Here is a 225,538-nt window from a genome sequence, read left to right on the forward strand (position 1 = left end):
CCGGCGACGACGGCCCGGGGGCCGCCCGCGGTGCGGTCCCGCAGCCGCCCCCGGATCTCGCGACCGGTGCGGGGCAGCTCGTCGCCGTCGTCGACACCGGGGTGGCGCCGCTGCCCCGGCTGGCCGGACGGCTCAGCGGCGGCGGGGACTACCTCACCGGCGGCGACGGTCTCACCGACTGCGACGGTCACGGCTCCGACGTCGCGCTGCTCCTCGCCGGGGCCGCCGACCCCGTCACCGGGCTCGGCGCGGGCATGGCGCCGGGTGCGCGGATCGTGTCGCTGCGCCAGTCCTCGGGGCGCTTCGCCGTCCGCGGCACCGACGGCGCCGAGCGACCCGCCGGGGAGATCCGCACCCTGGCCGCGGCGATCGACCGGGCCGTCGCGCTCGGCGCGAGCGTCGTCAACGTGTCCGAGGTGGTGTGCGTGCCGTCCGCGCAGGTCGACTCCGCGGGGGCCGCGCTGCGCGAGGCCGTCGACGGCGCCGAGCGGGCCGGGGTGCTGGTCGTCGCCGCGGCCGGGAACATCGACGGGAGCGGCACCTGCACCGGCGACCCGGACCTGCGGCCGCTGCCCGCGTCCTACGACACGGTCCTCGCCGTCGGTGCGGTCGACGGCGACGACGTCCCCGGCGACTTCTCCGTGCCGGGCCCCTGGGTGGACCTCGCCGCTCCGGGGGCGGACCTGCCCCGTCCGTCCGGACCGGACGGTGCGGTGGTCCGCGGCACGTCGTACTCGGCGCCGCTGGTCGCGGGGACCGCGGCGCTGCTGCGCGAACGGTTCCCGATGCTCACCCCGCGCCAGGTCGCCGACCGGCTGCGCGCCACGGCCCGCCCCACCGCGGGCGACGGCCGCACCGGCCACGGCGTGCTCGACCCGGGGGCCGCGCTGACCGCGGAGCCGCTGCTCCTGACCCCGGACGACCCCGCCGGTCCCGGCGGCCGCGCCGACGCACCCGGGGCGGGCCGGGCGCCGCTGCCGCTCGCGTCGGCCCCGTCGCCGGACCTGCCCGTGGTGGCCGGGGTCGGGTCGGTCGCGGCGGTCGGCGGGGCGCTCGTCGCGGCGCTGGCGGGCCTGCGGCGCCGGCCCCGCCGGCCCTGACCCGCGGCTCAGCCCGGCAGGTCCGCCACCTCCCGCGCCGCCGCGACGCTCAGCACCCCCGCCCGCGGCAGCAGCCGCACCATCTCCGCCGGTGCGTCCCCCGCCTCCCCGATCCCCAGCGCCCGCCCGGTCTCGGCGTCCGCGACGCCGTGCACCGCACCGGAGGCGGCGAGCAGCCGGCGCGTCCCGCCGTCGCCGCCGCCGGTGTCGGCCGGCCCGGTCCGCAGCGGCCCCGGGCCGGTCCCCGGCAGCACCACGGTGTCGAGACCCGGCCCGGCGTCGTCGGCACCGGCGAGGCGCACCCGCACCGCGCCGGGCGCGACCGGCTCCTCGGTGCCCGCGACGAGTGCGCGCCGCCCCGCGCGCCAGGTCCCGCACAGCACCGGGGGCACCTCGGTGACCTCGGCCCGGGCGGCGGGCCAGGCCTCGGCGCCGGGCACCCGGGTCTGCGGGACGTCGTCGACCAGGCCGGGCGGCAGCGTCGCCGGTTCGGCCTGCCCGGTCCGGGAGCGGACGGCGTCGGCGAGGGTGACCGGGATCCGGGCGAGCCCGTCGTCGACGACCAGGAAGTACGTCGACCCGGTCCCGAGCGACTGGCTGCGCACGACGTCCCCGTTCCGCCCCAGCCCCGCGACGGGTGTCGGCCCGGGGGCGGGGACCCGCAGCGGCGCGCCCTCCGGGATCGCGGAGAGCAGGCCGTCGCCGACCCGGCGGACGGGCGCGCCGAGCAGGCCGAGCCCGTCGAGGGCGTTCCGGTCGGACGGGTCGAGCCGGTGCCGGGCGCCGTCGTGGACCAGGTAGGTGGCGCCGCCCTCGGCGGTCAGCAGGACCACCGGTTCCGGTCCGGCCGGGACGGGCCCGAGCGACCCCGCGAGCACCGTCGTGGTCCCGGCGCCGGTGCCCTCGCCGCGGGTGTCGCAGACCGCCCACGCGGGAGGGACCGGGACCCCGTCGAGCGGGACGCCGACGGTGCCGGGGACGGCCGCCGGCGCGGTGCGCGGCGCGGCGGCCAGCGCGTCGTCGGGCACCGGGACGGGCACGGCGGTGGCACCGTCGTCGCGGCCGTGCGCGGCGAGGACCAGCCGTCCCGCGACCGGGTCGGGCACGGGTACGAGCAGCGCGGACCGGTCGGGGTCGCGGACCACGGCGTAGAGCACGCCGCTGCGCTGTCCCTGCACCAGCGCCCGGGAGCGCCAGTCGGTGGCCGGGTCGACCCGGGTCAGCAGCGCCGCCACGCCGAGCGCGAGCAGCCCGACCAGCACCCCGGCGAACACGGCGCGGCGCTGCGAGCGGATCTGCTCGTGCAGCGGCACCGGGTCCGCCCGCACCAGCGCGGCCTCCATCCGGCGCACACCGAACCGGTGGGCGTCGACCTGGTCGCGGGTCGCCGGGGCGCGCTGCACGCGCGCGGGGGCGGGATCGGTGCGCACCGCCCGGACGGTAGGACGGCCGCGACCCCGGCGGAGCCGGTCCGCAGGCACTGCGTAGAAGTACGCCACCTGACCCATCGGTCCAGTTCGTTGCCACCGTCACGCTGTTGCCCATAATGTGCCGTTGCGTGATCACCCTCCGGAACATCGTCGTCCCGTTGGTGGCCGCCGCCGTCGTGGCCGGGTGCTCGGCACCCACCGCCGCCCCGGGCGAGGCGGCCCCGGCCGGGGACGGCACCACCATGACCCTCGCCGACGGCTACGAGCCCGACGACCTCAACCCGCTGCTCGGCTACGGGGCGGAGGGCGCGAGCAAGTTCTACGACGGTCTCTACGCCCGCGACGCGCAGCGCACCCTGCAGCCCGCGCTCGCCTCCGGTCCGGCGACGCCGTCACCGGACCGCCTGTCCTGGACGGTGCCGCTGCGCCCCGGCGTCACCTTCCACGACGGGTCGGCCCTCGGGCCCGAGGACGTCGTCGCCACCTACGCCGCGGTCCTCGACCCGGCCCGCGCCGCCACGATCCGGTCCAGCGTGCCGATGCTCGCCGGGGTCGAGGCCGTCGGCGACGACGCCGTGCGGTTCCGGCTGTCCTACCCCTACGGCGCGTTCCCGGCCCGTCTCACCTCCGGGATCCTGCCGTCGGAGGTCCTCGACGGCGGCGGCCCCGTCTCCGACCTGCCGGTGAACACCCGGGCCGTCGGCACCGGCCCGTACCGGCTCGCCGAGTGGCGGCGCGGCGACACGATGGTCATGGAGTCGAACCCCGGCTACTGGGGCGGTGCACCCTCGGTGACCCGGGTGACCGTCGTGTTCGCCACCGACGACAACACCCGTGCCCAGCGCACCGCCGCCGGCGAGTTCGACGGGACCGTGCTGCCGCCGGCGCTGGCCCGCGCCGTCGCGCAGCAGAGCGGGCTGGCGCTGCGCGAGCACGCCAGCGCCGACTACCGCACCGTCGCGCTGCCGTTCGCGAACCCGGTCACCGCGGACCCGGCGATCCGCGCCGCGCTCAACCGCTCGGTGAACCGCCAGGGCATGATCGACGCGTTCCTCGCGGGGCAGGGCGAACCGGCCCACCACCCGATCCCGGGCGTGCTGCCCGAGCAGGTCGAGCCCTCGGCGACGTTCGCCTTCGACCCTGCGGAGGCGGGCCGGATCCTGGAGCGGGCCGGCTGGGTCCCCGGACCCGACGGCGTGCGCGTCCGCGGCGGGCAGGCCGCGCGCTTCACGCTGATGTACCCGGCCACCGACACCGTGCGCCGCGACCTGGCCCAGGCGTTCGCCTCCGACGTGCGCGCGGCCGGGATCGACGTCCGGCTGGAGGGCCTCGGCTGGGAGGCGATCGAGCCGCGGATGGGCGCCGACGCGCTCGTGCTCGGCGGCGGCGACCCGTTCGACCCGGGGTTCAAGGCGTGGCAGCTGCTGCACTCGTCGAACGCCGCCGACGGGTTCAACAACCCCGGCTCCTACCGCAACGCGGCCGTCGACGCGGCGCTGGACACCGCACTGCGGGCGCCCGACGAGGCCGCCCGCACCGCGGCGGTGAAGGAGTTCCAGCGGGCCTACGTCGCCGACCCCGGCATGGTCTTCCTGGCCTTCCTCGGCCACAGCTACGTCACCCGCGACGCCTGGGACGGCTACACCCCCGTCGTCGAGCCGCACACCCACGGCACCACCTGGGGCCCGTGGTGGAACCTGCAGGACTGGACGCCCCGCTCGTGACGGCCGTGCTCCCGGGCCGGCACCGCGGCCGCGCGGTGGCCCGGCTGGCCGGGCTGCGGCTGCTGCTCGGCGTCCCGACGGTGCTGCTGGTCGCGGTCGGGGTGTTCCTGCTGGCTGCGGCGTCGCCGTTCCGGCCGGTGTACCAGTACTTCGGGGTCGGGATCTTCTCCGCGAGCGACGCCGACATCGCCGCCGCCGAACGGTCGCTCGGGCTGGACGCGAGCGTGGGCGAACAGCTCCTCCGGTGGCTGGGCGGGCTGCTGACCGGCGACCTCGGGCAGAGCCTGTCGATGCGGCAGCCGGTGGCCCAGGTGGTCGCCGAGCGGCTCCCGTGGACGTTGCTGCTGGTCACCCTGGCCCTGCTCGTGTCGCTGGTGCTGGCCCTGGCCGCCGGGACCGTCGCGGCGTGGCGGCAGGGCGGCTGGTTCGACCGGGCCGTCACCGCGGTCGGGCACACCCTGGAGGGGCTGCCGCCGTTCGTGCTGGCCCTGGGTGCGATCGCGGTGTTCGCCGTGGCCTGGCCGGTGCTGCCGGTCGCCGGGCTCACCGACGCCGGGGCCGCGCCCACGTTCGGCCAGGTGAGCAGGCACCTGGTGCTGCCGGCGCTGGTGCTGGGGGTCTCCCAGACGCCGTGGCTGGTGCTGCACGTGCGGGCCTCGCTGCTGGCCTCCCTCGACGACGACCACGTCGCCGGTGCCCGTGCCCGCGGGCTGCCCGAGCGCCTCGTCGTGCTGCGCCACGCCCTGCCGACCGCGCTGCTGCCGTTCGTCACGGTGCTGGGCAACCGGCTGCCGGAGCTCGTCACCGGCGCCGTGCTGGTGGAGACGGTGTTCTCCTGGCCGGGGATCGCGGCGGCGGTGGTCACCGCGGCGCTGGCCGTGGACTTCCCGCTGCTCGCCGCGCTGACCCTGCTCTCGGCGGTGGCGGTGCTGGCCGGGTCGCTCGTCGCCGACCTGACCGTGCTGCTGCTGGACCCGCGGGTGGACGCCGATGTCTGAGACCGCGCTCGCCCCCCGCCCGTGGCTCCCGGCCGGCCGGCCGCGCCCCGGCTCGCCCCGCGGTCGTCGCCGGTCCGGGCGGGCCCGGCTGGTCACCGGCGCCGGCGGGCTGGTCCTGCTCGTCGCGGCCGCGGTGCTCGTGCCGTGGCTCGGCGGGCTCGACGAGGGCGCCGTGGACTACGCCGCGATCCGGCTGCCGCCCTCGCCCACGCACCCGTTCGGCACCGACTCCGTGGGCCGTGACGTGCTGCTGCGCAGCTTCGCCGGGCTGGGGGTGTCGCTGCAGGTCGCCGCGGCCTGCGCCGTGCTCTCGACGGTGATCGGCACCCTGTTCGGGGCGCTGTCGGGGCTGCTCGGCGGCTGGTGGGACCGGATCGCGATGCGCCTGGTCGACGCCGTCAACGCCGTCCCGCACCTGCTGCTCGGCATCGTGATCGTCGCGCTCTACCGGGGCAGCGTGCTCGCGGTGATCGCCTCGATCGGGCTGACCCACTGGACGACGGTGGCCCGCGTCGTGCGCGCGGAGATCCTGACCCTGCGCACCCGCCCGTTCGTCGACGCCGCGATCTCCGGCGGCGCGTCCCGGCGCCGGGTCCTGCGCCGGCACCTGCTGCCCGCGGTCGCCCCGCAGGCGGTGCTCTCGGCGGTGCTGATCCTGCCGCACGCGGTGTGGCACGAGACCGCACTGAGCTTCCTCGGCCTCGGCCTGCCACCACACCTGGCGAGCCTGGGCACCATCCTCGGCGAGGGGAGACAGGCCGTGCTGCTCGGCTCCTGGTGGATCGTGGTGTTCCCGAGCGTGCTGCTGGCCGCGACGACGCTGTGCGTCGCCGGCATCGCGGCCTGGTGGCGGGACCGCACACTCCCGCGCCGACGGTCGGAGCAGGCGCTGTGACCGGCACACCCGCACCCGGCACGGTGCTCGCGGTGCGCGACCTCGACGTCGCCTTCCGGGTCGGACGCGGGCGTCGCGCCCGCACGGTCCGCGCGGTCACCGGTGCCGACCTGGACCTGCGCGCCGGGCGGCTGACCACGCTCGTCGGGGAGTCCGGCTGCGGCAAGTCGGTGCTCACCGAGGCCCTGACCGGGCTGCTGCCGGGCACCGCCTCGGTCCGCGGGTCGGCCGTCCTGACCCCGCCGGAGCGGTCCGACCCGGTGGAGCTCCTCACCGCGCCCGAGTCCGTGCTGCGCGACCGGGTCCGCGGTCGGCTGGTCGGGCTGGTCCCCCAGTCCGCCGCCACCCACTTCACCCCCACCCGCACCGTCGGCGCCCAGCTGCGCGAGACCCTGACCCGGCTCGGCGCGACGACCACCGTCGCCGACCTCCTCGACCGCGCCGCGCTGCCCCGCCACGTCGCCGCGCTGCACCCGCACGAGCTGTCCGGCGGGCAGGCCCAGCGCGCCGGGCTCGCCGCCGCGCTCGCCGGGGATCCACCGGTGCTGCTCGCCGACGAGCCGACCGCCGGGCTCGACCGGCCGCTGGTCGACCACGTCACGGCGCTGCTGGCCGGGCTGGCCGCGGAGGGCCGCGCCGTCCTGCTGATCACCCACGACCTGCGCGCCGCCCGCGCCGTCGCCGACGACGTCGCCGTCATGTACGCCTCGCGGCTGGTCGAGACCGGCCCCGCCGACGAGGTGTTCGCGGGCCCCTGGCACCCCTACACCGCGGGCCTGCTCGGTGCGCTGCCCGACGCCGGGTTCACCCCGGTGCCCGGGCACCCGCCGGAGCTGTCCGCGCTGCCCGACGGCTGCGCGTTCGCCCCGCGCTGCCCGGTCACCGGCGACTGCTCCGGCGACCCCGTCCCGGTGCACCGCGACGGGCGGAGCGTGTCCTGCCATCCGCCGACCGCCCCCGCGCTCCCCGCGGCGGCCCGGTCCGGGGCGGGGTCGCGGTGAGCCTGCGCGCGGAGGGGGTGACCGCCGGGTGGCGGGCCGGGCACGCCGTCGTCGACGGCGTGGACCTGGCCGTGGAACGGGGGACGGTGCTCGGGCTGGCCGGGCCGTCGGGGTGCGGGAAGTCGACGCTGACCCGGGTGCTGGCCCTGCTGCACACACCGTGGTCGGGCCGGGTGACCGTCGACGACGAGCCGGTCCGCCGGTTCCGCTTCGGCGCGCCCGCGCCGCTGCGCCGCCGGATCGGGGTGGTGTTCCAGTCCCCGCGGGCCTCGACCGACCCGCGGCTGACCTGCGAGGAGATCGTGGCCGAGCCGCTGCGCGCCGCCCGGGTGCCCGGGGTCGCCGCACGCGTCGACGAGGTGTGCGCGCAGGTCGGGCTGACCGCCGAGCTGCGCGGACGCCGGCCGCACGAGGTGTCCGACGGCCAGCTCCAGCGCGCCTGCCTGGCCCGTGCGCTCGCGCCCCGGCCGGACTACCTGCTGTGCGACGAGGTGACCGCGATGCTCGACGCGTCGAGCACCGCGGCCCTGGTCTCGGTCGTCGCCGCCGAGGTCGACGGCCGCGGGCTCGGCGTCCTCGCCGTCAGCCACGACGAGGCGCTGCTCGTGGCGTGGGCCGGGCGGGTGCTGCGGCCGTGGAGCTGAGTCAGGCCTCGCGGACGGGACGGCGCAGCTGCTCGGCCAGGGCGCCGTCGTCGCCGAAGAGGGTGTCGCGCCAGCGCTGCTCCAGCGCGCGGGTGTCGTGCCGGTCGGGGTGGAAGCGCGGGTGCCCGAAGACGGGCATCCGGCCCAGCACGCGGCGCAGGAACTGGCCGCGCCCGAACAGCAGCCGGTAGCCCTCGCGCAGGTCCCGCGGCCGCCGCCAGACGCCCTGCTGCACGAGCAGGTACGCCCACCCGAACACGACCGCGGGCAGCACGGTGGCGACCACCAGCGGGGCGGCCCGGCCGCGCTCGGGGCCGTCGGTGCCGATGAGCTCGTAGACGTCCCAGGTCACGGACTTGTGCTCGAGCTCCTCGAGCGCGTGCCAGTGCCACAGCTCGCGGATGTCGGCGTGCACGCGCCCGGCGAACTCGTCGCTGCCGAGGATGTCCTCGGCCATCACCGCGGTGAAGTGCTCCATCAGCGCGGTGCAGGCGAGCTGCTGCCGCGGCGAGGTGCGGTCGAGGACCTTCAACGCGAGCGCGACCGCGGACTCCGGTACGTGCACCGGGAAGCCGCGGGAGCGGAACGCCTCGTTGAGCCGGTCGTGCTCGCGGCTGTGGATGACCTCCTGCGCGGTGAACCCGGCGACCCGGGCGCGCAGCTCCGGGTCGGTCACCCGGTCCCGGAAGTGGATCACCGAGCGGACGAAGAAGTCCTCCCCCGGCGGGAAGATCGCCGAGAGCATCGCGAGGAACAGCGTCGCGGTCGCGTTGTCGGCGTAGGCCCAGCGGACCATCTGCTCGGGCAGCCGGAAGTCCAGGTGGCGCGGCGGGATGCCGACGTCGCCGCCGGTCAGCCTGCGGGGGCGTGGGCCGGACCCGTTGTCGGTCGCCGTCTCGGTCACGGTCGGTCCTCCGGTCGTCGTCGACGGTCGGGCCGCATCCGTGACAGAAAGTATCCCGTACAGCGCGTACCCCTTATCGCCGAATCATGGGTGGCACCGGGCGCGGTGTCAACCGCGCGCGGGATGATGGCCGGGTGAGCGGATCCGTGACCCCCGGCGACGGCCGCGCCCGTCGCTGGGCCGGACAGCGGGCGGCCCGGCGGGCCGAGGTCGTCGAGGCCGCGATGGCCGCGATCGCCGAGCACGGACCGGAGGCCACGACCGAGCAGATCGCCGGTCGCGCCGGGGTGCCCCGGCCCGCGCTGTACCGGCACTTCGACGGCCTGGAGGACCTGCAGGGCGCGATCGCCGAGGCCGCGCTGGGGCTCTACTCCGAGGCGCTCGCGCCGGTGTGGAGCCCGCGCGGGACGCCGCGGGAGATGCTCGTCGCCGCCATCGCCGCGCACGTGCGGTGGCTCGCCGCGCACACCGAGCTCTACCGGTACGTGCTGCGCGCCGCCGGGGTCACGACGGCGGTCACCGACATCCGGCACCGCATCGCCGACCGGATGACCGGCCTGCTGACCGGCGGCTATCCCGGGCTGCCCGCGACCGTCGCGGCGCCGCTGGCCGCCGGCGCGGTCGGGCTGGTCGACGGCGCGACCGAGCGCTGGCTCTCCTCGGCGGACCCGCTCCCGCTCGACGAGCTCGCCGAGCACCTGGCCCGGTGGGTCTGGTCGGTGCTCGACGCGGCGCTGCGCGAGGTCGCGATCGAGCTCGACCCGGACGTCCCGCTCACGGCGGGCTGAGCACTACTCCGCGACGCCGATGTCCTCGTTCCACAGGTCGGGGCGCTCGGCGACGAACGCGGTCATCATGTCCACGCAGCGCGCGTCGTCGAGCACCTGCACGCGCACCCCGTGCTCGGCCAGCCAGTCGTGCCCGCCGTGGAAGGTCCGGGCCTCCCCCACGAGCACCGCGCCGATCCCGAACTGACGGATCAGCCCCGAGCAGTACCAGCAGGGCGAGAGCGTGGTGACCATCGTCGTGGACCGGTAGTCGCGGCGGCGGCCCGCGTCGCGGAACGCCGCGGTCTCGCCGTGCACCGTCGGGTCGCCGTCCTGCACACGACGGTTGTGGCCGCGCCCGAGGACCTCCCCGTCCGGTCCGACGAGTGCGGCGCCGATCGGGATGCCGCCCGAGGCCAGCCCGGCCCGGGCCTGCTCCACCGCGACGTCCAGCCAGCTCGGATCCATGCGCGCGAACCTATACCGCGATCGCGTCGAGGCGTTCGCGCAGGAACGGCGCGGACACCACCGGCTCCAGCGCCGTCCGGCCGAGCGGCGGCGCCAGCGGCGTGACGACGGCATCGTGTTCCAGCTCGAAGAAGAACACCAGCGACACCAGGTCCTCGGCCGGGGCGTGGGCCTGCGGCGGCAGCACCCGGTGCCGTCCGGCCCGCCAGCGGTGCCCGGTCCAGTGCGCGAGCAGGTCGCCGACGTTCACCGTCAGCGCACCCGGGGTGTACGGCGCGTCGGTCCAGCCGTGCCCCTCGACGTCGACCTGCAGCCCGCCCGCCCCGGGCTCCCGGTCGAGCAGGGTGACGGTGCCGAAGTCGGTGTGCGGGCCGATCCGGAACTGCCCGGGCAGCGGTGTCCCGGTCTCGGTCATCGGCGGGTAGCGGTTGATGTTGAACGTCCACGTCGGGTGCGTCGCGAGGTCGCGGAGCGTCGACGGGGTCTGCCCGAGCGCACCCGCGCACAGCTCCAGCAGCGCCCCCGCGACGCGGGTCATCGCCGTGCAGTAGGCGGTCACCGCCTCCCGCAGCGCCGGGACCTGCGCCGGCCAGACGTTCGGCGGGAACCACACCGCGTCGACGTCCGCGTCACCGGTCGGCGCGAACGGCCCCACCGCGAAGGACTCCTTGAGGTCCGGCGGCGAGTCACCGCCCTCGACGCGGTCGTTGGCCTCGACGCCGGGGGGCAGCCACCCCCGCCCGCCGACGCCGACCGCGTAGCCGCGCTTGACCGGCTCGGGCAGCGCGAAGAAGTCCCGGGCGGCGGCCCGCACCGCCCACGCCGCGTCGTCCGGCACCCCGTGCCCGACGACCTGCAGGAAACCGGCCCGCTGCAACGCGGTGTCCACCGCGGCCGGGTCCGGCGCGGCCAGGTCCACGGTCGGGATGAGCGCGTTCACCGGGTCCCCCCACGCGTCGCGACGGCGGTGCGGCGCAGCAGCAGGGCGTAGAGCCCGGCCGAGAGCAGCAGCCCCACCAGGAAGGTCACGTCCCCGATCCCGGGCAGCAGCCGCGGCACCAGGCCGGTGAACAGCTCCTGGTTCGCGAACAGCAGCACCGACACCACGATGCCGACGGCCAGCGCGACCGGGCCCGCGTGGTTGCGGTGGGTGCGGTCGTAGAGCAGACCGGGGTCGGTCGGGCGCAGCCACTGGTCGGTGAGCACCACCCCGAGCCACGGCCCGACCCAGTACACGACGACCAGCAGGAACGCCTCGTACCCGGCCGCGGCGTCGCCGAGGGCGACCAGCGCGATCAGGAACCCGACCACGCCGAACGCCAGCGCGACGACGGCCCGCGCCCGCGCCAGCGGCACGTCGATGCCGAGCGCGAGGAACGCCATCGCCCCGGAGTAGACGTTGAGGACGTTCGCCGCGACCGCCCCCACCGCGATGGCGACCAGGGTCAGCACGGCCAGCCACCCGGGCAGCAGGCCGGTGTAGTTCGCGACCGGGTTGCCCGAGTCGAGCCCGGCCGCGGTCGCCGCCCCGACCGACGCCGCACCGACCGTCATGAGCACCGTGGTGGACAGGAACAGGCCGCCGCCCGCGGCGAGCCCGGTGGCCCGCGCCGACACCGAACGGGGCAGGTAGCGGGAGTAGTCCGCGGCGTAGGGGCTCCAGCCCGCCGAGTACCCGACGACGGCGCCGACGGTCAGCAGGAACCCACCGACCCCGCCCACCCCGTCCGGCGACGCGGCCGCCCCCGAGTCCGACGCGGCGAGCACCAGCACCGCCCCGATCCCGAGCACGACCGCGAGCAGCGGGAAGGCGAGCCGCTCGAACGCCTGCACCAGGTTGTGCCCGAAGAACGCGACGGCGACCTGGACGACGACCACCGCCACCAGCCAGGCGACCGTCCCGCCGCCGGTGATCGCCGACAGCGCGAAGGCGGCGCTGACGCTGTTCACCGCGAACCAGCCGAAGCCCGAGGTGATCGTCATCAGCGCGGCGGGCAGTGCGTTGCCGCGGTGGCCGAACGCGAGCCGCCCCAGCACCATCTGCGGCACCCCGGCGGCCGGTCCGCGGGCGGACAGGATCCCGTGGGCGAGCGCGGCGAGCAGGTTCCCGACGACGATCGCCGCGACCGCCGCGGGCACCGTCTGCCCGAACGCCGTCACCGACAGCACGCCGACGAAGATCGTCGCGAACTCCAGGTTCGGCGAGGTCCACGTCCAGAACAGCTGGCGGGGTCTGCCGTGCCGCTCGGAGTCCGGCACGGGCTCGGTGGAGCCGGGCTCGACGGCGACGATGCGGTCGCCGTACCCGCGGTCCGCGGCCGCGCCGACGGTGTTCTCGGTGGTCACCGCGCCACTGTGACCCGCGGACCGGGCGGGACGGAACCTCGGTAACCGACTGTTGACACGGGTTGCTCCGTCCGGCCCGTAGTCCTGCGGATTCCGCGGACGGGCCCGGTCCGCCACGATCGTCGGCATGCGGACGAACCTGAACGTGGCCCTGCAGGCCGGTGCCCTCCTGGCCTTCGCCGCCCTGCGGTTCACCGCGCCGGGGTGGTTCCTGATCATCCTGATCGTGACCCTGGTCGGCCCGGCCCTCCTGGCGGTCCCGACGGTGCTGTCGCTGACCGTGCTGCGACGCCGTGTGCTCGGCCCGGCGGTGGCCGCCCCGTTCGTCGCCTGCGCCGGGTTCCTGCTCGCCGGCGGGCTGCTGATGCCCGACTTCGGCGACACCGAGGACTCGGTGCGCGCCCCGCTGTCGGTGCTGCTGGAGGTCGCCGGGCTGTCCGCCGGGCCGACCGAGCCGCTGTACCTCCTCGGCTCGCTGGCCCTGACGGGCTGGTCGGTCTCGCTGGTCTGGCTGGTCGTGGCCCTGGCGCTCGACACCCGCCGGACGCACCGGGTCCCCGGGCCGCCGCACCCGGCCTGGGTGCGGCCGGTCTCCTGAGGCCGCTCGCCCCGTCCGCACCAGGACCGGTCGCACCGGGCGACCCAGTCGCGTTCGGACCGGTCGCGGCGCAGCGACACGGCCGCAGTGCGCGGGCCGCGTTCCGGACCGGATCGCGCCGGGGGCCGTTCAGCCCTCGCCCGGTACCCGGATCCGCCGGGTCCGCTCGGCGCGGGCGGCGAGCTCGTCGTCGGCGGGGTAGTCGACGCCGGTCAGCGACAGGCCGTGCGGCGGCGCGACGGTCACCTCGGAGGCGCGCAGCTCGCGGCGCAGCAGTCCCGCGGGCCAGTCGGCGGGCCTGCGCCCCCGGCCGACCTCGAACACCGCGCCGACCAGGCTGCGGACCATCGAGTGGCAGAACGCGTCCGCCGAGACCGCCGCGACCAGCACGCCCGGCTCGCCCGGCGCGGGCGACCAGTCGAAGCGCTGCAGCGCGCGCACGGTCGTCGCGCCCTCGCGGCGCTTGCAGAACGCGGCGAAGTCGTGCTCGCCCAGCAGCAGTGCCGAGGCGGCGTTCATCGGCTCCGGGTCCAGCGGGTACGGCCAGGCGACGGTCTCCCGCGCCCGCAGCGGCTCGGCGCCGAACGGGGCCGTGGTGACCCGGTAGCGGTAGTGCCTGCGCAGCGCGGAGAAGCGGGCGTCGAAGGCGTCGGGCACCCGCCCGAGGTCGTGCACCCGCACGTCGGGCGGGAGCAGCCGGTTCAGCCGCCGCAGCAGGCCGTCGACCTGCGGTGCGAGCGTCTCGGGGAGGTCGACGTGGCAGACCTGGCCGGACGCGTGCACCCCGGCGTCGGTGCGCCCGGCGACGGTGAGCCGCAGCGGGGTGCGCAGCACGGTCGACAGGGCCTCGGTGAGCACGCCCTGCACGGTGCGCCGGGTCGGCTGCTGGGCCCATCCGGAGAAGTCGGTGCCGTCGTAGGCGACGTCGAGCCGCAGCCGCACGGTGCCGGCCCCCGGGCCGGGGGCACCGGAAACGCCGACGAGCCCGCCGTCGATGACGGCGGGCTCGTCGGTGTGGTGCAGTCGGCTCAGGAGCCGGACTCCTTCTTGCCCTTGGAGTCCTCGGCGGCCTCGGACGCCTCGTCGGCGGCCTCCTCCGCGGCGGCAGCGGCGTCGACGGCCTTGTCGGCGGCCTCGGAACCCGGGGCCACCTCCTCGGCCTCGACCGCGGCGTCGACCGCCTTCTCGGCGGCCTCCTGTGCCTGGTCGGCGGCGGTGACCTCGGCCTCGGTGGCCTCGGTCGACTCGACCGTGGTGTCCTCGTCCGCGGCGGCCGGAGCGGCGGCCGCGGCCTGGGACGCGGCCGAACGACGGGCACGGTTCGCCTCGTCGGTGACCGTCTTCTGCTGGACCAGCTCGATGACCGCCATCGGGGCGTTGTCGCCCTTGCGCGGCATCGTCTTGGTGATCCGGGTGTAGCCACCGTTGCGGTCCGCGAAGAACGGGCCGATCTCGGTGACGAGGCGGTGCACGACCGACTTGTCGCGGATCACCTTCATGATCTCGCGCCGGTTGTGCAGGTCGCCGGCCTTGGCCTTGGTGATCAGCCGCTCCGCGTACGGACGCAGCCGCCGGGCCTTGGCCTCGGTGGTGGTGATCCGGCCGTGTTCGAACAGCGAGGTCGCCAGGTTGGCCAGGATCAGCCGCTGGTGCGCGGGCGACCCGCCGAGGCGGGCACCCTTGGTGGGCTGGGGCATGGCTACAACTGCTCCGTTTCTGCGTAGTCCTGACCGTCGTCACCGAAGGTGTCCGGGTCGAACCCGCTCCCACCGTCGACGCCGTAGTCGCTCGCCGCCGCCGACGGGTCGAACCCGGGCGGGCTGTCCTTGAGGGCCAGGCCGAGACCGACGAGCTTCATCTTGACCTCGTCGATCGACTTGGCGCCGAAGTTGCGGATGTCGAGCAGGTCCGCCTCGCTGCGGCCGACGAGCTCGCCGACCGTGTGGATGCCCTCGCGCTTGAGGCAGTTGTAGGACCGGACCGTGAGGTCCAGCTCCTCGATCGGCATCGCGAACGCCGCGATGGTGTCCGCCTCCTGCGGGGAGGGGCCGATCTCGATGCCCTCGGCGTCCACGTTCAGCTCGCGGGCCAGGCCGAACAGCTCGACCAGGGTCTTGCCGGCCGAGGCCAGCGCGTCCCGCGGGGTGATGGACGGCTTCGACTCGACGTCGAGGATGAGCTTGTCGAAGTCGGTGCGCTGCTCGACTCGCGTGGCCTCGACCTTGTAGGTCACCTTCAGCACCGGCGAGTAGATCGAGTCGACCGGGATACGGCCGATCTCGGCACCGGTGGCCTTGTTCTGCATCGCCGGGACGTACCCGCGACCGCGCTCGACGACGAGCTCGACCTCGAGCCGGCCCTTGTCGTTGAGCGAGGCGATGTGCAGGTCCGGGTTGTGCACGGTGACACCGGCGGGCGGGACGATGTCCCCCGCGGTGACCGCACCCGGGCCCTGCTTGCGCAGGTACATCGTCACCGGCTCGTCCTCCTCGGAGCTCACGACGAGCTCCTTGAGGTTGAGGATGATGTCGGTGACGTCCTCCTTGACCCCCGGCACGGTGGTGAACTCGTGCAGGACGCCGTCGATCCGGATGGACGTGACGGCGGCACCGGGGATCGACGACAGCAGCGTCCGGCGCAGGGAGTTACCGAGGGTGTAACCGAAGCCCGGCTCCAGCGGCTCGATGACGAACCGCGACCGGGTCTCGGTGACGACGTCCTCGGCCAGTGAGGGTCGCTGAGAGATCAGCATGGGTGTGTGCCTCCTTCGCACCTGCGACAACCGCTATTTGATGTCGCAGTGAGAACCGCCGCCCCTCCCTGCGGGGCGACGGCGTGTCGAGCTACTTCGAGTAGAACTCGACGATGAGCTGCTCGGTGACCTGGGTGTCGATCTGAGCGCGCTCGGGCAGCTGGTGGACCAGGATCCGCAGGGTCGACGGGACGACCTGCAGCCACGCCGGGACCGGGCGGTCGCCCTGGGTCTCCTTGGCGATGACGAACGGGTCGGTGTTCCGCGACTTGTCCTTGACGTCGATGATGTCGTAGCGCGACACCCGGTAACTGGGGATGTCGACCTTCTTCCCGTTGACCAGGAAGTGGCCGTGGTTCACCAGCTGACGGGCCATGCGCCGGGTGCGGGCGAGGCCCGCGCGGTACACGACGTTGTCGAGGCGCGACTCGAGGATCTGCAGCAGCTCGTCGCCGGTCTTGCCCTCCCGGCGGTGCGCCTCCTCGTAGTAGGCGCGGAGCTGCTTCTCCTGCAGGCCGTAGCCGAAGCGGGCCTTCTGCTTCTCCTGCAGCTGCAGGAGGTACTCGGTCTCCTTGATCCGGATCCGGCCGTGCTGGCCGGGCGGGTAGGGACGACGCTCGAACGCCTGGTCGCCGCCGACGAGGTCGGTCTTCAGTCGGCGGGACTTGCGGGTCATGGGGCCGGTGTAGCGAGCCATGGTGGTTCTCCCTTCCCCTAGACCCGGCGCCGCTTGGGCGGACGGCAGCCGTTGTGCGGCTGCGGGGTCACGTCGGAAATGGTGCCGACCTCGAGGCCGGCTGCCTGCAGCGAGCGGATCGCCGTCTCGCGGCCCGAGCCCGGGCCCTTGACGAAGACGTCGCACTTCTTCATGCCGTGGTCCATCGCCTTGCGGGCGGCGTTCTCGGCGGCCAGCTGCGCGGCGAACGGCGTCGACTTGCGCGAGCCCTTGAGGCCGACGTGCCCGGACGAGGCCCAGGCGATGACGGCACCGGTCGGGTCGGTGATCGACACGATCGTGTTGTTGAACGTGGACTTGATGTGGGCGTGACCGTGCGCGACGTTCTTCTTCTCGCGACGGCGGACCTTCTTGGGTCCGGCACCCTGACGTGCGCGGGGCGGCATTACTTCTTACCTGCCTTCTTCTTACCGGCGACGGTCTTCTTCGGGCCCTTGCGGCCGCGCGCGTTGGTCTTCGTGCGCTGGCCGCGGACCGGAAGGCCGCGACGGTGACGGATGCCCTGGTACGAACCGATCTCGATCTTCCGGCGGATGTCCGCCTGGATCTCACGGCGCAGGTCACCCTCGACCTGCAGGTTCGCCTCGATGTACTCGCGGAGCTTGCTGACGTCCTCGTCGGTCAGGTCCTTCGACCGGAGGTCGGGGCTCAGCGCCGTGGCCTCGAGGATCTCCTTGGACCGGGTCCGTCCGACCCCGAAGATGTAGGTGAGCGCGATCTCCAACCGCTTTTCGCGGGGGAGGTCGACGCCGGCAACACGTGCCATGCGGCGTTGTCTCCTTGTTGTCGTCCCAGGTCTTCCCGATGCCCGTCCCGTTCCGCCGCTGAGCTGAACGGGCCCCGGCCTGGTTCCGGGGGTACTACCGGGCCCGTGTGGCCCGGCAGGTGCATCGGGGGCTTCTGCTGCGCGATCAGAGGATCGCGACCGGTACCGCTCTGCTCAGCCCTGGCGCTGCTTGTGGCGCAGGTTCGAGCAGATCACGATGATCCGGCCGTGGCGGCGGATCACCTGGCACTTGTCGCAGATCTTCTTGACGCTCGGCTTGACCTTCACGTCGTCTGCCTCTGTGTGTCGTTCTTGTGGGTCTCGCGACCGACCGTGGTGGAGCTGGTCGTCACTTGTAGCGGTAGACGATGCGGCCGCGGCTGAGGTCGTAGGGCGACAGCTCGACGACCACCCGGTCCTCCGGAAGGATCCGGATGTAGTGCTGGCGCATCTTCCCGCTGATGTGCGCGAGAACCCGGTGGCCGTTCTCCAGCTCCACCCGGAACATCGCGTTCGGCAGGGGTTCGACGACCCGGCCCTCGACCTCGATCGCCCCGTCCTTCTTGGCCATGTCCTCCGCTATCCGTGACAGGTGTCGGTTGCCCCGGTCGACAGCGGTGCCGACGACCGGTTCGGCGCGCGCGGACGGAGCCGGACCGGGAACACTGTGGGATACACGGAGCACACGGAGCGGACGTCACAGGACGCGCCGATGGTCCAGTGTACGGAGGCCGTGCGAGGCCGGTGCAGGCGGGGGTGACGGGCGTGGTAGACGCCCGGGAGGCCGACGGTAACGGACCGACCCGGTCACGGACCAGTACCTGCGCGGAGCGCGTCGGGTACCGGTGGCGCGGGGCTCAGGCGCCGGGGCGGTCCGGTGCGCCGGCGGGCGCGGTCAGCAGCCACGGCCCGTCCTCGGTGACGGCGACGGTGTGCTCCCAGTGCACGGCCCGGCCGCCCGCCGCGGTGACGACCGTCCAGCCGTCCTCGAGCTCCAGGGTGTCCGGGTCCCCCGCGACGAGCATCGGCTCGACGGCCAGGGCCATGCCCGGGCGCAGCCGCGGCCCCTTGCCCGGCTCGCCGTGGTTGGGCAGGAACGGGTCCATGTGCATCGAGGTGCCGATGCCGTGGCCGCCGTACTCGGCGACGATCCCGTAGTCGGCGCGGTCGGCCAGCGCCGCGGACCGGCACGCCTCCTGGATGGCGTAGGAGACGTCGGTCAGCCGGGCCCCGTCGCGGACGGCGAGGATCCCCGCCTCCATCGCGCCGCGGCAGGCCGCGGACAGGGCGAGGTCCTCCGGCGACACGTCCCCGACGGCGATGGTCACCGCGGAGTCGCCGTGCCAGCCCTCGACGATCGCGCCGCAGTCCACCGAGATCAGGTCTCCCTCGGCGAGCACCTGCTTCGGCGACGGGATGCCGTGCACGATCTGCTCGTTCACCGAGGCGCAGATGCTCGCCGGGAAACCGTGGTAGCCGAGGAACGAGGGGACGCCGTTGCCGTCGCGGATCGTCTGCTCGGCGAGCGCGTCGAGCTCCGCCGTGCTGACACCGGGCTTCGCGTGCTCGGTGACCGCGGCCAGCGTGGCCGCGACCAGCGCGCCCGCCACCCGCATCGCCTCGAGCTGACCGTGGGTCTTGAGCTCGATGTCCCGACCCCGGTAGCGGGCGATGGCCCCGCGGATGCCGCCGCGACCGTTCATGTGTCCGTCCCTCGGTTCCCCGCCGTGGCGCCGGTGGTGCCGGCGCCGACCGGGTCTCAGCCGTTGCGGTTGTGCAGCGCCGAGAAGACCCGGTCGGTGATCTCGTCGATCTCGCCGACGGCGTCGATCGTGACCAGCCGGTCACGGTAGTGGTCCAGCAGCGGAGCGGTCTCCTCGCGGTAGACCCGCTGCCGGTTGCGGATGGTGTCCTCGTTGTCGTCGCTGCGGCCGCGGCCGAGCAGCCGCTGCACGACGACCTCGTCGTCGACGTCGAACTGGACGACGGCGTCGAGCTCCAGGCCCTTGTCGGACAGGATCTCCTCGAGGGAGCCCGCCTGGGCCACGTTGCGCGGGAAGCCGTCGAGGATGAAGCCGCCTGCCGTGTCGGCGTCGCCGAGCCGGTCGCGCACCATCCCGACGGTCACCTCGTCGGGGACGAGGTCCCCGGCGTCCATGTAGCGCTTCGCCTCGCGACCGAGCTCGGTCTCGTCACGCAGGTTCGCCCGGAACAGGTCCCCGGTCGAGATGTGCGGGACGTCGAGCCGCTTGGCCATCTGCTCAGCCTGGGTCCCCTTGCCGGCACCGGGCGGTCCCACCAGAACGAGTCGCACGAGAACCCGACCTCCTGAAGTCTTGTCGTCCATGGCGCCGGCGTCCTCGCCGGCACACGATGCCCGAGGCACCACGATCGGGGCCGGGGCCCCGCACCGGGGTTCCCGCTCGGCCACGTTCCGGCGAGCCTAACGCAGGAAACCCTCGTAGTTCCGCTGCATGAGCTGGCTCTCGATCTGCTTCAGGGTGTCGAGGCCCACGGTGACCATGATCAGCACGGCCGTGCCGCCGAACGGGAAGTTCTGGTTCTGGCCGCTGCCGGTGATCCCGAGGAAGAAGTTCGGGAGCACCGCGATGAGGCCCAGGTAGAGCGATCCCGGCAGCGTGATGCGGCTGAGCACGAAGTTCAGGTACTCCGCGGTGGGCCGCCCCGGGCGGATGCCCGGAATGAAGCCGCCGTACTTCTTCATGTCCTCGGCGCGCTCGTCGGGGTTGAACGTGATGCCGACGTAGAAGTACGTGAAGAAGATGATCAGTGCTACGTACAACACGATGTGCACGGGATTGGACTGATCGACGAGATAGGTCTGCACGAACTGCTGGAACCAGCCGCCGTCGTTCCCGGCGAGCCGGGCGACCAGGTCGGGCAGGTAGAGCAGCGAGCTACCGAAGATCACCGGCACGACACCGGCCTGGTTGACCTTCAGCGGCAGGTAGGTCGAGGTGCCGCCGTACATCCGGCGGCCGACCATGCGCTTGGCGTACTGCACCGGGATCCGGCGCTGGCCGTTCTCCACGAACACGACGCTGGCGATGATCGCGAGACCGAAGACGCAGACGCCGGCGAAGACCAGGCCGCCGGAGTTCTCCAGGATCAGCCGGCCCTCGGCGGGGATGCGGTGCGCGATGGAGGCGAAGATCAGCAGCGACATGCCGTTGCCGATGCCGCGCTCGGTGACCTGCTCGCCCAGCCACATCACCAGCGTGGTCCCGGCGACCATGACGATCACGATGACGATCAGGGTGAAGACCGACGAGTCCGGGATGATCGGCAGCGCACAGCCCTGGAACAGCTGACCGCGCTCGGCCAGCGCCACGAAGCCGGTGGCCTGCAGCACCGCGATACCGATCGTCAGGTACCGCGTGTACTGCGTGAGCTTGGCCTGGCCGGACTGGCCTTCCTTCTTCAGCTGCTCGAACCGCGGGATGACGACCTGCAGCAGCTGCACGATGATGCTCGCGGTGATGTAGGGCATGATGCCCAGCGCGAAGATCGACAGCTGGAGCAGTGCCCCGCCGGAGAACAGGTTGATCAGGGAGTAGACGCTGGCGTTGTCGCCGCCCTCGACCTGACGGACACATTCCTGGATGTTGGGGTACGACACCCCCGGCGAGGGGATGTTCGCCCCGAGCCGGTACACCGCCACGATCGCCAGCGTGAAGAGGATCTTCTTGCGGAGATCCGGCGTGGTCAGGGCCGCCCGGACTGCGCTGAGCACTCGGTGATCCTCCTACGACGTCGGCGGCCCGACACCGCCTGCGCCGGCCCCTGAGGGGTCGGCCGGGTTGGTCGACGCGCGTTCCGCGCCTCGCGGGACACCCGGGCCGGTGTGTACCGGCGGGGGCTGCGCGCCCACGGGGCGCGCCAGGTAATCGGTGGACACTCGGTCCGGAAGTGACTGTAACAGCGGCCCGGAAACGCCTCGGCGCCGCCCACGGGCCCGGTCCACCTGGGGTGGAGCGGGCGCCACGGACGGCGCCGGGGGACGTGCGGTGGGGCCTACAGCTCGGAGACCGAGCCGCCGGCCGCCGAGATCTTCTCGCGCGCGGACGCGGAGAACTTGTGGGCCTTCACGGTCAGGGCGACGCCCGAGAGCTCGCCCTCGCCGAGGACCTTCACGAGCTGGTTCTTGCGAACCGCGCCCGCCTCGACCAGCTCGGCCGGACCGACCTCGCCACCCTTCGGGAACAGGGTGGCCAGCTCGCCGACGTTCACGACCTGGTACTCGACCTTGAAGCGGTTCTTGAAGCCCTTGAGCTTCGGGAGCCGCATGTGCAGCGGCATCTGCCCGCCCTCGAAGCGCGGGGACACCGTCTTGCGGGCCTTGGTGCCCTTGGTACCGCGACCGGCGGTCTTGCCCTTGGAGCCCTCACCGCGACCCACACGGGTCCGCGCCTTCTTCGAGCCCGGGGCCGGCCGCAGGTCGTGGAGCTTGATGACGGAGTTCTCGTTCTCGCTCACGACTGCACCTCCTCCACGGTCACGAGGTGGCGCACGGTGTGGACGTAACCGCGGGTCTGCGGGTCCGCCTCACGCACCACCGACTGCCGGATCTTGCGCAGGCCGAGCGAGCGCAGCGTGTCGCGCTGGTTCTGCTTGCAGCCGATCCGGCTCTTCACCTGGGTGATCTTCCACGTGGCCATGTCGCTCACACCTTCGCCGCGTCGGCCTCGGCGCGCTGGCGCATCATGCTCGCCGGGGCGACGTCCTCCAGCGGCAGGCCGCGGCGGGCCGCGACCTCCTCCGGACGCTGCACCGACTTCAGCGCCGCCACCGTGGCGTGCACGATGTTGATGGCGTTGTCGGAGCCGAGGGACTTGGACAGGATGTCCGAGATCCCCGCGCACTCCAGCACCGCGCGGACCGGGCCGCCGGCGATGACACCGGTACCCGGGGAGGCCGGGCGCAGCATGACGACGCCGGCGGCGGCCTCACCCTGCACGCGGTGCACGATCGTGCCGCCGATGCGGGGGACGCGGAAGAAGTTCTTCTTCGCCTCCTCCACGCCCTTGGCGATCGCGGCCGGCACCTCCTTGGCCTTGCCGTAGCCGACGCCCACCAGGCCGTCACCGTCGCCGACGATCATCAGCGCGGTGAAGCTGAACCGGCGGCCGCCCTTGACGACCTTGGCCACGCGGTTGATCGTGACCAGCCGCTCGATGTACGGGGTCTTGTCCTGGGCCGCCCCGCCACGGCCACCGTCCCGGCGGTCCCGGTTGTTGCGGTTGTCGTTCCCACCGCTGCCGCCCGGGGCTCCGCCGTCACGCCGCGTACGTCCCGGCATCAGACAGTCCCTTCGATCTTCTCGGTCTGGTTCATCAGAACTCCAGGCCTCCCTCGCGGGCGGCGTCGGCCAGGGCCGCGATGCGGCCGTGGTAGGCCAGCCCGCCGCGGTCGAACACGACCGTGGAGATGCCCGCCTCCTTGGCCCGGGCGGCGATGAGCTCGCCGACCTTGGCCGCCTTGGCCTTCTTGTCGCCCTCGACGCCACGCACCTCGGCGTCCAGCGAGGAGGCGAAGGCCAGCGTGTGGCCCGCCAGGTCGTCGATCAGCTGGACGGTGATGTGCCGCGAGGAGCGGTTGACCGCCAGCCGCGGACGCACCGGCGTCCCGGAGATCTTCTTCCGGAGCCGGGCGTGCCGGCGGATGCGCGAGTCGCGGCGCTTGCGCGCCACCTGGGACGCCATCCGGCGGCGGGCGGAACCCGACACCGTCTCGTTCGTCTCGGCCATCACTTACCCGTCTTTCCGACCTTGCGGCGGACCTGCTCGCCGGCGTACCGCACACCCTTGCCCTTGTACGGGTCGGGGCGGCGCAGCTTCCGGATGTTGGCAGCGGTCTCGCCGACCAGCTGCTTGTCGATGCCGGAGACCGAGAACCGGGTCGGCGACTCGACCGCGAAGGTGATGCCCTCCGCCGGCTCGATGACGACCGGGTGCGAGAAGCCCAGGGCGAACTCGAGGTTCTGCCCCTTCAGCTGCACGCGGTAACCCACGCCGTGGATCTCCAGCTTCTTCTCGTAGCCGGCGCTGACGCCGACCACGATGTTGTTGACGAGGGAGCGGGTCAGGCCGTGGTAGGCCCGCACCTCACGCTCCTCGTTCGGGCGCTTCACCAGCACCGTGCCGTCGTCGTCACGCTCGATCGTGATCGGCTCGACAGCGGTGTGCGACAGGGTGCCCTTGGGGCCCTTCGCGGTGACCGTGCGGCCGTCGATGGTGATCTCCACGCCCGACGGGACGGTGATGGGCAGCTTTCCGATGCGCGACATCGTTCGTTACCCCTCTCTCACCAGACGTAGGCGAGGACTTCCCCGCCCACGCCGCTCCGGTAGGCCTGCTGGTCGGTCATCAGACCCTGAGAGGTCGAGATGATCGCGATGCCGAGGCCACCCAGGACCCGCGGCAGGTTCGTCGACTTCGCGTACACACGCAGACCGGGCTTGGACACCCGGCGCAGACCGGCGACGCTGCGCTCGCGGTTGCGGCCGTACTTCAGCTCGACGACCAGGGACTTGCCGACCTCGGCGTCCTCGGTGTGGTGTGCCGCGATGTAGCCCTCCTTCTGAAGGATCTCCGCAATGGCGACCTTCAGCTTCGAGTGGGGCATCACGACGCGGTCGTGGTAGGCCGAGTTCGCGTTCCGCAGACGGGTCAACATGTCTGCGATCGGATCGGTCATCGTCATGGTGTCTGTCTCTTTCCCGCCGTGGTTCCTCGTACCGGCGCGGCGCCCCTGTGCGGGGCACCGCACCGGTGCGGGCCTGCGGCGATCGGATCCGCTGCCCCGCGGACGCGGGGCGGTCGGATCACCAGCTGGACTTGCTCACACCCGGCAGCTCGCCGGCGTGCGCCATGTCTCGCAGGCACACGCGGCAGAGGCCGAACTTGCGGAACACGGCACGCGGCCGGCCGCACTTGTTGCAGCGGGTGTAACCCCGCACGGCGAACTTCGGCTTCGCGTTCGCCTTGTTGATGAGCGCCTTCTTCGCCATTCGCTCAGCTCTCCTTGAACGGGAAGCCCAGGTGGCGCAGCAGCGCCCGGCCCTCGGCGTTCGTGGTCGCGGTGGTCACGACCGTGATGTCCATGCCCCGCGGCCGGTCGATGGAGTCCGGGTCGATCTCGTGGAACATCGACTGCTCGTTCAGGCCGAACGTGTAGTTGCCACGCCCGTCGAACTGGTTGCCCTCGAGGCCGCGGAAGTCGCGGATACGGGGCAGCGCGATGGTCAGGAGACGGTCGAGGAACTCCCACATCCGGTCGTTGCGGAGGGTCACCTTCGCACCGATCGGCATGCCCTCGCGCAGCTTGAACTGCGCGATGGACTTGGTGGCGCGACGCAGCTGCGGCTTCTGGCCGGTGATGGTGGCCAGGTCCCGCAGCGCACCGTCGATCAGCTTCGAGTCGCGGGCGGCGTCACCGACACCCATGTTCACCACGACCTTGGTCAGGCCGGGGATCTGCATGACGTTGGTGTAGCCGAACTCCTCGCGGAGCTTGTCGAGCATCTCGTCGCGGTACCGCTGCTTGAGCCTCGGCAGGGTCTTCTCAGCCGTGGTCATCTCAGATCTCCTTCCCGTTGCGCCTGGAGATCCGGACGCGGCGGGTGGTGCCGTCCTCGCCCTCGACGGCCTTCTTGCCGATACGGGTCGGCTTGCCGTCGGAGTCGCACACCATCACGTTCGAGACGTGGATGGCGGCCTCCTGGGTGACGATCCCGCCGCTCTCGGCCCCGCGCTGGTTCTGGCTGATCCGGGTGTGCTTCTTGATCCGGTTCACGCCCTCGACCAGCACGCGCTGGCGCTCCGGGTAGGCCGCGATGACCTTGCCCCGTGCACCCTTGTCCTTGCCGGCGATCACCAGAACGGTGTCGCCCTTCTTGACCTTCATCTTCGCCTTCATGTCAGAGCACCTCCGGGGCCAGGGAGATGATCCTCATGAACTTGCGGTCGCGCAGCTCGCGCCCGACCGGGCCGAAGATACGGGTCCCCCGAGGTCCGTTGTCCGCCTTGATCAGCACGGCGGCGTTCTCGTCGAAACGGATGTAGCTGCCGTCGGGACGGCGCTTCTCCTTCTTGGTGCGCACGATGACCGCCTTGACGACGTCACCACGCTTCACGCCGGCGCCGGGGATGGCCTCCTTGACCGTGGCGACGATGACGTCGCCGATCCCGGCGTAGCGCCGCGCGGAGCCGCCCAGCACCCGGATGCACAGGATCTCCTTGGCACCGGTGTTGTCGGCGACGCGCAGCCGCGACTCCTGCTGGATCACTTCGACTCCTACTTGGCCTTCTCGAGGATCTCCACCAGCCGCCAGCGCTTGGTCGCCGACAGCGGACGGGTCTCCATGAGGCGGACACGGTCGCCGATACCGGCGGTGTTCCCCTCGTCGTGCGCCTTGACCTTGCTGGTCCGGCGGATGACCTTGCCGTACAGGGGGTGCTTCACCCGGTCCTCGAGGGAGACGACGATCGTCTTCTCCATCTTGTCGGACACGACCAGGCCCTCGCGGACCTTGCGCTCCCCGCGCTCGTCGTTCTTCTGCTCGTCGCTCACGCCGCGCCCTCGCTCTCGGTCGGTGCGGCGGAAAGGCCGAGCTCACGCTCGCGCATCACGGTGTAGCACCGCGCGATGTCGTGACGGACGGCCCGCAGCCGCCGGTTGTTGTCCAGCTGCCCGGTGGCCATCTGGAAGCGGAGGTTGAACAGCTCCTCCTTGGCCTCCCGGACACGCACGACCAGCTCCTCGTCGGAGAGCTCGCGCAGCTCGGCGGCCTTGGTGTTGCCACTGCTCGCCATCAGATGTCACCACCCTCACGGGACACGATCCGGCACTTCATGGGCAGCTTGTGGATCGCACGGGTCAGGGCCTCGTGCGCCACCTCGCGGTTCGGGAAGCTCATCTCGAAGAGCACCCGGCCCGGCTTGACGTTCGTGACCCACTTCTCGGGCGAACCCTTACCGGAACCCATGCGGACCTCGGCCGGCTTCTTGGTCATCGGGATGTCCGGGAAGACGTTGATCCAGATCTTCCCGCCACGACGGATGTGCCGGTTGATCGCGATACGCGCCGACTCGATCTGCCGGTTGGACACGTAGGCCGGCTCCAGCGCCTGGATGCCCCAGTCGCCGAAGGTGACCGCGGTACCACCGCTGGCCATGCCCTTGCGCTTGGGACGGTGCTGCTTGCGGTGCTTGACCTTGCGTGGGATCAGCATCGGTCAGCTCTCCCCACCGTTGCTCTGGTTCTCACCGGAGGCCGGGGCCTCGGCGGTCGCCGTCGCGGCGCCGCCGGCCTGGCCCGCGCTCTGCGCGGCACGCCCGGCCTCGGTGCTGGTCGCAGTGGTGCCCGAGGCACCGGAACGGCGCCGGGCCGGACGCTCGCGGCGCGGGCCGCGGCCCGGGGCCTCGGCGGCGGCCGGGACGCCCTCGCGGCGGCCACCGACGACGTCGCCCTTGTAGATCCAGACCTTCACGCCGATGCGGCCGAAGGAGGTCCGGGCCTCGAACAGGCCGTAGTCGATGTCGGCACGCAGCGTGTGCAGCGGGACCCGACCCTCGCGGTAGAACTCCGACCGCGACATCTCGGCACCGCCGAGGCGGCCCGAGCACTGGACCCGGATGCCCTTGACCTGCGGGCTGCGCATGGCCGACTGGATGGCCTTGCGCATCGCACGCCGGAAGGCGACCCGGTTCGACAGCTGCTCGGCGACGCCCTGGGCGACGAGCTGCGCGTCGGACTCGGAGTTCTTGACCTCGAGGATGTTCAGCTGGACCTGCTTCTTGGTCAGCTTCTCGAGGTTGCCCCGGATCCGGTCGGCCTCCGCGCCACGACGGCCGATCACGATGCCCGGACGCGCGGTGTGGATGTCCACCCGCACGCGGTCCCGGGTGCGCTCGATCTCGACCTTGGAGATGCCGGCCCGCTCCATGCCCTTGGAGAGCATGCGGCGGATCTCGACGTCCTCCTTGACGTACTCGGAGTACTGCTTGTCGGCGTACCAGCGCGACTTCCAGTCCGTGGTGATGCCCAGGCGGAAGCCGTGCGGGTTGATCTTCTGCCCCATCAGCGGGCCCTCCCCTTCGCACCACGACGGCCGGCCTTCTGCGGAACCGACTCGACCTCGATGGTGATGTGGCTCGTCCGCTTGCGGATGCGGTACGCACGCCCCTGGGCGCGCGGCCGGATCCGCTTCAGCGTCGGGCCCTCGTCGACCATCGCCACGGCGACCACGAGGGTCTCCGGGTCCAGGTCCAGGTTGTTCTCGGCGTTGGCCGCGGCGCTCGCCACGACCTTCGCGACGGGCTCCGCCGCGGCCTGCGGCGAGAACCGCAGGATCGCCAGCGCCTCGTCGACCGGCAGGCCGCGGACCAGGTCCACGACACGACGGGTCTTCGTCGGCGAGCTGCGGACGAACCGCGCCACGGCGCGCGCACGAGTCGGCTCGAGCGCAGCGCCGGTGGTCTCGGCAGTGGTCTCTGCCATTTTCTCCACCTCTCCTAGTCGCTACTCGGGCCGGCTACTAGCGCCGACGCGCCTTGCGGTCGTCCTTGATGTGGCCCCGGAAGGTCCGGGTGGGGGCGAACTCGCCCAGCTTGTGACCGACCATCGAGTCGGACACGAACACCGGGACGTGCTTGCGGCCGTCGTGCACGGCGATGGTGTGACCGATCATGTCCGGGATGATCGTGGACCGACGGGACCACGTGCGGATGACGGTCTTCTTGCCGGACTCGTTGAGGACGTCCACCTTCTTGAGCAGGTGGTCGTCCACGAAGGGGCCCTTCTTCAGGCTGCGCGGCATGTCTTACCTCCCTGCTCAGCGCTTCTTGCCGGTACGACGCCGGCGGACGATCAACTTGTCGGACGGCTTGCTCTTGCGGGTACGGCCCTCGGGCTTGCCCGCCGGGTTCACCGGGTGGCGACCACCGGAGGTCTTGCCCTCACCACCACCGTGCGGGTGGTCCACCGGGTTCATGACGACACCACGGACGGTCGGGCGCTTGCCCTTCCACCGCATACGGCCGGCCTTACCCCAGTTGATGTTGGCGTGCTCCGAGTTGCCCACCTCGCCGACGGTGGCGCGGCAGCGCACGTCGACGTAGCGGATCTCGCCGGAGGGCATCCGCAGCTGCGCGTAGGGCCCGTCCTTGGCGACCAGCTGGACGCCGACACCGGCCGAGCGCGCGATCTTGGCGCCGCCACCGGGGCGGAGCTCGATCGCGTGCACCACGGTGCCCGTCGGGATGTTGCGCAGCGGCAGGTTGTTACCCACCTTGATGTCGGCCCGGGGACCGTTCTCGATCTTGTCGCCCTGCTTGAGCTTCGCCGGCGCGATGATGTAGCGCTTCTCGCCGTCGGCGTAGTGCAGCAGTGCGATCCGCGAGGTGCGGTTCGGGTCGTACTCGATGTGCGCGACCTTCGCCGGCACGCCGTCCTTGTCGTTACGACGGAAGTCGATCAGACGGTAGGCGCGCTTGTGTCCGCCACCCTGGTGACGGGTGGTGATCCGCCCGTGCGCGTTGCGGCCGCCCTTGTTGTGCAGCGGGCGCAGCAGCGACTTCTCGGGGGTGTCCCGGGTGATCTCGGCGAAGTCCGACACGCTCGAGCCACGACGGCCCGGGGTGGTCGGCTTGTACTTACGAATGGCCATGGGTCAGCTCGCTCCCTCAGCTCGCCGGGCCACCGAAGACGTCGATCGACTTGCTCTCCTCGGAGAGCGTGACGATCGCGCGCTTGGTGTCCTTGCGCTTGCCGTAGCCGGTGCGGGAGCGCTTGCGCTTGCCCGGGCGGTTCAGCGTGTTCACGCTGGTCACCTTGACCCCGAACACCTTCTCCACGGCGATCTTGATCTGGGTCTTGTTCGCGTCCGGTGCCACGACGAAGGTGTACTGGCGCTCGTCGAGCAGCCCGTAGCTCTTCTCCGAGACGACCGGCGCGAGCAGCACGTCCCGCGGGTCCGTGATCACTTGTCGGCCTCCTCAGCGCGGCGGCCGGCAGCCTTCGGCTTCGCGATCGGGCCGGCCAGGAACTCGTCCAGCGCCGCCTGCGTGAACAGCACGACGTCGTTGACGAGCACGTCGTGGGTGTTCAGCTGGTCGGGCGCGATCAGGTGGACCTGCGGCAGGTTGCGCAGGCTCAGCAGGGCGTTCTCCGCGGAACGCTCGACGACCGCGAGCACCCGGCGGGCGTCGGGCACGACGGCCTCGATCGCCTTGCGGGCGGCCTTGGTCGACGGCGCGTCGCCCTCGGAGAAGGCGGACACGACGTGCACGGCGCCGGCGCGGGCCCGGTCGGAGAGGGCGCCACGCAGGGCGGCGGCCTTCATCTTCTTCGGGGTCCGCTGCGAGTAGTCGCGGGGCGTCGGGCCGTGGACGATGCCACCACCGGCGAACTGCGGCGCGCGGATCGAGCCCTGACGGGCGCGACCGGTGCCCTTCTGCCGGTACGGCTTCTTGCCACCGCCGCGGACCTCGCCGCGACCCTTCACGTCGTGCGTGCCCTGACGCGCGGCGTTGAGCTGCGCGGTCACCACCTGGTGCATGAGGGCGATGTTCGCCGTCACGTCGAAGACGTGGTCCGGCAGCTCGACGCTGCCGCCGGCGGAACCCTCGGGGGTCTTGATCTGCACGGTGCTCACTTGCCATCACCCTTCGCGGGGGTCTTCACCACGACGAGGCCACCGCGCGGACCGGGGACGGCGCCCTTGACGAGCAGCAGCCCGCGCTCGGCGTCCACCCGGTGGACCTTCAGGTTCTGCGTGGTCTGGCGGTCGGAACCCATCCGGCCGGCCATCCGCACACCCTTGAACACGCGGCCCGGGGTGGCGCAGCCGCCGATGGAGCCCGGCGAACGGTGCTTGCGCTGCGTGCCGTGCGAGGCGCCCAGGCCCTTGAACCCGTGGCGCTTCATGACACCGGCGAAGCCCTTGCCCTTGGTCACGCCCACCACGTCGACCTCGGCCACCTCGGCGAACGCCTCGACGGTGACCTCCTGGCCGGTGGTGTACTCGGCGGCGTCGGAGGTGCGGAGCTCCAGGACGTGGCGACGGGGGGTGACGCCGGCCTTGGCGAAGTGGCCGGACTCCGGCTTGTTCACCTTGCGCGGGTCGATGGCCCCGTAGGCCAGCTGGACGGCGGTGTAGCCGTCGGTCTCCTGCGAGCGCACCTGCGTCACGACGTTCGGCCCGAGCTGGACCACGGTGACCGGCACGATGCGGTTGTTCTCGTCGAACAACTGGGTCATCCCGAGCTTGGTGCCCAGGAGGCCGGTGACCTTCTTCGTCTGCTTGGTGGCAGTCGTCTTCTTGAATGCAGCAGTCATCGTCTCCACCCCGCCGTCACTGAATGTTGACGTCGACGCTCGCCGGCAGGTCGATGCGCATGAGCGCGTCGACCGTCTTGGGCGTCGGGTCGAGGATGTCGATGAGTCGCTTGTGCGTGCGCATCTCGAAGTGCTCGCGCGAGTCCTTGTACTTGTGCGGCGAGCGGATGACGCAGTACACGTTCTTCTCGGTAGGCAGCGGCACGGGGCCGACGACCCGGGCACCGGTACGCGTCACGGTCTCCACGATCTTGCGAGCAGACGCGTCGATTGCCTCGTGGTCATAGGCCTTGAGCCTGATGCGGATCTTCTGTCCCGCCATGGTCGTCGGTCGTCCTCTTCTTCCTGCCGCGGGGGTGTCGCGGTTCGGCCCCGTAAGAACTCGCGCCGTGCTGCCACCGGATGTCCGGCGGGCCGGCTGCGGCCCGTGCTCTGTTCAGGTCTCTGTCGGCCCGGAGTCGCGCGTCCAGTTCCCTGGAGCACTCGTCCTGCCGGGGCTCTCCGGTCCACGAGGTCGGGCGTGTCGCGCCCTACCCGCATGGTTATGCCCGGGTCACCGCGTCCCACCCCCATCTGGGGCGGGCATGTCGCTCGGAATCTCCCCGGTGGCGCGGCGGACCGCGGAACCGGGGCTGACAACGAACATGGCGCGTGGTACGCGACCCCTGGACTACCGGAGACCGGGAACAGAGGCGGCGCTTCCACGCGCCATGCTCATCGTGCAACCCGTCAAGGATGACACACCGCTGTGCGGCACCCTCGACCGGGGGGGTGGGTAACGGAGCCGCCCCCAGGGGGACGGCCCCGACACGTCACGCGTTGATCTTGGTGACCTGGCCGGCGCCCACGGTGCGGCCACCCTCACGGATGGCGAACTGCAGGCCCTCCTCCATGGCGATCGGCTGGATCAGCTGAACGCTCATGGTGGTGTTGTCACCCGGCATGACCATCTCGGTGCCCTGCGGGAGGGTCACGACGCCGGTCACGTCGGTCGTCCGGAAGTAGAACTGCGGACGGTAGTTGTTGAAGAACGGGGTGTGACGGCCGCCCTCGTCCTTGCCCAGGATGTACACCTGGCCCTCGAACTCGGTGTGCGGGGTGATCGAACCCGGCTTCACGACGACCTGGCCGCGCTCCACGTCCTCACGCTTGATACCGCGCAGGAGCAGACCGACGTTCTCGCCGGCGCGACCCTCGTCGAGGATCTTGCGGAACATCTCGACACCGGTGACGGTGGTCGAGGTCTTGTTCGGCCGGATACCGACGATGTCGACGGTCTCGTTGACCTTGACGATGCCGCGCTCGATACGGCCGGTGACGACCGTGCCGCGACCGGTGATCGTGAAGACGTCCTCGACGGGCATGAGGAACGGCTTCTCGATGTCGCGCTCGGGCTCCGGGATGGCCTCGTCGACCGCGTCCATGAGCTCGACGATGGCCTCGGCCCACTTGTCGTCGCCCTCGAGCGCCTTCAGCGCCGAGACGCGCACGATCGGGAGGTCGTCGCCCGGGTAGTCCTGAGCCGACAGCAGCTCGCGGACCTCCATCTCGACGAGCTCCATGATCTCCTCGTCGTCGACCATGTCCGCCTTGTTCAGGGCGACGACGATGTACGGCACGCCGACCTGACGCGCGAGCAGCACGTGCTCACGGGTCTGGGGCATCGGGCCGTCGGTCGCGGCGACCACCAGGATCGCGCCGTCCATCTGGGCGGCACCGGTGATCATGTTCTTCACGTAGTCGGCGTGCCCGGGGCAGTCGACGTGCGCGTAGTGCCGCTTCTCGGTCTGGTACTCGACGTGCGCGATCGAGATGGTGATACCGCGCTGGCGCTCTTCCGGCGCCTTGTCGATCATGTCGAACGCCGAAGCCTCGTTGAGGTTCGGGAACTTGTCGTGCAGAACCTTGGTGATGGCCGCCGTCAGCGTGGTCTTGCCGTGGTCGATGTGACCGATGGTGCCGATGTTGACGTGCGGCTTGGTCCGCTCGAACTTCGCCTTCGCCACTGCTGGGTCCTCCTGGACTCGTGTCTGTACTCCGCCGTGCTGACGGCAGGTCTGTGGGTGTCGGGTGGTGCGGGCCGCGGACCTTACCGATCCGCGGACCGCACCCTCCGAGCAGGTCGGGCACTGGGGCCCGCCCCGGGGAGCTCTTACTCGCCCGTGGCCTTCGCGATGATCTCCTTCGCCACGTTCGCCGGAACCTCGGCGTAGGAGTCGAAGACCATCGTGTAGTTCGCCCGGCCCTGGGTCCGCGACCGCAGGTCGCCGACGTAGCCGAACATCTCGGACAGCGGCACGGTCGCCTTCACGACACGGGCACCGGCCCGCTCCTCCATGGCCTGGATCTGGCCGCGGCGGGAGTTCAGGTCGCCGATGACGTCACCCATGTAGTCCTCGGGCGTCATCACCTCGACGGCCATCATCGGCTCGAGGATGGCGGGGCTCGCCTTGCGGGCCGCCTCCTTGAACGCCATCGAACCGGCGACCTTGAAGGCCATCTCCGAGGAGTCGACCTCGTGGTACTGACCGTCCAGCAGCGTGAGCTTCACACCGACGACGGGGTAGCCGGCCTGGATGCCGTACTGCATGGCGTCCTGGGCACCGGCGTCGACCGACGGGATGTACTCCCGCGGGACACGGCCACCGGTGACCTTGTTCTCGAACTCGTACAGCGCACCGTCACCGCTGGTGAGCGGCTCGAGCTTGATGATGACGCGGGCGAACTGGCCCGAACCACCGGTCTGCTTCTTGTGCGTGTACTCGAACTTCTCGACGGCCTTCTTGATGGTCTCCCGGTAGGCCACCTGCGGCTTACCGATGTTGGCCTCGACCTTGTAGTCGGACTTCATCCGGTTGACCAGCACCTCGAGGTGCAGCTCGCCCATGCCGGCGATGATGGTCTGGCCGGTCTCGTCGTCCAGGGAGACCTGGAACGTCGGGTCCTCCTCCGCCAGCTTCTGGATCGCCAGCGAGAGCTTCTCCTGGTCCGCCTTCGACTTGGGCTCGACGGCGACCTGGATGACCGGGTCCGGGAAGGTCATCGACTCGAGGACGATCGGGTTCTGCGGGTCGCAGAGCGTGTCGCCGGTGGTCGTGTCCTTCAGACCGATGACCGCGTAGATGTGGCCGGCCACGGCCTCGTCGACCGGGTTCTCCTTGTTGGAGTGCATCTGGAAGAGCTTCCCGATGCGCTCCTTCCGGTCCTTGGTCGAGTTGATGACCTGGGCGCCGGCGGCGACCTGACCCGAGTACACCCGGATGTAGGTCAGCTTGCCGAAGAACGGGTGCGCGGCGATCTTGAAGGCGAGGGCCGAGAACGGCTCGTCCTTCGACGGCTTGCGGCTCGCCGGCGTCTCGCCGTCGGTGAGGAAACCCTCGACCGGCGGCACGTCGTACGGCGACGGCAGGTAGTCGATCACCGCGTCCAGCATCGGCTGGACGCCCTTGTTCTTGAAGGCCGAGCCGCAGAGGACCGGGTAGGCGGCGCGGTTGGTCACCAGCGCGCGGACACCGGTCTTGATCTGCTCGGTCGTCAGGTCCTCGCCACCGAGGTAGAGCTCCATGAGCTCGTCGTCGGTCTCGGCGACGGCCTCGACGAGCGCCGTGCGGTACTCCTCGGCCTTGGCCTGGAGGTCCGCCGGAATGGCCTCGACGGTGTAGTCCTCGCCCTTGGCGACCTCGCCGCGCCAGGTGAGCGCGCGCATCTCGACCAGGTCGACGACACCGATGAAGTCGTTCTCGGAGCCGATCGGGATCTGGAGCGGGAGCGGGGTCGCGTTCAGGCGATCCTTGATCGTCTGAACGGTGAAGTAGAAGTCCGCGCCCAGCTTGTCCATCTTGTTGACGAAGCAGATGCGGGGGACGTCGTACTTGGTGGCCTGCCGCCAGACCTGCTCGGACTGCGGCTCGACCCCCTCCTTGCCGTCGAAGACCGCGACCGCGCCGTCGAGCACCCGCAGGGACCGCTCCACCTCGACGGTGAAGTCGACGTGCCCGGGGGTGTCGATGATGTTGATCTGGTGGTTCTTCCAGAAGCAGGTCGTCGCGGCCGACGTGATCGTGATGCCGCGCTTCTGCTCCTCCTCCATCCAGTCCATGGTGGCGGCGCCGTCGTGCACCTCGCCGAGCTTGTAGTTGATCCCCGTGTAGTACAGGATCCGCTCGGTCGTGGTCGTCTTACCGGCGTCGATGTGGGCCATGATGCCGATGTTGCGGACCTTGGTGAGGTCCGTCAGCACGTCCTGTGCTGCCACTGCTCAGCTCTCCCTGGATCGCGAGTTGGCGCCCGACGGTCGGCCGGTCACCAGCGGTAGTGGGCGAAGGCGCGGTTCGACTCCGCCATCTTGTGCATGTCCTCGCGCCGCTTGACGCTGGCGCCGAGGCCGTTGCTGGCGTCGAGCAGCTCGTTCATGAGGCGCTCGACCATGGTCTTCTCACGGCGCTGGCCGGAGTAGGTGACCAGCCAACGCAGCCCCAGGGTGGTCTGCCGGACGGCACGGACCTCGACGGGGACCTGGTAGGTCGCGCCACCGACACGGCGGCTGCGGACCTCGAGGGCCGGCTTCACGTTGTCGAGAGCGCGCTTCAGCGTGACGACCGGGTCGGTGCCGGTCTTGTCACGGGTGCCCTCGAGGGCGGCGTAGACGATGCGCTCGGCGAGCGACCGCTTTCCGTCCTTGAGGACCTTGTTCACCAGCTGGGTGACCAGCGGCGAGCCGTAGACCGGGTCCGAGACCAGCGGACGCTTCGGGGCGGGGCCCTTGCGGGGCATCAGCTCTTCTCCTTCTTCGCGCCGTAGCGGCTGCGGGACTGCTTGCGGTTCTTCACGCCCTGGGTGTCCAGCGACCCACGGATGACCTTGTAGCGCACGCCGGGGAGGTCCTTCACACGACCACCGCGCACGAGCACGATGCTGTGCTCCTGCAGGTTGTGGCCCTCACCGGGGATGTACGCGGTGACCTCGATGCCACTGGACAGGCGCACACGGGCGACCTTGCGCAGCGCCGAGTTCGGCTTCTTGGGCGTGGTGGTGTACACGCGGGTGCAGACCCCGCGGCGCTGGGGGCTTCCCTTCAGCGCGGCGGTCTTGGTCTTGGAGACCTTGTCCTCGCGGCCCTTGCGGACCAGCTGCTGGATCGTGGGCATGAACCGTCTACTTCTTCCCGTCGACGTGGCTCGACTGTCTCGCTCGCCGTGACACTGGTGATCTTGGTTCGGTGTCCCGGGCTCCGGGCGCCGGCGTGGCTGCCGGCTCTCGCCGAACTCCGCCACCGTCGCGCCGGACCCCGAGGTCGGGCGTGTCGTCCCGGGCACGCTCGGGGCCGGAAGGGCCCCGCGGAGGCTGTCGGGACGTCCGGCGTGCCCTGCTCCGGGGCGCAACCACAGATCTGAGGGTCGGAACCAACGGATCGGTGCACACCACGGGACACGCGGACCTGCCCGACCGGAGCCGAGCACAAGACATGAGAATACCCGGCCCTCTTCGACACGGTCAAAGCGGGTCCGTTCCGGGCGTTCGCCTCGGACCTGCCTTCGGGGCCATCGGGGGCTTCGATGGTCCTCGGATCCCCCGGGACGACGCCCCGGAGGAGACCTGTGGTGACCCGACGATGCCGCACGACGCCGTCACTGGCAAGCGGACTCACCCGCTCGTCGCAGATCGACGGCCGCTCGTCGCGGTCGGATCGGTGGTGGGCGATGACTGCGCCCCAGCGGGATCCCGCCGTGTCGATCACGGTGTGGATCACCCTGTGGACGGTGGCGACGGAGGGACGGTTACGGTCCGGTATGCACCTGCCGACGGCCGTCAACCGCCTCGCCACGCGCGCACTCATCGCGCCCTTGCTCGCCCCGACACTACCCGTCGCCCTGCGGCGGCGTGGACTCGACCTCGTCGGTGCGTCGCTCCCGCTCCCCCGCGGCACCCGTCGGGCCCGCGGGACGCTCGGCGGGGTGCCCACCGCGGTCGTCGCACCGCCCGGGCCGACGGCCCCGCACCGGGTGCTCTACCTGCACGGCGGCGGGTACCTCGTGGGGTCCTCGGCGTCGCACCGGCCGCTGCTCGCCGGGCTCGCGCACGCCACCGGCAGCGCGGTCCTCGCCCCGCACTACCGGCTCGCCCCGGAGCACCCGTTCCCGGCCGCCCTCGACGACGCGTACGCCGCCTGGACCGCCCTGCGGGCCGCGGGGATCCCGGCCCGGCACATCGCGGTCGCCGGCGACTCCGCGGGTGGCGGGCTGACCATGTCGCTGCTGCTGCGGCTGCGCGCGGCCGGCGAGGACCTGCCGGGCTCGATCGGGCTGATCTCGCCCTGGCTGGACCTGTCCTGCACCGCGGACGCGCTCACCCGCAACGTCGCCTTCGACGCGATGCTCGACCCGTCCTGGCTGCCCGACGCCGTCGCCGACTACGCGGGGCCGCACACCGGCGCCCCCGAGCTCCTGCCGCTCGACGCGGACCTGGCCGGGCTGCCGCCGCTGCACGTCGTCGCCGGTGCCGACGAGATCCTCGTCGACGACGCCGACACCCTCGTCGAGCGCGCCCGCGCGGCCGGGACACCGGTCACCTACGAGCGCGCGCCCGGCATGTGGCACGCCTTCCCGACGCTGGCCGGGCTGCTGGCGGAGGCCGACGCCTCGCTGCGCACCCTGGGCCTGGCCCTGCGGGCGGACTGCCTGCGCTGAGGCCCGCTCCCCCCGGGCGGCCCCGGAACGCACGAACGGGGCCGGGCACCGCCACGGGAGAGCGGTGTCCGGCCCCGTCCGGGACCTGTCCGGTCACGGTCCGGACCCACCGTCGTGGGTCCGGACCGGACGGCTACCTCAGCGGTAGTCGCGACCGAAGTCGTAGTCGTCCAGCGGCACCGCGGCACCGGTGCCCGTGCCGAAGACGTCCGGGCTGTAGTAGCCGTCGTCGTAGCTCGGCAGCGCGTAGGCGGCCGCGCGGGCCTCCTCGGTCGGCTGGACCTGGATGTTGCGGTACCGGTTGATGCCGGTACCGGCCGGGATCAGCTTACCGATGATCACGTTCTCCTTGAGCCCGACGAGCTTGTCGCGCTTTCCGTTGATCGCGGCATCGGTGAGGATGCGGGTGGTCTCCTGGAACGAGGCCGCGGACAGCCACGACTCCGTCGCCAGCGAGGCCTTGGTGATCCCCATCAGGACCGGACGGCCGGAGGCCGGCTCCAGACCCTCGGCGACGACCCGGCGGTTCTCGGACTCGAACTCGCCCCGCTCGGCCAGTGCGCCGGGCAGGAACTCGGTCGCACCCGAGTCGATGATCGTGACCCGGCGCAGCATCTGCCGGACGATGACCTCGATGTGCTTGTCGTGGATGTCCACGCTCTGCGTGCGGTACACCTTCTGCACCTCACGCACGAGGTGCAGCTGCACCTCACGCGGGCCCATGACACGCAGCACCTCGTGCGGGTCCGCCATGCCCTCGAGGAGCAGCTGGCCGACCGTCACGTGGTCGCCGTCCGCGAGCGGACGCTCGGTGCCGTCGACGGTGGTCATCCCGAGCCACTGCCGCTTGGACAGCTTCTCGTAGACGATCTCCTCGCCGCCGTCGTCCGGGATCAGCGTGATCTTCCAGAACCGGTCGCCGTCCTCGATGCGGATGCGGCCGTCGACGTCGGCGATCGGCGCCTTGCCGCGCGGGACCCGGGCCTCGAACAGCTCGGTGACACGCGGCAGACCGGTCGTGATGTCGTCACCCGCGACGCCACCCTGCTTGAACGTACGCATCGTCAGCTGGGTGCCGGGCTCACCGATCGACTGCGCGGCGACGATGCCGACGGCCTCGCCGACGTCCACCAGCTTGCCGGTGGCCATCGAGCGGCCGTAGCACATGCCGCAGATACCGGTGGCCGAGGCGCAGGTCAGCGCGGAGCGGACCCGGACCGTCTTGACGCCGGCCGCGACGAGCGCGTCGAGCACGGCGTCGCCGAGGTCGTCGCCCTTGCGGACCAGCACGGTGCCGTCCGCCGCGGTGATCTCCTCGCCGGAGGTCCGGGCGTACACCGAGGTGCGCAGGTAACGGTGCGGGATGAACCGACCGTCGCTCGTCTCCTCGGTGACCGCCATCGGGATGGCGCGCTCGGTGCCGCAGTCGACCTCGCGGACGATGACGTCCTGCGACACGTCGACCAGACGACGGGTCAGGTACCCGGAGTCCGCGGTCCGCAGCGCGGTGTCCGCCAGACCCTTACGGGTGCCGTGCGTGGAGATGAAGTACTCCAGCACCGACAGGCCCTCGCGGTACGAGGCCTTGATCGGACGCGGGATGAACTCGCCCTTGGGGTTCGCGACCAGACCCTTCATGCCCGCCAGCTGGCGGATCTGGGTCATGTTGCCCGCGGCCCCGGACTGCACGATCGTCGGGATCGGGTTGTCCTCGGGGAAGTTCTGCTCCATCGCCTTGGCGACCTCCTCGGTCGCCCGGCTCCAGATCTTGACCATCTCGTCGTTGCGCTCCTGGTGCGACAGGGCACCACGCTGGTAGCGCTTGTTGATCTGGTCGGCCTTCGCCTCGTACTCCTCGAGAATGCCCGCCTTGGCCGGCGGGACCAGCACGTCCGCGATCGAGATCGTGACGCCGGAGCGCGTGGCCCAGTAGAAGCCCGCGTCCTTCAGCCGGTCCAGGACCTGCGCGACCTCGGTCATCGAGTAGCGCTCGGCCAGCTCGTTGACGATCGTGGCCTGGCGCTTCTTCGGCAGCGGCTCGTTGACGAACGGGTAGTCCGCCGGCAGGAGCTCGTTGAACAGCACCCGCCCGAGCGTGGTCTCCGCGGTCCAGACGCCCTCCTCGGTCACGGTCTCGGCGTCCGTGCCCGGGGTCGGGGTGACCTGCGGGAGCCGGATCTTGATCGGCGCCTGCAGGTGGAGGACCTTGCGGTCGTAGGCCATGATCGCCTCGGCCGCGGAGCCGTAGTGGTTCCCGGCGCCGTGGGCCTCCTCGCGGAGACGGGTCAGGTGGTACAGACCCGTGACCATGTCCAGACGCGGCATCGCCAGCGGGCGACCCGACGCCGGGGACAGGATGTTGTTCGACGACAGCATCAGCACGCGGGCCTCGGACTGCGCCTCGGCCGACAGCGGCAGGTGCACCGCCATCTGGTCACCGTCGAAGTCCGCGTTGAACGCCTCGCAGACCAGCGGGTGCAGCTGGATGGCCTTGCCCTCCACCAGCTGCGGCTCGAAGGCCTGGATGCCGAGACGGTGCAGCGTGGGCGCACGGTTCAGCAGCACGGGGTGCTCGGAGATGACCTCCTCGAGCACGTCCCACACCTGCGAGCGGCCGCGCTCGACCATCCGCTTGGCGGACTTGATGTTCTGCGCGTGGTTGAGGTCCACCAGGCGCTTCATCACGAACGGCTTGAACAGCTCCAGCGCCATCTGCTTGGGCAGACCGCACTGGTGCAGCTTCAGCTGCGGGCCGACGACGATGACCGAACGGCCCGAGTAGTCGACGCGCTTGCCGAGCAGGTTCTGGCGGAACCGGCCCTGCTTGCCCTTCAGCAGGTCGGACAGCGACTTGAGCGGGCGGTTGCCCGGACCGGTCACCGGCCGGCCGCGACGCCCGTTGTCGAACAGCGCGTCGACGGACTCCTGGAGCATCCGCTTCTCGTTGTTGACGATGATCTCGGGCGCGCCGAGGTCGATCAGTCGCTTGAGGCGGTTGTTCCGGTTGATGACCCGGCGGTACAGGTCGTTCAGGTCCGAGGTCGCGAAGCGGCCACCGTCGAGCTGCACCATCGGGCGCAGGTCAGGCGGGATGACCGGGACGCAGTCGAGCACCATGCCCATCGGCGAGTTGCCGGTGGTCTGGAACGCCGCGACGACCTTCAGTCGCTTGAGCGCACGCAGCTTCTTCTGGCCCTTGCCGGACCGGATGATCTCGCGCAGCTTCTCGGCCTCGGCCGGGATGTCGAAGTTCTCCAGCAGCTTCTGGATCGCCTCGGCACCCATGGCACCGGTGAAGTAGTCGCCGTAGCGGTCGTAGAGCTCGCGGTAGATGGACTCGTCCGCGATGAGCTGCTGGACGTCGAGCTTGGTGAACGTCGTCCAGATCTCGTCGAGCCGGTCCAGCTCGCGCTGGGCACGGTCGCGCAGCTGGCGCATCTCGCGCTCGCCGCCGTCCTTGACCTTGCGGCGGACGTCGCCCTTGGCACCCTCGGCCTCGAGCTCGGCGATGTCGGCCTCGAGCTTCTGGGCGCGGGCCTCCAGGTCGGCGTCGCGGGTCTGCTCGACCCGGCGGCGCTCCACGCTCATCTCGTTCTCGAGCGTGGACATGTCGTTGTGCCGCAGCTCGGTGTTCACCGAGGTGATCACGTACGCCGCGAAGTAGATGATCTTCTCGAGGTCCTTGGGGGCCAGGTCGAGCAGGTAGCCCAGCCGGCTCGGGACGCCCTTGAAGTACCAGATGTGCGTGACCGGGGCGGCCAGCTCGATGTGGCCCATCCGCTCACGACGCACCTTGGCGCGCGTGACCTCCACGCCGCAGCGCTCGCAGATGATGCCCTTGAACCGGACGCGCTTGTACTTGCCGCAGTAGCACTCCCAGTCCCGGGTCGGACCGAAGATCTTCTCGCAGAAGAGCCCGTCCTTCTCCGGCTTCAGGGTGCGGTAGTTGATGGTCTCGGGCTTCTTGACCTCACCGTGCGACCACTGGCGGATGCCCTCGGCGGTGGCCAGGCCGATGCGCAGTTCGTCGAAGAAGTTGACGTCGAGCACGTATGTCCTCTGTTTCTTCGTTTAAAGGGCGGCTGGTCGGACGGGGGTCAGTTGACGACGTCGTCGACGGTCATCGACTCCGAGCCCGGGCGGCTGGACAGGTTGATGCCCAGGTTCGCCGCGGCACGCTCGAGGTCCTCGTCGTCGGCGTCCCGCATCTCGATCGCCGCACCGTCGCTGGAGAGCACCTCGACGTTCAGGCAGAGCGACTGCAGCTCCTTGAGGAGCACCTTGAACGACTCGGGGATCCCCGGCTCCGGGATGTTCTCGCCCTTGACGATCGCCTCGTAGACCTTCACGCGGCCCACGACGTCGTCGGACTTGATCGTCAGCAGCTCCTGCAGGGTGTAGGCGGCGCCGTACGCCTGCATCGCCCAGCACTCCATCTCACCGAAGCGCTGGCCACCGAACTGCGCCTTACCGCCCAGCGGCTGCTGGGTGATCATCGAGTAGGGGCCGGTCGACCGGGCGTGGATCTTGTCGTCCACCAGGTGGGCCAGCTTCAGGATGTACATGTAGCCGACCGCGACCGGGAACGGGTACGGCTCACCGGAGCGGCCGTCGAGCAGCTGCGCCTTGCCGTCCGGACCGACCATCCGCTCGCCGTCCCGGTTGGGACGGGTCGAGCCCAGCAGACCCGTGATCTCGTGCTCGCGCGCACCGTCGAACACCGGCGTCGCGGTGTTCGTGTCGGCGGGCACCGAGTAGAGCTCCTCGGGCATCTGCGCCGCCCACTCGGGCGTGCCCTCGATCTCCCAGCCGGACTTGGCGATCCACCCGAGGTGGGTCTCCAGGATCTGGCCGATGTTCATACGACGCGGCACACCGTGGGTGTTCAGGATGATGTCGACCGGCGTGCCGTCCGGGAGGAACGGCATGTCCTCCTGCGGGAGGATCTTGCCGATGACGCCCTTGTTGCCGTGCCGGCCGGCGAGCTTGTCGCCGTCGGAGATCTTGCGCTTCTGGGCCACGTAGACGCGGACCAGCTCGTTGACGCCCGGGGCCAGCTCGTCGTCGTCGTCGCGGGAGAAGACCCGGATGCCGATGACCTTGCCGTTCTCGCCGTGCGGGACCTTCAGCGAGGTGTCGCGGACCTCGCGCGCCTTCTCACCGAAGATCGCGCGGAGCAGGCGCTCCTCCGGGGTCAGCTCGGTCTCGCCCTTGGGCGTGACCTTGCCGACCAGGATGTCGCCGGGCTGGACCTCGGCGCCGATCCGGATGATGCCGCGCTCGTCGAGGTCGGCCAGCACGTCCTCGGAGACGTTCGGGATGTCCCGGGTGATCTCCTCGGCGCCCAGCTTCGTGTCGCGCGCGTCGATCTCGTGCTCCTCGATGTGGATCGAGGTGAGCACGTCGTCCTGCACGAGGCGCTGCGACAGGATGATCGCGTCCTCGTAGTTGTGGCCCTCCCACGGCATGATCGCCACGAGCAGGTTCTTGCCCAGCGCCATCTCACCGTTCTCGGTGCAGGGACCGTCGGCGAGCACCTGGCCCACCTCGACCCGCTGCCCCTCGTCCACGATGGGCTTCTGGTTGTTGCAGGTGCCCTGGTTCGAGCGGCGGAACTTGTTCAGACGGTAGGTCTGACGCTGCCCCTCGTCGTCCATGACGGTGATGTAGTCGGCGCACAGCTCCTCGACGACACCGGCGGACTCGGCGGTGACGACGTCACCGGCGTCGACGGCGGCACGCAGCTCCATGCCGGTACCGACCAGCGGCGACTCCGAGCGCAGCAGCGGCACCGACTGGCGCTGCATGTTCGCGCCCATCAGCGCGCGGTTCGCGTCGTCGTGCTCGAGGAACGGGATCATCGCCGTCGCGACCGACACCATCTGGCGCGGCGAGACGTCGATGTACTCGACGCCCGAGGGCGAGATCAGGTCGACCTCGCCGCCCTTGCGGCGGACCAGGATCCGGTCCTCGGCGAACGAGCCGTCCTCGTTGAGGCGGGCGTTCGCCTGGGCGACGACGAAGCGGTCCTCCTCGTCGGCGGTCAGGTAGTCGATCTGGGAGGTGACGACACCCTCGACGACCTTGCGGTACGGCGTCTCGATGAAGCCGAACGGGTTGACCCGCGCGAAGGACGCCAGCGAGCCGATCAGACCGATGTTCGGACCCTCGGGGGTCTCGATCGGGCACATGCGGCCGTAGTGCGACGGGTGGACGTCGCGGACCTCCATGCCGGCACGCTCACGGGACAGACCGCCCGGGCCCAGCGCCGACAGGCGGCGCTTGTGGGTCAGTCCGGCCAGCGGGTTGTGCTGGTCCATGAACTGCGACAGCTGCGAGGTGCCGAAGAACTCCCGGATCGCGGCCGTGATCGGCCGGGTGTTGATCAGGGTCTGCGGCGTGATGGCCTCGACGTCCTGGGTGGTCATCCGCTCGCGGACGACCCGCTCGGTGCGGGACAGACCGACCCGGACCTGGTTCTGGATCAGCTCGCCGACGGTGCGCAGGCGCCGGTTGCCGAAGTGGTCGATGTCGTCGGTCTCGACCGGGATCTCCCGCGCGGAGTCACCGGAGCCCACGGCCATCGTGGTCTCGCCGGCGTGCAGCCGGACGAGGTACTCGATGGTGGTGGCGACATCCTCCTCGGTCAGCGTGCCGACCGAGTTCTCGATGTCGAGGCCGAGCTTCTTGTTGGCCTTGTAGCGACCGACCTTGGCCATGTCGTAGCGCTTGTCCTTGAAGAACAGGTTCTCCAGGAGCGCCTGGGCCGACTCGCGCGTCGGCGGCTCGCCGGGACGCAGCTTGCGGTAGATGTCGAGCAGCGCCTCGTCCTGGCCCGCGGTGTTGTCCTTCTCGAGCGTCGTCATGATCGTCTCGGAGAACCCGAAACGCTCACCGATCTGCTCGGCGGTCCACCCCAGGGCCTTCAGCAGCACGGTGACCGGCTGACGGCGCTTGCGGTCGATGCGGACACCGACGGTGTCGCGCTTGTCGACGTCGAACTCCAGCCACGCACCCCGACTCGGGATGATCTTGACCGAGTAGACGTCCTTCTCGGTCGTCTTGTCGATCGCGTGGTCGAAGTAGACACCCGGCGAACGGACGAGCTGCGACACGACGACGCGCTCGGTGCCGTTGATGATGAAGGTGCCCTTGTCGGTCATCACGGGGAACTCGCCCATGAAGACCGTCTGGGACTTGATCTCACCGGTGGTGTTGTTCGTGAACTCCGCCGTCACGAACAGCGGGGCACCGTAGGTCATGTCCTTGTCCCGGCACTCCTCGACGGAGGCCTTGACCTCGTCGAAGCGGGGGTCGGAGAAGGACAGCGACATCGAGCCCGAGAAGTCCTCGATCGGCGAGATCTCGGTGAGGATCTCCTCCAGACCGCTCACCGGGAGATCGTCACCGGCCTCGATCCGGCGCTGGAACCAGGCCTCGCTGCCGACCAGCCACTCGTACGACTGGATCTGCAGGTCGAGAAGGTCGGGGACCTCCAACGGCTGGGCGATCTTCGCGAAGGTGACCCGGGTGGGTGCGCCGGGGTAGTTCGGGTTCGCCGAAGCGGAGAGGGTCGAGGTGGTCGCGGCGGCGCGGGAGACAGCCAAGATGCGTCCTTCCGAGAACTGCGCTTCTCGTCTGGCGTGCGCCGGTGGCGGGCGCTACCGTCTCCCTCGATCCGATCGGGGTCCCCCCGGATCGAGAAGCCGGTAGCCGGCCACGTCGCACGCCGTCTGTTGTCGGGCGCTGACGGACGAACGAACCCCCGCACCCATGTCCGCCGAACCCTCTCCGGCGGCCGACGGATCGGTCCGGAAGTCTTCCCCGGTCATGAGCGCGTGAGCCTGGACGCAGACAGCGCAAAGAATGACTATAGACGCTGCGAGCGCAGCTGTCGAGACAGGTCGCCGATTCCAGCATCCAGGCAACCACCGTTGCCCAAGAGTGACCTGCACGCCGCACCGAGTCAAGTCCCACTTCGTCGACGAGCGGTCATCCTGCCGGGACGACCGGTCCACCGACGCCCGTTCAGGTCGCTCCGCGTGACGGTTGACACGGTGTCGTCGGGGCGCCAACGATCGGTCACAGGTCGGTGACGGCCGGCGGCGACGAAAGGACGACGATGTCCGACAGCACTCCTCCCATGCGCGAGCTCCTCGGTGACGACGCCCCCAGCAACTGGGGCAAGTGGGGTCCCGACGACGAGCTCGGCTGCCTGAACTACCTGGACGCGGGCGAGGTCCTGCGCGGCGTGCAGCACGTCCGGTCCGGCGAGGTGTTCACCCTGCAGATCCACATGGGACGCACCGAGGCGCCGGGCGACCCGCTGTGGCCGGGCCGCGAGGGCATCAAGCGCCAGAACGTCATGGACGAGGGCACCTGGGACTCGGCCGACGCGCCGCAGTTCCCCGGCGGTCTGCACTACGCCGACGACACCGCCCTCATCTTCCTGCAGGGCTCCACGCAGTACGACGCGCTCGGCCACGTCTGGTACGACGGCAAGCTCTGGAACGGCTACGACGCGCGCTCCACCGTCGACGCGATGGACCGGGCCTCGGTGCTGCCGATCGCGGAGAAGGGCGTCGTCGGGCGGGGCGTGCTCATCGACATGGCCCGGCACCGCGGCAAGGAATGGCTCGACAAGGGCGAGACCTTCGACCACACCGACCTCGAGGCCGCCGCGCAGGCACAGGGCGTCACGATCGAGCCGCACGACGTGCTCGTCATCCGCACCGGATGGATGAAGTACTGGTACGAGCTCAACGACCCGGCCACCTTCTACACCGACTTCACCGAGCCCGGGCTCACCTACTCGCGCGAGCTCGTGGAGTGGTTCCAGCGCAAGGAGATCCCGAACCTCGTCACCGACACGATCGCCAACGAGGTGACCAGCGAGCCGCACACCGGCGTCGCGCTCCCGCTGCACTGCGCGCTGATGCGCAACCTCGGCGTCGCCCTCACCGAGATCGCCTGGCTCGACGACCTCGCCGACGCCTGCGCCGCCGACGGACGGTGGAGCTTCCTCTACGCCGCGGCCCCGCTGAAGGTCGTCAACGGCACGGGGGCACCGGTGAACCCGATCGTGATCCGCTGATGTCCTACGCCGACCGCCCCTGGCTGGCCCGCTACGCCGAGGGCCAGCCGCACGACATCACCCCGGACTTCCCGGACGCGCTGTCGATGTTCCGCGCCGCGGTGGCGCGCAACCCCGACGGCGACGCGATCCGCTACTTCGACGGCGCGCTCACCTACCGCGAGCTCGACGAGCTCACCGACGCCTTCGCCGCCGGGCTGCTCGCCGGCGGGTTCACCGCGGGCGAGCGGGTCGCGATGTACCTGCAGAACGTGCCGCAGTTCGTCCTCGGCCTGGTCGGCACCTGGAAGGCCGGCGGCGTCGCGGTGTCGATCAACCCGATGAACCGGGAGCGGGAGCTGGAGCTGCTGCTGCGCGACTCCGGGTCGTCGGTGCTGGTGTGCCTGGAGTCGCTCTACGACGGCGTCGCGCGGACCGTGCTGGCCGGGCAGCCGGGTGTGCGCACCGTGCTCACCACCTCCGAGCGCGAGTTCCAGACCCGCGACGACCCGCGCGCGCTGCCCGACTCCGTGCGGCCGGACCTGTCCGGCGACGACGTCACCGACCTCGGCGCGTTCCTGGAGACGCACCGGGGCAGCACTCCCCCGCCGGTGTCGTTCACCGCAGGCGACACCGCGTTCCTCACCTACACCTCGGGGACCACCGGGCCGCCCAAGGGCGCGATGAACACCCACGGCAACGTCGTCTTCACCAGCCAGGCCTACGCCACCTGGTGCGGCCTCGGCGACGACGAGATCGTCCTCGGCATCGCCCCGCTGTTCCACATCACCGGGCTGATCGCGCACGTGACCCTCGCCCAGTACCTGGCCGCGCCGCTGGTGCTGTTCCACCGGTTCGAGCCGTCGCTGGGCGTCGACGTCATCCGGGAGCACCGGCCGACCCTGACCGTCGGGGCGATCACCGTGTTCATCGCGCTGATGAACGCCCCGAACGCCGACCGGGAGGCGTTCGCGTCGCTGCGCACGATCTGTTCGGGCGGGGCGCCGATCCCGCCGTCGACGGTCACCGCGTTCCACGACGCGTTCGGGCAGTGGATCCACAACATCTACGGGCTGACCGAGACCACCTCGCCGTCGCACGCGACGCCGATCGGCACGCAGGGGCCGGTGGACTCCGCGTCCGGGGCGCTGTCGGTCGGTGTCCCGATCTACGGCACCGTCGTGCGCATCCTCGACGACGACGGCGCGGAGCTCCCGCCCGGCGAGATCGGGGAGATCTGCACGTCCGGGCCGCAGGTCGTCGCGGGCTACTGGGGCAAGCCCGAGGAGACGGCCCACGCGTTCCCCACCGGGGAGCTCGCGCAGCCCGAACTCAGAACGGGGGACGTCGGCTACGTGGACGCCGACGGCTGGTTCTACATCGTCGACCGCAAGAAGGACCAGATCAACGCGGGCGGCTACAAGGTGTGGCCGCGCGAGGTGGAGGACGTGCTCTACGAGCACCCGGCGGTGCGGGAGGCCGCGGTGGTCGGCGTCGCCGACGAGTACCGGGGCGAGACGGTGAAGGCGTTCGTGTCGCTGCGGGCGGGCGCCTCGGCCACCCCGGAGGAGCTGATCGCGTTCACCAAGGAGCGGATGGCGGCCTACAAGTACCCGCGGCAGGTGGAGCTGCTCGACGAGGTCCCCAAGACCGTCACGGGCAAGGTGCTGCGCCGCGAGCTGCGGGCCCGCGAGCAGACCTGATCCCGGAGACGACGACGGGGCGCCGACCCGGTGGGTCGGCGCCCCGTCGTGCGAGCGGTGCTCAGGTCACTTGAGCGAGACCTTGGCGCCGGCCTCCTCGAGCTTCGTCTTGGCGGCCTCGGCGGCCTCCTTGGCGACACCCTCGAGCAGCGGCTTCGGCGCGGACTCGACGAGGTCCTTCGCCTCCTTCAGGCCCAGGCCCGAGACGACCTCACGGACGACCTTGATGACCTGGATCTTCTTGTCACCGGCGGCCTCGAGGACGACGTCGAACTCGTCCTTCTCCTCCTCGGCGGGGGCGGCACCGGCGGCGGGGGCACCCGCGGCGGCGACGGCGACCGGGGCGGCCGCGGTGACCTCGAAGGTCTCCTCGAACTTCTTCACGAAGTCCGAGAGCTCGAGCAGGGTGAGCTCCTTGAAGGCGTCGAGCAGCTCGTCGGTGGACAGCTTCGCCATGGTGGCGGTCCTTTCTCTACGAAAGACAGATGGGGGTGGTGATCAGCTCTCGGCGGAGTCGCCGTCGGCCTCGGCCGGAGCGGCGGACTCGCCGGACTCGGCCTTCTTGTCGGCCAGCGCCTGCGCGAGGCGGGCGACCTGCGAGGCCGGGGCGTTGAACAGCCCGGCGGCCTTGGACAGGTTCGCCTTCATCGCGCCGGCCAGCTTGGCCAGCAGGACCTCGCGGGTCTCGAGGTCCGCCAGCTGCTCGACCTCGGCGGTGGACAGGGCGCGCCCGTCCATGTACCCGCCCTTGATCGTCAGACCGGGGTTGTCCTTCGCGAACTGCTTGATCGCCTTCGCGGCCTCGACGGGCTCACCCTTGATGAAGGTGATGGCCGTCGGGCCGGCGAGCAGGTCGTCCAGGCCCTGGACCCCGGCCTCCGCCGCCGCGCGCTTGACCAGGGTGTTCTTCGCGACGCGGAAGTTCGCGCCCGCACCCAGGTCCCGGCGCAGCTGGGTCAGCTTGGCGACGCTGAGCCCGCGGTACTCGGTCACGACCGAGGCGTCCGACTCGCGGAAGCGGTTGGTGATCTCCTCGACCGCTGCGACCTTCTCAGGTGCTGCCATCGCTGCCCTCCTCTCGGGGGTCGGTCTCGTGCACGTGGGACGTGCTTGGGGGTGCCACCGACGCAGTTCCCACTCCGACCCCGGAGACGACGAACGCCCCGTGCGCAGCAGCACGGGGCGTCGGAAGTTCGTGGGGCGCTCGCGCGCCCGGTGTCGCCTCGTCCTCCTGCGCGGGCCGTCCGGACGTTCCCGGAACCTTCGTACGCCCTTCGGGAAGGACGCGGACCTGCGGTCTTCGGTGGATCGGGAGTAACCATACTCCTCGCCGTACCCCCGGTTCACCCGGGGGTACGGCGAGGCGGGACCTGCTCAGGCCGGCGTCATCGCCGAGATCTTCCAGCGGCCGTCGACGAACTGGGCGTCGACCCGCAGCCGGGCCGCCGCGGCGCCCTCCTGCGGGGCGCCGCCGTCGGCCTGGCGGCGGATGACCTGGTTGACGAAGGCGTAGACGGTCGCGCGGTCGCCGTCGATGCTCGCCACGGCGAGCTTCGGGATCGTCGCGGTGACCACGGCCTTCTGCTGCGGGGCCAGGTCCTTCACGCTGCCGAAGATCTTGTCGAACTCCGGCTGGAAGCCCGGGGTGATGACGCCGCGGGCGTCGTCCTCGGCCTGCTGGAGGCGGGCGTAGTCGAAGGAGTAGACCTTCGTGATCGCCTCACCGACCTGCTCGCTGACCTGCGCGGTGGTGCCGACGTCGGTGAGCGCGGTGTTGGACGCCGACCCGGTGAAGGTGGTGCGGTACCACTCGGCGCCGAAGAACGCGGCGGCCGCGACGAGCAGCACCGTGACGGCGAGCAGCAGGCCGGTCGCGCGCCGGCTGGTCGGGGCGGACAGCACCGACCGGCGGCGCGGGGTGCCGTCGGCGTCGGCCGGGGCGCCGTCGGCGTCGTCGGCGGCCGTGCCGGGGGTGTCGGTGCGCCCGGCGTCGCCGGAGCGCACCGGTGCGGCGGACGGGACCGCGTCACCGGAGCGCTCGTCGAGGGCGACACCGCCGGTGCCGGTCTCCTCCTCGTCGGGCTCGTCGGCGCGGGTGCGCGGGCGGCCCGCGACCTGGGGCCTGCGGATGCCGCCCGCGGGGCGGCGGCGGGGGGTGGACATGCGGTGACCTCCTGGGGTGGTCGACCTGGGAGCGGGGCGGTGCGGGGCACCGCCGGGGGGCCGGGGGTCGGGCCGGAGGGTCAGCCCGTACCCGGGGTGACCAGCGGCTCCAGTGCGTCGACCTTCCAGCCGTCGTCGGTGCGGACCATGCCGAGCTCGATGCGCTGGCGGGTCACGGCGGGCTGACCGCCCTCGGGCGTGACGGTCACGTCGACGCCGGCGAGCACCCGGGCGGTCCCGGCGCGCGGGTCGACCTCGGTCACCGCGGCGTCGGTCACGGTCGCGGCGGTGGTGCGCTTCTGGTCGGTGACCAGCTTGGCGTAGGCGTCGCGGTTGGACACGAACTCGTCGCGGACCGACCCGGCCGAGGACTGGATCCACAGGTCCAGGCCCTTCTGGGCGTCCTTGTGGTCCAGGGTGTTCAGGTTGATCACGGCCTGGCGGGCGTCACGGAGCGCCTCGTCGCGGGCCTGGGCGACCTGGGTGGCGTCGCTGTTCAGCGCGAACAGCCACAGGCCGCCCAGCACGAGCGCGAGCACCGCCGCGACGACGGCGGCCACGGGCAGGGCCCTGGCGAGCGGTCCGGGCGGGGCCTGGCCGCCGTCCGAACCGGTGGCAGGCTCCACGGGCGCGGCACCGTCGGGGGTGTCGGCCGTCGGGTCGGCCTTCGTGTCGGCGTCGGAGCCGGCAACGTCGGTGTTCATCGGGGAGCGTTCCTCCTCCCGGCTGCGGGGGCACAGCCGCTCGGCGACCGCACCGGGCGGCCGTGGGCCGGCCGTGGGGGTCCGCGCCGTCCGGCGGACGGCGGTCCCCCGCGGCCGTCGTGCCGGTCGCGCCCCGGACGGGGCGCGACCGTCGTGCTCAACCGCCCAGGATCTGGGCGAAGCTCGTCACCAGGCCCGGCGTCGCGACCCGCTCGGCACGGTCGTCGCCGAGCGACCCGGCGTTCGGCCGCGGGGCCGGTCCGTCGGCGGTGTCGCCGCCGTGGTGACCGTCACCGTGGCCGCCGAACCCCGAGTTGCCGGAGTAGTCCGGCACCTCGAGCGGCTGGGGCCTCGGCACATTCTGCATTCCGCGCACGTTGGTGGGGCTTCCGGGGGGCTCGGCGCAGCGGGCGTCCTCGTTCACCGGTCGCTCGGAGACGTCGAGGCCACCGCGGTTGGGCGTGCCCTCGTAGCCTCGGGTGCAGACCGGCGGGTCGGCGATGTTGACGACCAGGCCGAGGTGCGCGGTCCCGTCGCCGGGCACGACCTTCGGCGCGACGGCCACCAGGCCGGGGTAGGTCACGAGCAGCTGGCGCAGGCCCGCCTGGCGCGGGGCCAGCAGTTCGGTCACCGTTCGCAGGTTCGCGATCGACTCGCCGAGCCCGGGGCCGCTCTCCCGGAGCAGGCCGCTGACCTGGTCGCCCAGGCGCGGGCCGTCGTCGATGATCCGGCGCAGGTCCGGGTCGGACTGCTTGAGCTGCTCGGTGACCTCGCGCAGGCCGCGGCTGAACTCCTGGAACTGCGGGGCCACCTCGTTCTGCGTGGTGAGCACCGGCCGGGCGTCGCGGATCAGCGCGGTCGTCTGCGGCAGCGCGTCGGTGGCGGCCCGGGTGAACTCCCCGGTGGTGTCGAGCAGCTGCTGCAGCGGCTGCGCGGTGCCCTCGAAGCCCTGGCCGAGCTCGCGGACGACGGTCTGCAGCGAGTCCTTCGGCACCGTCGACACGAGCTGGTCCAGCTCGGTCAGGAAGGTGTTGATCTGGACCGGGGTCCGGGTGCGGTCCTGCGGGATGACCGAGCCGGAGGCGAGCGCCTCGCCGCCGTCGGCCACCGGCTGGAGGTCGACGTACTGCTCGCCGATCGGCGAGAGGTTCCCGACGACGGCCCGGGCGTCGGCCGGGATGGACGGCGCGGAGTTCTCGATGTCGAGCTGGACGTCGACGCCGCGGGCGGTCAGCGACAGCTGCCCGACCCGGCCGACGCTCACGCCGCGGTAGGTGACGTCGGCGCCGCTGAAGATCCCGCCGGAGTCGGCGAGCTCCACCGTGACCGGGTAGGTCGTCGCGCCGAAGATGCGGTCGAGGCCCGCGTAGCGGAAGCCCGCGTAGCCGACCGCCACGATGGTGACGAGCACCAGCGCGGTCAGCTGCCAGCGGACGGTCTTGGTGATCACGATCCGCCTCCGAAGAGTCCGCCGAGCAGGCCGCCGCCACCGGAGCCCTGCTCCGGCGTCGGGCTCGGTGCCGGGGTCGCCGACGGTGCCGGGGTGGCCGGCGCGGTGCCCGAGGCGGGCGGCGCCGGCGCGGTGGTGGGCTGCTCGGTCCCGAGCAGCGGCAGCGCGGGCGCACCCGGGACCGCCGGGGCCGGCTGCCGCGGGGTCGCGCCGAGCAGCGGCGTCAGCAGCTGCGCGGTGGGCGGCAGCTGGGCCAGCTGCGTCGGGTCGAGCGGCAGCCCGAGCTGGTTGGAGTTCAGGATGTTGCGCAGGATCGAACCGAGGTCCAGGTCCAGCTTCACGTAGAGGTTGGCGTAGTCACCGGCGACGGCGTCGGTGGCCGCGTCGGTGAACGGGATCGACAGCAGCAGCTGCAGCGAGTCCGGCAGGTTCTGGCCGGAGTCGGCCAGGTTCCGCAGCACCGGGCGCAGCGCCTCCAGATCGGCGAGCAGGTCGTCGCGGGACCGGTTGACGACGTTCGTCGCGACACCGGACAGCCGGTCGAGCGCCTGCAGCATGCCGACCAGCTGCCTGCGCTGGGACTCGAGCTCGCGCAGGCCGGGGCTGATGTTCTGCAGGGCGTTCTCGATCTGCGGGCGACGCTCGGCGAGCGTCGCCGACAGGCGGTTGAGCCCGTCGAGCGCCCGGTTGATGTCGTCCTTGGAGCTGTCGAGCGAGCCGACGAGCCGGTCGAGGTTGTCCAGCAGCGCCCGCACCTGCGGCTCGCGCCCGGACAGCGCGTTGTTCAGCTCGGTGGAGATGGTCCGGATCTGGGCCACGCCGCCGCCGTTGAGCAGCAGCGACAGGGCCCCGAGGACCTCCTCGACCTCGGCCGCGCGCCCGCTGGCCTGCAGCCCGATCTTCCCGCTCCGCGCGAGGTCGCCCTCGGCGGGAACGGTCGGCTGGGACAGCTCGACGAACTTCTCACCGAGCAGCGAGGTCGTGCGGACCCGCGCGGTGGCGTTGGCCGGGAGCGTGACGTCGCGGTTCACCGCGACGGTGACCAGCGCGTTCCACGACCCCGGCTCGACGGCGACGGTCTCGACCGCGCCGACCGGAACGTCACCGACGCGCACGATCGACTGCGGGACGAGGTCGACGACGTCGGCGAACTCGATCTGCACCGAGTACGGGTCGTCGCCCAGGTTCGCGCCACCGGGCAGCGGGATGCCCCGGAGGCCGCCGTCCACCGCGCCGCAGCCACCCGCGAACAGGGCCACGGCGGTCAGCAGCGCCGACACCCGGCCGACACGGCCGCTGGAGCCGATCACGATCCACCTCCGAACAGGCCGAACAGTCCGCCGCCCCCGCGCTCCTCGGTCTCGGGGACCGGGGTGGGAGTGGCCTGCGGGGCCGTCGTCGTCGACGGCGCCGGGGTGGCCGGGGTGGCCGGGGCGCCGGTGGCACCCGGTGCGGGCTGCCCACCGGGGGCGGGAGCCTGCGGGTCGGCCGGGGCTCGCAGCTGCGAGCCCGGGTCGGTCAGCGACAGCGGCGAGCCCGGCATCAGCTGGGGCACCGCCGGGTTGACCCCGGAGCCGCCGGCCTGGAGCTGCTCGAGCACCTGCTGCGGGGTCGGCAGCGGCACGGCGCCGTCGAGGATCGGGGCCAGGCCGTCGCACAGCGCGGCGGTGGGCTGGTCCAGGCCACCCGGGATCTGGCCCGCGCCGCGGCGGAGGATCTCGCAGATCGCGACCGGCAGCGGGTAGGCCAGCTCGTTGATGTTGGCCCGGGTGTCGAGGGTCTCGGAGGAACCGTTGTAGATGTTGGTGAGGTTGTTCAGCGCGGCCGGGGCGACGTCGGCGATCTCGGACAGCGCCCGCTGGTGGTCGACGACCTCCTGCGAGACGCTCGCGAGCTTGTCCACGTTCGACCGCAGCGTCGACCGGTTGTCCCGCACGAAGTCCGCGACCTCGCCGAGCGCGTAGGACAGCTGGTTCAGCGCCCCGCCGAGCTCGCCGCGCTGGCTCGCGAGGAAGCCGGTCACGTCGGCCAGCTTCCCGTTGAGCTCGCGGATGCCGGGGTCGTTCTCCCGCAGCGTCCCGACGAACTTCTGCAGCTCGGTGATGGTGCCGAACAGGTCACCGCTGGACCCGTTCAGCGTCGCCGAGAGCCCACCCAGGTTGCGGATGGTGTCGTTGAGCGCGCGGCCGTTGCCGTCGAGGTTCTTCGCGGTGACGTCCAGGACGTCGTTGAGCGCGCCGTCCTTGTTCGCCCCCTGCGGGCCGAGGGCCCGGGAGAGCTCGGTCGCGGTCCGGGTGAGGTCGTCGACGCCGAGCGGGAACGCGGTGCGCTCCAGCGGGATCGGCTCGCCGTTCCACTCCGGTCCGCCGGTCCACACCGGGGTCAGCTGCACGTAGCGGCCGGTGACCAGGCTCGGCGAGACGACGGCGGCCTTGACGTCGGCGGGCAGGCGCACCTCGTCGTCGGTGATGGTCATGTCGACCCGCACCCGGTCGCCGTCCGGCGTGATCCGGTCGATCTTGCCGACCGGGACGCCGAGCACCCGCACGTCGTTGTCCTGGAACAGCGCGGCGGAGCTGGTGAAGTAGGCGGTGACCTGACGGCCGCCGCCGGAGGTGATCAGCCAGATCGCGCTCGCCACCAGGACGGCGACGACGGCGATCAGGGCACCGAACTGGATCTGGCGCCGGTCGTTGGCCCAGGACCCCATCAGCAGTCACCCCCGAGCGGCACGACCGGCGGCAGCAGGCCGCACAGGTAGTTGTCGAACCAACGGCCGTTGCCGAGGGCGTTGCCGAACACGCGGACGAACACCGCTTCCTTGTCGAGGATCTCGCCGAGGTTGTCGCGGTTCTCCTCGAGCACCGCCAGCACGCGGTCGAGGGTCTCCAGAGCCGGGCGCAGCTGCGCCTGGTTGTCGGCGACGAGGCCGCGCAGCTGGATCGACAGGCGCTGCACGCCGTCGAGCAGGTTCGCGATCGCGTCCTTGCGGCGCTGCAGCTCACCGAGCAGCAGGTTGCCGTCGTTCACCAGTTTCACGACGTCGCCGCGGCGGTCGGCCAGCGTGGTCGACAGCTGCCGGGTGTTGGCGAGCAGCTTCTTCAGCTCGCCGTCGCGGCTGGAGATCGTGTTCGACAGGCGGGACAGCCCGTCCAGGGCCCCGCGGATCTCCGGCGGGGTGTCGCGGAAGGTGTCCGAGAGCGTGGTCAGGCTCGACGCGAGCTGCGTGGTGTCGAGCTGGTCGATCGTGCCGGAGAGGCCGTTGAAGGCGTCGACGACGTCGAACGGGGACTTGGTCCGGTCCCGGCCGATCGGCTCGTCGGGGTTCTGCTCGCCGTCGCCGCGCGGGTCGAGGGCGAGGAACTTGGAGCCGAGCAGCGTCGCGATCTCGATCGACGCCGTGGTCCGGTTGCCGACCCAGGCGTCCTCGACGGTGAACTCGACCTTCACGTGGTCGCCGTCGAGGGAGACCTTCTGCACCCGGCCCGCCTCGACGCCGGCCACGGTGACGCGGTCGTTGGCCTGCAGGCCCGCCGCCTCGGGGAACTCCGCGGTGTAGCGGGTGGCCCCGGAGAAGATCGCCTCGTAGTTGAACGCGGCCAGTGTCAGCGCCGCGATCAGCACGAGTCCGATCACCGCCGTCAGGACGGGGCGCTTCTGCCCTGCCTGTGCCATCAGTTGCCTCCCGGCTGCAGCGCTGCGGTCGGGTCGCTGCTGGAGTCGACCGGGCCACGGCCGGCCGCCTGGTCCAGCAGGCCGCCGACCGACTCGGTGGTCGGCTCACGCATCAACGGGTTGTCCTGGGCGCGGTTGTCCGCGGGGTCGCCGGGCTGCGAGCCGTCGGTCGGGACGGTGTTGCCGGCCCCGATCCCGGACGGGTCCGCGCCGCAGCGCCGCTCGGGGTTGCGGATCGGGCCGATGCCCAGCTGCTCCAGCGAGGTCGGCGGCAGGATCGGCGAGATGCCGATCTGGCCGTCGAGGCCGCAGAGGTAGAAGTTGAACCAGCTGCCGTAGGAGCCGACGCGGGCGATCCGGTTCAGCTTGAACGGCGTGTACTGCAGGAACCGCTCGATCGCGGGGCGGCCCTGGTCGAGCTGGGTCGCGAGGTCCCCGAGGTTGCGGATGTCGTCGCGCAGCGGCGGGCGGGCGTCCTCCAGGAACGACCCGGTGACCTGGGTCAGCTCGCCGATGGACTGGATCGCGTTGCCGATGGGCTCGCGATCCTGGGCCAGCCCGGACACCAGCGCCTGCAGCGAGCTGATCAGCTCGTTGAGGCCCTCGTCGTTGCGGTTGACGGTGTCGAGGGTCAGGTTCAGGTTGTCGATGACCTGGCCGATGACCTGGTCGCGGTCGGCGATCGAGTTGGTCAGCGACGACGTCGAGGCCAGCAGGCTCTGCACCGTGCCGCCCTCGCCCTGCAGGACCTGGACGATCTCCATCGACAGCTTGTTGATCTGGTCCGGGTCCAGGCCCTGGAACAGCGGCTGGAAACCGTTGAACAGCACGGTCAGGTTGACCGCGGGGCGGGTCCGGTCGACCGGGATCTGGCCGCCGGCGGGGAGGTCCTCCCCGGTCGGGCCCGCGCCCTGGTCCAGCGCCATGTACCGCTGGCCGATGAGGTTCTTGTACTTCAGGGTCGCACTGACCGTCGCCGGCAGCGGGGTGGACGAGTCGACGTCGAACGCCACCTCGGCGACCCGCTGGTCGACGATGCGGACGTCCTTGATCGACCCGACGACGACGCCGGCGATGCGGACGTCGTCGCCGGCCAGCAGGCCGGTCGCGTCGGTGAACCGGGCGGTGTACTCGGTGACCTGGCCGCCGCGGGCGTTCGCGATGGTCAGGCCGAGCAGCGTGGTGCCCATCGCCGTGATCAGCGCGAAGACCAGGAACTTGACCAGCGCCGAGATCGGGAGCCTGCTCACGTCAGCGTCACCTCCGTGCCGCGCAGGAGCGGGCCGACCATCGTGCTGCTCCAGGCCGGCACGGCCTGCGGGGAGCCGCCCTGGTGGGCGGCCAGCAGCTGCGCGACGACCTCCTGCTCACCGGCGGAGTTCGCGACGCCCATGTCGACCGAGCCGCTCTGGTGCGCCCCCTCGTAGGACGACGGCTGGATGCCCACCTGGCCGAGCGTGGTGGTCAGCGGGGGCAGCACGCCCGCGCCGTTCTGCGCGCTCTGGTCCTGGATCAGGCCGAAGCTGTTCGTGCCGTCGTAGGTGCCGAAGGTGTCGACCCCGAAGTCCTCGGGGTTGCCCATCGGCTGCCCGGCCGGGGCCGGGCCGGGGACGGAGCCGTCGCGGAACGGGCCGTCCGGCGGGTACTGGGTGCCGGTCGGCACCGGGATCGGGTAGCAGCGCGGGCCGCGGTCGTCGCCGTAGCGCGGCTCGTCCTGGTTGGGCAGGTACTTGCCCTTGCTCGCCACGATCTCGAGGGTGATGTTGACGCCCACCCGGTCGGTGCCCGGCCGGATCGCGTCGTTGATCTTCGGGATCAGCTCGACGAGCTGGCGGGTCAGGCAGGGGAACTCGGGCGAGTAGCGCGCGAGCGTCTCCAGCGTCGGCCGGCTGGCCGCCGACAGCCCGATGATGTTCTCGCCGTTCGCGTCGAGGAAGGCCCGCAGGTCGTCCGACGCGCCGGTGATGGAGCGGTAGAGGTTCCGCAGCCCCTCGCGCTTCTCGACGATCGTGCGGCTGGTGACCGTCAGGTTGTCGAGCGCGTCGAGCAGGTCCGGCGCCGCCTGGTTCAGGTTGTCGGAGAACGTCGCCAGCTGGCGGATGTCCTCCTGCAGGTCGGGCACGGCCGGGTTGAGGCCCTCGACCAGCGTGTTGAGCTGGGTGAGGGTCTCGCCGAGCTGGTTGCCGCGGCCCTGCAGGGCCTGGGAGAGCGAGCCGAGGGTGGTCGCGAGGTCCTGCGGGCGGACGGTCTGCAGCAGCGGCAGGAGCTCGTCGAGCACGCGCTCGACCTCCAGCGCGGCCTTGCTGCGGTCCTCGGGGATGACGTCGCCCGCGGCGAGCCGGGCCGTCGACGGCGCGGCCGGCGGGACGAGCGAGACGAACTTCTCGCCGAACAGCGTCTTGGGGAGCAGCTGCGCGGTGACGTTCTCGGGGATCTGGTCGAGGTACTGCGGGTCCATCGACATCTCGATGCTGGTGTCGGTGCCGTTCGAGACGACCTTGTCGACCTGCCCGACGATCAGGCCGTTGACCTTGACGTCGGAGCGCTCCTGCATCTGGGTGCCGACCCGGGCCACGTTCAGCGTGACCGGGACGCCGGAGGAGAACACCCCCGAGTACTGGGCGACGGCCAGGCCGAGCAGGACGACGATGACCGTGACGAAGGCCAGGCCCTGCAGCACACGCTTGGTGGACCTCATCCGGCCACCCGCACCGAGGTCGAGGTGCCGAACATGACGAGGGTGAGGAAGAAGTCGAGGACCGCGGTGCTGACGATCGACAGCCGCACCGCCCGCCCGACCGCGACGCCGACGCCGGCCGGTCCGCCCTTGGCGGAGTAGCCGTAGTGGCAGTGGATCAGGATGATCACCGTCGCGAACACGATCACTTTGAGATAGGACAGCAGTACGTCACTGACCGGCAGGAACAGGTCGAAGTAGTGGTCGTACGTGCCACCCGGCAGGCCGTTGATCAGCGTGACGTTGATCCGCGAGGCGGCGTAGCTGGCGAGCAGGCCGAGCGTGTAGATCGGGATGATCGCGACGATGCCGGCGACCACCCGGGTGGTGACCAGGTAGGGCACCGAGGGCACGGCCATGACCTCGAGGGCGTCGATCTCCTCGGAGATCCGCATCGCGCCGAGCTGGGCGGTGAACCCCGCGCCGAGGGTCGCGGTCAGCGCCGAGGCGGCGACCAGCGGGGCGATCGAGCGGGTGTTGAAGTAGGCGGTGATGAAGCCGGTCAGCGCCTCGACTCCCAGGGCGTCGAGGGCCCGGAAGCCCTGCAGGCCGACCAGCGAGCCGACGAACAGCGACAGCGACGCCATGACGCCGACGGTCCCGAGGATGACGATCAGCGCGCCGGACCCGAAGGACACCTCGGCGAGCAGCCGGGCGACCTCCTTCTTGTAGCGGGTCAGCGTCTTCGGGATCCAGAGGATCGACCGGATGTAGAGCGAGAGCTGGTCGCCCAGCTCCTCGAGCTGGTTCAGCGGCGCCTGCGCGGCCCGCCGGGCACGTGTTCCGAGTGGGGTTGCCATGGATCAGAAGCCCTTCGGCGGGACGAGCTCGAGGTACAGGGCGGTGAGCACGAGGTTGATCAGGAAGACCAGGACGAAGGAGATGACGACGGCCTGGTTCACCGCGTCGCCGACGCCCTTGGCGCCGGGGGGCGGGTTCAGCCCGCGGAAGGCGGCGACGACGCCCGCGACGATGCCGAACAGGAAGGCCTTCATCTCCGACACGACGATGTCGCTGACCTGCGCGATCGCCGAGAAGCTGGAGATGTAGGCGCCGGGCGAGCCGCCCTGGATGATCACGTTGAAGAAGTAGCCGCCGGCGACGCCGACGCAGGTGGCGAGGCCGTTCAGGACGACGGCGGTGATGCCCATCGCGAGCACCCGTGGGACGACGAGGCGCTGGATCGGCGAGATGCCGAGCACCTCCATCGCCGCGATCTCCTCGCGGATGGTCCGCGCGCCCAGGTCCGCACAGACGGCGCTCCCGCCCGCCCCGGAGATCAGCAGCGCGGTGACGATCGGCGCGGCCTGCTGGACGATCGCGAGGACCGCGCCGGCGCCGGTCTGGGACTGGGCGCCGAACTGGCGGGTCAGCTCACCGAGCAGCAGCGCGATCGTCGCACCGAAGGGGATGGTGAACAGTGCGGTCGGCAGCGCCGAGACCTTGGTGACGAACCAGGTCTGCTCGACGAGCTCGCGCCACTGGAACGGCCGGCGCAGTCCCTGGCGGCCGATCTCGGCGAACAGGCCGAAGAACTTGCCGACCGGGGTGAGCGCCCGCGTGACGGGGCTGGGGGTGCTCACCGCTCACCGCCGGAGAGCTGGTGACGGCCGCCCGGGTCGGGGGTGTCGTCGGTGATGCGCGGGTGGATGTCGGTGGGACGGTCATCGCTCACCGTCGCGCCGCTGCGGGCCATCTGACGGGTGGTGCCGTCCTGCGACGGGCCGCCCGCCTGCGCGTCGCTGTCGGCGTACTGCTCCCGGATCGCCTCCTGCGCCGACTCGGGCAGCTCGTGCAGCATCGCCTGGACCCGCTCACGGCGGCGATGCACCGCCTGCCGGTCCGGCATCCCGGTCGAGGCCACGAGCTGCGGCTTCATCTCGGGACGCCCCTCCAGCTCACCGCCGGCCTCCTCCATCTCCCGGGCGGCCTGGGCGGCGTCCTTCTCCTCCGACATCCCGATCGGCCCCTCGCGACGCCCGTTGAGGAACTGCGCCACGACCGGCTCGTCGGAGGTCAGCAGCACCTCCCGCGGACCGAACATCGACAGGTGCTTGCGGTAGAGCAGCCCGATGTTGTCCGGGACCGTCTGCGCCGAGTTGATGTCGTGGGTGACGATCAGGAACGTCGAGTCCGTCATCGCGTTCAGATCGATGATCAGCTGGTTCAGGTACGCCGTCCGCACCGGGTCCAGACCCGAGTCCGGCTCGTCGAACAGAATGATCTTCGGATCCAGCACCAACGCCCGCGCCAACCCCGCACGCTTACGCATACCGCCCGAGATCTCACCCGGCAGCTTGCCCTCGGCACCGACCAGACCGACCATGTCGATCTTCTCCATGACGATGTCGCGGATCGCCGACTCCGACTTGCGCGTGTGCTCCCGCAACGGGAACGCGATGTTGTCGAACAGGTTCATCGACCCGAACAACGCACCGTCCTGGAACAGCACCCCGAACAGCTTCCGGATCTCGTACAGCTCGGACTCCGAGCACTTGCACAGGTCGACGCCCTCGATCACGATCGACCCCCGCTCCGGCTTGAGCAGCCCGATCAGGGACTTCAGGAACACCGACTTACCGGTACCCGACGGCCCGAGCAGCACCGACACCTCGCCCGCGGGCAGCGTCAGGGTCACGTCCGACCAGATGTTGGCCCGACCGAAGGACTTCGTCAGTCCCTCGACCTTCACCTCGACACCGGTCACGTGTCGCCTCCTCGCGCAATAGACCGACGAACCGCACCGGGGCCCGGGAACGCTGGGGAGCGGGGGCCAGTCGTCGGTGCTGAACGGAACAACGAGTCTGCGCGTCAGGGGTTACTGGCGGGTCGGCGGGGTCGGCGATCGGCGACCATGCCGTAATCTACGTTATGGTTACCGTGGGTTACAGATCACCGCGCAATGTTGCGGACCGTGGGTAACAGTGCTCCCGGCCGGGTATCAGGGCTGGTCCGAACGGCCCGATTGCCGTTGTACGACCGAGTCGGCGACCACGCCCCCCACCCGCCCGGAGGATCACCCGATCGGCGGCGTCACGTGCGGGGCGTGCGACAGGATGAGGCGCTGGTAGTCGTCGAACAGGGCACGCAGGAGATCGCGGTCGCGGGGGTCGCAGGTCTGCTGGTAGCCGGCCATCAGCGAGATGCCGAAGACGGCGAGCCTGCGGGCGTCGTCCGGGTCGGGCACGACGTCGGCCACCACCTGCTCCAGCGCGATCCGGCGCTGCACGTCCACCCGCGCCTGGGCGCGGCCGACCTCGGGGTCGATCTGGGCCCAGGCCCGGATAGCGGCCTCGGCGTCGTGCCGCAGGGCCACCGTGAGCTGCTTGACCACGTCGATGCGCTCGACCGGGTCCGCGGTCGCCCGGGCCAGCTCGACGATCCGGTCGGTCTGCTCGGCCTCCCAGTAGCGCAGCAGTCCGCGGACGAAGCCCGCCCAGCCGCCGAAGTGGTGGTAGAACGACCCGCTGGTCACGCCGAGCGACCGGCACAACGGACCGATCTTGAGCCCGGCCGCGCCCTCGCGCGCGAGGATCGACATCGCAGCGTCGTAGTACTGCTCGGCAGCGATCTGCCGGCCCGCTCTCCTGGCCACCCCGCCCGCCCCCTCTCCACGACCCGTGCCGACCCACCAGGGTGCCACGCCGGACGCGTGTCCGATCAGAAGATCCTGCGCAGCAGGCGTTCGGTCCGCCCGTCGTAGGGCGGGTAGACGATGCCGGGGTCGGGCCGGGCAGGCTTGCGCAACACCGCCCGCCGGTGCGAGAAGGTCTCGAACCCGAACCGCCCGTGGTAGGCCCCGGAGCCGCTGCGCCCCACTCCCCCGAAGGGCAGCTGGGGCACCAGCACGTGGAACATCAGGTGGTTGACGACGGTCGCCCCGGCGGGGACCTCGCGGGTGACCCGCTCCGCGGTGCGCGACGAGCCGGTGAACACGTAGGCGGCCAGGGGCTTCGGACCGGCGTTGACGTGCGCGATCGCGGCGTCGACACCGTCGACGGTCAGCACCGGCAGGATCGGGCCGAAGATCTCCTCGGTCATCAGCCGGGACCCCGGCCGCGGGTCGAGCACGACCGTCGGCTCCCCGGTGCGGGTCTCCGGGTCGATCGTCCCGCCGGCCACCACGGTGCCCCCGTGGTCGTCGGCGAGCAGACCCGCGAGCCGCGCCGCCTGCCGGGCGTCGACGATCCGCACGCCCCCGCCCGCGCCGCCGCGCATCCGCGCGGTCTCGGCGACCAGCCGCTCGACCAGCTCGTCGCGGACGGCGGAGTCGACGAGCAGGTAGTCCGGGGCGACGCAGGTCTGGCCGGAGTTCATGAGCTTGGTCCAGGCGATCCGGCGCGCGGCGACCTCGACGTCGGCATCCGCGGCGACGATCACCGGGCTCTTCCCGCCCAGCTCGAGCGTGACCGGGGTCAGGTGCGGCGCCGCGGCGGCCATCACCTTCGCCCCGACCTCCGGGCTGCCGGTGAAGAACGCGTGGTCCAGGCCCTGGGCGAGCAGCTCCTGGGTCTCCCCCGGCCCTCCGGTGACGACGGCGACGGCGTCCGGGTCGGTGTAGCGCGGCAGCAGCCGGGCGAGCACCTCCGCGGTCGCGGGCGCGTACTCCGAGGGCTTCACCACGGCGCAGTTCCCGGCCGCGAACGCGGCCACCAGCGGCGCGAGCGTGAGGTACGCCGGGTAGTTCCACGGCCCGATGACCAGCACGACCCCGAGCGGCTCGTGCACCCAGCGCGCCGACCCCGGCTGCACCGACAGCGGCAGGCCGACCCGGTGCGGGCGCATCCAGCGGCGCAGGTGCCTCCGGGCGTGGCGGGACTCCGCGACGGTCGGGGCCAGGTCGGCCATCCAGGCGTCGACGCGGGGACGGCCGAGGTCGGCGGCGAGGGCCGCGACGAACTCGTCCTCGGCCTCGGCCTCGGTGAGCATCCGCTCGAGACCGCTCAGCTGGCGCAGCCGCCAGCTCCGGTCGCGGGTACGGCCACCACGGAACGTGGTCCGCAGGCGGGCGACCTGCTCGCGGACGCTCGTGCCGTCGGAGGCGTCGTCGGAGGCGTCGTCGGTGGCCCCGGTGGGCTCCCCGGTCCTGGTCACGGTCATCGCCGGCACTCCACGTCGTCGGGGTCGGGTACTTCCGCAGTAACGTAATCTACGTTACGTTCGGGTGGCAAGGACGCGCACACACGACGACGTGGAGGAACCGTGCCCGGATTCGCCGACGAGGACGAGCTGTACCGCTACATCGGTGGCATCTTCGAGACCGCACTGGCCGACCCCGAGCTGGAGCCCAAGCTCCGCGGCACCGGCCTGGTCCTGCGCCAGCAGTGCACCGACCCCGACTCCGCGCTGATCATCGACCTGCCCGGGGCCAAGGTCTGGAAGGGCTCCGACGACGGCGCCCCCGAGCCGCAGGCCACGATGACCATGTCCACCGAGACCGCGAACGCCTACTGGCAGGGCACGGTCAACCTGACCTTCGCCATGGCCAAGGGCAAGGTGAAGGTCGACGGCACGGTCACCAAGCTCCTGCAGCTCGCGCCGCTGTCCAAGCGCCTGTTCCCGGCCTACGTCGAGCGTCTCAAGGCCGACGGCCGCGAGGACCTCCTGGTCACCAAGTGAGCCGCCGGGTACTGGTGACCGGTGCCGCGTCCGGGATCGGCGCCGAGGTCGCGCGCCGGTTCGTCGACGCCGGCGACGAGGTCGTCTCGCTGGACCTGAAGGACACCCCCGTCGGCGTCGCGCGGCACGTGCACTGCGACCTGTCCGACGTCGCGTCGATCGACGCCGCCGTCGCCGCCCTCGACGGGGAGTTCGACGCCCTCTGCAACGTGGCCGGGGTGCCCGGCACCGCGCCCGCGGAGCTCGTGCTGCGGGTGAACCTGCTCGGGCTCCGTCACCTGACCGAGTCGGTCGTCGAGCGGATCCGCCCCGGTGGCGCGATCGTGAACGTCGCCTCCATCGCCGGCTACGCCTGGGCGGGTCGGCTGGCGGCGCTGCGCGAGCTGCTCGCCACCGACACCGTCGACGAGGGGCTCGCCTGGTTCGCCGAGCACCCGCAGGCGGGCAACACCTACAACTTCTCGAAGGAGGCCCTGATCGTCTACACGATGCTCATGGCCCCCGTGTTCGGCGAGAACGGGGTGCGGATGAACGCCGTCTGCCCCGGGCCGGTCGAGACGCCCATCCTCGGCGACTTCGAGGAGTCGATGGGCAAGGAGAACCTCGACGCGCTCGCCGCGTTCCTCGGCAGGCACGCGGCCCCCGCCGACATCGCCGGACCGGTGCTGTTCCTGGCCGGCCCGGAGTCCGCCTGGATCAACGGGCACGCGCTCGTCGCCGACGGCGGCATCAGCGGTGCCGTGCTGACGGGCATGATCCCCCCACCCGAGATCTGATCCGGTTCCGACGACGCAACCGCGAGGAGGCAACCCCGTGACCACGACGGAGAAGCGCCCGTACGACCCGCTCGACATCTCCACCCAGGCGTTCTGGGCGCAGACCCCGGACGCCCGCGAGGAGCGGTTCGCCGAGCTGCGCCGCGAGCGACCGCTGTCCTGGCACCCCCCGGCCGAGACCGACCTGCTCCCCGACCCGGATGCCCCCGGGTTCTGGGCGCTGGTCACCCACGCCGACATCCAGGCCGTCAGCCGCGACGCCGAGACCTTCGCGTCCGGCCAGCAGTACGGCGGCGTGATGCTGGAGGACGTGCCCGAGGACATGCTGGAGGCCGCGCACTCCATCCTCGCGATGGACGCACCGCGACACCACCGCCAGCGCAAGGTCATCAGCTCGGTGTTCACCCCGCGTCGGGTCCGGCAGATCGAGGAGCAGATCGCCGAGCAGGCCCGGATCATCGTCGACGACCTGCTCGCGGGCGACGGCTCGGCGGACTTCGTGACCGCGGTCGCGGCGCGGCTGCCGATGTGGACGATCTCGCAGATGATCGGCATCCCGCCGGACAAGCGGCAGGAGGTCGCCGACGCCGCCAACGCCATGGTCGGCTGGAACGACCCGGACTACATCGGCGAGGGCGACCCGATGGCGGTGCTGCTCAACGGGCTGATGACGCTGCACACCGCGTCGTTCGAGCTGTCCGCGCTGCGCCGCGAGGAGCCCGCCGACGACCTGATGACCGCCCTGGTCCAGGCCGAGGTCGACGGCGACGCGCTCACCGACGAGGAGATCGCGGCGTTCTTCGTGCTGCTCTGCGTCGCGGGCAACGACACCACCCGGCAGACCTCCAGCCACGCGATCCTCGCGCTGGACCGCAACCCCGAGCAGAAGCGGCTGCTCACCGAGGAGTTCGACGACCGGATCAAGCCGGCCGTCGAGGAGTTCGTCCGCTGGGCGAGCCCGGTGCTGACCTTCCGCCGCACCGCGACCCGCGACACCGAGATCCGCGGGCAGCGCATCGCCGAGGGCGAGCGGGTCGTGCTCTTCTACCACTCCGGCAACCGCGACGACGCCGTCTTCGCCGACCCGGACGTCTTCGACATCACCCGCGCCGAGAACCCGCACGTCGGCTTCGGCGGCGGCGGCCCGCACTTCTGCATGGGCCACCACCTGGCCAAGACCCAGCTGCGGGCGCTGTTCCACGAGCTCCTCACCCGCGTCCCGGACCTGTCGGTGGGCGAGCCGGAGTTCCTCACCGGCAACTTCATCAACGGGATCAAGCGGCTCCCGGTGACCTTCGGGACGGCGTCGTGAAGCTCGGACTGGCCCTGGGCTACTGGGGCGCCGGCCCGCCCCCCGGCACCGTCGAGAAGGTCGACGCCGCCGAGGACCTGGGTTTCGACTCGATGTGGACGGCCGAGGCCTACGGCTCGGACGCGTTCACCCCGCTGTCCTGGCTCGGTTCCCGCACCACGCGGATGCGCCTGGGCACCTCGGTCGTGCAGATGTCCGCGCGCACCCCGACCGCGTCGGCGATGGCCGCCATGACCCTGGACCACCTGTCCGGCGGGCGGATGGTGCTGGGCATCGGCGCGTCCGGGCCGCAGGTCGTCGAGGGGTGGTACGGGCAGCCGTATCCGAAGCCGCTGGCCCGCACCCGGGAGTACGTGGCGGTCCTGCGGGACACGATCGCCCGGGAGAAGGTCGGCTCCGACGGGCCGCACTACCCGATCCCGTACCCGGGCGGCACCGGGCTGGGCAAGCCGCTGCGCTCGACGCTGCACCCGTACCGGACCGACCTGCCGATCCTGCTCGCGGCCGAGGGCCCGAAGAACGTCGCACTGGCCGCCGAGATCGCCGACGGCTGGCAGCCGCTGTTCTACGCGCCCCGGCACGACGCGCACTACCGCGCGTCCCTCGACGCCGGGTTCGCCGCCCGCGGCGGGCGCCCGGACGGCTTCGAGGTCGTCTGCATGGTGCAGGTCGTCGTCGACGACGACATCGAGGCCGCCGCGGACCGGATCCGCCCGTTCCTCGCGCTCTACATCGGCGGGATGGGCGCCAAGGGCGCCAACTTCCACTACGAGGTCTTCGCCCGCATGGGCTACGACGACGAGTGCGCCCGCATCCAGGAGCTCTACCTGGGCGGGGACAAGGACGCGGCCGCGAAGGCCATCCCGACCTCGATGGTCGAGCAGGTGGCCCTGATCGGCCCGAAGGCGAAGATCGCCGAGGAGCTGCCGGTGTTCCGCGACTCGCTGGTCACGACGATGGTCGTCGACGGCAGCCCGGAGCACCTGCGCACCGTGCGCGAGCTCGTCGACGGCTGACCCGCTCCCCCACGCCGACGGCCCCGGTCCCGCTCGTGCGGGACCGGGGCCGTCGGTGCGCGCCGGGGGCGGTCAGTAGCGGATCAGGCCGCGGATGTTGCGTCCGGAACGCATGTCCTCGTAGCCCTCGTTGACCTGGTCGAGGGTGTACTCCTTGGTGATCAGCTCACGGAGCTTGAGGTGGCCGAGGTTGTGCATCTCCAGCAGGCGCGGAATGTCGAACTGCGCCGCGGAGCTGCCGAACAGCGCGCCGCGGATCTGCTTCTCGTAGAGCGTGAGGTCGAGCAGCGACAGCGACGCCGTCTCCTCCTCGGCGCGGGCCAGCGCGGTGACGACGACCCGGCCTCGCTTGCCGACCAGCTGCAGCGCGGGCTGCAGGTCGTCGCCCATCGCGACGCCGGTGCACAGGATCGCCGCCTCGGCCATCTGCCCGCGGGTCACCTCGCTGACGATCTCCCAGGCCTCGTCGATGCTCGCGGCGACGTGCGTGGCGCCCAGCTCGCGGGAGCGCTCCCGCTTGTGCCCGACCGGGTCGACGGCCACGACGTAGCGGCAGCCCGCCGCCCGGGCGCCCTGCACCGCGTTCGCACCGATGCCGCCGATCCCGATGACGACGGCGGTGTCCCCGGCCCGCAGGTCGGCGGTGCGCACCGAGGAGCCGAAGCCGGTGGTGACGCCGCAGCCGACCAGCGCGGCCAGGTCGAGCGGGAAGCCCTCGTCGATCTTCACGGCGGACTTCACCGGGACCACGGTGTGCCGGGCGAACGTGCCGAGCAGGCACATCTGGCCCAGGTCCTCGCCGCGGGCGTGGAACCGGTAGGTGCCGTCGAGCTGCGGGCCGAGGGTGGCTCCGGCGCCGTCGTTGCAGAGGTTCGGCTGGCCCTTGGAGCAGTACGGGCAGCGCCCGCAGGAGGGCAGGAAGGTCATCACGACCGGGTCGCCGATCTCGAGCTCGGTGACGCCCGGGCCGACCTCGATGACCCGGCCCGCGCCCTCGTGGCCGCCGACCATCGGCAGGACCGCGGGCAGGTCACCGGTCACGAGGTGCTCGTCGGAGTGGCACAGCCCCGACGCGGTCAGCTCGACCATCACCTCCCCGGCGTTCGGGGAGTCGAGCTCGACCTCCTCGATCTCCCACTTGCCACCGGGTTCCCACAGCACCGCTGCCGTCGTACGCATGGCGGTCGATCCTGGCCGGGCGGAGACCTCCGGCACAGCCGTCGCCCGCGCCAGCGCTGGCCCCCGGGTGCCAGACCGGTCCTCAGGCGCCGGCGAGCGGCAGGGTGAGCCGGGCGACGAGGCCGCCGCCCTCGCGCGGGAGCAGGCTCAGCTCACCGTCCATCGCGGACGCGAGCGCCTCGGCGATCCACAGGCCCAGCCCGGCCGTACCGCGGCGCTCCCCCAGCGCGACGCCCTTGGCCGTCACGACGCCCTCCTGCCCCGCGGGCAGCCCGGGCCCGCGGTCGCGGACCTCGGCGGTGAGCACGGCACCGTCGTGGGCCAGGTGCAGCTCCACGACCTCGTCACCGGAGTGCCGGGCGGCGTTCTCGGCCAGGTTGGTGAGCATCCGGCGCAGCCGCTGCGGGTCGCAGTGGACCGCGGCCCCGGCCGGTTCGACGACCGGGTGCCGCCGGTGCGCGGCGATCCCGGCGGCGTCGAGCACGGCGTCGGCCAGCTCGGCGAGCGCGACGCGGCGGGGCCGGTCGCGCCCGAGCGGGCTGCCGTCGGCGACGGCCAGGTCGGCCAGCCCGTCGAGCATGTCCTGGAGGTGGGCGGCGTGGTCGGCGAGCAGCCGCGACGCCCGCCGGGCGGCGTCCCCGCCCAGCCTGCCCGCGGCGAGGTCGGCCGACAGCGCGGTCAGCGAGGCGACCGGGGTCCGGAACTCGTGCAGCACGACGCGGGCCCCGTCGAGCCGGGCCCGGCTCTGGGACACGATCCGGTCCCGCAGCGCACGCTCGGACAGGTAGCGCTCGTGCTCGCTCTCGGCCCGGGCCCGGGTGGTGGCGATGTCGGCGAGCTGGCGTTCCAGCAGGCGCACGAGGACCCCGGTGAGCACCGCCGTCGCGAACAGGAAACCGGTCCACCACAGTCCCGCGACGACCGCGGCGCCGACCGTGACCCCCGGGGCGGAGCCGAGCAGCGCCGCCGCGGTGTAGCCGACGCCGAGACCGAGCGCGACGAGCTGCCCGAGCCGGTGCCCGCCGCGCAGCGCGATCGCGATGACGACCAGCGGGAGCGCGGCCACCATCGGGCTCGCCACCCCACCGGTGAGCCCGCAGGCGAGCAGGGCTAGCAGACCGTCGACCCCGGTCAGCACGGCCGGCGGGACGGGCAGCCGCCCGCGGAGCACCGAGACGACCCCGAGCGCGGCCGCGTAGACCGCGCTCAGCCCGATCAGGACGGCAGCCACGACCGGTCCGCCCCCGGTGAGGTCCGGCCGGGCCACCAGCAGGCCCACCGCGCCGAGCACGACACAGATCCTGAGGACGACGGCCTGGCGCTCCTCCCGGGTGCGTTCGGGCAGTTCACCGGCGGGCGCGGTCACGGTCGGGGCCTCTCGGGAGCGGACGGGGTCGGCGGCCACACTAGGCTCACCGACCATGCCGCCCGTGCCGACAGCGCCGCACGTGGTCGTCATCGTCGACGACCACGCCCTGTTCGCACAGGGCCTCGCCCTGCTGCTGGAGTCCCGCGCCGGGGACACCTTCCGGGTCGCGGACTCGACCACCGCCGGGGAGGACGCCGTCGCGCTGGTCGGGAAGCACCGGGCCGGGATCGCGATCGTCGACCTCGCACTCCCCCCGCTGGGCGGGGTGGAGACGATCCGCCGGGTCAAGGCCGCCTACCCCGCCACCCGGGTGCTGGCGCTGTCGGGCACCGAGGACCTGGACCTCGCCGCCGCCGCGATGCGCGCCGGCGCCGACGGCTACCTGGGCAAGTCCGCCGACCCGGAGGTGCTGGTCGCGCCACTGCTGTCGATCGCGGCCGGGGTGCGGGTGCTGCGCGCGGAGCTGCTCGACGCCCTGCTCGTCGCGGCCGACCGCACCGCCGACGGCCTGCTCGACCGGCTCGGTGAACGCGACATCGAGCTGTGGACGCTGCTGGCACGGGGTTTGGAGACCGCCGACATCGCCCGCCCGATGCTGGTCAGCGAGCGCACCGCCAAGCGCATGATCGCCTCGCTGCTGCACAAGCTGGGCGCGGCGAACCGGATCGAGGCGGCCGCGCTGGCGGGGCGCTGCGGGCTGCTCGACGAGCACCCGGCCGGTCGCTGAGATCCGCCCCGGCCCGCCGCACGGCCCGGACGGGCCAAGCCTGGCCCGGTGATCGGCTGCGCGCCCCGGACGGCGCGGGACAGACTCGCCGCGACGTGCCGGGCGGCATCCTGCCCGGCCACATCTCGCGAGGAGGCGCTGATGGCCGTGTTCGCCGACGAGGCCGAGGTCTACGAGTACCTGGGCGGGGTGTTCCGGATCGGGATGGCCGACCCGGACCTGGTGGCGAAGCTGCAGCCGTCCGGGGTCGTCCTGCGGATCACCTACACGAACCCGGACGCCGTCCTCACCGTGGACATGCCGAACTCGGAGATCCACACCGGCGCCGGGCAGGGCCCCGACCCGAACATCGAGCTGTTCATGTCCGCCGACACCGGCAACCGGTTCTGGCTGGGCAAGGTCATCCTCCCGGTCGCGCTGGCCAAGGGCGACGTCCGCGCCAAGGGCCCGGTCTCGAAGGTCCTCAAGCTGCTGCCGATCGCCAAGCAGCTCTTCGGCCCGTACAAGGCGAAGCTCGAGGCCGAGGGCCGCGAGGACCTGCTGAAGGCCTGACCACGATCGGGTGAAGACCCCCGGCCGTCCGGCCCGCCACGACGGCGCCCGGCGAGACTGGGGGTCGACCCCACCCGACGGAGGCGCCGGCGATGGACAACATCTGGCTGGACGTGCACGCCTGGCAGCCGCTGCGGGGCGTGCTGCACCGGATGACCGAGATCGAGTGCGACGCACCCGACCCGCTGCCCCGCGACTTCGACGAGTGGCACGGCTGGGCCGAGGCCTGCCTGCTGGAGGTCGCGACGCGCGACGGCTGGCAACACGGCCGCTACGCCTACACGATCCAGGAACGGGACGAGACCGACCATCCCGTCCGTGAGATCGGTAAGGACATCTGGGACTACGAGGAGCCGGCTCGCGAGTCGACCGGCTGAGCACCGGCGCCGGGTCGCTACCGTCGCCGGGAACCATTCGCGCGACGAGGAGGTCCACGGTGACACGGGGCAAGGGTCCGCTGGCCGGACTGAAGGTGATCGAGCTGGCCGGGATCGGGCCGGGGCCGCACGCGGCGATGATCCTGGGCGATCTCGGGGCGGACGTCGTCCGCATCGACCGGCCGTCGGGCGGGCTGAAGCTCGGGTCCGACGCGGTGCCCGACCCGACGGCGCGCGGCCGTCGCTCGGTCACCGCGGACCTGAAGGACCCGGCGGGCCGGGAGACCGTGCTGCGGCTGGTCGAGTCCGCCGACGTCCTCCTGGAGGGCTACCGGCCGGGCGTCACCGAGCGCCTCGGCGTCGGCCCCGAGGACTGCCACGCCCGCAACCCGCGCCTGGTCTACGGGCGGATGACCGGCTGGGGCCAGGACGGCCCGATGGCGCCGCGCGCCGGGCACGACCTGAACTACATCTCAATGACCGGTGCGCTGCACGCGATCGGCCGTGCCGGGGAGCGCCCGGTCCCGCCGCTGAACCTGGTCGGGGACTTCGGCGGCGGGTCGATGCTGCTCGTCGTCGGCGTGCTGGCCGCGATATGGGAGGCGAAGGCCTCCGGGCAGGGCCAGGTCGTCGACGCCGCCATGGTCGACGGCGTCAGCGTGCTGAACCAGATGTTCTGGGGCTTCCTGTCCCAGGACGCCTGGGTAGACGAGCGCGACTCCAACCTGCTCGACGGGCACGCCCCGTTCTACGACACCTACACCTGCGCCGACGGCGGGCACATGGCCGTCGGGGCGCTGGAGCCGCAGTTCTACGCCCAGCTCATCGCCGGCCTGGGGCTCACCGAGGACGAGCTCGGCCCGCAGTACGACCGCGGCGGCTGGCCGGCCATGCGGGCCCGGTTCACCGAGGTGTTCGCCTCCAAGCCCCGCGACGAGTGGGCCGCGGTCTTCGAGGGCACCGACGCCTGCACCACCCCGGTGCTGTCGTTCGCCGAGGCCCGCGAGAACGCGCACCTGACCGCGCGCGGCACCATCGTCACCTCCGACGGCGTGCCCCAGGCCGCGCCGGCTCCGCGCTTCTCCCGCACGGTCACCGAGACCGCCGGTCGCGGCACCGGACCGGAGAGCGTCGAGGACGTCCTGCGCGACTGGGCCTGACCCCGCACACGACGACGCCCCCGGTTCCGCAGGGAACCGGGGGCGTCGTCGTGTCAGGCGCTGATCAGCCGATCAGTCGGTCTCCTCGTCCGCGACCAGCAGGTTGCGGGTGCGGTTCGGGTCCACCGGGATGCCCGGCCCGGTGGTGGTGGAGACGGTGATCTTCTTGACGTAGCGGCCCTTGGCGGCCGACGGCTTGAGCCGCAGGATCTCGTCGTAGGCGGCGCCGTAGTTCTCCACCAGCTTCTCGGTGTCGAACGAGGCCTTGCCGATGACGAGGTGCAGGTTGGCCTGCTTGTCGACCCGGAAGTTGACCTTGCCGCCCTTGATCTCGTTGATGGCCTTCGTGACGTCCGGCGTCACGGTGCCCGTCTTCGGGTTCGGCATCAGGCCACGCGGGCCGAGGATGCGGGCGATGCGGCCGACCTTGGCCATCTGGTCAGGGGTCGCGATGGCGGCGTCGAAGTCGAGCCACCCGCCCTGGATCCGCTCGATGAGGTCCTCGGCGCCCACGGCGTCGGCGCCGGCGGCCTCGGCCTCGGTGGCCTTGTCGCCGGTGGCGAACACGATGACCCGGGCGGTCTTACCGGTACCGTGCGGCAGGTTCACGGTGCCGCGGACCATCTGGTCCGCCTTGCGGGGGTCGACGCCCAGCCGCATCGCGACCTCGACGGTCGCGTCGGTGTTCTTGCTGGCCGTGTCCTGGGCCAGCTTCGCCGCGCTGAGCGGCGAGTAGAGGCGGTCCGCGTCGATCTTCGCGGAGGCCTCACGGTAGGCCTTGCTGCGCTGTGCCATCTGTCCTCGTCTCCTTCAGAGGTCAGGTCGTGGTAGGAGCCGCGCCCGGCTCTCCCACGCGTACGGGTGGTGTGGGGGGCTCGCTCAGCCGTCGACCGTGATGCCCATCGACCGGGCGGTGCCGGCGATGATCTTGGCGGCCTGGTCGAGGTCGTTCGCGTTCAGGTCGTTCATCTTGACCTGGGCGATCTCCCGGACCTGGGCCATGGTCACGCTGGCGACCTTGGTCTTGTGCGGCTCGCCGGAGCCCTTCTCGACACCGGCCGCCTTGAGCAGGAGCCGCGCCGCGGGCGGGGTCTTCAGCTCGAAGGAGAACGACCGGTCCTCGAAGACCGAGATCTCGACCGGCACGATGTTGCCGCGCTGGGCCTCGGTCGCCGCGTTGTAGGCCTTGCAGAACTCCATGATGTTGACGCCGTGCTGGCCCAGTGCGGGGCCGACCGGCGGGGCCGGCGTCGCTGCGCCTGCCTGGATCTGGAGCTTGATGATCGCGGAGAGCTTCCGCTTCTTGGGGGGCATGTCCGTTCCTCAGTGATCGATGTGCACGCCACGCGGCCCTGCCATGCCGCGGACGTTCCTCACGGGTGCGATCAGATCTTGGAGACCTGGTTGAACCCGAGCTCGACCGGGGTCTCCCGGCCGAAGATCGAGACCAGCACCTTGAGCTTCTGGGCGTCGACGTTGACCTCGGAGATGCTCGCGGGGAGCGTGGCGAACGGGCCGTCCATGACGGTGACCGACTCGCCGACCTCGAAGTCGACCTCGATGGTGGGGGCGCCGCCGGACGAGCCGGAGCCGCCGCCGGACGCGCGGCTGCCGGCCTCGGCCTCCTTCTTGGGGGCCTCGACCTTCGGCAGCAGGAACTTCACGACCTCGTTGATCGTCAGCGGCGACGGCTTGGACGTCGCGCCGACGAACCCGGTGACGCCCGGCGTGTTCCGCACCGCGCCCCAGGACTGGTCGTTGAGCTCCATCCGCACCAGGATGTAGCCGGGCAGCACCTTGCGCTGGACCTTCTTGCGCTGCCCGTTCTTGATCTCGGTGACCTCTTCGGTGGGCACCTCGACCTGGAAGATGTAGTCCTCGACGTCCAGGGTCTGCGCCCGGGTCTCGAGGTTCGACTTCACCTTGTTCTCGTAGCCCGCGTAGGAGTGGACGACGTACCAGTCGCCGGGCGCGCGACGCAGTGCGGCGCGCAGCTCCTCCTCCGGGTCCACGTCCTCGGCCGGCTCCTCCGCGACGGCGTCCGCCTCGTCGGCGTCGGTCGCGCCCGCCTCGGTGGTGTCGGTGTCGTCCTCGGCGGTCGGGGCGTCCTCACCCTCGAGCGTCTCGGCCACGGCGCCAGGGGTGGAGTCGTCGTCGGCCTCGGTGTAGTCGCCGGAGACGACGTCCTCACCGTGCGCCGCCTCGACGTCGGCGTCCTGGACGGACTGCTCGGGCAGCGTCTCGTCGGCCGCGTTCTCGGCGACGGCGTCGATCGCGGCCTCGTCGGCCGCCTCGTCGTACGCCTTGCTGTCGGAGGTCACGTCCTACTCGCTTCCATTGTTCGGTGTCGGTCGGAGCCGGTCGGCGTTCGTACTCGCGTCAGTTGCCGAACAGCAGGGCGACGCCCTCGGCGAACGCCGAGTCCAGCACGAACACCAGCGCCACCATGATCGACACGAAGATCAGGACCGCGATGGTGTACTTCACCATCTGGCCGCGGTCGGGCCAGATGACCTTGCGGAGCTCGGCGACGACCTCGCGCAGGAACCGGGCGAGCCGGGCGAAGAGCGACGGCTTCTTCTCCTTCGTCGCCGCGGTGGCGCGGGTCGGGGTGGCACGGCCCTTGCCGGGGGTGCTCGCGGAGCCGGAGGCCCGCCGCCCACGACGGTCGGCGGCGTTGCTCGGGCGCTCCCGCCCGGGCCGCTCCGACTCGTGCTCGTCGCTCACGCGTGTCGCCCTCCGCACGTGGCGGGCGTCCGCCCGCCCTCGGTCACGTCCTCCGCTTCGGGAGAACCCTCGTCGCTTCGCCGTCCGTGCCGTCGGCCGCGCCGCCGTGATCTCCGGCGGCCTGCGGCGTCGTGGCAGGGGTGACAGGACTTGAACCTGCAACCTGCGGTTTTGGAGACCGCTGCTCTGCCAATTGAGCTACACCCCTTTGCCCCGATCCGCCACGTGGCGGCGGGGCGGACGCAACGGATCATCCGGTGCGTCCGGCTGGAACGAGTGTACGCACCCGCTTCCGCGGGCCCGTACCCCGGGTCGCCTCACCCCGGGAGGACGACCTCGGCGCGGGCCCGGCCGAGCACCGTCTTCCCCTCGAAGGCCGCCTTGAGATCGACGACGGCGATCCGCTCCCCGCCCTCCTCGCGCACCTCGGCGACGGTGCCGGAGAGCTCGACGGTGGCGCCGGTGTCGTCGTCCGGGACGACGACGGGCCGGGTGAAGCGGGTGCCGTAGCTGCGGATCGCGGCCGGGTCCCCGGTCCACGCGGTCAGCACGCGGCCGGCGAGGGCCATCGAGAGCATCCCGTGCGCGATCACACCGGGCAGTCCGGCGACCGAGGCGACGCGGTCGCTCCAGTGGATCGGGTTGAGGTCGCCGGAGGCACCGGCGTAGCGCACCAGGTCGGCGCGGGTGACCTGCACGGTCAGCGACGGCAGCGCGTCGCCCTTGGCGCAGGCGGCGGCGGTCTGCGGGGTCAGCGGTGCACTCACGCGTCCCCCTCGCTGCCCGCGTCCTCACCGGCGGGACTGACCAGCATCGAGTGCGTGGTCGCCACCGGCTCGCCCGCCGCGTCGGTGACCTCGCAGCGCAGCGTCAGCATGTGGTTGCCGGCCCGGGTGCGCAGCTCGTCGACGTGCAGCACCGTGGTGAGCTCGTCGCCGGCGACGACCGGCCTGCGGAACGTGATCCGCTGGTCGCCGTGGACCATGCGGGTGTAGTCCCACCCGAACGCGGGTTCCCGGAGGAAGCCCTCGATGACCGGCATCGTGAAGCAGGTCGGGAACGTCGGCGGGGCCACCAGGTCGGCGTGACCCGCGGCACGTGCCGCGTCTACGTCACGGAAGAGCGGATCGCCGTCACCGATGGCGACGGCGAACTCGCGGATCTTCTCGCGACCGACCTGGTACGGCCCGACCGGGTCCGAGCTGTGCCCGACCCAGGACTGGTCGACCACTGTCAGCTCCGGGAGTCGCTACGCACTCAGCGGGTCTCGCGGTGCGCCCGGTGGGTGCCGCAGTTCGGGCAGAACTTCTTGATCTCGAGCCGGTCGGGGTCGTTCCGCCGGTTCTTCTTGGTGATGTAGTTGCGGTGCTTGCACTCCTCGCAGGCCAGAGTGATCTTCGGCCGCACGTCCGTGGCCTTGGCCATCGCGGGTGCCTCCCAGCATGTCTCGTGAATGATGCGCCAACGTGGTGACGATGGCCGGACTTGAACCGGCGACACAGCGATTATGAGCCGCTTGCTCTACCAACTGAGCTACACCGTCATGCAAGAAGCCCCGCCGCATGCGGCGAGGCCCCTTGTAGAGCCCCCTTACGGAATCGAACCGTAGACCTTCTCCTTACCATGGAGACGCTCTGCCGACTGAGCTAAGGGGGCGGCAGCACCGGTGTCCCGCGGGCCCGAGGGCCTCGCTCTCACCGACGGGAAGAACTTTACACCGGGGTTCCGGGCCCCCGAACGGGGGGTCCCGGAACCCGGTTCCTGCAGGTCAACCGCTGTTCGTCACCAGCTCGACTTGCGGACACCCGGCAGTGCGCCGTCGTGTGCGAGCTCGCGCAGCCGGACCCGCGACACCCCGAACTTGCGGAGGTGCCCGCGGGGGCGTCCGTCGACCGAGTCGCGGTTGCGGACCCGGGTCGCGCTGGCGTCGCGCGGCTGGCGGCGCAGCTCGGCGACCGCGGCGGCCCGCTCCGGCTCCGGCGTCGACGGGCGGGCGACGATCGCCTTGAGCTCGGCCCGCCGCTCGGCGTAGCGGGCGACGATCTGCTTCCGCCGCTCGTTCTTCGCGATCTGCCCGATCGTGGCCATCAGACCTTCACCCCGTTCGCCCGGATCTTCGCCACCGCTGCGGAGACACCGATCCGGTCCACCGTCCTGATGCCCTTCACCGAGAGCGTGAGCCGCACCCAGCGGTTCTCCTCGGCCAGCCAGTAGCGGCGGGTCTGCACGTTGGGGTCCCAGCGCCGGCTGGTGCGCCGGTGGGAGTGCGAGACCGACTTGCCGAAGCCCGGCTCGCGGCCGGTCAGGTCACAGCGCTTCGCCATCGCTCACCGTCCCGCGTGCGGGTAGGGCAGCAGGGCCATCTCCCGCGCGTTGCGGATCGCGGTGGCCACCTGCCGCTGCTGCTGGCCGGTGAGTCCGGTCACCCGGCGGGCGCGGATCTTGCCGCGGTCGGAGATGAACGTGCGCAGCAGCGCGGCGTCCTTCCAGTCCACGTGCTCGATCCCCCGCTGCTTCAGCGGGTTGGGCTTGCGGCGCGGCGCGCGCACCGGCTTGGCACGTGCGGGCATCAGCGCTCCTCCTTGAACTCGACGTGCCTGCGCACCTTCGGGTCGTACTTGCGCAGGACCAGGCGGTCCGGGTCGTTGCGGCGGTTCTTGCGGGTCACGTAGGTCGTGCCCGTCCCCGCCGTCGAGCGCAGCTTCACGATCGGCCGGACGTCGGTCGACTTGGCCATCGCGCCCCTCCTCTCAACATGGGAATCGTTTTCGTTTACGCTACACCGGACCGTGACCACGTCCGACTCCGGGAGGAAGACATGACCGAGCTGGTGGTCCTGTGCGGGACCGAGCCCGACGGGGTGGAGCGGACGATCACGCGGATGCGCGAGCTGGACCCGGGTGTCGTCGTGCTCCACCACGACCTGCGTGACCTGGGCCGCGGTGTGGTGCACCGGCGGCTGCGCGACGCGGGCCGCGACGAGCGCACCGTGCTGGAGCTCGCCCACGGCTGTGTGAGCTGCACCATCCGCGAGGACGTGCTGCCGACCCTGGCCGCGCTGGCCGGGACGGTGGACCGGGTGGTACTGCACCTGGACCCGCGCCTGGAGCCGGAGCCGGTGTGCTGGGCGCTGGGGGCGGTGGTGTTCGAGCCGCCGGGTGGCGGCGAGGCCTGCACCGCGACCGACCTCGTCGACCTGCGCGGGGTGGTGGCCGTGCTCGACCCGGACCGCTGGTTGGACGACGCCACCGGGGACGCGACCCTGCCCGAGCGCGGGCTGTCCACGCTGCCCGACGACGAGCGGACCGTCGCCCAGCTCGCCGTCGGGCAGGCCGAGTTCGCCGACGTCCTGGTCCTGACCCGCGCGGTCGGGCCCGGGGGCGCGGACCGGACCGCCGCCGTCCTGGACCGGCTGTGCCCCACCGCACCCCGGCTGCTCGCCGGGCGTGCCGACCACCGGGTCTTCTGCGACGGGCTCGGGCCCGAGGCCCGCCGGGGCGTCCCGGGCGGGGTGCACGACCCGCTGCTGCGCGGGGCACCCCCGCTGGACGCCGACAGCGGCGTCCGCACCCTGCTGTTCTCCGCGCGTCGCCCGTTCCACCCGGACCGGCTGCACGAGGCGATCGACAGCCTGCTCGACGGCGTCGTGCGCGCCCGGGGCCGCGTCTGGCTCGCCACCCGTCCCGACGCGGTGCTGTGGGTGGAGAGCGCGGGCGGCGGCATGCGGATCGGCCACGCCGGTGACTGGCTGGCCGGCGCCGACGAGCAGGCGTGGACCGAGGCCGGTGACCAGCGCCGGGCGATGGCCGCGCTGGCCTGGCACCCGCGCTGGGGCGACCGCGCCCAGGACCTCGTCGCGATCTGCCACGACGCCGACCCCGACGAGATCGACGCCGCCCTGCGCTCCGCGCTGCTCACCGACGCCGAGATCGCCGCGGGCGAGGACGCCTGGGCCGCCCTGCCCGACCCGTTCGGCTGGGCCCACGACGAGCCCTGCGCCGAGTCCGAGCCCGTGGGGCCCGCCGCCCTGGACGACCCCACCGTCCGTTCCGACCGAGAAGGAGACCTCTGATGGCCGTTCCCAAGCGACGGATGTCGCGATCGAACACCCGGCACCGCCGGTCGCAGTGGAAGGCGACCACGCCCGACCTGGTGCCGGTCACCCTGGAGGGACGCCGGCACCTGGTGCCGCGCGCCCTCGTCCCGGCCTACCGCCGGGGCCTGCTGCCCCCGCCCGCCGGGCGGGACTGAGGGGACCCCTTACCCACGGGCCCCGGGCGGCCCGGCGGGACGGCGTGATCGCCCGATGCCCGGGCGACCCCCTCAGCCGCAGTGTCGTCACCATGCTGATGACACACATCCCGATGGACCATCTCGTCGCCCTCGCCGAGCAGCGGCAGGCCCGGCTGCGGGAGGAGGCGGACCGGTACCGCACGGAGCGGCTGCTGCGCGGCGCGGCCGGCCCGTCGGCGGTGGGACGGCTGTGGCTGCGGCTGCGTGCCCGGCTCACCGCCGCCCGGCCGCCGGTCCCCCGCGGGACCGCCGTCGCCGGACCGGCACCGGACCGGACACCCCACCCGCCCCGGGCCGCGCGGCACCCGTCGGCGCCCCGCGGCCCGGTCCCCCCGGTACGGACCGGGCGGGACCCGGTGGCACCGGGCGGGCGGGTCCCGGCCGGGCCGCGTGCCTGAGCCGCGCCGACGGGCGGGTACCGCCGTCGCGGCCCCGGGAGTGTCGGTGTCCCGTGCCACGATGCGCTCCATGACGGCGGGAGGGACCCACGGGGGCGGCGCGACCGGCCCGGACCCGGACGATCTGGTGGGCCGCGCGGACGAGCTCGCCGGCCTGCTCCGCGACCTCGACGCGGCCCGGGCCGGTCGGGCCCGCGCCGTGCTGCTCGCCGGGGAGGCGGGGATCGGCAAGTCCCGGCTCGCCACCGCACTCGGCCGGGCCGCCGCGGGGGCGGGCGCGCAGGTCGTCGTCGGGCGGTGTCTCGACGCGGGCGGCGCCGCACTCCCCTACCTGCCCTTCTCCGAGGTGCTCGACGCGCTGGCCCGGGCGGGCACCGCGCTGCGGCCGGTGCTCCACGGGCTGCTGCCCGGCGCGGCGGAGGCACCCCGTCCCGCGGCGGGCGACGGGGACTCCGGGCGCCTGCAGGTGTTCGACGCGGTGGCCGGTGCCGTGCGCGACGCGGCCGCGGCGGCGCCGCTGCTGGTCGTGCTGGAGGACCTGCACTGGGCGGACCGCTCCACCCGCGAGCTGCTCGCGTTCCTGCTCGCCCGGCTGGGCTCGCAGCGGCTGCTGGTGCTGGGCACCTACCGCTCCGACGACCTGCACCGCAGGCACCCGCTGCGCGCGTCGCTGGCCGAGCTCGTCCGGCTGCCCGCCGTCCGCCGGGTCGAGCTCGGCCCGCTCACGCCCGACGCCGTGCTGGCCCTGGTCCGGGCCCGGGCGGCCACCGGGGGTGTCGACGAGGCCACCCTGCGCCGGATCGCCGCCCGCAGCGAGGGCAACGCCTTCTACGCCGAGGAGCTGGTCGCGGCGGGGTCCGACGGTCTGCCGGGCGGCCTGGCCGACGTGCTGCTCACCCGGCTCGACCGGCTCGGCGGACCGGCGCGCGAGGTGCTGCGGGTGGCCTCGCTGGCCGAGCGGAGCATCCCCCACGACCTGCTGCGCGACGCGTCCGAGCTGTCCGCGGCCGAGCTGGAGGCGGGGCTGCGGGAGGCGGTGTCGCACCACCTGCTCGTCCCGGACCCGGCGCCCGGTGCGGAGTCCTACGCCTTCCGGCACGCCCTGCTCCGCGAGGCCGTGCACGACGACCTGCTCCCGGGCGAGCGGGTACGGCTGCACGCCCGGCTCACCGCGCTGCTCGCCCGCCGGGACGACGCCCCCGGGGTGGCCGCCGCGCTCGCCCGGCACGCGCTGGCCGCCCACGACCTGCCGCGGGCGCTCGCCGCGTCGGTGCGCGCCGCCGAGGAGGCCCACCGGCGGCACGGCCCGGCCGAGATGCTGGCCCACGCCGAGCGGGCACTGGAGCTGTGGTCGGCCGTCGAGGACCCCGAGCGGCTCACCGGTGTCACCGAGAGCGCGCTGACCCGGGAGGCGGCCTGGGCGGCGAGCGCCTCGGGCGACCCGGAACGGGGCATCGCCCTCGGGGCCCGTGCGGTCCGGGTCGCCGACCTCGGCGAGGATCCGCACGCCAGGGCCGTGGCGCGCCGGCACTACGCGATGCGGCTGCTCGACAGCGGGGCCCGGCTGGACGCGGCGGTGGCCGCGGCCACCGAGGCCGTCGAGCTGCAGGCCGGAGGCCCACCCGGCACGGAGCTGGCCTGGGCGCACGCCGTGCTCGCGCGGACACACCTCAGCGCCGACCACGCCGAGCCCGCCTGGTCGCACGCCCGCGCGTCGCTGGCGGTGGCCCGTGCCGTCCACGACACCGCGCCGCCCGCGGAGGGGTCGGCCGCGTACCGCGACCTCAGCGCGGTCTGCGCGGACGCCCTCATCACCCTGGCCTTCTGCGCCCGGATGGAGGGGGACCCGCAGGCGGCCCGGGACCGGCTCGCCGGGGCAGCCTCACTGGCCGCCGCGTCCGGGAACCGGGTCGTCGAGCTGCGGACGGTGTGGAACCGCGGGGTGTCGTTCATCGAGGACGGCCTGCTCGACGCCGCCGCGGACGAGCTCGCCGAGGGGGCCCGCCGGGCCGCCGCGTACGGCCTGGTCTGGGGCGGGTACGGCCTGGAGTTCCGGATCGCGCAGGTCCGCGTCGACGTCCAGCGCGGGGAGTGGGACGCCGCCGTCCGGACCGCCGCGGACGTCGACCCCACGCTGCCGCTGCGCGTCACCGGCCTGCTGGCGGTGGCGGGGGCGCTGGTCGGCGTGGCCCGCGGCGACCTCGACGGCGCCGAGGAGCTGCTCTCCGCGCTGGCCACCGAGCCACCGGTGCACGACCAGGCCGCGCTGCTGCAGGGCGTCGTCGGGGCCGAGTCGGCGCGCTGGCGCGGCGACCCGGCCCTGGCCGTGGACCGGGTCGCCACCGCGCTCGGGGTGCTGCGGGCGGAGTACCCGCACCACCTCGGCGAGCTGGCGCTGTGCGCACTGGGCGCGGCGGCCCGTGCCGATCTCGCGGAGGCCGCCCGCACCGCGGGCGACCCGGCGGGGGCGCAGGCGCACGCCGGGGCGGCGGCCGTCCTCGCCGACGAGGCCGCGCGCACCGCCGAGCGCGGCCTGCCCCGCGGGACCGCGGTCGGGCCGGAGGGCCGGGCGTGGCTGGCCCGGGCCCGCGCCGAGGCCGCCCGGGCCCACGGCGGGGCGGCACCGCAGGTCTGGGACGCCGTCGTGGAGACCTTCGCCGGGTACGGCGACGGCTACCGCGCCGCGGAGGCCCGGTGGCGGCGGGCCGAGGCCCTGCTCGGACGGGCGCATCGCGGTGGGCCCGGCACCGACGGCGAGGCCGACCGCCGCGCCGCCGCCGAGGACCTGGCCGTCGCCGCGACCGGGGCCGACCGGCTCGGGGCGCGCCCGCTCGCCGAGGCCGTCGCCGCGCTGCGGCTGCGGGCAGGCGACGGCGGTCCCCGGCCCGCGCCGCCGTCCGGTGACGGCGGTTCCCCGCTCACCCCGCGCGAGCACGCGGTGCTGGAGCTGGTCGCGCACGGGCTGACCAACCGGGCCGTCGGCGAGCGGCTGTTCATCTCCGAGAAGACCGTGAGCGTGCACCTGTCCCGGGCGATGGCGAAGCTCGGCGCCTCCGGCCGCGCCGAGGCGGTCGCCCTCGCGCACTCCCGGGGGCTGCTCACCCCCCGCGACTGAGATCCGGGGCCCGCCGGTCTGTCCCCTCCGGACCGGACCGGGCCCGTGCGGGCCGTGACGTGTGCCACCCGCCGTGCCTAGGGTCGGTCGTGCCGCACGTCATCGGCAGACCGATGGAGGTCGCATGGTCGTCCACGGGGTCGTCCCGTCGTCCCGGACCGGTAGCGGGGCGGGGGTGACCGCATGATCGCCCGCTCGCCCGCCCCGGCCCTGGACGTGCCCGCCCTGCCCGCCTCCGCGACGCTCCGCGGCGCGGCCGACCGGTTCGGCGACGCGACGGTCCTGCACCAGGCCGGGCACGAGGTCTCCTTCCGCGGGCTGCTGGCCCGCGCCTCGGCGTTCGCGCACGCGCTGCACGCCGACGGGGTCGGCCGCGGCGACGTCGTCGCGCTGCACCTGCCGAACTGCCCGCAGTACGCGATCGGCTACTGGGGCACGCTGCTGGCCGGGGCGACCGTCACCCCGGCGAACCCGCTGCTCGCACCGGACGACCTAGGCGCGCAGCTCGCGGACGCGGGGGCGGCCGTCGTCGTCAGCTGGGAGGCGGCGCTGCCCGCGGTGCTCGCCGCGCGGCCGGCGACGTCGCTGAAGCGCGTGCTCGTCACCGGTGCCCACGGCGACCCGGAGCAGCTGCCCCCGGAGGTGACCGGGCTCTCCGCGCACCTCGACGGCAGGCCGGCCACCCCGCCGGGCACCGACCTGGAGGTGGACCCGGACCGCGACCTCGCCCACCTGGCCTACACCGGTGGCACCACCGGCCGGTCCAAGGGCGTGCGGGTCACCCACCGGCACGTGCTCACCAACGCGCTGCAGGCCGCCTGCTGGGGCACCGGCGCCCGGCCGGACGTGACCGCCACCGCGCACGGGCCCGGCGTCGTCCTGGCCGACCCCGGCCCGGCGTCGGAGTTCCCGACCCCGCTCGGCACGGGGCGGGCGATCGGGATCGCCCCCTGGTTCCACGCGATGGGCACGATCGGCGGGCTCAACGTCCCGCTGCTCACCGGGACGACGACGATCGTGCACGCCCGCTTCGACCCGAGCGCCTACCTGGCCGACGCCACCCGGTTCGCCGTCACCTCACTGTCCGGCGCGCCGCCGGTGTACGCGGCGCTGCTCGCCCACCGCGAGGCCGCCGGGGACCTGTCCTCGGTGCGGTCGCTGACCTCGGGCGCGGCACCGCTGCCGGTCGAGATCATCCGGGCGCTGCGCGACTGGTTCGGCGAGGACCTGGTCATCTCCGAGGGCTACGGCCTGACCGAGGTCACGATGGCCGCCACCCTCGGCCCCGCCGCCCGGTCCGCGGACCGGCGCCCGGGCACCGTCGGGCAGCCGATCGCGGGCACCGAGATCCGCATCTCCGGACCGGACGGCGAGGAGCTCGACGCCGGCGCCGAGGGCGAGGTGTGGATCCGCGGGCCGCAGGTCACCGGTGGCTACCACCGGCGCCCGGCCGAGACCGCGGCCGCCTTCGACGGCGACGGGTGGCTGCACACCGGCGACGTCGGCGTCCTCGACGACGACGGCTACCTGCGCATCGTGGACCGGCTCAAGGACATGCTGCTCCACAAGGGCTACAACGTGTACCCGCGCGACCTGGAGGAGCGGCTGCTGGCGCTGCCGGGCGTGACCGGTGCCGCCGTCGTCGGGCGCCCGGTGGGGGTCGACGGCGAGCACCCGGTCGCGTTCCTGACCACCGCGCCCGGCGCCGACGGGGCCGCGGTCCGCGCCGCCGTCGACGGGCTGAACGAGCGCCTGCTGCCCTACCAGCGGCTGCGGGAGGTGCACCTGGTCGGGGCGATCCCGGTCTCGGCGGCGGGGAAGGTGCTCAAGCGGGACCTCCGCGAGCAGCTGCCGGACCTGTCCCCGGACGTGGCGAAGGAGTGACGGACAGCCACCCTGCGTGAGGGAACGGGCGCTGCGCGGGTGGGCCTGTACGTCCGATGGGTGGAGTAGTCACTCCGACGGTTGGCGTAGGGGATGACCGGATAACAGGCTGGTCGTACGACACGACAGACGGGTGGAAGCAGGAGCCGGCGGCGCGCACCGGATCCCGAAGAACCCCGTATCGACTCCCCCGAGATCGTGGTGATCGTCATGTCCGCGCCCGCCGTCCACATCCCCAGCCCGCGCCGCCCCCTGGGCGCCGCCCCCGCCACCCCGTCGGTCCCCGCACCGCGGGCCGGTGGGACCGGGCGTGCGGACCGGGTCGAGGGGCGGCACCGCCGTCGCGAGGGCCACGTCGACCTGCCGGCGCCGCGCCGGGAGCGTCCGCGGTCGACCTCGCCGCAGGCACCGGGCATCCCCGCACCGCGGCCGGCGTCGCCGGGTTCGTCGGCGGGCCGTCCGGGCCCGGCGGCGCAGCACCCCGCCGTCCCCGCACCGCGTCCGGCCGGTGGCCCCGTCCCGGCGCCCCGCCGAACCGGCACCACCGCCCGCCCGCTCGGAGACACCCCGGCACGCGGTCCCGTCGCCGTCCCGGCCCAGGCGGGCCCGGCCGGTGTCGCGCAGCCCGCGGCCGCCGCCGGAGCGCGACGACGCACCACCGACACCCCGGCGCCGGTCACCGGCACGGTCCCCCACGGGGTCCGGCCCGGGTCCGGGCAGCCGCACGCCGTCGGCGCGGACCGGGACGGCGCCGGGCGCACCGGCGGGCCGTCGGCCGTCGCACGCACCCTGGACGTCCTGGGCCGGGTCGGCAGCATCACCACGATCGCGGCCATGCTGGTCCTGTCCGCCGCGCTGGCCGGGCTCGCCGACGGCACCCCGCCGAGCGGCGCGGCCGCCGAGGTCGCCGTGACGACCCTGCGCTGAGCGGGGTCAGGCCGCGTCGGAGCGCGCCGCCCGGTCCGGCGGCACCGCCTTCATGACGTGGTCGACCAGGTCCAGGACCATCCGGTTCCCGCCGAGGCGGTACCCGAAGTCCTCCCAGCCGAGCAGCTCGCGCGAGATCAGCTCGCCGACCGGGCCGGGGTAGATCCGGGTCGCGCGGAACGCGGCCGCGCGGATCCGCATCTTCTCGTGGTGATCCATGGGTTGGGGGTCGGTCATACCCTCACCTCCACGTCAGGGGGACTGGACGTGGCGCGTCCTCCACACTGAGTGGCTCGCCCGCGTTCCATGGTGACACCCCCACGCCGGAGCACCAGACGACGTGCGCAGGATCTCAGGCGCCGTGTCACCGGGGTGTTCCCCGCCGGTCACGCCGGCGTTGCGCGGGCGATCACACGACCGGCCGGGCCCCGGTGGATACCGTGGCCGCATGGCCGACCGCACCCGGGACCTGCTCTGGTCCGACGTCGACACCCTGTACGGGGCGATCCTCGCCCACCCGTTCGTCACCGGGCTGACCGACGGCTCGCTGCCGCACGAGACGTTCCGGCACTACATCGTCCAGGACGCGCACTACCTGCGCGGCTACGCCACGGCGCTCGCCGTGTGCGCGGCGAAGGCCCCGACCGACGACGACACCCTCATGTTCGCCGAGCACGCCGCCGGCGCGATCGCCGCCGAGCGGGAGCTGCACGCCGACCTGCTCGGCGCGCTCGGCCTCACCTCGGAGCAGGCCCGCGAGCTGCCGGTCGCCCCGGCCACCCGCGCCTACGTCAGCTACCTGCTCGCGGCCGCCTACGGCGGGTCCTACGCCGAGGGCGTCGCCGCGGTGCTGCCCTGCTACTGGATCTACGGCCGGGTCGGCGAGCACCTGGTCGGCGCAGGCTCCCCCGACCCGGTCTACCAGCGCTGGATCGACATGTACGCGGGCGAGGAGTACCACGCCGTCGTCGAGGCCGTGCTGGACGCGACCGACCGGGTCGGCGCCGCCACGTCGCCAGCGGAGCTCGCCCGCATGCGCGAGCACTTCACGACGACCTCGCGCTACGAGTGGATGTTCTGGGACGGCACGTACCGCCGGGAGACCTGGCCGGTCTGAGCCCGGCCGGGTCACCTCAGCGGTTGTCGAGCCGGTCCGGGATCACCAGGTGCAGGAAGAACGACACGATCCCGACGACGATCGCGCCCCAGAACGCCGCCCAGAACCCGTCGACGGTGAACGGCAGGTTCAGCACCGACGAGAGCCAGCCCGTCAGCAGGAACATGAGCGCGTTCACCACGAGTGCGAACAGGCCCAGCGTGAGGATGTAGAGCGGGCAGCCCAGCGTCGCCACGATCGGCTTGACCACGGCGTTGACCAGGCCGAACACCAGGGCCACGCCGATCAGCGTGAGGATCGAGGTGGAGGTGCCTGCGCTCTCCAGCCGGATGCCGCCGACCAGCACCGTCGCCACCCACAGCGAGGCGGCGACGACGAGCGTGCGGATGGTGAAGGTGAGCACGGGGCTCGGTGGATTCATCGGTCGGTCACCGCCTGCTGGACCAGCGTCTGGAGCTGGGATCGGATCGGGTAGGTGCTGGAGGGGACGAGCTGGGTCATGAAGACGACCACCAGGTCGTCGACGGGGTCCACCCAGAACGCGGTGGAGGCCAGCCCACCCCAGGCGAAGGTGCCCTCGTTGGCGAAGCCCTTCGTCGCCGCCCCGTCGACGACGACGGAGAAGCCGAGGCCGAACCCGACACCGGCGAACGCCGACTCGGAGAAGATGGGCCGGCCGACGGTGTCGAGGTCGGCGCCGCCGGGGAGGTGGTTGCGGGTGGCCCGGGCCAGGGTGCGCGGGCCGAGGATGCGGGCGCCGTCGAGCTCGCCGCCGCGGGCGAGCATCCGGGCGAACCGCAGGTAGTCGCCGGTGGTGGACAGCAGTCCGCCGCCACCGGAGAGGAAAGTGGGCTCGCGGGTCGCGGACCGGGCGAGCGCCTTGTTCTCGACCAGACCGCCGCCGGGGCGGGCGTTGTAGAGCGTCGCGAGCCTGCCGGCCTGCGCGGACCCCTCCGGCACCCAGAACGCGGTGTCGGTCATCCCGAGCGGGCCGGTGATCTCCTCGCGGAGGAACTCGTCGAGCCGGCGCCCGGACGCGACCTCGACGACCCGGCCGAGCACGTCGGTGGCCACCGAGTAGTTCCACTCCGTGCCCGGCTGGAACAGCAGCGGGAACGACGCGAAGTGCTCGCTCGCCGCCGCGAGGTCCATCCCGGACGGAGCGCCGAACTCGAAGCCCTTGGAGCGGTACATCTCGTCGACGGGGTGGGCGTGGTGGAAGCCGTAGGTCAGGCCCGCGGTGTGGGTCAGCAGGTGGTGCACCCGCATCGGCTCGACGGCCGCGTCGGTCCCCGGGTTGAGCGCCGAGCCGCCGCGGTAGACGCGCTGCTCGGCGAACGCCGGGCAGTAGCGCGACACCGGGTCGGTGAGCTCCAGGGCGCCCCGCTCGGCGAGCATCAGGACCGCGACCGAGGTGATCGGCTTGGTCATCGAGTAGATGCGCCAGAGCGTGTCGTCGGTCACCGGGGCGGCGGAGTCGAGGTCGCGGACGCCGAGGTGGGTCAGGTGCGCGAGCCGGTCGTGCCGGGCCACGGCGATCGTCGCGCCGGCGAGGCGGCCGTCGTCGACGTAGCGGCGGAAGTGGCTGTCGATCCGGGCCAGCCGGGCGGGGTCGAGGCCGACCTCCGCCGGGTCCGCCTCGAGCGTGCCGAAGGTCGGGGAGGTCACGATCACGACCCTACCCGCGGGCCGCGTCCACAGTTCTGACGATCCTGCGGCCCGGCGCGTCACCCGGCGGGCGCCCGCTCGTACTACCGGGAGTGCCCTGCGGGGCACGCGGACGCCGGCGGGGGCCGGTGCCCGCCCACGCGTCGTGGCCGGTCCGAACGGGGAGCCCGGGCGGGCCACGGCGCGGCCGGACGCGCTCAGACCGGCTCAGACCGGCTCAGACCGGCACGATCTCGTAGCGGGCCAGGCGCTCGCCGCGCAGCGCGGTCGCCCGCAGCGCCGCCGCCAGTGCCCGCGACGCCCGCGGCAGCCGGGCCGCGACCTCGGCGGGTGGGGACGCGGCGTCGCAGGAGGCCGCCAGGCGCAGCCCCCACGGCTCCAGCTCGCGCGGGTCCTCGCAGGTCCAGTCGACCTCCAGCTCGCGCAGCGGGCCCGCGGCGAGCCGCCCGGCCGCGCCCCGGGACAGCAGGTCGGTGACGAGCTCGGCGCCCGGGAGCATCCGCGCGGCGGTGAACACGATCCGCTGTACTCCCTGCTCGGGCAGCAGCGTCAGCACCCGGTCGGAGACGACCAGGTGCGGGCCGGGCAGGTCGCGGGCCAGCTCCAGCCAGTCCTCGTCGAGCGCGGACCCGGCCACCAGGTGCGCCGGGCCCGCCAGCAGCTCGCGGCGCAGCTCGGCCACCCCGGGCAGCTCGACGTCGACCCAGTGCGCCGGGCCGTCGTCGCCGAGCCGTCCCGCGCGGTCGCCCAGCCCCGGCCCCAGCTCGACGACGGTCCCGCCCGGGTGCCGCCGTGCGAACCCGCGCACCCACTCGTCGAGGACGGCGACCCGCAGCAGTGTGGAGAGCGTGTCGGCCCGCCCGGGCGCCGAGCCCAGGTCGAGGTCGTCCGCGACGACGGCGGCGGCGTGGTCCCCGACCACCGGATGGCGGCGACGGGCGTCGCGGGCCCTGGCGTGTGCCGCGGGCAGTGACGTCGCCTCGAGCGCCTGCAACCGCGGACGGCGTCGTTGCGTCACGGTGTCCTTCCCCCCTCCAGCGGGCCTCCGCGAGGGCGTCGGCGCTGGTCGCGCGAACGTACTAGTTGCGCGGCGAGGTACCCGAGCCGGGAGGCGCCGGGCGGTGGACGGCCCGCGGTCGGTGGCTCGTGAGCGGTCCCCGGACACCGGGGCGTCGCCGCCGCGGCGGCGCGGACCTCCATGATGGGGGCGTGCCCCCCGCCCTCCTCACCTCCGCCGCGCACGGCGACGCCGAGGTCCTGCGCCTGCTCGAGCGCCGGCGCGACACCGGGCGCCGCCCCGGCCGGCACGCCGACGGGGCACGGATCGCGCTGGTCGTCGGCGGGGGCGGGATGCGCGGCTCCTACGCGGCCGGGATGGTGCACGCGCTGTCCGACCTCGGGCTCGCCGCCGGCGTCGACGAGGTGTGGGGCAGCTCGGCCGGGGCCTTCGTCGGGACGGCATTGGTCATGGGGCACGGAGCCGAGGTGTCCCGGGTGTTCGTACGGGACATGGCCTGCCGCGAGTTCATCGACCCGCGCCGGTTCGGCACCCGTCGCCCGATGGTGTCGCTGGACCACCTGTTCGACCGGATCCTCGTCGACTCCCTCCCCACCGACTGGTCGCGGCTGGTGGACCCGCCGGTCCCGCTGAACGTCGTGGTCACCGGGGCGGCCGACCTGCGCCCGCGGGTGCTGACCGCGCTGCCCGACGGCGCCACGTGGAGGGCCGCGATGCGGGCGACGGCGGCGATCCCGCTGCTGGCGGGCCCCCCGGTACGGGTCGGCACGGGCGAGGACGCCGAGGACTTCATCGACGGCTCGGTCGGCGACCCGCTCCCGGTGGCACGGGCCCTGCGCGACGGCGCCACGCACGTCCTGGCCCTGCTCACGCGCACCGCCGACGACCTCACCGGCACCCCGCCGGACGCCCGCACCCCGCTGTGGGCCCGCTCGCTGGACCGGCTCGCACCGGGCCTGGGCCGGATGGCGCAGGACGCCGCCCGACACGGCGAGTGCCTGCCGCTGCTCGCCGACGCCGCGCACCCGGACCGGGCCGGGGCGCACCTGCTGACGCTGAGCCCGCACTCCCCCGCCGGCGTCCACGGCCTGTCCACCGACCCCGGGCGGGTCGCCGCCGCGGCCCGGATCGGCTACGAGACGGTGCTGTCCGCGACGGCCCCGGCCGCCGCGGCCTGAGCCCTCTCCCACGCGTGCGCCGATGACTTCGGCGCGCCCGGGCGGTCGGAGCTGGTGTGGGCACCGTGCCCCGCACCGGACCCGGGGGGTGGCCCATGCGCGACGACGCGCCGTCGCGGGCGCGGACCCGCACCGTCGTGCTCGCCCCCGGCGAGGTCCGCCCGCACGTCGAGGACGAGTGGCGGGGCGCCGTCGTCGTGGTCGACGCCGGGCAGATCGAGCTGTGCTGCGCCGCGGGCGGGAGCCGGACCTTCGGTACCGGGTCGGTGCTGTGGTTCGCCGGGCTGAACCTGGTCCGGGTCCGCAACCCCGGCCGGGACGAGGCGGTGTTCCGCGGCATCACCCGCGGGCCGCCCTGATCCCCGGTCCCTCCCCGGCCCGCCGTGTCGAGCCGGTCGGCCGCGTCGAGCCGGTCCGCCGCGTCGAGCGCCCGGTGCGTCGGGTCAGCCCGCCGCGTCGAGCGCCCGCTGCCAGATCCCGTTGCGCGTGGCGACGAGACCGAGCTCGCGCGGGTCGGTCACGCACACCCCACGGGGGCGGTGGGTGTCCCACAGCTGCGCGTCGTCGAAGACGGCCCCGCAGCCCCCGAACCGGCGGCAGCAGTGCGCCCGGTCCGGTCCCACCCACTCGAGACCGCAACAGGACATCCGCATGATCCGCACGGCGGGCAGGCTACGGGGCACCCCCGACAGTTCCGGTGGGAGCCGGGAGCGGGTCGGTGGCGAGCAGGTCGTACCAGACGCCGTCGTCGACGATCTCGTTCTCCGTGCCGTGCACGCCGTCGGCCCGCGCGCGGCCCCAGAGCCGGAACCCGGCGCGCTCGGCGACCCGGCGGCTGGCGGTGTTGTCCACCGACGCCCCGAGCTGCAGCCGGTGCCGGCCCATGCCGCCGTCGGCGACCGGGGTGAACGCGTGCCGCACGACCCGGCGGACCGCGGCGGACACCGCGCCGCGGCCGCGGGCGTCGGGGTGGGCGCGGTAGCCGACCTCGCCACCGGTCGGGGTGTAGGGGCGGTCGGTGCCGAACACCGAGACGGTGCCGAGGTAGCGGTCGTCGTCCGGGTCGGCGATCACCCAGCCGACGCCGGAGCCCAGGGAGCACTCCAGCGGGTGGTCGCGCAGCCAGCGCCGGGCGTCGTCATCGGTGTAGGGCACCGGGAGGGTGGCGCTCCACCAGCGGGCGAGGGGGTCGTTGCACGCCTCGACGTGCCGGGCGAGGTCGGCCCCGGTGGGCGGGCGGAGCCGGACGCCGTCGCCGTCGAGCACCGGGTGCGGCCACCACGTCGTCGCCGGGGGCCGGTCGGCGACGGGTGTGCCGGGCAGCAGCACGGCGGTCCAGGCGTCGACGAGGTCGTCACCGGCCCGCAGCGCGCGGGTGCGGACACCCTCGAACCGGAACCCGCAGGCGTGTGCCACCCGCCAGGACGCGACGTGCCCGGCACGGCAGTCCCAGTGCAGCGCGGCGAACCCGGCGACGTCGAAGCCCCAGTCGGCGGCCAGCCGCAGCGCACGGCTCGCGAACCCCCGTCCGCGCGCCCACGGCGCGAGCAGGTAGCCGGCCGACGGCAGCGGGTCGCGGCGCAGGTCGATCGAGCCCGCGTAGCGCGGGCGGCCGTCGCACGCGGCCTCCACCGCCCACACGTACTGACGGCCGGTGGCCCACCGACGCCGGGCGAGGTCGATCCACTCCCGGGCCCGGCCTTCCCCGGAGGTCGGGTCGAGTGATGTCCAGCGGTGCACGACGGGATCGCGGTACACCTCGAGCATCCCGGGGACGTCGGATCCGGTGTGCGCGCGCAGGGTCACGACCCCGTCGGTGAGTACGGGAGGGACGGTCACGGCGACACCGTCACCGGCCACGCCCGGTCGGGGCAACCGGGTTCTCCTACGATCGGACCTGTCCGCAGGGGGCGGGCGAGGGGGAGGTGTCATGGCCGCGCTCACGGAGCGACTGGTCGACCGCAGGCTGGGCTTCGGTGCCGACGAGCCGTACGTGCGCGAGCGTGACCTGCGGGTCCCGCTCTCCGACGGTGTCGTCCTGCTCGCCGACCTCTACCGGGCCCCCGGCCCGCTCCGGCCGCGTCCGACGGTGATGATGCGCACCCCCTACGGCCGCGACGGCCTCGGGTCGATCATCGGTTCGCTGCTGGCGCGCCGCGGGTTCCAGGTGCTGGTGCAGTCCACCCGGGGCACCTTCGGCTCGGGCGGGCAGTTCCGCCCGTTCCTGCACGAGAGCTCCGACGGTCTGGACACGCTCGCCTGGGTGCGCGGGCAGACCTGGTGCGACGGCCGCGTCTCGATGGTCGGCCCCAGCTACGTCGGGCACACCCAGTGGGCGGTCGCCCCCTACGCCGACCCGGGTCTGTGCTCGATGAACGCCGACATCACCGCGTCGGAGTTCACCAGCACCTTCTACCCGGGCGGCGCTCCCGGCCTGCTCAACCTCGCGACCTGGGTGAACCAGATCGGCCGCCAGGAGCGCATCGGCGCGGTCACCGGCTTCCTCGCGACGCCGGTGTTCAGCCGTCGCAAGCGCCGCGCGGTGACCTCCCAGCCGCTGCAGGCCGCGGACGTCGCGCTGACCGGGGCGCCGGTGGTGTTCTGGCGGGACTTCGTCGAGCACGCCGAGCAGCCGCGCGAGTTCTGGGCGCCCGCCGAGCACGACGGTTTCGACGCCGCCGCGATGCCGCCGGTCTGCATGGTGACCGGCTGGTGGGACCTGTTCCTGGACCGTCAGCTGGTGGACTTCACCGCGCTGCAGCGCGGCGGGGCGACGGCACGGATCACGATCGGCCCGTGGACCCACGGCGACCGCGGCTCGCTGTCGACCATCGCCCACGAGATGGTCCACTGGCTGGGCGTGCACCTGCACGGCGGCGAGCACGACGAGCGTGCGCCGGTCCGGGTGTACGTGCAGCACGCCGACCGCTGGACCGACCTGCCGTGCTGGCCGCCGCCGGAGGCCCGCCCGACCGAGTGGTACCTCGACGCCGACGGCGGGCTGGGCCCGGACCGGCCGGCCGGGACACCCCCGCCGTCACGGTTCGTCTACGACCCCGCCGACCCGACACCGACGGTCGGGGGCCCGATGCTCCAGCCACCGTCCAAGCAGCTGGACAACCGCGCCGTCGAGGCCCGCGACGACGTGCGCGTCTGGACCGGCCCGCCGCTGGAGTCCGACCTGGACCTGCTCGGTCCGGTGTCGGCCGTGGTCTACGTGCGGACCGGGACGGGGATCGGCGACGTGTTCGTACGCCTGTGCGACGTCGGCCCCGACGGGACCTCGATGAACATCACCGACGCGATGCACCGGCTGGTGCCCGACCGCGAGGCCACCGCCCCGGACGGCACGACGGTCGTCCGGATGACGCTGAGCCCGACCGGGTACCGCGTGCGGGCCGGGCACCGGCTCCGGGTGCAGGTCGCCGGCGCGGCGTTCCCGCGCTTCGCCCGCAACCCGGGAACCGGTGAGCGGACGGCGACCGCGGTCGACGGGGAACGGATCTCCTACGAGATCCTGCACGATTCCGAGCACCCCTCGCACGTGGTGTTGCCGCACCACCCCTGAATTCCGGGTCCACCGTTCACCTTTCCGGCCGTCCCCGGAAATGCGGATATCCCCCGCTCCGGTCGGAAGAGCGGGGGATCTCCGGAAGTGCAGGGTCACGGATGACGGGAAGACGGTCCCGTCATCGTGCCCGGTGGTGCAGGTGCACTCAGTCCTGGACGTTGGTCTGGTTGTCACCCTGCGAGCAGTCGCTGAAGCTCGGGGCGTCCTCACCGTTGGTGGCCTGGCCACCCAGGATGCCGAGGACGCTGGCGGCGACGTCGGCGCTGTTCAGCGAGCAGCTGAGCACGTTGGCGTTGTTGAGGGCGTTGATGTCGCCCACGTTGACCAGGCCGGACTGGACGCTGTTGCGGTCCTTCTCCAGGTTGTTGATCTGGTCGGCGTTGATGCGGTCGCCGCCGTGGCCGTGCCCGTGGTGGCCCTTGTCCCAGCCGCCGTCACCCGCGAAGGCGAGCGGGGAGATGGCGAGCAGACCAGCGGTGACGCCGGCGGTCAGGATTCCAGCCTTCTTCAGCACAGTTATTTCTCCGTTGTGTACGGGGTCCGATGTCGGACCGGCGTGTTCGGCGTGGGTTCGGGAGCCCCGCCGATGCACAGAACGCTATCCGGTCCATCCCCGATCCAACGAACTTTCTACCACTATCGGACGATGGGCATTACTGACCGCGAGGTTATTGCTCTCTTCCGGCAGCCGGGAATCCGTGTGGACGTCGCTTCCGGACGCCGTCCGCGACGGATCGTCACCACAGTGGACCCGAACGGACGCGTACCCTTCTTTCGGAACACGCTCCGTGATGCACCCTCCGCACGGCCGTGTCAGCGCGTCACCCTGTCGTATCGACCTCGGGGGTCTCGCGACACCGGATCGCACCCTCCGACGGACGGATCCACCCCGGAAGAGTGGGCCGGAACCGGCTCGAGCGACGGCGTGCCGCCGTCTACTTTCGACGCCGATGACACGCACCGCCCGGACCGCCACGACCTCCGACGTCCCCGCGGCCGCGGAACTGCTCACCGCGGCGTTCCTCGACTACCCGTTCACCCGTCACACGATCGATGCGGACGAGCACCCGCGCCGCCTGGGCGCGAGCCAGGCGCTGCTGCTGCGCGAGGTCGGCATCCCGCACGGCCTGGTGCACGTCGTCGACGCGGCCGGGAGCGGGCTCGACGCCGTCGCCGTGTGGATGCCGCCGGAGGCCACCGGTCTCGACGACGCGTTCGCCCGCGTCGCGCCGCGGCTGGCCGAGCTCGCCGGGGACCGCGCCGGTGCCGCCGCCGACGCCGACACGGCCCTCGCCCCGCACCGGCCCGCCGGTCCGGCGTGGTTCCTGGCCACCGTCGCCGTACGCCCCGGTCTGCAGGGACAGGGTCTCGGCACGACGGTGCTCACGGCCGGGCTGGACCGGGTGGACCGCGACGGACGGCCGGCCCACCTGGAGACCTCGCTCGCGGCGAACGTGCGGCTCTACACCCGCCTCGGCTTCCGGGTCACCGCCGAGGTCGACCTGCCGCACAGCGGGCCCAGCACCTGGTCGATGCTGCGGCCGGCGACGACGAGTGGCCCCTGAGAACGGCCCGGGAACGGCCGTCCGGGAAAGCCGTTGCGCCGGGCACCCTGCAGGGAGCCCGACCGCGCCCGGAGGAGAGGACCCGCCGTGTACGTCCCCGCCCACTTCGCCCCCACCGACGAGGACGTCCGGCAGCTCCTCGCCCGCCCCGGCGCCGCGGACCTGGTGACAGCTGGCCCGGAGGGACTCGACGCGACGCTGCTGCCGTTCGTCCACGACCCCGACCGCGGCGCGCTGCTCGGTCACCTCGCCCGGAACAACGACCACTGGACCCGCGCCGACGGCAGGCAGGGGCTCGTCATCGTCCGCGGGCCGGACTCCTACGTCAGCCCGTCCTGGTACGCGTCGAAGGCCGAGCACGGCCGGGTCGTGCCCACCTGGAACTACGTGACCGCCCACGTCCGCGGCACCGTGGTCGTCCACGACGACGTCGACTGGCTCGACAACGTCGTGCGGCGCCTGACCGACCTGCACGAGGCCGGCCGGCCCGCGCCCTGGAGCGTCGACGACGCCCCGGAGGCGTTCGTGCGGGGGCAGCTGCGCGCGATCGTGGGCGTCGAGCTGCGGATCGAGAGCATCGAGGCGAAGCTCAAGCTGAGCCAGAACCGGCCGGCCGCCGACGTCGACGGCGTGGTGGACGGGCTCGAGGCCGCCGGGGACCACGCGGGAGCCCGGGCCGTGGCGGCACACCGCCGGTGACGGACGACGGACAGGACACCGGGGCCCGCCCGCCGCGACGGGTTCGCGGTGTTCTTTCATCGCACTTTCTGACTAACATCGCTCCATGGCGATGAGTTGTTGCCCTGACGTCGGCCCGGCGGTGGCGCTGTTCCGGTCGCTGGCCGACCCGGCACGGCTGGCCATCGTGCTGCGACTCGGCCGGGGCGAGGCCCGCGTGGTCGACCTGACCCGCCACCTGGGTCTCGCCCAGTCGACGGTGTCGAAACACCTGGCCTGTCTGCGGGACTGCCGTCTGGTCGACTCCCGGGCCGAGGGACGCCAGTCCTACTACCGCCTCGTGCGCCCGGAGCTGCTCGACCTCCTGCGCAGCGCCGAGACGGTGCTGGCCGAGACCGGCGACGCGGTCGCGCTGTGCCCGACCTACGGCGCACCGGGACACACCGGGGAACAGGCGTCGTGACCCTGTCCCTCTCCGAGGACCGTCGCGCCGTCCTCGTCCGCCGCATCCGCCTGCTCGTCGCGATCACCATCGGCTACAACGTCGTCGAGGCCGTGGTCGCCATCGCCGCAGGTCGTGCCGCGTCCTCGATCGCCCTGATCGGGTTCGGACTGGACTCGGTCATCGAGGTCAGCTCGGCCGCCGCCGTGGCGTGGCAGTTCGCCGGCCGCGACCCGGCCCGCCGCGAGCACATCGCCCTGCGGGTCATCGCATGCTCGTTCTTCGCCCTCGCCCTCTACGTGACCGTCGAGGCACTGCGGGGCCTGTCCGGGGCGGCGGAGGCGGACCGTTCGACGGTGGGCATCGTGCTGGTCGCGGCCAGTGTCGCGATCATGCCGTTCCTGTCATGGGCGCAGCGACGCGCGGGGCGTGAGCTCGGCTCGGCGAGCGCCGTGGCCGACTCCCGCCAGACGCTGCTCTGCACCTACCTGTCGGCCGCGGTGCTCGTCGGGCTCGTTCTCCACGCCACCCTCGGCTGGTGGTGGGCCGACCCCGTCGCCGCGCTGGTGCTGGCGGTCCTGGCCGTGCGCGAGGGCAGGAACGCGTGGCGGGGAGAGAGCTGCTGCGCTCCGCGGCCCGGCGCCGCCGCGACGTCCGACGCGTGCGCCGACGGCTGCTGCCGCTGACGGTCCGGAGTACCTCGCGGTCCGACGGGTGCGCCGCGAGGAGATCATCGGCCCGTGCCGACTCCGGCTTGCGCCTCCACCCGCTGGAAGCGTGACGATCGCGGCCATGACCTTCACCGTGCTGGACACCGGGCCCGCGATGCGACACGTCCTGCATGCGGCCGAACAGAACCGGGCCGAGCTGCTGCGGACGATGCTGGAACCGGCGAGCGGCATGTACCGCTTCTTCCCCGGCGAGCCGGACCTGGTCCACATGCACGAGCTGGCCTCGGGTTTCCCCCTCGACCGTGACCTCGAGCTGTCGACGGACGGTCTCCGGCGCCTGGAGGACGCCCACGCGTGGGAGCGGATCGGCAGAGCCCTGCACGGGGCGGCCGAGCACCTGGAGCGGGTCCACCCCGGCCTGCGGGTACCCGACGCCACGGTGCTCCTGGTCCTGGGCGATCCGACCGACGGGTTCTTCCAGGACACCGGCTTCGGGATGAACGCCAACGGCTCGGTGCCCGGGTACATCTCTCTCACCATCTGGCCGTCACCGGAGAACCTGGACCGGCTGGAGGCGACCGCGGTGCACGAACTGCACCACAACGTCCGGTACGCGCCCGGCAATGTCCTGTGGGACCCGGCCACCGTCACCGTCGGCGAGTACGTGGTCTCCGAAGGGTTGGCCGATGCCTTCGCCCGCGAGCTGTACGGCGAGGAACGCGGGCGTGCCCGGATCGGCGCCGGCGCGGTGGGCGACGACGAGGCGTTCGCCCGGGTCCTCACCGGGCTCGACGTGACCGGGATGCAGAACTTCACCGCCTGGGTGCTCGGGGACGCGCACGCCGCGAGGTTCGGCGGTGAGCCGGTCGGTCTCCCGACGGGTGCCGGGTACGCGGCCGGGAACCGACTCGTGGACGCATACCTCGCCGCGACCGGGCGGACCGCTTCGGAATGCCTCCTGGCGCCGGCGGACGATGTGATCGCCACGTCGGTGTAGGCGTTCGACGTCCTCCGGGCGAGCGCTCTCCACGGAGCGGGACCGGCGACAGGTCGATCGACGGTCGTGACCGGCCGGGAAGGGCGTCGTACTGTTCGCTCGACGACTCCCCGAAGGCAGGCCATGGGCATCGCGTTCCTCCTGACCACCCTCGTCGTGGTCGCCACGCCCGGCACCGGGGCCGTGTACTCGATCGCCACCGGCCTCGCCCGTGGTGCGCGCGCCAGCATCGTCGCCGCGTTCGGCTGCACACTCGGCGTGGTCCCGCACATGGTCGCCGCGATCACCGGCCTGGCCGCCGTCCTCAACGCCTCCGCGGTCGCCTTCCAGACCATCAAGTGGGTGGGCGTGGTCTACCTGCTGTTCCTGGCCTGGCAGACGCTGCGCGACACATCCACGGCCCAGGTCGAGGACGATGCAGCCCCGGTCTCGTCGTGGCGGATCATCCGCACCGCTGTGCTGATCAACCTGCTCAACCCGAAGCTGACCATCTTCTTCTTCGCGTTCCTGCCCCAGTTCGTCCCCGCCGGGGAGGTCGACGGCACCTGGCACATGACCTGGCTGAGCCTGGTGTTCATGGCCGTGACCTTCGTGGTGTTCGCCGCCTACGGGATCTTCGCGACCGCGATGCGCAACCAGGTCATCACTCGCCCGAAGGTGATGGCGTGGCTGCGCCGCACGTTCGCCACGACCTACGTCCTGCTCGCCGGGCGGCTCGCTGTCGAGTCGCGCTGATCGGCCTCCGACCGATCGCCTCCGAGGACGGTGCGGTGCCCCGAGACTCCGGGGCCGGGTAGCCGGACCCGGACAACGAACCTGCGAAGGCTACGCCGGCGGACTCACAGAGAGCTGCCATACCGGCTCTGACCTGCGGCGGGAATACGGACCACCCGCCCGCGTCCGCGCATCGTCCGTGGACCGCGCTTCCGGGGTTGTGCCCGCTCCTCCCCCGTCCCCTTCGTACTGGCCGCTCCCCTCGTCATGGTGACGGGGCAAGGGTGACGTAGCCATCGCGTAGCGACGCCGTAGGCGCCCTTGCGGCCGACGCCTCGGCGTGGACGATGGACGGCCGAGGGGGACTCTCCGACTCGGCTGTCCCGAATCCGAGCGACTGGCACGGCCACGCAGACAGGTGGTCGAAACTCCGACTGTTTAGGACGGCTGGTCGTCGACCTTGATGGCGAAGTTGACATCGCTCACCTGCACTGAGGTCGTGGTGACTGCCACGCCGTAGGAGTCGGCTCCGTCAACGAGTGTGCACCGGACCGCTGAACCGACCTTCGCAGGCAGATCGGGGCAGGTCACGGAATCCGGGGATCGACCAACGATTCTCGTCAGCTCCGCCGAAACCGATCGAGCCACGTCCGGGCCGGCGACGGCCCCTTCGCCGGGGTCGACGGTCGCCTGAGCCGGCGGTGCCTCGACGCCCGCCGGATCGGCTGTTGCGTCGGCCGTCGAGGGTGTGCTGGTGGCCGCCGGAGACGCCGAAGGCACAGCTGTGGTCGAGGGAGCGGTCGCCGCGCCAGAGGCGCCGCATCCGACAGTTGCGGTCGCGACAAGAGCAGCGAGTACGACGGCTACCGCGGTTCGAGGAGCGGCTGATCGCGCAGACATGATCGGAAGCTCGTCGGTACGACGGAGATCGTTAGCCCCGCGGCATGCATCGCGTCCATATCCTGATGATCTGGTGGCGCGACGGGCTGTGGGGCCGGGTAGCCGAGCCACGGCGCCGCGAACGGGCCGGAGGTGTAGCGGGCGAGCGACCCACAGGGCACCGGGACGACGTCGAGGCACGCACCCTGTATCTGAGCACGTCGGCTCCGGCCGCCGGTCGGTCGTGGAGCGAGTCCGGCACCCGCCGGGAGCCGCGCCGGCTCAAGCACCGCAGCGTCGACGAGGTGCGAGTGGTACCGAGCCCACCGGAGCTGACCGCGATCCTGCGCGGGCATCTGACCGAGCACGCCACCACATCGGACGGTCGTCCGTTCCGCGGAACGCGTGGCGGTGCCCTGTTCGAGAGGCACTACGGGCGTCTGTGGGCCGCTGCCCGGCTGACCGCGCTCTCGCCGGAGGAGGCCACCTCGCCGCTCGCCCGCCGCCCCTACGACCTCCGGCACGCCGCGGTGTCGACATGGCTCAACGGGGGCGTCCCGGCCACCCAGGTCGCCCAGTGGGCCGGGCACAGCGTCGACGTCCTGCTGCGGGTCTACGCGACGTGCATCGCCGGTCAGAACGACGCCCTGCGCCGCAGGGTCGAGCAGGCTCTCCGCGACGGCCGTTCATGATGCGTCCGTGAACACCCGTGGAAGCCCGGTCACAGCCGGACGGACCCGGGCAACGAAAGAGACCCCCGGTTCCAGCGTTTCCGCTGGTCGGGGGTCTCTTTCACCTGCTGTGGCTGGTCCAGGATTCGAACCTGGGAAGGCTACGCCGACGGATTTACAGAGAGCTGCCATACCGGCTCTGACCTGCGGCGCAAGCGCGGACTACCCGTCTGCGTCCGCGTATCGTCCGTGAGCCGTACCGCGGGGGTTGTGCCCGCTCCTCCCCCGGCCCCTCGTACAGGCCGATCTGCTCGTCGTGGGGTCGGGGGCAAGGGTGGCGCAGCCATCGCGGAGCGACGCCGTAGGCGCCCTTGCGGCCGGCCCCGCGGCGTGGACGATGAAGGCCGAGGGGCAACCACGTCAGCTTGGTCTGGTGGGGCCTGCTGCTCATGTCAAGGCGCGTCCGCTCTATTGTGTGACGGTGTTCGACGATGAGCTTGGGTCCGTGCTACACGTGGCGGTACGGGCTACGGGCGTTGAGTTGCTGGTGTCGGTCACCGGTGAGCTGGATGGTTCGACCGAGCATCAGCTGCGATCGGTACTCGACGAAGCGTGGAGCGGTCCTTCTCGGGGGCCTGTGATCGTCGATCTGACTGGGCTGTCGTTCTTCGGTTCCGGTGGCATCTCGGACATGCTGGTGGCAACGGAGCGAGCGGCGAGCCAGACCCGGTTTCTCGGTTATGTGGTGGGCAACAACCGGTCGGTTGTCCGGCCGCTGAGCGTGATCGGGCTCCTGGATCGCCTACCGGTTTATGCGACCGTCCAGCAGGCGAGAGCGGCTGCGACCCCTGACGACCTCTCAGGCGTCGGAGTCTCGTCCCTGTGACGCAGGCGTCCATTGGGCGTGGCCGAGGTCGTTGACGGTCTGGCATCGGCCGCATCGCAGAAGCACGTCACGATGCTCCTCGCCGGGGCTGAAGCCGTCTACGAGGACGAACCCGCAACCCCCGCAGGCGAACGCCTGGCCGCTCCGGCCGCGCGGCAAAGATGATCTCAATACGCGGTCCGCATCTTCGTCTACGACTGTGCCGGCGTAGTAGCCCCCGGCGTGGCGGTGGTTGCGCACAAGTAAGTAGAGCACCGGCCTGGAGTCGGCGCGCGTCATAGATTCGGCTCGCCGGGTCATCGCGTAGGCATCGGAGACCGCTTGTGCTGGCTCCGGGTCTGGGACAGGCGCTACCCCGGGGGGCGGGGCCGGGTAGACGGTCCACGGCGCCGCGAACGGGCCGGAGGTGTAGCGAGCGAGCGACGGGGGCCGGCGTGGCCGGCCCCGCGCCGCCGGAGGCGGCGCCTTGATCCTCAAGAGCCGGATTCGGCAGCTGATCGACCTGAGCCGATTCGTGGTACACGACGCGGACTACGACTGAGTCGGACCGCAATGACAGCCGTATTACTGCCAGAACCAGCCCAGGTCCAGCTCACACGTCGCGGGAGAGACGGGCGCGGAAGACGACTCCGAGAACAGGAGCTTGTTCAGCCGCACAACCCCAGGTGCAACCGCAGTTCCGGGCGAGCATATCTCACGGGCGAGCACGGAACCTGAAGGAATTCGCACAGTTGATCCGATATCCGGCCTCTGCAGCGTTAGCGAGACATCGTCGACAGCCAGCACATAGCCGATCGATGCAGTCGGCGATTTCACATCTCCGAACTCAACACGTTCAAGTGGATAAACCGGCGAAAGCGCGGTCCATGCAAATACCCACGTGCCGATTACGGAGATAAGCATCGCCCCCATCGCTGCAAAGCAGAGATGTAGCCGACGCCTCACCTTGGCGGGCCACCGACGCTCACCGATCAACTCAGGCGAACGGACTAGGAAGGCAATGAAACCTATAGTTGATATGGCGAGCGCCATAAAAAGTCCATTTGAGTCGCGGGCGCCGAAAAAGTAGAGCGCCAGAGCGACCTGAGATGCCTGCAATGCGATGATCCATCGAACCATCCGCCCACGACCTTTTGGGTCTTGATAGACATCCCGCTCACGCCATTCGTACTGGAAGACGCGAAGCGCGATCAAGGCCGGCAGGAAGAAGAACGTGTTCAGAAACAGCACCAGGGCGGTGCCGATCCAGATGTTCAGCAGGTTCGCAGTTGCTAAGATTGTTGCAACGCTTTGGATATTCCCCGATGCAAGAAACCAGATCTTTACTGCGGCGATTACTGACGGGACGACAGCAATCCAACCCGCGATAGATACCCGGCGAACAGGCGCCATAATGAAGCTGCCGCGCGATGGACACCGCCGCCCAGTCTGCCTCCTACTATTAACTGCCCTCCTGTAGGGAGTGCGACGCCTCGACACGTTCTGGCTACTCATTAACCTGAGTTCCGCCCGAATCTCCAGGAGCAACGCTCGGAAAAACTTGTTCGGTTTGCCTGCGGATCCAAGCCAAATAGTCCGGACTGCCATCGTAGATCGGTCGGGCGCTGATACTTGGAACAACGTAAGGGTGAACCTCCGCCGCTCGCTCGACAATGACCGAGATGAGACTGCGGCGCGTATGTAAGGATGCCCGACCCTCGGTGCGGTCGTGAACTTCGTCGCCCCACCGATAGGTGGAGCGGACGGGAGCGAAGTTATGGACGTTGGAAGCGAGCCGATCGACGACGAGGCTCCGAGTGAACCCGCGTAACCACTCGGAATCGGGCGCGGTAATCACAACCTCGCAGAGCTCGATCTCGTCAGATGGGTTCACGACGTACTGCCACGAGCAGCGATGAGGTCGGTCATTGCACGATCGGAATCCTCACGGGTACGCCCCATCGTGGCCCAACCGGTCATGACCTGGTCGTCATAGCCGAGCCCCACCCAGCGGCCGTTGAACTCGATCCCGTGCGGGTGCATCGCGAGGAACATCGTTCCCTTGGACCGCACAGCGCCGTCGGCTGCGGCGTACCAACCGGTGAGGATCTGGTTGTCCCAGAGGCGCAACTCGCCAGACCACAGGTAGCCACCCTCGGCCTGGCTGAGCCCGCGCTGAGTCGCAGCGATATGAACGAGGTCGCCCTCCTGGCGCATATGGACGGGCTGGGTGGCAATCTTCTCGACGCCGTCGCGGGTTGTCTGCCATGACGCCCACCAGTCCCCGGTCAGTGAGACCCGCCCAGGCGCTCGGCCAGCTAGCTCGCTGACCGACACCCCGAGCGCGTCCGCGATGGTCAGCGCGACTGACAGCAGTGGCTGCTGCTCCCCCGCCTCGTAGCGGCGAATCTGCCGGGTGTCGACGCCGGCCACCCGGGCCAGGTCGGCCTGCGACATGCCGAGATCCGCTCGGCGCCTCCGGATCACTTCGCCCATTTCCACGCACCCCATCGTCGTAGGACTTCCTAGTCCTTGACAACCGGACTAGTTCGCCTCACTGTAGGACTTGTTAGTCCGCAACAGGGGCGGGCAAGTCCGCTCCGTCGGTCTGACCTCGGCACACCCGACCGTGTCGCCGAGCAACCCGAGGAGGGCGCCAGTCATGGCGATCAAGAACAAGTTCCCCGTCGCGATGGGCGACGTGTTCCCCCACGGCGCGTTCGTGGTGTCCGAGGTCGAGCCGGTCCGGGACTTCGACAAGTCCTCCCCCGGCCGCCCCGTGCAGCAGACCGACAAGGACTCCGGGCTGCCGGTGTGGTCGGTCTCGGTCCTCGACGCCGACCCCGAGGCCCGCCGCACCGACAAGACGGTCACGGTGAAGATCGCGGCCCCGCACCAGCCGGTCCCGCCCGAGGCCGCTGCCGGGCTGCCGTTCCGCCCGGTCGAGTTCGACGGCCTCACCGTCACCCCGTACGTGCAGGAGACCGGAGGCCGGCCCCGCGTCGCCTACAGCTTCCGCGCCGCCGGGATGCGGGCCCCCGCCGGTCACGGCCACCGACCGGCGCCGGGCAAGAACCAGGACGCGGCCTGAGCTGCCACTCATCGCCGCCGTCACAGGTGGAGGGAAGCCCGCAGGTATCGGGCTCCCCTCCGATCTTCCTCGCCCCTCGTAGCCCTGCCAGGCACTGAGACTCGGAAGGACACCGAGCGTAGATGCACACCTCCTTACCCCGTCATGCCCCGACCACGACCACCCCCACCGACGCCCGGGTCGTGCCGGTGGCCCGTCTCGTCGAGGCCGGCCTCCGCCGCACCAGCCGCGCGATCCGCGACACCGCACGACCCCCGGCCGGGGACCTGCGCGCCCACGCCGCCCGCGCCCGTCGGCTCTCCGAGCTCCACACCCGCCGCGCACGCTGGTGGACCGTCCTGGAACGCGACACCGCCACCAATGGCGTCCCGCTCGTCTACTTCGAGGCCGTCGTCACCGCCGTCCTCGACAACGAGCACCAGGCCCGCTACTGGACCGACACCGCCGACGACTGGCAGGCCCTCGCCGACGGCCGCCCTCCCTCCGACGTCGCCGGGGCCATGTCGAACTGGGCCGACCTCGGCCTCACCGACCACGCCGCACCGGGACTCCCGGACACCTCGGCGGTGGCCCGATGACCGCCCAGCCGAGCCGCCGCCCGGTGCTGCGGCTCGTCCCGATCACCGACCCCACCGCCACCGCGACTGACTCCCGCTGGCGGGAGGACGCCGCGTGCGCCGGGCTGGACACCGAGCTGTTCTTCCCCGTCGACGACCGCGCCGCCTCGGTCGAGACACCTCGCCGCGTCTGCCGGGGCTGCCCGGTCCGCGCCGCGTGCCTGGCCGACGTCCTGGCCACAGAGGACCCGGCACGCCGCTACGGCATCACCGGCGGCACCACCCCCGGCGAGCGCCGGACCCTGCACCGCGCCGGGCTCACCATCGCCACCACCCCGGCCGCAGGCGGTGACGTCGCGTGAACGCCACCAAGCCGACCCGCCCGGCCCGCTGCGAGGTCTGCCGCACCCTGCTCCACGAACGACCCGACCCGCGACGCCGCCGGTGCGCCGATCACCTGGACCAGCTCGCCCTGGTCCCGCTCACCACCGTCCGCCCGACCCGTCGCAAGGGAGGCCGCACGTGATCACCGCCGCTGCCCCACCGGCCGAGCTGCCGCTCTCGGTCAACCAGATCCTCACCGTCGGCGGTGCCCTGGCCGCAGTCGCCGTCTACCTGCTCTACAAGATCGGCCACTACCTTGCGAAGGTCCTCGAAGCCCTCGCCACCGCCGCAGTCGTGTTCATCGCCCTCTGGTTCGCCGCCAAGGGCCTCGTCCTCGCGATCGTGTGGGCGGTCCGCCATTGGCGCACCACCACGACCGTGACCGTCGTGTCTGCGTGGTGCTGGTGGTGGGGCTGGCCCTCGCTGCTGCTCACCCTCACCGCCGTGACGGTCGTGCTCGGGGTGTGGCGGGTCGCGTCGCTGCTCTCGTTCGACCACTGGGCCGGACGTCACCTGCGGTCGTGGTGGCAGCGCTGGCTCGTCTACGCACCCCGGATGCCCCGGTGGCTGCGCTCGGTCGGCCTCACCGTCCCCGACCGCGGCGGGGCCACGGTCATCCAGGTCAACCCGCTCCGACGCACCGCGACCGCGCCCCGGGAGCGCCCGCGCCGCGACCAGCTCCCGCGCATCCTCTCGGTCCGCTCCGGACCTTCCTGGGACGAGGTCAAGGTCCGTCTCGTGCCCGGGCAGACCCCGGAGGACTTCGACACCGCCGCCCGCGCCCTGGCCGTGGCGCGTGGGGTGAACCGCTGCCAGGTCCGCGAACTCGGCCCGAATGTGGTGTCGATCGACTACCAGCGCCGCAATCTCCTCGACGCCACCGTCACCGCACCCGACCTCGACGCCATGGCCGGCCTTCCCGGGGACGCGATCGACCTGGACCGGGTGCTGTCCGGAGCGACCGAGTACGGGACCCCGTGGCAGCAGTCCATCCGCGGCAGCCACACCCTGATCGGCGGCGCCACCGGCGCGGGCAAGGGCTCGCTGATGTGGACGCCCCTGCTGTCGATCGCCCCGGCCATCCGCGACGGCCTCGTGCGGGTCAACGGGATCGACCCCAAGGGCATGGAACTGGCCTACGGCCGCGATGTGTTCCACCGCTACGCCGTGACGTCCAAGGACGCGCTGGCGCTGCTCGACGACCTGGTCGAGGAGATGGAGACCCGCAAGCGCGAGCACGCCGGAACCACCCGGCTCGTCCCGATCACACGGGACACCCCGTTGGAGATCGTGGAGTTCGACGAGATCGGCGCCCTGCTGCGCTACGTCGGCGACCGCAAGACCCGCGAGGCCATCACCGAACGCATCGCGCTGCTGACCACCCAGGGCCGCGCTCTGGGGTTCACCGTCCGCGGCTACGTGCAGGAGCCGACCAAGGACACCGTCCCGGTCCGGGAGCTGTTCCCGCGACGCATCTGCCTGCGCGTGGCCTCCAAGTCCCACGTCGGGATGGTGCTCGGGGACCAGGCGTACGACCGGGGTGCGTGGGCGAACCGCATCGGCGAGTTCGAGGCCGGCGTCGGGTATCTGTTCGGCGAGGGGGTCCGCGAACCCCTGCGCGTTCGAGCCGCCTGGGTTCCGGATGAGGCGATCAAGGCTTTGGAGCGGTTCGTCACCGCCCCCTCGCCGGACCCGGCCCGTCGACCCGCGCCGGTGCTGCCTTTCCGCCCCGGGACGCCCGCTCTGCCCGCCGGAGGTGCAGCGTGAACACCGCCGAACCCGGCACCGAGCCGATCGACCAGGACAAGCTCACCCGCGCCCAGAAAGCCATGCTCGCGCTGTCCAACGAGGTCGCCACCCAGCTCGCCGAAGACCACGGCGTCTGTACCCGACCGCTCGCCATGCGCCGCATCGACCAGAGCAGCGGCCGGGTCGACGTCGTGCCGGTGCCGTGCGGGTCGACGCGGGAGGACCAGTGCGGCCCGTGCGCGGAGAAGGCCCGACGCCTGCGCATGGTCCAGTGCCGCGAGGGCTGGCACCTCGAGGACGAACCCATCGCCAAGCCCGCCGACCCGTCCGCGGCGCAGAAGGAGCTGATGACGGTGCGGGCGGACCTGCACGCCGCCTACGCCGACGCCCGCGCCAAAGGGGACGAGGAGGAGTGCGAGGAGATCCGCGAGACCGTCGCCGAGGTCGACCAGGAGCTGCGCGCGCTCGGGGTCCGCGGTCGGCTGGCGCCGCTCGACCCGACACCGCAGACCGTGCGGCGCTCGACCCGGCGACGGCAGGACGCACCGAACCTGCCCCGCCGCCCGGTCGAGGACCGCACCCTCGGACGGGTGTTCGGAGGGAAGTACCGACCCTCGACCTTCCTCACGCTCACGCTCGACAGCTATGGGCGGGTGGACAAGCACGGCGCCGCGCTCGACCCGGACTCCTACGACTACCGCCGGGCCGCGCGGGACGCGATCCACTTCCCCAAGCTGCTGGACCGGTTCTGGCAGAACACCCGCCGCTGCGTCGGCTGGGACGTGCAGTACTTCGGCACCGTCGAACCACAGAAACGCGGAGCCCCGCACTTCCACGCCGCCATCCGCGGCACCATCCCCCGCTCCGAGCTGCGCGCGATCACCGCCGCCACCTACCACCAGGTGTGGTGGCCGGCCCACGACGAGATCGTCTACAGCGGGGACCGGCTCCCGCGCTGGGACAACCACCACAAGGCGTTCGTCGACCCCGAGACTCGCGAGCCGCTGCCCACCTGGGACGAGGCCACCGACCCCGCCGCGCTGGCCGCTCCGGCGCACACGGTTGTGTTCGGGCCGCAGGTCCACGTGAAGGGCATCCTCGGCGGAACGGAGGAGGCCGGTCGCCACATCGGCTACCTGACGAAGTACCTCACCAAGTCCGTCGGGCAGGCCGCCGGCCTCGACGAGACCGCCACCATGCGGCAGCGCGAGCACGCCCGACGGCTGGCCGCCGAGCTGGCCATCACGCCGTGCTCGCCGCGCTGCCCGATCTGGCTGCTCTTCGGCATCGAACCCAAGGGCGCCCGCCCCGGAACGACGCCAGGGCATTGCAAGGGCAAAGCGCACAAGCCCGAACACCTCGGCATCGCCGGGCGCCGGGTGCTCGTCTCCCGTAAGTGGTCCAACAAGTCCCTGTCCGACCACCGCGCGGAGCGGACCGCGTTCGTTCGGCAACTCCTCGACCGCGCCGGAGTGCAACCCGCCTACGCCGTCGACGACGGCCCCTTCACCTGAGAGACCACCAAACCCGGCGACAGCGACGTGCCACCCCGCACGGTCCTGCTGCTCCATGCGATCAACCAGCGCTCCCGATGGCGCGCCGACTACGACGCGGCCGTCCTGGCGACCGCCGATGCCCCACTCGACGACCGTTCGGCAACTGAGGGAGCAGCGGCATGACGAAGACGACGGAGCGGCTGACGGTCATGCAGGTGTGCGCCGAACTCGGGATCTCGCGGTCGACGTTCTACGAGTGGCGGGCGAAGAACCGGGCGCCGCGGTGCATCAAGCTCCCCAACGGTGACCTGCGGGTCCGTCGTGCGGAGTTGGAGCGCTGGCTCGATGCGCACGAGGAGGCAGCCTGATGGAGACCTCCTACGACGTGCGGATCTGGAAGGTCGAGGTGTACTCGGGCGCACGGACCACGACGCACACCGTGAAGTGGTCGGTTGCTGGGCGACGATGGCGAGTTCCGTACAAGACTGCGGCTCTGGCTGATGCTTTCCGGTCCGAGCTGCTGGTCGCTGCGCGGCGTGGCGAGGCGTTCTCGCTGGACACCGGTCGTCCGATGTCGATGGATCGCTCCGAACGGCGCGTCGGGTGGCTCGCGTTCGCCCGGGACTACGCAGCGATGAAGTGGCCGCACCTGGCTCCGAACTCGCGGCGCAACACGGCGCGGGCGCTGACCAACGCCACTTTCGCGCTGATCACGAGTGAGCGAGGCCGGCCGGACGACGCCACGTTGCGCAAGGCTCTGACCGCGTGGGCGTTCAACGTCCGGGCCAGCACGAATACCGCTCCGCCGGAGCCGATTGCGCGTGCGTTGGCATGGCTGGAACGGAACACCCGTGAGGTGGGTGACCTGGCCGAACCGGCCGTCGTACGCGCTGTCCTGGACGCACTGACAGTTCGTGGCGACGGTGGCCGTGCAGCCCCGGCCTCGATCGCTCGGCAACGTGGCGTCGTGGTCAACCTCGGCGAGTACGCGGTGGAGCGTCGGCTCCTGACCCGCAACCCGGTGACCGCGATTGCGTGGAAGATCCCGCGCACGGTGAAGACGGTGGACAAGCGAGCGGTCGTCAACACCGTCCAGGCCCGCGCCCTGCTGTCCGCCGTCGGCAGCCAGAAGCCGAGCGGCCCGGGCCTGGTCGCCTTCTTCGGCCTGCTCTACTACGCCGCGCTGCGGCCGGGTGAGGCTGTGACACTCCGCGCCGCTGACCTTCAACTTCCCGACGAGGGCTGGGGCGAGTTGCTGCTGACCGGATCCACCCCGGAGGCCGGCGCTTCCTGGACCGACAACGGCCGACGCCGCGAGGAGCGAGAGTTGAAGCACCGGGCCCGCGGTGAGACCCGCTCGGTCCCGTCTCCCCCACCGCTCACCGTCCTGCTGCGGGCGCACCTCGCCGAGCACGGCACGACGCCGGACGGCCGGCTGTTCCGCGGTGTCCGCGGTGGTGATCTCCCGGAGGGCACCTACTGCCGGGTATGGCGGAAAGCTCGCGCGAGCGCTCTCACCGAGTCGGAGGCCGCTTCGCCGCTCGCCCGACGCCCCTACGACCTCCGCCACGCCGCGGTCTCGACATGGCTCAACGCAGGGGTGCCCTCGACCCAGGTCGCCGAGTGGGCCGGACACAGCGTCGCCGTCCTGCACCAGATCTACGCGAAGTGCATCGTCGGCCAGGAGGACGCCGCCCGGCAGCGGATCGCCGACGCCCTTGGGGCTACCTCGTGAGCGACGGAACTTCGGTACGTATTCGGTACAGCCACCCGCCGAGCACCGGTCAGGGCCGGGCACGACCGGACAACATCATCTCGGCTTCGTCGGGTGTAATCGCTGGTCAGAGGGGTAGTCTCGACGTGAAAGCGGGGTGCCCCCGGTCGGACTCGAACCGACACTGGGACCCTTTTAAGGGGCCTGCCTCTGCCGTTGGGCTACGGGGGCGCCGCGACAGCGTAGCCAGGGCGGGAAGGACTCATGCCGAGCACCGAGAAGGTCGACCTCCGGGGCGCCGCGGCGACCCTGCTGATGACCCTCTACATGCGACGCCTGGACGCCCGGTCCCGCCGTCCGATCCTGGGCGACCCGTGGGCGGAGCCCGTCTGGGACCGCATCGAGCACGACGTCCACGGCCTCTGGCAGTTCACCGGCGACGTCTCGACCATCGTGTGCCGCGCCGCGATCCTCGACGGCTGGACGCGGGAGTTCCTCGCCGCCGAGCCCGCCGGGCAGGTCCTGCACCTGGGCTGCGGACTGGACAGCAGGCCGTTGCGGGTCGGGGTGCCGTCGACGTGCCGCTGGGTCGACGTCGACCAGCCCGAGGTGATGGAGGTCCGACGCCGGCTCTACGACCTCCCCGACAGCATCGAGCAGGTCTCCGGCTCCGTCACCGACGACGGCTGGTGGTCCGCCGTCGACCCGACGCTGCCGACGCTGGTCGTCGCCGAGGGGCTGTTCATGTACGTCCCGGCGGAGGCCGTGCACGCGACCGTCGACCGGGTCGTGTCCGGCACCCCCGCGGTGACGCTGGCGTTCGACGCCGTCGCCCCGTGGACGGTGCGTGCCTCGCGCTGGACGCCGACGTTCCGCGCCGTCGGTACCGAGTTCCGGTGGTCGTGGAACCCCGCGGAGTTCGCGCACCGGCACCCGTCGCTGACCGAGCGCGACGACATCTCGATCTACGACGAGGTGTCCCTGCGCGAGCCGCGGGTGTGGCTGCGCCCGCTGTTGTCGGCGGCCGGGCACGTCCCCGCCATGCAGGACGCGATGCGCCTGCACCGCTTCACCACCGGCTGAGTCCCGGGACCGGGACACCCGGCGAGATGCAGCTCAGCGGGCGACGACCCGTACCGGAACCCCGCTGAGCTGCATCTCGGCGACGGCATCGGCGCGGGAGACGCGACGCGCCCCGGGGGGCCGGGGCGTCGCGGCGGAGGGTGTTGCGTAGAGGTGAGCAGAGCAAAGCCACGCCGGAAGAGGCCCCGACCAGCTGCGATGGTGTTCATCGTCGGGTCGGCGACAATCCCGCGGCCCGCGCGGTGTCCGCCAGGACCTGCTCGACCATGGCCGGGGTCAGCCGTCCGGTGAAGGTGTTCTGCTGGCTCACGTGGTAGCAGCCGAACAGCTCCAGCGGCTCCCGGTCGGGCCGGGCCGGGGCCAGCGTCACCGACGCCCCGTGCCCGAACTTCGGGGCCGGCCGCGGGACCGTCCACCCCGCGCCGGCGAGCACCGGCAGCAGCGCCTGCCACCCGAAGCCGCCGAGCACCATGACCCCGCGGACCGTCGGCGCGAGCAGGTCGAGCTCCTGCTCCAGCCAGCTCCGGCAGGCGTCGCGCTCGGCCGGGGTCGGCTTGTTCGCCGGCGGCGCGCAGTGCACGGGCGCGGTGATCCGGACCCCGTGGAGCTCCAGGCCGTCGCCGATGTGGGAGGCGGTCGGCTGCGACGCCAGCCCGACGGCGTGCAGCGCGGCGTAGAGCACGTCGCCGCTGCGGTCGCCGGTGAACATGCGCCCGGTCCGGTTGGCGCCGTGCGCGGCGGGAGCCAGCCCGACGATCAGCATCCGCGCGTCGGGCGGGCCGAAGCCGGGCACCGGGCGTCCCCAGTAGGTCACGTCGCGGAACGCGGCCCGCTTCTCCCGGGCCACCTGCTCGCGCCACTCGACCAGCCGCGGACAGGCCCGGCACTCGGAGATCCGCTGGTCCAGGACCGCCAGGGTCATGCGATCGATCGCGCGATCCCGTCGAGGATGTCGTGCTCGGAGACGACGACGCGGTCGATCCCGGCGCGCGCGTGCAGCTCGTCGGCCAGGGCCTGCACGACCAGCGCCCCGGCACCGATGACGTCGACGCGGCCCGGGTGCAGCGAACCGTGCTTCTCCCGCTCCGACCGCGACGACCGGATCAGCAGGTCCGCGACCCGGTGCAGGTCCTCGCGGGTCAGCGTCGAGCCGTGCACATGCTCGCGGTCGTAGGCGGGCAGCTCCTGGGCGATCCCGGACAGCGAGGTGATCGTCCCGGCCACCCCGACCCAGGTCGTCGCGGTCTCGACCGGCACCGACGCGAACGCCTCGGCCAGCACCTCGGCGGCGACCACACGCGCGGAGTCGATCTCGGCGTCCGACGGCGGGTCCGAGGGCAGGCAGCGCTCGGTCAGCCGCACCGACCCCATGTCGACCGACTTCGCCGCGGTCACCACGGCGGCCCCGTCGCGCAGCTCCCCCACGACGACCTCGGTGGACCCGCCGCCGACGTCGGTCACCACGAACGGGCCGTCGTCGGGGTCGAGGTCGCCCACGGCGCCGACGAACGACAGCCGCGCCTCCTCGTCGCCGGAGATGATCTCCGCCTCGACGCCCAGGGTGTCGCGGACCATCGCGAAGAAGTCCTCGCGGTTCGACGCGTCCCGGGTCGCCGACGTCGCCACCATCCGGATCCGCTCGGCTCCCTTGCGGCGGGCGGCGACGGCGTAGTCGACCAGCGCCACGCGGGTCCGCTCCAGCGCCTCCGGGTCGAGCCGGCCGGTCGCGTCGACCCCCTTGCCGAGCCGCACGATCCGCATCTCGCGGTGCAGGTCGCGCAGCTCCTTCTGGCCGTCGAAGGCCTCGGTGACATCGGCGACGAGCAGCCGGATCGAGTTCGTTCCGCAGTCGATGGCGGCAACCCGCGACATCGGCACTCCTTCGGGTACGACGACGGTCGGTCCGAACCGTAGTCGGAACGCCTGGGATCGGTCGCACGCCGGGGTTACCCTCCGGTAATGGCGACGACGCACACCCCCGCCCCGGTGTCCGACCTCGGCACGCACCAGGTCGTGAACCAGGTCCCGCCCCGGGCCGACGGCGACCTGCTCTCCGCGGACCCGGCCGTCGTCGAGGCCATCGGACGCGAGGGGGGCGACCCGGCGGCACTGCGGGCGCTCGCCGGCGAGATCGGGACGGCGGAGCACCGCGAGCACGCCCGCGCCGCCAACGCCCACGAGCCCGAGCTGCGCACCCACGACCGCACCGGACACCGCGTCGACGAGGTGACCTTCCACCCGTCGTGGCACGCGCTGATGCGCACGAGCGTCGAGCACGGCCTGGCCGCCGCCCCGTGGGCCGCGGCGCCCGGCACCGGTGCGCACGTCACCCGGGCCGCGGGCTTCTACCTGACCTCGCAGGTGGAGCAGGGTCACCTGTGCCCGATCTCGATGACCTACGCGTCGGTGCCCGCGCTGCGGCACGCGCCCGAGCTGGCCGCCGCCTACGAGCCCGGCCTGACCGCCCGCCGCTACGCGCCCGGCCTCGCCGTCCCGGCCGGCAAGGACGGCCTCCTCGCGGGCATGTCGATGACCGAGAAGCAGGGCGGCTCCGACGTCCGCGCCGGCACCACCGTCGCCACCCCGCAGCCCGACGGCGGCTACCGCCTCACCGGGCACAAGTGGTTCACCAGTGCCCCGATGAACGACCTGTTCCTCACCCTCGCCCAGGCCCCCGGCGGGCTGACCTGCCTCGTCCTGCCCCGGGTGCTGCCCGACGGCACCCGCAACGCGATCCGGCTGCAGCGGCTCAAGGACAAGCTCGGCAACCGGTCCAACGCGTCGTCGGAGATCGAGTACGCGGGCGCGGTCGGCTGGCGGGTCGGCGACGAGGGCCGCGGCGTCCGGACGATCATCGAGATGGTCTCGATGACCCGGCTGGACTGCGTGCTGGGCTCCGCGGCGACCGCGCGGGCCGCGGTCACCGAGGCCGCGCACCACGTCGCGCACCGGTCCGCGTTCGGGGCGCGGCTCGCCGACCAGCCCCTGATGCGGGAGGTCCTCGCCGAGCTCGCCGCCGAGACCGAGGCCGCGACCGTCCTGGCGCTGCGGCTGGCCGGCGCCGTCGACCGGGGTGAGACGGCGCTGCTGCGCCTGGCCCTGCCGGTGTCGAAGTACCTGGTGTGCAAGCGGACCTCGACCGTCGTCGCCGAGGCACTGGAGTGCCTGGGCGGCAACGGCTACGTCGAGGAGTCCGACCTGCCCCGGCTCTACCGGGAGGCGCCGCTGAACTCGATCTGGGAGGGCTCGGGCAACGTCACCGCGCTCGACGCGCTGCGCGCCATCGCCCGCGAGCCGCACGCCGTCGAGGCACTGCTCGCCGAGATCGACCTCGCCGCGGGAGCCGACCCGCGGCTGGACGCGACGGTCACCGCGCTGCGCGCCGAGCTGGCCGCGCCGGAGGAACGCCGGGCCCGCCGTCTCGCGGAGCTGGCCGCGCTGGCCCTGCAGGGGTCGCTGCTGGTCCGCCACGCCCCGACGGCCGTCGCGGACGTCTTCCTCGCGACCCGGCTCGACGCCGACGGGCCGCTGCGCACCGCCGGGACCCGGCCGGGGAAGGACAGCGTCGGGGTGCTGCTGGAGCGGGCGACGCCCTGACCGACCGGGCGGTCAGGCCATCGCGGGGCTGTCGCCGGGTACGAGCACGAGCCGCCCGAAGACGGTCCCCGCGTCCATGCGGCGGTGCGCCTCCACCGCGGCCCGCAGCGGCAGTACGTCGTCGACGACGGTGCTGAGCGCGCCCCGGACCGCCGCGTCGAACTGGTCGGCGCGGACCGCGTCGCGTCGAGGGTGGGGGACGGTGTCCAGGCTGAAGGTGGCGAACGAGCGCGACTGCTGGAACGCCCGGATCAACGCCGACCCCACGTCGGCGGGCGGGAACCCGGCGACCGCACCGACGAGGACGAGCCGCCCGTTCGGAGCCAGCCGATCCAGGAACGCCGGGACGTCCGGTCCCCCGACCACGTCGATGATCACGTCGTAGCGGTCCGTCCCGCCCCCGCCGGACCGGTCGAGGACCCGGGTCGCCCCGAGCTCGCGCAGTCGGCGCCCCCGTTCCGCGGACGAGGTCGTGACCGCCACCTCGCCCGCACCGCCCTGCACGGCGAGCTCCACCGTCGCGATGCCGATGCTCCCCGCCGCACCGCGGACCAGGACGCTCTCGCCGGGCGCGTGGTGGGCGTGCGCCAGGGCGAAGTGCGCCACGGGTCCCGCGCTCCCGAGGGTCACCGCGCGGGCCGCCGTCAGGCCGTCCGGCAGGGCGACCACGTCGCCGACCGCCACGAGGACCTGCTCGGCGTAGGCACCGCCGATACCGGTGAAGGCCCAGACCCGGCGGCCCGTCCACGCCGGGTCGACCCCCTCCCCGGTCGCGGTCACCACTCCCGCCGCCTCGCTGCCCGGCACCATCCCCACCGGGAACCCGGTACCGAGCAGACCCCGCCGGATCACCGCGTCCACACCTCCGACACCGATCGCCTCGGCCCGGACGAGGACCTGACCCGCGTCGGGTCGCGGCACCGGGACCTCGACCACCTCCAGCCCGTCCGGGGCACCGAACTCGCCGATCCTGACCGCCTGCATCTCCGGGTCCTCCCTGGTCGCGTACCCTTCCGACGGTAGTGGACGCACCCGTCCACTTAGCGGAAGTGAGAGAGATGGATCGCGAGCCGACTCGGCTACGGGCCGACGCGCAGGAGAACCGTGACCGGATCCTCGCCGCGGCCCGCGTCCTGTTCGCCGAGGACGGCCTCGACGTCGGTATGCGCGCGGTCGCCCGGCGGGCCGGTGTCGGCCCGGCCACGCTGTACCGCCGCTTCCCCACCCGGGACGACCTGGTCCGGGAGGCGTTCGCCGAGGAGATGCAGGAGTGCCGGCGGATCGTCGTCGACGGGGTCGCCGACGAGGATCCGTGGCGCGGCTTCCGCACGGTCGTGCACCGGCTCGTCGCCCTGAACGTGCGGAACCGGGGCTTCGTCGACGCGTTCACCGCCGCGGAGCCCGCCCGCGACCTCCTCGCCGGCCACCAGCGGGAGCTGCTGCGCATGATCGACGGGCTCGCGTCACGTGCGCGGGCCTGCGGCGCGCTGCGCCCCGACTTCACCGTCGACGACCTGATCCTGGTCCTGCGGGCCGGGCGCGGTCTCGCCACGGCCCCGGAGGCGAGCCGCGGACGCGATGCGGAACGCTTCGCCCGGCTCGCGGTCGACGCGTTCCGTGCCGGGCGGGACCGTGGGCAGCCGGTCTAGGAGCAGGGCGGCCCGGACCGCCACCACTCCCCGATCTCGTCGAGGGCCTCGTCGCCGAACGGGTTCACCCCGGACCCGGCGGCGAGGGCGTGTGCGACGTGCACGTGCAGGCACTTGACCCGGTCCGGCATGCCCCCGGCCGTGACGTCGGGGTGCGTGGCGAGCGGCTCGATGGCGTCGCGCTCGGCGAGGTAGGTCTCGTGGGCGCGGCGGTAGGCGGCGGCCAGCTCGTCGTCGACGGCCAGCCGCTCCTCCATCTCCCGCATCCGGCCCTCGGCCTCGAGGGTTCCGATCCGCGACGCCAGCCGGGCGCAGGTCAGGTAGTACAACGTCGGGAACGGGGTGCCGTCGGGCAGCCGCGGCGCGGTCTGCACGACCGCCGGGTGCCCGGACGGGCAGCGGTAGGCGACCGCGAGGACCCCGCGCGGGGCGCGGCCGAGCTGGTCGGCGACGGCGTCGAGGTCGGCCTGGGCGACCGGGCCCGGCTCCAGACCGGGCGGACGGGAACGAGTGCTGCTCACGCCCTCATCGTCGCGGGTCGCCCGTGACGTCGTTCCAGAGGGTGTGGAACCAGGGCACGCCGGGCTCGGCCTGGCCGTCCTCGACGACCGGCGCCGGCGGGGCCGGGAACTGCACGACGTAGGGGGTCTCCCCCGGCTGGACCATCCCGAGCCGGGACCGGGCCTGGGCCTCGACCTCGGCCGGGTCCGAGAGCCGGGCGCGGTCGGAGGACAGCCGCGCCACGTCGGCCTCCAGCGCCTGCTGCCGGTCGGAGACGTCGGCCAGCTCCTGGCGCTGGGCGACGAAGTTGTGCAGCGGCACCGCGACGGTCAGCGCGAGCGCGCAGACCACGATGGCCAGGATGGCGGCCCGCTTGGTCGACGACAGGCCCAGCAGCCCGGTCGTGCGGGCGACGACCTCGCCGGCGCGGGACCGGGCGCGGGTCAGACGGGGCCGGGCGCCCTGCGGTCCGGCCGGCCGCGACCGCGCGCCGGAGCCGCCCGTCGACGCGGGGGCCCGCGCCGAGCGTGCGGTCGTGGTCCGCGGCTTGGCCGCGGCACGGCCACGCCCCGTGCCGGTCGTGCGCGCACGAGCGTCCCGTCCACGTCCCCGACGGTCCGCCATGCACCCTCCCGTCCGTCCCGGGTTCCCTCACCCGTCAGTGCCGCCCGTGCCGCTCCGTGGCGACCCGTCCAGCATGCCGCCCGATCGGGCACCGGTGGGGGTGCCGCGCCGGACCGTCCGCAGACGATCCGGGCGGCACCGAGTCACCGACGGGGGAACGACCGGAGCGTCAGCTCTGGCCGGGCACCTGGTAGCGCGGGAACGCCAGCTCGCCGTTGTAGCGGGCGGCGTCACCGAGCAGCTCCTCGATGCGCAGCAGCTGGTTGTACTTCGCCACCCGCTCGGACCGCGCCGGGGCGCCGGTCTTGATCTGACCGCAGCCGGTCGCGACGGCGAGGTCCGCGATGGTGACGTCCTCGGTCTCCCCGGAACGGTGGCTCATCATGCAGCGGTACCCCGCGTTGTGCGCCATCGTCACCGCATCGAGGGTCTCGGACAGGGTGCCGATCTGGTTGACCTTCACCAGCAGCGCGTTCGCGGCGCCACGGGCGATGCCGTCCTCGAGCCGCTCCGGGTTGGTGACGAACAGGTCGTCGCCGACGAGCTGCACCTTGTCGCCGATGGCCTCGGTGAGGCCGACCCAGCCGTCCCAGTCGTTCTCGTCCAGCGGGTCCTCGATGGACACCAGCGGGTAGGAGTCGACCAGCTCGGCCCACACCTCGGACAGCTTGTCCGCGGTGATCTTCTTGCCCTCGAAGGAGTACTTGCCGGCCTCGTGGAACTCGGTCGCCGCGACGTCGAGCGCCAGCACGACGTCGGTGCCCAGGGTGTAGCCGGCGCGCTGCACGGCGGCGGCGATCAGGTCGAGCGCCCCGCGGGTGCCGCCCTTGACGTCGGGGGCGAAACCGCCCTCGTCGCCGAGGCCGGTCGACAGGCCCTTGTCCTTCAGCTCCGACTTGAGCGCGTGGTAGACCTCCGCGCCCCAGCGCAGCGCCTCGCGGAAGGTCTCCGCGCCGATCGGCGCGACCATGAACTCCTGCACGTCGACGGAAGTGTCGGCGTGCGCACCACCGTTGAGGATGTTCATCATCGGGACCGGCAGGACGTGCGCGTTGGAGCCGCCGACGTAGCGGAACAGCTCCAGGCCCGAGGACTCCGCCCCGGCCTTCGCGACGGCCAGCGACACGCCCAGCAGGGCGTTCGCGCCGAACTTCGACTTGTCCGGGGTGCCGTCGAGGTCGACGAGGCGCTGGTCGACCAGTCGCTGGTCCACCGCCTCGACGCCGACGAGCTCCGGCCCGATCTCGTCGAGGACGGCCGCGACGGCCTTCTCGACGCCCTTGCCGCCGTAGCGGTTCTTGTCGCCGTCCCGCAGCTCGACGGCCTCGTGTTCGCCGGTCGAGGCGCCCGACGGGACCGCGGCACGCGCCAGCGTGCCGTCGTCCAGCGCGACCTCGACCTCCACCGTGGGATTGCCCCGGGAATCGAGGATCTCGCGTGCCCCGACCTGCTCGATGACCGCCACCGTGACTCCTGTTCTGATCGCGGGTGTCGTCCGGTGCGTCAGCGTAGTCACCGGTGGGCCCCCGGCGGGGGACGCTTGCGTCACCCTGCTCCGCACCGGCGGTCTGTCAAGACCTCGCATCCCGCCCGGATCGCACCTAACGTAAGAGTGACCATGAGCAGTCCCCGTGCGAACCACCAGGACCCGGTCGCGGCGTTCCGCCGTGCTGACCGGCTGCTCTCCCGGCACCGCCCGCTCGAGGCGCTCGACGCGCTCCGCCCCGTCCTCGATGCACACGGTCCGGACGAGCCCGGCGACGCCTCGGTGCACCTGCTCGCCGGCCGCGCCTACCTCGACTCGGCGCAGCTGCGGAAGGCCGAGGCGGCGTTCGTCCGGGTCGTCGAGATGGATCCGGCCGACCACTACGCGCGCTTCGCACTCGGCAAGACACTGCAGCGTCAGGGCAGGCTCGGCGAGGCCGAGACGCAGCTGAAGATCGCCTCGGCGATGGATCCGCGCCCGGAGTACCAGGAGGCGCTGGGCGAGGTGCGGGCCCGCATCGCGCTCGCGCCCGACCGTCCCTGATCTGCGAAAACGGATCTTCCGGGGCGAATGCCCCGCGACACTTCCCCGCCCGATCGGGTGAGGTTAGCCTTCCCGCCCGGCAGCTCACCCTCACCTGGCGACTGCCACCGGTGACTGGGCTGCAGGAGGTCGCATGCTGGGGAACGCGCTCATCGGGCTGCGTGAAGGACTCGAGGCCGCGCTGGTCGTGGCGATCCTGGTGGCCTTCCTGGTCCGTACCGGGCGACGCTCGGAGCTGCCGCGGGTGTGGGCGGGCGTCGCGCTCGCCGTCGCGGTCAGCGTCGGCGTCACGCTCGGGCTGACGCTCACGCAGCAGGCGCTGACCTTCGAGGCCCAGGAGGCACTCGGCGGCTCGCTCTCGATCATCGCGGTCGGCTTCGTCACCTGGATGATCTTCTGGATGCGCTCGCACGGCCGGACCCTGTCCCGGGAGCTGGAGGGCGCCCTGGACCGGGCCGTGTCGATGGGGCCGTGGGCCGTCGTCGTGATGGCGGCGCTCGCCGTGGGCCGCGAGGGCCTGGAGACCGCGATCTTCTTCTTCGCCGCCGCACAGGCCGCGGGCGAGACCGCCGGACCGCTGGTCGGGTTCCTGATCGGCATCGCGATCGCCGTCGCTCTCGCGTACGCGATCTACCGCGGCGCGCTGAAGATCAACCTGGGGCGGTTCTTCACCGTCACCGGCTTCCTGCTGATCTTCGTGGCCGCCGGGATCCTCGCCTACGGCGTCCACGACCTGCAGGAGGCCGGGATCCTGCCGGGGCTGACCACACTCGCCTTCGACGTCAGCGACGTGATCCCCGCCGACTCCTGGTACGGCACCCTGCTCAAGGGGATCTTCAACTTCTCACCGCAGACGACCGTGCTCGAGGCGGTCGTCTGGTCGGTCTACGTCGTGGTGGTCCTGGCGCTGTTCCTGCGCCCGGCCCGCCGTCGCGCCCCGGCCACCGCCGACGCCTGAACCCCGCACCGCCCACGGTGTCGACCCCTCTAGGAGAACGCACGATGTCCCCCGTCACGCGCACGGCCGCAGGCCTGGCGTCGCTCACCGTCGCCGCCGCACTGCTGGCCGGCTGCACCTCGACCGCTCCCACGGCGCAGGGCCCGGGCGACGGCGGCCCGATCACGGTCAACGCCACCGACACCGCCTGCGAGGTCTCGACCACCGAGGCCGCCGCCGGGAACATGACGTTCCGGATCACCAACGCCGGCAGCAAGGTCACCGAGTTCTACCTCTACGCCACCGGTGACCGGATCATGGGCGAGGTCGAGAACATCGGCCCCGGGCTGTCCCGCGACCTGATCGTCGAGGTCCCCGACGGCGGCACCTACACCACAGCCTGCAAGCCGGGCATGTCCGGCGACGGCATCCGCGCCCCGTTCACCGTGACCGGCTCCGCGCAGCGCGCCACCGACACCAACGCCGAGCTCGCCGCCGCCACCGCCGGCTACCTGCGCTACGTGTCCTCCCAGTCCGACGCGCTGGTCACCAAGAGCTCCGAGTTCGCCGCCGCCGTCTCGGCCCGCGACGTCGCGAAGGCCAAGTCGCTGTTCCCCGTCGCCCGCACCTACTACGAGCGGATCGAGCCCATCGCCGAGTCCTTCGGCGACCTCGACCCGAAGCTCGACGGCCGTGAGGACGACGAGCGCGACCCCGGCGTCGCCTGGACCGGGTTCCACCGGCTCGAGAAGGACCTCTGGGTCGACGGTCTCAAGGCCGACTCCCCGCAGGTCGCCGCCACCCTGGTCACCGACGCCAAGGACCTCCAGGGCCGCATCCCCGGCCTGAAGCTCACCCCGGCCGAGCTCGCCAACGGCGCCAAGAGCCTGCTCGACGAGGTCGCCACCGGCAAGATCACCGGCGAGGAGGACCGCTACTCCCACACCGACCTCTGGGACTTCCAGGCCAACGTGGAGGGCTCGCAGGCCGCCGTCGCCGCACTGCGCCCGGTGATCGACCAGAAGGACCCGACGCTCGGCCCGGTGCTCGACCAGCGCTTCGAGGCCGTCGACACGCTCCTCCAGGGCTACCGCGTCGGCGACGGCTACAAGCTCTACACCCAGCTGACCCCGGACGACACGAAGAAGATGGCGGCGGCCGTCGACGCGCTGGCCGAGCCGGTCAGCAAGGTCGCGGGCACCGTCACCGCATGAGCCCGCTGCACGTCTCCCGGCGACGACTGTTCGGCCTGACCGGTGCCGGTGTGGCACTGGCCGGGGCGGGCGTCGCCGCCGGGTACGGCCTCTCCGGCGACGCGGCCGCCTCCGGCGACGGCACCGTCGCGTTCCGCGGCGACCGCCAGGCCGGGATCGTCACCCCCGCCCAGGACCGGCTGCACTTCGTCGCGCTCGACCTGACCAGCACCGACCGGGCCGCCGTGCGCGACCTGCTCGCGCGCTGGACGGCGTCGGCCGAGCGGATGACGGCCGGCCAGGAGACCGCCGACGGCGGCGCACTGCCCGCCAACCGCTACACCGCCCCGGCCGACACCGGGGAGGCGCTCGGGCTGCCCGCGGCGTCGCTGACGCTGACCTTCGGTGTCGGACCGGCGTTCTTCGACAAGCTCGGCATCACCGACCGGCGCCCGGCCGCGCTCACCACGCTGCCCCGCTTCCAGGGCGACCAGCTCGACCCGGCCCGCTCCGGCGGGGACCTGTGCATCCAGGCCTGCGCCGACGACCCGCAGGTGGCCGTGCACGCCGTGCGCAACCTCGTCCGCGAGGGCTTCGGGGTGACCGAGGTGCGCTGGTCGCAGCTGGGGTTCGGGCGGACGTCGTCGACCTCGACCGGGCAGGCGACCCCGCGCAACCTGTTCGGGTTCAAGGACGGCACCAACAACCTCAAGGCCGAGGAGCCGGACCTGCTGGACCGGCACGTGTGGGTCGGCGACGAGGGACCGGAGTGGCTGCGCGGCGGCTCCTACCTGGTGGCCCGCCGGATCCGGATGCACATCGAGAACTGGGACCGGTCCAACCTCGACGACCAGCAGCGGACCATCGGCCGGGACAAGGGCGAGGGCGCACCGCTGACCGGGAAGGCCGAGTTCGACACCGCCGACCTGGCCGCGACCGACGCGTCCGGCCCGGTGATCGCCGACGACGCCCACATCCGGCTCGCCTCCGAGCAGGAGAACGGCGGGGTGCGGATCCTGCGGCGCGGCTACAACTTCGTCGACGGCTCCGACGGGCACGGGCACCTCGACGCCGGGCTGTTCTTCGTGGCGTTCGTGCGCGACCCGCAGCGCCAGTACGTGCCGATGCAGCGCAGGCTGGCCCGCTCCGACGCGCTCAGCGAGTACCTGGAGCACAACGGCTCGGCGCTGTTCGCGGTCCCGCCCGGTCTCGCCGAGGGCGACGACCACTGGGGTCGCGCACTGCTCGCCTGACCCCGGCTCGGGTCAGGGGGCGGGCGGTGCGGGGGCGGCGGTGCGCTGCGCGTAGTCCGCGGCGGCGGCCCACACGTCGCGGGCGTAGTCGCCCGAGGCGTTGTAGGCGAGCACCCCGCGCCACCAGTCGTCGGCGTCGGCGACGTCGCGCCCGTTCGCGCACAGGTACCCGGCCGCGGCGAGCGCGGCGTCGTCGACCTGCTGGGGGTCGGCGACGCCGTCGCCGTTGCCGTCCGCGCCGTAGCGCGCCCAGGTCCCGGGCAGGAACTGCATCGGCCCGACCGCGCGGTCCAGCACCGGGTCGCCGTCGAGGCGGCCGCCGTCGGTGTCGGCCACCCGGCGGGTGCCGCCGGTGCCGTCCAGCGGGATGCCGATGATCGGCGGGTCGACGCGGCCGTCCGGGCCGGGCTCGGCGCCGCGAAAGGTCGCGTGCCGGGACTCGATCCGCCCGACCCCGGCCAGCGTCGCCCAGCTCAGCCGGCAGTCCGGGGTGCGCTCGCGCTGGCGCAGCTCGGCGTTCGCGTAGGCCTGCAGGGTCCGCTCGGGGATGTCGGCCTCGGCCGCGGTCGCCCGGGCCCACGCGACGACGTCGGTGCCCGCGGGCAGCGGCGCGGACGCGGGCGGGGCGGACTGCCGGTCGACCGGGGTCCGAGGCAGCGACGGCCCGAAGTCCGGGCCGGTCGCCAGCGAGACGAGCACGATCAGGGCCAGGATGCCGCCGATGGCCGCGAGCAGCGACTGGGTGCGCACGCTCACACGTTACCGGCGGGTATCACCCGATCGGGGTGGGGGTCAGGGACCGTCCCAGTAGCGGCGCCAGTCCTCGGCGGTCAGCGCGTGCGGGTCGAGCCCGTCCGCGGCGGCGGCCTTCTCCGCCGACCGCACCCGCGCCTCGAACTCGCGGGCGGCCGTGCGCAGCGCGGCCTCCGGGTCACCGCCGCCGAGCTGTGCGGCCGCGGCCAGCCGGAACAGCGCCGCGCCGGCGCCGTCGTCGGCGGGCAGCAGGTCCGCGGGCAGCCCCGCTTTCGCGGTGCGGGAGGTCAGCTTCGCGGCGAGCGCGACGGCCGGCTGGACCGTCGCGATGCCGTCGACGCTGGACTCGCGCTGCTTCTCGGCGCGCTTGAGCTCGTCCCAGCGGCGGTCCTGGTCGGCGGCGGTGGCGACCTGCTCCCCCGCGGCGAACACGTGCGGGTGGCGGCCGACGAGCTTGTCGACCAGCCCGGTCGCGACCTCGTCGATCCCGAACGGGGCGCCGTCGTGCTCGGTGGCGACGCGGGCGTGGAACAGCACCTGCAGCAGGACGTCGCCGAGCTCCTCGCGCAGCTCGGTGCGGTCACCGTCCTCGATGGACTGGTAGAGCTCGTAGCACTCCTCGACGAGGTAACGCAGCAGCGAGGTGTGGGTCTGCTCGGCGTCCCACGGGCAGCCGCCGGGCGAGCGCAGCCGGTCCATCACCGCGACGGCGTCGAGCACCGCGTGCCCGGTGGGCGGCGGCACCGCGCCGGGGTGCGCGGCGGCGGGGTGGCCCGCCGGGACCAGCAGCACCGTGCCGTCGGCGAGCGCGGCGGGGTCGGTGCCGGTCCAGTCGAGGGCACCGGCGGGGGCGCCGGCGTCGAGACCGGGCACGGCGAGCACGGCGGTCGCGGAGCGCAGCAGCGGCAGCGCCGCGGCCGGGAGTGCGGCCCCGCGCCGGGGGCAGACGACGACCGTCGCGGCCATCAGGGGGCGGGCGGGGTCGGGTTGCCCGCGGCGACCGGGAACACCACGGAGGCGTCCTCGGCGGTCGGCACGGCGAGCATCTGGATCGGGTCCCACTCGCCGTAGCGGGGGTTGAGCTGCACGCCGGTGCGCAGCGCGGTGGGGGTGAGCATGCGGATCCCGGCCTCGGACAGTGAGCGCTGGTCCAGCTGGCCGACCGCGTCGCCCGGGGCGGGGGCGCCGAGGTCGCGCTTGGTCACCCGGACCACGACCCAGCCCTGGCCGCTGCCCAGCGGGAACGCGGCGACCCAGCCGGCCGGGATCCCGATCAGCGGGGTGAGCGCGGCCTGCGGGGTCTCGGCCGGGCGGATCGCGAGCCCGCGCTGGGTGGTGCCGGCACCGGCCAGCGCCGCCTCGGCCCGCTGCCCGCCTGCGGCGACCTCACGGGCCAGCGTGGTGGCCTGTGCCCGGTCCTGGGCGACCGCGACGTCCGCGGTCACCGACAGCCGCGGAAGCTCGCGGCGGGCGAGCTCGGACAGGGTCAGCTCGTCCCGGGTGGCGGCCTGCGCACCGCCGACCGCCAGCGACGACTCCTGCACCGCCTGCTCGCCGCCCTGCTGGGCGATCGCCGCGGCGACCTGCTGGTCGGACACGGTGACGCCCTGCTCCGGGGCGGTCAGGCCGATCAGGTCGCGGATCACCAGCTGGGACACCACGGCCCGCCCGATGTCGGCCTCGGACCCGCCCTGGGCCTTGAGACCGTCGACCAGCCCGGGCCGGGTGAGCACCGAGGTGATCGCGGGCTGCACGGTGGCGAGCGGGATCGACCTCTCGCCGACGATCGCGGCGGAGTCGACCCGGCTCGGTCCGGTGCCGCAGCCGGCCCCGGTGACAGCGACGGCCCCGACGATCAGCAGGGCGGCGGTGATCCTGCGAGTGCGCACGGCGGTCAGCCTCTCACGCGATGTGGTGCCGATCTCCCCCGCCCGGCCGACCCGGTAGTGCGGGCCGGGCCGCCGACGGCCGCCCCGCGAGGTCCGGCGGCCGCGCGGGCGGGTGCTCGTCGAGCCGGGCCAGGGCGATCGCGATCGCCCGGTCCAGCTGCGGGTCCCGTCCGGCCGCCCGGTCCTGCGGGGTCACGACCACCTCCACGTCGGGGTCGACGCCGTGGTTCTCCATCGTCCAGCCGACGTCGTCGAACCAGGTGGCGTAGCGGGGCTGGGTGACCAGGGTGCCGTCGACGAGCCGGTAGCGGCTGTCGATGCCGATCACCCCGCCCCAGGTGCGGGTCCCGACGACCGGGCCGACCCCGAGCCGCTTGACGGCGGCGGTGACGATGTCGCCGTCGGAGCCGGAGCGCTCGTCGGCCAGGGTCACCACCGGCCCGCGCGGCGCCTGCTCGGGGTAGGTGGCGGGTGCGCCGTGCCGGGGCAGGTCCCACCCGATGACGCGGCGGGCGAGCTTCTCCACCACCAGCTGCGAGGTGTGCCCGCCGCGGTTGCCGCGCACGTCGAGCAGCAGGCCGTCCTTCGCGGTCTCGCGGGCGAGGTCGCGGTGCAGCTGGGCCCAGCCGTAGCCCATCATGTCCGGCACGTGCAGGTAGCCGAGCCGCCCGCCGGAACGCTCGGCGACCTCGGCCCGCAGCCGGGCCACCCGGTCCTGGTAGCGCAGCTCGTCCTCGGAGTGCAGCGGGCGCACCGCGACGCGGCGGACGGTGCCCGCGTCGGACCGGTCGGGGCCGGAGCGCACGGTGAGCTCCACGGTGCTCCCGGCCGTCGCGACGAGCAGGGGTGCGACACCCCAGTGCGGGTCGAGCGGGCGTCCGTTCACCTCCAGCAGCACGTCCCCGGCCCGCACGTCGACGCCCGGCCCGGACAGCGGGCTGCGCGCGGCGGGCGCGGAGGTCTCCGGCGGCAGGACGCGGCGGACCCGCCGTCCCGGGCCGCCGCCGGGGTCGGGTTCCAGGTCCGCGCCGAGCAGGCCGGGACGCCCGGTCGGGTCGCCGCCGGCGCGGCCGCCCATGACGTAGGCGTGTGAGGTGCCGAGCTCGCCGTGCAGCTCCCACAGCACGTCGAGCAGGTCGTCGTGGCTCCCGGCCCGGTCGACCAGCGGCCGGTACCGGGCGGTCTCGGCGGCCCAGTCCACGCCGGCCATGTCCTCGACCCAGAAGTGGTCGCGCATGAGGCGGGCGGTCTCGTCGTACATCTGCCGCCACTCCGCGACCGGGTCGACGGTGACCACGAGCCGGCGGGTGTCGATCGTGAACTCGTCGCCGCCCGCGTCGTCCTCCGGGGCGGTGGCGTGGCCGCGGTCGGCGCGCAGCAGCCGCACCGTGCCCCGGTCCCGGACGACGAGCCGGGTGCCGTCGCCGCTCACCGCGAACGACGACGCCGGGTCGGCGACGACGGTGACCGTGCGCCGGGCCAGGTCGAACCGCTCCAGCACGGCGCGGTCGGGCTCGGCGTCGTCGTCGGGGAGGCTGTCGCCGAGCACGCCGGTGCCGCCGGGCAGCCGCAGCCACACCAGGCCGCCCCGGACCGCGGCGAGCCGGGTGTAGCGGGCGGCCTCGACCGGCACGCCGACGACCCGGTCGGCCAGCCCCTCGACGTCGACGACGACCTCCGGCGGTGCCTCGTCGGCGTCACGCCCGGACCGGCGACGGCCGCCGCGCGCCCCGCCCCGGGCCTGCGCCCCGGCCCCGGTCGCCGCGGCCACCACGCGGCCAGCACCGTCCGCGGCCCCGTCACCGGACGGCTCGGGCTCGTCGCCGGGCTCCGGCGGGGCCGGGGGCGTCGGCGGGGTGGCGGGCGGGTCGTCCGGGCCCTCGTCGGCCGGGTCCACCGGGCGGCCGTCCGGCCCCGCCCCGAACGGCGACGGCGTCCGCGCGGCCAGCGGCACCAGGAACGGCTTCCAGCCGGTGCCGAAGGTCAGGTCGAAGGAGTGCTCGTCGTAGCTGGGGTCGAACACCCGCCGGGACAGGAACGCCAGGTGCCTGCCGTCGGCGGTGAAGACCGGGTCGCTGTCGTGGAAGCGGGCCGGGGTGACCTCGGTGTGCTCGCCGTCGGCGACCCGGGTGAGCACGATCCGCGACAGCCCCTCGGGGGCCGGGTCGCACCAGGCCAGCCAGGCCGAGTCCGGTGACCAGGACACGTCGGAGGGCTCGCCCGCGGTGCCGCGGTGCAGCTCGCGCAGCTCCCCCACCGCCCGGGCCGGGACGGCCTCGTCGACCACGCCGTCGTCGGGCCGGTCGTCGGGGCCGGGCGCCGGGTCCGGTGCGGGGTCGGCGCCGGTGTGCAGCACCATCAGCCTGCCGTCGTGCGTGGTGAGCGCGACGGCGGAGCCGTCCGGTGCCGGGGCCAGCTCCAGGACCCGCCCGACGCCGCCCGCGGCGTACCGCGCCCGCTCCGGGGCGGCCGGGGCGTGCGGGTCGAGCGGGGCCACGACCACGGCGTCCTCACCCGTCGCGTCGTCCACCCACACGGCGCGGTGCGTCCCGAGCGGGTGCGCGAGCCGGGCCCGCACGCCGGGCTCGGCGAGCAGCGCGCGGGCGGGGCCGTCGCGGTGGGTGAGGCGGTGCACGGTGCCGCGCACCGACACGACGCTCGCGCGGCCGGTGCGGTCGGGCCGGACCGGGCCGAGGTCGGCGGGCAGCGACGCGCGGAACGGCTCGCGGGCGCGCCGCGGCCCGCCTGGCCGGACGTCGATCCGGCGCGGCTGCGAGGCGGCGGACAGGTCGTCGAGCAGGAAGATCTCCCCGGCCGACTCGTAGACCACCCGGCGCCCGTCGGTGCTCGCGTGCCGGGCGTAGAAGTCGGTGCCGCCGCCGGAGCCGTGGTCGGTGTGCCGGCGCAGGTCGGTGCCGGGGTCGGTGAGCGGGACGGAGTAGACGTTCCCCCAGCCCTCGTGGTCGGAGACGAACGCCAGCCGCGGGCCCGACCCGTCGTCGACGATCATGGGGCACTCCAGCTGCCCGGCCAGATCGGCGAGGACCCGGGTGAACTCCCCCGTCCCGGCGGCGTCGAGCCACAGCCGGCCGGCGCGCCCACCGCGGTAGCGCTTCCAGTGGGCCGCGTCGCGCCCGCCCTCGACCTGGGTGAGCACGGCGGGTCCGCCGGGCTGGTGGGCGAGCGCGGAGAGCGTGCCGTGCGGGAGCAGCCGCGGTGCCCCGCCGGTCGCCGGGACCGCGTACGCCCACAGCCGTGAGGTCGCGTCCCCGTGCGCGGACAGCGCGACCACCGCGCCGTCGGGGGTCCAGCCCGCGGCGCGGGTCGGCGCCTCGCCCCACCAGGTGAGCCGGGCGGGCGTGCCACCCTCGGCGTCGACCCGGTACACCTCGGGCGCGCCGTCGCGCCGGGACGCGAAGGCGATGGACCCGCCGTCGGGCGAGAAGCGCGGTGCGGTGACGGGCACCCCGTCCGCGGTCAGGCGGTGGGCCCGCCCGCCCTCGACCGGAGCCGTCCACAGGTCGTCCTCCGCGACAAGGACGAGCGTGTCACCCGACAGATGGGGATGGCGCAGGAAGCTCACACGGCGACGTTAGCCGCACGCACCGACATTCCGGACCCGCCCGCGGCGGGGTCCCCGGTGCAGACGCAGCGCAGCGGCGCGAAGCCGTTGAAGCCCACCGAGGAGTAGCTGGCGGTGTAGGCACCGGTGTGCAGCAGCCGGACCACGTCACCGGCGCACAGGTCGTCGGGGAGCAGGTAGGGGTGCCTGCGGTAGAGCACGTCGGCGCTGTCGCAGGTCGGCCCGGCCAGCACGACCGGGGAGCGGGGGCCGTCGTCGTGCGCGGTGCGGATCGGGTAACGGACCAGCTCGCCCTCGGTCTCGGCGAGCCCGCCGAAGCGGCCGACGTCGAGGTAGACCCAGCGCGGACCGGCGTCACCGTCCCGGTCGGACACGAGCACGACCTCGCTGTAGAGCGTCCCCGCGTCGGCGACGAGGCCCCGGCCCGGTTCGATCATCAGCTCCGGCCGGTCGTCGCCGAACTCCGCGGCGACCGCGTCCCGGATCGCGTCGCCGTAGTCCGACAGCGGGCGGACCTGCGCGTCGTAGTGCGCGGGGAAGCCGCCGCCGAGGTCGAGCAGGTCGGGTCGCAGCCCGCGGGCGCGGACCCGGCGGAACACCTCCGCGGCGTCGGCGATCCCGGCCCGCCACGCCCCCGGGTCGAGCTGCTGGGAGCCGACGTGGAACGACACGCCCGCGGCGCGCAGCCCGGCCGCGTCGGCGTCGAGGAGCAGCGACGCGGCCGCGGCCGGCGAGCACCCGAACTTGCGGTCCAGCGGGAAGCAGGAGCCCGCGCCGGTGCAGGTGACCCGGACGACCACCTCCGCCCCCGGCGCGCAGCGCGCGATCTTGGCCAGCTCGGCGGCCGAGTCGACGGCGAACCGGCGGACCCCGCTGCGGTGCGCGAACGCGATGTCGCGTTCCTTCTTCACGGTGCTGCCGTAGGAGATGTCCGCGGGCCGCGCGCCGGCCGCCAGGCACAGTTCCAGCTCCGGCCGGCTGGCGACGTCGAATCGCGCGCCGAGGCCGACCAGGAATGCGACGAGTCGCGGGGCCGGATTCGCCTTGACCGCATAGAACAGTTCCGCACCGGGAAGTGCGCGTCCGAATTCGGCGTACCGTTCCCGGACGGCGTCCAGGTCCAGCACCAGGCACGGAGTGCAGAGTTCGGCGGAATCGGTGGAGACGGGCCGGCGATCGGACATCGGACACACCTCTTTCCCGGAAACGGGGAGTTCACGACGGAAACGGCGATCTCGGATGCCGTCGATCCGATCGTAAAACAGTGTGGATCACGTCCGTGTGGTGCCGTGGATCACCGGGAGAAACGGGAACCCACGTCGCGCGATTGATCCCGACAACTCCGGCGACCGGTTCGCCGGCGTCCGTCCCGTTCCGTCCCGGAAACGGCACGGACGCCGACACCCGATGTTCTCCGGCGCAGCACCCGGTGTTCATCAACGCGGCGTCAACGCCGCGTCGGGGCCGCGTCAGGACGAGGCGGAGCTGTGCACCGGGGTGGAGGTCGGCACGATCTGCAGCAGCAGCTCCGCGCACCAGCCGAGCAGCTCGACGTCGCGCATCGCGGCGCCGCCGATCCGCCCGCCCGCCACCGGCTTGGGCACCGTGACGACCTGCGCGGCCGCCTTGTACTGCGCCTTCGGGTAGAGCCGGCGCAGCCGCAGCTGGGCGGAGTCGGGCAGCTGCATCGGCCCGATCCGCAGCTGGGTGCCCGCCGAGGCGACCTCGCGGATGCCGAGGCGGCGGCAGAGCTGGCGGAACCGGGCGACCTCCAGCAGGTTGCGCACCGGGGTCGGGGGCTCGCCGTAGCGGTCGGTCAGCTCCTCGACGATCGCGGTGAGCGCGGCGTCGTCCGGCGCCTCGGCGATCTTGCGGTAGACCTCCAGGCGCAACCGCTCGCCGTCGACGTAGTCGTGCGGGACGTGCGCGTCGACCGGCAGGTCGACCCGGACCTCCTGCAGCTCCTCCGGCTCGGCCCCGATCTCCCCGCCCGCCTGCTTGCGGAACGCCGCGACGGCCTCCCCGACCAGGCGGATGTAGAGGTCGAACCCGACGCCGGCGATGTGGCCGGACTGCTCGGCGCCGAGGATGTTGCCCGCGCCGCGGATCTCCAGGTCCTTCATCGCGACGGCCGCGCCGGAACCGAGCTCGGAGTGCTGGGCGATGGTGGCGAGCCGGTCGTGCGCGGTCTCGGTGAGCGGGTGCTCCGCCGGGAACAGGAAGTAGGCGTAGCCGCGGTCGCGACCACGCCCGACCCGGCCGCGCAGCTGGTGGAGCTGGGACAGGCCCAGGGTGTCGGAGCGCTCGACGATCAGGGTGTTGGCGTTGGAGATGTCCAGGCCGTTCTCGACGATCGTGGTGCAGACCAGCACGTCGAACTCGCGGTGCCAGAACGCGCTGACGGTCCGCTCCAGCAGGTCCTCGTTCATCTGCCCGTGCGCGACGGCGACCCGCGCCTCGGGGACGAGGTCCTGGATCTTCTTGGCCGCCCGGTCGATCGAGCTGACCCGGTTGTGCACGTAGAACACCTGGCCGTCGCGCAGCAGCTCGCGGCGCAGGGCGGCGGCGACCTGCTTGTCGTCGTAGGCGCCGACGTAGGTCAGGGTCGGGTGCCGCTCCTCGGGCGGGGTGGTGATCGCCGACATCTCGCGGATGCCGGCGAGGCTCATCTCCAGGGTCCGCGGGATCGGCGTCGCGGACAGGGTGAGCACGTCGACGTGCGCTCGGAGCGCGGTGATGTGCTCCTTGTGCTCGACGCCGAAGCGCTGCTCCTCGTCGACGATCACCAGGCCGAGGTCCTTGTAGCGGATGCCGGTCTGGAGCAGCCGGTGCGTCCCGACGACGACGTCGACGGTGCCGTCGGCGAGCTTCTCGATCGTCTCGCGCGCCTCGGCCGGGTCGGTGAACCGCGACAGCCCGCGCACGGTCACCGGGAACTGGCGCATCCGCTCGGAGAACGTCGACAGGTGCTGGGTGGCGAGCAGCGTCGTCGGGACGAGGACGGCGACCTGCTTGCCGTCCTGCACCGCCTTGAACGCCGCCCGCACCGCGATCTCGGTCTTGCCGAACCCGACGTCGCCGGAGATGACGCGGTCCATCGGGACCGGACGCTCCATGTCCCGCTTGACCTCGTCGATCGCGGAGAGCTGGTCGGGGGTCTCGGTGTAGGGGAAGGCGTCCTCGAGCTCGCGCTGCCACGGGGTGTCCGCGCCGAACGCGTGCCCCGGAGAGGCCTGGCGCGCCGCGTAGAGCTGCACCAGACCGGCCGCGATGTCCTTGACCGCCTTGCGGGCGCGGCTCTTGGTCTTGGCCCAGTCCCCGCCGCCGAGCTTGTTGACGGCGGGCTGCTCGCCGCCCACGTAGCGGCTGATCTCGTCGAGGGCGTCGGTCGGCACGAACAGCCGGTCGGCGGGCTGGCCGCGCTTGGAGCTGGCGTACTCCAGCACCAGGTACTCGCGGGTGGCGCCCTGGACGGTGCGTTCCTTCATCTCGATGAAGCGCCCGATGCCGTGCTGGTTGTGGACGACGAAGTCGCCGGGCTGCAGCACGGCCAGGTCGACGGCGTTGCGCTTGCGCGGGGTGGTCTTGCGCGGCGCGGTGTCGAGCCCGGCGCGGCTGCCGGTCAGGTCGGCCTCGGAGACGACGACCAGCCCGACCTCCGGCGCGGTGAACCCGTTCAGCACGCGCCCGCAGGTGACGGTGACGATCCCCTTCTCCGGGGCGTCGGTGAGCACCGGGACGGCGGAGGCGGGGACCTCGGCCTCGCGCAGCTGCTCCAGCGAGCGGTCGGCGGTGCCCTGCCCGGCCAGCACGAGCACCGCGGCGCCGCCGGTGGCGACGTGCGCGCGCAGGTCGGTCAGCGCGCGGTCGGTGTCGCCCCGGTAGGGCTCGATCTCGTGCACGCCCGCCACGACGACGTCGTCGGCGCCCGACAGCAGCGGCGACAGCGAGACCACGGGGCGACCGGTCGCCGTCGCGTGGTCCAGCGTGACGCGCAGGTCGCGGTAGGCCGACCCGGAGACGTCGATCGGGGCCTCGCCGCCGGAGCCGGACGCCAGCCAGGACGCCTCCAGGAACTCCTGCCCGGTGCGCACGAGGTCCGCGCAGCGGGTCCGGATGCGCTCGGGGTCGGCGAGCAGCACCCGCGTCCCGTCCGGGAGCAGGTCGGTGAGCGTCTGCATCTCCCCGCCGACCAGCGCCGGGATCAGCGACTCCATGCCCTCACCGGGGATGCCCTCGGACAGCTTCTCCAGCAGCTCGCGCAGCGGGTTGCGGTTGAGGCCCGCGGTCTCGGGCTGCTCCAGGGCCAGCTCGCCGGCCCGCTCGCGCACCGGGGTGGTGAGCAGCAGCTCGCGGCACGGCGGCACGTCGATCCGCGTGACCTCGCCGACCGAGCGCTGGTCGGCGACGGAGAACGACCGCACCTCGGAGACCTCGTCGCCCCAGAACTCGACGCGCACCGGGTGCTCGGCGGTCGGCGGGAAGATGTCGAGGATGCCGCCGCGCACGGCGAACTCGCCGCGGGTGGTGACCATCTCGGCGCGGCTGTAGGCCAGCTCGACCAGCCGCACCAGGAGCTGCTCGAAGTCGTACTCCTCGCCGACGGCCAGCGTCACCGGGGCGAGCGTGCCCAGCCCGGGCGCGACCGGCTGGATCAGGCTGCGCGCCGCGGTCACGACCACCCGCGGGGCGGTCTCCGCTGAGGAGAGCCGGTGGAAGATCGTCAGTCGGCGGGCGACGGTGTCCGGGCGCGGGGACAGCTTCTCGTGCGGCAGCGTCTCCCAGCTCGGCAGTACGACGACCGGCGCGCCCGCGCAGTCGTGCACGGTGTCGGCGGCGGAATCGAGCGCCTCGCCGTGGCCGAGCAGGTCCGACACCGCGGCCGCGAGGTCCTCGGCCTCCCGGTCGGTGGCGGTCACGGCGAGCACCGTGGAGGTCTCGGCGAGTCCGGCGGCGAGCAGCGGGCGCACCGCGGAGGGGCCCTCGACCTGCACGGCAGGGGTCTCACCGGCGCGGGTGTCCGCGGCACGGGCGGCGTCGACGGCGGCACGGAGACCGGCGTCGGACAGGGCGGAGGTGAGCAGACCGGACAGGATGGCCACGACGGCGCTGGCTCCTCGGTGGAGGTGGGCTGGCGGTGCGCGCGGCGACGGGGGCCGGCCGCGGGCAGGACAGACCCCTGCCCGGGTCGCGGTAGGGCTCCCGACCCGGTCGGGGTGCCGGTCTGCGAGTTTACGCCTGGCCCACGCGGGCGCCGACCGAGGCGTCCGTGTGCCGCGGCACGTCCGGGCCCGCCCGCCTCACGGGCCGCCCGCCGGGGACGGGGAGGTCCCGGCCGTGCCGCGGACGACGGCCGCGACCGCGGCCTCCGCACGCTCGGCGGTCCCGCCGCCCCCGACCCGGGCGTCGGCGAGGAAGCCGTCCGCGTCCAGCGCCCCGTAGCCGTGGGCGACCGCGACCACCCGTTCCATCAGGGGCACCGCGGCGACCGGGTCGGTGAGCTCCAGGGCCGGCCCGAGCAGGACGTCGACGATCCGGCGCCCCACGGCCGCGAGCTCCCGGTCGCCCAGCGCCCGGAGCTCGGCCCCGTAGACGAGGTCGAGCCCCACCCGGCGGTCGGCGAGGAACCGGGCGTAGGCACCGCCCGCGACGGCGAGCCGCGCGACCGGGTCGTCACCGGCCCGTCCGGCCGCCGCCTCCATCGCGTCGGCCAGCTCCCCGGCGGCCAGGGTCACGACCGCGGCCAGCAGCCGGTCGCGGTCGGCGAAGTGCCGGTAGGGCGCGGCCGTGCTCACCCCCAGCCTGCGGGCCAGCGTCGCGACCGAGAACCCCCGCAGGCCGACCTCGGCGAGCAGGCCGACGCCCTCCCGCACCAGGGCACCGGCCAGGTCACCGTGATGGAACGTCGCGCGCCGGGCCATGCCCCTCCTTGCCGTGATGGGCCTATCACATTAGCGTGTAAGTGGGTTATCACTTCAAGACGGGGGACACCGTGGACACGCAGGACACCATCACCGGCAGGGTCGTCGCCGTCACCGGCGCGAGCGGGGGCATCGGCGCGGCCACCGCGGTCGAGCTCGGCGCCCGCGGGGCACACCTGGTCCTGGGGGCCCGCCGGGCGGACCGCCTGGAGGCCGTCGCCGAGCGCGTGCGCGCCGCGGGCGGGACCGCGGTCACGGTGCCGATGGACGTGCGCGACCGGGCCGCGCACATGGCACTGGTCGACCGCGCGCGGGCCGAGTTCGGCCGGCTCGACGTGCTCGTGGCGAACGCGGGCGTGGGCCGGGTCCGCCCGCTCGACGAGCTGCGGGTCGACGAGTGGGAGGAGATGATCGACGTCAACCTGCGCGGCGTCCTCTACGGGCTCGCCGCGGCACTGCCGGTCTTCCGCGCCCAGCAGGCGGGCCACCTGGTCGTGGTCGTCTCGACCGCGGGGCTGCGCGTCGTCCCCGGCCAGGTCGTCTACGCCGCCACCAAGAACGCCGTCCGGACGCTCTGCGAGGGACTGCGCCAGGAGGCGGGGCCGGCGCTGCGGGTCACCGAGATCTCGCCCGGGTTCGTGGCGACCGACTTCGTCGAGGGCATCGGCGACGAGCGGCTGCGCGCGGACTACCGGGCGCGACGCGACGAGATGGCCCTGGACCCGGCCGCGCTCGCCCGCGCCGTGACGTTCGCGCTCGAACAGCCCGCCGGGGTCGACGTGAACCAGGTCGTCGTCCGGCCGACGGCGCAGGCGTGAGCCCGGCTCAGAGCAGCCCGTCGCGCTCCAGGGTCGCCTCGTAGAGGTCGAGCATCCGCTCGTCGTCGCCCTCGGCGGCGGCGGCCGCGTCGGCGTAGGCCTTCTCGAAGCGCTCCTGGTTGGCCTGCCAGGTGCGGCGGAAGGTGTCGGCGTCACGACGCCAGTAGCCGAGCACGCCGTAGGCGCCGGGCGGCAGGCCGCGCTCGTGGCGCAGGTGCTTGCGGGCGGCGCGGGTCGCGGACGCCTCCCCGCCGACGTAGACGTAGCCGGGCCCGTCCGGCAGCACCAGCCCGGCGACGATCTCCCCCAGCCGGCTGCCGGTCTCGCTCGCGGGCTCGCGGCGGACCCGCGCCCGCGCGGGGAAGTCGGCCGGGACCTCGTCGATCTCCAGTACGACCTCGGTGTCGATGCCCTCGGGGGTCTCGGTGACGATCCGGGCGAGCGCCGGGAGCGCGGCCGCGTCGCCGACGAGGATCTGCCAGCCGACGCCGGCCGGGCGCTTGAACCAGCTGTTCGAGTGCGAGACCTCGATCTCGTCGCCGACGCAGGCCCGCCGGGCCCAGCCCGCGCCGACCCCGCCGGGGTGGCAGACCAGGTCGATGGACGCCCGGGCGCGGCAGGGGCTGACCTCGCGCAGGGTGTACCAGCGACCGTGGTCGTCGCGGCCGCCGTCGGGCAGCGGGAAGTGGAAGACGCAGGCCTCGTCGGGGACGCCCGGCAGGCCGAGACCGGCGAGCCCCTCCCCCTCGAGCTCGGCCCGGACGAAGACGTCCGAGAGCCGCTGCAGACCCACCACACGGACCGCCGTCCGGTCCTCGGTCACGACCGACATCGCCGCCTCCTCCATAGGTGAGGCTCAGCTAACCACGACGGAGCGGACCACACCAAACGGATCTTCCGGACACGGTGTCACACGGCGCGACTACTACGTCGCATCGTAGATGGTCACCCGATCGTGTGCGCTAGCGTCGACAGGCGTCAGGCGGGTTCCGCCCCCGAGCCAGCACGGAGGAGCAAGCGGTGATCACGGTCTACCTCAACCGCCGGATCGACGACGACGCGCGCCGCGAGTCCCTGTTCCGGGGCGACTTCCACCTCTACAGCGGGATCGGCGGCGCGAACGCCCTCGCCGACCACGCCAAGGACCTGATCGGTCAGGCCTTCGAGGGTCTGGACCCGGAGCGGGCCCAGTACGAGATGGACGTCGACGAGTTCGTCCGCCGCGTCGAGCCGCTCAAGCGCGAGTTCACCAACGGCGACCGGACCAAGGCCCTCTGCCAGCAGTTCGCCGTCGACTTCGGCGTCGACCCCGAGCGCACCTACTTCGACATCCCGCGGCTGCGCGTGATCCCGGCCGACCAGTTCCTCACCGCCGGTGTGTCCTACAACTACAAGGCGCACCGCGACATGTGGTACGGCCACCCGCAGCAGCTCGTGAACTACTGGACCCCGGTGTTCGACGTCGTCGGCGACAACGTCATGAGCATGTACACCGACTACTTCGACCGTCCCGTGAAGAACGGCTCGAACCAGTACGACTACGACGAGTGGGTCGCCAAGCACCGCACCGCGGCCGCCGGCGAGAAGACCACCGACACCCGTCCGCACCCGCTCCCGCTGGAGGACTTCGAGTCCCGCGGCGAGATCCGGATCGCCGGGCAGTCCGGTGACGTGTTCATGTTCTCGTCGAACCACCTGCACGCGTCGGCGCCGAACACCTCCGACGTCACCCGGTTCTCCTACGACCTGCGCACGATCAACCTCGACGACGTCCGGGCCGGCCGCGGCCCGCGCAACGTCGACTCGGGCGCGACCGGCACCACGCTGGGCGACTTCCTGCGGGTCTCCGACCTCGCCCCGCTGAAGGCCGAGGAGTTCGAGGACGCACTCACGAACGCCTGAGCCCACCGCTCTCCCGACGGCCCGGTACCGCGAGGTGCCGGGCCGTCGTGCTCTCGACGCCCCGGCCCCGCCTGGCTAGCGTCGTCCCGATGAGCGGTGAGCTGCGACCGGTGGACGCCCGCGTGCGGGCGCTCGAGTCGATCCTGGTCGAGAAGGGCTACGTCGACCCGGCCGCGCTCGACGAGATCATCGAGACCTACCAGCACCGGGTCGGCCCGCGGAACGGCGCGCACGTCGTCGCCCGGTCCTGGACCGACCCGGACTTCGCGGCCCGGCTCGCCGACGACGCGACCGCGGCGGTGGCCGAGCTCGGCTACGGCGGGCGCGGCGGCGAGCACCTCGCCGCGGTGTTCAACTCACCGGGCGAGCACCACCTCGTCGTCTGCACGCTGTGCTCCTGCTACCCGTGGCCGGTCCTGGGTCTGCCCCCGGTCTGGTACAAGTCGCCGGCCTACCGGTCGCGGGCGGTGCTGGACCCGCGCGGCGTGCTCGCCGACTTCGGGACCGTGCTCGACGACGACGTCGCCATCCGGGTGCACGACTCCACCTCCGAGCTGCGCTACCTGGTCGTCCCGCAGCGCCCGCCCGGCACCGACGGCTGGTCCACCGACGAGCTCGCCGCGATCGTCTCCCGCGACGCCATGATCGGCACCCGGCTGGTGTCGGCGTGAACGGCGCGCACGACCTCGGCGGCGCGATGGGCTTCGGGCCGGTCGAGCCCGAGCCGGAGGACGTCCGGTTCCACGCGGGCTGGGAGCCGCTGGTGCTGGCGCTGACCCTTGCCGCGGCCCGCCCGGGCGGCTGGTCGATCGACGAGTCCCGGCACGCCCGCGAGTCGCTCCCGCCGCCGGTCTACCTGACCCTGACCTACTACGAGATCTGGCTCGCGGCGACCGAGAAGCTGCTGGTCACCCACGGCCTGGTCGGCGCCGACGAGCTCGACGCCGGGCGCTCCCTGCGCCCGCGCTCCGATGCCCCGGCCGCGCTGGACGCCGACGCCGCCGCCCGGGTGCTGGCCACCGGCGCCCCCACCGAGCGCGACGACACCGGCCCGCCCCGGTTCGCCCCCGGCGACCGCGTGCGCGCCCGGGTGATGCACCCCCGCGGGCACACCCGCCTCCCCCGCTACGTCCGCGGCCGCTGCGGGACCGTCGAGACCCACCGCGGGACCCACGTGCTGCCCGACGCCCGCGCGCACGGCCACGGCGAGTGCCCGGAGCCGCTCTACACCGTGGTCTTCACCGGCCCCGAGCTGTGGGGCCCGGACGCCGACCCGACCACGACCGTCTCCGTCGACGCCTGGGAGTCCTACCTTGAGCCCGCCTGACGGCCCGGTCTTCGACGAGCCGTGGCAGGCGAGCGCGTTCGCGCTGGCCGTGGCCCTGCAGGACACCGGGACGCTGGACCGGCAGGAGTTCGCCGAGACCCTGGGCGCCGAGCTGGACACCGGCCTGGACTACTGGGACGCCTGGCTCGCCGCGCTGGAGCACCTGCTCGACGGGCTCGGCGTCGCCGACCGCGGCTCGGTCGAGGAGCGGACCGGCGCCTGGCTGCGCGCCGCCGTCGCGACCCCGCACGGCGCGCCGGTCACGCTCGACGCCGACCCGCTGCGCTCCTAGACGAAGGCCCACACCAGCGCGGCCGCGGCGAACCCGACGACGGACAGGATCGTCTCCAGCACCGTCCAGGTCATCAGGGTCTGCTTCACCGTCATGTTGAAGTACTTGGCGACGATCCAGAACCCGCCGTCGTTGACGTGGCTGGCGATGATCGACCCGGCCGACACGGCGACGACGATCAGCGCGAGCTGGGGCTGGCTGTAGCCGCCCGCGGCGACGGTCGGGCCGATGATGCCCGCCGTCGTCACGATGGCGACGGTCGCCGAGCCCTGGGCGATCCGCAGCGCCGCGCTGATCAGGTACGCCGAGGCGATCACCGGCAGCCCGATCGCGGTCATCGAGCCGGCCAGTGCGTCGCCGACGCCGGTGGTCTGCAGGACCTTGCCGAAGAACGCCCCCGCCCCGACGACGAGCAGGATCATCCCGACCGGGCGCAGCGACTCGCCGGAGATCCGGCCGAGCTCGGCCATCGACGTCCCGCGCCGGATGCCGAGCAGGTACAGCGCGAGCAGCACCGACAGCGTCAGCGCGATGGCCGGGGTGCCGAGGAGCACGAGCACGTCGCGGAGCACCGTGCCCTCGGGCAGGGTCACCCCCGCGACGGTCGCGGCGAGGATGAGCACCAGCGGGACCGCGATGATCGAGGAGATGAGCGCGACCGACGGGGGCGCGGCCACCGCGACCGCGGTCTGCGGGCCGGCCGTCTCCGCGGTGCGGACACCGCCCGTCCCGCCGCCGCTCGTGTCGCCGTCGCCGTCGCCGGTGTCGCGCGCGGGACCGGCCGGGCCGGGGGCCGCGGCCGGGGCGGCCCCGCCGGGCAGGTCCTCGGGGACGCCGACCTGGATCCGCCGCCCGATGAACGAGCCCCACCAGACGCCGCTGACCAGCCAGGCGGGGATGCCGCAGAGCAGGCCCATCGCGATCACCCAGCCCATGCCGACGCCGAGCAGCCCGCCCGCGGTGACCGGTCCGGGGTGCGGCGGCAGGAACGCGTGGGTCATCGACAGCCCGGCGAGCATCGGCATCGCGTAGAGCACCAGCGAGCGGCCGCCGCGGCGCGCGGCCACGTAGACCAGCGGCGCGAGCACGAAGATGCTGATGTCGAAGAACACCGGGATGCCGAGCACCAGCCCGGTGACGCCCATCGCGAGCGGTGCGCCCTTCGGCCCGAACAGCCGGAGCAGCCGTTCGGTCAGGGCGTCCGCGCCGCCGGAGCGCTCCATGATCGCGCCGAGCACGGTGCCCAGCCCGATGATCGGGGCGATGTGGCCGAGGATCCCGGCGAACCCGGTCTCGAACAGCGAGTCCGACGCCTTGATCGGGGTGCCGACGAGGTCGGTGACCGACACGCCCGCGACCAGCGCGACCAGCACGCCGGTGACGATCAGCGCGATGAACGGCTCCAGGCGCAGCCGCATGATCATCAGCAGCAGCAGCGCGACGCTGACGGCGGCGAGGGTGAGCAGGCCGGCCGTGTCGTTCTGCAGCCAGTCGAGGAAGGTCATCGTCGTCCTCCGGTGGGGTGGGTGCCCGGTGCGGTCCGGCCGTCGGCCCGGCGGCGCAGCGCGCGGCCGGCGAGCACGTCGGTGCGCTCCCCGCCGTCGACCGCGAAGGCCCCGTTGACCAGGACGTACGGGATGCCGGCCGCCTGCTGGGCGGGCTCGGCGAAGGTGGCGGTGTCGGTGACGGTGTCCGGGTCGAACACGACCAGGTCGGCGGCCAGGCCCGGCCGGACGCGGCCGCGGTCGGCCAGGCGGAGCCGGTCGGCGGCGCGTCCGGTGAGGTGGTGGACGCACTCCTCCAGGGAGAACAGCCCGAGCTCGCGGCAGTAGTGGCCGAGGTAGCGGGGGAAGGTCCCCCAGGCCCGCGGGTGCGGCTTCGCGCCGACGAGCAGGCCGTCGCTGCCGCCGGTGTGCCGCGGGTGGCGCATGATCGCGCGGACGTTCTCCTCGTGCCCGACGTGCTGCAGGATGCCGGTCCCGAAGTCGTCGCGGAGCAGGATGTCCACGCAGGTGTCGAACGGATCCGCTCCGGTCGCGCCCGCGATGTCGGCGACCGTGCGCCCGACCAGCCCGGCGAGCTCGGGGTTCGTGACCCCGCTGATCTCGATCGTCTCCCACTCGGCGACGACGCCGTGGCAGCCGTCGGAGCCGTGGACCTCCAGGTCCTCGCGGATCCGGGCGAGTGCGGCCGGGTCGCGCAGCCGCCCGCGGGCCGCGTCGAGGCCGCCGGACTGGCACCAGCTGGGCAGGATCGCCGACAGCGTCGTCGCACCCGGCAGGTACGGGTAGGTGTCGAGGGTGATGTCGACGCCGCGGGCGACGGCCGCGTCGAGCAGCGTGATCAGCTCCCCGGCCCGGCCCTTGTTGGGGCCGAAGTTGAGCGTGGCGTGGGCCAGGTGCAGCGCGCACCCGGACCGCTCGGCGACGTCGACCATCTCGGCGTAGGCCTCCAGCGCGCCCGCGCCGTAGCTGCGGTGGTGCGGGGAGAAGAAGCCGCCCCGCTCCCCCACCGCGGCACACAGCGCGGCGAGCTCGGCGCCGTCGGCGTACATGCCGGGGGTGTAGGTGAGCCCGGCCGAGAGACCGACCGCGCCCTGGTCCATGCCGGTGCGGACGACGTCGGCCATCCGGGCGATCTCCGCCTGCGTGGCGGGGCGGTCGTCCCAGCCGCAGATCAGCGCGCGGACGGTGCCGTGCGGGACGAGGTAGGCGGCGTTGCCGGCGATGCCCCCGTCGAGCCGGTCCAGGTACTCGGCGACGGTGCGCCAGGTGAAGAAGTCCGCGCCGGGGTCGCCGTTCCAGCCGGCGATCGCGCGGCGCAGCACGGGCAGGACGGCGTCGTCGACGGGGGCGTAGGACAGCCCGTCCTGGCCGAGGACCTCGGTCGTCACGCCCTGGGAGACCTTCGCGAGGTGCGCGGGCTCGGTGAGCAGGCGCAGGTCGGAGTGGGCGTGCATGTCGACGAACCCGGGGGCGACGACCATCCCGTCCACGTCGACGACCCGCTCGGCCCGCCCGGACGCATCCGGCCCGACCGCGGCGATCCGCTCGTCCTCGACGAGCACGTCCGCGGTGTACCGGGGCCCGCCGGTCCCGTCGACGACGGTGCCGCCGCGCAGCAGCGTGCCCATCAGAAGAACGTCCGGACGAGCTCGACGACCTGCGGGTCGGGGTCCGTGCCGTCCAGCACCGGGATCCAGCGCCACTTGTCGAACGCGGTGCACGGGTGCGAGAGCCCGAGCCGGACGACCTGCCCGATCCGGACCGGTTCCCCGGTGCGCAGGAACGCGTGCTGGTCGTTGACGGCGGTGACGGTGCCGGTCAGCGGCCGCGAGGGCGCCCCGAGGTCGTCGGCGATCCGCTGCGGCTCGGGCAGCCCCTCGTCGAACGGGACGTCGCGCTTGCCCGCGTCGAGCAGCGCCAGGCCGGGCTCGGGGGTCGACACCACCCGGGCGGTCACGTGCATGGCCGAGCGGAACGGGCGCTGCTCGTCGTCGCGGGCCAGCGGGGAGATGCCGCGGTAGAAGCCGTCGTCGTGGACGAGGTAGGCGCCCGAGCGCAGCACGACGCGGGTGCGCGCGTCGGCGAGCCCGGCCAGCGCGGCGACGACCTGGTCGAAGTAGGCGCTGCCGCCCGCGGTGACCACGATCTCGTCGGTACCGTAGGACGGGGTGAGCCGCCGGTGCAGCTCGGCGAGGTCGTCGAGGTAGGCGCGGACGGTCGCCAGCGACTCCGCCGACGGGTCGTGCGCGAGCGCGCCCTCGTAGCCGCCGACCCCGGCCAGCACGAGCGCCGGGCTCGCGACGACGGCCGCGGCCACCCGCCCGGCCTCGTCGAGGGTCCGCGCACCGGTCCGCCCGCCGGGCGCCCCCAGCTCGACGGCGACGGCGAGCGGCCGCGCCGGGGACCCCGCCGCGGCGCTCATCGCGGCGACGGCGTCGACCGAGTCGACCCAGCTGAGGACCTCCAGGTCCGGGTCGGCGTCGCGGGCGGCGGCGACGGCGCGCACCCCGGCCGGGTCGACGAGTGCGTTGGCCAGCAGCACCCGTCGCACGCCGGCGTCGATCGCGATCCGCGCCTGCCACGGCGTCGCGACGGTGATCCCCCAGGCGCCGTGGCGCAGCTGCAGGTCCCACAGCGCGGGGGCCATCGTCGTCTTGCCGTGCGGAGCGAGGTCGACGCCGTGCACGGCACACCAGCCGGCCATCCGCTCGGCGTTGGCGTGCAGGGCCGCCCGGTCGAGGGTGAGGACGGGTGTGGCCAGGTCCGACAGCCGCGGCCCGCCGGCGAGCCACTCGTCGACCGTGCCGGGCAGCGGCGGGACCGACTTGGCGTACGGGCCGGGCCGTTCGGCGCCGAGCGACGCGTACCGGAGCATCCCTTTGTCCCCTCTGAACAGGTGCGTTGCGTATTTTGCAGCGCTGGTTGCGCATTTCGGTGCGGCTGTTCTAGCATCGCCGCGACAGATCGGTCAACGACGGCGGAGGAGAACCCAGCAGTGGAAACCCCGGGCCGCAGCGCCGTGGTGTGCTTCGGTGAGGCCCTCGCCCTGGTCCCCGACGCGGCCGCCGTCGACGACCCGCGGGCACCCGCGCACGCCGCGGGTGCCGAGGTGAACGTCGCGCTCGACCTGGCCGCGGCCGGCGTCGCGGTGGCGTGGGTCGGGCGTCTCGGCGACGACCGGCACGGCGCCCTCGTGCAGCACACGCTCGCCGCCGCCGGGGTCGACACCGGCGGGATCGGCGTCGACCCGGACCTCCCGACCGGCCGCTACGCCAAGTCCCCCGCGCCCGACGGCGGCACCCTCATGACCTACCGGCGGTCCGGGTCGGCGGCCTCGGCGGCCGGGCCCGAGCTGCTGGAGGTGCCCGCGGTACGCGACCGGATCGCCGTCGCGGACTGGGTGCACGTCGGCGGGATCACCGCGGCCGTGTCGGCGTCCTGCGCGGCGGCGCTGGCCGCGCTGCTGGCCCGTCCCCGCCGGTACCGGGTCGTGTTCGACGTGAACTGGCGCGAGCAGATGTGGCCCGACGGCGACCCGGCCCCGGTGGCCGCGCTGGCCGACCGGGCCGACGTCGTGCTCGTCGGCGCGGACGAGGCGCGACGGGTGTTCGGCACCGACGACCCGGCCCGGCTGCGCGCGCTGCTGCCCGGCCCGGAGCTGCTCGTGGTCAAGGACGGCGCCCGGCGCGCACTGGCCGTGCACCGCGACGGCGCGGTCACCGAGCGCGCGGCGCTGGTCGTCGACGTCGTCGAGCCGGTCGGGGCGGGCGACGCGTTCGCCGCCGGGCTGCTCACCGGCCTGGTCCGCGGCGAGGACGTGGGCCGCTGCCTGCGCCGGGGCCACCTGGGTGCCGCCGCGGTGCTCGTCGTCCCCGGCGATTCCGCCGCACCGCTGCCCGAGCACCTGCTCGACCTCGACGACGACGCCTGGGCGACCCTGCGCGTGAGCGCCGACCGGGAGGCCGTGTGAGCACCAGCCTGACGAAGGCGCTGCGGATCCTGGTGGTCCTCGGGGAGGGCCCGGCGTCGCTCGACGAGCTCGCCACGGCGCTCGAGGTGCACAAGACGACCGTCCTGCGGCTGCTGCGCACCCTGGCCGACGAGCACTTCGTGCACCGCGACGACCACCACCGCTACCGGCTCGGCTCGCGGCTGTTCGAGCTGTCCTCGCGCGGGCTGGACCAGCGCGAGGTGCGCACGGTCGCCGCACCGCACCTGCACGCGTTCAACCGGGCCCACGGCCACACCGTGCACCTGTCCGAGCGCGACGACGGCGAGATCGTCTACATCGACAAGCTGGAGTCGCTCGACAACGTGCGCATGGCGTCGCGGGTCGGGCTGCGCGGACCCGTGCACTCCACCGCCGCCGGGAAGGTGCTGCTCGCCGATCTGCCCGCGGCCGAGCGGAACCGGGTGCTCGACGACGTCGACTTCCTCGCCCGCACCCCGCACACGATCACCGACCGCGACGCCTACCTGGCCGAGCTCGCCCGGGTGCGCGAGCAGGGCTGGGCCCAGGACCGCGAGGAGAACGAGGCCTCGATCAACTGCATCGGGGCACCGGTCCGCGGACCGGCCGGAACCGCCGTCGCGGCGGTGTCGGTGTCCGTGCCGACCATCGTCGCCGGCTACGACCAGCTGATGGAGCTGGTCCCGTCACTGCTGGCCGTCGTCGGGACGATCTCCCGCGACCTCGGCTGGCGCCCGACCCGAGAGGATCCCCCCGCATGACCACCGCCGCCAACGGCACCGTGACCACCACCGACGCGCCCGCCCCCGCGCACACCTTCAGCCAGGGCGTGCGCAAGGGCGGCCTGCTGCAGGTCTCCGGGCAGGGCCCGATGGACCCGGCGACGAAGACCTACATCGCCCCGGGCGACGTGCACGCCCAGACGCTGCGGACCCTGGAGAACGTCCGCGCGATCCTGGAGGCGGGCGGCGCCTCGGTCGGCGACGTCCTGATGTTCCGCGTCTACCTCACCGAGCGGGAGCACTTCTCCGCGATGAACGACGCCTACGGCGAGTTCGTGTCCCGCCACGTCCCCGAGGGTGCCGCGCTCCCCGCCCGCACCACCGTGTTCGTGGGGCTCCCCCACGCCGAGATGCTGGTGGAGATCGACGCCCTGGCCGCCCCGGCGTCCTGACCCCGCACGGTCAGCGGGCGTAGCGCAGCTCCGCCCGCGCCCGCGCCTTCGCCGCCTCCACCTCGCGGTCCTTCGGCGGGGCGGTCGTGGTCAGCCCGTCGAGCAGCTCCCGGGTCGCCTCGGCGACGGCGGCGACGGCCTTCTCGAACACCTCGGCGTTGGCCTGCGACGGCTTCGCCGCCCCGGCGATCTTGCGGACGTACTGCAGCGCCGCGGCGTCCACCTCGTCGGTCGTGGCCGGCGGCTCGAAGTTGTGCAGCGTCCGGATGTTGCGGCACATGGGCACCCCCTGGATACGACGACGGCCCGCCCCGCGACCGTAGCGCGGGACGGGCCGTCGACCGAGTGCGAACTACTGGACGACGTGCATGGACCCGTCGAGCTCGCCCGCCGCCTGCCTGCGGTTCAGCACGGCGAGGCGGGTGAAGGAGTTGTCGAACGCGTCCTGGGTGAGGCCGCGGTTCCGGTACTCGGTGGCGAGCTGCTCGGCACCGGCCGGGATCGTCCAGGACGCCTCGAAGCCGAGCTCCTTGCGGGCCCGGGCGAAGTCGACCCGGTAGGAGCGCGGGTCGTTGCCGGCCTCACCGGTGATGTTCAGCGTCGAGCCGGGGACGGCGTCGATCACGGCCTGCGCGATCTCGGCGACGGTCCGGTTGTTCTTCTCGGTGCCCACGTTGTAGGCCCGCGCCCGGACGACGTCCGCCGGGGCGCCCAGCGCCGCGACGACCGCACCGGCGATGTCCTCGGCGTGCGCGAGCGGACGCCACGGGGTGCCGTCGGACAGCACGGTGACCTCGTTGGTGAGGATCGCCCGGCCGACCAGGTTGTTCAGCACGATGTCGGCGCGCAGCCGCGGCGAGAACCCGAACGCGGTCGCGTTGCGCATCGAGACCGGCACGAAGTCGGCGTCGGCGAGCTCGGCGAGGTCGTCCTCGACGCGGACCTTCGAGATCGCGTACGGGGTGACCGGCTTGAGCGGGGCGTCCTCGTCGACGAGGTCGTCGCCGGACTGGGCGCCGTAGACCGAGCAGGTGGAGGCGTAGACGAAGCGGCCGACACCGGCCTCCTTCGACAGCCGGGCCAGCCGGGTCGACGCGTGGTGGTTGATGTCGTAGGTGATCTCCGGGGCCAGCGAGCCCAGCGGGTCGTTCGACAGCGCCGCCATGTGCACGACAGCGTCGAACCCGCCCAGCTGCTCCACGGTCACGTCACGAAGGTCGGTGCTGACACCCTCGACGTCGGGGGTGTCCAACGAACCCAGCACGCAGTCCGCGAACAGCCCGGAGTCCAGGCCGGAGACCTCGTGACCCGCGGCTGCCAGCAACGGCGCCATCACGGTCCCGAGGTAGCCCTGGTGCCCGGTGAGCAGTACGCGCATGAATAACCCTTTCTCGGCGGTGTGTGCGGGGTCAGAAGCCGTTCGGCTCGGAACCGACCATCGGCGCTGCGGACAGTGTCAGCTTCTGGACGTGGAAGCCCTCGGCGTAGCGGGCGTGGCACTGCACGCCGCGCACGCGGGCCAGGCCGCGGAAGGTCTCGTCGTCGAACCAGGTCCGGTCGCGCTGGCTGCCGTAGTGCTCGTTGAGCTTGGCGATCTTCTCGGTGAGCACCGGCTCGGACAGCGGCAGGAAGACCGTCGGCTGGGCGAGGTCGCCCTCCCACTTGAGGATCTCGTAGCCGAGCGTCAGGTGGTCGCGGAACGCGGTCGGGATCATCTGCGACAGCGTCCGGTGGTCCTGGTGGGCGTCGTGCGGCGACGGGCCGATCACCAGGTCCGGCTCGCTGCGGCTGCGCAGGTCCTCCAGCGCCATCTTCGCCCGCTCCCAGTGCTGCGGGACGCGGCCGTCGGGCAGGTCCATGACGACGACGTCGAGGTGCGCGCCGGGGGTGAACGCGGCCAGCGCGGCCCGCTCCTCCTCCTCGCGCAGCGACCCCGCCCCGGTGAGGACCAGCGCGGTGACCTGCACCCCCGGATAGGCGCGGCACAGCTCCAGGAGCATCCCGCCGGCCCCGATCGGGATGTCGTCACAGTGGGCGCCGAGCAGCAGGATGCGGTCCAGCCGCTCGGGCAACAGGTTCAGCACGGTCTCTCGTTCCCCCCGGAATCGCGGCCTAGTCGCGCTGGTGGCTGCTGCGGTGCATCTCGGCGATCGCGGCCTGCAGCGGGTCCTGGTCGGTCTCGTGGGACTCCCAGAGCATCCACGGGCGCGCGCCGCTCTGGTAGGCCGCCTCCAGTGCGTTGCGCTCCTTGACGGTGTCCGCAGGCTGCCAGAAACCGCGGTGCCGGTAGGCCGACATGCGGCCCTTGCGCGCCAGCGGGGCGGCGGCGTCGGCGATCAGGTCGCAGTCCTTCTCGAGGAAGTCGAAGATCTCCGGCCGGAACATGAGGTAGCCGCCGTTCTCCCAGATCGGCATCTCCTGCAGCGTGGTGATCGACTCGAGCCTGCCGTTGTCGTCGACGTCGACGCAGTGGAACGCCGACTGCGGCGGCACCGCCATCAGCTGCCCGACGGCGTCGGTGCCGGCGAACTGCTCGACCATCTTGTCCAGCGGGGCGTCGGTGAGGACGTCGGCGTAGTTCGCGTGGAACATCTCCTCGTCCTTGACCAGCGCCTTCACCCGGCGCAGACGCTCACCGATCGGCGAGTCCAGACCGGTGTGGACGAACGTGATGTTCCAGTCCTTGATGTCGCTGCCCATGAGCTCGACCTCGCCCTGGTGCAGCACGAAGTCGTTGGACTCGGTCTCGTCGTAGTTGAGGAAGTAGTTCTTGATGTGGTGCGCGCCGTAGCCCAGGCACAGGACGAAGTCCTTGTGGCCGAAGTGGGCGTAGTAGCGCATCACGTGCCAGATCAGCGGGCGCGGCCCCACCGGGTGCATCGGCTTCGGGAGGTCGGACGCGCCATCGCGCATCCGCATGCCGTAACCACCGCAGAACAGGACGACCTTCACGTCAGACCACCTCGAGCGACGGGATCGGGAAGACCAGCGTGCCGCCCCACTCACGGACGTAGGACAGCTGCTCGGTCAGCTCGGTGCGCAGGTTCCAGGGCAGGATCAACACGTGGTCGGGGCGGTCCTGCGCGATCCGCTCCGGAGCGAAGATCGGGATTCGGGTGCCCGGCGTTAGCCGCCCGTGCTTGTACGGGTTCCGGTCCACCGTGTACTCGAGCAGGTCGGGCCGGATGCCGCAGTAGTTGAGCAGGGTGTTCCCCTTGCCCGGGGCGCCGTAGCCGACCACGCGCTTGCCCTGCCGGCGGGCGTCGATGAGGAACGCCACCAGGTCGTCGCGGATGGTGGAGACGGCCTCGGCGAACCCGTCGTGGCCCTCCGGCGTGTGCAGCCCGGCGGCCGCCTCGGCGGCCAGGACCTCACGGACCTTCGCGCTCGGCTCACCGGCGACCTCGGCCGGGCGCGCCCACATGCGGATCGAGCCGCCGTGGGTGTCGAGCAGCTCGACGTCGACCAGGGTCAGCCCGCCCGCGGCGAGCGCCCGCTGCCCGGTGAGCAGCGTGTAGTACTGGAAGTGCTCGTGGTAGATCGTGTCGAACTGCTTGCGCTCGACGAGCGTCAGCAGGTGCTGGACCTCGATGGAGACCCAGCCGTCGTCGGCGACCATGGCGCGCAGTCCCTGCGCGAAGCCGACGACGTCGGGGATGTGGGCGAACACGTTGTTGCCGCAGACCAGGTCCGCCGGGCCGTGCTCGGCGCGGACCCGGGCGCCGGTCTCCGGGGTGAGGAACGCGGTGAGCGTCGGGACGCCCTTCTCCCGAGCGGCCTCACCGACGTTCACGCTCGGCTCGACGCCCAGGCAGCGGATGTCCTTCGCGACGACGTGCTGGAGCAGGTAGCCGTCGTTCGAGGCGACCTCGACGACGAACGAGCCCGTGTCCAGCCCGGCGCGCTCCTGCGCCGAGTCGACGAAGCGGCGCGCGTGGTCGACCCAGGACGAGCTGAACGAGGAGAAGTAGGCGTACTCCTCGAACGTCTCCTCCGGGCTGATCTCCGGCGGCAGCTGGGCGAGCAGACACGAGTTGCACACCCGCACGTGCAGCGGGAAGGTCTGCTCGGGTTGCTGTGCCGTCTGCTCGGTGAGGAACAGCTCGCAGGGCGGTGTGGCACCCAGGTCGCAGAAGCTGCGCAGGTCGGTCAAGCCACAGAGACGGCACGTCAACGCGGTTCCGGATCCGATCGACGACGTCGTCCCGGAAGCATCCGTGTTCAGCACGAACGGGAGTGTGTCAACCCGACGGGGGTCCGCCGCGCCCGGGGTGCGGGTCACCCTTTCGTGGGTGTTTGTCCGTGATCCCTGTCATCTTCGGCTAACGCGCAGGGCGGGTGCGCTGCAAGGACGGTGCTAACGACGTGTCACGATGACGAGGCCCCACGATCCGCCGTGGTGTAACGGCAGCACCTCGGATTTTGGTTCCGATGGTCCAGGTTCGAATCCTGGCGGCGGAGCACTCCTGCTCGCCCCGTCTCCCGGCCCGGGAACCGGCCGCCGTCGACGGTGTCGCCTACCCGAGATCGGCGACGACCGCCGCCGCCAGCCCCTCCAGGAACGCCCGGTGGTCGAGCCCGGCCGCCGGGCGCTCCCCCGGCGGCAGCTCGGTCATGGCGATGTCGAAGTGCCCGACGCGCTCGTGCACGGTGACCGTCACCGGCCCGGGTGCGGCGCGCAGCAGCTCGGTCGACGACGGCGGCGTCACCGTGTCCGCGGCGCCGACGTGCACCGCGACCGGCACCGTCACGTCCGCGAGCGCGCCGGGCGCGGCGAACCAGCCCACCGGCGGGGCGATCACGACCAGCCTCGACACCCGTGGCTCGGGGATCACCGGGATCTCCTCGCCGTCGCGGGTACAGGGCCGGGCCCCGGCGAGGCAGAGCGCGGCCCACCCGCCGATGGAGTGCCCGACCGCGACGACCGGCAGCGCGTCGCGGCCCGGGTGTGCGGCGAGGGCGGCGTGCAGGGCCTCGACCCGGGCCCGCAGCTGCGCGGTGGTCACCGTGGCGGGGGTGAAGCGCTCCGCGGGCGGGGCGAGGACGTCCCACCCGGCGGCGCGCAGGGCACCGGTCAGGGTGGTGTAGCGGCCGGGGTCACCGCCCGCGCCGGGGCCGAACAGGGCGATGCCACGGGGCCGGGAGGGCGCGTCCACCACGGACCGACCGTAACGCGACGACGCCCCCGACCGGGATCCGGTCGGGGGCGTCGCGACGTGCGGGGCTCAGCTCTCCAGCGCGGCGTCCAGCGTGATCTCGACGCCGGTCAGCGCCTTCGACACGGGACAGCCGGCCTTGGCCGCCTCCGCGGCCTTGGCGAAGCCGTCGGCGTCGAGGCCGGTGACCTCACCGCGCACCTTCAGCGTGATGCCGGTCAGCTTGAAGCCGCCGTTGTCCTTGTCCGGGCCGAGCGAGACGTCGGCCGAGACGTCGAGGGACTCGGGGGTCCCGCCCGCCTCGGCGATGTTCGCCGAGAGCTGCATCGCGTAGCAGGCGGAGTGCGCCGCGGCGATGAGCTCCTCGGGGCTGGTGGTGCCACCGGCATCGTCCGCGGCGCGCTTGGGGAAGCTGACCTCGTAGGTACCGACCTTGGAGCTGGACAGCTCCACCTGGCCGGAGCCCTGCTCCAGGGAGCCGTTCCATGCGGTGCGGGCGCTGCGCGTGGGCATCGTTACCTCCGTGTCGTGGGGACCGATTTTGCACAACCGATCACTCGGCAGTGTTCTCCGCCCCGACTGTTCCCGCCACCCCGGACCGCGAAACGCCTCCGGTCACTGCGGGATGTTGGTGACCTCGACCCGGTCGCCGACCTGCAGCGAGTTGAACCAGCGCTCGGCGTTCGCGCGGGACAGGCGGACGCAGCCCGCGGACTCGGTCTCGGTGTTGCCCTCGTGGAAGGCGATGCCGCCGGGGGCGAAGAAGACCGCGAACGGCATCGGCGCGTTGTTGAACTCCGCGCTGCGGTGGTCCTTGTTCTTCCACTGGACCTGGAAGACCCCGGCCGGGGTGCGCTGGCCCTTCTTCCCGAACGACGCCGGGACCGGCCCGGCCTCGATCTTCCCGTCGCGGATCAGCCACGCCGTGCTGTTCGCGAGGTCGACGCAGGCGCGCGCGGCCGCCGAGCAGGGCGTGCCCTCGGCGCGCCCCGGACCGCCCCGCTCGGACTCCGTCGGCGCCGCGGACGCAGTCCCGATCATCCCGGCGGTCAGCCCGGCCAGCACCAGGGCCGCCACCGTGGCCAGGACCGTCATCACCCGGGGCCGCCGACGGCGTCCCTCGACCTCGCGCGTCATCGCACTCCGCTCATCGGCATCACGGACGGTGGCCGGCCGGTCACCGTCGTCTGAACGGTGGAACGAGTCCGGTACCCGACCGGTTACCACCCGAAGGGTTGATCTTGGGTTTACGGCGACGTCACCGCGGGCGTGACGGGCCCGCCGGGTCACCCGGGGCCGTCCCCGTACGATGCCGTACCGGCACGGCGCGTCCCGCGTCCTCCGCCCGGCACGGGCGGCGAGTCCGGCAGGAGGAACCGAACATGCCCGAACCCGACCGGGCCGGCACCGGTGACCGACCGGCACCCGGAACGGCGGCGGTCGCGGCCGGCATCGTCCTCGCGGCGGGCGCGGGTTCGCGGATGCGGTCGTCGACGCCGAAGGTGCTCCACGAGCTGGGCGGGCGCAGCATGCTCGGCCACGCGGTGCACGCACTGGCCGGTACCGCCCCCGAGCACCTCGTGGTCGTCGTCGGACACGAGCGCGAGCGGGTGGAGCAGGCCGTCGACGGCATCTCCGCCGCCCTCGGCCGCACCGCCACCACCGCCGTCCAGGAGCAGCGCCTCGGCACCGGCGACGCGGTCCGCAGCGGCCTCACCCCGCTCCCCGCGGACCTGACCGGCACCGTCCTGGTCACCTACGGCGACGTCCCGCTGCTCGACACCGCGACCCTGTCCGCGCTGGTCACCGAGCATGCCGACCACGGCGCCGCGGTCACCCTGCTGACCTGCGAGGTCGCCGACCCCACCGGCTACGGCCGGATCGTGCGCACCGCCGACGGTGCCGTCACCGGGATCGTCGAGCAGACCGACGCGACACCGGAGCAGCGGGCCATCGCGGAGGTCAACTCCGGCGTCTACGCCTTCGACGCCGCGTTCCTGCGCGCGGGCATCGCGGGCCTGGCCGCGCACAACGCCCAGCAGGAGCTCTACCTCACCGACCTGGTCGCCGCCGCTGTCGCCGCGGACCGGACGGTGCACGCCGTCCGCTGCGACGACGAGTGGCGCGTGCGCGGCGTGAACGACCGCGTCCAGCTCGCCGAGCTCGGCGCGGAGCTGAACCGCCGCGTGCTGCGGGAGTGGATGCTGGCCGGGGTCACCGTGGTCGACCCCGCCACCACCCGGGTCGACGTCGACGTGCGGCTCGCGCGCGACGTCGTCCTGCACCCCGGCACCCAGCTGCACGGAGTGTGCGAGGTCGACGAGGCCGCGGTGATCGGGCCCGACACCACGCTGACCGACACCGTCGTCGGGGCCGGCGCGAGCGTCGTCCGCACCCACGGGTCGGAGTCCCGGATCGGGCCCGGCGCGTCGGTCGGGCCGTTCGCCCACCTGCGCCCGGGCGCCGTCCTCGGCGAGCGCGGCAAGATCGGCACGTTCGTCGAGGTCAAGAACTCCGACATCGGCGCGGGCACCAAGGTCCCGCACCTGACCTACGTCGGGGACGCGACGATCGGCGAGATGAGCAACATCGGCGCCTCGTCGGTGTTCGTCAACTACGACGGTGTCCGCAAGCAGCGGACCGTCATCGGATCCCACGTGAAGACGGGGTCGGACACCATGTTCATCGCCCCGGTCACGGTCGGGGACGGCGCCTACACCGGCGCCGGGACCGTGCTCCGCGAGGACGTCCCGCCGGGGGCGCTCGCGGTGTCGGGTGGAGCACAGCGCACCATCGAGGGGTGGGTGCCGCGCAAGCGGCCCGGCACCCCCGCCGCCGAGGCGGCACAGCGGGCGGGCAACGACCCGTCCACGAACGGCACGACCAGCAGCGACGGCGCAGGTCACACCACCTCCGCCGGTACGACAGACCCGAGAGACCTCAGCCGAGGAGGCACCGCACGGTGAGCGCGATCGCAGGCACTCCCAAGAAGAACATGATGCTGTTCTCGGGGAGGGCGCACCCGGAGCTCGCCGATCACGTGGCGAAGGAGCTCGACGTCACGGTCACCCCGCAGTCCGCCTACTCCTTCGCGAACGGTGAGATCTTCTGCCGCTTCGAGGAGTCGGTCCGCGGGAGCGACGCGTTCGTGATCCAGGCGCACTCCGCCCCGATCAACGACGCGATCATGGAGCAGCTGATCATGGTCGACGCGCTCAAGCGCGGGTCGGCCAAGCGGATCACCGCGGTCATGCCGTTCTGGGGCTACGCCCGTCAGGACAAGAAGCACCGCGGCCGCGAGCCCATCTCGGCCCGTCTCGTCGCGGACATGTTCAAGACCGCCGGTGCCGACCGGATCCTGACCCTGGACCTGCACACGTCCCAGATCCAGGGCTTCTTCGACGGCCCCGTCGACCACCTGTTCGCGCTGCCGGTGCTCGCCCAGCACATCAAGAGCACCCGGCCGGACGGGAACTTCGCCGTCGTCTCCCCCGACTCCGGACGGGTGCGCCTGGCCGAGCGCTGGGCCGAGACCCTCGGCGGGACCCCGCTGGCGTTCATCCACAAGACCCGGGACCCGCTCAAGCCGAACGAGGCCGTCGCGAACCGGGTGGTCGGTGAGATCGAGGGCCGCTGCTGCGTGGTCATCGACGACATGATCGACACCGGTGGCACCGTCGCGAAGGCGGTCGAGGTGCTGCTCAAGGAGGGCGCCTCGGACGTGATCGTGGCCGCCACCCACGGCGTGCTGTCCGGCCCGGCCACCGAGCGCCTCGCGAACTGCGGCGCGTCGGAGGTCATCTTCACCGACTCGCTGCCGATCCCGGCCGAGAAGCGGTTCGACAGCATGACCGTGCTGCCGATCGCCCCGCTGCTGGCCGAGGCGATCCACCAGGTGTTCGAGGACGGCTCGGTCACGAGCCTGTTCGACGGCAACGCCTGAGCACCCCGCACGTCCGCCGACGGCGCTCCACCGCGGGTGGGGCGCCGTCGGTCGTTCCGCCTCAGCCCTCGGTCGTGGCGAGCCCGGCCAGACCCGGCGCCCCGGCCCGCCCGGTCGCGTCCTGCAGCCGGCGCAGCATGTCGTCGAACAGGGCGGCGTCGGTGCCCAGCAGGTCCCGGTAGCGGTCCAGCACCCCGGCCGCCGCGGCGTCCCACTCCGCGAGTGCCGCGCGGCCCCGCTCGGTGGCGACGACGAGCACCCGGCGCCGGTCGACGACGTCGGGCCTGCGGTGCACGAGGTTCGCCGCGGTCATCCGGTCCACGAGCTTGGTCGCCCGCGGCGCCAGCAGGAGCGCGTGCTCGGCGACCACGCTCATCGTGCAGCCGCCGCGCGAGGCGAGCAGGCCGAGCACCCGCCACTGGTCGACGTCGGACCCGCAGCCGCGCAGGGCCTCGTCGAGCTCCTGGTCCAGGGTCCGGCCCACCGCGCAGAGCAGGCGCAGCGACTCGTCCCCGGACGGCCGCACGTGCTCCGCGGGCTCCGACATGAGCGCATCGTAACCGGACGTTTTCCGACGAGGCGCTAGGTGGGCGACGCCACGATGGATAGCGTCACCTGCATGACTCCGTTCCCGGACCCCGGGCGCGCGACGGCGGTGCCGGCGCGCGGGAGCGAGGTGCTCAACGTGGCGCTGGTCGTCCCGCTGCAGGGTCCGGCGGGCATCTTCGGCCCGTCCTGCGAAACCTGCGCGACGCTGGCCGCCGAGGAGGTCAACGCCGCGGGCGGGGTGCTCGGCCGGGAGCTGAACCTGGTGCCGGTCGACGGCGGCGCGCCACCCGCCGTCGTCGCCGCGGAGCTCGACGCGCTGGTCAGCGCCGGGGCCGTGGACGCGGTCACCGGCTGGCACATCTCAGCGGTCCGCGAGGCCGTCGCGCCCCGGATCCGCGGGCGGGTGCCCTACGCCTACACCGCCCTGTACGAGGGCGGTGAGCAGCGACCGGGGCTGTTCCTGACCGGGGAGACCCCGGACCTGCAGCTGGGCCCGTCGCTGAGCTGGTTCGCCGAGGCCGCCGGGGTGCGCCGCTGGACGATCGTCGGCGACGACTACGTGTGGCCGCGCAGGTCCGCGCAGGTCGCGACCGAGCACCTGCGCCGGATCGGCGGGACGGTCTGCGACGAGATGTACGTGCCGCTGGGCACCGAGGACTTCTCGCGCGTGCTGCACCGGGTCGAGGCGAGCGGCTGCGACGCCGTCCTGATGCTGCTGATCGGCAACGACGCCGTCGAGTTCAACCGGGCGTTCTGCGCCCTCGGGCTGGACCGGGAGATCCTGCGGTTCAGCTCGCTGATCGAGGAGAACGTGCTGCTCGCCTCGGGCCCGGAGAACACCCGCGGCCTGCTCACCTCGGCCGGCTACTTCGAGGACCTGGGCACGGCGTCGGGGCTGGACTTCGCGGCCGCGCACGCCCACCGCTTCGGCCCGGACGCGCCGGTGCTCAACAGCCTCGGCGAGTCCTGCTACGAGGGCGTCCGGCTGCTGACCGAGCTCATGCGCCGGGCCGGGTCGCCCGAGGTCCCGGCGATGACCGCGGTGGCCGAGGGGCTGGCCTACGAGAGCCCGCGCGGGACCGTCGAGGTGCACGGGCGGCACCTGCGCCAGCAGGTGTTCCTCGCCGTCGCCGACGGGGTGGCCTGGGACGTCGTCCAGCAACTCTGACGGGTCCGTTGACACCCCGGCCCGTCGGTCGTACTTTCCCAGGAAAATATTTCCTCGGATGCATGTCGGGTCGCCCGGCGTGCCGGGAGGTACGACCGTGGCGCTCTACGTCTACCGGTGCGGGGCCGACGGCCCCGTCGAGGAACGGCACCCGATCGGCAGCGCCCCCGCGACGGCGCGCTGCCCCACCTGCGGGGAGCAGTCCCCGCGCGTCATCACCGCACCGATGGTCGGCCTCGCCGACCGCGGCCGGATGGCCCTGATCGACCGCACCACGGCCACCGCCCACGAGCCGCAGGTCGTCTCCGCGCCGCCGCCGCGCCCGCTGCGCCCCGGCGGGCCGCCGCTGCACCCCGCCACCCGCGGTCTGCCGCGTCCCTGACCGCGGCGCCCCGCGCCGCACCGACCGCCGCACCGACCGCTGCACCCCGTCCGCCCCGCCCGCGTCCGCACCGACCCCGGGAGTGTCCGATGCCCAGGAACGTCTTCCCCCTCGACAGCACCAAGACCTTCACCGACCAGCAGCTGACCGGCCACAACCGGTGGCACCCCGACATCCCGGCGCAGGTCCACGTCAAGCCCGGGGACACGTTCCGGGTCGACTGCCGCGAGTGGTTCGACGGCGCCATCCACAACGACGACTCCGCCGACGACATCCTGAACGCCCCGCTCGCCGGGGTGCACGTGCTGTCCGGGCCGATCGCCGTCGAGGGGGCGCAGCCGGGTGACCTGCTGATCGTCGACATCCTCGACGTCGGGCCGATCCCGCAGGAGGACTCCGGCCCGCTGGCCGGGCAGGGCTGGGGCTACACCGGCGTGTTCGCCACCCGCAACGGCGGCGGCTTCCTCACCGAGCAGTTCCCCGACGCCTACAAGGTCATCTGGGACTTCCAGGGCGGGACGGCCACCTCCCGGCACGTCCCGGGGGTGTCGTTCACCGGGATCGTCCACCCCGGGCTGATGGGGACGGCGCCGTCGCCCGAGCTGCTCGGCCGCTGGAACGCCCGCGAGCAGGCGCTGATCGACACCGACCCGGAGCGGGTGCCGCCGCTGGCCCTGCCGCCGAACCCGGACTCGGCGATCCTCGGCTCGCTGACCGGCGCCGACTTCGACCGGGCCGCCGCGGAGGCCGCGCGCACCGCACCGCCCCGGGAGAACGGCGGCAACCAGGACATCAAGAACCTCACGAAGGGCAGCCGGGTCTTCTACCCGGTGTTCGTCGACGGCGCGAACCTGTCGATGGGCGACCTGCACTTCTCCCAGGGCGACGGCGAGATCACCTTCTGCGGCGCGATCGAGATGGGCGGGTTCATCGACCTGCACGTCGACGTCATCAAGGGCGGCATGGCGACCTACGGCGTCTCCGAGAACGCGATCTTCGTGCCGGGCAACACCGACCCGCAGTACAGCGAGTGGATCGCGTTCTCCGGCACCTCGGTCACCCTCGACGGCGAGCAGCGCTACCTCGACTCGCACCTGTCGTACCAGCGGGCCTGCCTGCACGCGATCGACTACCTGACGAACTTCGGCTACTCCCCGATCCAGGCCTACATGATCCTCGGGGCGGCGCCGATCGAGGGCAGGCTGTCCGGCGTGGTCGACATCCCGAACTCGTGCTCGACGGTCTACCTGCCGACCGGGATCTTCGACTTCGACGTCAAGCCGGGCAAGAACGGCCCGCACCGCATCGACCCGGGCCAGGGCGTCCCCCACTCGGCGGCCTGACCAGCGGGTTCCGCGGTCGTCCCGGGGGCTGGCCCCGGGACGGCCACGGGCCTGGCGTACTCTTCTCGGCATCTCCGCGGCGAGGGCGGGTGCACCTTGACCCGCCGTGATCGACGTGGGCCGATCCCGGTCGGCTCCTCGCCGCGCGCGCCTTCCACCGCAGACAGTTCGAGGAGCAGTTCCCGTGGCCCAGACCCGCATTCCCGCCGAGACCCGGACCGAGTTCGGCAAGGGCGCCGCCCGTCGCACCCGTCGCGCCGGCAAGATCCCCGCCGTCCTCTACGGCCACGGGACCGACCCCGTCCACCTGTCGCTGCCGTCGCTGCAGTTCGCCGCGGTCGTCCGCGAGCAGGGCCGCAACGCCGTGCTGGAGCTCGACGTCGACGGCAGCACCCCGCAGCTCGCGCTGACCAAGACCGTGGTCGTGCACCCACTGCGCCCCTACATCGAGCACGTCGACCTGCTCGTCATCAAGCGTGGCGAGAAGGTCGAGGTCGAGCTCGACGTCGTCGTCACCGGCGAGGCCGTCCCCGGCTCGCTGGTCACCCAGGACCTCAACACCGTCCTGGTCGAGGCCGACGTGCTGAACATCCCGGAGAACATCGAGGTCTCCATCGAGGACGCGGAGATCGGCACCCAGTACTTCGCCAAGGACCTCAAGCTCCCCGGTGGCGTCGAGCTGCGCACCGACGAGGAGTACCTCGTCGTGCAGGTCGTCCCGGCCCCGACCGAGGAGGACCTCGAGGCCGAGGTCGACGCCGAGGGCGCCGGTGTGGTCGAGGAGCCGTCCGACGAGGAGCAGGCCGCCGAGGCCGAGGCCGAGGGCGACTCCGCCGAGGGTTCCGCGGACTCCGAGGGCGACTCCGAGTCCTCCGACAAGTGAGCCCCGTGCCGGGGCCGGCCCTCGTCGTCGGACTCGGGAACCCGGGTCCGGACTACGAGGGCACCCGGCACAACGTCGGTACCCGCGTCGCCGCACTGCTGGCGACGCGGGCCGGCGCCGGCCGGTTCTCCGCGCACAAGCGGTCGAACTCCGACATCGCGCAGGGCCGGCTCGCCGGTCGCCCGGTGACCGTGGCCGTCCCCCGGACGTACATGAACCTCTCGGGCGGCCCGGTGGCCGGGCTCGTGCAGTACTTCTCGATCCCGCCGACCGAGGTGATCGTCGTCCACGACGAGCTGGACCTCGACTTCGGCGTGGTCCGCCTCAAGCGCGGCGGTGGCGAGGGCGGGCACAACGGCCTGCGCTCGATCAGCAAGGCGCTGGGCACGAAGGACTACCTGCGCGTGCGGTTCGGCATCGGCCGGCCGCCGGGTCGTCAGGACCCGGCGGACTACGTGCTCAAGCGGTTCTCCGGCGTGGAGAACAAGGAGCTCGACTTCGGTCTGGACCTCGCCGCGGACGCCGCCGAGGCCCTGCTGTCCGAGGGCCTGGAGCCGGCGCAGAACCGGTTCCACCCGCTGTCGGGCTGAGCCCCGTCGTCCACGGGAGCCCCGGTCCTCCACAGGGACCGGGGCTCCCGTGCGTCCGGGTCAGCGGCGGGCGGTGAGCAGGTCCGCCGTCGCGGCGCGGCGCAGCTTCCCCGACGGCGTCTTCGGCAGGCTCCCCGGCGCCAGCACCGCGACCTCGGCCGGCCGCACCCCCACCGCGGAGACGACGCGGCGGATCACGTCGTCGCGGATGGCACGCACCGCCTCGGGGCCGTCGGCCCCCTTCGCCTCGACGGCGACGGCGAACGACTCCCGGTGCCGCCCGTCACCTGCCGGGATCCGGACCGCGACGACGTTGCCCGCGCGCACGCCCTCGACCGCGCCGGCGGCCCGCTCGATGTCGGTCGGGTAGATGTTGCGCCCACCCATGATGATCACGTCCTTGGTGCGCCCGCACACGACGACGGCGCCGTCGGGGGTCAGGTAGCCCTCGTCGCCGGTGTCGAACCAGCCGTCGCGGTCCTGGGTGGACACCGGGCCGTCGACGGTGAGGTAGCCGGGCGTCACGGCGTCGCCGCGCAGGTGCAGCACCCCGACCTCCCGGGGGCCCAGCACGCGACCACCGCTGCCGACGACCTTCACCTCGATCCCGGGCAGCGGCGGTCCGAGCTCGGGGAACTCCCGCACCGGACCGGCGCCCGCGGGCTCGGCGCGCCGGTGCGCCTCCAGTGACTCGGCGTCGACCCGGTCCACCTTCAGCCCGGTGTGGACGGGTGCGAAGGACACCCCGAGCGCGGTCTCGGCCATCCCGTAGGCACACAGGACCGACTCCGGTCGCAGCCCGAAGCGGGCGCCGGCGTCGGTGAACGCCGCGACGGCCGCCGGGTCCACCGGCTCGGCGCCGTTGAGCGCCAGCCGCAGCGAGGAGAGGTCGAGAGCACCGTCGTCGACCCGGGCGAGCTGGCGGGCCAGCACGGCGTAGGCGAAGTTCGGGGCCGCGGTGACGGTGCCCCCGTACTTCGAGATCAGCTCGGCCCACAGCCGTGGGCGGCCCAGGAAGTCCGCGGGGGTGACGGTGACCAGGTCCAGCCCGACCGTCATCGGGACGGTCAGGAACCCGACCATCCCCATGTCGTGGAACAGCGGCAGCCACGACACCATCCGGTCGGTCGCGACGTCCAGGGCGGACGCGGTCACCATCGCCCCGATGTTGGCGTGCAGGTTCGCGTGGGTGATCCGCACCGCCTTCGGGGCCGCGGTGGAACCGCTCGTGAGCTGCAGCAACGCGGTGTCGCCCTCGTCGGCGACGGCGGCGTCCGCGACGAACGCGGCCGGGTCACCGGTCAGCGAGTCGAGCATCCGGAACGGGACACCGCGCTCGGTCAGGACCGGGGCGAGGGCGTCGAAGGGCGGGCCGAGCAGCACCATCGCGGCGTCGACCATCGTCAGCGTCGTGACCGTGTCGGCGGCCCACTCGGCCAGGTCGGTGCGCGGGGTCGGCTGGTGCAGCATCGTCACGCTGCCGCCGCACAGCCACACCGCCTGCGCGGCCGGGGCGATCGCCGCGGGCTCCCCGGCCAGCACCCCGACGGCGCCGCCGAACGGCAGGGCCGGGCCGCCGTCGTCGCCGGGGCGTCGCAGGGCGTCCGCGATCCCGCGGGCCGTCTCGTGCACCTCCGCCCAGGAACGCCGCACGGGATCGCGCGGCTCCCCCGTCGTCATCCCACGGGCGAGCCCGTGGGGAACGGTCGCGGACTCCAGCAACGTCGCCAGGAATCGGGACATGGGCCCGAATGTAGCGACGAACCGCCCGTGCGGGGCGGCACGATCGGCGACCGGTGCGACCGCGCCGGGCGCGCGTAGCATCCGAACGCATGGCCGAGCCGCACACCGACCCCGCTCCCGCAGCGCTCTCCGCCGCCGTCGACGCCGTCCTCCCGGGCGCGCGCACGGACCTCGAGGCGCTGGTCCGCATCCCGAGCATCTGGGCCGACCCGGCACACGCCGAGGACACCCGCCGCTCCGCGGACGCCGTCGCGACGCTGGCCCGTGACGCGGGTGCCGCCTCGGTCGAGATCATCTCCGCCGACGGCGGGGCCCCGGCCGTCGTCGCGCACTGGCCCGCACCCGAGGGCATGCCGACGGTCATGCTCTACGCCCACCACGACGTCCAGCCCACCGGCGGCGACGACGCGTGGACCAGCCCGCCGTTCGAGCCGACCGAGCGCGACGGGCGGCTCTACGGCCGTGGCGCCGCCGACGACAAGGCCGGCGTCATGACCCACCTCGCCGTGCTCCGCGCCTACGAGGGACGGCCGCCGGTCGGGGTCGTGCTGTTCATCGAGGGCGAGGAGGAGTCGGGTTCCCCCACGCTGACCGCGCTCCTGGCCGAGCATCGCGAGAAGCTCTCCGCCGATGTCATCGTGATCGCCGACGCCGCCAACCCGGCCGTCGACGTCCCGGCGCTGACCACCAGCCTGCGCGGCCTGGTCGACGTCGTCGTCGAGGTGTCGATGCTGGAGCGTCCGGTGCACTCCGGGGTCTACGGCGGCCCGATCGGGGACGCGCTGACCGCGCTGTGCCGCACCCTGGCCACCCTGCACGACGACAAGGGCGAGGTCGCCGTCCCCGGCCTGGTGCGCGGCAGCTCCGACGCGCCCGACCCGGACGAGGCCACCTACCGCTCCGACGCGGGCCTGCTCGACGGCGTCGAGCTGCTCGGCACCGGCTCGATCCCGGACCGGACCAACCACGCGCCCGCCGTCGCGGTGCTGGGGATCGACGCGCCGAAGGTCGCCGAGGCCTCGAACGTGCTGCTCCCCCGCGCCCGCGCGATGGTCAGCATGCGGCTGGCTCCCGGCCAGGACGCCCGCGAGGCCCAGCGCGCTCTCGCGGAGCACCTGGAGGGCAACGTCCCGTGGGGCGCGCACGTGTCGGTGACGCCCGGCCACGGCGTCGCCGAGCCGTTCAGCCTGTCCTCGGCCGGCGAGGTCTACGACCACGCCCGCGCCGCGTTCTCCGCCGCCTACGGCAACGACGCCGTCGAGACCGGCATCGGCGGTTCGATCCCGTTCATCGCAGAGTTCGCGCGGACCTTCCCGGGCGCGGCGGTGCTGGTCACCGGGGTCGGGGACCCGGCCAGCCGCTGGCACGGCATCGACGAGAGCCTGCACCTGGGCATGTTCGGGCGCGGGGTGCTCGCGGAGGCACTGCTGCTGGACCGGCTCGCCGGCCGGGCGTGACGGTCCGGCCCGACGGGTACCCGCCGGTCATGAAGTTCGGCATCGCAACGTTCGTGACCGACGAGGGCATCCGTCCCGGGCCGCTGGGCCGGGCGCTGGAGGAACGCGGTTTCGACTCGGTGTTCCTCGCCGAGCACTCGCACATCCCGACCAGCCGGGAGTCGCCCTACCCCGGCGGGGGCGACCTCCCGCGGGTCTACTACCGCACCCTCGACCCGTTCGTCGCGCTCACCGCGATGGCGGGGACGACCACGGACCTGCTGCTGGGCACCGGGATCGTGCTCCTGCCGCAGCGCGACGTCATCCACACCGCCAAGCAGACCGCGAGCCTCGACCTGGTGTCCGGCGGGCGGCTGCTGTTCGGCGTCGGCGCGGGGTGGAACCGCGAGGAGATGCGCAACCACGGCGTCGACCCGAGGACCCGCGGGCCGCTCATGACCGAGCAACTGCACGCGCTGCGGGCACTGTGGAGCGAGGACGAGGCCGAGTTCCACGGCAAGCACCTCGACGTCGAGCGGTCCTTCTCCTGGCCCAAGCCGGTCCGCACCCCGCCGATCTACCTGGGCGGGGAGAGCGAGGCCGCACTGAACCGGCTCGCCGAGGTCGGCGACGGCTGGCTCCCGCGCTCGCACACCTCCTACGACGAGATCCGCCGCGTCCGCGACGACCTCGCCGAGCGGGGCAAGCCGGACGTGCCGACCACGGTGTTCGGCGGGAAGCCGGACCCCGACGTCGTCGCCGGCTACGCCGAGGTCGGCGTCGAGCGGGTCACGTTCCTGCTGCCGACCCTGCCGGAGTCCGAGACCCTGACGAAGCTGGACGAGCTGGCGCAGGTGGTCCGGCGGTCGAGCTGACCTCGGTCGGCCGGAAACCGGTGGCCGTTGCGGGGCAGAATGGCCGGTGATGTCGATCCGGCTGCTCGGCCCCGTCTCCCTCACCGACGCCGGCGGGCGCGAGCTGCTGCCCGCCGGCGCCCGGGTGCGGGGTCTGCTCGCCCGGCTCGCGCTCGACGCCGGGCACCCGGTCGACACCGCGACGCTGGTCGACGCGCTGTGGGGTGACGACCCGCCGTCGACGGCGAACGCGCTCCAGTCCCTCGCCACCCGGCTGCGCCGCGCGATCGGCGCCGACCGGGTGCGGTCGGCCACCGGCGGCTACCTGCTGGCCGTCGACCCGGACGAGGTCGACGCGCTGCGGTTCGCCGCACTGCGCCGGACCGCGGCGGCCGACCCGGACGACGACCGCGCCCGCGCCCTGCTCACCGAGGCCCTCGACCTGTGGCACGGCCCGCCGCTGGGCGGGCTCAACGGACTGGCGTTCGTCGCGCCCGCCGCGACCCGGCTGTCCGACGCCCGCGCCGACGCCGCCGAGGAACTGGCCGCGCGCGGTCTCGCGGCGGGGCTGCCCGCTGCGGGCCTGGACGTCCTCACCGCGATCCTGGCCGAGCAGCCGCTGCGGGAGACCACGGCCGTCGCGCTGGCCCGCGGGCTGCACGCGACCGGTCGGCGGGCCGACGCGCTGGCCGTGCTCGACCGGACCCGGACCGCACTGGCCGAGGAGCTCGGCGTCGATCCGGGCCCGGAGCTGCTGCGGACCCGCACCGAGCTGCTGCGCGACGACCCGCCCGCGACCGTGGTCGCCGCACGGCGGCCGGGGCCGCCGCCGGAGCGGACCCGGCCGGTGGCGCTGACCTCGTTCGTCGGCCGCGAGAAGGACCTGGACCGGGTACGGGCGCTGCTCGGCTCGACGCGGCTGGTCACCGTGGTCGGGCCGGGCGGGGCCGGGAAGACCCGGCTGTCGCAGGAGGCGGTGCGCGACGTCGGTACGGCCGTCGCCGTGGTCGAGCTGGCCGCGCTGACCGGCGGCGACCAGGTGGTCCCGGCCGCGCTGCACGCCGTCGGCGGGCCGGAGCTGTCGGTCGCGGACCGCGGTGGTCCGGACGCCAGGGCACGGCTGGTGTCGGCGCTGACCGGCCGCGAGCTGGTGCTGCTGCTGGACAACTGCGAGCACCTGGTCGACGACGTCGCGGACCTCGTCCACGACCTGCTCGCCCGGCTGCCCGGGCTGCGGGTGCTGGCGACCAGCCGGGAGCCCCTCGGTGTGCCGGGCGAGGTCCTGCACCCGCTGGGGTCGCTGGACCCGGCGCAGGCGACGCGGCTGTTCGCCGAACGCGCCGTCGCCGTCCGGCCGGATCTCGACCCGGCCGCCCACGCCCGGGCCGTCGCCGAGATCTGCCGTCGGCTCGACGGTCAGCCGCTGCCGATCGAGCTCGCGGCGGCCCGGGTGCGGAGCATGACCCCGGCCGAGATCGCCGACCGGCTCGCCGACCGCTTCCGGCTGCTGGTGACCGGTGCCCGGACCGCGCTGCCCCGCCACCAGACGCTGCGGGCCGTCGTCGACTGGAGCTGGGACCTGCTCTCCCCCGCCGAACGGGCGCTCGCGACCCGGTTCGGGGTGTTCGCCGGTCCCGTCGACGCCCGCACCGTCGAGGCCGTCTGCGGCGACGACGCGTTCGACCTGCTCCCGGCGCTGGTGGAGAAGTCGCTGGTCGTCCCGGTCGACGGCGCCGAGGACGGCGCGACCCGCTACCGGATGCTGGAGACGATCCGCGAGTACGCGGCCGCACGGCTGGCCGACGCGCCGGACCACGACGCCGTGACCGCGGCGCACGCCGACCACCTGCTCGCGGTGCTGGAGCCCGGGGAGCCGCGGCTGCGCACCGGGGACCAGCTCGACCAGCTCGCCGTCGTCCGGCGGGTGGAGGGCGAGGCCGTCCGCGCGCTGGACCGCGCCGTCGACGCCGGCGACGGTCCCCGGGCGCACCGGCTGTTCGCGGCACTGGGCTGGAGCTGGATGGTCCGCGGCGACCTCGGGTCGCTGAAGCGCTGGTCCGACCGGGTCGCGACGGTCCCGGCGGACGCGCCGGCCGCCGCGGTCGCGTTCGCCCGCACGATCCGGGCGACGGTCCACATCGGGTTCGGCGACGAGCCGGGTGCGGCGCAGGCGGAGCTCGCCGCCGTCGTCGCGCTGTGGCCGGAGCTGCCCGAGCCGCGGCACCCGGTGGTCGAGCTCGCCCGGCCCACGGGCCTGCTGTTCGGTGACGGTGACCGCTCCGCGCTCGTGGCCATCGCCGACGGCGACGGCGAGCCGTGGCTGCGGGCGACGGCGTCGCAGATCATCGCCGCATACGCCGAGAACACCGGCGACCTCGACGTGCAGCGGGTCCGGCTGCGGGCCGCGCACGAGCTGTTCGCCCGGACCGGGGACCGCTTCGGGCTCGGGATGACGACGTTCGCACTCGGTGAGCTGGAGGACTACGCCGGGGACACCGACGCCGCCCGCCGGGCCTGGACCGAGGCGGTCGCGCTGTCCGCCGAGCTGGGCAACGCCGACGACGTCCCCCAGTTCCACCTGCAGCTCGCCCGGCTCGCCGCCCGCGACGGCGACGAGACCGAGGCCCGCGAGCACCTCCGCCTGGCCTTCGACCAGGACATCGTCGACGACCCCCGTGCGGACTTCGGCCTGCGGTGGGGCCGGGCCGACGTCGAGCTGCGGCTCGGGAAGCCGCAGGAGGCCCTGGACCTGCTCCAGGAGTCCGACGTGCCGGCCCGGCCCGGCCCCGGACGGCTGCAGCGGGAGGCGTCGACGCACGCGCTCATCGCGGCCGCGCTGCTCGCCCTCGGACGTCCCGACGACGCCCGCGAACGGCTGGAGCAGGCCGGGCGGTCCGCCGTCGCCAGCGAGGACGGGCCGATCCTCGGCCTGGTCGCCGAGACCTCCGCACGGTGGGCGCTGGACGCGGGGGACGCGGAGCGGGCCGGTGAGCTGCTCGGCGTCGCCCTGGCCCGCCGGGGGGCGCTGCACCTGGGTCTGCCCGAGGTCGTCGCGACGCTGGAGGGGGTCCGCGCACGGCTGGGCCCGGCCGCGGCCGACGCTGCGGTCGACCGTGGCCGGGCCCTCCCCCGGGACGCGCCCCCTACACCGTGAGCGCCGGACCTCCGCGCGCCCTCAGGTGCGGCGGCGGTAGAGCGCGACGGCCAGCGGCGCGAAGACCACGACAAGGCCCGCGGACGTCAGCAGCGACACCGTCGCCGCACCACCCGCCGGCGCGCCGTCGAGCAGGGCACGCACGGCGTCCGCGGTCCGCGAGACCGGGTTGACCGCGACGAAGCCCTGCAGCCAGCCGGGCATCGTCTGCGTCGGGACGAACACCGAGCTGGCGAACGTCAGCGGCAGCATGATCAGCGCGGACAGTCCCTGCACCGAGCGGGGCTGCTTCACGACCATCGCGAGCGCGGTGAACACCCAGCACAGGCCGAACGCGAACGCGACGACCAGCCCGAACGCGGCGAGGATCCCGAACGGACCCGCCGGGGTCCGGTAGCCGAGCGCGAACCCGAACATCAGCATGATCACGCCGGAGGTCACGTAGCGGACGAGGTCCGCGCCGATCGCGCCGACCAGCGGGGCCGCGCGGGAGATCGGCAGGCTGCGGAAGCGGTCGAAGATCCCGGTCTTGAGGTCCTCGGCCAGGCCCACGCCGGTGCCCGCGGAGGCGAACACGACCGTCTGGAGCAGGACGCCGGGCAGGGCGTAGTGCAGGTACTCCGTGCTGTTGCCGGCGATCGCGCCGCCGAAGACGTAGACGAACAGCAGCAGGAAGATGACCGGCTGCAGCGTGACGTCGATCAGCGCCTCCGGCGAGTGGATCGTCTTCACGATCCCGCGGCGGGCCAGCGACAGCCCGTGCCGCACCGTCGAGGGCAGCAGCGGGGCGGAGCCGGCCGCCCGGCCGGAGCGCGGGGTGGTGGGCGGGGTCTCGAGGGTGGCGGTCATCGGGGGCCTCCGGAGGTGGTCTCGGCCGCGTGGCCGGTGAGGGAGAGGAAGACGTCGTCGAGGCTGGGGAGCCGCAGACCGATCTCGGCGACGGCGACGCCCTCGGCCACCAGCCGGTCCTCGGTGCGACGCAGCGCGCCGTGGTCGGCGACGGCCGCGGTGACCTCCCCGGACGGCTCGACCGTCGGCTCGGCGCCGGCCTCCTGCGCGACGACGGCGGCGACCAGCGGCGCCTCGCGCGGCAGCTCGGGGCGCACGTGCAGGCGTCGCCCGCCGGCCCGGGACTTCAGCTGCGCGGCCGTGCCCGAGGCGATGACCCGCCCCCGGTCCAGGACGACGAGGTCGTGCGCGAGCTGGTCGGCCTCCTCCAGGTACTGGGTGGTGAGCAGGACGGTGACGCCGTCCTCGGCGAGCCGCCGCACGGCCTCCCACACCTCGTTGCGGTGCAGCGGGTCCAGCCCGGTGGTGGGCTCGTCGAGGAACAGCACCTCGGGGCGCCCGACGAGGCTCGCGGCCAGGTCGAGCCGCCGGCGCATGCCGCCGGAGTAGGTGCCGGCGCGGCGCCCGGCGGCGTCGGTGAGCCCGAAGCGGTCGATCAGCTCGACGGCGCGGGCCCGCGCGGCCGGGCGCGGCAGGTCGAGCAGCCTGCCGATCAGGTACAGGTTGTCGCGGCCGGTCAGGGCCTCGTCGACGGCGGCGTACTGGCCGGTGAGGCCGATCAGGGAGCGGACCCCGGCGGCGTCGCCGACGACGTCGCGGCCGAGCACCGCGGCCCGGCCCGCCGAGGGCGGGAGCAGCGTGGCCAGCATGCGGACGGTCGTCGTCTTGCCGGAGCCGTTGGGGCCGAGCAGCCCGAGGACCTGTCCGCGCCCGGCGGAGAAGGAGATCCCGTCGACGGCGCGGACGTCACCGAAGGCCCGGACCAGGCCGTCGACCTCGATAGCGGGAGTGTTCATGCCGATGAGCGTGCGCCTGGGCGCTGACACGGCCCTGGTACGGCGCTGGCACCGCGGTGACAGCCGCGGGCGGCGGACTCACCGCCCACGAGCCCGGTCCCGTCGCCACCCCCCGACTGTGGCGACGGAACCGGCCCGTCTCTCCCCCCGCGCCCCGGCGAGGCTCCCCAGCCCGCCGTGACGCGAGTACGACGGTATCCGCGCACCCGGGGGCCGCGGATCGGTCGAACTACTGATCTCTTACCCGGGGTCTCTCCTACCTGGGTAGGAGAGACCCCTCATCCCTCGGCGCGCTCGGCGGCCTCGAGCCACTCCAGCTCGACGCTCTCGCGCTCGGCGACGACGGCCTTCAGCTCCCGGTCCAGCTCCATCAGCCGGCCGGGCTCGGTGGCGGCCTCGGCGAGCCGGGCGTGCAGCTTCTCCTCCTGCGCGGTGAGCTGCCCCATCCGTCGTTCCAGGCGCTGGGCGTCCTTGCGGGCGGCCCGCTGCTCCGCGGCGCTCGCCTTCGGCCCGGCCGCCTGTGCGACGGGCGCCCCGGCCGGTACCGGAGCGGTCGGGGCGGCCCCGGCGGGGCCGTGGCCGGTGGCGGCACGGCGGGTCAGGTACTCGCCGATCCCGCCGGGCAGGTGGGTGAGGTGCCCGTCGCCGAACAGGGCGACGACCTGGTCGCAGACCCGCTCGGTGAGGTACCGGTCGTGGCTGACGACCACCAGGGTGCCCGGCCAGCCGTCGAGGAGGTCCTCGAGCCCGGCGAGGGTGTCGACGTCCAGGTCGTTGGTGGGCTCGTCGAGCAGCAGGACGTTCGGCTCGTCCATCAGCAGCCGGGTCAGCTGCAGTCGCCTGCGCTCGCCACCGGACAGGCGTCCGACCGGGGTCCACTGGCGGGCCGCGGGGAACCCGAGCCGCTCCAGCACCTGCGACGCGGTCATCTCCTGCTTGCCGAACCGCACGTACTTGGCGACGGCCTCGGTGGCCTCCAGCACGCGCATCTCGGCGGGCAGGTCGACGAGCTCCTGCGACAGCTGCGCCATCTTCACCGTGCTGCCCTGGACGCGCTTGCCCGAGTCGAGCGCGCGTTCCCCGGACAGGGCACGCAGCAGCGTCGTCTTGCCGGAGCCGTTGATCCCGACGATGCCGACCCGGTCGCCCGGGCCGAGCCGCCAGGTCACGCCGTCGAGCAGGGTGCGCCCGGCGACGGAGACGGTCGCGTCCTCCAGCTCCAGCACGGTGCGCCCGAGCCGGTTGGTCGCGAACGCCATCAGCTCGACGGTGTCGCGCGGCGCGGGCACGTCGGCGATCAGGGCCTCCGCGGCCTCGATCCGGTAGCGGGGCTTCGAGGTCCGGGCGGGCGGGCCGCGGCGCAGCCAGGCCAGCTCCTTGCGGGCCAGGTTGCGGCGGCGCTGCTCGGCGGCGTCGGCCTGCCTGCCGCGCTCGGCGCGGGCGTAAACCCAGTCGGCGTAGCCGCCGGTGTAGGACTCGACGCGCCCGTTCGCGACCTCCCAGGTCCGGGTGCAGACGGTGTCGAGGAACCAGCGGTCGTGGGTGACGACGACGAGTGCGATCCGCCGCGCCGTCAGGTGCGTCGCGAGCCAGCCGATGCCCTCGACGTCGAGGTGGTTGGTGGGCTCGTCGAGGACGACGAGGTCGAGCTCCCCGATCAGCGCCGCGGCCAGCGCGACCCGGCGCTTCTCGCCGCCGGACAGGCCGTCGGTGGGCCGCTCGATGTCGGAGATGGCGAGCCCGTCGAGGACGTCGCGGACCCGGGCGTCGGCGGCCCACTCGTGGTCGGCGCCGTACTCGGCGAGGACGATGTCGCGCACCGTCGACCCGGCCGGGAAGCGGTCGTGCTGCACGAGGTGCGCCATCCGCAGGCCACCGAGGCGGCTGACCCGGCCGCCCTCGACAGGGCGGTCGCCGGTGATCACGTCGAGCAGGGTCGACTTCCCGCCGCCGTTGAGGCCGACGACGCCGATCCGGTCGCCGCGCTCGACGCCGAGCGAGACGCCGTCGAGCAGGACGCGGGAGGCGTCACCGGGCACATGCGCGGTGACGTTCTCCAGGTTGAGCAGGTTCTCGGGCAACTACGTCTCCACCGTCGGGAAGGTCAGGCACGGACCGGGGGCCACGAGCCGGAGCTCGAGGGACCGCCGCGGTCGGGGGGGTGGTCGCCGCCGGTCTCGGAGGTGTCGACGATGCGGGCGCCGCCGGCCGGGCCGTGGGCGACCCGCACCGTCCGGCACACCCCCATGCCGGCGAGCTCGGTCGCGACCTCGACGGCGGAGTCGGCGTCCGCGCAGAGGAACGCGCACGTCGGCCCGGACCCGGACACCAGCCCGGCGAGCGCGCCGGAGTTGACCCCGGCACGCAGGGTGCGGCGCAGGTCCGGGGCCATCGAGACGGCGGCGACCTGCAGGTCGTTGCCCAGGTTGAGCGCGAGCCGGCGCGGGTCCCCGGAGGACAGCGCCTCCAGGACGGGTTCGACCGGTCGCTCGGCGATCGGGCCGTCGCCGCGCAGCCGGTCCAGCTCGGAGAACACCGCGGGTGTGGACAGTCCACCGCGGGCCAGCGCGATCACCCAGTGCAGCCGGTGCCGGGCGAGCACGGGGATGATCTTCTCGCCACGGCCGGTGCCGAGCGCGGTCCCGCCGTGCAGACCGAAGGTGACGTCCGATCCGAGCTCGGCGGCCAGTTCGGACAGCTCGTCGCGGCCCAGCTCCAGCCGCCACAGCGACGACAGCGCGACGAGCGTGCCCGCCGCGTCCGCGGAGCCGCCCGCCATGCCGCCCGCGACCGGGATGCCCTTGCGCAGGGTCACCCGCACGTCCGGGGCGCGCCCGGCCTTCTCCGCGAGCAGCTCGACCGCCCGCCAGGCCAGGTTGGTGGCGTCCAGCGGCACCTCGGCGACGCCGTCGCCGTGCACCTCCAGCGCGGGCTCCTGCGCCTGCTCGACGGAGATCTCGTCGAACAGGCTGACGGCGTGGAACACCGTGACGAGGTCGTGGAAGCCGTCCGGCCGCACCCCGCCCACGGCGAGGTGCAGGTTGATCTTCGCGGGAACCCGGACGGTGACCGGTCGCGGCACGGCGGACAGCACCGCTCAACCCTACGGGCAGCGCGGGACGGGCCGCCGCCGCCCGGCATCCGGGGTGGCCGGGCTCACCGGGCCGGCCGGGCTGCCCGGTCCACCCGCACTGCCCGGTCCGGCCGCACTGCCCGGCGGCCCGACCTCGGCCGATCCGACCCAGCCGATCCGACCCCGGCCGATCCGACCCCGACGGCGCGGCACCGGGTGACGCGGCAGGGCGATCAGCCCGGTCGCGGGCACCCGTCCCCCGACGAACTCGCTTACCCGGTAAGCGAATTCGGAGAACCGGCACCCACGCGGGCCGATGGGCAGGACGGCGCTGCCTGTGGGACGGCTACCGGCAGCCCCGCCCCACACCGCCCGACACCGCCCCCCACCCGACACCGCCCGATCTACCACCGTCGGCACCGGGATCGTCCCCACCGACACCGTCTCTCCGGCGAATTCGCTTACCGGGTAAGCGAATTGGCACAACAGGCATCCGCGGCCGCCGGCGCGGACCGCCCGAGGCGGATCGCCCGGCGCGGATCCCACACGGTGCAGACCTCACGGGTGCAGACCTCACGGCGCAGACCTCACGACCAGACGGTCTGGGCGGCACGGCGGAGCGCCGAGGACCGCCGCCTGACCGATCCCCCGGCCCATCGCCGACGCCCGCTCCCGGAGGAGACGCCCCCTCCCGGAGGAGTCGCTACCGGGTGAGTGACTCCGCGGAGCCGGTGCGCTCCGCGGCCGCGCGGCGCTCCACCAGGTGGCGCGGCGTCGCGAAGCAGGCGACGGCCACGAACCCGATCACCAGCACGGCCGCGGGCAGCAGCATCGACTGGGCCATCGCCGTCGCGAAGGGGTCGCGCAGCGCCTCGGGCAGCGGGCCGCCGGTCGCGGCGACCTCCGGGGAGCCGCCGGTCGCCGACGCGCCCGGGACGAGTGCGGCGATCCGCGACTCCATGAGCACCGCGATGCCCGCGCTGCCGAGCACCGCGCCGACCTGACGGGTCGTGTTGTAGACGCCCGACCCGGATCCGGCCTGGTCCATCGGCAGGTTGCGGGTGGCGCTGGTGGAGATCGGCGCCCAGACGCAGGAGTTGGAGATGCCGAGCAGGGTGAGCGGCAGCAGCAGCTGCCAGACCGGGGTGTCCGGGCCCATCACCCACGCCAGCCAGGCCAGCGCGATGACGAACGTCGACATCCCGAAGCCGCCGATCAGCCGCGGGTGCACGCGGTCGGTCAGCCGCCCGGTGTACGGGGCGAGCGCGCCGGAGAAGATCGCCAGTGGTGCGAGCAGCAGTGCGGCCTGGGTCGGGGTGAAGCCGCGCACGCTCTGCGCGTAGATCATCAGCGGGAAGCCCTGCGCGGTGATCGCGAAGCCGACGGTGCAGATCGCGATGTTGGCCAGCGAGAAGTTGCGGTCCCGGAACAGGCGCAGCGTGACCAGCGGCTCGCTGGTGGTGACCCGCTGCCACCACACGAACGCGACCAGCACGACGACGCCGCTGCCGATCAGCGCCCAGATCCCGGCGCTCCAGCCGAACTTCTGGCCCTCCTGGATGCCGAAGACCAGCAGGAACATGCCCGCAGCGGACAGCACCACGCCGACGATGTCGAACCGGCGACGCGAGGTCTCGAGCGAGGGCACCAGCCGCCAGGCGGCGACGAAGGCGATCACCCCGACCGGGACGTTCACGAAGAAGATCCACTCCCAGCCGAGGCCGCCGACGAGGAGCCCGCCGACGATCGGCCCGGTGAGCGTCGCGACGCCGGCGACGGCGCCCCACAGGCTCATCGCGCGCCCGCGCTGGGCCGCCGGGAAGGTCCGGGTGATGACGGCCATGGTCTGCGGCGTCATCATCGCGGCGCCGAAGCCCTGGGCGACCCGCGCGACGATCAGGGCGCCGACGGTCGTCGTGAGCCCGCACCACAGCGAGGCCAGGGTGAACACTGCGAGCCCGCACAGGTAGACGCGCTTGGGCCCGAACCGGTCCCCCAGCCGCCCGGTGACCAACAGCGGGACGACGTAGGCGAGCAGGTAGGCGCTGGTCACCCAGACCACGGAGTTGACGTCGGCGTCCAGCGAGGTCAGCAGCGCGGGCGTCGCGACGGTGACGATCGTGGCGTCGACCAGGATCATGAAGAACCCGATCACCAGCGCCCACAGCGCGGGCCACGGGTTCGTCCCGTCGGCGCTGACCACCTGTTCCCTCGACCGCGTCACCACGCCATCATGCGCCGCCCCCGGCACGGTCCGGTCAGGCGGGAGGGGGCCCCGCCGGGCGGTTCCGGGCGATCCGGGCGAAGTCGGACACCGCCAGGGTCTCGGCGCGGGCGGTGGGGTCGACCCCCGCGGCGCGCAGGGCCTGTTCGGCCGCCGCGGCCGAGCCGGCCCAGCCCGACAGGGCTCCCCGCAGCACCTTGCGGCGCTGGGCGAAGGCCGCGTCGACGACCGCGAAGGTCGCCGCCCGGTCGGCGTCGGCGGGCGGGTCGTGCCGGGTGAACGCCAGCAGCCCGGAGTCGACGCCGGGGACCGGCCAGAACACCGCGCGCGGCACCGGCCCGGCGCGGCGGGCGGCGGCGTACCAGGCGAGCTTGGCGCTGGGGGCGCCGTACTCGCGCGAGCCGGGTCCGGCGGCGAGCCGGTCGGCGACCTCGGCCTGCACCATGACCAGCCCGGTCCGCAGCGACGGCAGCTCGGCGAGCAGGTGCAGGATCACCGGCACCGCGACGTTGTAGGGCAGGTTCGCGACGATCGCGGTGGGCGGCGCCGCACCGGGCCCGGCGTCGGTCGCGAGCCGGTCCGCGCCGACCCGCATGGCGTCGGCACCGGTCACGGTGAGGCGCCCGGCCAGCTCGGGGGCGCGCTCGGCGACGGTGTCGGGAAGCAGCCCGGCCAGCACCGGGTCGATCTCGACGACGTGCACCCGGGCCGCGACCGGCAGCAGCGCCAGGGTGAGCGAGCCGAGACCGGGGCCGACCTCGAGGACGACGTCGTCGCCGTCGACGCCGGCGGACTTCACGATCCGGCGGACGGTGTTGGCGTCGTGGACGAAGTTCTGGCCGAGCTTCTTGGTGGGGCGCAGACCGAGCCGCTCGGCCAGGACCCGGACGTCGGCCGGGCCCAGCAGGCGGGCGGTGGCGGTGGTCCGGCTCCCGTCGCCGTCGGCGTCGATGCTCCGGCTCCGGCCGCCGTCGGTCCCGTGGTCGCTCACGGCACCATTCTCGCCGGGCACCCCGGGCGGGGTGCGTGCGGGATCAGCTCAGGCCGAGCTTGGAGGAGCAGGACGGCCAGGCGCTGTAGCCGCCGCGGTCGTCCTTGACCTTCTCGGCGACCGCGATCTGCTCCTCGCGGGAGGCCTGGTCCGCGGTCGGGGCGTACTGCCCGCCGCCGTAGGCCTGCCAGGTCTGCTTGTTGAACTGCAGCCCGCCCTGGTAGCCGTTGCCGGTGTTGATGTTCCAGTCGCCGCCGGACTCGCACTTGGCCAGCTTGTCCCAGGTCGCGCCGTTGGAGACGGCGGGCGCCGAGGACTTCGCCTTCGCGATGATCTCCTCGACCTTCTTCTTGGTGCCGACCTTCACCACGCGCGGGGTGGCCGGGGTGTCCTGACCGGCGCCGACGCGCTCGCGGGCGACCTCGCGGCCCTGGTCGTAGGTGACCCGCCAGATGATGCTGCGGGCGCCCTCGCGGCCCGGGTCGACGACGGTGCGGGTGCCCTCGTCGAGCGACGGGTCCTGCACCTCCTGCTCCGGCACCGGGAGCTTCTGCGACTCGACGATCTGGGCGTTTACGATGTCCGAGCCGGTGGTCGGGGCGGCGACCGGGGCGAACGAGGCGGGCGAGGAGGCCCGGTCGAGGCTCATCGACGCCGTGCCGAGGTCGGTGGCGTTCGCGGCGAGCCCGGCCTGGAGCTCCTGGGCGGGCTGCTCGGCCGGGGCGGTGAGCACCGCGGCGGCGAGGCCACCGGTCGGGACCGAGAACAGCGCGGCCGCGGCGGCGGTCCGGACCCCGGCCCGGGAGCGGGCACCGGCGGTGCGGTGACGGCCCTCGTAGGTGACGTACCCGGCCTCGTCGCCGGCGAGACCGGCGGGCGCGATGACGGGGAGCGGTCGCGTGAGCTCGTCGTCGGCGAGCGGTGCGGCGTGACGCGAAGACATGACTTCCCGGGGGCTCGGCTGTCCGGGAAGGAGCCATGACCTGCGGGAACGACGACCGGCGCGGTGCCGGGGAGCGGAACCGTCGCTGGGGAGCGGACCGGTCGTCGTCCCGCGGGTCGGGGGAGCGACCCCGTCCCGGCGGGTACGACGAGGGACGTTAGCGGACCGTGACCCGGCGCAGCGTTTCCGACGCGCGCGTGGCGACGAGCGGACGGTGATCGACGGTGAGTGACGACAACCCCGCCACTCGTCACGGCGGACGGCGTCAATCGGTTGTGCGCAGCCGGAAGATCCGTTCGGCGTTGCGGCGGGCCGTCTCGGCGACCAGGGCTTCGGACTCCCCGCGGGTCGCGGCGATCCCCCGCACGGTCCACGGCAGCACGTAAGGCTCGTTGGCCCGGCCGCGGTGCGGGTGCGGGGTGAGGAACGGCGCGTCGGTCTCCACGAGGTACTGCCCGGCGGGCACCAGCGCCGCGGCGGCGCGCAGCTCGTCGTTCTTCGTGAAGGTGACCGGGCCGGCGAAGGACAGGACGTACCCGGCGTCGGCGCACTCCCGGGCCATCGCGGCGTCGCCGGAGAAGCAGTGGAAGACCACGGTGTCCGGGGCGCCCTCCTCGCGGAGGATGCGCAGGACGTCGTCGTGGGCGTCCCGGTCGTGGATCATCAGCGGCTTGCCGGTGCGCTTGGCCAGCCCGATGTGCCAGCGGAACGCGTCCTGCTGCGCGGCGGGCGGGCTGTGGTCCCAGTAGTAGTCCAGGCCGGTCTCGCCGATCGACACGACGCGGTCGTCGGCGGCCAGCCGCTCGATCTCGGCGAGGTCGGCGGCCGGCACCCGTGCCGTCCGGGTGGGGTGCAGCGCGACGGCCGCCCACACCCGGTCGTCGGCGTGCGCGGCGCGCACGGCGAACCGGGCGCCGTCGAGGTCGTCGGCGATGGTGACCGCACCGACGACGCCGACCGCCGCCGCCCGGTCCATCGCGGCGACGACGTCGGCGTCGGTCTCGCAGCCGCACGCGTCGAGGTGGGTGTGGCTGTCGATCGTCGGCGCGGCGAGCGGCTCCGGCGGCTCGGGGCGCGGCCGGCGGCCGTGTCCGCTCACTTCTGGACCGGGGCCCACTCCGGCCCGGTCTCCCCCAGCTCGGGCGCGAGCTTGGCGATGATCGGCGACGGCTTGGCCAGCGGTCGCCCCACCTCGATCGGCGTCGACCCCCAGTGGGCCTGCTCGGCGGCGTAGTCGCCGGTGAGGACCGGGTAGGCGGGGCCGTCGCCGAGGTCGTCGACGGTCGTCTTCTCCGGCTGCGCGGCCCACACCCCGGTGCCGCCGAGCGCCTCGTGCACCTTCTGCGCGGCGTGCGGCAGGAACGGGGTGAGCAGGGTGTTGGCGTCCTGCACGACCTGCAGCGCGGTGTGCAGGATCGTGTCCCGGCGCTCCGGGTCGTCCTTGCGCTTCCACGGCTCCTGGTCGGACAGGTACCGGTTCGCGGCGGTGACCACTCGCATCGCCTCACCCGCGGCCTGCTTGAACCGGTTCCGCGCGAGCAGCCCGCCGACGGTGTCGAACCCGGCCCGCGAGTACGCGAGCAGCTCGGCGTCGGCCTGCTGCGGCGCCGTCGGCGTCGGGATCGCGCCCACGTTCTTGTGGGCCATCGAGATGGACCGGTTGACCAGGTTGCCCCACTCGTTGGCCAGCTCGAAGTTGACCCGGCGGACGAACTCGTCCCAGGTGAAGTCGACGTCCTGGTTCTCCGGCCCGGCGACGGCGATGTGGTAGCGCAGCGCGTCCGGCCCGAACTCGCGCAGGAAGTCCCCGACGTAGATGACGGTGCCGCGGCTGGTCGAGAACTTCGACCCGCTCATCGTCAGGTACTCCGAGGACACGACCTCGCTGGGCAGGTCGAGCGTCCCGTACGGGCCGGGCTCGCCGCCGCGGTCGCCCGCGCCGTTCTGCCCGAGCAGGATCGCCGGCCACATCACCGAGTGGAAGGTGATGTTGTCCTTGCCCATGAAGTAGAAGGCCTCGGCGGCCGGGTCGGTCCACCACTGCTTCCACGCGTCCGGGTCCGGGCCGCGACGGGCCCATTCCACCGAGGCGGACAGGTAGCCGATGACGGCGTCGAACCAGACGTAGATCTTCTTGAGCGGGTTGTCCGACCAGACGTCGAGCGGGACGGGCACGCCCCACTCCAGGTCCCGGGTGATGGCGCGCGGCTTGAGGTTCTCCACCAGGTTGGCGGAGAACTTGAGCACGTTGGGGCGCCAGTCGGTGCGGGTCGACAGCCAGCTCCCGAGCGCCTCGGAGAAGGCGGGCAGGTCGAGGAAGAAGTGCTCGGTCTCGACGAACTTCGGCGTCTCCCCGTTGATCCGCGAGCGCGGGTTCTTGAGGTCGGCCGGGTCGAGCTGGTTGCCGCAGTTGTCGCACTGGTCGCCGCGGGCGCCGTCGTAGCCGCAGATCGGGCAGGTGCCCTCGATGTAGCGGTCGGGCAGGGTGCGGCCGGTGGACGGGCTGATCGCGCCCAGCTGCGTCTTCGGGACGACGTAGCCGTTCTTGTACAGCGCGGTGAACATGTCCTGCACGACGCGGTAGTGGTTCGACGTCGTGGTCCGGGTGAACAGGTCGTAACTCAGCCCGAGACCCTGCAGGTCGTCGGTGATCACGCCGTTGTACTTGTCGGCGAGCTGGCGCGGGGTCAGTCCCTCGGCGTCGGCCTGGACCTGGATCGGGGTGCCGTGCTCGTCGGTGCCGGACACCATCAGCACCCGGTCCCCCGCCATCCGCCGGTACCGGGCGAACACGTCGGAGGGCACACCGAAGCCGGACACGTGGCCGATGTGCCGGGGGCCGTTGGCGTAGGGCCACGCCACGGCGGTCAGCACGGCTTTGCTCATGCCCTCCAGCGTATTCACCGTCGCCATCACGTTCTGCGGCGGCACATCACCAAAGATGGGGATAGCTCCCGGAGATGGGTGTCGTTCCCCCTACTGGTGTCATAGTGGCGCCCATGGACCGGGGTGAACGGGACCGCGAGGCCCTCCTCGACGCGGCCCTGCAGCAGTGGGCGGACGGCGGCTGGCCCGCCATCGACCCCTTCTCGGCCGCGGAACGGGCCGGGCTGCCCGCGACCGGGGCCGACGAGTTCGGCTCCGGTGTCGAGCTGGGCTGCGCGGTGTTCGACCACATCGTCGACGAGCGCGCCGCCACGACGATGGCCGCGGTCCAGGCCGCCGCCGCGAACCCGGCGGCCCGGATCCGGGCCGCGCTGACCGCCTGGTTCGACGACGTCGCCGCCGACCCGCGACGCGTCGTCGTGCTGGTCGACGCGATCGGCTGCCCCGAGCTCGTCGCACGCCGCCGCAGCGCCAACCGCGGCTTCGCCGAGCTGATGGTCAGCGGCGCCGTCGACAACCGGATCGAGCCCGACGACCTGCGCGTCGCCGGGCACTTCTGCCTCGGCGGGATGGGCGAGATCGTGCTGGCCTGGCTGGACCCGGAGAGCCCCGTGACCCGGGAGCAGGCCCTGGGCCACGGGGTCCGGCTCTACGAGTCCTGCCTGTTCACCCGCTGAGCGGCCTCATCCCAGCGCCCGGTCCAGGTTGATCGCGGAGCTGATCAGCGACAGGTGGGTGAAGGCCTGCGGGAAGTTGCCCAGCTGCTCCCCGGTCAGGCCGATCTCCTCGGCGTAGAGACCCAGGTGGTTGCCGTAGGAGAACATCTTCTCCAGCGCGATCCGTGCCTGTTCCAGGCGTCCGGCCCTGGTCATCGCCTCGACGTTCCAGAACGAGCACATCGAGAAAGTGCCCTCCTCGCCGTCGAGACCGTCCGGCGAGTCCTCGACGTCGTAGCGGAACACCAGGGTGTCGACGACGAGGTCGTCGTTGATCGCGTCCAGGGTCGCCAGGAACCGCGGTTCGGTCGGCGCGCAGAACTTCACCATCGGCATGAGCAGCACCGAGGCGTCCAGCGTGGTCGCGCCGTAGCGCTGCACGAACGACCCGCGCGGCGGCACGTCGGGGTCCCAGCCGCGGTCCATGATCTGGTGGTAGATCTCGTCGCGGGTGGTGGTCCAGGCCCCGACGTCGCCGGGCAGCCCGCGCCGGCGCGCCATCCGGATCATCCGCTCGACCGCGACCCAGCACATGAGCCGGGAGAACACGTGGTCCTGGCGGCCCGCCCGGGTCTCCCAGATGCCCTCGTCCGGGGAGTCCCAGTGCTCGCGCAGCCAGTCGAGGATGGTGCAGAGGTTCGTCCAGTCCTCGTGGCCGACGCCGTCGCCGTACTTGTCGTACAGGTAGACCGAGTCGATGATCTCGCCGTAGATGTCGAGCTGGAGCTGCGACGACGCGCCGTTGCCGGCCAGCACCGGGCGCGAGCCGCGGTAGCCGTCGAGGTGGTCGAGCTCGACCTCGTCGGGGGTCTCGTCGCCGTCGATCGTGTACATGACGCGCAGCGGGCCCTGCGCCCCCTCCTGCCGTGTCCCGAACCGGCCCGACAGCCAGCCGATGAACGCGCCCGCCTCCTCGGTGAACCCGAGCCGCAGCAGCGCGTAGAGGGTGAACGCGGCGTCGCGCATCCAGACGTAGCGGTAGTCCCAGTTCCGCTCGCCGCCCAGCTGCTCGGGCAGCCCCATCGTCGGCGACGCGATCACCGCACCGGTCGGCTCGTGGGTGAGCAGCTTGAGGGTGAGCGCGGAACGGTGGACGCGCTCGCGCCACCGCCCGGTGTACGACGAGTGCGCCAGCCAGTCCTTCCAGAACGCGACGGTCCCGGTGAACAGGGCCTCCGCGGCGTCGTCGCAGGTGGTGGGCTCCCCGGTGGCGTCCACCTCCAGCACGAACACCTCGGTGCGCCCCTCGGCGGTACGGAACTCCGCGCCCGCGGCGTGGTCGGTGATCTCCAGCTCCACCGACGACGTCAGGTCCAGGGTGACACCGCTGCCGGTGAACCGGATGCCGGCGCCCGCGCTCTCGACCTTCGGGGTCTCCCGGGCGTAGTCGGGTCGCGGGACCACCTCGACGGTCATCGGCACCGCCCCGCGGACCCCGGTGACCCGGCGGACGAGCCGCTGGCGGTGGTCGGGGTCGTGCGGGCGCAGCACCACCATGAGGTCCTGCACCTCGACGATGCCGTCGGCGGTGAGGAAGCGGGTGATGAGGATGTTGGAGTCGGGGTAGTAGAACTGCTGCTGGCTGGCGAGCTCGGTCTCGTCGACGCACGGCGCGAGCCGCCAGTGCCCGCCGCGGTCGGCGTCGAGCAGCGAGGCGAACACGCTGGGCGCGTCGAACCGGCCCGGGCAGAACCAGTCGACGGTGCCGTCGGTCCCGACGAGTGCCGCGGAGCGCAGGTCGCCGATGATCCCGTGTTCGGCGATCGGGAGGTAGCGCTCGCTGCGCGAGGGGCTCACTCCGGCACCCGCCAGCCGCGCGGGCCGGGCAGGTCGAGCGCGTCCTGCGGGCCCCAGGACCCGTCGGAGTAGGTCTGCGTCCGCGGCGGGTCGGCGAGCACCGGGTCGCACAGCTCCCAGAGCCGCTCGACCTCCTCGGTGGTGGTGAACAGCGTGCGGTCGCCCTTCATGACGTCCAGGAGCAGCCGCTCGTAGGCCTCCAGGGCGTCGTCGGGGTCGCCGACGCTGTCGAGGTCCAGCCGCATCCGGCCGCGGCCGACCTTGAGCTCCGGGCCGGGGACCTTCGCGCGGACGTCGAGCTCGGCCGACACCTGGTCGGCCAGCTCGATGACGAGCTCGGTGGGCGGCCCGTCGTGGGCGTCGCCCGTGAACGACCCGCCCGGGAACATGGTCAGCGCCGGCTCGTCGAAGCCGATCGTCACGGTGCGCCGGGTCGCGCCCATCGCCTTGCCGGTGCGCAGGAAGAACGGGACGCCGAACCAGCGCCAGTTGTCGACGTAGGTCTCCAGCGCGACGAACGTCTCGGACTCCGAGTCGTCGGCGACGCCCTCCTCGTCGCGGTAGGAGGCGTACTGGCCGAACACCACCCGCGACGGGTCGAGCGGCCGGATCGAGTGGAACACCTTCGCCTTCTCCGCGTGCAGCGCGTCCGGCGCGATCGCGTACGGCGGCTCCAGGGCGACGAACCCGAGGATCTGGAACAGGTGCGTGGAGATCATGTCGCGGAACGTGCCGGTGGACTCCATGAACGACGCCCGGCCCTCGATCCCGATCTCCTCGGGGACGTCGATCTGCACGTAGCGGATGTTCTGGCGGTTCCACACCGGCTCGAACAGCCCGTTGGCGAAGCGCAGCGCGAGGATGTTCTGCACCGACTCCTTGCCGAGAAAGTGGTCGATGCGGAAGATGTCGGCCTCGTCGTAGACGTCCTTCAGGCCCGCGTTGAGCTCCTTCGCGGACTCCAGGTCGGTGCCGAACGGCTTCTCCAGCACCAGCCGGGAGCGCTCGGCGATGCCGGTCTCCCCCAGCATCGCGACCATCGGGGTCATCGCGGTCGGCGGCACGGAGAGGTAGACGAGCCGGCGCACGTCGTCGGAGCCGAGGTCCTTCTCCGCGCGCCGCACCGCGTCGGCGAGGTCGGCGCCGTCGTCGGCGTCGGAGACGACGAAGCTCAGCCGCGGCGCGAAGTCGTCCCAGCCGGTGTCGTCGGACAGGGCGCCGCGGATGCGGTCGCGGAACTCGTCGTCGGAGCCGGGCGAGTGCCGGCCGGACCCGATGACCCGGAAGTCCTCGGGGAGCAGACCCTCGTTCTGCAGGTGGAGCAGACCCGGGAAGAGCTTGCGCTTCGCCAGGTCGCCGGTGGCGCCGAACAGCACGATCACGTGCGGGGGCAGGTCCGAAGGCATGATCCCCGGCTACCCCCGGGCGGCCCCCGCCATTCGGCGGCGCCGGTCACGAGCGTGTTTCCGACGGCCGGTGTGCGCGGCGTACCGTTGCAGGGGTGAACGTCGACGTGACGCCGCTGCCCGGGATCGGGGTGCGGAAGGAGATCGAGCTGCGCAGCGGCCGCCGGGTCGGGGTCATCGCGCACCGCGACGGGAAGATCGACCTGATCCTCTCCCGTGCCGACGACCCGGACGCCTGCGTCGCGGAGCTGCCGCTGACCACCGAGGAGGCGGGCGCCCTGGCGAACCTGCTCGGCGCCCCGCAGCTGGTCAACCAGCTCAAGGACGAGCACGCGGACCTCCCGGGCATCACCACCCGCAAGATGCCGATCAAGCTCAACAGCCCGTTCGACGGCCGCCCGCTCGGCGACACCGCGCTGCGCACCCGCACCCAGGTGTCGGTGGTCGCGATCATGCGCGCGGGCCAGGTGATCCCGTCGCCGACGCCGGACCACGTGCTGGCCGCCGGGGACATCGTGATCGCCGTCGGGACGGCCGAGAAGCTGGAGCAGGCCGCCGACATCCTCGCGCGCGGCTGAGGCCGCCCCGGTAGTCGTGGACCACACCGCACTCGAACTGCTCGAACTCGGCGCCGTCTTCTTCGGGCTCGGCCTGCTCGGCAGGCTCGCCCAGCGGATCGGCCTGTCCCCCATCCCGCTCTACCTGCTCGGCGGCCTCGCGTTCGGCGCGGGCGGCGTCATCCCGCTGGGCGACATCGGCGACTTCACCTCGCTGGCCGGCGAGGTCGGCGTCGTCCTGCTGCTCCTGCTGCTCGGGCTCGAGTACTCCGCGGTCGAGCTGGTCACGGGGCTGCGCCGGTCCTGGACGGCCGGGATCGTGGACATCGTGCTCAACGCCGCGCCCGGCGTCGCCGTCGCGCTGATCCTGGGCTGGGGCGCGGTCGGGGCGATGGTGCTGGGCGGGGTCACCTACATCTCCTCCTCCGGGATCGTCGCGAAGGTGCTGTCGGACCTGGGCCGGCTCGGCAACCGGGAGACCCCGGTGGTGCTGTCGGTGCTGGTCTTCGAGGACCTGGTGATGGCGCTCTACCTGCCGATCCTCACGGCACTGCTGCTCGGCGTGACGCTGTGGGGCGGGATCAGTGCGGTCGCGGTGTCGCTCGCGGTGATCTCGGTGGTGCTGGTCGTGGCGCTGCGCTACGGCCGCTACGTCTCGGCCGTCGTCGACTCCGACGACCGCGAGGTGTTCCTGCTCAAGGTGCTCGGCGCCGCGCTGCTGGTCGCCGGGTTCGCCCAGGCCATGCAGGTGTCCGCCGCGGTGGGCGCGTTCCTGCTGGGCATCGCGATCTCCGGGTCGACCGCGGAGAACGCGACGAAGCTGCTGGAGCCGCTGCGGGACCTGTTCGCCGCGGTGTTCTTCGTGGTGTTCGGGCTGTCGACCGACCCGCGGGCCATCCCGCCGGTGCTCGGCTGGGCGCTGGTGCTCGCCGTGTCGACGGCCGCGACCAAGTACGCGACGGGCTGGTGGGCGGCGAAGCGCGCACGGATCGGGCGGATGGGCCGGGCCCGCGCCGGGGCCGCACTCGTCGCCCGCGGCGAGTTCTCGATCGTGATCGCCGGGCTGGCCGTCGGCTACGCGGCCGTCCCCGCCGAGCTGTCCGCGCTGGCCACGGCGTACGTGCTGATCATGGCGGTGCTGGGCCCGATCGCCGCCCGCTACGTCGAGCCGGTCATGCGGGCCCTGCCGACGCGCGCCCCCGCGACCGCCTGACCGCCCGGCCCGGCCCGCCCGGGCCCGGCCCGGCCCGCTGTCGCACCCCACCGGAGGCCGTCGCACCCGCCGCGACAGGTGCGGCGACCGCGCGCGGGGTGCGGCGTCAGTCCCGGGCGGCGAGGGTCGCGTTGTAGAGGTCGCGCTTGGGCACCCCGGCGGCCTCGGCCACGGCGGCGACGGCGTCCTTGAGACGCTCGCCGTCGTCGGTGCGCTCCCGGACGGCGTCGACCAGCGACTCCACCGGCGGCGCCTCCCGGGCCTCGGCGCCGGCCAGCACCACGGTCACCTCGCCGAGCACGTCGCCGGAGGTGGCCCAGGCGTGCAGCTCGCCCAGGGTGCCGCGCACGACCTGCTCGTGGGTCTTGGTCAGCTCCCGGCACACCGCGGCACGGCGGGACTCCCCCAGCACCGCGACGGCGTCGGCGAGGGTGTCCGCGGTCCGCCGCGGTGACTCGAAGAACACCACGGCGCGGCGCTCGTCGCGCAGGGTCTCCAGCCACCGGCGGCGCTCGCCGGAGCGGCGCGGCGGGAAGCCGTCGAAGCAGAACCGCTCGCACGGCAGGCCGGACAGGACCAGCGCCGTGGTCACCGCGGACGGGCCGGGCGCGCAGGTGACCGGGAGGTCCTCCGCGGCGGCCGCGGCGACGAGCCGGTAGCCCGGGTCGGACACGGCGGGCATGCCGGCGTCGGACACGACCAGCACGGTCGCGCCGTCGCGGACCGCGGACAGCAGGCCGGGCAGCCGCTCGGCCTCGACGGCGTCGTAGTGGCTGACGATGCGGCCGGTGTAGGTGACCGGAAGCGCCGCGGCGAGGGTCCGGAACCGGCGGGTGTCCTCGGCGGCGATGACGTCGGCGGTGGCGATGAGCTCCCGCAGCCGCGGCGAGGCGTCCCGCGGGTCGCCCAGCGGGGTCGCGGCCAGGACCAGGCGACCGGTCGTCGTGGCCGTGTCGGGCGTGGAGTCGGGGGCGGGAGTCACGTCGGCCAGCCTACGATCGGACGCGATGGCCACCACGAGCGCCGATGCCGGGAGCCGGGTCGCCGGAGCGGCACCCGAACCCGGTCTGACCCCGCGGGGCACCCCGCCACCGCTGCGCCGCGCCGATCCCGGCCCGGCCGCGCGGCTCGGCGCGCCGCCGCCGTCGGACCGGCTGCTGGGCTGGCTGGTCACCGCGGGCGTGGTGCTCGTCGCGGCGCTGCTGCGGTTCTACGACCTGGGCGAGCCCACCGACCGCGGCACGCCCGTGTTCGACGAGAAGCACTACGTCCCGCAGGCCTGGGACATGGTCCGCAACGGCGGGGTGGAGAGCAACCCCGGCTACGAGAAGATCGTCCACCCGCCGCTGGCGAAACAGCTGATCGCGCTGGGCCAGATGGTCTTCGGCTACGACGGCGTCGGCTGGCGGGTCTCGGCCGCGCTGGCCGGGGTGCTCACCGTGCTGCTCGTCGTGCGGGCCGGACGGCGCCTGACCCGCTCGACGGCGCTGGGCGGGCTCGCCGGGCTGCTGCTGTGCGCCGACGGGCTGTCGCACGTGCAGTCGCGGATGGGGATGCTCGACGTCTTCTCCGCGCTGTTCGTGGTGGGCGCGTTCGCCGCGCTGCTCGCCGACCGCGACGACGTCCGCGACCGGATGGCACGCGTCGTCGCGCAGGGGCGGGTCGGCGACACCGTGTGGGGCCCGCGCTGGGGGGTGCGCTGGTGGCGGCTGACCGCGGGCGTCTCGCTCGGCCTGGCGTGTGCGGTGAAGTGGAACGGCGTCTACTACATCGCCGCGTTCGGGCTGCTGTGCGTGCTGTGGGACGTCTCGGTGCGCCGCCGCGCCGGGGTCGCCCGGCCGTGGGTGGGGACGATGGTGCGCGACGTCGCCCCCGCGCTGTGGGCGCTCGTCCTGATCCCGGTGCTGACCTACGTCGGGTCCTGGTGGGCGTGGTTCGGCAGCGAGACCGGCATCGACCGCCACGAGGTGGGCCGGGAGATCGGCACCGGCGGGGCGTTCGCCTGGGTGCCCGACGCGCTGCGGTCGCTCTGGTACTACCACGGTCAGGTCCTGGCCTTCCACGAGAACCTGACGACCCAGTCCGCCGGGGCGCACCCGTGGGAGTCCAAGCCCTGGACCTGGCCGATGGGGCTGCGGCCGATGCTCTACCGCTACGCCGACGACGCGACCGGCTGCGGGGAGACCGACTGCGTCTCCGCGGTGATGCTGATCGGCACCCCGGCGCTGTGGTGGCCGGCGATCCCGGTGCTGCTCTGGGGGCTGTGGCGGGCGGTGACCCGGGTCGACTGGCGGTGGACGGCGGTGCTCGTCGGCTACGCCGCCGGGTTCGTCCCGTGGTTCTTCAACATCGACCGGCAGATGTACTTCTTCTACATGATGCCGGTGGTGCCGTTCCTGGTCCTGGCCGTCGTGCTGGCGATGGGGCAGATGCTGGGCCACTCGCGGATGAGCGCGCGCCGGCGCCGCAACGGGCTGCTCGTCGTCGCGACGTGGGTGGCGCTGATCGGGGTCAACTTCGTGTGGCTGTGGCCGATCCTGGTCGGCGACCCGATCACCGCGGCGCACTGGCAGGCCGAGCTGTGGCTGCCGTCCTGGCGCTGAGGAGCTGCTCCGTCCGGGTGACGTCCGGAACTCCGGCGGGCGGCGCGACGACCAATCCGGCGTGAGCCCCGTTCTCCGCCGCCTCGCGGTCGCCCTCCCCGCCGTGCTCCTCGCCCTCGTCGCCGGGGCCGCACCGGCCTGGGCGCACACCGAGCTCGAGTCCAGCAGTCCCGCCGCGAACTCGCAGGTCGGCACCGCGCCGACGTCGGTGTCGCTGACGTTCTCCGAGGACATCGCGGCCGCCGACGCCACCGTCGCGGTGACCGGCCCCGGCGGCACCGACTACGCGGCGGGTCCCGCCACCGGCGACGGCGACACCCTCACCGTGCCGCTGCGCCCGCTCGGTGCGGCCGGCGCGTACACGGTCACCTACCGGGTGGTCTCCGACGACGGCCACCCCGTCTCGGGCACGGTGCCGTTCACCCTGACCTCCCCCGGGCCGGGTGCGGCCGCGGCGACCTCCGCGGCGGCCGCGCCGTCCGCCGCACCCACCACAGCCCCGCAGACCACCCCCACCGCGTCCTCCGACGACGGAGGGGCGCCGGTGTGGCCGTGGATCGTGGTCGCCGTCGTCGTCATCGGGGCCGGGGTGGCGTTCGCGCTGCGCCGGTCGAAGGCCTGACGATCGACGACGCCCCGCCCGGGCACCGGGTCCGCGAGCCCGCGCCCGCGGTCGCCGGGTGGGTTGCGGTGCTGGTGGGGGCCGCGGTCGTCGTCGCCGGGGTCACCGGTGGCATCGGGCCGGACGGCGTCGCGCTCGACCTGGCCCAGACCGTCGTGCGGGCCGCGGCGGACCTGGCCGCGGTCGTCGCGGCGGGGGCGGCGCTGGTCGCGCTGCTCGCGCCCGGCCGGGTGCCCGGCGCCGACCGGGTCCTGACGACCGTCGCGCCGCTCTGGCTCGGGGTGCTGCTGGTCGAGACGTTCGTCCGGGGCGCGGTCGTGTCCGGGCGTGGGCTCGCCGACGTGCGTGGCCCGGACCTGCTGGAGTTCCTGACCGGTCCGCGTGCCGGGACCGGCCAGCTGGTGGCGCTGGCCGCGGTGCTCGTGCTGGTCGGTGTCGCCGGGTCGCGGCCGGCCCGGCCGGGTGCCGGTCCGGGGCCCGCGGTGCTGGCGCTGGTGGTGGTCGTCGTCGCTGCGGCGGCGCCCGCGGCGAGCGGGCACACCGCAGCGTCGACGGTCGCGGTGTACGCGGTGCCGGCGGTCGTCGCCCACGTCGCGGCGGCGCTGCTGTGGGTGGGCGGGCTCGGCGCGCTGCTGGTCACCGCCCGCGACGCCGACGTGCGCGCCGTCGCGGTGCCCCGGTTCTCCCGGCTCGCGCTCGCCGCCGTCGTCGTGCTGGGGGTGACCGGGCTGCTCGCCGCCACCGCGCGGCTGTCCTCGCCCACCGACCTGGTCACGACGGCCTACGGCGCGGTCGTCCTCACCAAGGTCGTGCTGCTGGCCTGCGCCGCCGCGCTGGGCGGCGCGACGCGGGCCCGGCTGCGCACCGGCCGGCTGCCGGTGCTGGTGTGGGCGGCGGTGGAGGTCCTCGTGCTGGTCGCGGCGACCGGGGTCGCCGCGACCCTGACCCACACCGCCTGAGCGGTCAGCGGGTCGTCGCGGCGGCGAGCTGCGGTTCCAGCTGGTCGATCGCGTAGAGCAGCGCGTCCGGGCCGCCGTAGGACAGCGCGCCGCCCAGGGGGTCCTTGAACGTCGTGTAGAGCGTGCGGCCCTCGCGGACGACGCCGAGGCGGGCGAACGGCACCGACGCCGTCATCTGCTGCTCGGTCGCGCCGTTGACGAACAGCACGTCGCGGTCGAGCAGGTCCAGCCGCTCCTCGCTCACGTCGCCGGAGTGCTCCTGCGTCCCGAAGCCGAGCGCGTCGAACAGCGCGCGCCGCGGGTCGCCGGCGGGGATCAGGTAGTGCCCGCCGTTCTCCGGACCGAAGTCCTCGACGAGCACCTTCCCGGCGAACGACGGGTGGGCGGCGCGGACCGCGGCGATCCGGTCGCGGACCTGGGCGGCGCGCTGCTCGGCGAGGTCCTCCCGGCCGATGGCCTTCCCCGTGGTGAGCAGTTGCACGTCCCACGGGGTCTTCTCCGGCGGGTACGCCGCGGACTGCACGACGGTCGGGGCGATCGCGGACAGCTTGCGGTACATGTCCTCGTCGATGTCCTCGTAGATCGCGATGATCACGTCCGGCCTGCTCGCGGCGACGGCCTCCAGGTCGATGCCGTCCTCACCGGACTGCGGGACCTCGGCGCCCTTCGTCACGGCCTGCACCCACGGGAAGCCCCAGTAGGCGTCGAACCAGGAGCGGGTCATGACGGGGACGACCCCGAGCCCCAGCACGAAGTCCTGGTCGTTCCAGCCGACCGTCGCGACCCGCTCGACCTGCGCCGGGACCGTCGTGGTGCCGTAGCGGTGCTCGATCGTCGCCCCGGTGGGTGCCGCGGCGGGCGCGGGAGCCCCACCGCACCCCGCCAGGACGACGACGGCCAGCGCCGTCGCGATCAGTCCGACCAGTCGTGCCCGCACCATCGTCGCCACCTCCACGGCGGCGTCCTTCGCCGGCGCGGTCGTAGACCAGCAGGTTAGGTTAGGCTCATCAATAGGCCGTGAGGGTGACATCAACTGCAGGCCGGGAGTCCGAGCCCGCCGCGGGACCCCGGCTCCAGGTACACCTCCGACAGGTAGCCGGAGCGCCCGTCGGGCCAGGTCACGCGGTACCAGAGCTCGGACTCGACGCGGTGCGGGTTGTGCGCGACGGGCGAGTCGAGGTTGTAGTTCCACATCCGCTCGCCGACGACCGTGCAGGTGGCGGGCAGCATCGCCCCGCTGACGACGTCGGTGCCGTCCTCCTTGCAGCCCCGGGGACCGCAGAACGCGATCGCCCGTGACGACAGGTAGGCGGGCCCGGAGTCCTCGACGAGGTCCTCCGCGCCGAGCGCGACCTTGTTCTGCACCGTGACGACGGCCGGCCCCGCCGACGCCGCGGCCGGCGCTCCGAGCGTCCGGGCGGCGAGCCAGCCGGCACCGCCCGCGACCAGGGCCGTGGCCAGGACGGCGACGACCACCGCCCGCGCCGTCCGCCCCTTCGGCTCCTCGGCGCCCGTCGGTTCCGACCCCCCGGCGGGAGCGCTCGCCGGTTCCGTCCCGCCCGTTCGCGGGATCTCCGTCGCGTCCCGGGCCGTGGGCGCTCCCGTCGCCGGTGCCGCGACGTCCGCGGAGACGGTCGCCGAGAGCCTCGCCGGAGCCGTGGTGGGCGACGCGGGGGCCGCGGGGGCCGCGGCCAGCGCCGCGTGCCGGCGTGCCCACTCCCGCACCTCCGGCGCGGGTACGCCCACGGCGGCGAGCACCGTCGTCACCAGGTCGGCGCGGGGCAGGCGGGGTCCGGTGCGGGCGTTGCCGATCGCGCTCTTGCTCCAGTTCGAGCGTTCGGCGGCCTCGCGGACGGACACGCCGCGGGCGTCGAGCACCGCGGCGAAGTCACGGCAGAACAGTTCCGGGGAGTCGAGGGGACGACCGTCGGGGGATTCGGTCACCCGGACGAGTATCCGTTGCACGATCACGGGGAGCCAGGCGGGGCGGGCGCCGTTCCACGGAGATCGTCACGATTGACGAGAGGATCTCGCGATACCCCGGTGCATCCGCGGCGACGACGGCGTGGCGGCGCGGACGGCGGCCGCGGTCGGCTCACCCATGCGGCTCCGGCTCCGCGCCCGCCGTCCGGTCCCCCACCGCCGCGTCCCGGCGCAGCCCGTCCACGACGAGGGTGACGACGCCGTCGGCCTCGGCCCGCCACCCGGGACGCGCGTGCGCGGCGCCGATGCCGTGCAGGGCCATCAGCACCGCACCGGCGTCGACGTCGTCGCGCAGGGACCCGTCCGCCACACCCGCGGCGACCAGTTCGGCGACCGCGTCCTCGAGCTCGTGCCCGCTCCCGCCGCCGGAGCCGGCGGACATCAGGGTGGCCAAGGTGCGGGCCAGGCCCTGGTGCGCGTCGATGTGGTCGATCATGTCCCGCAGGAAGAGCGCCAGCGCCTCGTCCGCGGACCGCGTCGCGCCGAGGCGGCGGGCGCGGTCGCTCAGGGTGGCGATCTCCGAGCGGTAGACCGCCTCGGCCAGCGCCTCGCGGGTGGGGAAGTTCCGGTAGAGCGTGCCGGTCCCCACGCCGGCCAGACTGGCGAGGTCGTCGTACCGCATGTCGAAGAACCGGCCGGCGTCGAAGACCTCGCGCGCGGCGGTGACGATCGCCTCGCGGTTCCGCCGGGCGTCGGCACGCAGCGGCTTGTCGGTGGTCACGGGGCACCTCACGTCGCGGGTGGAGATCGTCCGCCCATCGTGCCCCAGCCCCGGCCACGGGACAGGACGTCCTCACCAGGTCACCGGGAGCCGGTGCAGACCGAAGATGGTCGCGTCGTCCTTGAAGGGCAGCTCGTCGACGTCGACGGCGAGCGCGAGCGTGGGGATGCGGCGGAACAGGGTGTCGAACACGATCTGCAGCTCCATCCGGGCCAGGTTCTGCCCCAGGCACTGGTGCGGCCCGAACCCGAAGGCGACGTGGTGCCGGCCGCCGCGCTCGATGTCCAGCTCGTCGGGATCGTCGAACACCCGCGGGTCGCGGTTCGCGGCGTACGTCAGGGCCAGCACCCCCTCGCCGGCGCGGATCAGCCGGCCGCCGATCTCGACGTCCTCGACGCACAGCCGGGCCGTCGCCGCGTCGAGGATCGTGAAGTACCGCAGCATCTCCTCGACCGCGGCGGGGGTCCTGGTGGGATCGGCCCGGATCGACGCGAGCTGCTCCGGGGCGCGCAGGAACGCCACCGTCGACAACGAGATCATGTTGGCCGTCGTCTCGTGTCCCGCCACGAGCAGCAGGATCCCCAGGCCCGCCAGGGCCGACCGCCGGTAGGAACCCTGCTCGCGCAGCAGGCGGATCTGGCGCCCGAGCAGGTCGTCCGGCGGGTCGGTCTCCTTCTCCGCGATCAGGTCGCCCAGGTAGCCGCTCAGAGCGGCGCCGGCGGCGGCACGCTCCTCGGGCGGCGTCGCCCGGGCGATCAGCGCGGTCGACTGCTCCTGGAAGAACGTGTGCGCGGAGTAGGGCACACCGAGCAGCTCGCAGATCACGAGCGACGGGACCGGCAGCGACAGCTCCTCGACGAGGTCGGCGGGCCGGGGCCCGGCCAGGACGGCGTCGATCCGCTCGTCGACGATCTCCTGGACCCGTGACCGCAACCCCTCGGTCCGGCGCAGGGTGAACTCGCCGAGCACCGCCCTGCGGGCCACCGGGTGTTCCGGCGCGTCCATGCTGAGCAGCACGGGCTCCTCGTCGGGGGCGCCGGTCACGGCCGCGCCCGGCACCAGCTGCGGGAAGCTCGGATGCCCCCGGTCGGCGCTGAACCGCCGGTCGTTGAGCACGGTGCGGACGTCCTCGTGGCGGCTGACCACCCACGCCGGCCGGCCGTCGGGCAGCCGGACCCGCGCGACCGGGTCCTCCTCGCGGATCCTCGCGTAGGCCGGCGGCGGGGCGAACGGGCAGGTACGGGCCTGCGGGAACTCGTCGATGGTCGTCATGTCGTCCTCCGGTGCGTGGGCGGTGGGCGCGGGCGGGTGGGTGGTGCTCAGCCGGCCCCGGCCCGGGCGAAGAGATGCTCGGCCGCGTCGAGGCGGGGCGTGGCCACGCCGAGCCGGCGTGCCTCGGCGAGGGCGTCCCGGCAGACCGCACGCGGCTCCTCGGCCCCGGGATCGGCGTGCGCAGTGAAGCTGAGACGCGCGGTCGGGAGGACGACGGTCGCCAGGGCGAGCGCGCCGCCGACCGCCCATGCGGGAGCACGCAACGGGACGAGACCGACCCGGTGCCGGCTCAGGTCGACACCCCGTGCCTCGAGGACCGGCAGCAGCTCACGACCGACCAGCATCGCCGCACGCAGGTCCCCCGGCGCCCCGGCGAGGTTCGCCAGCACGCCCCGCCGCAGCCCCTGCGCGTGCATCCCGGCGTCCGCCGCGAAGTGGATCCACAGCCAACCGCGGAAGTCGGGCTGCTCGCGGATCCGCAGCCCCGCCCCACGGAAGATCGTGCGGACGGCCGACTCGCGTTCGGTGGGTGCCGCGCCGAGGGTGCCGAACAGGACCGACGGCAGCAGCATCGCGCGCAGCACGCCGTCCGCGCCGAAACCGCCTCCCGCCTGCGGGAAACCCCAGGCGACCCGATCGACCGGGAGATCGCCGATCGCGGTGAGCGGCTCGTCCCAGATGTTGCCGAAGACCAGCACGGCGGCCCGGCCGATCCGCGGCGCCAGGAACGCGGCGGCCTCGGCGAGGCGGTGGTGCCCCACGCTCAGCACGATCAGATCGACGTCGTGGTCGGCCTCGAGCTCCTCCCGGAGGCGCACCGGCCACCGCTCGACGACGCGCCGCCCCCACGGCCGGTGCCGCAGGTCGGCCAGCTCGACGTCGACCGCGTCGCCGTAGGCCGCGGCGCGCCCCGGGCGGACGAGGAACTCGACCTCGTGGCCGGCCTGTTCCAGCACCCGGCCGTACACCGTCGCGATCACGCCACGGCCGATCATCAGGATCTTCACGCCGCACCCCACCTTCAATTGGAGACTATCTCCACTTCGACGATATGGAGACAGTCTCCAGATGTCAACGCAGACGGGCGCGACGAGGACCGCCGGGCGGCGGCGGGCGCGGGATCCGGCCCCGGAACGCACGAAGGGCCGCCCTCCCCTGGGGGAGAACGGCCCTTCGCGAACGGAACGTCCGTGGACAGAAATCAGATGGTGGTGGAGCTGAGGGGAATCGAACCCCTGACCTTCTCGATGCGAACGAGACGCGCTACCAACTGCGCTACAGCCCCAGGTGTATCAGGCCCGCCCTCGCGGGCTGACCTGAAGAACCCTAACAGACCCCTATTCACCCACCGCACGCCGGTGGGGGGTACCCGTGTCGAACTCGTCGGGCTCCTCCTCGGCGTCCACGTCGACCAGCGACGTCCCGGCCGGGACGGGCGGCGGCGGGGCCGCGGCGAGGCGCGGGAGCGACGACTCGTGCTCGGTCCCGACGGGTCCCTCGACGGTGCGGCCGCGGGCAGGGAGCACACCCAGCGGCTCGCCGGTGCCGCGCACCCGGGTGGGCTCGCCGTCGTCGGCGGTCCAGTCGTCGTCCTCGTCGGCGCCCGCGGTGACGGGGGCCGCGGTCGCGCGGATCTCGTCGTCGGCCCGCTCCTCGGCGGAGGCGTCGCGGCCGCGGTGGGCCCACTCGTCGAGCTCGGGGTCGTCGGCGGCCGGGGACTGCCGGGTGCCGGCCAGGCGCGCGGCGCGGCGGGCCCGGATGCCCTCCTCGATGCGGACCTGGCGGCGCAGGTAGGTCAGGTAGCCGACCAGGCCCGCGCCGACGACACCGGTGACCCACCAGAACACCGTCGAGACCAGCAGCGCGGCCGCACCGGCGGCGAGCAGCAGGACCAGCAGACCGAGGACGACGCGCTGGCGGAACGCGTACTTGGCGTGCGCGGCCGCGGCGGCGGCCTCGGGGTCGAAGCCCCCGCGGCCGGGGCGGTAGCGGGCCGGCGGGCGGGACCAGCCCTCCTCGTCGACCTCGTCGAGGCCGTCGGCGTCGGCCCCGTGCTCGTCGTCGGCGTCGACGGGCCCGGCGGGCTCGTGGTCGTCGTCGGACCGGGGGTCGCGCTCCCGGTCCGACCGGACCCGCTCGTCGGGATCGACGTCGTCGTCGTGGTCGACGAGGTCGTGGTCGGCGCCCCCGGGGCCGCGGACCCGGCCCTCGTCGTCGATCTCGGTGTCCTCGACGTCGTCGTAGGCGTAGTGGTCGGCCTCGTCGGAGCGCTCGCGGGGAGCGGGGACGTCGTCCCGCGCCTCCGCCAGCTCGCCGACCGTGGTCGGACCGGATCGCTGTGTCACAAGAACCTCCGGGTGTCGATGCCGCGCGGGACGTTCCAGCACCCGCCCGGACAGCAGCGCCGGGCTGAGCCGGGCCACTTCCTGCTGACGCCGGGCGACGGTCGGAACGAGGATCAGCAGCCAGAGCACGACCAGACCCACGAAGATCAGAGAGCTGGGCACGGCTGCCTCCTCCCCCGACCGGCGCAGTCCACCCGGTGGAACGGCCCCGATCCGCGCCACCACCGATCACCGTAATCGGGCGGACGTCCGCACCCGGGTCGCGACGCGCCGTGGTCCCTCGGACGGACGGTGCGAAACCAGGGACGTGCGGTACACGTGTGACTCCGGTGAGTGATCGAACGAGGTGCGGGCGCTGCGCAGGGTCAGGCCCGCGAGGCGCGTCCGTCCCGCACCAGCCGGGCCGCGAAACCACCCGGCGGGACCTCCTCGGCGGTCACCGCGTAGGCGTAGTGGTCGCGCCAGGCGCCGTCGACGTCGAGGTAGCGCTGCAGCAGTCCCTCGCGGCGCAGCCCGAGCCGGGCGAGCACGGCGATGCTGGCCACGTTCTCCGGGCGGACCGTGGCCTCGATCCGGTGCAGCCGGACCGGGCCGAAGCAGTGGTCCAGGACGAGCGCGACGGCCGCGGTGGTGATCCCGCGCCCGCCCAGGGTCGAGTCGAGCCAGTAGCCGACGTAGCCCGACAGCAGCGGCTCCCGCACGACGTTGCCGACCATGACGTGGCCGGCCATCGCGCCGTCGACGGTGATCGCGAACGGCAGCGACAGCCCGCGCCGGGCGGCCCCGCGCAGCAGCCACCAGCGGCCGGGCCACTCCACCCCGGAGTTGCGGCGGGACCACCCGCCGTAGGTCGTCGGCTCCCAGGGGCGCAGGAAGTGCTCGTCGCGCACCCGGATCCGGGCCCAGTCACCGCCGTCGCGCAGCCGTACCGGGCGCAGCCCCACCTCGTGCCCGCGCACCCGCAGCGGTCCGAGGACGGCGGGCCAGCCGGGGTGACCGCCGGGCGGTTCGGGGACGGCGGACGGCGGCACGCGGCTCAGTTCCGCCCGCGGGGAACCAGCTCGACGTGCTCACTGACGGTCATCTCGGTCACGTCCTCGTCGATGACCGCCAGCGCGTTGACCTCGGACAACACGGCCAGCAGGTGGGTGCCCGACACCCCGAGCGGCTGGGCGAGCAGCTCGCCGCCGTCGTCGGAGCGCAGCAGCCGCGCCGGGATGTAGGACCGGCGCCCGGCCGGGGAGACGATCGGGGAGGTCAGCCGGGCGGTCCAGGTGCGCCGCATCGGCTCCTGGCCCAGCGCCAGCCGGATCAGCGGCCGGACGAACACCTCGAACAGCACCAGCGCGGTCGCCGGGTGCGACGGGAACAGGAACACCGGCACGGCGTCCGGGCCGAGCCGGCCGTAGCCCTGCGCGGAACCGGGGTGCATCGCGACGCGGGTGTCGTCGATGCCACCGAGGTCGGCGAGCCCGCTCTTGGCCTCGGCCGCGGTCGTCCCGCCGCCCGCACCGCAGACCACGACGATCTCCGACGCCGGCAGCAGGTCCTCGACGGCGCCACGGATCTCCGCGGCGCTGCCGCCGACGGTGCGGGGCCGGTTGGTCTCCGCGCCCGCCTCGCGGGCGGCGGCGACCACGGCGTGCGAGCAGACGTCGGCGACCTGCCCGGACGACGCCGAGCGGCTCACCTCCACCAGCTCGTCGCCGACCGAGACGACCGACACCCGCGGCCGCGGGTGCACCAGCAGCTTGTCCCGGCCCGCAGCGGCGAGCATCGCGACCTGGGCCGAGCCGACGACGTCGCCCTCGCGGACGGCGACGTCACCGGACTGGACGTCCTCCCCCACCCGGCGCACGAAGCCGGCCGACGGCACGCCGCGCCGGATCGTGAGGCGCGCGGTGCCGCCGTCGGTCCACCCCAGCGGCGCGACGGCGTCGGCGAGGGTCGGCAGCGGCGCCCCCGCCGCGACGCGGACGGCCTGGCCGGGCTGCAGCCGCAGCGGCTGACGGGACCCGGCGGCGATCTCCCCCACCACCGGGACGGTGACCGGGGAGGCGTCGGTGGCCCCGGCCACGTCGACGCTGCGCACCGCGTAGCCGTCGATCGCGGCCTGGTCGAAGACCGGCAGCGGACGCGCCGCGACGACCTCCTCGGCGCTGCGCAGCCCCTGCGCGTCGGTGATCGCGACGCGCACCGGGGCCGGGCGCACCGCCACGTCCAGGATCCGGGACAGGTGATCGGTGACCGTGCGCACTCTCAGTCCTTCAGTCGCTCGTTCAGCCAGGTCCGCAGGTCCTCGCCGTACTCCGGGTGCTGCAGCATGAAGTCGACGTAGGCCCGCGCGTACCCGGCGGGGTTGCCCAGGTCGTGGCGCCCGCCGCGGTGCACGACGACGTGCACCGGGTGCCCCTCGGAGATCAGCAGCGCGACGGCGTCGGTCAGCTGCAGCTCACCGCCCGCGCCGGGGGTGATCCGGTCCAGCGCGTCGAAGATCGCGCGGTCGAGCAGGTAGCGACCGGCCGCGGCGAAGGTCGACGGGGCCTCGTCCGGGGCAGGCTTCTCGACCATCCCGTGGACCTGCTTGACGTCGTCGTCGCCGGTGTCGGAGACCTCGAAGACGCCGTAGGCCGAGATCTGCTCGCGCGGCACGTCGAAGGCGCAGAGGACGCTGCCGCCGTGCTCCTCGCGGACCTGCGCCATGCGGGCGAGGACCCCGGTCGGGAGGACCAGGTCGTCGGGCAGCAGGACGGCGACGGCCTGCTCGTCGTCCTCCAGTGCCGGGCCGGCCTGGGCGACGGCGTGGCCGAGGCCCTTGGGCTCGTACTGGTACACCGAGTCGACCTCGAGCAGGCCGGGGGCGCGGCGGACCTTGTCCGCCAGCTCGCCCTTGCCGCGGCCCTCCAGGGTCTTCACCAGGTCGTCGTCGGTGCGGAAGTAGGCCGCGACCGAGTCCTTGCCCGGGGAGGTCACGATCAGCAGCCGCTGTGCGCCGGCCTCGGCGGCCTCCGCGGCGACCAGCTCGATCCCGGGCGTGTCGACGACGGGGAGCAGCTCCTTCGGCACGGCCTTGGTCGTCGGCAGGAACCGGGTGCCCAGACCCGCCGCCGGGACGACGGCGGTGCGGAAGGCCCCGGTGCCGCTGGACGTCTGCACGCTCATGGTCGGCGAGCCTAGCCACAGCTCTAGCCTGGAGCCGTGACGGCTCGCGCGGAGGACAGGGGTGGATCGTCGCCTGATCAGGGTGGACGAGCCGCTGACGCCAAGCGGTCGCTGCGGCGCACGCTGCTGGCGGAGCGTCGCGGGCGCCCGGTCGCCGACCGGGCCGCGACGACCGCCGCGCTGTCCGCGCACCTGTGCGCGCTCGCCGCCGCGACGCCCGGCCCGGTGGCCTGCTACCTGCCGATCGGCACCGAACCCGGCGGGGCGGGACCGGGCGTGCCGTCGCTGCCCGACGCGCTGGTCGCCGCCGGTCACGAGGTCCTCGCCCCGGTGGTCCCGGACGCGCCGGGACCGCTGGACTGGACCGCCTACCGCGGCCCGGACGACCTGGCCCCCGGGCCGCTCGGGGTCGTCGAGCCGACCGGTCCCCGGCTCGGGCCCGCCGCGCTCGCGTCGGCCGGCCTGGTCGTGGTGCCCGCGCTGGCCGTCGACCGGCACGGGCGGCGCCTGGGCCGCGGCGGCGGCTTCTACGACCGGACGCTCGCGCTCGCCGCGCCCGGCGCCCTGCTGGTCGTCCCGCTGCACGACGGCGAGCTGCTCGACGACGTCCCGGCCGAGGACCACGACGTCGCGGTGGGGGCGGTCGTCCTGCCCCGGGACGGGGTGGTGCATCTCTCGCCCTGACCGTGTGGACGGGTCGGAGCGACCGTTGCCTCGGAGTATGCTGGCACTCGCTCTCGCCGAGTGCCAGCCCGCGGGCGGGCACCGCCCCAGTTCGTCCGGAGGATGTTGTGCCGACCTACCAGTACGCATGCACCGCGTGTGACCACCGCTTCGAGGCGGTGCAGTCGTTCTCCGACGACGCCCTCAGCACCTGCCCGAACTGCGGCGGGAAGCTGCGCAAGGTCTTCTCCTCGGTGGGCATCGTGTTCAAGGGCAGCGGCTTCTACCGCACCGACTCCCGCTCGGGCTCGGTGAGCAGCGGGTCCGGCTCCTCGTCGGAGTCGGCGAAGTCCGACAGCTCCTCGTCGAGCTCGTCGTCCTCGGACTCCACGTCCTCGTCGAGCTCCTCGTCCTCCTCGGACTCCTCGTCGTCGAGCTCCTCGTCGAGCTCGGCCGGCACGTCGTCCTCGAAGGCCGCCGCTTCCTGATCCGTCCACAACCGGCCGGGTTGTCCACAGGCCGGTGGATCGGCCCGTCATCGGCCGTGTCCCGCCCTAGCGTCGGAACGACGACGGCGGAGGGGCGGCCATGGCGGAGCAGACACAGCGGGCGGACCGCCCGTGGGACCGGCTGCTACGGCGGCCCTCCTGGTCACGGGCGTTGCTGGCCCGCCGGGTGCTGGCCGCCGCCCTCGCGGTCGCGGCCGTGGTGGTGGCACTGCTCCCCGCCGCGGGTGACGAGCGGGTCCCGGTGCTGGTCGCGGCCCGTGACCTCGCCCCCGGCACGGCGCTGGGCCCGGCCGACGTCGTCGTGGCCTCCTGGCCGCCCGCCCTTGCCCCCGCCGGTGCGCTGACCGGGCCCGACGCGGTGGCCGGGCGGCTGCTCGCCGGACCGGTGACCGCGGGCGAGCCGATCGGCGAGCTGCGGCTGGTCGGGTCCGCGCTCGCCGTCGTCACCGGTGGGCCGGGCGCCTCGGCGGTGCCGCTGCGCCCGGCCGACCCGGCGGTGGCCGCACTGCTGTCCCCCGGCTCCCGGGTGGACGTCGTGGCGGGCGGCCCGGACGGCGCGCGTGTGCTGGCCGCCCGGGCCGGGGTGGTGGCGGTGCTGCCACCCGCCCCCGGGGCCGCCGGGGCGCGGGCGGACCCGGGACCGCTGGTGCTGGTCGCACTGCCCGAGGCGGAGGCGACCGCGGTGGCCGCGGCGACGCTGGCCGGCGACGTCACGGTCACCCTGCGCTGAGCAGCCCTCCCCCGGACGCCCGGCCGGTCAGCCGCCGTGGTGCGGGGGGCGGTTCTCGGTGAACCAGCGGTCGGGGTCCGCGGTGTCGCGCTCGTCGGCGGCGCCGTAGTCGGCCCGCTCGTCGGCGGTGGTCGAGGGGTCGTCGCCGAAGATCTCCTCGATCCGTCGGCGCATCCGGTCCGCGGGCTCGCTCATGACCCCATGGTGCCGTGCGCGGGCGGCGCGGGTGGACACCGATCCCGCGTCACCGTGCCGTGCCGTGCTCGCGACGCCCCACGGCGACGCGTCCGGGTGACACCATGGGGTCAGCCGTACGCATCCGCCCGGGCACCCGGGCGACGACAGGAGAGGTGGACCGCTCATGGGGTTCCTGGACAAGGCACGCGAGGCGGCCGAGAACGCGATCGAGAAGGCGAAGCCGCACCTGGACAAGGCGATGGAGCAGGCCGGCCCGCACCTGGAGAAGGCCAAGGAGAAGGCGGGCCCGCTCGTCGAGAAGGCCGCCGAGAAGGTCGACCAGGCCACCGGCGGCAAGTACTCCGAGCAGATCGACGGTGTGAAGGGGAAGGTCGAGGGCGCACTCGGGCACACCGACCCGGCCGCTCCGGGCGCCGGCACGCACGGCGGCGCCGTCCCACCGGTGCCGCCCGCCCAGCCCGGGGGTGACGCATTGGCGCCGGAGGGCAACCCGGCCGCGTCGCAGCAGCCGCCGGCCGTGCCGCCGGTGCCGCCGGAGCGCAAGGACGACGGCGGCGTCCCGCCGGTGCCCCCGGCGAACTGACCCGCACACGACGAACGGGCCCCGGCTTCCGCCGGGGCCCGTTCGCGTCGTGTGACCGGTCGTGCGACCGGCCCGTGGGGCCGGTCAGTCGTCGAGGCCGGACAGCTCCGAGATGACGTGCGGGACGAGCGGGGTCAGCGTCGCCATGCCGTCGCGGACGGCGGCGCGGGACGCGGCCAGGTTGACCACCAGCGTGCTGCCCGAGACGCCGACGACCCCACGGGACACCCCGGCGTCGACCGCGCCGGCGGCGAGGCCGGAGGCGCGGATGGCCTCGGCGATCCCCGGCACCGGCCGGTCGAGGACACCGGTGGTGGCGTCCGGCGTGACGTCGCGGGGCGACACGCCCGTGCCGCCGACGGTCACCACCAGGTCGACGCCGCCGATCACGGCGGTGTTCAGCGCGCTGCGGATGGCCACCACGTCGCCGGGGGCCGAGACCACGCCGTCGACGAGGAAGTGGGCCTCCTCCAGCAGCTCGGTGACCAGCGGCCCGGTGCCGTCGGACCGCTCACCCGCACTGACCCGGTCGTCGACGATCACCACGAGGGCACGGCCGATCTGCGGACCCGACATCTCCATGGCGGTCACCCTAGCGTCGGCCGGGGCGCGGCCCCGGGGAGGCCGTGCCGGTGCGGGGAGGGGGGACCGGCACCGACACGACGCTCCGGGCGCATTCGGTGGGGCACCACCGGATACGGGGACACCCCATCACGCCGGTTCTTCACCCGTCAACGACGTGCGGTGCGTGCCACCCACCCGGCCCCGTCCGGTCGGACGGACGGCACCCGGGGAGGCCCTCACTGCTCGCCCAGCGTCACCTCGACGGTCCGGGTCGCCCCGCCGGCGTCGACGACCTCCAGCTGGACGACGCTGCCCGGCGGCTGCGACCGCACCGCGGCCTGCAGGTCGGTGCCGGTGGTGATCCGCTGGTCGCCGAGCCGGGCGACGATCTCCTGCAGGCGCAGCCCGGCCTTCGCGGCCGCGCCGTCCGGGGTGACCTCCTGGATCACCGCGCCGCGCAGCTGCGGGTCGTTGCCGACGGTCACGCCGAGCACGGCGTGCGTGGCCTTGCCGCCGCCGCGCAGCTGGTCGGCGATCCGGCGGGCCTGGTTGATCGGGATGGAGAAGCCGACGCCGATCGAGCCGCCGCCCGGCCCGGCCGTCGCGATGGCGGAGTTGATGCCGACGACCCGGCCGTCGGAGTCCACCAGCGGGCCCCCGGAGTTGCCGGGGTTGATCGCGGCGTCGGTCTGGATCGCGTTCAGCACGGTGTCGCTCGCCCCGGGCGCGCCCGACTCGGCGGGGATGCCGACGGCCCGGTCGACGGCCGAGACGATGCCGGTGGTGACCGACCCGCCGAGCCCGAGCGGCGACCCGAACGCGGTGACCTGCTGACCGACCCGGACGCGGTCGGAGTCGCCGAGCTCGACCGTGCTCAGGCCCGGCAGGTCGGTGCGGACGAGCGCGATGTCGGACTGCGGGTCCTGCCCCACGATCGTCCCGATGGCGGTGCGGCCGTCCTGCAGGACCACGCGCAGCGTGCCGCCCTGGGCCGCCGGGGCGACGACGTGGTTGTTGGTGAGGATCAGGCCGTCCTTGCCGACGATCATGCCGGAGCCCTCGCCGCGGTCACCGACGTTGCCCGCGCCGCCGTCGACGCGGATCTGCACGACGGCGGGCAGCACCTTCTCGGCGACGGCCTCGACCGAGCCGGACGGCGCCGTGCCCCCCGACCCGCCCGCGAGGCGCGCGCCGATCAGGCCGCCGAGGGCGCCCGCGACCAGCGCGACGAGCAGCCCGGCCGCGACCAGGACGACACCCCGGCGGCCGCGGCCGGGCGGACGCCGCGGTGCGGGCGGCGCGCCGACCGCCCACGGGGGCGGGGCGGGCTCGCCGGGGGCGGCCGCGCCGGTCGCGTCCGGGTGCGCCGGGAGCTCCCGGGTGCCGTCCGCCGGCACCGGCGTCGTGTCGGTCGGGGTGTCCGGGGCGGCCGCGTCGGGCGTGGCGCCGTCGGAGCCCGCGACGGGCGCGTCGGCGGCGGTGGAGCCGGGGCGGGCCCACGGGTTGGCGGGCACGGCCCAGCGGTCGGTGGGCGGGTCCTGGGTGGAGACGGCCTCGGTGTCGGGGCCGTGGTCGTGGTGCGGGGCGGCGTCCTCGTCCGCCGGGGTGGCGGGGGACGCGCCGGCCGCGGTCGTCGCGGTGGTCGTGCCGGACCGGGTGGACGCACCGCTGCCCGAGGTCACGGGGGTCGGCACGGGCTCGTCGCCGGAACCGGCCGCCGCGGTGTCGCGGTCCGGTGTGGCGATGCCCGCCGTGTCCGGGGAGGACTCCCCCGGGCCGGCCGACCCACCCGTACCGCCCCCGGAGGCCGGGGCACCGTCCGGACCGGCGGAGGCCCCGTCGGAGGAACGCGCGCCGTCCCCCTGCCGCGGCTCCCCGGCGTCGCCGGAGGACCCGGCCGGTCCCGCGGTGGCGGGGGTCCCGCCGTCGCGGCCGGCCCCGTCCCCGGAGGCCCCGCCGGACGTCCCCGCTCCGGTGCGGGTCGGCTCGTCGGGCGGGTTGTCCTGGGTCATGCGTCCACCGTCCGTCGTCTCACAGATGCACCACCCCGTCACCGGGATGTCGCACCAGGCTATGGGCTGTCCGGGTCCGCCACGTACCGGCCCGGCAGGGCCATCGAGAGCAGCGCGCCGCCCTCCGGGGCGCGTCCGGCCCGCACCTCTCCCCCGTGCCGTGCCGCCGCCTGCGCGACGATCGACAGCCCCAGCCCGGAGCCGGGCATGGTGCGCGAGGTGTCGGCCCGGTAGAAGCGGTCGAACACGTGCGGCAGGTCCTCCGCGGCGATCCCGTCACCCGCGTCCGCCACCTCGATGACCAGCCACTCCGGCGAGATCGGCACCATCGACAGTCGCACCGTGCCGCCGGGCGGGCTCCACTTCACGGCGTTGTCGAGCAGGTTGAGCACGGCCCGTTCGAGGGCGCTGGCGTCGCCGTCGAGGATCCACGGGGTGCGGTGGACGTCGAACTCGACCTCCCCCGCGCGTCGCTTCACCCGGTCCAGGGCGCGGTCGACGATCTCGGTGAGCTCCAGCGCCTCGCTGGTCATGGTCGGGGCGTCGTCGCGGGCGAGCTCGACGAGGTCCCCGACGAGGTGGGACAGCTCCTCGACCTGGGCGCGGACGTCGTCGAGCAGCTCGGTGCGGTCCTGGGCGGGCAGGTCGGGGGTGTCCGGCCGGTCGGCGGAGGCGAGCAGCTCCAGGTTGGTGCGCAGCGAGGTCAGCGGGGTGCGCAGCTCGTGCCCGGCGTCGGCGACGAGCCGGCGCTGCTGTTCCCGCGACGCGGCCAGCGCGCCGAGCATCGTGTTGAACGACTGGGTGAGCCGGGCGAGCTCGTCGGACCCGGAGATGGGGATCGGGCGCAGGTCACCGGTCTTGGCGACGCGTTCGGTCGCCGCGGTCAGCCGCAGCACCGGCCGCAGCCCGGTCCGGGCGACCGCGACCCCGGCGAGCGCGGCGAGCACGACGCCGCCCAGCCCGACGATCGGCAGCGCGGTGCCCATCCGGGTCACCACCCGGGTCATCGTGTCGAGCCGCTGGGCCAGCACCAGCGCGCGGCCGTCCCCGGCCCGGACCGCGACGATCCGGTACGGCACGCCGTCGAGCTCGGCGGTGCGGCCCGGCTGGGTCGGCCCGCCCTGGGCGACCTCGATCTCCGGCTCCCCCAGCGGCGGCCGCGACGACTCGTCCGCCGAGGTCGCGACGCCCGAGGAGTAGACGAGCGCGATGTGCAGGTCGGCCGCGCCGAGCACGTCGGGCGGGAGCGCGGCGAGCAGCCGCGGGTCGATCAGGTCGCTCTGCGCCGCGGCGTAGGCGCGCTGGCGCAGCGTCTCGTCCAGCGAGCTGGTGAGGTTCTGGCGCACGACGAGGAACGCGGCGGCGGACACGAGCAGCACCATCGCGGCGGCGACGAGTGCGGCGAGCACCCCGATCCGGGCGCGCAGCGTGAACCGCTCGCGGTCCGGCTCGGCCGCGGGCCCGCGGCGCCACCAGCGCTCGGCCCGCTCCTCGTCGGGCGGGAGCAGCTGGGTCACGGCGGGGTGTCCCGCAGGACGTAGCCGACGCCGCGCACGGTGTGGATCAGCCGGGGCTCGCCCTCGGCCTCGGTCTTGCGACGCAGGTAGCCGACGTAGACCTCCAGGGCGTTGCCGCTGGTCGGGAAGTCGTAGCCCCACACCTGCTCGAGGATCTGGGCGCGGGTCAGGACCCGGCGCGGGTGCGCGAGCAGCAGCTCCAGCAGGGAGAACTCGGTGCGGGTGAGGCTGATCGGCCGTCCGCCCCGGGACACCTCGCGGGTGTCGGGGTCCAGCGACAGGTCGCCGAAGGTGAGCGCGGGGCTGGTGCCCGCGTCGTCGTCGGCGTCGGGGGTGCGGCGGCGCAGCAGCGCCCGCAGCCGGGCAAGCAGCTCCTCCAGCGCGAACGGCTTGGGCAGGTAGTCGTCGGCGCCGGCGTCGAGCCCGGCGACCCGGTCGGACACCGCGTCGCGTGCGGTGAGCACGAGGATCGGGAGCGCGTCACCGGCGCTGCGCAGCCGCCGGCACACCTCCAGCCCGTCGACGCGCGGCATCATCACGTCCAGGACGAGCGCGTCGGGCCGGTCGGTGAGCATCTTGTCCAGCGCGACCTGGCCGTCCTCGGCGAGGTCGACCTGGTAGCCGTTGAAGGCCAGCGAACGACGCAGCGAGTCCCGGACCGCCTTGTCGTCGTCGACCACCAGAATGCGCATGGGCGCCAGTCTCGCCGACGGCTCTGAGAGGAACCTGAGCAGGCCCTGATCAGCGGATGGTGATCAGGGCCCGGTGATCAGGACGCCTTGTAGGCGGCGGCCATGTCGTCGCCGCCGTGCCCGCGCTCCGACGCCCGCCGCAGCCGGTCCCGCACCGCGGGCGCGACGTCGAGCCGGGTGCCCGAGGCCTCCGCCGCGGCGACGATCAGGCCCGCGTCCTTGGCCGCGTTGTCGACGGTGAAGCTGGGCGTGAAGTCGTCGTCGAGGATCGCCTTCGCCTTGTTCTGCAGGTAGGGCAGGTCCAGCGGACCGCCGGCGACGGCGTCGAGGAAGGCCTGCGGGTCCACCCCGAGTCCCTGGGCCAGCGCGACGGACTCCCCCGTCGCGGCGGTGATCGCCAGCACCCAGCTGTTGGCGACGAGCTTGAGCCGGCTCGCCTGGGCGGTGGTGTTGTCCTCGGCGACCCAGACGGTCTGCCTGCCGACGGCGTCGAGCACCGGGTCGACGACCGGGCGCGCCGCGGGGTCGCCGGCGACGAACACGACGAGCTGCCCCGACTCGGCGGGCGCGCGGGTGCCGAGCACCGGCGCGTCGAGCAGGGTCAGGCCGTGGCGCCCGGCGATCGCGCGGAGCCCGTCGAACGGCTCGACGCCGACGGTGGTGGTCTGCAGCCACACCTGGCCCGGCGCGAGACCGTCGGCGGCCTGTTCCAGGACGGCGGTGACGTCGTCGGCGTCCCCCAGCATCGTCACGACCACATCGGCGCCGCGCACGGCGTCGGCCGGGTCGGTGTGCAGGGCCGCACCCGCGTCCGCGAGCGGCTGCGCCTTCGCCGCGGTCCGGTTCCAGACCCGCAGGTCCAGCCCGGCGGCGAGGATGTTGTGCCCCATCCCGGCACCCATGATCCCGGTCCCCAGCAGTGCCACGGTCGTCATGGGACCCACCGTAGGACGATCTCCGCAGGTCCGCTGCCCGCGGAACGGCGGCGCACCACCGACCTCTGCTTCACTGGCGGCGTGACGGATGCGGGCGATCTCGGCTTCTCCAACCGGACCGGGCGCCCGCCGGGCCGGGTGATCACCGCGGTGTCCCGGTTCGTGCCCGCGATCCGCCGGGTGCAGCAGCAGATCGAGCCCTACGCCGCGTACTGGGAGCAGCGCAACCGCGCCGAGCTCGCCCGGACCGGGCCGCTGTGCGTCGCGCTGGGCGACTCGATGGCCCAGGGCGTCGGTGCGTCGGCCCCGGAGTGCGGCTGGTTCGGGCAGCTGGTCCCGCTGCTGCCGGGCTGGCGCACGGTCAACCTGTCCCAGTACGGCGCCCGCGTCGACGACGTCCTCGACGCGCAGCTGCCGGCGGCGCTGCGGCTGCACCCCGACCTGCTGCTGTGCCTGATCGGGTCGAACGACCTGATGCAGCCCAAGCACCAGGAGGGCGTCGGGAGCCGGTACGCGGCCCTGCTCGACCGGCTCCCGCGTGGCACGGTCGTCGGCAACCAGCCGGGCACCTTCGCCGCGGCGGTGCAGGTCAACGGCCTGATCGACGACGCCGTGCGGCGCCGCGGGCTGGTGCTGGCCGAGCTGCGGGACCCGCGGACGCGGCACTGGCGCGGCAAGCTCGCCTCCGACCGGTTCCACCCCAACGACCGCGGCTACGCCGCCATCACCGAGGTGTTCGGGGAGGCGCTGCGTCGCGCCGGTCACTAGGCCCCGGGCAGCGCCACCGGCAGGCCTGCACGTCCCAGTAGCAACGACGGTCGTGCCGGTGCTCCCCGGCGTTCACGACCGCTCCGGACCGTGCACGGCGCGGCGACGGCGCGCGTAGGCCCGTGGCGCGATCCGCGGCAGCAGCAGCCGCGCCGGCCCCGGCGCGTGCGCCAGCATCCCCCGCACCACCTCGGGGTCGGCGTCGTGCATCAGCATCCCGAACACCGTGACCAGCTGCGACGACGGCACGGCGGCGACGCCCGCGTCCCCGATCGCCCGCCACTCGGACCCGCTCAGGTACTGCCCGGCCAGCGGGAGGACCTCGCGTTCCTCGGCCCGCAGGTGGGGGGCGAGCTCGTCGTGCAGGGCCTCCAGCCCGGCGGCGAGGGCCGGCGCCGCGTCGTCGTCGCCGGCACGCCAGCGGCCCCGTGCCTGCTCGACGCGGGCGAGACGGTCCTCGATGCCGGCGTGCTCGTGCTCGCGGGCCTCGACGGTGCGCAGCGCGTCGCGCGGTGCCCGCTCGCGCAGCAGCGGCAGGAGCAGCCAGTCCTCGCCGTCGTGGTGGTGGCCCAGCATGTCCAGGACGAGCCGCAGGTGCCGGGCGGTGCGGGCGCGCCGCCGGGCCGGGCCGGGCGTGGCCCGGGCGACCGCGGCGGGCGCCCACCGGATCTCCCGCAGCAGCGCGGCGTGCACGACGACCATGTCGCGGGTGTCGACGGCCCCGTCCGGGGTCGTGGTGGTCGGGCCCATGGGGTCCCTCCTCGGGGTGGTCGGTCCGGTTCCGGTCAGACGAACAGCGGGTCGTCGATGACGACGGCCCAGCTGCCGTCGGGGCGGCGGCGGGAGACCTCGGCGGTCGTGCCCTGCTGGGTGACCACCGAGCCGTCCGGCAGGACGATCTCGGCGGTCCAGCTCGCGGAGGTCAGCGCCACGTCGTCGGCGACGACGAGCTTGCGGTCGGTCCCCTCCAGCCGGCGGATGGTCGCGGTCATGGCCTCGAAGGACGTGCGCAGCGCGTCCGGGCCGGTGGTCTCGCTGCCGTCGAACTCGACGACGACGCCGCGCTCGGTGTCGTAGAGGGCGAGCAGGGCGTCGACGTCGCCGGCGTTGACGGCCGTCTCGAACGCGTCGTGGATCTGGGCGGGGTGGGTGATGGTCATGTCCGTGTCCTCCCGGTGCGTCCCGCCGGGCTCTCCGGCGGCGACGGGGGAAGACTCGGCCGCCGGTGTTGCACCGGGCTTGCACGGACCTGTCACCGCGGTCCGGGGCGGTGCATGCTGGTCGGGTGGTCGGTCACCTGCGGCTGCGGGTCCTGGGCCCGGTGGAGATCGGCGACGGCGACACCGCCGTCGTGGTCCGGCGCCCGCTGGAGCGGGGTCTGCTCGTGCGGCTCGCGCTCGCCCGCGGCGTCGTCGTCCCGGACGGGATGCTGGCCGCCGACCTGTGGGACGACGACGAGGGCACCGTCGAGCGGCTGCGCGTGGTGGTGTCCCGGCTGCGGCGCACGCTCGGTCCGGCGGGTGCGGCCGTCGTCCGGGCCGGTGGCGGGTACCGGGTCGACGCCGACGTGCCCGACCTGCGCGCCATGACCGCGGCCGCGGAGCGGGCCGACGCCGCCGCCCGTGCCGGGGACCACGCGACGGCCCGGGCCGCGGCGGGCGAGGCGCTCGGCTGCTGGCGCGGACCGGCACTGTCGGACCTGCGGTCGCTGCCGTTCGCGCGCGCCGAGGCCGACCGGCTCGACGGCCGCCGGGTGGAGCTGACGGTGGCGCGCCTCGCCGCGGAACAGGCGTCGGGGGACGGGGCGCCGGTCCCGGCGGAGCTGGTCGAGCTGGCGTCCCGGCACCCGCTCCACGAGCCGCTGCGCGGGATGCTCGCCGTCGGGCTCTACCGGGCGGGACGCCAGGCCGACGCACTGGCCGAGCTGGCCGGGCTGCGCCGCACCCTGGCCGACGAGCTGGGTGTGGACCCCACCGCCGCGACGACCCGGCTGGAGCTGCGGCTGCTGCGCCAGGACCCGGACCTGCTCCCGGCCCCCGCGCCCCCTCCGGCGCCGGCCGGGCGGGCCGGCGCGGCCGTCGCGCCCGCCCCCGACACCGGCCTGGTGGGCCGCGACGCCGAGCTGGCCGTCCTCGCCGGGGCGCTCGACCGCGCCCTGGCCGGGGAGCCCGCGGTGGTGCTGGTCGAGGGCGGACCGGGGATCGGGCGCACCCGGCTGCTGGAGGCCGCGGGCGTGCTCGCCGCCGCCCGGGGGGTGCCGGTCGCGACCGGCCGCGCGGTCGCGGGTGCCGGGGCGCCCGCGTTCGGGCCGTGGCGCCGGGCGCTGGAGCGGTGGGCCCGGGAGGTCGGCCCGGCGGTCGCGGGCCCGGTGCTGGCCGGTGCCCCGGAGCCGGTCGCCCGCGTCCTGCCGGAGCTGGGCGGGACACCCCCGCCGCCGGGCCCGGACCCGTCCGGGCCGGACGAGCGGCTCGGGCTGTTCGAGCACGTCGCGGCCCTCGTCGCCGACGCGGCGGACGCCGGCCCCGGGCTGGTGCTGCTGCTCGACGACCTGCACCTCGCCGACCCGGCGTCGCTGATGCTGCTCGGGCACGTGGCCCGGACCGACCGGCGGTGTCCGCTGCTGGTCGTCGTGAGCCTGACCGACGGTGCGCTCGACGACGACCGGGCCGCGGCCAGGGCCGCGCTGCTGCGGGCGCCCGCGACCGTGCGGCTCGCACCGGCCGGGCTGCCCGCCGACGCCGTGGCCGTGCTGCTCCGGCGCGAGTCGGGGCGCACACCCGACGAGGCGACGGTGGCCGCCGTGGTCCGGCGCACCGGCGGCAACCCGTTGTTCGTCCGCGAGCTGGCCCGCGTCCCGGACAGCGCCGCGCAGGAGCTCCCGGCCGCCGTCCGGGACGTCGTCGCCGGGCGGCTCGCGGTCCACCCCGCACCGGTCCGGGAGGTCCTCGTCGCGGCGGCCGTGCTGGGCGGCGGTGTCGACGCCGACCTCGTCGCGACCGTGACCGGCACGGCCGTGGCGGACGTGCTCGACCGGCTCGACGACGCCGTCGCCGCCGGGCTCCTGGCGCCCGACCACCACTTCGCCCACGAGATCGTCCGCGACGCCGTGGCGCTGCAGGCCGCCCGCGGCACCCGGGCCCGCATCCACCTGCGGGCCGCGGAGCACCTGGACGCGACCGGCGGCGACGGGGCGGCGCTCGCCCACCACCGGCTGGCGGCACTCCCGCTCGGCGACCGGGCGGCCGCGGTCCGGGCCGCCACCGCGGCCGCCGACCTGGCGCTGCACCGGTTCGCCTTCGAGGAGGCCGCCGACCTGCTGGAGCGGGCGCTCGCCGCCGGGCCCGGTGGGCCGCCGGAGCGGGCGGCGCTGCTGCTCGACCGGGCCCGTGCCCAGTACCTGGGGCACGACGTCGCCGGGGCCGTGCGGAGCTGCGAGGACGCGGCGGCCCTGGCCGCGCACCTCGACGACCCGGAGCTGCTGGGCCGGGCCGCGACCCTGCTCCCCGAGGTCGGCGACGCCGGGTGGCTCGCCACCAGCCGCCGCTGGTGCCGGACCGCACTGGCCGGGCTCCCGGACGCCGACTCCCCGCTGCGGGCCCGGCTCACCGCGCAGCTCGCGGCCGCCTCGGCCTGGGACGACGACCGCGCGGGCCCCGACCGCGTCGTCGCGACCGGGACGGCGGCGCTGGCCATGGGCGAGCGGGTCGGCGACCCGGCGGCCTGCGCCATCGCGCTGCGGGCGCTGCAGCTGGCCCGCTCCGGACCGGCCGGGACCCTGCCGCGGCTCGACCTGGGCGACCGGATGACCGCCCTGGCCGACGGGCTCGGCGACTCCGCGGAGCTGTGGGGGCGGCTGTGGCGGTTCGACGCGCTCGTCCAGCTCGGCCGGACCGCCGACGCCGAGGCCGAGCTGGACCTGCTCGAACCCGTCGTCGCCCGGATGCGCCGCCCGCTGCCGCGCTGGCACCTGGTCCGCAACCGCGCCTGCCTGCTCAGCGCCCGCGGCCGGTTCACCGAGGCCCGGGCCGCCGCCGACGAGGCGATCCGGCTCGCCGAGCGCGGACACCATCCGGCGGCGGAGTACCCGGCGCACGCGCTGCGCACCAGCATCGCGATGCTGACCGGGGACCCGCTGGACCCGCGGCTGCCCGCGATCGAGCGGCAGCAACCCCCGCCGCGGCTGCTGACGATGCTGACCGCGCTGTGGCAGGCCCGGCACGGCGACGCCGAGGAGGCCGCCGCCCTGTACGAGCAGCTCCCCCGCCCCGAGACCGTCGCGCTGCGACCGTTCATGGAGGTGCTGTTCCACGCCACGAGCGGCGGGCTGGCCGCGGCGCTGGGCGACGACCGGGCCCGCCGACCACGCCTACGCCGCGCTGTCCCCGTGGGCGGAGCTGCACGTGGCCGCCGGGGCCGGGGTCGCGTGGACCGAGGGCTCGGTGCACGGCGTGCTCGGCGTGATCGCCGGCGCGCGGGGTCGCACCGGCGACGCCGTGGACCACCTGCGCGCCGCGGTGGCGGCGGACGCGGCCGCCGGCCTGCTGCCGCACGCCTGCCTCGCCCGTGCCCGGCTGGCGGCGGCGCTGCGCCGCCGCGGCGACGCCGGGGACCGGGCCGAGGCCGACGCGCTCGCCGCCGAGGCCGCAGGCACCGCCGCGCGGCTCGGCCTGGCGCTGCCGTGAGCACCGCGGCAGCACGCGGAGCGGCCCGGACCGCGGCGGTACCGCGAGCCGCCCGGACCGCGGCGGTACCGACGGCCGCTCAGACCGCGGCGACCTCGCGCGCCCGGGACGCCGCCGTCCGGTCCCCACGCCCGGCCAGCACCGCGACGACCAGCCCGACCACGGCCAGCCCGGCCGCGACGACGTTCGGCGAGGCGTAGCCGTAGCCGGCCGCGATCACCGTGCCGCCCAGGGCGGCCCCGATCGCGTTGGCGACGTTGAACGCGGCCTGGTTGGCCGCCGAGGCCAGGTTCGGCGCGTCGCCGGCGCCGCTGATGATCCGCAGCTGCACGGCCGGGACCAGCGCGAACGTCGTCACGGCGAAGGCGAACAGGGCGACGACCGCGGTCGCCTGGTTCTGCAGGGCCGGCACGAACAGCAGCGCGACGACGGCGTCGGCGACGAGTGCGCCGTAGATCGTCGGCATGGTCGCGATGTCGGCCAGGCGGGCGCCGACCAGGTTCCCGACGGTCATGCCGACGCCGAACAGCGCGAGCAGCAGCGTGACCTCGGTCGGGGTGAACCCGGCGACCTCGACCAGCATCGGGGTGATGTAGCTGTAGGTGCTGAACAGCGCGGCCCCGCCGACGGTCGCCACCAGCAGCGCCGTCCACACCGGACGGTGGGTGAGGGCGCGCAGCTCGGCGCGCAGGCGCACCGGGGTGGCGTCGCGGACGTCGGGGACGCAGGCGGCGACGGCCACCGCGGCGACCGCGGCGATCACCCCGACGACGCCGAACACCGGCCGCCACCCGAGCTGCTGCCCGAGCAGGGTCCCGACCGGGACGCCCGCGACGTTGGCCAGGGTCAGTCCGGCGAACATCGTCGCCATCGCCCGGGCCCTGCGGTCGGCGCTGACGAGCCCGCCCGCGACGACGGCGCCGATACCGAAGAAGGCGCCGTGCGGCAGCCCGGCGAGGAACCGGGCGGCGAGCACCGGCAGGTAGCCGGGCACGACGGCGGACAGCACGTTGAACGCGGCGTAGCCGGCCATGAGTCCGATGAGGACGTGCTTGCGCGGGAACCGGTTCGCCGCCGCGACCAGCAGCGGGGCCCCCACGACGACGCCGATCGCGTACGCCGAGATCAGCCGGCCGGCGTCGGGGATGTCGACGGCGAGCCCGCCGGCGACGTCGGGCAGCAGGCCCATGATCACAAACTCGCCGGTGCCGATGGCGAAGGCGCCGACGGCCAGTGCGGCGAGCGCGAAGGCGGGACGAGTGGTGACGGCACGCATCGGGTGCCTCCTCCGGGGAGTGGTGGGACAGGGAGGCGGCGTCGTCGTCGCAAATTAACACGTTAGACGAGTAAATAGGCGACGCGCCAGCCCACCGCGTTGTCCGCCACGTCACCCCGCCTTCTGGTTGGCTGTGCCGGTGAGCACCCCGAAGCTGCCGCGCAAGGTCTACGACGCCGAGCTGCTCCGCCTGCAGGGCGAGCTGCTGCAGATGCAGGAGTGGGTCCGGGCGTCGGGCGCCCGGGTGGTCGTGGTCTTCGAGGGACGCGACGCCGCGGGCAAGGGCGGGGCGATCCAGCGGGTCACCCAGTACCTCAACCCGCGGTTCACCCGGATCGTCGCGCTGCCCGCGCCGACCGAGCGCCAGAAGGGCCAGTGGTACTTCCAGCGCTACGTCGAGCAGCTGCCCGCGGCCGGCGAGATCGTGCTGATGGACCGGTCCTGGTACAACCGCGCCGGCGTCGAGCGGGTGATGGGGTTCTGCACCGAGACCGAGTACCGCCGCTTCCTGCGTCAGGCGCCGGTGTTCGAGAACATGCTCGTCGAGGACGGCATCCACCTGCGCAAGTACTGGTTCTCGGTGAGCGCCGAGGAGCAGGCACGGCGGTTCGCCGAGCGGCTGGAGAACCCGCTCAAGCAGTGGAAGCTCTCGCCGATGGACCTCGAGTCGATGACCCGCTGGGACGACTACTCCCGCGCCCGCGACGACATGCTGATCCACACCGACACCGAGCACGCGCCGTGGTGGATCGTCGAGGCCGAACAGAAGCGCAACGCGCGGATCAACATGATCCACCACCTGCTCGGGTCGATCCCCTGGGAGCCGGTGGCGCGACAGGTGCTGACGCTGCCGGACCGGAAGCCGTCGACGGGCTACGAGCGCCCGCCGCGCGAGGTGCAGCGCGACGTGCCCGACCACGCGTCGACGCTGATCTAGGTCACACCCACCCGGCCGGTACGACCGGTACCGGATACCGTCCCGACGAGCGACGATGCGGCACGGACGCCGCGCGAGAGGCGGTGCACCCGTGGGTGTCGTGCTGTTCACCGGGTTCCCGGGGTTCCTCGGGTCGGCCCTGCTGCCGCGGACGCTGCGCCGCGCACCCGACGCGCGCGCGGTCGCACTGGTGCAGGCCAAGTTCCTCGACCAGGCCCGCACGACGCTGGCCCGGATCGAGCGCGAGGCGCCGGAGATCGCCGGGCGCACCGACCTCGTCGTCGGGGACATCACCGTCGACGGGCTGGGGCTGGAGCAGGCCGAGCGCGAGCGCCTGCTCGGCGGGCCGCTGGAGATCTTCCACCTGGCCGCGGTCTACGACCTCTCGGTGCCGGCGGACGTCGCCTGGCGGGTGAACGTCGAGGGCACCCGGCACGTCGTGCGGTTCGCCGAGGCCGCGTCGCAGCTGGTCCGGCTGCAGTACGTGTCGACCTGCTACGTCTCGGGCCGCTACGACGGCATCTTCTCCGAGACCGACCTGGAGCTCGGCCAGCCCTTCGCCAACCACTACGACCACACCAAGCACGAGGCCGAGCGCGTCGTGGCGAAGGCCCGCGACGCCGGCCTGCCGGTGTCGGTCTACCGGCCGTCGGTCGTCGTCGGGGACTCGGTGACCGGCGCGACGCAGAAGTTCGACGGCCCGTACTACCTGCTCCAGCTGCTGGCCCGGCAGGGCCGGACGGCGTTCGCGCCGCTCCCCCGCGCCGCGTCGCGGACCCGGTTCAACCTGGTGCCCTCGGACTACGTCGTCGACGGGATCGCCGCGCTGGCCGGGCACGGCCCGGCGGTGAACCGGACGTTCGCGCTGGCCCAGCCGGCCCCGCCGACGGTGACCGAGATGTGCGAGGTATTCGCCGACCGGCTCGGCAAGCAGCTGCGCGTGGTGCCGATGCCGGTCGGGCTCGCCGCGTTCTCCATCGACCACGTACCCGGCGTCGGACGGCTGTTCCAGGTCCCGTCGAGCACGCTGGAGTACCTGACCCACCCGTCGCACTACGACACCGACGCGACGACGGCGATGCTCGGCGGGCTCGGCGTCCACTGCCCGCCGTTCGCCGGGCACGTCGACGCGATGGTCCGCTTCTTCGGGGCGAATCCGCAGGTCGGAACGGCTGCGATGGTCTGACGCCGGGAGGTCTACCGTCTCCGGCGTGGCCATCGAGCGGAACGACGTGCTCCTCGCGGCCGCGACCGTGCTCGTGCAGAACCCGGCCGCGTCGATGTCGGAGATCGCGACCGGCGCCGGCATCAGCCGGGCGACCCTGCACCGGCTCGTCGACGGCCGAGAGGCCCTGCTCTCCGAGCTCAGCGAGATGGGCGTGGAGCGCGGGATCGCCGCGATCCGGGAGGCCCGGACCGACGAGGGCGACCCGATCGAGGCGGTGCACCGGGTCATCGTCGGGCTGCTGCCCTCGGTGGACCTGTGGGTGCTCGCCGAGCGCATCCAGTCCAGCGACGAGGTCCTGGCCCGCTACGCCGAGATGGACACCCTGCTCGTCGAGCTGTTCCAGCGCGGGCAGCGGAGCGGGGCCTTCTGCGTGACCCAGTCCGCGACGTGGATGACCGAGGCGCTCTACGCCCTGCTGACCCGGGCGGTGCTCGCCGCGCACGACGGCAGGCTCGCCCGGCAGGAGATCATCGGGGTCACCGAGCGGACGCTGCTGGCCGGGGTCGTGGAGACCGCCGACCGCAGCCCCGCCACCCCCTGACTCACACGCCCGGTTCCTCCCTTTCGCCCACTACGCTCGGGGTGTGCTGACCCGCGCCTCCGGCATCGCCCGCTCCCTCGCGACCTACCACGGGATCCCGGGCCGGCAGCGCCGGATGCGCCGCTTCTACTCCGCGTTCCTGCGCCCCGGCGACCTCGCCTTCGACGTCGGCGCGCACGCCGGCAACCGGGTGCGTGCCTGGCGGGCCCTGGGCGCGCGGGTGGTCGCCGTCGAGCCGCAGCCGGACTTCACCCGGCTGCTGCGCCTGTTCTTCGGTCGCGACGACGCCGTGACCGTCCTCCCCCTCGCCCTCGGCGCCGCGGCGGGCACCGCCCGCCTCGGGGTCTCCCGCGCCACCCCCACCGTCTCGACGCTGTCGCAGCGCTGGCGCGACACCGTCGCCGACGACGCCGGGTTCGCCCGGGTGACCTGGGACTCCTCGATCGAGGTGCCGGTCGGCACCCTCGACGCGCTCATCGCCGAGCACGGCGTCCCGGCCTTTTGCAAGATCGACGTGGAGGGCTTCGAGGCCGACGTCCTCGACGGGCTGTCCCGTCCGCTGCCCGCACTCTCGGTGGAGTACCTGCCCGCCGCGCACGACGCCACCCTGGACTCGCTGGACCGCATCGAGGCCCTCGGCCGGTACGTCTACCGCTACTCCCCCGTCGAGACGATGACCTGGGACGTCTCGGCCGGGGACCGCTGGGTGGACGCCGCCGCACTGCGCGCCCTGCTCGACCGGCGCCGCCCGCTGGGCCGCTCGGGCGACGTCTACGCCCGCCACCTGCCGGACTGACCCACCACCGGGGAAGATCACCGGACAAGTCGGGCATGCTGGAGCGCCTGATGTTCCGCCCGTCCCGCGGCACCGCCGCCACCGCCCCCGTCGCCCCGCAGGTCGCGGCGGTCGCGGCGCTGCTCGCCGCCGTCCTCGCCGCGCTCGTGCCGACGACCGGGGCGGGCGCCCTGCGGGTCACCACCGCGGCCGTCACCGGCGTCGTCGCCGCGGCGCTGCTGCTGCGGGCCGCGCGCCGCGCCGGGGAGCGGACGCTCGGCCCGGCCGGGGTGGTCACGCTGGCCCGCGGCGCGCTCGCCGTGGCCGTCGTCGCCCTGGTCGGCCTGGACGGCGCCGGGACCGTCGCGCTGGTGACGCTCACCGCCGTCGCGCTCGCCCTCGACGGCGTCGACGGCCCGGTCGCGCGCCGCACCGGCACGGCGACCGCGCTGGGCGCCCGGTTCGACATGGAGACCGACGCGTTCCTGCTGATGGTGCTGTCGGTCCACGTCGCCGCGACGACCGGCCACTGGTGGGTCACCGCGCTGGGCCTGCTGCGCTACGCCTTCGTCGCCGCCGGGCGGGTCGCGCCGTGGCTGCGCGGTGCCCTGCCGCCGCGCTACTCGGCGAAGGTCGTCGCCGCGCTGCAGGGGATCGTGCTGGTCGTGACCGCGGCCGGGGTGCTGCCCACCGTCGTCGCGCTCACCGCGGTCGGGGTCGCGCTGGCCGCGCTGGTGTGGTCGTTCGGGGTGTCGGTGGTGCAGCTGTGGCGGGCCGCCGACCGGCACCCGTTCCACGCCCGCCGGGCCGGGGCCGCGCTGCTCACCGCGCTGTGCGCCGCGCTCGTCGGCGGGGTCCTGGTGCTGCCCGCCGACCCGGCCGCCCTCGACCCGGCCGGGCTGCTGCGGCTGCCGATCGAGGCGGTCCTCGGCGCGGCGGTGCTCGCACTGCTGCCCGGGCGGGTCCGGCGGGTCGCCGCCGCCCTCGCCGGGGCGCTGCTCGGCGTCGTCGGGCTGCTCAAGCTCGCCGACATCGGCTTCCTCACCTTCCAGGGCCGCCGGTTCGACGCCGTGTCCGACTGGTCGCTGCTGGGCAACGCGCACGAGTTCCTGCGCGGCGCTGCCGGTGCGGCCGGGACCGCGGTCGCCGTGCTCGCCGCCGTCGTCGCGGTGGGGCTGGTCGTGGCGACGGCCGCCGCGGCGGCCCGGCTCGGGCGGCTCGCGGCCCGGCACCGGCGGGCCACCGTCGGGACCGCCGCGCTGCTGGCCGCGGCCTGGCTGCTGGTGGGCACCCTCGCCGACGCCCGGCTCGTCCCCGGGGTGCCGGTGGCCGCCGCCGACGGCGTCGCCGAGGTCGCCCACCGCGCCGGGCAGATCCCGCGGACGCTGGCCGAGCGCCGGGAGCTCACCGAGTCCCTCGCCCGCGACGCGTGGGCCGGCCGTCCCCCGGAGTCGCTGCTCACGGCGCTGCGCGGCACGGACGTCGTCATCGTCTTTGTCGAGAGCTACGGCCGCAACGCCCAGCACGCCCCGGAGATGGCGCCGCGGACCCGCCCGGTGCTCGCCGGGGCCGACGCCCGCCTCGCCGCGGCCGGGTACGGCGCACGCAGCGGCGTGCTCACCGCGCCGGTCAACGGCGGCGGCAGCTGGCTCGCCCACGCGACACTGTTCTCCGGGGTCCCGATCGCGGGCCAGGGCGCGCACGACCGGCTCACCGCGTCGGACCGGCTGACCCTGCCGCGCGCGTTCCGCGACGCCGGGTGGGAGACCGCCGTCGTCACCCCGGCGACGACGCGGGAGTGGCCCGAGGCCGCCTTCTTCGGCCACCAGCGGGTGCACGCCGGTGCCGACCTCGGCTACGCGGGCCCGCCGTTCAGCTGGTCGCCGATGCCCGACCAGTACACCCTCGACGCGTTCTCCCGGCTCGAGCTCGACCGCCCCGGCCGGGGACCGCTGCTCGGCACCGTGGTGCTGACCTCCAGCCACGCGCCGTGGTCGCCGGTGCCGCCGCTGCTGGACCCGGCCCAGATCGGCGACGGCGCGGTCTACGGCCCGTACGCCGGCGGTCAGCAGGCCTACGACACGATCTTCTCCCTGGACCGGGCGACGCTGCGCGCGGACTACCTCACCTCGCTGGAGTACGCGCTGCGCAGCGCCACCGGCTGGGTCGCCGACCGCCGCGGCGACGACCGGGACCTCGTCGTCCTGCTGCTGGGCGACCACGAGCCCGGCGCGACGGTGTCCGGGCCCGGCGCGGGCTCCGACGTCCCGATCTCGGTCATCACCCGCGACGCCGGGGTGCTGGACCGGATCGACGGCTGGGGCTGGACGCCCGGACTGCTCCCGCCGCCGGACGCGCCGTCGTGGCCGATGGCCGGGTTCCGGGACCGGTTCCTGGCCGCGTTCTCCTGACCGGCGACTCAGGACGTGCGGTAGCGCAGCAGCACCAGGTCGCCCATCGGGCGAGCCTCGACCAGCGCCATGCCGCGCTGCGGGCACTGCGGGAACCGGCCGTCGCGCACGAAGCGCGGGGCCCGGGCGTCGCCGACGAAGAACGGCGCGACGACCACGTGCAGCTCGTCGACCAGCCCGGCGGTGAGGAACGCGGTGTGCACGGCGCCGCCCCCTTCGACCAGCAGCCGCCGCACGCCGCGGGCGGCCAGGTCGTCGAGCACCGCGCGCGGGTCCGGCGGGTCCCCCGCGGCGACGACCTCGGCGGCGTCGCCGAGCCGCTCGCGCAGCGCGGCCGCGGCCGGTGCGGCCGTGAACACCAGCGGGGCGTCCCCGCCCGCGAACACCCGCGCCGACGGGTCCAGCGACGCCCCGGTGGTCAGCACCACCCGCCGCGGCGACGGCGGGCGGCCGTCGGCGACCCGCGCGGCGCGACGCTCCGCGCAGCGCACCAGCAGCCGTGGGTCGTCGGCGCGGACGGTGCCCGCGCCGACCAGGATCGCGTCGACCCCCGCGCGCACGGCGTCCACGCGGTCGAGGTCGTCGGCGTCGGAGAGCACCAGGGTGTCCGGGCCGGCGTCGTCGATGTAGCCGTCCAGCGACATCGCGACCGACGCCAGCACGTACGGCCGGTCCACTCAGACCACCTCCGCGCACCGGGCCGTCGCCCGATACGTCCGGATACTGTCGGGGCCGTCGGCGCGCCGGGCGCCGGGATCGGGGACGGCGCGGTGGGGCACGAGGCACGGGCGTTCTGGCTGGCCGCGCCGGGGCACGGCGAGATCCGGACGGTGCCGGTGCCCGACCCCGGCCCGGGCGAGGTGCTCGTCCGCACCCGGTACACCGCGGTCAGCCGCGGCACCGAGACCCTGGTGTTCCGCGGCGAGGTCCCGGAGTCCGAGCACGAGCGGATGCGCGCCCCGTTCCAGGACGGCGACTTCCCCGCCCCGGTGAAGTACGGCTACCTGGCCGTCGGTGAGGTCGAGCAGGGCCCGCCGGAGCTCGCCGGGCGGACCGTGTTCTGCCTGTACCCGCACCAGAGCCGGTTCGTGGTGCCCGCCGACGCGGTCACCGTCGTCCCCGACGACGTGCCCGCCGAACGCGCCGTGCTCGCCGGCACCGTCGAGACCGCCGTGAACGCGGTGTGGGACGCCGCCCCGCTGGTCGGCGACCGGATCGCCGTCGTCGGGGCGGGGATGGTCGGGGCGTCGGTGGCCGCGGTCCTGGCCGGGCTGCCCGGCGCGCGGGTGCAGCTCGCCGACACCGACCCGGACCGGGCGGCCGTCGCCGCGGCGCTCGGCGTCGGGTTCGCCTCTCCCGACGACGCCGAGGGCGACCGGGACCTCGTCGTGCACGCCAGCGCCACCCCGGCCGGCCTGGCGCGCTCGCTGGAGCTGCTCGCGCCGGAGGGCGAGGTGGTCGAGCTCAGCTGGTACGGCACCCGCTCGGTGCCGCTGCCGCTGGGCGGGGCGTTCCACAGCCGCCGGCTCACCATCCGTGCCAGCCAGGTCGGCACGGTGTCCCCGCGCCGGGCGCGCCGCGGCTACGGCGACCGGATGGCGCTGGCGCTGCGGCTGCTCGCCGACCCACGGTTCGACGCGCTGATCGGCGGCGACTGCACGCTCGACGAGCTGCCCGCCGTGCTCGCCACGATGGCGGCGGGCGGGCCGCCGTCGCTGTGCCTGCGGGTGTCGCACGACAGGGTTCAGTAGCCGGTCGCGGTGTGACCGCGCGGCGCGTCCGGCGCGGCGTCGACCTGCGGCAGGACGTGCCCGAGCCGGTCGCGCTTGGCGGTCAGGTAGCGCACGTTGTGCTCGTCGGCGGGCTCCAGCACCGGCACCAGCTCGGTGACGACGATGCCGTGCCCGGTCAGCGCCTCGACCTTCGCCGGGCTGTTGGACAGCAGCCGCACCCGGCCGATCCCGAGGTGGCGCAGCACGACGGCGGCGGCACCGAAGTCGCGCACGTCGACCGGCAGGCCCAGCGCGACGGCCGAGTCGACGGTGTCCAGGCCGTCCTCGTCCTGCAGCACGTGGGTGCGGATCTTCGCGAGCAGGCCGATGCCGCGGCCCTCGTGCCCGCGCAGGTAGACGATCACGCCGCGGCCCGCGCGGACGACGGCGTCGATGGCGATCGACAGCTGCGCCCCGCACTCGCAGCGGCGCGCGCCGAAGACGTCGCCGGTGAGGCACTCGGAGTGCATCCGCACCAGCGGGGCGTCCACCGCCGTGGGGTCGCCGTGCACCAGCGCGAGGTGCTCGGGGCCGCCGTCGTACTCGCGGAAGGCGATGGCGCGGAACTCCCCGTGCCGTGTGGTCAACCGGGACTCGGCGAACTCGTGTCGGTCGTCGTGCACCCTCGCTCCTCCATGATCGGGCGGGGCCGTGAGAGCCTCGCCTGCGTGAATCCCCTCCCGGTCGACACCACCGAGGACGTCCGGGAGCGGGGTGCCGCCGTGGCCCTGCTCCCGGTCGGGAGCCTCGAGCAGCACGGACCGCACCTGCCCCTGACCACCGACACCCTCGTGGCGTCCGCGGTCGCCGCCCGGGTCGCCCGGGCCCACCGCGTGCGGGTCCTGCCGCCCCTGACGATCTCCTGCTCCCACGAGCACGCCGCGTGGGCGGGCACCGTGAGCATCTCCGCGACGACGCTGGTCGCGGTCGTCGCCGACGTCGCCGCCTCGTTGCGCGCCGCGGGCACCACCGCGCTGGTCCTGGTCAACGCGCACGGCGGGAACCACGTGCTGCGCAACGTCGTCCAGGAGTCCTCCGTCGGCCCGCTGCCGATGGCCCTGTTCCCCGTCTCCGAGGACTGGACCGCCGCCCGCCGGGCCGCCGGGTGCGAGACCTCGAACACCGCCGACATGCACGCCGGGGAGCTGGAGACCTCGATCCTGCTGCACACCGCCCCCGACCAGGTCCGGCCGTCGTACCGCACCGCCGACCACGTCGCCGACGAGCGGCCGCACCTGCTCACGACCGGGCTCGCGGCCTACTCCGCCACCGGGGTGGTGGGACGGCCGTCGCTCGCCACCGCCGAGAAGGGCCGGGGCCTGCTCGACGCGCTCGCGGTCGCCTTCGCGGGCCACCTGCGGGTGCTCGCCGGGCGCTGACGGCGCGGTCCCCCGGGCCGCGCGGCGGCGCCGCAGCACCACGAGCGCGCCCGGCGCGACCCCGACGAGCGCCAGCACCCCGTAGGCGACGGCGGCGGCGAGGCCCTCGGCGGCCGGCAGCCCGACCGCAGCGAACCCGGCCGCGGCGGCCGCCTCGCGCGGCCCCCACCCGCCGACGGTGAGCGGGATCGTCATCGCCAGCAGCGCGACCAGCAGCAACGGCAGCAGGACGGTGAGCGGTGCGGTCGCGCCGGCCGCCCGCGCGGCCAGCACGAACACCGTGAGGTGGCAGGCCAGCGCTCCGGCCGAGGTCAGCACCAGCCCGGCCGCGGTGCGCGGGCGCAGCACGGTGCGCGCGTCGGCCCACACCCGTCCGAGGCGGGCGCGCAGTAGCCACCCGGCCCCGCCGAGCGCGGCCACGACGGCGAGCACGGGCAGCACCGCGCCGCCCGGGACCGCGCCGGACGCCACCCGCAGCAGGTCCGGCTGCAGCGCCAGGACGACGGCGACGGCCGCCACCGCGACCAGCTGCCCGGCGACCCGCTCGAACACCACGGCCCGGACCCCGGCGCCGAGGTCCCCCTCGCTGCGCCCGTGGCCGACCGCGCGGTGGACGTCGCCGAGCACCCCGGCGGGCAGCAGCGAGTTGAGGAAGGTGGCGCCGTAGCAGTCGGCGACGGCGCGTCCCGGGGTCAGGCCGAGCCCGATCGAGCGGGCGACCATCCGCCACCGCCAGGCGCTGAGCACGGTCGCCACCGCGCCGAGCAGCAGCGCGGCGACGACCGCCGCCGGCCCGACGCCGCGCAGGCGCTCCAGCACCGGCCCGACCCCGATCTGCACGAACAGCACGGCGAGCAGCCCCACCCCGGCGAGCAGCCGCAGGGCCGGACCCACCCGGCCGCTCACGACCGCTCCCCTGGCACCGCCAGCAGGTCGGTGTGGCCGACCGAGACGGTGAGCTCTCCCGCGTCGAGGGCGCGCTCGCGCCGGTCGCGGTAGGCGCCGGCGTGTGCGGCGAGGCCGGGACGCTGCGCGCACGCCGCGTCGAGCCGTCCGGCCAGCCACTCGCGGAGCAGCGCGGGCCGGTCGGGGCCGAGCCGCCACGGCGAGTCGGCGGTGCGCACCCGCGCGCCGTGCCGGGTGAACGCGGCCGCCGCGGCGGCGGGGGCGTCCGGCCCGAGCATCCGTCGGCCGTTCTCGTCGCGGCGCTGGTGGTCGTCGAAGGCGGCGCCGATCTCGGCGTCGAGCGGGTCCTCGGGGTGCAGCCGGACCCGGCCGGACACGGTCAGGGTGACCAGCACGGGGCAGCCGGCGGCGGTGCAGGCGGCGGCCAGGGCGTCCATCTCGTCGGCGGTGAGCAGGTCGAGCAGTGCGGACGCGGTGATCAGCGACGTCCCGGCCAGCGCGTCGGCGCCGAGCCCGGTGAGGTCACCGGGTCCGGCCTCGCCGGTCACGCCGTCGGGCAGCGACGCGACGGCGTGGGAGAGCACGACGGGGTCGCGGTCGTGCAGGACCCAGTGCTGGCCACCGGGCCGGGCGAGGCGCGGGGCGAGCCAGCGGCCCATCGACCCGGTGCCGCAGCCGAGGTCGCGCACCAGCAGCGGGCCCGGCGGCAGGAGGTCGCGGACGGCGTCGGCGAGCGCGGTCGAGCGGGCGTCGGCGTCGGCGGGCTCGCGCAGGGCGAGCCACTCCGGCGGGCAGACCGGGTCGCCCGCCGCACCCTGGATCGGGACGGGGGCGCGGCGGTCGGCG

Annotated in this window: 231 protein-coding genes, 6 tRNA genes and 3 pseudogenes (1 of these 240 running past the window's edge); 92 read left to right on the top strand and 148 right to left on the bottom strand. The window is 73.7% G+C overall.

All coding sequences use genetic code 11. The annotated features are described in order from the left end of the window. A protein-coding gene (locus DMP17_RS42660; RefSeq protein ID WP_337832480.1) for a S8 family serine peptidase crosses the window boundary here: on the top strand, positions 1-1,100 show its 3' portion. 265 nt of this gene lie to the left of the window's left edge; only the last 1,100 of its 1,365 coding nucleotides appear in the window; its start codon lies beyond the left edge, outside the window; the stop codon is at positions 1,098-1,100. A gap of 8 nt (positions 1,101-1,108) precedes the next feature. Here the strand turns inward: DMP17_RS42660 and eccB are convergent, their stop codons facing one another. Beyond that, positions 1,109-2,530: a type VII secretion protein EccB gene (gene eccB, locus DMP17_RS42665; protein ID WP_337832481.1), complete on the bottom strand. Its 1,422-nt coding sequence runs from the start codon at positions 2,528-2,530 to the stop codon at positions 1,109-1,111. A 128-nt stretch (positions 2,531-2,658) separates the two neighbouring features. Between eccB and DMP17_RS42670 the strand changes: the two genes are divergently transcribed. The 5 genes from DMP17_RS42670 to DMP17_RS42690 are packed head-to-tail and all read left to right on the top strand — an operon-like array spanning position 2,659 to position 7,792. After that, complete coding sequence (locus DMP17_RS42670; protein WP_226367623.1) at positions 2,659-4,254, top strand: ABC transporter substrate-binding protein; 1,596 nt, start codon at positions 2,659-2,661, stop codon at positions 4,252-4,254. Further along, positions 4,251-5,252 carry an ABC transporter permease gene (locus DMP17_RS42675; RefSeq protein WP_062397797.1) on the top strand — a complete coding sequence of 334 codons (1,002 nt, stop codon included), beginning with the start codon at positions 4,251-4,253 and terminating at the stop codon, positions 5,250-5,252. The genes DMP17_RS42670 and DMP17_RS42675 overlap by 4 nt, the downstream gene beginning before the upstream one ends. Continuing rightward, positions 5,245-6,147, top strand: a complete 903-nt coding sequence (locus DMP17_RS42680; protein WP_337832482.1) for an ABC transporter permease — start codon at positions 5,245-5,247, stop codon at positions 6,145-6,147. The genes DMP17_RS42675 and DMP17_RS42680 overlap by 8 nt, the downstream gene beginning before the upstream one ends. Then, positions 6,144-7,148: an oligopeptide/dipeptide ABC transporter ATP-binding protein gene (locus tag DMP17_RS42685; RefSeq protein WP_226353815.1), complete on the top strand. Its 1,005-nt coding sequence runs from the start codon at positions 6,144-6,146 to the stop codon at positions 7,146-7,148. Before DMP17_RS42680 ends, DMP17_RS42685 begins: the two co-directional genes overlap by 4 nt. After that, positions 7,145-7,792, top strand: coding sequence for an ABC transporter ATP-binding protein (locus DMP17_RS42690; protein ID WP_337832483.1), 648 nt, complete (start codon positions 7,145-7,147; stop codon positions 7,790-7,792). The genes DMP17_RS42685 and DMP17_RS42690 overlap by 4 nt, the downstream gene beginning before the upstream one ends. Before the next feature lies 1 nt (position 7,793). Here DMP17_RS42690 and DMP17_RS42695 read toward each other — a convergent pair whose 3' ends face one another. Beyond that, positions 7,794-8,696 carry a metal-dependent hydrolase gene (locus tag DMP17_RS42695; protein WP_226353817.1) on the bottom strand — a complete coding sequence of 301 codons (903 nt, stop codon included), beginning with the start codon at positions 8,694-8,696 and terminating at the stop codon, positions 7,794-7,796. A 134-nt stretch (positions 8,697-8,830) separates the two neighbouring features. Between DMP17_RS42695 and DMP17_RS42700 the strand changes: the two genes are divergently transcribed. Beyond that, the gene (locus DMP17_RS42700) at positions 8,831-9,484 is read left to right on the top strand and encodes a TetR/AcrR family transcriptional regulator (protein ID WP_226353818.1); all 654 of its coding nucleotides are present in this window, start codon (positions 8,831-8,833) and stop codon (positions 9,482-9,484) included. A 3-nt stretch (positions 9,485-9,487) separates the two neighbouring features. Here DMP17_RS42700 and DMP17_RS42705 read toward each other — a convergent pair whose 3' ends face one another. Genes DMP17_RS42705 through DMP17_RS42715 form a run of 3 tightly spaced genes read right to left on the bottom strand, consistent with a single transcriptional unit; the run spans position 9,488 to position 12,277 of the window. Then, on the bottom strand, positions 9,488-9,931 hold the full coding sequence (locus DMP17_RS42705; protein ID WP_060710562.1) for a nucleoside deaminase: 444 nt from the start codon (positions 9,929-9,931) through the stop codon (positions 9,488-9,490). A gap of 10 nt (positions 9,932-9,941) precedes the next feature. Further along, entirely contained in the window at positions 9,942-10,871 is a 930-nt protein-coding gene (locus DMP17_RS42710) for an isopenicillin N synthase family dioxygenase (RefSeq protein ID WP_337832484.1), read from the bottom strand. Continuing rightward, positions 10,868-12,277 carry a purine-cytosine permease family protein gene (locus tag DMP17_RS42715; RefSeq protein WP_337832485.1) on the bottom strand — a complete coding sequence of 470 codons (1,410 nt, stop codon included), beginning with the start codon at positions 12,275-12,277 and terminating at the stop codon, positions 10,868-10,870. The genes DMP17_RS42710 and DMP17_RS42715 overlap by 4 nt, the downstream gene beginning before the upstream one ends. Before the next feature lie 127 nt (positions 12,278-12,404). Between DMP17_RS42715 and DMP17_RS42720 the strand changes: the two genes are divergently transcribed. Next, complete coding sequence (locus DMP17_RS42720; protein WP_226353821.1) at positions 12,405-12,875, top strand: hypothetical protein; 471 nt, start codon at positions 12,405-12,407, stop codon at positions 12,873-12,875. 129 nt (positions 12,876-13,004) lie between these two features. On the opposite strand, the gene truA is transcribed toward DMP17_RS42720, so the two are convergent. From truA to rpsL, 36 genes are all read right to left on the bottom strand, one after another. Further along, positions 13,005-13,811, bottom strand: a complete 807-nt coding sequence (gene truA / locus DMP17_RS42725) for a tRNA pseudouridine(38-40) synthase TruA (protein ID WP_337832813.1) — start codon at positions 13,809-13,811, stop codon at positions 13,005-13,007. A 92-nt stretch (positions 13,812-13,903) separates the two neighbouring features. Then, positions 13,904-14,572 carry a 50S ribosomal protein L17 gene (gene rplQ / locus DMP17_RS42730; protein WP_337832486.1) on the bottom strand — a complete coding sequence of 223 codons (669 nt, stop codon included), beginning with the start codon at positions 14,570-14,572 and terminating at the stop codon, positions 13,904-13,906. Between the two features lie 2 nt (positions 14,573-14,574). Beyond that, on the bottom strand, positions 14,575-15,627 hold the full coding sequence (locus DMP17_RS42735; protein ID WP_062397812.1) for a DNA-directed RNA polymerase subunit alpha: 1,053 nt from the start codon (positions 15,625-15,627) through the stop codon (positions 14,575-14,577). A gap of 91 nt (positions 15,628-15,718) precedes the next feature. Next, the gene (gene rpsD / locus DMP17_RS42740; protein ID WP_060710555.1) at positions 15,719-16,324 is read right to left on the bottom strand and encodes a 30S ribosomal protein S4; all 606 of its coding nucleotides are present in this window, start codon (positions 16,322-16,324) and stop codon (positions 15,719-15,721) included. Positions 16,325-16,341: 17 nt separating this feature from the next. Further along, positions 16,342-16,749: a 30S ribosomal protein S11 gene (gene rpsK, locus DMP17_RS42745; protein ID WP_020622915.1), complete on the bottom strand. Its 408-nt coding sequence runs from the start codon at positions 16,747-16,749 to the stop codon at positions 16,342-16,344. Beyond that, positions 16,749-17,129: a 30S ribosomal protein S13 gene (rpsM, locus tag DMP17_RS42750; protein ID WP_020622916.1), complete on the bottom strand. Its 381-nt coding sequence runs from the start codon at positions 17,127-17,129 to the stop codon at positions 16,749-16,751. Before rpsM ends, rpsK begins: the two co-directional genes overlap by 1 nt. Positions 17,130-17,303: 174 nt before the next feature. After that, positions 17,304-17,417, bottom strand: a complete 114-nt coding sequence (rpmJ, locus tag DMP17_RS42755; RefSeq protein ID WP_020622917.1) for a 50S ribosomal protein L36 — start codon at positions 17,415-17,417, stop codon at positions 17,304-17,306. A 61-nt stretch (positions 17,418-17,478) separates the two neighbouring features. Beyond that, complete coding sequence (gene infA, locus DMP17_RS42760) at positions 17,479-17,700, bottom strand: translation initiation factor IF-1 (RefSeq protein ID WP_010228514.1); 222 nt, start codon at positions 17,698-17,700, stop codon at positions 17,479-17,481. A gap of 286 nt (positions 17,701-17,986) precedes the next feature. Next, positions 17,987-18,832 (bottom strand): type I methionyl aminopeptidase, encoded by an 846-nt coding sequence (gene map, locus DMP17_RS42765; protein ID WP_073576462.1) that lies wholly within the window; start codon positions 18,830-18,832, stop codon positions 17,987-17,989. Between the two features lie 56 nt (positions 18,833-18,888). Continuing rightward, entirely contained in the window at positions 18,889-19,443 is a 555-nt protein-coding gene (locus DMP17_RS42770; RefSeq protein WP_337832487.1) for an adenylate kinase, read from the bottom strand. 129 nt (positions 19,444-19,572) lie between these two features. Continuing rightward, complete coding sequence (gene secY, locus DMP17_RS42775) at positions 19,573-20,883, bottom strand: preprotein translocase subunit SecY (RefSeq protein ID WP_073576464.1); 1,311 nt, start codon at positions 20,881-20,883, stop codon at positions 19,573-19,575. A 281-nt stretch (positions 20,884-21,164) separates the two neighbouring features. After that, a complete protein-coding gene (gene rplO / locus DMP17_RS42780) occupies positions 21,165-21,626 on the bottom strand; it encodes a 50S ribosomal protein L15 (protein WP_226353824.1) in 462 nt (153 codons plus the stop codon). Then, positions 21,623-21,808: a 50S ribosomal protein L30 gene (gene rpmD / locus DMP17_RS42785; RefSeq protein ID WP_062403786.1), complete on the bottom strand. Its 186-nt coding sequence runs from the start codon at positions 21,806-21,808 to the stop codon at positions 21,623-21,625. Before rpmD ends, rplO begins: the two co-directional genes overlap by 4 nt. A 5-nt stretch (positions 21,809-21,813) precedes the next feature. Continuing rightward, a complete protein-coding gene (gene rpsE / locus DMP17_RS42790; protein WP_062397823.1) occupies positions 21,814-22,449 on the bottom strand; it encodes a 30S ribosomal protein S5 in 636 nt (211 codons plus the stop codon). A gap of 34 nt (positions 22,450-22,483) precedes the next feature. Further along, positions 22,484-22,897, bottom strand: a complete 414-nt coding sequence (gene rplR, locus DMP17_RS42795) for a 50S ribosomal protein L18 (RefSeq protein ID WP_280118285.1) — start codon at positions 22,895-22,897, stop codon at positions 22,484-22,486. Continuing rightward, positions 22,897-23,436 (bottom strand): 50S ribosomal protein L6, encoded by a 540-nt coding sequence (gene rplF, locus DMP17_RS42800; protein WP_226353825.1) that lies wholly within the window; start codon positions 23,434-23,436, stop codon positions 22,897-22,899. Before rplF ends, rplR begins: the two co-directional genes overlap by 1 nt. A 17-nt stretch (positions 23,437-23,453) precedes the next feature. Next, complete coding sequence (rpsH, locus tag DMP17_RS42805; RefSeq protein WP_062397829.1) at positions 23,454-23,852, bottom strand: 30S ribosomal protein S8; 399 nt, start codon at positions 23,850-23,852, stop codon at positions 23,454-23,456. 121 nt (positions 23,853-23,973) lie between these two features. Continuing rightward, positions 23,974-24,159 carry a type Z 30S ribosomal protein S14 gene (locus DMP17_RS42810; protein ID WP_020622927.1) on the bottom strand — a complete coding sequence of 62 codons (186 nt, stop codon included), beginning with the start codon at positions 24,157-24,159 and terminating at the stop codon, positions 23,974-23,976. A 4-nt stretch (positions 24,160-24,163) separates the two neighbouring features. After that, the gene (rplE, locus tag DMP17_RS42815) at positions 24,164-24,727 is read right to left on the bottom strand and encodes a 50S ribosomal protein L5 (RefSeq protein WP_226353827.1); all 564 of its coding nucleotides are present in this window, start codon (positions 24,725-24,727) and stop codon (positions 24,164-24,166) included. A 1-nt stretch (position 24,728) separates the two neighbouring features. Further along, positions 24,729-25,055 (bottom strand): 50S ribosomal protein L24, encoded by a 327-nt coding sequence (gene rplX / locus DMP17_RS42820; protein ID WP_062403788.1) that lies wholly within the window; start codon positions 25,053-25,055, stop codon positions 24,729-24,731. A gap of 13 nt (positions 25,056-25,068) precedes the next feature. Continuing rightward, positions 25,069-25,437 (bottom strand): 50S ribosomal protein L14, encoded by a 369-nt coding sequence (gene rplN, locus DMP17_RS42825; protein ID WP_010228481.1) that lies wholly within the window; start codon positions 25,435-25,437, stop codon positions 25,069-25,071. 8 nt (positions 25,438-25,445) lie between these two features. Beyond that, positions 25,446-25,721: a 30S ribosomal protein S17 gene (gene rpsQ / locus DMP17_RS42830; protein ID WP_062397834.1), complete on the bottom strand. Its 276-nt coding sequence runs from the start codon at positions 25,719-25,721 to the stop codon at positions 25,446-25,448. Then, positions 25,718-25,963, bottom strand: coding sequence for a 50S ribosomal protein L29 (gene rpmC / locus DMP17_RS42835; protein WP_020622931.1), 246 nt, complete (start codon positions 25,961-25,963; stop codon positions 25,718-25,720). The genes rpsQ and rpmC overlap by 4 nt, the downstream gene beginning before the upstream one ends. Further along, on the bottom strand, positions 25,963-26,382 hold the full coding sequence (rplP, locus tag DMP17_RS42840; protein ID WP_020622932.1) for a 50S ribosomal protein L16: 420 nt from the start codon (positions 26,380-26,382) through the stop codon (positions 25,963-25,965). Before rplP ends, rpmC begins: the two co-directional genes overlap by 1 nt. Positions 26,383-26,385: 3 nt before the next feature. Further along, on the bottom strand, positions 26,386-27,231 hold the full coding sequence (rpsC, locus tag DMP17_RS42845; RefSeq protein WP_020622933.1) for a 30S ribosomal protein S3: 846 nt from the start codon (positions 27,229-27,231) through the stop codon (positions 26,386-26,388). After that, on the bottom strand, positions 27,231-27,650 hold the full coding sequence (rplV, locus tag DMP17_RS42850) for a 50S ribosomal protein L22 (RefSeq protein ID WP_062397838.1): 420 nt from the start codon (positions 27,648-27,650) through the stop codon (positions 27,231-27,233). The genes rpsC and rplV overlap by 1 nt, the downstream gene beginning before the upstream one ends. 37 nt (positions 27,651-27,687) lie before the next feature. Further along, positions 27,688-27,969 carry a 30S ribosomal protein S19 gene (gene rpsS / locus DMP17_RS42855; protein WP_062397841.1) on the bottom strand — a complete coding sequence of 94 codons (282 nt, stop codon included), beginning with the start codon at positions 27,967-27,969 and terminating at the stop codon, positions 27,688-27,690. 15 nt (positions 27,970-27,984) lie between these two features. Continuing rightward, positions 27,985-28,818, bottom strand: coding sequence for a 50S ribosomal protein L2 (gene rplB / locus DMP17_RS42860; protein ID WP_062397843.1), 834 nt, complete (start codon positions 28,816-28,818; stop codon positions 27,985-27,987). 16 nt (positions 28,819-28,834) lie between these two features. Next, positions 28,835-29,134, bottom strand: a complete 300-nt coding sequence (gene rplW, locus DMP17_RS42865) for a 50S ribosomal protein L23 (protein WP_062397845.1) — start codon at positions 29,132-29,134, stop codon at positions 28,835-28,837. Then, complete coding sequence (gene rplD / locus DMP17_RS42870) at positions 29,131-29,805, bottom strand: 50S ribosomal protein L4 (protein ID WP_226353828.1); 675 nt, start codon at positions 29,803-29,805, stop codon at positions 29,131-29,133. Before rplD ends, rplW begins: the two co-directional genes overlap by 4 nt. Next, complete coding sequence (gene rplC / locus DMP17_RS42875; protein ID WP_051050086.1) at positions 29,802-30,488, bottom strand: 50S ribosomal protein L3; 687 nt, start codon at positions 30,486-30,488, stop codon at positions 29,802-29,804. Before rplC ends, rplD begins: the two co-directional genes overlap by 4 nt. A gap of 16 nt (positions 30,489-30,504) precedes the next feature. Continuing rightward, the gene (gene rpsJ / locus DMP17_RS42880) at positions 30,505-30,810 is read right to left on the bottom strand and encodes a 30S ribosomal protein S10 (RefSeq protein WP_003938093.1); all 306 of its coding nucleotides are present in this window, start codon (positions 30,808-30,810) and stop codon (positions 30,505-30,507) included. Between the two features lie 490 nt (positions 30,811-31,300). Next, entirely contained in the window at positions 31,301-32,494 is a 1,194-nt protein-coding gene (tuf, locus tag DMP17_RS42885) for an elongation factor Tu (RefSeq protein ID WP_062397848.1), read from the bottom strand. A gap of 146 nt (positions 32,495-32,640) precedes the next feature. Then, positions 32,641-34,743, bottom strand: coding sequence for an elongation factor G (gene fusA, locus DMP17_RS42890; protein WP_308253048.1), 2,103 nt, complete (start codon positions 34,741-34,743; stop codon positions 32,641-32,643). 47 nt (positions 34,744-34,790) lie between these two features. Continuing rightward, a complete protein-coding gene (rpsG, locus tag DMP17_RS42895; protein ID WP_020622942.1) occupies positions 34,791-35,261 on the bottom strand; it encodes a 30S ribosomal protein S7 in 471 nt (156 codons plus the stop codon). Continuing rightward, positions 35,261-35,635 (bottom strand): 30S ribosomal protein S12, encoded by a 375-nt coding sequence (gene rpsL / locus DMP17_RS42900; protein ID WP_020622943.1) that lies wholly within the window; start codon positions 35,633-35,635, stop codon positions 35,261-35,263. The genes rpsG and rpsL overlap by 1 nt, the downstream gene beginning before the upstream one ends. A gap of 453 nt (positions 35,636-36,088) precedes the next feature. Between rpsL and DMP17_RS42905 the strand changes: the two genes are divergently transcribed. Beyond that, a complete protein-coding gene (locus DMP17_RS42905; protein WP_337832488.1) occupies positions 36,089-37,174 on the top strand; it encodes an alpha/beta hydrolase in 1,086 nt (361 codons plus the stop codon). Positions 37,175-37,312: 138 nt separating this feature from the next. Here DMP17_RS42905 and DMP17_RS42910 read toward each other — a convergent pair whose 3' ends face one another. Continuing rightward, positions 37,313-41,224, bottom strand: coding sequence for a DNA-directed RNA polymerase subunit beta' (locus tag DMP17_RS42910; protein ID WP_226367636.1), 3,912 nt, complete (start codon positions 41,222-41,224; stop codon positions 37,313-37,315). Positions 41,225-41,271: 47 nt separating this feature from the next. After that, positions 41,272-44,781 (bottom strand): DNA-directed RNA polymerase subunit beta, encoded by a 3,510-nt coding sequence (gene rpoB / locus DMP17_RS42915; RefSeq protein WP_226353831.1) that lies wholly within the window; start codon positions 44,779-44,781, stop codon positions 41,272-41,274. A gap of 536 nt (positions 44,782-45,317) precedes the next feature. Here rpoB and DMP17_RS42920 point away from each other — a divergent pair. After that, positions 45,318-46,268, top strand: a complete 951-nt coding sequence (locus DMP17_RS42920; RefSeq protein ID WP_238590145.1) for a cyclase family protein — start codon at positions 45,318-45,320, stop codon at positions 46,266-46,268. Next, positions 46,268-47,950 carry an AMP-binding protein gene (locus tag DMP17_RS42925; protein ID WP_337832489.1) on the top strand — a complete coding sequence of 561 codons (1,683 nt, stop codon included), beginning with the start codon at positions 46,268-46,270 and terminating at the stop codon, positions 47,948-47,950. The genes DMP17_RS42920 and DMP17_RS42925 overlap by 1 nt, the downstream gene beginning before the upstream one ends. A 66-nt stretch (positions 47,951-48,016) precedes the next feature. Here the strand turns inward: DMP17_RS42925 and rplL are convergent, their stop codons facing one another. The 15 genes and pseudogenes from rplL to DMP17_RS43000 all read right to left on the bottom strand — a co-directional run bounded on the left by rplL (position 48,017) and on the right by DMP17_RS43000 (position 63,779). Then, on the bottom strand, positions 48,017-48,406 hold the full coding sequence (gene rplL, locus DMP17_RS42930) for a 50S ribosomal protein L7/L12 (RefSeq protein ID WP_062397856.1): 390 nt from the start codon (positions 48,404-48,406) through the stop codon (positions 48,017-48,019). Positions 48,407-48,448: 42 nt separating this feature from the next. Beyond that, positions 48,449-49,015 carry a 50S ribosomal protein L10 gene (gene rplJ / locus DMP17_RS42935; protein ID WP_226353833.1) on the bottom strand — a complete coding sequence of 189 codons (567 nt, stop codon included), beginning with the start codon at positions 49,013-49,015 and terminating at the stop codon, positions 48,449-48,451. A 309-nt stretch (positions 49,016-49,324) separates the two neighbouring features. Continuing rightward, entirely contained in the window at positions 49,325-50,113 is a 789-nt protein-coding gene (locus tag DMP17_RS42940; protein ID WP_337832490.1) for a hypothetical protein, read from the bottom strand. Positions 50,114-50,193: 80 nt separating this feature from the next. After that, positions 50,194-50,817 (bottom strand): hypothetical protein, encoded by a 624-nt coding sequence (locus DMP17_RS42945; protein ID WP_337832491.1) that lies wholly within the window; start codon positions 50,815-50,817, stop codon positions 50,194-50,196. A 157-nt stretch (positions 50,818-50,974) separates the two neighbouring features. Further along, positions 50,975-52,267, bottom strand: a complete 1,293-nt coding sequence (locus DMP17_RS42950; RefSeq protein WP_337832492.1) for an MlaD family protein — start codon at positions 52,265-52,267, stop codon at positions 50,975-50,977. Continuing rightward, positions 52,264-53,577, bottom strand: coding sequence for an MCE family protein (locus DMP17_RS42955; protein WP_337832493.1), 1,314 nt, complete (start codon positions 53,575-53,577; stop codon positions 52,264-52,266). The genes DMP17_RS42950 and DMP17_RS42955 overlap by 4 nt, the downstream gene beginning before the upstream one ends. Continuing rightward, on the bottom strand, positions 53,574-54,977 hold the full coding sequence (locus DMP17_RS42960) for an MCE family protein (RefSeq protein ID WP_337832494.1): 1,404 nt from the start codon (positions 54,975-54,977) through the stop codon (positions 53,574-53,576). The genes DMP17_RS42955 and DMP17_RS42960 overlap by 4 nt, the downstream gene beginning before the upstream one ends. Beyond that, positions 54,977-55,942, bottom strand: coding sequence for an MCE family protein (locus DMP17_RS42965; RefSeq protein WP_226353838.1), 966 nt, complete (start codon positions 55,940-55,942; stop codon positions 54,977-54,979). Before DMP17_RS42965 ends, DMP17_RS42960 begins: the two co-directional genes overlap by 1 nt. Positions 55,943-56,190: 248 nt before the next feature. Beyond that, positions 56,191-57,177, bottom strand: a pseudogene (locus tag DMP17_RS42970) (MCE family protein); the annotation flags it as partial. A gap of 11 nt (positions 57,178-57,188) precedes the next feature. Then, positions 57,189-58,640 (bottom strand): MCE family protein, encoded by a 1,452-nt coding sequence (locus tag DMP17_RS42975; RefSeq protein WP_226353839.1) that lies wholly within the window; start codon positions 58,638-58,640, stop codon positions 57,189-57,191. Then, positions 58,637-59,479: an MlaE family ABC transporter permease gene (locus DMP17_RS42980; protein ID WP_226353840.1), complete on the bottom strand. Its 843-nt coding sequence runs from the start codon at positions 59,477-59,479 to the stop codon at positions 58,637-58,639. The genes DMP17_RS42975 and DMP17_RS42980 overlap by 4 nt, the downstream gene beginning before the upstream one ends. Positions 59,480-59,482: 3 nt before the next feature. After that, entirely contained in the window at positions 59,483-60,262 is a 780-nt protein-coding gene (locus DMP17_RS42985) for an MlaE family ABC transporter permease (protein WP_226353841.1), read from the bottom strand. Beyond that, positions 60,259-61,386, bottom strand: coding sequence for an ABC transporter ATP-binding protein (locus tag DMP17_RS42990; protein ID WP_337832496.1), 1,128 nt, complete (start codon positions 61,384-61,386; stop codon positions 60,259-60,261). The genes DMP17_RS42985 and DMP17_RS42990 overlap by 4 nt, the downstream gene beginning before the upstream one ends. Positions 61,387-61,695: 309 nt before the next feature. After that, the gene (locus DMP17_RS42995; RefSeq protein ID WP_161152751.1) at positions 61,696-62,274 is read right to left on the bottom strand and encodes a TetR/AcrR family transcriptional regulator; all 579 of its coding nucleotides are present in this window, start codon (positions 62,272-62,274) and stop codon (positions 61,696-61,698) included. A 65-nt stretch (positions 62,275-62,339) separates the two neighbouring features. Next, entirely contained in the window at positions 62,340-63,779 is a 1,440-nt protein-coding gene (locus tag DMP17_RS43000) for an aldehyde dehydrogenase family protein (RefSeq protein WP_337832497.1), read from the bottom strand. A gap of 102 nt (positions 63,780-63,881) precedes the next feature. On the opposite strand from DMP17_RS43000, the gene DMP17_RS43005 reads away from it, so the two are divergent. The 4 genes from DMP17_RS43005 to DMP17_RS43020 are packed head-to-tail and all read left to right on the top strand — an operon-like array spanning position 63,882 to position 67,402. After that, the gene (locus tag DMP17_RS43005; protein WP_226353845.1) at positions 63,882-64,298 is read left to right on the top strand and encodes an SCP2 sterol-binding domain-containing protein; all 417 of its coding nucleotides are present in this window, start codon (positions 63,882-63,884) and stop codon (positions 64,296-64,298) included. Then, positions 64,295-65,074: a coniferyl-alcohol dehydrogenase gene (locus tag DMP17_RS43010; RefSeq protein ID WP_226353846.1), complete on the top strand. Its 780-nt coding sequence runs from the start codon at positions 64,295-64,297 to the stop codon at positions 65,072-65,074. Before DMP17_RS43005 ends, DMP17_RS43010 begins: the two co-directional genes overlap by 4 nt. 37 nt (positions 65,075-65,111) lie before the next feature. Beyond that, positions 65,112-66,386 carry a cytochrome P450 gene (locus DMP17_RS43015; RefSeq protein WP_226367644.1) on the top strand — a complete coding sequence of 425 codons (1,275 nt, stop codon included), beginning with the start codon at positions 65,112-65,114 and terminating at the stop codon, positions 66,384-66,386. After that, positions 66,383-67,402: an LLM class F420-dependent oxidoreductase gene (locus DMP17_RS43020; RefSeq protein ID WP_337832498.1), complete on the top strand. Its 1,020-nt coding sequence runs from the start codon at positions 66,383-66,385 to the stop codon at positions 67,400-67,402. The genes DMP17_RS43015 and DMP17_RS43020 overlap by 4 nt, the downstream gene beginning before the upstream one ends. 72 nt (positions 67,403-67,474) lie before the next feature. Here the strand turns inward: DMP17_RS43020 and DMP17_RS43025 are convergent, their stop codons facing one another. Further along, complete coding sequence (locus tag DMP17_RS43025) at positions 67,475-68,581, bottom strand: NDMA-dependent alcohol dehydrogenase (protein ID WP_226353849.1); 1,107 nt, start codon at positions 68,579-68,581, stop codon at positions 67,475-67,477. An 82-nt stretch (positions 68,582-68,663) separates the two neighbouring features. After that, positions 68,664-69,947 (bottom strand): sensor histidine kinase, encoded by a 1,284-nt coding sequence (locus DMP17_RS43030; protein WP_226367646.1) that lies wholly within the window; start codon positions 69,945-69,947, stop codon positions 68,664-68,666. Between the two features lie 64 nt (positions 69,948-70,011). Between DMP17_RS43030 and DMP17_RS43035 the strand changes: the two genes are divergently transcribed. The 4 genes from DMP17_RS43035 (at position 70,012) to DMP17_RS43050 (ending at position 72,766) form a co-directional block, all read left to right on the top strand. Further along, on the top strand, positions 70,012-70,677 hold the full coding sequence (locus DMP17_RS43035) for a response regulator (RefSeq protein WP_226353851.1): 666 nt from the start codon (positions 70,012-70,014) through the stop codon (positions 70,675-70,677). A 141-nt stretch (positions 70,678-70,818) separates the two neighbouring features. Then, positions 70,819-71,229 carry a sterol carrier protein gene (locus tag DMP17_RS43040; protein ID WP_226353852.1) on the top strand — a complete coding sequence of 137 codons (411 nt, stop codon included), beginning with the start codon at positions 70,819-70,821 and terminating at the stop codon, positions 71,227-71,229. Between the two features lie 92 nt (positions 71,230-71,321). Continuing rightward, positions 71,322-71,606, top strand: coding sequence for a hypothetical protein (locus tag DMP17_RS43045; RefSeq protein ID WP_226353853.1), 285 nt, complete (start codon positions 71,322-71,324; stop codon positions 71,604-71,606). Between the two features lie 59 nt (positions 71,607-71,665). Continuing rightward, positions 71,666-72,766, top strand: a complete 1,101-nt coding sequence (locus DMP17_RS43050; RefSeq protein ID WP_226367647.1) for a CaiB/BaiF CoA transferase family protein — start codon at positions 71,666-71,668, stop codon at positions 72,764-72,766. A 72-nt stretch (positions 72,767-72,838) separates the two neighbouring features. Here the strand turns inward: DMP17_RS43050 and rplA are convergent, their stop codons facing one another. The 14 genes from rplA to rpmG (DMP17_RS43120) all read right to left on the bottom strand — a co-directional run bounded on the left by rplA (position 72,839) and on the right by rpmG (DMP17_RS43120) (position 78,230). After that, a complete protein-coding gene (gene rplA, locus DMP17_RS43055) occupies positions 72,839-73,561 on the bottom strand; it encodes a 50S ribosomal protein L1 (RefSeq protein WP_226353855.1) in 723 nt (240 codons plus the stop codon). 84 nt (positions 73,562-73,645) lie between these two features. Continuing rightward, positions 73,646-74,080: a 50S ribosomal protein L11 gene (gene rplK / locus DMP17_RS43060; protein ID WP_073576496.1), complete on the bottom strand. Its 435-nt coding sequence runs from the start codon at positions 74,078-74,080 to the stop codon at positions 73,646-73,648. Between the two features lie 71 nt (positions 74,081-74,151). Next, positions 74,152-75,087, bottom strand: a complete 936-nt coding sequence (gene nusG / locus DMP17_RS43065) for a transcription termination/antitermination protein NusG (RefSeq protein WP_337832499.1) — start codon at positions 75,085-75,087, stop codon at positions 74,152-74,154. Between the two features lie 58 nt (positions 75,088-75,145). Next, positions 75,146-75,493 (bottom strand): preprotein translocase subunit SecE, encoded by a 348-nt coding sequence (secE, locus tag DMP17_RS43070; RefSeq protein WP_062397901.1) that lies wholly within the window; start codon positions 75,491-75,493, stop codon positions 75,146-75,148. Positions 75,494-75,625: 132 nt separating this feature from the next. Then, positions 75,626-75,701, bottom strand: a tRNA-Trp gene (locus DMP17_RS43075). A gap of 109 nt (positions 75,702-75,810) precedes the next feature. Then, complete coding sequence (locus DMP17_RS43080; protein WP_337832500.1) at positions 75,811-76,260, bottom strand: MaoC family dehydratase; 450 nt, start codon at positions 76,258-76,260, stop codon at positions 75,811-75,813. Continuing rightward, the gene (locus tag DMP17_RS43085) at positions 76,257-76,724 is read right to left on the bottom strand and encodes a MaoC family dehydratase N-terminal domain-containing protein (protein ID WP_100878745.1); all 468 of its coding nucleotides are present in this window, start codon (positions 76,722-76,724) and stop codon (positions 76,257-76,259) included. Before DMP17_RS43085 ends, DMP17_RS43080 begins: the two co-directional genes overlap by 4 nt. A gap of 26 nt (positions 76,725-76,750) precedes the next feature. Beyond that, positions 76,751-76,918: a 50S ribosomal protein L33 gene (gene rpmG, locus DMP17_RS43090; RefSeq protein ID WP_020623293.1), complete on the bottom strand. Its 168-nt coding sequence runs from the start codon at positions 76,916-76,918 to the stop codon at positions 76,751-76,753. Positions 76,919-76,960: 42 nt separating this feature from the next. Beyond that, a tRNA-Met gene (locus DMP17_RS43095) sits at positions 76,961-77,036 on the bottom strand. A gap of 40 nt (positions 77,037-77,076) precedes the next feature. Further along, a tRNA-Thr gene (locus tag DMP17_RS43100) sits at positions 77,077-77,149 on the bottom strand. Between the two features lie 126 nt (positions 77,150-77,275). Beyond that, entirely contained in the window at positions 77,276-77,581 is a 306-nt protein-coding gene (gene rpsN, locus DMP17_RS43105) for a 30S ribosomal protein S14 (protein ID WP_337832501.1), read from the bottom strand. After that, positions 77,581-77,817: a 50S ribosomal protein L28 gene (rpmB, locus tag DMP17_RS43110; RefSeq protein WP_179761792.1), complete on the bottom strand. Its 237-nt coding sequence runs from the start codon at positions 77,815-77,817 to the stop codon at positions 77,581-77,583. Before rpmB ends, rpsN begins: the two co-directional genes overlap by 1 nt. A 3-nt stretch (positions 77,818-77,820) precedes the next feature. Further along, positions 77,821-78,063, bottom strand: coding sequence for a 30S ribosomal protein S18 (gene rpsR / locus DMP17_RS43115; RefSeq protein ID WP_226353859.1), 243 nt, complete (start codon positions 78,061-78,063; stop codon positions 77,821-77,823). Beyond that, positions 78,063-78,230: a 50S ribosomal protein L33 gene (rpmG, locus tag DMP17_RS43120; protein WP_020623297.1), complete on the bottom strand. Its 168-nt coding sequence runs from the start codon at positions 78,228-78,230 to the stop codon at positions 78,063-78,065. Before rpmG (DMP17_RS43120) ends, rpsR begins: the two co-directional genes overlap by 1 nt. Positions 78,231-78,311: 81 nt before the next feature. Between rpmG (DMP17_RS43120) and mrf the strand changes: the two genes are divergently transcribed. The 6 genes from mrf (at position 78,312) to DMP17_RS43150 (ending at position 86,110) form a co-directional block, all read left to right on the top strand. Next, on the top strand, positions 78,312-79,565 hold the full coding sequence (mrf, locus tag DMP17_RS43125) for a ribosome hibernation factor-recruiting GTPase MRF (protein WP_226353860.1): 1,254 nt from the start codon (positions 78,312-78,314) through the stop codon (positions 79,563-79,565). Beyond that, complete coding sequence (rpmF, locus tag DMP17_RS43130) at positions 79,565-79,744, top strand: 50S ribosomal protein L32 (RefSeq protein ID WP_226353861.1); 180 nt, start codon at positions 79,565-79,567, stop codon at positions 79,742-79,744. Before mrf ends, rpmF begins: the two co-directional genes overlap by 1 nt. A gap of 92 nt (positions 79,745-79,836) precedes the next feature. Continuing rightward, positions 79,837-80,184: a hypothetical protein gene (locus DMP17_RS43135; protein WP_226353862.1), complete on the top strand. Its 348-nt coding sequence runs from the start codon at positions 79,837-79,839 to the stop codon at positions 80,182-80,184. Positions 80,185-80,254: 70 nt separating this feature from the next. Then, the gene (locus DMP17_RS43140; RefSeq protein WP_226353863.1) at positions 80,255-83,299 is read left to right on the top strand and encodes a helix-turn-helix transcriptional regulator; all 3,045 of its coding nucleotides are present in this window, start codon (positions 80,255-80,257) and stop codon (positions 83,297-83,299) included. 183 nt (positions 83,300-83,482) lie between these two features. Beyond that, positions 83,483-85,183, top strand: a complete 1,701-nt coding sequence (locus DMP17_RS43145) for a class I adenylate-forming enzyme family protein (RefSeq protein ID WP_337832502.1) — start codon at positions 83,483-83,485, stop codon at positions 85,181-85,183. A 210-nt stretch (positions 85,184-85,393) separates the two neighbouring features. Then, entirely contained in the window at positions 85,394-86,110 is a 717-nt protein-coding gene (locus DMP17_RS43150; protein ID WP_337832503.1) for a hypothetical protein, read from the top strand. Positions 86,111-86,116: 6 nt separating this feature from the next. On the opposite strand, the gene DMP17_RS43155 is transcribed toward DMP17_RS43150, so the two are convergent. Beyond that, the gene (locus DMP17_RS43155) at positions 86,117-86,347 is read right to left on the bottom strand and encodes a hypothetical protein (RefSeq protein WP_224392286.1); all 231 of its coding nucleotides are present in this window, start codon (positions 86,345-86,347) and stop codon (positions 86,117-86,119) included. A 211-nt stretch (positions 86,348-86,558) separates the two neighbouring features. Between DMP17_RS43155 and tenA the strand changes: the two genes are divergently transcribed. After that, positions 86,559-87,227 (top strand): thiaminase II, encoded by a 669-nt coding sequence (tenA, locus tag DMP17_RS43160; protein WP_337832504.1) that lies wholly within the window; start codon positions 86,559-86,561, stop codon positions 87,225-87,227. Positions 87,228-87,243: 16 nt separating this feature from the next. On the opposite strand, the gene DMP17_RS43165 is transcribed toward tenA, so the two are convergent. From DMP17_RS43165 to DMP17_RS43175, 3 genes are all read right to left on the bottom strand, one after another. Further along, entirely contained in the window at positions 87,244-87,648 is a 405-nt protein-coding gene (locus DMP17_RS43165; RefSeq protein WP_337832505.1) for a phage holin family protein, read from the bottom strand. Then, entirely contained in the window at positions 87,645-88,895 is a 1,251-nt protein-coding gene (locus DMP17_RS43170) for a serine hydrolase domain-containing protein (RefSeq protein WP_337832506.1), read from the bottom strand. Before DMP17_RS43170 ends, DMP17_RS43165 begins: the two co-directional genes overlap by 4 nt. A 217-nt stretch (positions 88,896-89,112) precedes the next feature. Then, the gene (locus DMP17_RS43175) at positions 89,113-89,913 is read right to left on the bottom strand and encodes a class I SAM-dependent methyltransferase (RefSeq protein WP_179761784.1); all 801 of its coding nucleotides are present in this window, start codon (positions 89,911-89,913) and stop codon (positions 89,113-89,115) included. 191 nt (positions 89,914-90,104) lie between these two features. Here DMP17_RS43175 and DMP17_RS43180 point away from each other — a divergent pair, with 191 nt between their 5' ends. Then, positions 90,105-91,091 (top strand): patatin-like phospholipase family protein, encoded by a 987-nt coding sequence (locus tag DMP17_RS43180; RefSeq protein ID WP_226367658.1) that lies wholly within the window; start codon positions 90,105-90,107, stop codon positions 91,089-91,091. 95 nt (positions 91,092-91,186) lie between these two features. Next, positions 91,187-91,450: a hypothetical protein gene (locus DMP17_RS43185; protein ID WP_337832507.1), complete on the top strand. Its 264-nt coding sequence runs from the start codon at positions 91,187-91,189 to the stop codon at positions 91,448-91,450. An 84-nt stretch (positions 91,451-91,534) separates the two neighbouring features. Here the strand turns inward: DMP17_RS43185 and DMP17_RS43190 are convergent, their stop codons facing one another. Then, complete coding sequence (locus DMP17_RS43190; protein ID WP_226353901.1) at positions 91,535-91,744, bottom strand: FDXHR family putative zinc-binding protein; 210 nt, start codon at positions 91,742-91,744, stop codon at positions 91,535-91,537. 19 nt (positions 91,745-91,763) lie between these two features. Next, positions 91,764-92,930, bottom strand: a complete 1,167-nt coding sequence (locus DMP17_RS43195) for a GNAT family N-acetyltransferase (RefSeq protein ID WP_226353871.1) — start codon at positions 92,928-92,930, stop codon at positions 91,764-91,766. Between the two features lie 91 nt (positions 92,931-93,021). On the opposite strand from DMP17_RS43195, the gene DMP17_RS43200 reads away from it, so the two are divergent. After that, a complete protein-coding gene (locus tag DMP17_RS43200; RefSeq protein WP_226367660.1) occupies positions 93,022-94,659 on the top strand; it encodes a CocE/NonD family hydrolase in 1,638 nt (545 codons plus the stop codon). Positions 94,660-94,807: 148 nt separating this feature from the next. Here DMP17_RS43200 and DMP17_RS43205 read toward each other — a convergent pair whose 3' ends face one another. Beyond that, positions 94,808-95,176 carry a hypothetical protein gene (locus DMP17_RS43205; RefSeq protein WP_226353873.1) on the bottom strand — a complete coding sequence of 123 codons (369 nt, stop codon included), beginning with the start codon at positions 95,174-95,176 and terminating at the stop codon, positions 94,808-94,810. A gap of 436 nt (positions 95,177-95,612) precedes the next feature. On the opposite strand from DMP17_RS43205, the gene DMP17_RS43210 reads away from it, so the two are divergent. The 6 genes from DMP17_RS43210 to DMP17_RS43235 all read left to right on the top strand — a co-directional run bounded on the left by DMP17_RS43210 (position 95,613) and on the right by DMP17_RS43235 (position 99,750). Continuing rightward, a complete protein-coding gene (locus DMP17_RS43210; protein WP_337832508.1) occupies positions 95,613-96,227 on the top strand; it encodes a GNAT family N-acetyltransferase in 615 nt (204 codons plus the stop codon). 87 nt (positions 96,228-96,314) lie between these two features. Further along, positions 96,315-96,926 carry an FMN-binding negative transcriptional regulator gene (locus tag DMP17_RS43215; RefSeq protein WP_337832509.1) on the top strand — a complete coding sequence of 204 codons (612 nt, stop codon included), beginning with the start codon at positions 96,315-96,317 and terminating at the stop codon, positions 96,924-96,926. A gap of 85 nt (positions 96,927-97,011) precedes the next feature. Next, positions 97,012-97,368, top strand: a complete 357-nt coding sequence (locus DMP17_RS43220; RefSeq protein WP_226367662.1) for an ArsR/SmtB family transcription factor — start codon at positions 97,012-97,014, stop codon at positions 97,366-97,368. Then, the gene (locus DMP17_RS43225; protein ID WP_226353877.1) at positions 97,365-98,033 is read left to right on the top strand and encodes a cation transporter; all 669 of its coding nucleotides are present in this window, start codon (positions 97,365-97,367) and stop codon (positions 98,031-98,033) included. The genes DMP17_RS43220 and DMP17_RS43225 overlap by 4 nt, the downstream gene beginning before the upstream one ends. 106 nt (positions 98,034-98,139) lie before the next feature. Next, positions 98,140-99,015: a DUF2268 domain-containing protein gene (locus tag DMP17_RS43230; protein ID WP_337832510.1), complete on the top strand. Its 876-nt coding sequence runs from the start codon at positions 98,140-98,142 to the stop codon at positions 99,013-99,015. Positions 99,016-99,138: 123 nt separating this feature from the next. Further along, positions 99,139-99,750 carry a LysE family translocator gene (locus tag DMP17_RS43235; RefSeq protein WP_226367664.1) on the top strand — a complete coding sequence of 204 codons (612 nt, stop codon included), beginning with the start codon at positions 99,139-99,141 and terminating at the stop codon, positions 99,748-99,750. A 417-nt stretch (positions 99,751-100,167) separates the two neighbouring features. Here the strand turns inward: DMP17_RS43235 and DMP17_RS46590 are convergent, their stop codons facing one another. After that, positions 100,168-100,629: a DUF4333 domain-containing protein gene (locus DMP17_RS46590; RefSeq protein ID WP_226367665.1), complete on the bottom strand. Its 462-nt coding sequence runs from the start codon at positions 100,627-100,629 to the stop codon at positions 100,168-100,170. A gap of 44 nt (positions 100,630-100,673) precedes the next feature. Here DMP17_RS46590 and DMP17_RS43240 point away from each other — a divergent pair, with 44 nt between their 5' ends. The 3 genes from DMP17_RS43240 to DMP17_RS43250 all read left to right on the top strand — a co-directional run bounded on the left by DMP17_RS43240 (position 100,674) and on the right by DMP17_RS43250 (position 102,330). After that, positions 100,674-101,300 (top strand): hypothetical protein, encoded by a 627-nt coding sequence (locus DMP17_RS43240; RefSeq protein ID WP_226367666.1) that lies wholly within the window; start codon positions 100,674-100,676, stop codon positions 101,298-101,300. A gap of 460 nt (positions 101,301-101,760) precedes the next feature. Then, positions 101,761-102,165: an anti-sigma factor antagonist gene (locus DMP17_RS43245; protein WP_337832511.1), complete on the top strand. Its 405-nt coding sequence runs from the start codon at positions 101,761-101,763 to the stop codon at positions 102,163-102,165. Positions 102,166-102,183: 18 nt separating this feature from the next. Next, on the top strand, positions 102,184-102,330 hold the full coding sequence (locus tag DMP17_RS43250; protein ID WP_226353880.1) for a hypothetical protein: 147 nt from the start codon (positions 102,184-102,186) through the stop codon (positions 102,328-102,330). A gap of 399 nt (positions 102,331-102,729) precedes the next feature. On the opposite strand, the gene DMP17_RS43255 is transcribed toward DMP17_RS43250, so the two are convergent. From DMP17_RS43255 to DMP17_RS43260, 3 genes are all read right to left on the bottom strand, one after another. Continuing rightward, positions 102,730-103,557 (bottom strand): hypothetical protein, encoded by an 828-nt coding sequence (locus DMP17_RS43255; RefSeq protein ID WP_337832512.1) that lies wholly within the window; start codon positions 103,555-103,557, stop codon positions 102,730-102,732. A 94-nt stretch (positions 103,558-103,651) separates the two neighbouring features. Then, positions 103,652-104,038 carry a divalent-cation tolerance protein CutA gene (gene cutA, locus DMP17_RS46595; protein ID WP_443217960.1) on the bottom strand — a complete coding sequence of 129 codons (387 nt, stop codon included), beginning with the start codon at positions 104,036-104,038 and terminating at the stop codon, positions 103,652-103,654. Beyond that, the gene (locus DMP17_RS43260; protein ID WP_337832513.1) at positions 104,035-104,640 is read right to left on the bottom strand and encodes a helix-turn-helix transcriptional regulator; all 606 of its coding nucleotides are present in this window, start codon (positions 104,638-104,640) and stop codon (positions 104,035-104,037) included. Before DMP17_RS43260 ends, cutA begins: the two co-directional genes overlap by 4 nt. A gap of 166 nt (positions 104,641-104,806) precedes the next feature. Between DMP17_RS43260 and DMP17_RS43265 the strand changes: the two genes are divergently transcribed. From DMP17_RS43265 to DMP17_RS43305, 9 genes are all read left to right on the top strand, one after another. Further along, positions 104,807-105,235 (top strand): plasmid replication, integration and excision activator, encoded by a 429-nt coding sequence (locus DMP17_RS43265; RefSeq protein WP_224389272.1) that lies wholly within the window; start codon positions 104,807-104,809, stop codon positions 105,233-105,235. 122 nt (positions 105,236-105,357) lie between these two features. Next, complete coding sequence (locus DMP17_RS43270) at positions 105,358-105,813, top strand: hypothetical protein (RefSeq protein ID WP_337832514.1); 456 nt, start codon at positions 105,358-105,360, stop codon at positions 105,811-105,813. Beyond that, on the top strand, positions 105,810-106,154 hold the full coding sequence (locus DMP17_RS43275) for a WhiB family transcriptional regulator (RefSeq protein ID WP_337832515.1): 345 nt from the start codon (positions 105,810-105,812) through the stop codon (positions 106,152-106,154). The genes DMP17_RS43270 and DMP17_RS43275 overlap by 4 nt, the downstream gene beginning before the upstream one ends. After that, on the top strand, positions 106,151-106,318 hold the full coding sequence (locus DMP17_RS43280; protein WP_337832516.1) for a hypothetical protein: 168 nt from the start codon (positions 106,151-106,153) through the stop codon (positions 106,316-106,318). The genes DMP17_RS43275 and DMP17_RS43280 overlap by 4 nt, the downstream gene beginning before the upstream one ends. Then, positions 106,315-107,943 (top strand): FtsK/SpoIIIE domain-containing protein, encoded by a 1,629-nt coding sequence (locus DMP17_RS43285; RefSeq protein ID WP_337832517.1) that lies wholly within the window; start codon positions 106,315-106,317, stop codon positions 107,941-107,943. Before DMP17_RS43280 ends, DMP17_RS43285 begins: the two co-directional genes overlap by 4 nt. Then, entirely contained in the window at positions 107,940-109,439 is a 1,500-nt protein-coding gene (locus tag DMP17_RS43290) for a replication initiator (protein WP_337832518.1), read from the top strand. Before DMP17_RS43285 ends, DMP17_RS43290 begins: the two co-directional genes overlap by 4 nt. Before the next feature lie 27 nt (positions 109,440-109,466). Further along, positions 109,467-109,604 carry a hypothetical protein gene (locus DMP17_RS43295; protein WP_337832519.1) on the top strand — a complete coding sequence of 46 codons (138 nt, stop codon included), beginning with the start codon at positions 109,467-109,469 and terminating at the stop codon, positions 109,602-109,604. Next, positions 109,601-109,789: a helix-turn-helix transcriptional regulator gene (locus DMP17_RS43300; RefSeq protein WP_060713268.1), complete on the top strand. Its 189-nt coding sequence runs from the start codon at positions 109,601-109,603 to the stop codon at positions 109,787-109,789. The genes DMP17_RS43295 and DMP17_RS43300 overlap by 4 nt, the downstream gene beginning before the upstream one ends. After that, positions 109,789-111,156 carry a tyrosine-type recombinase/integrase gene (locus DMP17_RS43305; protein ID WP_337832520.1) on the top strand — a complete coding sequence of 456 codons (1,368 nt, stop codon included), beginning with the start codon at positions 109,789-109,791 and terminating at the stop codon, positions 111,154-111,156. The genes DMP17_RS43300 and DMP17_RS43305 overlap by 1 nt, the downstream gene beginning before the upstream one ends. Positions 111,157-111,293: 137 nt before the next feature. Here the strand turns inward: DMP17_RS43305 and DMP17_RS43310 are convergent. Continuing rightward, positions 111,294-111,366, bottom strand: a tRNA-Leu gene (locus tag DMP17_RS43310). 33 nt (positions 111,367-111,399) lie between these two features. Between DMP17_RS43310 and DMP17_RS43315 the strand changes: the two genes are divergently transcribed. Continuing rightward, entirely contained in the window at positions 111,400-112,218 is an 819-nt protein-coding gene (locus tag DMP17_RS43315; protein WP_226355209.1) for a class I SAM-dependent methyltransferase, read from the top strand. Positions 112,219-112,423: 205 nt separating this feature from the next. On the opposite strand, the gene DMP17_RS43320 is transcribed toward DMP17_RS43315, so the two are convergent. Together DMP17_RS43320 and DMP17_RS43325 are read right to left on the bottom strand one after the other, a co-directional pair. Continuing rightward, on the bottom strand, positions 112,424-113,140 hold the full coding sequence (locus DMP17_RS43320) for a uracil-DNA glycosylase (protein ID WP_337832521.1): 717 nt from the start codon (positions 113,138-113,140) through the stop codon (positions 112,424-112,426). Further along, positions 113,137-114,090 (bottom strand): Ppx/GppA phosphatase family protein, encoded by a 954-nt coding sequence (locus DMP17_RS43325; protein WP_337832522.1) that lies wholly within the window; start codon positions 114,088-114,090, stop codon positions 113,137-113,139. Before DMP17_RS43325 ends, DMP17_RS43320 begins: the two co-directional genes overlap by 4 nt. A gap of 87 nt (positions 114,091-114,177) precedes the next feature. Here DMP17_RS43325 and DMP17_RS43330 point away from each other — a divergent pair, with 87 nt between their 5' ends. Further along, positions 114,178-115,815 (top strand): acyl-CoA dehydrogenase family protein, encoded by a 1,638-nt coding sequence (locus DMP17_RS43330; protein ID WP_337832523.1) that lies wholly within the window; start codon positions 114,178-114,180, stop codon positions 115,813-115,815. Positions 115,816-115,827: 12 nt separating this feature from the next. On the opposite strand, the gene DMP17_RS43335 is transcribed toward DMP17_RS43330, so the two are convergent. Continuing rightward, positions 115,828-116,799, bottom strand: a complete 972-nt coding sequence (locus DMP17_RS43335; protein WP_337832524.1) for a zinc-binding dehydrogenase — start codon at positions 116,797-116,799, stop codon at positions 115,828-115,830. 74 nt (positions 116,800-116,873) lie between these two features. Here DMP17_RS43335 and DMP17_RS43340 point away from each other — a divergent pair, with 74 nt between their 5' ends. Then, complete coding sequence (locus DMP17_RS43340; RefSeq protein WP_337832525.1) at positions 116,874-117,464, top strand: TetR/AcrR family transcriptional regulator; 591 nt, start codon at positions 116,874-116,876, stop codon at positions 117,462-117,464. Here DMP17_RS43340 and DMP17_RS43345 read toward each other — a convergent pair. The 3 genes from DMP17_RS43345 to eno form a co-directional block, all read right to left on the bottom strand. Continuing rightward, positions 117,461-117,985 carry a DUF501 domain-containing protein gene (locus DMP17_RS43345; RefSeq protein ID WP_374203831.1) on the bottom strand — a complete coding sequence of 175 codons (525 nt, stop codon included), beginning with the start codon at positions 117,983-117,985 and terminating at the stop codon, positions 117,461-117,463. The two genes, DMP17_RS43340 and DMP17_RS43345, sit on opposite strands and share 4 nt — an antisense overlap. A gap of 4 nt (positions 117,986-117,989) precedes the next feature. Continuing rightward, on the bottom strand, positions 117,990-118,589 hold the full coding sequence (locus DMP17_RS43350) for an FtsB family cell division protein (RefSeq protein ID WP_073577652.1): 600 nt from the start codon (positions 118,587-118,589) through the stop codon (positions 117,990-117,992). A gap of 169 nt (positions 118,590-118,758) precedes the next feature. Beyond that, positions 118,759-120,054 (bottom strand): phosphopyruvate hydratase, encoded by a 1,296-nt coding sequence (gene eno / locus DMP17_RS43355; RefSeq protein ID WP_226355203.1) that lies wholly within the window; start codon positions 120,052-120,054, stop codon positions 118,759-118,761. A gap of 153 nt (positions 120,055-120,207) precedes the next feature. Here eno and DMP17_RS43360 point away from each other — a divergent pair, with 153 nt between their 5' ends. The 4 genes from DMP17_RS43360 (at position 120,208) to efeB (ending at position 124,001) form a co-directional block, all read left to right on the top strand. Further along, positions 120,208-120,618, top strand: coding sequence for a tetratricopeptide repeat protein (locus tag DMP17_RS43360; RefSeq protein WP_043279643.1), 411 nt, complete (start codon positions 120,208-120,210; stop codon positions 120,616-120,618). 133 nt (positions 120,619-120,751) lie between these two features. Next, positions 120,752-121,576, top strand: coding sequence for an iron uptake transporter permease EfeU (gene efeU / locus DMP17_RS43365; RefSeq protein WP_226367247.1), 825 nt, complete (start codon positions 120,752-120,754; stop codon positions 121,574-121,576). Between the two features lie 44 nt (positions 121,577-121,620). Then, positions 121,621-122,769, top strand: coding sequence for an iron uptake system protein EfeO (efeO, locus tag DMP17_RS43370; protein ID WP_337832526.1), 1,149 nt, complete (start codon positions 121,621-121,623; stop codon positions 122,767-122,769). After that, positions 122,766-124,001 (top strand): iron uptake transporter deferrochelatase/peroxidase subunit, encoded by a 1,236-nt coding sequence (efeB, locus tag DMP17_RS43375; RefSeq protein WP_226355200.1) that lies wholly within the window; start codon positions 122,766-122,768, stop codon positions 123,999-124,001. The genes efeO and efeB overlap by 4 nt, the downstream gene beginning before the upstream one ends. A gap of 12 nt (positions 124,002-124,013) precedes the next feature. On the opposite strand, the gene DMP17_RS43380 is transcribed toward efeB, so the two are convergent. From DMP17_RS43380 to DMP17_RS43410, 7 genes are all read right to left on the bottom strand, one after another. Then, positions 124,014-124,751: a lytic transglycosylase domain-containing protein gene (locus DMP17_RS43380; protein WP_226355199.1), complete on the bottom strand. Its 738-nt coding sequence runs from the start codon at positions 124,749-124,751 to the stop codon at positions 124,014-124,016. Between the two features lie 42 nt (positions 124,752-124,793). After that, positions 124,794-125,720, bottom strand: a complete 927-nt coding sequence (locus DMP17_RS43385) for a MazG family protein (protein ID WP_226355198.1) — start codon at positions 125,718-125,720, stop codon at positions 124,794-124,796. Beyond that, the gene (locus DMP17_RS43390; protein WP_226355197.1) at positions 125,720-126,643 is read right to left on the bottom strand and encodes a SurA N-terminal domain-containing protein; all 924 of its coding nucleotides are present in this window, start codon (positions 126,641-126,643) and stop codon (positions 125,720-125,722) included. The genes DMP17_RS43385 and DMP17_RS43390 overlap by 1 nt, the downstream gene beginning before the upstream one ends. A gap of 13 nt (positions 126,644-126,656) precedes the next feature. After that, the gene (locus tag DMP17_RS43395; protein WP_226355196.1) at positions 126,657-130,226 is read right to left on the bottom strand and encodes a S41 family peptidase; all 3,570 of its coding nucleotides are present in this window, start codon (positions 130,224-130,226) and stop codon (positions 126,657-126,659) included. Continuing rightward, complete coding sequence (locus DMP17_RS43400; protein WP_226367252.1) at positions 130,223-131,410, bottom strand: type III PLP-dependent enzyme; 1,188 nt, start codon at positions 131,408-131,410, stop codon at positions 130,223-130,225. The genes DMP17_RS43395 and DMP17_RS43400 overlap by 4 nt, the downstream gene beginning before the upstream one ends. A 285-nt stretch (positions 131,411-131,695) precedes the next feature. Beyond that, a complete protein-coding gene (gene mfd, locus DMP17_RS43405; RefSeq protein WP_226356640.1) occupies positions 131,696-135,319 on the bottom strand; it encodes a transcription-repair coupling factor in 3,624 nt (1,207 codons plus the stop codon). Positions 135,320-135,526: 207 nt separating this feature from the next. Beyond that, entirely contained in the window at positions 135,527-136,147 is a 621-nt protein-coding gene (locus tag DMP17_RS43410; protein ID WP_226367253.1) for a TetR/AcrR family transcriptional regulator, read from the bottom strand. Between the two features lie 71 nt (positions 136,148-136,218). Here DMP17_RS43410 and DMP17_RS43415 point away from each other — a divergent pair, with 71 nt between their 5' ends. Continuing rightward, on the top strand, positions 136,219-136,965 hold the full coding sequence (locus DMP17_RS43415) for an SDR family oxidoreductase (protein ID WP_226355193.1): 747 nt from the start codon (positions 136,219-136,221) through the stop codon (positions 136,963-136,965). 7 nt (positions 136,966-136,972) lie between these two features. Here DMP17_RS43415 and DMP17_RS43420 read toward each other — a convergent pair whose 3' ends face one another. Continuing rightward, the gene (locus DMP17_RS43420; protein WP_337832527.1) at positions 136,973-137,797 is read right to left on the bottom strand and encodes a siderophore-interacting protein; all 825 of its coding nucleotides are present in this window, start codon (positions 137,795-137,797) and stop codon (positions 136,973-136,975) included. A gap of 188 nt (positions 137,798-137,985) precedes the next feature. Here DMP17_RS43420 and DMP17_RS43425 point away from each other — a divergent pair, with 188 nt between their 5' ends. The 4 genes from DMP17_RS43425 to DMP17_RS43440 all read left to right on the top strand — a co-directional run bounded on the left by DMP17_RS43425 (position 137,986) and on the right by DMP17_RS43440 (position 140,486). Further along, on the top strand, positions 137,986-138,867 hold the full coding sequence (locus DMP17_RS43425) for a hypothetical protein (protein WP_226355191.1): 882 nt from the start codon (positions 137,986-137,988) through the stop codon (positions 138,865-138,867). An 89-nt stretch (positions 138,868-138,956) separates the two neighbouring features. Further along, positions 138,957-139,538, top strand: coding sequence for a nitrile hydratase subunit alpha (gene nthA / locus DMP17_RS43430; RefSeq protein WP_226367256.1), 582 nt, complete (start codon positions 138,957-138,959; stop codon positions 139,536-139,538). Continuing rightward, positions 139,535-140,194, top strand: coding sequence for a nitrile hydratase subunit beta (gene nthB, locus DMP17_RS43435; RefSeq protein WP_226355189.1), 660 nt, complete (start codon positions 139,535-139,537; stop codon positions 140,192-140,194). The genes nthA and nthB overlap by 4 nt, the downstream gene beginning before the upstream one ends. Then, positions 140,181-140,486 carry a nitrile hydratase accessory protein gene (locus DMP17_RS43440; protein WP_226355188.1) on the top strand — a complete coding sequence of 102 codons (306 nt, stop codon included), beginning with the start codon at positions 140,181-140,183 and terminating at the stop codon, positions 140,484-140,486. The genes nthB and DMP17_RS43440 overlap by 14 nt, the downstream gene beginning before the upstream one ends. On the opposite strand, the gene DMP17_RS43445 is transcribed toward DMP17_RS43440, so the two are convergent. The 3 genes from DMP17_RS43445 to DMP17_RS43455 are packed head-to-tail and all read right to left on the bottom strand — an operon-like array spanning position 140,483 to position 144,866. Further along, positions 140,483-141,991 (bottom strand): GntP family permease, encoded by a 1,509-nt coding sequence (locus DMP17_RS43445; protein WP_337832528.1) that lies wholly within the window; start codon positions 141,989-141,991, stop codon positions 140,483-140,485. The two genes, DMP17_RS43440 and DMP17_RS43445, sit on opposite strands and share 4 nt — an antisense overlap. After that, a complete protein-coding gene (locus DMP17_RS43450) occupies positions 141,988-143,619 on the bottom strand; it encodes an N-acyl-D-amino-acid deacylase family protein (RefSeq protein ID WP_337832529.1) in 1,632 nt (543 codons plus the stop codon). Before DMP17_RS43450 ends, DMP17_RS43445 begins: the two co-directional genes overlap by 4 nt. Further along, the gene (locus tag DMP17_RS43455; protein WP_337832530.1) at positions 143,619-144,866 is read right to left on the bottom strand and encodes an alanine racemase; all 1,248 of its coding nucleotides are present in this window, start codon (positions 144,864-144,866) and stop codon (positions 143,619-143,621) included. The genes DMP17_RS43450 and DMP17_RS43455 overlap by 1 nt, the downstream gene beginning before the upstream one ends. 120 nt (positions 144,867-144,986) lie before the next feature. Here DMP17_RS43455 and DMP17_RS43460 point away from each other — a divergent pair, with 120 nt between their 5' ends. The 3 genes from DMP17_RS43460 to DMP17_RS43470 are packed head-to-tail and all read left to right on the top strand — an operon-like array spanning position 144,987 to position 147,135. Next, the gene (locus tag DMP17_RS43460; RefSeq protein WP_226367259.1) at positions 144,987-145,961 is read left to right on the top strand and encodes a sugar kinase; all 975 of its coding nucleotides are present in this window, start codon (positions 144,987-144,989) and stop codon (positions 145,959-145,961) included. Beyond that, a complete protein-coding gene (locus DMP17_RS43465; RefSeq protein ID WP_226355183.1) occupies positions 145,958-146,722 on the top strand; it encodes an IclR family transcriptional regulator in 765 nt (254 codons plus the stop codon). Before DMP17_RS43460 ends, DMP17_RS43465 begins: the two co-directional genes overlap by 4 nt. Beyond that, positions 146,719-147,135 carry a RidA family protein gene (locus DMP17_RS43470; RefSeq protein ID WP_226355182.1) on the top strand — a complete coding sequence of 139 codons (417 nt, stop codon included), beginning with the start codon at positions 146,719-146,721 and terminating at the stop codon, positions 147,133-147,135. Before DMP17_RS43465 ends, DMP17_RS43470 begins: the two co-directional genes overlap by 4 nt. A gap of 10 nt (positions 147,136-147,145) precedes the next feature. Here the strand turns inward: DMP17_RS43470 and DMP17_RS43475 are convergent, their stop codons facing one another. The 5 genes from DMP17_RS43475 to DMP17_RS43495 form a co-directional block, all read right to left on the bottom strand. Next, positions 147,146-147,415: a DUF2277 domain-containing protein gene (locus DMP17_RS43475; protein ID WP_226355181.1), complete on the bottom strand. Its 270-nt coding sequence runs from the start codon at positions 147,413-147,415 to the stop codon at positions 147,146-147,148. A 72-nt stretch (positions 147,416-147,487) separates the two neighbouring features. Further along, entirely contained in the window at positions 147,488-148,513 is a 1,026-nt protein-coding gene (locus DMP17_RS43480; RefSeq protein ID WP_337832531.1) for an NAD-dependent epimerase/dehydratase family protein, read from the bottom strand. Positions 148,514-148,544: 31 nt separating this feature from the next. Further along, positions 148,545-149,219: a PIG-L deacetylase family protein gene (locus DMP17_RS43485; protein WP_062400266.1), complete on the bottom strand. Its 675-nt coding sequence runs from the start codon at positions 149,217-149,219 to the stop codon at positions 148,545-148,547. Positions 149,220-149,247: 28 nt separating this feature from the next. Beyond that, complete coding sequence (locus DMP17_RS43490) at positions 149,248-150,087, bottom strand: sugar phosphate nucleotidyltransferase (RefSeq protein ID WP_226355178.1); 840 nt, start codon at positions 150,085-150,087, stop codon at positions 149,248-149,250. 1 nt (position 150,088) lies between these two features. After that, complete coding sequence (locus DMP17_RS43495; RefSeq protein ID WP_337832814.1) at positions 150,089-151,309, bottom strand: class I SAM-dependent methyltransferase; 1,221 nt, start codon at positions 151,307-151,309, stop codon at positions 150,089-150,091. 216 nt (positions 151,310-151,525) lie between these two features. Between DMP17_RS43495 and DMP17_RS43500 the strand changes: the two genes are divergently transcribed. Then, positions 151,526-151,596: transfer RNA gene (locus DMP17_RS43500), tRNA-Gln, on the top strand. 56 nt (positions 151,597-151,652) lie between these two features. Here DMP17_RS43500 and DMP17_RS43505 read toward each other — a convergent pair. From DMP17_RS43505 to DMP17_RS43515, 3 genes are all read right to left on the bottom strand, one after another. After that, positions 151,653-152,294, bottom strand: coding sequence for an alpha/beta hydrolase (locus DMP17_RS43505; protein WP_337832532.1), 642 nt, complete (start codon positions 152,292-152,294; stop codon positions 151,653-151,655). A gap of 66 nt (positions 152,295-152,360) precedes the next feature. Next, positions 152,361-152,804, bottom strand: coding sequence for an OsmC family peroxiredoxin (locus DMP17_RS43510; protein ID WP_073577628.1), 444 nt, complete (start codon positions 152,802-152,804; stop codon positions 152,361-152,363). Positions 152,805-152,906: 102 nt separating this feature from the next. After that, complete coding sequence (locus DMP17_RS43515; protein ID WP_337832533.1) at positions 152,907-153,428, bottom strand: L,D-transpeptidase; 522 nt, start codon at positions 153,426-153,428, stop codon at positions 152,907-152,909. Positions 153,429-153,772: 344 nt separating this feature from the next. Between DMP17_RS43515 and glmU the strand changes: the two genes are divergently transcribed. Further along, the gene (gene glmU, locus DMP17_RS43520) at positions 153,773-155,257 is read left to right on the top strand and encodes a bifunctional UDP-N-acetylglucosamine diphosphorylase/glucosamine-1-phosphate N-acetyltransferase GlmU (RefSeq protein ID WP_443217999.1); all 1,485 of its coding nucleotides are present in this window, start codon (positions 153,773-153,775) and stop codon (positions 155,255-155,257) included. Beyond that, entirely contained in the window at positions 155,254-156,234 is a 981-nt protein-coding gene (locus tag DMP17_RS43525; RefSeq protein WP_226355172.1) for a ribose-phosphate diphosphokinase, read from the top strand. The genes glmU and DMP17_RS43525 overlap by 4 nt, the downstream gene beginning before the upstream one ends. 61 nt (positions 156,235-156,295) lie before the next feature. Here DMP17_RS43525 and DMP17_RS43530 read toward each other — a convergent pair whose 3' ends face one another. Beyond that, on the bottom strand, positions 156,296-156,781 hold the full coding sequence (locus DMP17_RS43530; RefSeq protein ID WP_337832535.1) for a MarR family winged helix-turn-helix transcriptional regulator: 486 nt from the start codon (positions 156,779-156,781) through the stop codon (positions 156,296-156,298). A gap of 72 nt (positions 156,782-156,853) precedes the next feature. On the opposite strand from DMP17_RS43530, the gene DMP17_RS43535 reads away from it, so the two are divergent. The 5 genes from DMP17_RS43535 to pth all read left to right on the top strand — a co-directional run bounded on the left by DMP17_RS43535 (position 156,854) and on the right by pth (position 161,149). Then, positions 156,854-157,951 carry a substrate-binding domain-containing protein gene (locus tag DMP17_RS43535; RefSeq protein ID WP_226355153.1) on the top strand — a complete coding sequence of 366 codons (1,098 nt, stop codon included), beginning with the start codon at positions 156,854-156,856 and terminating at the stop codon, positions 157,949-157,951. A 58-nt stretch (positions 157,952-158,009) separates the two neighbouring features. Then, entirely contained in the window at positions 158,010-158,333 is a 324-nt protein-coding gene (locus DMP17_RS43540) for a zinc ribbon domain-containing protein (protein WP_255656405.1), read from the top strand. A gap of 89 nt (positions 158,334-158,422) precedes the next feature. Continuing rightward, a complete protein-coding gene (gene fmdA / locus DMP17_RS43545) occupies positions 158,423-159,676 on the top strand; it encodes a formamidase (protein WP_178374498.1) in 1,254 nt (417 codons plus the stop codon). 184 nt (positions 159,677-159,860) lie between these two features. Next, positions 159,861-160,559, top strand: a complete 699-nt coding sequence (locus DMP17_RS43550; protein ID WP_226355151.1) for a 50S ribosomal protein L25/general stress protein Ctc — start codon at positions 159,861-159,863, stop codon at positions 160,557-160,559. Next, entirely contained in the window at positions 160,556-161,149 is a 594-nt protein-coding gene (pth, locus tag DMP17_RS43555; protein WP_226355150.1) for an aminoacyl-tRNA hydrolase, read from the top strand. Before DMP17_RS43550 ends, pth begins: the two co-directional genes overlap by 4 nt. A 60-nt stretch (positions 161,150-161,209) precedes the next feature. On the opposite strand, the gene DMP17_RS43560 is transcribed toward pth, so the two are convergent. Next, positions 161,210-162,892, bottom strand: a complete 1,683-nt coding sequence (locus DMP17_RS43560; protein ID WP_337832536.1) for a fatty acyl-AMP ligase — start codon at positions 162,890-162,892, stop codon at positions 161,210-161,212. Positions 162,893-162,981: 89 nt separating this feature from the next. Between DMP17_RS43560 and DMP17_RS43565 the strand changes: the two genes are divergently transcribed. From DMP17_RS43565 to DMP17_RS43575, 3 genes are read left to right on the top strand one after another with little or no spacing between them, the layout of a single operon-like run. Continuing rightward, complete coding sequence (locus DMP17_RS43565) at positions 162,982-164,349, top strand: dipeptidase (RefSeq protein ID WP_337832537.1); 1,368 nt, start codon at positions 162,982-162,984, stop codon at positions 164,347-164,349. Between the two features lie 29 nt (positions 164,350-164,378). Beyond that, positions 164,379-165,203 (top strand): LLM class F420-dependent oxidoreductase, encoded by an 825-nt coding sequence (locus tag DMP17_RS43570; protein ID WP_337832538.1) that lies wholly within the window; start codon positions 164,379-164,381, stop codon positions 165,201-165,203. A gap of 49 nt (positions 165,204-165,252) precedes the next feature. Further along, positions 165,253-168,336, top strand: a complete 3,084-nt coding sequence (locus DMP17_RS43575; RefSeq protein ID WP_337832539.1) for an AfsR/SARP family transcriptional regulator — start codon at positions 165,253-165,255, stop codon at positions 168,334-168,336. Positions 168,337-168,357: 21 nt separating this feature from the next. Here the strand turns inward: DMP17_RS43575 and DMP17_RS43580 are convergent, their stop codons facing one another. From DMP17_RS43580 to metG, 9 genes are all read right to left on the bottom strand, one after another. Continuing rightward, positions 168,358-169,185, bottom strand: a complete 828-nt coding sequence (locus tag DMP17_RS43580) for an ABC transporter permease (protein ID WP_337832540.1) — start codon at positions 169,183-169,185, stop codon at positions 168,358-168,360. After that, the gene (locus DMP17_RS43585) at positions 169,182-170,141 is read right to left on the bottom strand and encodes an ATP-binding cassette domain-containing protein (RefSeq protein ID WP_337832541.1); all 960 of its coding nucleotides are present in this window, start codon (positions 170,139-170,141) and stop codon (positions 169,182-169,184) included. The genes DMP17_RS43580 and DMP17_RS43585 overlap by 4 nt, the downstream gene beginning before the upstream one ends. A gap of 278 nt (positions 170,142-170,419) precedes the next feature. Then, on the bottom strand, positions 170,420-172,222 hold the full coding sequence (locus DMP17_RS43590) for an ABC-F family ATP-binding cassette domain-containing protein (protein WP_226355143.1): 1,803 nt from the start codon (positions 172,220-172,222) through the stop codon (positions 170,420-170,422). 23 nt (positions 172,223-172,245) lie between these two features. Further along, complete coding sequence (locus tag DMP17_RS43595; protein ID WP_062400202.1) at positions 172,246-173,235, bottom strand: 4-(cytidine 5'-diphospho)-2-C-methyl-D-erythritol kinase; 990 nt, start codon at positions 173,233-173,235, stop codon at positions 172,246-172,248. 682 nt (positions 173,236-173,917) lie between these two features. Further along, a complete protein-coding gene (locus DMP17_RS43600; protein WP_337832542.1) occupies positions 173,918-175,438 on the bottom strand; it encodes a DHA2 family efflux MFS transporter permease subunit in 1,521 nt (506 codons plus the stop codon). A 34-nt stretch (positions 175,439-175,472) separates the two neighbouring features. After that, entirely contained in the window at positions 175,473-176,345 is an 873-nt protein-coding gene (gene rsmA / locus DMP17_RS43605; protein ID WP_226356639.1) for a 16S rRNA (adenine(1518)-N(6)/adenine(1519)-N(6))-dimethyltransferase RsmA, read from the bottom strand. A 127-nt stretch (positions 176,346-176,472) separates the two neighbouring features. Further along, positions 176,473-177,372, bottom strand: a complete 900-nt coding sequence (locus DMP17_RS43610) for a resuscitation-promoting factor (protein WP_308253074.1) — start codon at positions 177,370-177,372, stop codon at positions 176,473-176,475. A 265-nt stretch (positions 177,373-177,637) separates the two neighbouring features. Then, entirely contained in the window at positions 177,638-178,471 is an 834-nt protein-coding gene (locus tag DMP17_RS43615) for a TatD family hydrolase (protein WP_226355141.1), read from the bottom strand. Beyond that, the gene (gene metG, locus DMP17_RS43620; protein ID WP_226355140.1) at positions 178,468-180,258 is read right to left on the bottom strand and encodes a methionine--tRNA ligase; all 1,791 of its coding nucleotides are present in this window, start codon (positions 180,256-180,258) and stop codon (positions 178,468-178,470) included. Before metG ends, DMP17_RS43615 begins: the two co-directional genes overlap by 4 nt. Positions 180,259-180,371: 113 nt before the next feature. Between metG and DMP17_RS43625 the strand changes: the two genes are divergently transcribed. Further along, the gene (locus DMP17_RS43625) at positions 180,372-180,935 is read left to right on the top strand and encodes a TetR/AcrR family transcriptional regulator (protein WP_337832543.1); all 564 of its coding nucleotides are present in this window, start codon (positions 180,372-180,374) and stop codon (positions 180,933-180,935) included. A 6-nt stretch (positions 180,936-180,941) separates the two neighbouring features. Here the strand turns inward: DMP17_RS43625 and DMP17_RS43630 are convergent, their stop codons facing one another. Further along, positions 180,942-182,771 carry a glycoside hydrolase family 15 protein gene (locus DMP17_RS43630; protein WP_226355138.1) on the bottom strand — a complete coding sequence of 610 codons (1,830 nt, stop codon included), beginning with the start codon at positions 182,769-182,771 and terminating at the stop codon, positions 180,942-180,944. Continuing rightward, on the bottom strand, positions 182,768-184,177 hold the full coding sequence (gene zwf / locus DMP17_RS43635; protein ID WP_226355137.1) for a glucose-6-phosphate dehydrogenase: 1,410 nt from the start codon (positions 184,175-184,177) through the stop codon (positions 182,768-182,770). Before zwf ends, DMP17_RS43630 begins: the two co-directional genes overlap by 4 nt. A gap of 95 nt (positions 184,178-184,272) precedes the next feature. Here zwf and DMP17_RS43640 point away from each other — a divergent pair, with 95 nt between their 5' ends. Together DMP17_RS43640 and DMP17_RS43645 are read left to right on the top strand one after the other, a co-directional pair. Then, entirely contained in the window at positions 184,273-184,755 is a 483-nt protein-coding gene (locus tag DMP17_RS43640) for a cation:proton antiporter regulatory subunit (RefSeq protein ID WP_073577611.1), read from the top strand. Between the two features lie 16 nt (positions 184,756-184,771). Next, a complete protein-coding gene (locus tag DMP17_RS43645) occupies positions 184,772-185,947 on the top strand; it encodes a cation:proton antiporter (protein WP_337832544.1) in 1,176 nt (391 codons plus the stop codon). Between the two features lie 106 nt (positions 185,948-186,053). Here the strand turns inward: DMP17_RS43645 and rsmI are convergent, their stop codons facing one another. Continuing rightward, positions 186,054-186,929 (bottom strand): 16S rRNA (cytidine(1402)-2'-O)-methyltransferase, encoded by an 876-nt coding sequence (gene rsmI, locus DMP17_RS43650; protein ID WP_337832545.1) that lies wholly within the window; start codon positions 186,927-186,929, stop codon positions 186,054-186,056. A 25-nt stretch (positions 186,930-186,954) separates the two neighbouring features. Between rsmI and DMP17_RS43655 the strand changes: the two genes are divergently transcribed. The 3 genes from DMP17_RS43655 to DMP17_RS43665 all read left to right on the top strand — a co-directional run bounded on the left by DMP17_RS43655 (position 186,955) and on the right by DMP17_RS43665 (position 190,131). Next, positions 186,955-188,550: a dolichyl-phosphate-mannose--protein mannosyltransferase gene (locus DMP17_RS43655; protein ID WP_226355134.1), complete on the top strand. Its 1,596-nt coding sequence runs from the start codon at positions 186,955-186,957 to the stop codon at positions 188,548-188,550. A gap of 61 nt (positions 188,551-188,611) precedes the next feature. After that, positions 188,612-189,172, top strand: a complete 561-nt coding sequence (locus DMP17_RS43660; RefSeq protein WP_226367279.1) for a copper resistance CopC family protein — start codon at positions 188,612-188,614, stop codon at positions 189,170-189,172. Next, positions 189,097-190,131 (top strand): CopD family protein, encoded by a 1,035-nt coding sequence (locus tag DMP17_RS43665; RefSeq protein ID WP_337832546.1) that lies wholly within the window; start codon positions 189,097-189,099, stop codon positions 190,129-190,131. The genes DMP17_RS43660 and DMP17_RS43665 overlap by 76 nt, the downstream gene beginning before the upstream one ends. A 4-nt stretch (positions 190,132-190,135) precedes the next feature. Here DMP17_RS43665 and DMP17_RS43670 read toward each other — a convergent pair whose 3' ends face one another. The 10 genes from DMP17_RS43670 to DMP17_RS43715 all read right to left on the bottom strand — a co-directional run bounded on the left by DMP17_RS43670 (position 190,136) and on the right by DMP17_RS43715 (position 199,614). Beyond that, a complete protein-coding gene (locus DMP17_RS43670; RefSeq protein WP_226367281.1) occupies positions 190,136-191,086 on the bottom strand; it encodes an ABC transporter substrate-binding protein in 951 nt (316 codons plus the stop codon). A gap of 74 nt (positions 191,087-191,160) precedes the next feature. Then, on the bottom strand, positions 191,161-192,075 hold the full coding sequence (locus tag DMP17_RS43675; RefSeq protein WP_337832547.1) for a helix-turn-helix domain-containing protein: 915 nt from the start codon (positions 192,073-192,075) through the stop codon (positions 191,161-191,163). A gap of 151 nt (positions 192,076-192,226) precedes the next feature. Next, the gene (locus DMP17_RS43680; protein ID WP_337832548.1) at positions 192,227-192,835 is read right to left on the bottom strand and encodes a TetR/AcrR family transcriptional regulator; all 609 of its coding nucleotides are present in this window, start codon (positions 192,833-192,835) and stop codon (positions 192,227-192,229) included. Between the two features lie 72 nt (positions 192,836-192,907). Next, entirely contained in the window at positions 192,908-194,107 is a 1,200-nt protein-coding gene (locus DMP17_RS43685) for a cytochrome P450 (protein ID WP_337832549.1), read from the bottom strand. Positions 194,108-194,154: 47 nt separating this feature from the next. Beyond that, the gene (locus DMP17_RS43690; protein WP_337832550.1) at positions 194,155-195,114 is read right to left on the bottom strand and encodes a ketopantoate reductase family protein; all 960 of its coding nucleotides are present in this window, start codon (positions 195,112-195,114) and stop codon (positions 194,155-194,157) included. A gap of 202 nt (positions 195,115-195,316) precedes the next feature. Then, positions 195,317-195,392 (bottom strand) — tRNA-Ala (locus DMP17_RS43695). 52 nt (positions 195,393-195,444) lie between these two features. Further along, positions 195,445-196,614, bottom strand: coding sequence for a divisome protein SepX/GlpR (gene sepX, locus DMP17_RS43700; protein WP_443217961.1), 1,170 nt, complete (start codon positions 196,612-196,614; stop codon positions 195,445-195,447). A gap of 203 nt (positions 196,615-196,817) precedes the next feature. After that, a complete protein-coding gene (locus tag DMP17_RS43705) occupies positions 196,818-197,483 on the bottom strand; it encodes a GNAT family N-acetyltransferase (protein WP_226355126.1) in 666 nt (221 codons plus the stop codon). A 5-nt stretch (positions 197,484-197,488) separates the two neighbouring features. Continuing rightward, positions 197,489-198,709 carry a molybdotransferase-like divisome protein Glp gene (glp, locus tag DMP17_RS43710; protein WP_337832552.1) on the bottom strand — a complete coding sequence of 407 codons (1,221 nt, stop codon included), beginning with the start codon at positions 198,707-198,709 and terminating at the stop codon, positions 197,489-197,491. Positions 198,710-198,711: 2 nt separating this feature from the next. Further along, positions 198,712-199,614 carry a UTP--glucose-1-phosphate uridylyltransferase gene (locus DMP17_RS43715; protein WP_337832553.1) on the bottom strand — a complete coding sequence of 301 codons (903 nt, stop codon included), beginning with the start codon at positions 199,612-199,614 and terminating at the stop codon, positions 198,712-198,714. A gap of 36 nt (positions 199,615-199,650) precedes the next feature. On the opposite strand from DMP17_RS43715, the gene DMP17_RS43720 reads away from it, so the two are divergent. The 3 genes from DMP17_RS43720 (at position 199,651) to DMP17_RS43730 (ending at position 201,516) form a co-directional block, all read left to right on the top strand. Beyond that, positions 199,651-200,298 (top strand): 5-formyltetrahydrofolate cyclo-ligase, encoded by a 648-nt coding sequence (locus tag DMP17_RS43720; RefSeq protein ID WP_226364508.1) that lies wholly within the window; start codon positions 199,651-199,653, stop codon positions 200,296-200,298. 107 nt (positions 200,299-200,405) lie between these two features. Then, positions 200,406-200,765: an FmdB family zinc ribbon protein gene (locus DMP17_RS43725; RefSeq protein ID WP_226364509.1), complete on the top strand. Its 360-nt coding sequence runs from the start codon at positions 200,406-200,408 to the stop codon at positions 200,763-200,765. Between the two features lie 100 nt (positions 200,766-200,865). Next, complete coding sequence (locus DMP17_RS43730; protein WP_337832554.1) at positions 200,866-201,516, top strand: SAF domain-containing protein; 651 nt, start codon at positions 200,866-200,868, stop codon at positions 201,514-201,516. 27 nt (positions 201,517-201,543) lie between these two features. Here DMP17_RS43730 and DMP17_RS43735 read toward each other — a convergent pair whose 3' ends face one another. After that, the gene (locus DMP17_RS43735) at positions 201,544-201,711 is read right to left on the bottom strand and encodes a hypothetical protein (protein ID WP_167379102.1); all 168 of its coding nucleotides are present in this window, start codon (positions 201,709-201,711) and stop codon (positions 201,544-201,546) included. Positions 201,712-201,877: 166 nt separating this feature from the next. On the opposite strand from DMP17_RS43735, the gene DMP17_RS43740 reads away from it, so the two are divergent. Continuing rightward, on the top strand, positions 201,878-202,297 hold the full coding sequence (locus DMP17_RS43740) for an antitoxin (protein ID WP_337832555.1): 420 nt from the start codon (positions 201,878-201,880) through the stop codon (positions 202,295-202,297). 84 nt (positions 202,298-202,381) lie between these two features. Here the strand turns inward: DMP17_RS43740 and DMP17_RS43745 are convergent, their stop codons facing one another. The 5 genes from DMP17_RS43745 to DMP17_RS43765 all read right to left on the bottom strand — a co-directional run bounded on the left by DMP17_RS43745 (position 202,382) and on the right by DMP17_RS43765 (position 208,017). Further along, the gene (locus tag DMP17_RS43745; protein WP_373324192.1) at positions 202,382-202,873 is read right to left on the bottom strand and encodes a MogA/MoaB family molybdenum cofactor biosynthesis protein; all 492 of its coding nucleotides are present in this window, start codon (positions 202,871-202,873) and stop codon (positions 202,382-202,384) included. Between the two features lie 224 nt (positions 202,874-203,097). Next, positions 203,098-204,873, bottom strand: a complete 1,776-nt coding sequence (locus tag DMP17_RS43750) for a trypsin-like peptidase domain-containing protein (RefSeq protein WP_337832556.1) — start codon at positions 204,871-204,873, stop codon at positions 203,098-203,100. Between the two features lie 59 nt (positions 204,874-204,932). Beyond that, positions 204,933-206,381 (bottom strand): sensor histidine kinase, encoded by a 1,449-nt coding sequence (locus DMP17_RS43755; protein WP_264199045.1) that lies wholly within the window; start codon positions 206,379-206,381, stop codon positions 204,933-204,935. A gap of 5 nt (positions 206,382-206,386) precedes the next feature. Beyond that, a complete protein-coding gene (locus DMP17_RS43760; protein WP_073577591.1) occupies positions 206,387-207,082 on the bottom strand; it encodes a response regulator transcription factor in 696 nt (231 codons plus the stop codon). Positions 207,083-207,159: 77 nt separating this feature from the next. Further along, the gene (locus tag DMP17_RS43765) at positions 207,160-208,017 is read right to left on the bottom strand and encodes an NAD(P)-dependent oxidoreductase (RefSeq protein ID WP_226355117.1); all 858 of its coding nucleotides are present in this window, start codon (positions 208,015-208,017) and stop codon (positions 207,160-207,162) included. A gap of 81 nt (positions 208,018-208,098) precedes the next feature. On the opposite strand from DMP17_RS43765, the gene DMP17_RS43770 reads away from it, so the two are divergent. Then, positions 208,099-208,785 (top strand): SGNH/GDSL hydrolase family protein, encoded by a 687-nt coding sequence (locus DMP17_RS43770; protein ID WP_226355116.1) that lies wholly within the window; start codon positions 208,099-208,101, stop codon positions 208,783-208,785. 72 nt (positions 208,786-208,857) lie between these two features. On the opposite strand, the gene DMP17_RS43775 is transcribed toward DMP17_RS43770, so the two are convergent. Both DMP17_RS43775 and DMP17_RS43780 read right to left on the bottom strand, forming a co-directional pair. Then, a complete protein-coding gene (locus tag DMP17_RS43775) occupies positions 208,858-209,535 on the bottom strand; it encodes a hemerythrin domain-containing protein (RefSeq protein ID WP_337832557.1) in 678 nt (225 codons plus the stop codon). A 35-nt stretch (positions 209,536-209,570) separates the two neighbouring features. Next, complete coding sequence (locus tag DMP17_RS43780) at positions 209,571-209,945, bottom strand: YybH family protein (RefSeq protein WP_226355114.1); 375 nt, start codon at positions 209,943-209,945, stop codon at positions 209,571-209,573. Positions 209,946-210,136: 191 nt separating this feature from the next. Here DMP17_RS43780 and DMP17_RS43785 point away from each other — a divergent pair. Further along, positions 210,137-211,402, top strand: a pseudogene (locus DMP17_RS43785) (BTAD domain-containing putative transcriptional regulator); the annotation flags it as partial. A 2,144-nt stretch (positions 211,403-213,546) separates the two neighbouring features. On the opposite strand, the gene DMP17_RS43790 reads toward DMP17_RS43785, so the two are convergent. Then, positions 213,547-214,743: an MFS transporter gene (locus DMP17_RS43790; RefSeq protein ID WP_226355112.1), complete on the bottom strand. Its 1,197-nt coding sequence runs from the start codon at positions 214,741-214,743 to the stop codon at positions 213,547-213,549. A gap of 139 nt (positions 214,744-214,882) precedes the next feature. Between DMP17_RS43790 and ppk2 the strand changes: the two genes are divergently transcribed. From ppk2 to DMP17_RS43815, 5 genes are all read left to right on the top strand, one after another. Beyond that, positions 214,883-215,680, top strand: a complete 798-nt coding sequence (gene ppk2, locus DMP17_RS43795) for a polyphosphate kinase 2 (protein WP_161151226.1) — start codon at positions 214,883-214,885, stop codon at positions 215,678-215,680. A gap of 91 nt (positions 215,681-215,771) precedes the next feature. Next, a complete protein-coding gene (locus DMP17_RS43800; RefSeq protein WP_226355111.1) occupies positions 215,772-216,866 on the top strand; it encodes an SDR family oxidoreductase in 1,095 nt (364 codons plus the stop codon). A gap of 25 nt (positions 216,867-216,891) precedes the next feature. Continuing rightward, positions 216,892-217,449, top strand: a complete 558-nt coding sequence (locus DMP17_RS43805; protein WP_226355110.1) for a TetR/AcrR family transcriptional regulator — start codon at positions 216,892-216,894, stop codon at positions 217,447-217,449. Between the two features lie 43 nt (positions 217,450-217,492). Continuing rightward, positions 217,493-218,245, top strand: a complete 753-nt coding sequence (locus DMP17_RS43810) for an FkbM family methyltransferase (RefSeq protein WP_226364521.1) — start codon at positions 217,493-217,495, stop codon at positions 218,243-218,245. A 35-nt stretch (positions 218,246-218,280) separates the two neighbouring features. Then, positions 218,281-220,635 carry a CDP-alcohol phosphatidyltransferase family protein gene (locus DMP17_RS43815; protein ID WP_337832558.1) on the top strand — a complete coding sequence of 785 codons (2,355 nt, stop codon included), beginning with the start codon at positions 218,281-218,283 and terminating at the stop codon, positions 220,633-220,635. 8 nt (positions 220,636-220,643) lie between these two features. Here the strand turns inward: DMP17_RS43815 and DMP17_RS43820 are convergent, their stop codons facing one another. Beyond that, on the bottom strand, positions 220,644-221,312 hold the full coding sequence (locus DMP17_RS43820; RefSeq protein ID WP_337832559.1) for a RibD family protein: 669 nt from the start codon (positions 221,310-221,312) through the stop codon (positions 220,644-220,646). Positions 221,313-221,405: 93 nt separating this feature from the next. Here DMP17_RS43820 and DMP17_RS43825 point away from each other — a divergent pair, with 93 nt between their 5' ends. Continuing rightward, positions 221,406-222,386 (top strand): zinc-dependent alcohol dehydrogenase, encoded by a 981-nt coding sequence (locus DMP17_RS43825; RefSeq protein WP_337832560.1) that lies wholly within the window; start codon positions 221,406-221,408, stop codon positions 222,384-222,386. On the opposite strand, the gene DMP17_RS43830 is transcribed toward DMP17_RS43825, so the two are convergent. Continuing rightward, complete coding sequence (locus DMP17_RS43830) at positions 222,380-223,030, bottom strand: GTP cyclohydrolase II (RefSeq protein ID WP_337832815.1); 651 nt, start codon at positions 223,028-223,030, stop codon at positions 222,380-222,382. The genes DMP17_RS43825 and DMP17_RS43830 overlap by 7 nt on opposite strands. 12 nt (positions 223,031-223,042) lie before the next feature. Between DMP17_RS43830 and DMP17_RS43835 the strand changes: the two genes are divergently transcribed. Further along, positions 223,043-223,786 (top strand): creatininase family protein, encoded by a 744-nt coding sequence (locus DMP17_RS43835; RefSeq protein WP_337832816.1) that lies wholly within the window; start codon positions 223,043-223,045, stop codon positions 223,784-223,786. A gap of 60 nt (positions 223,787-223,846) precedes the next feature. Here DMP17_RS43835 and DMP17_RS43840 read toward each other — a convergent pair. Then, positions 223,847-224,692, bottom strand: a pseudogene (locus DMP17_RS43840) (lysylphosphatidylglycerol synthase transmembrane domain-containing protein); the annotation flags it as partial. Then, positions 224,689-225,513 carry an SAM-dependent methyltransferase gene (locus DMP17_RS43845; protein ID WP_226364757.1) on the bottom strand — a complete coding sequence of 275 codons (825 nt, stop codon included), beginning with the start codon at positions 225,511-225,513 and terminating at the stop codon, positions 224,689-224,691. The gene DMP17_RS43845 and the pseudogene DMP17_RS43840, both read right to left, overlap by 4 nt. Positions 225,514-225,538 lie beyond the last annotated feature (25 nt).

The organism is Pseudonocardia sp. TMWB2A, assembly GCF_017312135.1.

Bases quoted from the DNA above. Each gene is read 5' to 3' on its own strand.
- DMP17_RS42680 (WP_337832482.1), top strand. From the start codon at position 5,245: ATGTCTGAGACCGCGCTCGCCCCCCGCCCGTGGCTCCCGGCCGGCCGG.
- DMP17_RS42705 (WP_060710562.1), bottom strand. From the start codon at position 9,931: ATGGATCCGAGCTGGCTGGACGTCGCGGTGGAGCAGGCCCGGGCCGGG.
- DMP17_RS42720 (WP_226353821.1), top strand. From the start codon at position 12,405: ATGCGGACGAACCTGAACGTGGCCCTGCAGGCCGGTGCCCTCCTGGCC.
- rplQ (WP_337832486.1), bottom strand. From the start codon at position 14,572: ATGCCCCAGCCCACCAAGGGTGCCCGCCTCGGCGGGTCGCCCGCGCAC.
- DMP17_RS42735 (WP_062397812.1), bottom strand. From the start codon at position 15,627: ATGCTGATCTCTCAGCGACCCTCACTGGCCGAGGACGTCGTCACCGAG.
- rpsD (WP_060710555.1), bottom strand. From the start codon at position 16,324: ATGGCTCGCTACACCGGCCCCATGACCCGCAAGTCCCGCCGACTGAAG.
- rpsK (WP_020622915.1), bottom strand. From the start codon at position 16,749: ATGCCGCCCCGCGCACGTCAGGGTGCCGGACCCAAGAAGGTCCGCCGT.
- rpsM (WP_020622916.1), bottom strand. From the start codon at position 17,129: ATGGCACGTGTTGCCGGCGTCGACCTCCCCCGCGAAAAGCGGTTGGAG.
- infA (WP_010228514.1), bottom strand. From the start codon at position 17,700: ATGGCCAAGAAGGACGGGGCGATCGAGGTCGAGGGCCGGGTCGTCGAA.
- map (WP_073576462.1), bottom strand. From the start codon at position 18,832: ATGAACGGTCGCGGCGGCATCCGCGGGGCCATCGCCCGCTACCGGGGT.
- rpmD (WP_062403786.1), bottom strand. From the start codon at position 21,808: ATGGCCACGTGGAAGATCACCCAGGTGAAGAGCCGGATCGGCTGCAAG.
- rpsE (WP_062397823.1), bottom strand. From the start codon at position 22,449: ATGCCGGGACGTACGCGGCGTGACGGCGGAGCCCCGGGCGGCAGCGGT.
- rplR (WP_280118285.1), bottom strand. From the start codon at position 22,897: ATGGCCGAGACGAACGAGACGGTGTCGGGTTCCGCCCGCCGCCGGATG.
- rplF (WP_226353825.1), bottom strand. From the start codon at position 23,436: ATGTCGCGCATCGGAAAGCTGCCCATCACCGTCCCGTCGGGCGTGGAG.
- rpsH (WP_062397829.1), bottom strand. From the start codon at position 23,852: ATGACGATGACCGATCCGATCGCAGACATGTTGACCCGTCTGCGGAAC.
- DMP17_RS42810 (WP_020622927.1), bottom strand. From the start codon at position 24,159: ATGGCGAAGAAGGCGCTCATCAACAAGGCGAACGCGAAGCCGAAGTTC.
- rplE (WP_226353827.1), bottom strand. From the start codon at position 24,727: ATGACCACGGCTGAGAAGACCCTGCCGAGGCTCAAGCAGCGGTACCGC.
- rplX (WP_062403788.1), bottom strand. From the start codon at position 25,055: ATGAAGGTCAAGAAGGGCGACACCGTTCTGGTGATCGCCGGCAAGGAC.
- rpmC (WP_020622931.1), bottom strand. From the start codon at position 25,963: ATGGCGAGCAGTGGCAACACCAAGGCCGCCGAGCTGCGCGAGCTCTCC.
- rplP (WP_020622932.1), bottom strand. From the start codon at position 26,382: ATGCTGATCCCACGCAAGGTCAAGCACCGCAAGCAGCACCGTCCCAAG.
- rpsC (WP_020622933.1), bottom strand. From the start codon at position 27,231: ATGGGGCAGAAGATCAACCCGCACGGCTTCCGCCTGGGCATCACCACG.
- rplV (WP_062397838.1), bottom strand. From the start codon at position 27,650: ATGGCAGAGACCACTGCCGAGACCACCGGCGCTGCGCTCGAGCCGACT.
- rpsS (WP_062397841.1), bottom strand. From the start codon at position 27,969: ATGCCGCGCAGCCTGAAGAAGGGCCCCTTCGTGGACGACCACCTGCTC.
- rplB (WP_062397843.1), bottom strand. From the start codon at position 28,818: ATGGCCATTCGTAAGTACAAGCCGACCACCCCGGGCCGTCGTGGCTCG.
- rplC (WP_051050086.1), bottom strand. From the start codon at position 30,488: ATGACTGCTGCATTCAAGAAGACGACTGCCACCAAGCAGACGAAGAAG.
- rpsJ (WP_003938093.1), bottom strand. From the start codon at position 30,810: ATGGCGGGACAGAAGATCCGCATCAGGCTCAAGGCCTATGACCACGAG.
- rpsG (WP_020622942.1), bottom strand. From the start codon at position 35,261: ATGCCCCGCAAGGGCCCCGCCCCGAAGCGTCCGCTGGTCTCGGACCCG.
- rpsL (WP_020622943.1), bottom strand. From the start codon at position 35,635: ATGCCCACGATCCAGCAGCTGGTCCGCAAGGGCCGCGAGGACAAGGTC.
- DMP17_RS42920 (WP_238590145.1), top strand. From the start codon at position 45,318: ATGCGCGAGCTCCTCGGTGACGACGCCCCCAGCAACTGGGGCAAGTGG.
- DMP17_RS42925 (WP_337832489.1), top strand. From the start codon at position 46,268: ATGTCCTACGCCGACCGCCCCTGGCTGGCCCGCTACGCCGAGGGCCAG.
- rplL (WP_062397856.1), bottom strand. From the start codon at position 48,406: ATGGCGAAGCTGTCCACCGACGAGCTGCTCGACGCCTTCAAGGAGCTC.
- rplJ (WP_226353833.1), bottom strand. From the start codon at position 49,015: ATGGCAGCACCTGAGAAGGTCGCAGCGGTCGAGGAGATCACCAACCGC.
- DMP17_RS42940 (WP_337832490.1), bottom strand. From the start codon at position 50,113: ATGTCCACCCCCCGCCGCCGCCCCGCGGGCGGCATCCGCAGGCCCCAG.
- DMP17_RS42945 (WP_337832491.1), bottom strand. From the start codon at position 50,817: ATGAACACCGACGTTGCCGGCTCCGACGCCGACACGAAGGCCGACCCG.
- DMP17_RS42960 (WP_337832494.1), bottom strand. From the start codon at position 54,977: ATGGGGTCCTGGGCCAACGACCGGCGCCAGATCCAGTTCGGTGCCCTG.
- DMP17_RS42965 (WP_226353838.1), bottom strand. From the start codon at position 55,942: ATGGCACAGGCAGGGCAGAAGCGCCCCGTCCTGACGGCGGTGATCGGA.
- DMP17_RS42975 (WP_226353839.1), bottom strand. From the start codon at position 58,640: ATGAGGTCCACCAAGCGTGTGCTGCAGGGCCTGGCCTTCGTCACGGTC.
- DMP17_RS42980 (WP_226353840.1), bottom strand. From the start codon at position 59,479: ATGGCAACCCCACTCGGAACACGTGCCCGGCGGGCCGCGCAGGCGCCG.
- DMP17_RS43000 (WP_337832497.1), bottom strand. From the start codon at position 63,779: ATGACCGTGACCAGGACCGGGGAGCCCACCGGGGCCACCGACGACGCC.
- DMP17_RS43025 (WP_226353849.1), bottom strand. From the start codon at position 68,581: ATGCGTACGACGGCAGCGGTGCTGTGGGAACCCGGTGGCAAGTGGGAG.
- DMP17_RS43040 (WP_226353852.1), top strand. From the start codon at position 70,819: ATGGCCGTGTTCGCCGACGAGGCCGAGGTCTACGAGTACCTGGGCGGG.
- DMP17_RS43045 (WP_226353853.1), top strand. From the start codon at position 71,322: ATGGACAACATCTGGCTGGACGTGCACGCCTGGCAGCCGCTGCGGGGC.
- rplA (WP_226353855.1), bottom strand. From the start codon at position 73,561: ATGGCACAGCGCAGCAAGGCCTACCGTGAGGCCTCCGCGAAGATCGAC.
- rplK (WP_073576496.1), bottom strand. From the start codon at position 74,080: ATGCCCCCCAAGAAGCGGAAGCTCTCCGCGATCATCAAGCTCCAGATC.
- rpmG (WP_020623293.1), bottom strand. From the start codon at position 76,918: ATGGCCAAGGCCACGGACGTGCGGCCGAAGATCACTCTGGCCTGCGAG.
- rpsN (WP_337832501.1), bottom strand. From the start codon at position 77,581: ATGGCCACGATCGGGCAGATCGCGAAGAACGAGCGGCGGAAGCAGATC.
- rpmB (WP_179761792.1), bottom strand. From the start codon at position 77,817: ATGGCGAAGCGCTGTGACCTGACCGGCCGCGAGCCGGGCTTCGGCAAG.
- rpsR (WP_226353859.1), bottom strand. From the start codon at position 78,063: ATGCCCGCACGTGCCAAGCCGGTGCGCGCGCCGCGCCGCAAGCCCAAC.
- rpmG (WP_020623297.1), bottom strand. From the start codon at position 78,230: ATGGCCAAGTCGACCGACGTCCGGCCGATCGTGAAGCTGCGCTCGACG.
- mrf (WP_226353860.1), top strand. From the start codon at position 78,312: ATGACCGAGCTGGTGGTCCTGTGCGGGACCGAGCCCGACGGGGTGGAG.
- rpmF (WP_226353861.1), top strand. From the start codon at position 79,565: ATGGCCGTTCCCAAGCGACGGATGTCGCGATCGAACACCCGGCACCGC.
- DMP17_RS43135 (WP_226353862.1), top strand. From the start codon at position 79,837: ATGCTGATGACACACATCCCGATGGACCATCTCGTCGCCCTCGCCGAG.
- DMP17_RS43140 (WP_226353863.1), top strand. From the start codon at position 80,255: ATGACGGCGGGAGGGACCCACGGGGGCGGCGCGACCGGCCCGGACCCG.
- DMP17_RS43145 (WP_337832502.1), top strand. From the start codon at position 83,483: ATGATCGCCCGCTCGCCCGCCCCGGCCCTGGACGTGCCCGCCCTGCCC.
- DMP17_RS43150 (WP_337832503.1), top strand. From the start codon at position 85,394: ATGTCCGCGCCCGCCGTCCACATCCCCAGCCCGCGCCGCCCCCTGGGC.
- DMP17_RS43155 (WP_224392286.1), bottom strand. From the start codon at position 86,347: ATGACCGACCCCCAACCCATGGATCACCACGAGAAGATGCGGATCCGC.
- tenA (WP_337832504.1), top strand. From the start codon at position 86,559: ATGGCCGACCGCACCCGGGACCTGCTCTGGTCCGACGTCGACACCCTG.
- DMP17_RS43165 (WP_337832505.1), bottom strand. From the start codon at position 87,648: ATGAATCCACCGAGCCCCGTGCTCACCTTCACCATCCGCACGCTCGTC.
- DMP17_RS43185 (WP_337832507.1), top strand. From the start codon at position 91,187: ATGCGCGACGACGCGCCGTCGCGGGCGCGGACCCGCACCGTCGTGCTC.
- DMP17_RS43190 (WP_226353901.1), bottom strand. From the start codon at position 91,744: ATGCGGATGTCCTGTTGCGGTCTCGAGTGGGTGGGACCGGACCGGGCG.
- DMP17_RS43200 (WP_226367660.1), top strand. From the start codon at position 93,022: ATGGCCGCGCTCACGGAGCGACTGGTCGACCGCAGGCTGGGCTTCGGT.
- DMP17_RS43210 (WP_337832508.1), top strand. From the start codon at position 95,613: ATGACACGCACCGCCCGGACCGCCACGACCTCCGACGTCCCCGCGGCC.
- DMP17_RS43220 (WP_226367662.1), top strand. From the start codon at position 97,012: ATGGCGATGAGTTGTTGCCCTGACGTCGGCCCGGCGGTGGCGCTGTTC.
- DMP17_RS43230 (WP_337832510.1), top strand. From the start codon at position 98,140: ATGACCTTCACCGTGCTGGACACCGGGCCCGCGATGCGACACGTCCTG.
- DMP17_RS43235 (WP_226367664.1), top strand. From the start codon at position 99,139: ATGGGCATCGCGTTCCTCCTGACCACCCTCGTCGTGGTCGCCACGCCC.
- DMP17_RS46590 (WP_226367665.1), bottom strand. From the start codon at position 100,629: ATGTCTGCGCGATCAGCCGCTCCTCGAACCGCGGTAGCCGTCGTACTC.
- DMP17_RS43240 (WP_226367666.1), top strand. From the start codon at position 100,674: ATGCATCGCGTCCATATCCTGATGATCTGGTGGCGCGACGGGCTGTGG.
- DMP17_RS43255 (WP_337832512.1), bottom strand. From the start codon at position 103,557: ATGGCGCCTGTTCGCCGGGTATCTATCGCGGGTTGGATTGCTGTCGTC.
- DMP17_RS43260 (WP_337832513.1), bottom strand. From the start codon at position 104,640: ATGGGCGAAGTGATCCGGAGGCGCCGAGCGGATCTCGGCATGTCGCAG.
- DMP17_RS43265 (WP_224389272.1), top strand. From the start codon at position 104,807: ATGGCGATCAAGAACAAGTTCCCCGTCGCGATGGGCGACGTGTTCCCC.
- DMP17_RS43270 (WP_337832514.1), top strand. From the start codon at position 105,358: ATGCACACCTCCTTACCCCGTCATGCCCCGACCACGACCACCCCCACC.
- DMP17_RS43275 (WP_337832515.1), top strand. From the start codon at position 105,810: ATGACCGCCCAGCCGAGCCGCCGCCCGGTGCTGCGGCTCGTCCCGATC.
- DMP17_RS43300 (WP_060713268.1), top strand. From the start codon at position 109,601: ATGACGAAGACGACGGAGCGGCTGACGGTCATGCAGGTGTGCGCCGAA.
- DMP17_RS43305 (WP_337832520.1), top strand. From the start codon at position 109,789: ATGGAGACCTCCTACGACGTGCGGATCTGGAAGGTCGAGGTGTACTCG.
- DMP17_RS43315 (WP_226355209.1), top strand. From the start codon at position 111,400: ATGCCGAGCACCGAGAAGGTCGACCTCCGGGGCGCCGCGGCGACCCTG.
- DMP17_RS43320 (WP_337832521.1), bottom strand. From the start codon at position 113,140: ATGACCCTGGCGGTCCTGGACCAGCGGATCTCCGAGTGCCGGGCCTGT.
- DMP17_RS43325 (WP_337832522.1), bottom strand. From the start codon at position 114,090: ATGTCGCGGGTTGCCGCCATCGACTGCGGAACGAACTCGATCCGGCTG.
- DMP17_RS43330 (WP_337832523.1), top strand. From the start codon at position 114,178: ATGGCGACGACGCACACCCCCGCCCCGGTGTCCGACCTCGGCACGCAC.
- DMP17_RS43335 (WP_337832524.1), bottom strand. From the start codon at position 116,799: ATGCAGGCGGTCAGGATCGGCGAGTTCGGTGCCCCGGACGGGCTGGAG.
- DMP17_RS43340 (WP_337832525.1), top strand. From the start codon at position 116,874: ATGGATCGCGAGCCGACTCGGCTACGGGCCGACGCGCAGGAGAACCGT.
- DMP17_RS43350 (WP_073577652.1), bottom strand. From the start codon at position 118,589: ATGGCGGACCGTCGGGGACGTGGACGGGACGCTCGTGCGCGCACGACC.
- DMP17_RS43360 (WP_043279643.1), top strand. From the start codon at position 120,208: ATGAGCAGTCCCCGTGCGAACCACCAGGACCCGGTCGCGGCGTTCCGC.
- efeU (WP_226367247.1), top strand. From the start codon at position 120,752: ATGCTGGGGAACGCGCTCATCGGGCTGCGTGAAGGACTCGAGGCCGCG.
- efeO (WP_337832526.1), top strand. From the start codon at position 121,621: ATGTCCCCCGTCACGCGCACGGCCGCAGGCCTGGCGTCGCTCACCGTC.
- efeB (WP_226355200.1), top strand. From the start codon at position 122,766: ATGAGCCCGCTGCACGTCTCCCGGCGACGACTGTTCGGCCTGACCGGT.
- DMP17_RS43385 (WP_226355198.1), bottom strand. From the start codon at position 125,720: ATGGCCGCGACGGTCGTCGTCTGCCCCCGGCGCGGGGCCGCACTCCCG.
- DMP17_RS43400 (WP_226367252.1), bottom strand. From the start codon at position 131,410: ATGTCCGATCGCCGGCCCGTCTCCACCGATTCCGCCGAACTCTGCACT.
- DMP17_RS43410 (WP_226367253.1), bottom strand. From the start codon at position 136,147: ATGGCCCGGCGCGCGACGTTCCATCACGGTGACCTGGCCGGTGCCCTG.
- DMP17_RS43420 (WP_337832527.1), bottom strand. From the start codon at position 137,797: ATGTCGGTCGTGACCGAGGACCGGACGGCGGTCCGTGTGGTGGGTCTG.
- nthA (WP_226367256.1), top strand. From the start codon at position 138,957: ATGAGCGGTGAGCTGCGACCGGTGGACGCCCGCGTGCGGGCGCTCGAG.
- DMP17_RS43445 (WP_337832528.1), bottom strand. From the start codon at position 141,991: ATGACCTTCCTCGACTGGCTGCAGAACGACACGGCCGGCCTGCTCACC.
- DMP17_RS43450 (WP_337832529.1), bottom strand. From the start codon at position 143,619: ATGGGCACGCTGCTGCGCGGCGGCACCGTCGTCGACGGGACCGGCGGG.
- DMP17_RS43455 (WP_337832530.1), bottom strand. From the start codon at position 144,866: ATGCTCCGGTACGCGTCGCTCGGCGCCGAACGGCCCGGCCCGTACGCC.
- DMP17_RS43470 (WP_226355182.1), top strand. From the start codon at position 146,719: ATGACCACCGCCGCCAACGGCACCGTGACCACCACCGACGCGCCCGCC.
- DMP17_RS43475 (WP_226355181.1), bottom strand. From the start codon at position 147,415: ATGTGCCGCAACATCCGGACGCTGCACAACTTCGAGCCGCCGGCCACG.
- DMP17_RS43480 (WP_337832531.1), bottom strand. From the start codon at position 148,513: ATGCGCGTACTGCTCACCGGGCACCAGGGCTACCTCGGGACCGTGATG.
- DMP17_RS43510 (WP_073577628.1), bottom strand. From the start codon at position 152,804: ATGCCCACGCGCAGCGCCCGCACCGCATGGAACGGCTCCCTGGAGCAG.
- DMP17_RS43515 (WP_337832533.1), bottom strand. From the start codon at position 153,428: ATGACGCGCGAGGTCGAGGGACGCCGTCGGCGGCCCCGGGTGATGACG.
- glmU (WP_443217999.1), top strand. From the start codon at position 153,773: ATGCGGTCGTCGACGCCGAAGGTGCTCCACGAGCTGGGCGGGCGCAGC.
- DMP17_RS43530 (WP_337832535.1), bottom strand. From the start codon at position 156,781: ATGTCGGAGCCCGCGGAGCACGTGCGGCCGTCCGGGGACGAGTCGCTG.
- DMP17_RS43535 (WP_226355153.1), top strand. From the start codon at position 156,854: ATGACTCCGTTCCCGGACCCCGGGCGCGCGACGGCGGTGCCGGCGCGC.
- DMP17_RS43540 (WP_255656405.1), top strand. From the start codon at position 158,010: ATGCATGTCGGGTCGCCCGGCGTGCCGGGAGGTACGACCGTGGCGCTC.
- fmdA (WP_178374498.1), top strand. From the start codon at position 158,423: ATGCCCAGGAACGTCTTCCCCCTCGACAGCACCAAGACCTTCACCGAC.
- DMP17_RS43560 (WP_337832536.1), bottom strand. From the start codon at position 162,892: ATGTCCCGATTCCTGGCGACGTTGCTGGAGTCCGCGACCGTTCCCCAC.
- DMP17_RS43565 (WP_337832537.1), top strand. From the start codon at position 162,982: ATGGCCGAGCCGCACACCGACCCCGCTCCCGCAGCGCTCTCCGCCGCC.
- DMP17_RS43570 (WP_337832538.1), top strand. From the start codon at position 164,379: ATGAAGTTCGGCATCGCAACGTTCGTGACCGACGAGGGCATCCGTCCC.
- DMP17_RS43575 (WP_337832539.1), top strand. From the start codon at position 165,253: ATGTCGATCCGGCTGCTCGGCCCCGTCTCCCTCACCGACGCCGGCGGG.
- DMP17_RS43580 (WP_337832540.1), bottom strand. From the start codon at position 169,185: ATGACCGCCACCCTCGAGACCCCGCCCACCACCCCGCGCTCCGGCCGG.
- DMP17_RS43585 (WP_337832541.1), bottom strand. From the start codon at position 170,141: ATGAACACTCCCGCTATCGAGGTCGACGGCCTGGTCCGGGCCTTCGGT.
- DMP17_RS43610 (WP_308253074.1), bottom strand. From the start codon at position 177,372: ATGTCTTCGCGTCACGCCGCACCGCTCGCCGACGACGAGCTCACGCGA.
- metG (WP_226355140.1), bottom strand. From the start codon at position 180,258: ATGAGCAAAGCCGTGCTGACCGCCGTGGCGTGGCCCTACGCCAACGGC.
- DMP17_RS43625 (WP_337832543.1), top strand. From the start codon at position 180,372: ATGGACCGGGGTGAACGGGACCGCGAGGCCCTCCTCGACGCGGCCCTG.
- zwf (WP_226355137.1), bottom strand. From the start codon at position 184,177: ATGCCTTCGGACCTGCCCCCGCACGTGATCGTGCTGTTCGGCGCCACC.
- DMP17_RS43655 (WP_226355134.1), top strand. From the start codon at position 186,955: ATGGCCACCACGAGCGCCGATGCCGGGAGCCGGGTCGCCGGAGCGGCA.
- DMP17_RS43685 (WP_337832549.1), bottom strand. From the start codon at position 194,107: ATGACGACCATCGACGAGTTCCCGCAGGCCCGTACCTGCCCGTTCGCC.
- DMP17_RS43715 (WP_337832553.1), bottom strand. From the start codon at position 199,614: ATGAGCGTGCAGACGTCCAGCGGCACCGGGGCCTTCCGCACCGCCGTC.
- DMP17_RS43730 (WP_337832554.1), top strand. From the start codon at position 200,866: ATGGCGGAGCAGACACAGCGGGCGGACCGCCCGTGGGACCGGCTGCTA.
- DMP17_RS43735 (WP_167379102.1), bottom strand. From the start codon at position 201,711: ATGAGCGAGCCCGCGGACCGGATGCGCCGACGGATCGAGGAGATCTTC.
- DMP17_RS43740 (WP_337832555.1), top strand. From the start codon at position 201,878: ATGGGGTTCCTGGACAAGGCACGCGAGGCGGCCGAGAACGCGATCGAG.
- DMP17_RS43745 (WP_373324192.1), bottom strand. From the start codon at position 202,873: ATGTCGGGTCCGCAGATCGGCCGTGCCCTCGTGGTGATCGTCGACGAC.
- DMP17_RS43750 (WP_337832556.1), bottom strand. From the start codon at position 204,873: ATGACCCAGGACAACCCGCCCGACGAGCCGACCCGCACCGGAGCGGGG.
- DMP17_RS43760 (WP_073577591.1), bottom strand. From the start codon at position 207,082: ATGCGCATTCTGGTGGTCGACGACGACAAGGCGGTCCGGGACTCGCTG.
- DMP17_RS43765 (WP_226355117.1), bottom strand. From the start codon at position 208,017: ATGACGACCGTGGCACTGCTGGGGACCGGGATCATGGGTGCCGGGATG.
- DMP17_RS43775 (WP_337832557.1), bottom strand. From the start codon at position 209,535: ATGGGCCCGACCACCACGACCCCGGACGGGGCCGTCGACACCCGCGAC.
- DMP17_RS43780 (WP_226355114.1), bottom strand. From the start codon at position 209,945: ATGACCATCACCCACCCCGCCCAGATCCACGACGCGTTCGAGACGGCC.
- DMP17_RS43790 (WP_226355112.1), bottom strand. From the start codon at position 214,743: ATGCGTGCCGTCACCACTCGTCCCGCCTTCGCGCTCGCCGCACTGGCC.
- DMP17_RS43815 (WP_337832558.1), top strand. From the start codon at position 218,281: ATGCTGGAGCGCCTGATGTTCCGCCCGTCCCGCGGCACCGCCGCCACC.
- DMP17_RS43835 (WP_337832816.1), top strand. From the start codon at position 223,043: ATGATCGGGCGGGGCCGTGAGAGCCTCGCCTGCGTGAATCCCCTCCCG.